The sequence below is a fragment of the Sphingomonas sanguinis NBRC 13937 genome, from assembly GCF_001591005.1.
Taxonomy (GTDB): domain Bacteria; phylum Pseudomonadota; class Alphaproteobacteria; order Sphingomonadales; family Sphingomonadaceae; genus Sphingomonas; species Sphingomonas sanguinis.
On sequence record NZ_BCTY01000003.1, the window covers coordinates 1 to 172,296 of the forward strand.

At 66.7% G+C, this 172,296-nt stretch carries 143 protein-coding genes, 2 tRNA genes and 2 pseudogenes; 71 read left to right on the top strand and 76 right to left on the bottom strand.

Annotation, left to right across the window (positions count from 1 at the left end; translation table 11 throughout):
* The 3 genes and pseudogenes from SSA01S_RS02715 to SSA01S_RS02725 all read left to right on the top strand — a co-directional run.
* Positions 1 to 192 (top strand): annotated as a pseudogene (locus SSA01S_RS02715) (zinc-dependent alcohol dehydrogenase); the annotation flags it as partial.
* 153 nt (positions 193 to 345) lie between these two features.
* Positions 346 to 1,368 (top strand): annotated as a pseudogene (locus tag SSA01S_RS02720) (glycoside hydrolase family 43 protein); the annotation flags it as partial.
* Between the two features lie 189 nt (positions 1,369 to 1,557).
* Positions 1,558 to 1,827 carry a hypothetical protein gene (locus SSA01S_RS02725; RefSeq protein ID WP_061779120.1) on the top strand — a complete coding sequence of 90 codons (270 nt, stop codon included), beginning with the start codon at positions 1,558 to 1,560 and terminating at the stop codon, positions 1,825 to 1,827.
* Between the two features lie 174 nt (positions 1,828 to 2,001).
* On the opposite strand, the gene katG is transcribed toward SSA01S_RS02725, so the two are convergent.
* The 8 genes from katG to SSA01S_RS02765 form a co-directional block, all read right to left on the bottom strand.
* A complete protein-coding gene (katG, locus tag SSA01S_RS02730) occupies positions 2,002 to 4,227 on the bottom strand; it encodes a catalase/peroxidase HPI (protein ID WP_061779223.1) in 2,226 nt (741 codons plus the stop codon).
* Positions 4,228 to 4,371: 144 nt separating this feature from the next.
* A complete protein-coding gene (locus SSA01S_RS02735; RefSeq protein WP_241488538.1) occupies positions 4,372 to 4,791 on the bottom strand; it encodes a DUF2721 domain-containing protein in 420 nt (139 codons plus the stop codon).
* On the bottom strand, positions 4,788 to 5,324 hold the full coding sequence (locus SSA01S_RS02740; protein WP_061779121.1) for a GNAT family N-acetyltransferase: 537 nt from the start codon (positions 5,322 to 5,324) through the stop codon (positions 4,788 to 4,790). Before SSA01S_RS02740 ends, SSA01S_RS02735 begins: the two co-directional genes overlap by 4 nt.
* The gene (locus tag SSA01S_RS02745) at positions 5,321 to 5,887 is read right to left on the bottom strand and encodes a 4'-phosphopantetheinyl transferase family protein (RefSeq protein ID WP_061779122.1); all 567 of its coding nucleotides are present in this window, start codon (positions 5,885 to 5,887) and stop codon (positions 5,321 to 5,323) included. Before SSA01S_RS02745 ends, SSA01S_RS02740 begins: the two co-directional genes overlap by 4 nt.
* Positions 5,884 to 9,891, bottom strand: a complete 4,008-nt coding sequence (locus SSA01S_RS02750; RefSeq protein WP_061779123.1) for a Pls/PosA family non-ribosomal peptide synthetase — start codon at positions 9,889 to 9,891, stop codon at positions 5,884 to 5,886. The genes SSA01S_RS02745 and SSA01S_RS02750 overlap by 4 nt, the downstream gene beginning before the upstream one ends.
* 36 nt (positions 9,892 to 9,927) lie before the next feature.
* Positions 9,928 to 10,890, bottom strand: coding sequence for a glycoside hydrolase family protein (locus SSA01S_RS02755; RefSeq protein ID WP_156477641.1), 963 nt, complete (start codon positions 10,888 to 10,890; stop codon positions 9,928 to 9,930).
* A complete protein-coding gene (locus SSA01S_RS02760) occupies positions 10,887 to 11,654 on the bottom strand; it encodes an SDR family oxidoreductase (RefSeq protein WP_244885536.1) in 768 nt (255 codons plus the stop codon). Before SSA01S_RS02760 ends, SSA01S_RS02755 begins: the two co-directional genes overlap by 4 nt.
* Before the next feature lie 82 nt (positions 11,655 to 11,736).
* A complete protein-coding gene (locus SSA01S_RS02765) occupies positions 11,737 to 13,218 on the bottom strand; it encodes an MFS transporter (RefSeq protein WP_061779124.1) in 1,482 nt (493 codons plus the stop codon).
* 204 nt (positions 13,219 to 13,422) lie between these two features.
* Here SSA01S_RS02765 and SSA01S_RS02770 point away from each other — a divergent pair, with 204 nt between their 5' ends.
* The 5 genes from SSA01S_RS02770 to map all read left to right on the top strand — a co-directional run bounded on the left by SSA01S_RS02770 (position 13,423) and on the right by map (position 17,250).
* A complete protein-coding gene (locus SSA01S_RS02770; protein WP_061779125.1) occupies positions 13,423 to 14,433 on the top strand; it encodes an alpha/beta fold hydrolase in 1,011 nt (336 codons plus the stop codon).
* A gap of 212 nt (positions 14,434 to 14,645) precedes the next feature.
* Positions 14,646 to 15,821, top strand: coding sequence for a Na+/H+ antiporter NhaA (gene nhaA / locus SSA01S_RS02775; protein ID WP_061779226.1), 1,176 nt, complete (start codon positions 14,646 to 14,648; stop codon positions 15,819 to 15,821).
* A gap of 53 nt (positions 15,822 to 15,874) precedes the next feature.
* Entirely contained in the window at positions 15,875 to 16,234 is a 360-nt protein-coding gene (locus tag SSA01S_RS02780; protein ID WP_061779126.1) for a YbaN family protein, read from the top strand.
* Between the two features lie 43 nt (positions 16,235 to 16,277).
* Positions 16,278 to 16,484, top strand: coding sequence for a ParD-like family protein (locus tag SSA01S_RS02785; protein ID WP_061779127.1), 207 nt, complete (start codon positions 16,278 to 16,280; stop codon positions 16,482 to 16,484).
* Between the two features lies 1 nt (position 16,485).
* Positions 16,486 to 17,250 (top strand): type I methionyl aminopeptidase, encoded by a 765-nt coding sequence (gene map / locus SSA01S_RS02790; protein ID WP_061779128.1) that lies wholly within the window; start codon positions 16,486 to 16,488, stop codon positions 17,248 to 17,250.
* Between the two features lie 170 nt (positions 17,251 to 17,420).
* Here map and SSA01S_RS02795 read toward each other — a convergent pair whose 3' ends face one another.
* From SSA01S_RS02795 to SSA01S_RS02825, 7 genes are all read right to left on the bottom strand, one after another.
* Positions 17,421 to 18,104 carry a response regulator transcription factor gene (locus tag SSA01S_RS02795; RefSeq protein ID WP_061779129.1) on the bottom strand — a complete coding sequence of 228 codons (684 nt, stop codon included), beginning with the start codon at positions 18,102 to 18,104 and terminating at the stop codon, positions 17,421 to 17,423.
* The gene (locus SSA01S_RS02800; RefSeq protein WP_061779130.1) at positions 18,104 to 20,770 is read right to left on the bottom strand and encodes a DUF4118 domain-containing protein; all 2,667 of its coding nucleotides are present in this window, start codon (positions 20,768 to 20,770) and stop codon (positions 18,104 to 18,106) included. The genes SSA01S_RS02795 and SSA01S_RS02800 overlap by 1 nt, the downstream gene beginning before the upstream one ends.
* A complete protein-coding gene (gene kdpC / locus SSA01S_RS02805; protein WP_061779131.1) occupies positions 20,767 to 21,339 on the bottom strand; it encodes a potassium-transporting ATPase subunit KdpC in 573 nt (190 codons plus the stop codon). Before kdpC ends, SSA01S_RS02800 begins: the two co-directional genes overlap by 4 nt.
* Positions 21,340 to 21,351: 12 nt before the next feature.
* Positions 21,352 to 23,388, bottom strand: coding sequence for a potassium-transporting ATPase subunit KdpB (kdpB, locus tag SSA01S_RS02810; RefSeq protein ID WP_061779132.1), 2,037 nt, complete (start codon positions 23,386 to 23,388; stop codon positions 21,352 to 21,354).
* Positions 23,389 to 23,403: 15 nt separating this feature from the next.
* The gene (gene kdpA / locus SSA01S_RS02815; protein ID WP_061779133.1) at positions 23,404 to 25,107 is read right to left on the bottom strand and encodes a potassium-transporting ATPase subunit KdpA; all 1,704 of its coding nucleotides are present in this window, start codon (positions 25,105 to 25,107) and stop codon (positions 23,404 to 23,406) included.
* Between the two features lie 13 nt (positions 25,108 to 25,120).
* Positions 25,121 to 25,210, bottom strand: coding sequence for a K(+)-transporting ATPase subunit F (kdpF, locus tag SSA01S_RS02820; RefSeq protein WP_037531783.1), 90 nt, complete (start codon positions 25,208 to 25,210; stop codon positions 25,121 to 25,123).
* A gap of 109 nt (positions 25,211 to 25,319) precedes the next feature.
* Complete coding sequence (locus SSA01S_RS02825) at positions 25,320 to 26,171, bottom strand: TorF family putative porin (RefSeq protein ID WP_061779134.1); 852 nt, start codon at positions 26,169 to 26,171, stop codon at positions 25,320 to 25,322.
* 315 nt (positions 26,172 to 26,486) lie between these two features.
* Between SSA01S_RS02825 and SSA01S_RS02830 the strand changes: the two genes are divergently transcribed.
* The 3 genes from SSA01S_RS02830 (at position 26,487) to SSA01S_RS02840 (ending at position 31,669) form a co-directional block, all read left to right on the top strand.
* Entirely contained in the window at positions 26,487 to 28,547 is a 2,061-nt protein-coding gene (locus tag SSA01S_RS02830) for a phosphocholine-specific phospholipase C (protein ID WP_061779135.1), read from the top strand.
* 81 nt (positions 28,548 to 28,628) lie between these two features.
* Positions 28,629 to 30,983: a glycoside hydrolase family 31 protein gene (locus SSA01S_RS02835; protein WP_419836494.1), complete on the top strand. Its 2,355-nt coding sequence runs from the start codon at positions 28,629 to 28,631 to the stop codon at positions 30,981 to 30,983.
* Between the two features lie 107 nt (positions 30,984 to 31,090).
* Positions 31,091 to 31,669, top strand: a complete 579-nt coding sequence (locus tag SSA01S_RS02840; protein WP_244885538.1) for a hypothetical protein — start codon at positions 31,091 to 31,093, stop codon at positions 31,667 to 31,669.
* 191 nt (positions 31,670 to 31,860) lie between these two features.
* On the opposite strand, the gene SSA01S_RS02845 is transcribed toward SSA01S_RS02840, so the two are convergent.
* The gene (locus SSA01S_RS02845) at positions 31,861 to 35,388 is read right to left on the bottom strand and encodes a TonB-dependent receptor (RefSeq protein ID WP_419836493.1); all 3,528 of its coding nucleotides are present in this window, start codon (positions 35,386 to 35,388) and stop codon (positions 31,861 to 31,863) included.
* A gap of 251 nt (positions 35,389 to 35,639) precedes the next feature.
* On the opposite strand from SSA01S_RS02845, the gene SSA01S_RS02850 reads away from it, so the two are divergent.
* The 5 genes from SSA01S_RS02850 to SSA01S_RS02870 are packed head-to-tail and all read left to right on the top strand — an operon-like array spanning position 35,640 to position 43,501.
* Positions 35,640 to 37,157 carry a tryptophan halogenase family protein gene (locus SSA01S_RS02850; protein WP_061779228.1) on the top strand — a complete coding sequence of 506 codons (1,518 nt, stop codon included), beginning with the start codon at positions 35,640 to 35,642 and terminating at the stop codon, positions 37,155 to 37,157.
* On the top strand, positions 37,154 to 38,620 hold the full coding sequence (locus tag SSA01S_RS02855; RefSeq protein ID WP_061779138.1) for a tryptophan 7-halogenase: 1,467 nt from the start codon (positions 37,154 to 37,156) through the stop codon (positions 38,618 to 38,620). The genes SSA01S_RS02850 and SSA01S_RS02855 overlap by 4 nt, the downstream gene beginning before the upstream one ends.
* A complete protein-coding gene (locus SSA01S_RS02860) occupies positions 38,617 to 40,227 on the top strand; it encodes a tryptophan halogenase family protein (RefSeq protein ID WP_061779139.1) in 1,611 nt (536 codons plus the stop codon). Before SSA01S_RS02855 ends, SSA01S_RS02860 begins: the two co-directional genes overlap by 4 nt.
* Positions 40,224 to 42,017, top strand: a complete 1,794-nt coding sequence (locus SSA01S_RS02865; RefSeq protein WP_061779140.1) for a glycoside hydrolase family 9 protein — start codon at positions 40,224 to 40,226, stop codon at positions 42,015 to 42,017. The genes SSA01S_RS02860 and SSA01S_RS02865 overlap by 4 nt, the downstream gene beginning before the upstream one ends.
* Before the next feature lie 38 nt (positions 42,018 to 42,055).
* A complete protein-coding gene (locus SSA01S_RS02870) occupies positions 42,056 to 43,501 on the top strand; it encodes a GH1 family beta-glucosidase (protein WP_061779141.1) in 1,446 nt (481 codons plus the stop codon).
* Between the two features lie 166 nt (positions 43,502 to 43,667).
* On the opposite strand, the gene SSA01S_RS02875 is transcribed toward SSA01S_RS02870, so the two are convergent.
* Together SSA01S_RS02875 and SSA01S_RS02880 are read right to left on the bottom strand one after the other, a co-directional pair.
* Positions 43,668 to 46,577: a TonB-dependent receptor gene (locus SSA01S_RS02875; RefSeq protein ID WP_061779142.1), complete on the bottom strand. Its 2,910-nt coding sequence runs from the start codon at positions 46,575 to 46,577 to the stop codon at positions 43,668 to 43,670.
* Between the two features lie 305 nt (positions 46,578 to 46,882).
* Complete coding sequence (locus SSA01S_RS02880) at positions 46,883 to 47,938, bottom strand: arabinan endo-1,5-alpha-L-arabinosidase (protein WP_061779143.1); 1,056 nt, start codon at positions 47,936 to 47,938, stop codon at positions 46,883 to 46,885.
* Between the two features lie 155 nt (positions 47,939 to 48,093).
* On the opposite strand from SSA01S_RS02880, the gene SSA01S_RS02885 reads away from it, so the two are divergent.
* The 7 genes from SSA01S_RS02885 to cobA all read left to right on the top strand — a co-directional run bounded on the left by SSA01S_RS02885 (position 48,094) and on the right by cobA (position 57,781).
* Entirely contained in the window at positions 48,094 to 48,675 is a 582-nt protein-coding gene (locus SSA01S_RS02885; protein WP_058715146.1) for an ANTAR domain-containing response regulator, read from the top strand.
* Positions 48,672 to 49,883 (top strand): CmpA/NrtA family ABC transporter substrate-binding protein, encoded by a 1,212-nt coding sequence (locus SSA01S_RS02890; protein WP_061779144.1) that lies wholly within the window; start codon positions 48,672 to 48,674, stop codon positions 49,881 to 49,883. Before SSA01S_RS02885 ends, SSA01S_RS02890 begins: the two co-directional genes overlap by 4 nt.
* A gap of 276 nt (positions 49,884 to 50,159) precedes the next feature.
* The gene (locus tag SSA01S_RS02895) at positions 50,160 to 51,407 is read left to right on the top strand and encodes a nitrate/nitrite transporter (protein ID WP_061779145.1); all 1,248 of its coding nucleotides are present in this window, start codon (positions 50,160 to 50,162) and stop codon (positions 51,405 to 51,407) included.
* A gap of 28 nt (positions 51,408 to 51,435) precedes the next feature.
* Positions 51,436 to 53,916 carry a nitrite reductase large subunit NirB gene (gene nirB, locus SSA01S_RS02900; protein WP_061779146.1) on the top strand — a complete coding sequence of 827 codons (2,481 nt, stop codon included), beginning with the start codon at positions 51,436 to 51,438 and terminating at the stop codon, positions 53,914 to 53,916.
* Complete coding sequence (nirD, locus tag SSA01S_RS02905; protein ID WP_170171355.1) at positions 53,913 to 54,251, top strand: nitrite reductase small subunit NirD; 339 nt, start codon at positions 53,913 to 53,915, stop codon at positions 54,249 to 54,251. The genes nirB and nirD overlap by 4 nt, the downstream gene beginning before the upstream one ends.
* 136 nt (positions 54,252 to 54,387) lie before the next feature.
* Complete coding sequence (locus tag SSA01S_RS02910; protein WP_156477642.1) at positions 54,388 to 56,991, top strand: nitrate reductase; 2,604 nt, start codon at positions 54,388 to 54,390, stop codon at positions 56,989 to 56,991.
* A complete protein-coding gene (gene cobA, locus SSA01S_RS02915; protein WP_419836497.1) occupies positions 56,984 to 57,781 on the top strand; it encodes a uroporphyrinogen-III C-methyltransferase in 798 nt (265 codons plus the stop codon). Before SSA01S_RS02910 ends, cobA begins: the two co-directional genes overlap by 8 nt.
* Positions 57,782 to 57,830: 49 nt before the next feature.
* On the opposite strand, the gene SSA01S_RS02920 is transcribed toward cobA, so the two are convergent.
* From SSA01S_RS02920 to SSA01S_RS02935, 4 genes are all read right to left on the bottom strand, one after another.
* Positions 57,831 to 60,833 (bottom strand): TonB-dependent receptor plug domain-containing protein, encoded by a 3,003-nt coding sequence (locus tag SSA01S_RS02920; protein ID WP_061779148.1) that lies wholly within the window; start codon positions 60,831 to 60,833, stop codon positions 57,831 to 57,833.
* Between the two features lie 518 nt (positions 60,834 to 61,351).
* A tRNA-Leu gene (locus SSA01S_RS02925) sits at positions 61,352 to 61,436 on the bottom strand.
* A gap of 107 nt (positions 61,437 to 61,543) precedes the next feature.
* Entirely contained in the window at positions 61,544 to 61,807 is a 264-nt protein-coding gene (locus SSA01S_RS02930; RefSeq protein WP_061779149.1) for a hypothetical protein, read from the bottom strand.
* Positions 61,808 to 61,818: 11 nt separating this feature from the next.
* Entirely contained in the window at positions 61,819 to 63,333 is a 1,515-nt protein-coding gene (locus SSA01S_RS02935) for a YifB family Mg chelatase-like AAA ATPase (protein ID WP_061779150.1), read from the bottom strand.
* A 196-nt stretch (positions 63,334 to 63,529) separates the two neighbouring features.
* Here SSA01S_RS02935 and rpmH point away from each other — a divergent pair, with 196 nt between their 5' ends.
* The 6 genes from rpmH (at position 63,530) to SSA01S_RS02965 (ending at position 67,491) form a co-directional block, all read left to right on the top strand.
* On the top strand, positions 63,530 to 63,664 hold the full coding sequence (gene rpmH, locus SSA01S_RS02940) for a 50S ribosomal protein L34 (RefSeq protein ID WP_007404632.1): 135 nt from the start codon (positions 63,530 to 63,532) through the stop codon (positions 63,662 to 63,664).
* 59 nt (positions 63,665 to 63,723) lie between these two features.
* Positions 63,724 to 64,125, top strand: coding sequence for a ribonuclease P protein component (gene rnpA / locus SSA01S_RS02945; RefSeq protein WP_061779151.1), 402 nt, complete (start codon positions 63,724 to 63,726; stop codon positions 64,123 to 64,125).
* On the top strand, positions 64,122 to 64,334 hold the full coding sequence (yidD, locus tag SSA01S_RS02950) for a membrane protein insertion efficiency factor YidD (RefSeq protein WP_058718099.1): 213 nt from the start codon (positions 64,122 to 64,124) through the stop codon (positions 64,332 to 64,334). The genes rnpA and yidD overlap by 4 nt, the downstream gene beginning before the upstream one ends.
* An 18-nt stretch (positions 64,335 to 64,352) precedes the next feature.
* Positions 64,353 to 66,053 carry a membrane protein insertase YidC gene (gene yidC, locus SSA01S_RS02955; protein WP_061779152.1) on the top strand — a complete coding sequence of 567 codons (1,701 nt, stop codon included), beginning with the start codon at positions 64,353 to 64,355 and terminating at the stop codon, positions 66,051 to 66,053.
* Positions 66,050 to 66,724: a ribosome biogenesis GTP-binding protein YihA/YsxC gene (yihA, locus tag SSA01S_RS02960; RefSeq protein WP_061779153.1), complete on the top strand. Its 675-nt coding sequence runs from the start codon at positions 66,050 to 66,052 to the stop codon at positions 66,722 to 66,724. Before yidC ends, yihA begins: the two co-directional genes overlap by 4 nt.
* Positions 66,725 to 66,828: 104 nt before the next feature.
* Positions 66,829 to 67,491 carry a glutathione S-transferase gene (locus tag SSA01S_RS02965; RefSeq protein WP_061779154.1) on the top strand — a complete coding sequence of 221 codons (663 nt, stop codon included), beginning with the start codon at positions 66,829 to 66,831 and terminating at the stop codon, positions 67,489 to 67,491.
* A gap of 48 nt (positions 67,492 to 67,539) precedes the next feature.
* On the opposite strand, the gene SSA01S_RS19420 is transcribed toward SSA01S_RS02965, so the two are convergent.
* Positions 67,540 to 67,710: a hypothetical protein gene (locus SSA01S_RS19420; protein WP_156477643.1), complete on the bottom strand. Its 171-nt coding sequence runs from the start codon at positions 67,708 to 67,710 to the stop codon at positions 67,540 to 67,542.
* Positions 67,711 to 67,820: 110 nt separating this feature from the next.
* Here SSA01S_RS19420 and dapE point away from each other — a divergent pair, with 110 nt between their 5' ends.
* Positions 67,821 to 68,936 (top strand): succinyl-diaminopimelate desuccinylase, encoded by a 1,116-nt coding sequence (dapE, locus tag SSA01S_RS02970; RefSeq protein ID WP_061779230.1) that lies wholly within the window; start codon positions 67,821 to 67,823, stop codon positions 68,934 to 68,936.
* Here dapE and SSA01S_RS02975 read toward each other — a convergent pair.
* Genes SSA01S_RS02975 through SSA01S_RS02985 form a run of 3 tightly spaced genes read right to left on the bottom strand, consistent with a single transcriptional unit; the run spans position 68,914 to position 71,469 of the window.
* The gene (locus tag SSA01S_RS02975; protein WP_061779232.1) at positions 68,914 to 69,441 is read right to left on the bottom strand and encodes a Smr/MutS family protein; all 528 of its coding nucleotides are present in this window, start codon (positions 69,439 to 69,441) and stop codon (positions 68,914 to 68,916) included. The two genes, dapE and SSA01S_RS02975, sit on opposite strands and share 23 nt — an antisense overlap.
* A 25-nt stretch (positions 69,442 to 69,466) precedes the next feature.
* The gene (gene mltA, locus SSA01S_RS02980) at positions 69,467 to 70,819 is read right to left on the bottom strand and encodes a murein transglycosylase A (protein ID WP_206379006.1); all 1,353 of its coding nucleotides are present in this window, start codon (positions 70,817 to 70,819) and stop codon (positions 69,467 to 69,469) included.
* A gap of 26 nt (positions 70,820 to 70,845) precedes the next feature.
* Positions 70,846 to 71,469: a Tim44/TimA family putative adaptor protein gene (locus SSA01S_RS02985; RefSeq protein WP_061779155.1), complete on the bottom strand. Its 624-nt coding sequence runs from the start codon at positions 71,467 to 71,469 to the stop codon at positions 70,846 to 70,848.
* Positions 71,470 to 71,689: 220 nt separating this feature from the next.
* On the opposite strand from SSA01S_RS02985, the gene secB reads away from it, so the two are divergent.
* From secB to SSA01S_RS03005, 4 genes are read left to right on the top strand one after another with little or no spacing between them, the layout of a single operon-like run.
* Positions 71,690 to 72,205 (top strand): protein-export chaperone SecB, encoded by a 516-nt coding sequence (gene secB, locus SSA01S_RS02990; protein ID WP_058753239.1) that lies wholly within the window; start codon positions 71,690 to 71,692, stop codon positions 72,203 to 72,205.
* A gap of 13 nt (positions 72,206 to 72,218) precedes the next feature.
* The gene (murJ, locus tag SSA01S_RS02995; protein ID WP_061779156.1) at positions 72,219 to 73,796 is read left to right on the top strand and encodes a murein biosynthesis integral membrane protein MurJ; all 1,578 of its coding nucleotides are present in this window, start codon (positions 72,219 to 72,221) and stop codon (positions 73,794 to 73,796) included.
* An 8-nt stretch (positions 73,797 to 73,804) separates the two neighbouring features.
* Positions 73,805 to 74,812, top strand: a complete 1,008-nt coding sequence (gene trpS, locus SSA01S_RS03000) for a tryptophan--tRNA ligase (protein WP_061779157.1) — start codon at positions 73,805 to 73,807, stop codon at positions 74,810 to 74,812.
* Complete coding sequence (locus tag SSA01S_RS03005) at positions 74,812 to 75,354, top strand: P-loop NTPase family protein (RefSeq protein WP_061779158.1); 543 nt, start codon at positions 74,812 to 74,814, stop codon at positions 75,352 to 75,354. Before trpS ends, SSA01S_RS03005 begins: the two co-directional genes overlap by 1 nt.
* Before the next feature lie 35 nt (positions 75,355 to 75,389).
* Here the strand turns inward: SSA01S_RS03005 and dnaA are convergent, their stop codons facing one another.
* The 3 genes from dnaA to mutM all read right to left on the bottom strand — a co-directional run bounded on the left by dnaA (position 75,390) and on the right by mutM (position 78,602).
* Complete coding sequence (dnaA, locus tag SSA01S_RS03010; RefSeq protein ID WP_061779159.1) at positions 75,390 to 76,955, bottom strand: chromosomal replication initiator protein DnaA; 1,566 nt, start codon at positions 76,953 to 76,955, stop codon at positions 75,390 to 75,392.
* Positions 76,956 to 77,435: 480 nt separating this feature from the next.
* Complete coding sequence (rpsT, locus tag SSA01S_RS03015) at positions 77,436 to 77,699, bottom strand: 30S ribosomal protein S20 (RefSeq protein WP_007404699.1); 264 nt, start codon at positions 77,697 to 77,699, stop codon at positions 77,436 to 77,438.
* Between the two features lie 87 nt (positions 77,700 to 77,786).
* Positions 77,787 to 78,602 (bottom strand): bifunctional DNA-formamidopyrimidine glycosylase/DNA-(apurinic or apyrimidinic site) lyase, encoded by an 816-nt coding sequence (gene mutM, locus SSA01S_RS03020; protein WP_061779160.1) that lies wholly within the window; start codon positions 78,600 to 78,602, stop codon positions 77,787 to 77,789.
* 78 nt (positions 78,603 to 78,680) lie between these two features.
* Between mutM and SSA01S_RS03025 the strand changes: the two genes are divergently transcribed.
* The 9 genes from SSA01S_RS03025 to SSA01S_RS03065 all read left to right on the top strand — a co-directional run bounded on the left by SSA01S_RS03025 (position 78,681) and on the right by SSA01S_RS03065 (position 86,460).
* Entirely contained in the window at positions 78,681 to 79,412 is a 732-nt protein-coding gene (locus SSA01S_RS03025; RefSeq protein WP_061779161.1) for a class I SAM-dependent methyltransferase, read from the top strand.
* Positions 79,413 to 79,440: 28 nt separating this feature from the next.
* The gene (gene ubiB, locus SSA01S_RS03030) at positions 79,441 to 80,976 is read left to right on the top strand and encodes a 2-polyprenylphenol 6-hydroxylase (RefSeq protein ID WP_061779162.1); all 1,536 of its coding nucleotides are present in this window, start codon (positions 79,441 to 79,443) and stop codon (positions 80,974 to 80,976) included.
* A 1-nt stretch (position 80,977) separates the two neighbouring features.
* Positions 80,978 to 82,099, top strand: coding sequence for a hypothetical protein (locus SSA01S_RS03035; RefSeq protein ID WP_156477645.1), 1,122 nt, complete (start codon positions 80,978 to 80,980; stop codon positions 82,097 to 82,099).
* The gene (coaBC, locus tag SSA01S_RS03040) at positions 82,096 to 83,283 is read left to right on the top strand and encodes a bifunctional phosphopantothenoylcysteine decarboxylase/phosphopantothenate--cysteine ligase CoaBC (RefSeq protein ID WP_061779164.1); all 1,188 of its coding nucleotides are present in this window, start codon (positions 82,096 to 82,098) and stop codon (positions 83,281 to 83,283) included. The genes SSA01S_RS03035 and coaBC overlap by 4 nt, the downstream gene beginning before the upstream one ends.
* Complete coding sequence (dut, locus tag SSA01S_RS03045) at positions 83,280 to 83,729, top strand: dUTP diphosphatase (RefSeq protein WP_061779165.1); 450 nt, start codon at positions 83,280 to 83,282, stop codon at positions 83,727 to 83,729. The genes coaBC and dut overlap by 4 nt, the downstream gene beginning before the upstream one ends.
* The gene (locus SSA01S_RS03050) at positions 83,726 to 84,133 is read left to right on the top strand and encodes a hypothetical protein (RefSeq protein WP_061779166.1); all 408 of its coding nucleotides are present in this window, start codon (positions 83,726 to 83,728) and stop codon (positions 84,131 to 84,133) included. The genes dut and SSA01S_RS03050 overlap by 4 nt, the downstream gene beginning before the upstream one ends.
* Positions 84,130 to 84,891, top strand: coding sequence for a HesA/MoeB/ThiF family protein (locus SSA01S_RS03055; protein WP_061779233.1), 762 nt, complete (start codon positions 84,130 to 84,132; stop codon positions 84,889 to 84,891). Before SSA01S_RS03050 ends, SSA01S_RS03055 begins: the two co-directional genes overlap by 4 nt.
* Entirely contained in the window at positions 84,888 to 85,244 is a 357-nt protein-coding gene (locus SSA01S_RS03060; protein ID WP_156477646.1) for a hypothetical protein, read from the top strand. Before SSA01S_RS03055 ends, SSA01S_RS03060 begins: the two co-directional genes overlap by 4 nt.
* 289 nt (positions 85,245 to 85,533) lie before the next feature.
* Positions 85,534 to 86,460 (top strand): IS110 family RNA-guided transposase, encoded by a 927-nt coding sequence (locus SSA01S_RS03065; protein ID WP_082794899.1) that lies wholly within the window; start codon positions 85,534 to 85,536, stop codon positions 86,458 to 86,460.
* A gap of 87 nt (positions 86,461 to 86,547) precedes the next feature.
* Here the strand turns inward: SSA01S_RS03065 and galU are convergent, their stop codons facing one another.
* Positions 86,548 to 87,408 carry a UTP--glucose-1-phosphate uridylyltransferase GalU gene (galU, locus tag SSA01S_RS03070; protein ID WP_058716743.1) on the bottom strand — a complete coding sequence of 287 codons (861 nt, stop codon included), beginning with the start codon at positions 87,406 to 87,408 and terminating at the stop codon, positions 86,548 to 86,550.
* Positions 87,409 to 87,521: 113 nt separating this feature from the next.
* On the opposite strand from galU, the gene wecB reads away from it, so the two are divergent.
* The 4 genes from wecB to SSA01S_RS03090 all read left to right on the top strand — a co-directional run bounded on the left by wecB (position 87,522) and on the right by SSA01S_RS03090 (position 91,169).
* Positions 87,522 to 88,652, top strand: coding sequence for a non-hydrolyzing UDP-N-acetylglucosamine 2-epimerase (wecB, locus tag SSA01S_RS03075; RefSeq protein ID WP_061779168.1), 1,131 nt, complete (start codon positions 87,522 to 87,524; stop codon positions 88,650 to 88,652).
* Positions 88,636 to 89,904 (top strand): UDP-N-acetyl-D-mannosamine dehydrogenase, encoded by a 1,269-nt coding sequence (gene wecC, locus SSA01S_RS03080; RefSeq protein ID WP_061779169.1) that lies wholly within the window; start codon positions 88,636 to 88,638, stop codon positions 89,902 to 89,904. The genes wecB and wecC overlap by 17 nt, the downstream gene beginning before the upstream one ends.
* Positions 89,905 to 89,976: 72 nt before the next feature.
* A complete protein-coding gene (locus SSA01S_RS03085; RefSeq protein ID WP_061779170.1) occupies positions 89,977 to 90,735 on the top strand; it encodes a metallophosphoesterase family protein in 759 nt (252 codons plus the stop codon).
* 194 nt (positions 90,736 to 90,929) lie between these two features.
* Positions 90,930 to 91,169, top strand: coding sequence for a hypothetical protein (locus SSA01S_RS03090; protein WP_058732907.1), 240 nt, complete (start codon positions 90,930 to 90,932; stop codon positions 91,167 to 91,169).
* A gap of 635 nt (positions 91,170 to 91,804) precedes the next feature.
* Here the strand turns inward: SSA01S_RS03090 and SSA01S_RS03095 are convergent.
* Entirely contained in the window at positions 91,805 to 92,374 is a 570-nt protein-coding gene (locus SSA01S_RS03095) for an FKBP-type peptidyl-prolyl cis-trans isomerase (protein WP_061779171.1), read from the bottom strand.
* A 163-nt stretch (positions 92,375 to 92,537) separates the two neighbouring features.
* The gene (rpsU, locus tag SSA01S_RS03100; RefSeq protein WP_007404630.1) at positions 92,538 to 92,744 is read right to left on the bottom strand and encodes a 30S ribosomal protein S21; all 207 of its coding nucleotides are present in this window, start codon (positions 92,742 to 92,744) and stop codon (positions 92,538 to 92,540) included.
* Between the two features lie 381 nt (positions 92,745 to 93,125).
* On the opposite strand from rpsU, the gene cysS reads away from it, so the two are divergent.
* Positions 93,126 to 94,583: a cysteine--tRNA ligase gene (gene cysS, locus SSA01S_RS03105; protein ID WP_061779172.1), complete on the top strand. Its 1,458-nt coding sequence runs from the start codon at positions 93,126 to 93,128 to the stop codon at positions 94,581 to 94,583.
* A gap of 15 nt (positions 94,584 to 94,598) precedes the next feature.
* Here cysS and SSA01S_RS03110 read toward each other — a convergent pair whose 3' ends face one another.
* The 3 genes from SSA01S_RS03110 to SSA01S_RS03120 all read right to left on the bottom strand — a co-directional run bounded on the left by SSA01S_RS03110 (position 94,599) and on the right by SSA01S_RS03120 (position 98,027).
* Positions 94,599 to 94,913 carry a hypothetical protein gene (locus SSA01S_RS03110; RefSeq protein WP_061779173.1) on the bottom strand — a complete coding sequence of 105 codons (315 nt, stop codon included), beginning with the start codon at positions 94,911 to 94,913 and terminating at the stop codon, positions 94,599 to 94,601.
* 113 nt (positions 94,914 to 95,026) lie between these two features.
* Positions 95,027 to 96,808: a methyl-accepting chemotaxis protein gene (locus SSA01S_RS03115; protein ID WP_167348882.1), complete on the bottom strand. Its 1,782-nt coding sequence runs from the start codon at positions 96,806 to 96,808 to the stop codon at positions 95,027 to 95,029.
* A gap of 187 nt (positions 96,809 to 96,995) precedes the next feature.
* On the bottom strand, positions 96,996 to 98,027 hold the full coding sequence (locus tag SSA01S_RS03120; protein ID WP_082794900.1) for a M48 family metallopeptidase: 1,032 nt from the start codon (positions 98,025 to 98,027) through the stop codon (positions 96,996 to 96,998).
* A gap of 195 nt (positions 98,028 to 98,222) precedes the next feature.
* On the opposite strand from SSA01S_RS03120, the gene SSA01S_RS03125 reads away from it, so the two are divergent.
* Both SSA01S_RS03125 and SSA01S_RS03130 read left to right on the top strand, forming a co-directional pair.
* Entirely contained in the window at positions 98,223 to 99,596 is a 1,374-nt protein-coding gene (locus SSA01S_RS03125; RefSeq protein ID WP_058751456.1) for a class II 3-deoxy-7-phosphoheptulonate synthase, read from the top strand.
* A 122-nt stretch (positions 99,597 to 99,718) separates the two neighbouring features.
* Positions 99,719 to 99,793 (top strand) — tRNA-Glu (locus SSA01S_RS03130).
* Positions 99,794 to 100,063: 270 nt separating this feature from the next.
* Here SSA01S_RS03130 and SSA01S_RS03135 read toward each other — a convergent pair.
* From SSA01S_RS03135 to SSA01S_RS03170, 9 genes are all read right to left on the bottom strand, one after another.
* Positions 100,064 to 101,560, bottom strand: coding sequence for a tryptophan halogenase family protein (locus SSA01S_RS03135; protein WP_061779175.1), 1,497 nt, complete (start codon positions 101,558 to 101,560; stop codon positions 100,064 to 100,066).
* Between the two features lie 39 nt (positions 101,561 to 101,599).
* The gene (locus SSA01S_RS03140) at positions 101,600 to 103,618 is read right to left on the bottom strand and encodes a hypothetical protein (RefSeq protein WP_206379003.1); all 2,019 of its coding nucleotides are present in this window, start codon (positions 103,616 to 103,618) and stop codon (positions 101,600 to 101,602) included.
* A gap of 14 nt (positions 103,619 to 103,632) precedes the next feature.
* Positions 103,633 to 106,515 (bottom strand): TonB-dependent receptor, encoded by a 2,883-nt coding sequence (locus SSA01S_RS03145; protein WP_061779177.1) that lies wholly within the window; start codon positions 106,513 to 106,515, stop codon positions 103,633 to 103,635.
* A 104-nt stretch (positions 106,516 to 106,619) separates the two neighbouring features.
* A complete protein-coding gene (locus SSA01S_RS03150; protein ID WP_061779178.1) occupies positions 106,620 to 107,564 on the bottom strand; it encodes a FecR family protein in 945 nt (314 codons plus the stop codon).
* On the bottom strand, positions 107,561 to 108,151 hold the full coding sequence (locus SSA01S_RS03155) for an RNA polymerase sigma factor (protein ID WP_244885540.1): 591 nt from the start codon (positions 108,149 to 108,151) through the stop codon (positions 107,561 to 107,563). Before SSA01S_RS03155 ends, SSA01S_RS03150 begins: the two co-directional genes overlap by 4 nt.
* Before the next feature lie 194 nt (positions 108,152 to 108,345).
* Positions 108,346 to 108,681: a transposase gene (locus SSA01S_RS03160; RefSeq protein WP_082794901.1), complete on the bottom strand. Its 336-nt coding sequence runs from the start codon at positions 108,679 to 108,681 to the stop codon at positions 108,346 to 108,348.
* Between the two features lie 137 nt (positions 108,682 to 108,818).
* On the bottom strand, positions 108,819 to 109,400 hold the full coding sequence (locus SSA01S_RS19425) for a hypothetical protein (protein WP_156477648.1): 582 nt from the start codon (positions 109,398 to 109,400) through the stop codon (positions 108,819 to 108,821).
* A 7-nt stretch (positions 109,401 to 109,407) separates the two neighbouring features.
* Complete coding sequence (locus SSA01S_RS03165) at positions 109,408 to 113,925, bottom strand: RHS repeat-associated core domain-containing protein (RefSeq protein ID WP_061779179.1); 4,518 nt, start codon at positions 113,923 to 113,925, stop codon at positions 109,408 to 109,410.
* 12 nt (positions 113,926 to 113,937) lie between these two features.
* Positions 113,938 to 114,363, bottom strand: a complete 426-nt coding sequence (locus SSA01S_RS03170) for a DcrB-related protein (RefSeq protein WP_167348883.1) — start codon at positions 114,361 to 114,363, stop codon at positions 113,938 to 113,940.
* 231 nt (positions 114,364 to 114,594) lie between these two features.
* Here SSA01S_RS03170 and SSA01S_RS03175 point away from each other — a divergent pair, with 231 nt between their 5' ends.
* Entirely contained in the window at positions 114,595 to 115,623 is a 1,029-nt protein-coding gene (locus tag SSA01S_RS03175) for a hypothetical protein (RefSeq protein ID WP_156477649.1), read from the top strand.
* The gene (locus SSA01S_RS03180) at positions 115,623 to 116,234 is read left to right on the top strand and encodes an SEN1982 family lipoprotein (protein ID WP_501193775.1); all 612 of its coding nucleotides are present in this window, start codon (positions 115,623 to 115,625) and stop codon (positions 116,232 to 116,234) included. Before SSA01S_RS03175 ends, SSA01S_RS03180 begins: the two co-directional genes overlap by 1 nt.
* Before the next feature lie 15 nt (positions 116,235 to 116,249).
* Here SSA01S_RS03180 and SSA01S_RS20135 read toward each other — a convergent pair whose 3' ends face one another.
* Genes SSA01S_RS20135 through tssK form a run of 6 tightly spaced genes read right to left on the bottom strand, consistent with a single transcriptional unit; the run spans position 116,250 to position 125,534 of the window.
* Positions 116,250 to 118,055 (bottom strand): serine/threonine-protein kinase, encoded by a 1,806-nt coding sequence (locus tag SSA01S_RS20135; protein WP_061779182.1) that lies wholly within the window; start codon positions 118,053 to 118,055, stop codon positions 116,250 to 116,252.
* The gene (locus SSA01S_RS03190; protein WP_061779183.1) at positions 118,052 to 118,816 is read right to left on the bottom strand and encodes a PP2C family protein-serine/threonine phosphatase; all 765 of its coding nucleotides are present in this window, start codon (positions 118,814 to 118,816) and stop codon (positions 118,052 to 118,054) included. Before SSA01S_RS03190 ends, SSA01S_RS20135 begins: the two co-directional genes overlap by 4 nt.
* The gene (tagF, locus tag SSA01S_RS03195) at positions 118,813 to 119,265 is read right to left on the bottom strand and encodes a type VI secretion system-associated protein TagF (RefSeq protein WP_061779184.1); all 453 of its coding nucleotides are present in this window, start codon (positions 119,263 to 119,265) and stop codon (positions 118,813 to 118,815) included. The genes SSA01S_RS03190 and tagF overlap by 4 nt, the downstream gene beginning before the upstream one ends.
* Before the next feature lie 10 nt (positions 119,266 to 119,275).
* Positions 119,276 to 122,773 carry a type VI secretion system membrane subunit TssM gene (gene tssM, locus SSA01S_RS03200; protein WP_061779185.1) on the bottom strand — a complete coding sequence of 1,166 codons (3,498 nt, stop codon included), beginning with the start codon at positions 122,771 to 122,773 and terminating at the stop codon, positions 119,276 to 119,278.
* Positions 122,773 to 124,197 carry a type VI secretion system protein TssL, long form gene (gene tssL / locus SSA01S_RS03205; RefSeq protein WP_061779186.1) on the bottom strand — a complete coding sequence of 475 codons (1,425 nt, stop codon included), beginning with the start codon at positions 124,195 to 124,197 and terminating at the stop codon, positions 122,773 to 122,775. The genes tssM and tssL overlap by 1 nt, the downstream gene beginning before the upstream one ends.
* The gene (gene tssK, locus SSA01S_RS03210) at positions 124,194 to 125,534 is read right to left on the bottom strand and encodes a type VI secretion system baseplate subunit TssK (protein ID WP_240954747.1); all 1,341 of its coding nucleotides are present in this window, start codon (positions 125,532 to 125,534) and stop codon (positions 124,194 to 124,196) included. Before tssK ends, tssL begins: the two co-directional genes overlap by 4 nt.
* Before the next feature lie 129 nt (positions 125,535 to 125,663).
* On the opposite strand from tssK, the gene SSA01S_RS03215 reads away from it, so the two are divergent.
* The 5 genes from SSA01S_RS03215 (at position 125,664) to SSA01S_RS03235 (ending at position 132,313) form a co-directional block, all read left to right on the top strand.
* Positions 125,664 to 126,470, top strand: a complete 807-nt coding sequence (locus SSA01S_RS03215; RefSeq protein WP_061779188.1) for a hypothetical protein — start codon at positions 125,664 to 125,666, stop codon at positions 126,468 to 126,470.
* Positions 126,471 to 126,519: 49 nt separating this feature from the next.
* Positions 126,520 to 127,662 carry an ROK family transcriptional regulator gene (locus SSA01S_RS03220; RefSeq protein ID WP_082794905.1) on the top strand — a complete coding sequence of 381 codons (1,143 nt, stop codon included), beginning with the start codon at positions 126,520 to 126,522 and terminating at the stop codon, positions 127,660 to 127,662.
* Between the two features lie 73 nt (positions 127,663 to 127,735).
* Positions 127,736 to 130,246, top strand: a complete 2,511-nt coding sequence (locus SSA01S_RS03225; RefSeq protein WP_061779189.1) for a TonB-dependent receptor — start codon at positions 127,736 to 127,738, stop codon at positions 130,244 to 130,246.
* Positions 130,247 to 130,346: 100 nt separating this feature from the next.
* Entirely contained in the window at positions 130,347 to 131,285 is a 939-nt protein-coding gene (locus tag SSA01S_RS03230) for a glycerophosphodiester phosphodiesterase family protein (RefSeq protein ID WP_061779190.1), read from the top strand.
* A 110-nt stretch (positions 131,286 to 131,395) separates the two neighbouring features.
* Positions 131,396 to 132,313 carry a Gfo/Idh/MocA family protein gene (locus SSA01S_RS03235; protein ID WP_061779191.1) on the top strand — a complete coding sequence of 306 codons (918 nt, stop codon included), beginning with the start codon at positions 131,396 to 131,398 and terminating at the stop codon, positions 132,311 to 132,313.
* Here the strand turns inward: SSA01S_RS03235 and SSA01S_RS03240 are convergent.
* Positions 132,303 to 132,548 carry a glutaredoxin domain-containing protein gene (locus tag SSA01S_RS03240; protein WP_061779192.1) on the bottom strand — a complete coding sequence of 82 codons (246 nt, stop codon included), beginning with the start codon at positions 132,546 to 132,548 and terminating at the stop codon, positions 132,303 to 132,305. The genes SSA01S_RS03235 and SSA01S_RS03240 overlap by 11 nt on opposite strands.
* A gap of 104 nt (positions 132,549 to 132,652) precedes the next feature.
* On the opposite strand from SSA01S_RS03240, the gene SSA01S_RS03245 reads away from it, so the two are divergent.
* On the top strand, positions 132,653 to 133,660 hold the full coding sequence (locus tag SSA01S_RS03245; protein ID WP_061779193.1) for an SMP-30/gluconolactonase/LRE family protein: 1,008 nt from the start codon (positions 132,653 to 132,655) through the stop codon (positions 133,658 to 133,660).
* Between the two features lie 4 nt (positions 133,661 to 133,664).
* Here SSA01S_RS03245 and SSA01S_RS03250 read toward each other — a convergent pair whose 3' ends face one another.
* Positions 133,665 to 135,146 (bottom strand): sensor histidine kinase, encoded by a 1,482-nt coding sequence (locus tag SSA01S_RS03250; RefSeq protein WP_061779194.1) that lies wholly within the window; start codon positions 135,144 to 135,146, stop codon positions 133,665 to 133,667.
* Positions 135,147 to 135,343: 197 nt separating this feature from the next.
* Here SSA01S_RS03250 and SSA01S_RS03255 point away from each other — a divergent pair, with 197 nt between their 5' ends.
* Entirely contained in the window at positions 135,344 to 136,705 is a 1,362-nt protein-coding gene (locus SSA01S_RS03255) for a glycoside hydrolase family 27 protein (protein WP_061779195.1), read from the top strand.
* Positions 136,706 to 136,772: 67 nt separating this feature from the next.
* Positions 136,773 to 138,089 (top strand): glycoside hydrolase family 28 protein, encoded by a 1,317-nt coding sequence (locus SSA01S_RS03260; protein ID WP_170171526.1) that lies wholly within the window; start codon positions 136,773 to 136,775, stop codon positions 138,087 to 138,089.
* On the opposite strand, the gene SSA01S_RS03265 is transcribed toward SSA01S_RS03260, so the two are convergent.
* Complete coding sequence (locus SSA01S_RS03265; protein ID WP_061779196.1) at positions 138,086 to 139,213, bottom strand: cellulase family glycosylhydrolase; 1,128 nt, start codon at positions 139,211 to 139,213, stop codon at positions 138,086 to 138,088. The two genes, SSA01S_RS03260 and SSA01S_RS03265, sit on opposite strands and share 4 nt — an antisense overlap.
* 159 nt (positions 139,214 to 139,372) lie before the next feature.
* On the opposite strand from SSA01S_RS03265, the gene SSA01S_RS03270 reads away from it, so the two are divergent.
* The gene (locus SSA01S_RS03270) at positions 139,373 to 140,350 is read left to right on the top strand and encodes a family 43 glycosylhydrolase (RefSeq protein WP_061779197.1); all 978 of its coding nucleotides are present in this window, start codon (positions 139,373 to 139,375) and stop codon (positions 140,348 to 140,350) included.
* A 10-nt stretch (positions 140,351 to 140,360) separates the two neighbouring features.
* Here the strand turns inward: SSA01S_RS03270 and SSA01S_RS03275 are convergent, their stop codons facing one another.
* Both SSA01S_RS03275 and SSA01S_RS03280 read right to left on the bottom strand, forming a co-directional pair.
* Complete coding sequence (locus SSA01S_RS03275) at positions 140,361 to 141,185, bottom strand: IclR family transcriptional regulator (RefSeq protein ID WP_061779198.1); 825 nt, start codon at positions 141,183 to 141,185, stop codon at positions 140,361 to 140,363.
* 72 nt (positions 141,186 to 141,257) lie between these two features.
* Entirely contained in the window at positions 141,258 to 142,307 is a 1,050-nt protein-coding gene (locus tag SSA01S_RS03280; protein ID WP_240954663.1) for a zinc-binding alcohol dehydrogenase family protein, read from the bottom strand.
* A 107-nt stretch (positions 142,308 to 142,414) separates the two neighbouring features.
* Between SSA01S_RS03280 and SSA01S_RS03285 the strand changes: the two genes are divergently transcribed.
* Together SSA01S_RS03285 and SSA01S_RS03290 are read left to right on the top strand one after the other, a co-directional pair.
* Positions 142,415 to 142,753 (top strand): L-rhamnose mutarotase, encoded by a 339-nt coding sequence (locus SSA01S_RS03285; protein ID WP_061779239.1) that lies wholly within the window; start codon positions 142,415 to 142,417, stop codon positions 142,751 to 142,753.
* Positions 142,754 to 142,755: 2 nt separating this feature from the next.
* A complete protein-coding gene (locus SSA01S_RS03290; RefSeq protein WP_061779199.1) occupies positions 142,756 to 143,877 on the top strand; it encodes a mannitol dehydrogenase family protein in 1,122 nt (373 codons plus the stop codon).
* A gap of 132 nt (positions 143,878 to 144,009) precedes the next feature.
* On the opposite strand, the gene SSA01S_RS03295 is transcribed toward SSA01S_RS03290, so the two are convergent.
* From SSA01S_RS03295 to epsC, 9 genes are all read right to left on the bottom strand, one after another.
* The gene (locus SSA01S_RS03295; RefSeq protein ID WP_061779200.1) at positions 144,010 to 145,224 is read right to left on the bottom strand and encodes a UxaA family hydrolase; all 1,215 of its coding nucleotides are present in this window, start codon (positions 145,222 to 145,224) and stop codon (positions 144,010 to 144,012) included.
* Positions 145,221 to 145,520: a UxaA family hydrolase gene (locus tag SSA01S_RS03300; protein WP_061779201.1), complete on the bottom strand. Its 300-nt coding sequence runs from the start codon at positions 145,518 to 145,520 to the stop codon at positions 145,221 to 145,223. Before SSA01S_RS03300 ends, SSA01S_RS03295 begins: the two co-directional genes overlap by 4 nt.
* A complete protein-coding gene (locus tag SSA01S_RS03305; RefSeq protein WP_061779202.1) occupies positions 145,517 to 146,545 on the bottom strand; it encodes an aldo/keto reductase in 1,029 nt (342 codons plus the stop codon). The genes SSA01S_RS03300 and SSA01S_RS03305 overlap by 4 nt, the downstream gene beginning before the upstream one ends.
* Positions 146,542 to 147,441 carry an amidohydrolase family protein gene (locus SSA01S_RS03310; RefSeq protein WP_061779203.1) on the bottom strand — a complete coding sequence of 300 codons (900 nt, stop codon included), beginning with the start codon at positions 147,439 to 147,441 and terminating at the stop codon, positions 146,542 to 146,544. The genes SSA01S_RS03305 and SSA01S_RS03310 overlap by 4 nt, the downstream gene beginning before the upstream one ends.
* Entirely contained in the window at positions 147,426 to 148,157 is a 732-nt protein-coding gene (locus tag SSA01S_RS03315) for an SDR family oxidoreductase (RefSeq protein WP_058732228.1), read from the bottom strand. Before SSA01S_RS03315 ends, SSA01S_RS03310 begins: the two co-directional genes overlap by 16 nt.
* On the bottom strand, positions 148,154 to 149,482 hold the full coding sequence (fucP, locus tag SSA01S_RS03320; protein WP_061779204.1) for an L-fucose:H+ symporter permease: 1,329 nt from the start codon (positions 149,480 to 149,482) through the stop codon (positions 148,154 to 148,156). Before fucP ends, SSA01S_RS03315 begins: the two co-directional genes overlap by 4 nt.
* Before the next feature lie 183 nt (positions 149,483 to 149,665).
* On the bottom strand, positions 149,666 to 150,511 hold the full coding sequence (locus SSA01S_RS03325; protein WP_061779205.1) for a fumarylacetoacetate hydrolase family protein: 846 nt from the start codon (positions 150,509 to 150,511) through the stop codon (positions 149,666 to 149,668).
* 97 nt (positions 150,512 to 150,608) lie between these two features.
* On the bottom strand, positions 150,609 to 151,349 hold the full coding sequence (locus SSA01S_RS03330) for a gamma-glutamyl-gamma-aminobutyrate hydrolase family protein (protein ID WP_174521620.1): 741 nt from the start codon (positions 151,347 to 151,349) through the stop codon (positions 150,609 to 150,611).
* Positions 151,346 to 152,320: a serine O-acetyltransferase EpsC gene (epsC, locus tag SSA01S_RS03335; RefSeq protein ID WP_061779206.1), complete on the bottom strand. Its 975-nt coding sequence runs from the start codon at positions 152,318 to 152,320 to the stop codon at positions 151,346 to 151,348. Before epsC ends, SSA01S_RS03330 begins: the two co-directional genes overlap by 4 nt.
* Before the next feature lie 208 nt (positions 152,321 to 152,528).
* Here epsC and SSA01S_RS03340 point away from each other — a divergent pair, with 208 nt between their 5' ends.
* Complete coding sequence (locus SSA01S_RS03340) at positions 152,529 to 153,548, top strand: class 1 fructose-bisphosphatase (protein WP_061779207.1); 1,020 nt, start codon at positions 152,529 to 152,531, stop codon at positions 153,546 to 153,548.
* Between the two features lie 200 nt (positions 153,549 to 153,748).
* Here the strand turns inward: SSA01S_RS03340 and SSA01S_RS03345 are convergent, their stop codons facing one another.
* From SSA01S_RS03345 to SSA01S_RS03385, 9 genes are all read right to left on the bottom strand, one after another.
* Complete coding sequence (locus SSA01S_RS03345; protein ID WP_061779208.1) at positions 153,749 to 154,777, bottom strand: LacI family DNA-binding transcriptional regulator; 1,029 nt, start codon at positions 154,775 to 154,777, stop codon at positions 153,749 to 153,751.
* 144 nt (positions 154,778 to 154,921) lie between these two features.
* Positions 154,922 to 156,604: a GMC family oxidoreductase gene (locus tag SSA01S_RS03350; protein ID WP_061779209.1), complete on the bottom strand. Its 1,683-nt coding sequence runs from the start codon at positions 156,602 to 156,604 to the stop codon at positions 154,922 to 154,924.
* A 30-nt stretch (positions 156,605 to 156,634) separates the two neighbouring features.
* Positions 156,635 to 157,468 (bottom strand): sugar phosphate isomerase/epimerase family protein, encoded by an 834-nt coding sequence (locus tag SSA01S_RS03355; protein ID WP_061779210.1) that lies wholly within the window; start codon positions 157,466 to 157,468, stop codon positions 156,635 to 156,637.
* Positions 157,465 to 158,049, bottom strand: a complete 585-nt coding sequence (locus SSA01S_RS03360) for a gluconate 2-dehydrogenase subunit 3 family protein (protein ID WP_061779211.1) — start codon at positions 158,047 to 158,049, stop codon at positions 157,465 to 157,467. Before SSA01S_RS03360 ends, SSA01S_RS03355 begins: the two co-directional genes overlap by 4 nt.
* Positions 158,046 to 158,855, bottom strand: coding sequence for a 3-keto-disaccharide hydrolase (locus SSA01S_RS03365; RefSeq protein ID WP_439951129.1), 810 nt, complete (start codon positions 158,853 to 158,855; stop codon positions 158,046 to 158,048). The genes SSA01S_RS03360 and SSA01S_RS03365 overlap by 4 nt, the downstream gene beginning before the upstream one ends.
* A gap of 17 nt (positions 158,856 to 158,872) precedes the next feature.
* On the bottom strand, positions 158,873 to 159,793 hold the full coding sequence (locus SSA01S_RS03370) for a hydroxypyruvate isomerase family protein (RefSeq protein ID WP_156477651.1): 921 nt from the start codon (positions 159,791 to 159,793) through the stop codon (positions 158,873 to 158,875).
* The gene (locus tag SSA01S_RS03375) at positions 159,790 to 161,097 is read right to left on the bottom strand and encodes an MFS transporter (protein WP_061779213.1); all 1,308 of its coding nucleotides are present in this window, start codon (positions 161,095 to 161,097) and stop codon (positions 159,790 to 159,792) included. The genes SSA01S_RS03370 and SSA01S_RS03375 overlap by 4 nt, the downstream gene beginning before the upstream one ends.
* A gap of 70 nt (positions 161,098 to 161,167) precedes the next feature.
* Positions 161,168 to 162,226: a sugar phosphate isomerase/epimerase family protein gene (locus SSA01S_RS03380; protein WP_061779214.1), complete on the bottom strand. Its 1,059-nt coding sequence runs from the start codon at positions 162,224 to 162,226 to the stop codon at positions 161,168 to 161,170.
* Positions 162,223 to 162,615, bottom strand: a complete 393-nt coding sequence (locus SSA01S_RS03385) for a c-type cytochrome (protein WP_061779215.1) — start codon at positions 162,613 to 162,615, stop codon at positions 162,223 to 162,225. The genes SSA01S_RS03380 and SSA01S_RS03385 overlap by 4 nt, the downstream gene beginning before the upstream one ends.
* 124 nt (positions 162,616 to 162,739) lie before the next feature.
* On the opposite strand from SSA01S_RS03385, the gene SSA01S_RS03390 reads away from it, so the two are divergent.
* Both SSA01S_RS03390 and SSA01S_RS03395 read left to right on the top strand, forming a co-directional pair.
* Positions 162,740 to 163,918 carry a Gfo/Idh/MocA family protein gene (locus SSA01S_RS03390; protein ID WP_061779216.1) on the top strand — a complete coding sequence of 393 codons (1,179 nt, stop codon included), beginning with the start codon at positions 162,740 to 162,742 and terminating at the stop codon, positions 163,916 to 163,918.
* 108 nt (positions 163,919 to 164,026) lie between these two features.
* Positions 164,027 to 164,824, top strand: a complete 798-nt coding sequence (locus SSA01S_RS03395; protein WP_156477652.1) for a hypothetical protein — start codon at positions 164,027 to 164,029, stop codon at positions 164,822 to 164,824.
* A gap of 9 nt (positions 164,825 to 164,833) precedes the next feature.
* On the opposite strand, the gene SSA01S_RS03400 is transcribed toward SSA01S_RS03395, so the two are convergent.
* Entirely contained in the window at positions 164,834 to 165,286 is a 453-nt protein-coding gene (locus SSA01S_RS03400) for a DUF4126 family protein (RefSeq protein WP_061779242.1), read from the bottom strand.
* A gap of 103 nt (positions 165,287 to 165,389) precedes the next feature.
* On the opposite strand from SSA01S_RS03400, the gene SSA01S_RS03405 reads away from it, so the two are divergent.
* The 3 genes from SSA01S_RS03405 (at position 165,390) to SSA01S_RS03415 (ending at position 166,983) form a co-directional block, all read left to right on the top strand.
* Positions 165,390 to 165,587 carry a hypothetical protein gene (locus SSA01S_RS03405; protein ID WP_058717590.1) on the top strand — a complete coding sequence of 66 codons (198 nt, stop codon included), beginning with the start codon at positions 165,390 to 165,392 and terminating at the stop codon, positions 165,585 to 165,587.
* A 7-nt stretch (positions 165,588 to 165,594) separates the two neighbouring features.
* Entirely contained in the window at positions 165,595 to 166,551 is a 957-nt protein-coding gene (locus SSA01S_RS03410) for an aldo/keto reductase (RefSeq protein ID WP_061779218.1), read from the top strand.
* Between the two features lie 66 nt (positions 166,552 to 166,617).
* Complete coding sequence (locus SSA01S_RS03415; protein ID WP_061779219.1) at positions 166,618 to 166,983, top strand: response regulator; 366 nt, start codon at positions 166,618 to 166,620, stop codon at positions 166,981 to 166,983.
* 28 nt (positions 166,984 to 167,011) lie between these two features.
* Here SSA01S_RS03415 and SSA01S_RS03420 read toward each other — a convergent pair whose 3' ends face one another.
* The gene (locus SSA01S_RS03420) at positions 167,012 to 169,012 is read right to left on the bottom strand and encodes a putative bifunctional diguanylate cyclase/phosphodiesterase (RefSeq protein ID WP_167348884.1); all 2,001 of its coding nucleotides are present in this window, start codon (positions 169,010 to 169,012) and stop codon (positions 167,012 to 167,014) included.
* A 164-nt stretch (positions 169,013 to 169,176) separates the two neighbouring features.
* Complete coding sequence (locus SSA01S_RS03425; RefSeq protein ID WP_061779221.1) at positions 169,177 to 170,562, bottom strand: helix-turn-helix domain-containing protein; 1,386 nt, start codon at positions 170,560 to 170,562, stop codon at positions 169,177 to 169,179.
* Positions 170,563 to 170,747: 185 nt separating this feature from the next.
* Between SSA01S_RS03425 and aceA the strand changes: the two genes are divergently transcribed.
* Positions 170,748 to 172,025, top strand: coding sequence for an isocitrate lyase (gene aceA / locus SSA01S_RS03430; RefSeq protein WP_061779222.1), 1,278 nt, complete (start codon positions 170,748 to 170,750; stop codon positions 172,023 to 172,025).
* Positions 172,026 to 172,053: 28 nt separating this feature from the next.
* Positions 172,054 to 172,212 carry a hypothetical protein gene (locus tag SSA01S_RS19760; protein ID WP_167345467.1) on the top strand — a complete coding sequence of 53 codons (159 nt, stop codon included), beginning with the start codon at positions 172,054 to 172,056 and terminating at the stop codon, positions 172,210 to 172,212.
* Positions 172,213 to 172,296 lie beyond the last annotated feature (84 nt).

Here is a 172,296-nt window from a genome sequence, read left to right on the forward strand (position 1 = left end):
TTGAACGGCATCACCGTGCGCGGGTCGATCGTCGGCACCCGGCTCGACCTGCAGGAGTCGCTCGACTTCGCCGCCGATGGCAAGGTCAAGGCGACGGTGGCCACCGCGCCGCTCGCCGAGGTCAACCAGGTGTTCGACCGGATGCGCCGTGGCCAGATCGAAGGACGCATCGTCCTCGACCTCGCCGCCTGAACCCCACTCGCCGCCGGACACGCCACATCGCGTATCCGGCGGCTTTTCAAATGTCGGAGTGATAGGCTAGACATCCTGCACGGGCCATCATCGCGACGGTCCGAACGATAAGGCACGACCGACAGACGGCGCGGCCATCGCGGAGGATGAGGAATGCTGAGCCGACGTTTTTTCCTGGCCGGGGCGACCACCGCCATGGCGACGCCGACCCTCCTGAGGGCCAAGGGCGCGCCGGTGATCGTCAATCCGGTCGTCCGCCAGCGCGCCGACGCCCAGGTGTTCCGCCATACCGACGGCTGGTATTACCTGACCGGCTCGGTTCCTGAATATGACCGGCTGGTGCTGCGCCGCTCGAAGACGCTGGAGGGTCTGTCGACTGCACCGGAGAAAGTCCTGTGGCGGCATCTCAAGAGCGGCCCGATGTCGGGCTTCATCTGGGCGCCCGAACTGCACCTCGTCGACAATAAGTGGATCATGTATTTCGCAGCGGGCCCCAGCGGCGGCGGCGAGGACGTGTTCCGCATCCGCACCTTCGCGGTGGTATGCGACGGGCCCGATCCGATGGCGGGCAACTGGTCGGTGCTGGGCCAGCTCCAGACCGAATGGGACACCTTCACCCTCGATTCCACCAGCTTCGTGCACAAGGGCCAGCGCTATCTCGCCTGGGCGCAGCGCGAACCGGGGATCGACACCAATTCCAACCTGTATCTGGCACCCCTCGCCACCCCGCTGACGCTGGCCGCCAAGCCGGTGCGGCTGTCGGTCCCGACACTCGACTGGGAAATCCAGGGGTTCAAGGTGAACGAGGCCCCCGCCCTGCTGGCGCGCAACGGCAAGCTGTTCATGACCTATTCGGCGAGCGCAACCGATGCGCGCTATTGCATGGGCATGCTGACCTGCGACGCCAAGGCCGACATCATGGACGCGGCCAACTGGTCCAAGTCGCCGGTGCCGGTCTTCAAGACATCGGTGGCGCATAAGGTCTTCGGCCCAGGCCATAACAGCTTCACCGTCGACGAGCGCGGGCGCGACGTGCTGGTCTATCACGGCCGCGACTATGCGGAGATCAAGGGCGATCCGCTGTTCGATCCCAACCGCCACACCCGGATGCAGTATTTCCGCTATCGCCCCGACGGCAGCCCCGATTTCGGCGAACCCGTGGCGAACGGCCCGCTGCGGAGGGGGTGAGATACGGTGAATTCCTCCCCTGCAAGGGGAGGTGGCAGGGCGAAGCCCTGACGGAGGGGTGTCGCCCTCTCGATAACGGGACACCCCTCCGACGCGCTACGCGCGCCACCTCCCCTTACAGGGGAGGAATAATCTGATGACGCTTGGGTGCCACGCGCCGCTCGGCTAAGAACGGGCATGGATTTCGACCAACTGCTCATCCGCTTCTTCGGCACCGAGGATATCGGCGACCTGTCGCCCGACCAGCTGTCCGCCGGGATCGACCGGCTGCGGGTGCAATTCGGGCTGGAGCGCGACAGCGGTCGTCGCTTCGCGCTCTGGTGTCTCGCTTACATGCTGGGCGTCGCGCCAGACCTGGACGACGCCTTCGACGACGAAACCGACAAGGAAGCCGCGCGCGACTTCATAGACACGATCGACCGGGAGATGGACGAAGACGAAGAGTGATCGGCTAAACCCACCCTCACCCTTCCGGCGCTTCGCGCCTCCCTCCCTCTCCAATTGGGAGAGGGAAGGGGCCCGCCCGCAATAGCGGGTGGGAAGGGTGAGGGTAGAAAAGACAAAGAAAAAGGGGCTGCGCCTCATGGCACAGCCCCCTTCCCTTTTAACCGTCGCGCAGGATCAGATGTCCATGCGCCCGGCGTTCATCACCTTGTCCCAGGCCTTCACGAAGTCCCTAACGAACGGCGCGTTCGAGTCCGAGCAGGCATAGGCCTCCGCCAGCGCGCGCAGTTCGGAGTGGCCACCGAAGATCAGGTCGACGCGGGTCGCCGTCTTCGTGTGCTCCTTGGTGCGGCGGTCGCGGCCGTGGAACAGGTTCTCGTCGCCGCTCGGCTCCCACTCGGTGTTCATGTCGAGCAGGTTGACGAAGAAGTCGTTCGACAGCGTACCCACCCGGTCGGTGAACACACCCTCGGTCACGCCCGGCGCATTCCCGCCCAGGACGCGAAGGCCGCCGACCAGCACCGTCATCTCCGGTCCGCTGAGGTTCAGCAGCTGGGCACGGTCGACCAGTGCCTCTTCAGGCGCCATGAACTGCATGCCCTGGCGATAGTTGCGGAAACCATCGGCCATCGGCTCGAGCACCGCGAAGGACTCGGCGTCCGTCTGATCCTCCCGCGCGTCCATCCGGCCCGGCGTAAAGGGCACCGTCACCTCGACGCCGCCGTCCTTCGCCGCCTTCTCGACCGCCGCGCACCCGCCCAGCACGATCAGGTCGGCGATCGACACCTTCTTGCCGCCGGTGGCCGAAGCGTTGAACTCGGCCTGGATCGCCTCCAGCTTGGCCAGCACGTCCGCCAGCTGCGCCGGGTTGTTGACCTCCCAGTCCTTTTGCGGCGCCAGGCGGACGCGGGCGCCGTTGGAGCCGCCACGCTTGTCCGACCGGCGATAGGTCGAGGCCGAGGCCCAGGCCGCGCCGACCAGCGCCGGGACCGACAGGCCGCTTTCCAGGATCTTCGCCTTCAGCGACGCGATGTCGCCCTCGTCAACGACCGGATGATCGAGCGGATCGACACGGTCCTGCCAGATCAACGGCTCCTGCGGCACGAGCGGGCCCAGATAGCCCTCGACCGGACCCATGTCGCGGTGCGTCAGCTTGAACCAGGCGCGCGCGAAGGTCTCGGCGAAATAGGCCGGGTCCTTGTAGAAGCGCTCGGAAATCTTGCGATATTCCGGGTCCTTGATCATCGCGAGGTCGGAGGTCAGCATACGGGGCTGCTGCTTCTTCGACGGGTCGTGCGCATGCGGCACGTCGGCGGGGGCGGACTTCGCTTCCCACTGCCAGGCGCCGCCCGGGCTCTTCACCAGCTCGAACTGGTCCTCATATTCAAACAGGTTGCGGAAATAATTGTTCGACCAGCGGGTCGGCGTCTGGCTCCAGGTCACTTCCAGACCCGAGGTGATCGCGTCACCGCCCAGGCCGGTGGCGTGCTTGGAGCGCCAACCGAGACCCTGATCCTCCAGCACCGCGCCTTCGGGTTCCGGCCCGACAAAGGACGGGTCGCCCGCGCCGTGCGTCTTGCCGAAGGTGTGGCCACCGGCGTTCAGCGCGACGGTTTCCTCGTCGTTCATCGCCATGCGCGCGAAAGTGGCGCGGATGTCGCGCGCCGAGGCGACCGGATCGGGCGTGCCGTTCGGCCCTTCCGGATTGACGTAGATGAGGCCCATCTGGACGGCACCCAGCGCCGGATGCAGCTGACGCTCGCCCGAATAACGCTCGTCGCCCAGCCAGCTGCCCTCGGGGCCCCAATAGAGCTCTTCCGGCTCCCAGGTGTCGGCTCGGCCGCCCGCAAACCCGAAGGTCTTGAAGCCCATCGACTCCAGCGCGACGTTGCCGGTCAGGACATACAGGTCGGCCCAGCTGATCTTGGCACCATATTTCTGCTTGATCGGCCAGAGCAGGCGACGCGCCTTGTCGAGATTGGCATTGTCGGGCCAGCTGTTGAGCGGCGCGAAACGCTGCTGCCCGCCGCCCGCACCACCGCGACCATCGGTCACGCGGTACGTGCCCGCCGAGTGCCAGGCCATACGGATGAACAGGCCGCCATAATGACCGAAATCGGCGGGCCACCAATCCTGGCTGTCGGTCATCAGCGCATGGAGATCGGCGACCAGCGCGTCGAGATCGAGCTTGGCAAACTCCTCGGCATAGTCGAAATTCTCGCCCAGCGGGTTCGAGCGCGGATTATGCTGGTTCAGCCCTTCCAGGCGCAGCCGCTCGGGCCACCAGTCCTTGTTGCCGGGACCGCCACGGCCGCCGCCACGCTTGCCGGGGCCATTGCCACCGCCGCCATGCGCGACCGGGCAACCGCCCTGTTCCTGATGATCTTCAACCTGGGACGCCATGATCCACTCCTCGCGTTCGATCCGTCGGACAGTGAAACGCACCGCACGCTGCCCGTATGCAGCCATAAGCCATCAGATCGTCGCGGGAGTAAAACCGACTATCTTCGTCAGACTGATTGAGCGGAGCGAACAGAGCCGATCGGATCAGCCCGGATCATTCTCGTCGCGCAGTGTCCGCCCGGCCAGGATGATCTCGGCCACGAAGCAGCCCAGCCCCGCGACCGCGCAGAGCAGGCCCCCGCCAAAGAAGAAAAACAGGATCGCCGAATGACCGGAGGCGCGCAGCACCCCGAAGAACAGGGTGATGGCCGCCCCGCAGGTCATCACGCCCGCCGCCGCCGCCAGCGTGACCGCGATGTCGAGAAAGCGCGACCGCAGCCGCAACCGGTCCATCTCGATCCGACTTGCCTGCGCATCCTTCTTCAGGACATGGATGCGGTCGCTGATCCGGCCCAGCCGCGTCGAAAAGACGTTGAGCAGCGCCCCCACCGCCGTCAGCAGGAAGATCGGGGTCAGCGCCAGCTGAATGACATGCGCCGCCTCGCTGAGCGGTTCCTTGATCACGCGCCCGTTCCCAGTCTTGCCTGGGCCGCCGCCAGTGCGGCATCGCGGCGGGCGACGAGTTCCTCGATCGACTGTAAGGAGAGGTCGAACCGCAGCTCGTGCATCGTCATGCCGGAGCGATAGCCTTGCGGCCAGACGGCGGTCTCCTCGAACCCGCAGTGGCGGAAGAACGGCGCGATCGCGGGCGAGGTGTCGACCGTGACATAGCGGGTCGGCGGATCGGCGTGGCGCGCGACATGCAGCAACCGCTCGAACAGCAGCAGCTTGCCCAGCCCACTCCCATGGAACCGCCGCGACGCCATGCCCCAATAGAGCAGCGCCTTGTTGTAATGCTCCCAGACTTCATAACCACCGAACGCCACGACCTCGCCAGCGACCGTCACGACAAAGGCGGGTCCGTCGGGCTCCTCCAGCGTCTCGATCAGCCATTCGCGGTCCCCGGCGCCGAAATAGTCGGGCAGGTTGGTGTCGAACATGGCGAGCACCGCGTCACGGTCATCGGGCCGATACGGACGGACAAGGAGCACGCTCACGCCGCCTCCGCCCAGACAGCGACGGTTTCGATCGCGCCGTCCTGCTCGCGGGTCCAGCATTGCGACACGCCCTGATGCGCCGCCGTCGCCCGGATCGGATCGATCAGCCGCGTCTCGATCGCCTCGGGCGCGATGCGGCGGGGCGTGCCGACCAGCTTGGCGTGCGCTTCCTTGATCGTCCAGCGGCGCAGCCATTGCCGGGCCTGTAGGGGAGCGCATACGGCGCGAACCTCCGCCGCCTCCCGCGCGGTCATCATATCCCATAAAGGCGGGCAATCGTCGATCGTCTCGCGATCGACCGCGACGGGCTGGCGGGCGGCGGCGATCAGGCAAAGCCCCGCGCTCCCCGAAAGGCTGATATACCAGCCTTTTGGTGACAGGACCTCCGGCTTGCCCTCACCGTTGCGGGCCAGCGTCACCGTCGCCGCCGACACATGGTGCAGCAGCCTCGTGACCAGCGGCTCGCGCCGCCCGCGCCCCGGATCGTCCACGCGCCAAATCACCGGCGACCCGCCGTCCCAAGCCAGCCGCTCCAGCGCCCCGTCATGCCAAAGCGGGGTCATTCGCCGGTCACGATCCGGGCCGGGCTCCCCTCCCAGTTGGTGCCCGCGGGAAGGCTCTCACCCTTCATCACCACCGACAGGTCGCCCAGCTGCGCATCCGCGCCGATCTCCGCATCATAGAGCACGATGGCGAGCGAGCCGATGGTTGCCCGGTCGCCGACCGTGATCGCGCCGACCTTCATCACCCGGTCCTCGAACAAATGCGTCTGCAGCCCGGCATAGTCGTTGAGCGCCACATCGTTGCCGATGGTAACCAGGTCATGCTCGGTCAGGTCGGTGGTGTCGATATAGCAGCGCTTGCCGACCTTGGCCCCCATCAGCCGCAGATAAAGGCCGATCCAAGGCGTGCCGCGTAATGGCTCGAGCAGGTTGGCGACCGCCAGATTCTCGTACGTCGCCGTCACCAGCTCGGTCCGCCAGACGAAGGTGCTCCACAGCGGCGCGGTCGTCGCCTTGTAGCGCCCGACCACCAGCCATTTCAGTGCCAGCACGAACAGACCGCAAGCCAGGCAGAAACCGACATACAGGAACGGGAAGGCGGAGATGATGACCAGCCCGCCGCGCTCCAGATCGTCGAGATCGCCGACCACCGACAACAGCGCGCTGAAGAACACCAGGAAGGCGGTCAGCGACAGGGTGGTGCGGATCGCCTCGATCGACAGGCGCGTCGCGATCAGGCCCTTGGACGGGTTAAAGCGGGCCCCTTCGTCGAACATCGTCGCGACCTGTCGAACCGGTAGCTTGATCGCGGGCGATCCGAACCAGGTGCTGCCCGCCTCGGTCGCCAGGCTGGGGTCCTCGGGCGGCTTGGAGAGGACGCCGATCAGCACCTCGTCGCCGATCTGCGCGCCTGTGGGCAGCAGCGCCGAATTGCCGATGAAGCTGCGGCGGCCGATCTTCGTATGCGCCAGCTCGATGGTGCCATGGCCGATCTTGGCCGCGCCGAAGATCACCGAGTCCGCGATGAAGCTCTCCGGCCCGATCTCGACCAGATCGGGGACGATGGCGCTGGCGGTCGAAATCTCCGCGCGCCGCCCGACCTTCACGCCCAGCGCGCGATACCAGGGAATGACGTAGAGCGTGGCAAAGATCGGATGCAGCAGCCGCAGTGCCAAATCGTTGATCTGCCGCACCATCCAATAGCGGACATAGAACCAGCTATCGAGGCGGTAGACGCCCGGCTTCACGCGGCCGAGGATCAGCCGCTTGGCGAGCACGGTCAGCACGCACATCATCACGATATAGGTCGCGGCCAGCAGCGGCGAGACGAGCATATAGCCATAGCCGGTCGTCGCCCAATCCATCTCGATCAGCGCGATCAGGCCCGGCGCGATCGGCAGGATGGCGATGATCGGCAGCAGCAGCGCGCCGATGAAGATCGCCAGCGACGGCCCGGCCCGCTTGCCGGTCGTGATGGCCTCACCCGGCTCGACCATCCGGTCGAAGGCGGCGGGCGATCCGGTCCAGCGTTGGCGGGCGGGGATCACCGTCTCGGCGGGAAGGGCGGCCATATCGTCGAGGATCGCGTCATCCTCCAGCACGGCATTGCGGCCGACCACCGCCTGCCCGCCGACGAACGCCCGGTCGCCCAGCGTCACCGTGCCCAGCCGCAGCAGGCCACGCTCGACCGAGCTGGTCGCCATCACCGCCTGGTCGCTGACGATGGCATCGTCGCCGCAGGCAAACAGGTCGGCGGTGTCGATGACGCCATTGCCGATATAGGCGCGCTTGCCGATCTTGGCGCCCAGCATCCGGTAATAGCCCCGGATCATCGGCGTGCCCGCCAGATAGGGTGTCGCCGTCACCGCGATGATCCGCCGCACCAGCCACCAGCGGAAATAGGTCCCGCCCCACAGTGGATAGTCGCCCGCCTTGAACCGCCCCGCGATCACCCACTTGGCGGCGATCGAGAACAGCATCGAGGCGACCGGCACGATGGTGAAGAAGAGCGCACTGAGGATCAGCGCATCGATCCGGCTCATCCGCCCCGCCAGGTGCGTATAGGCGACGTACGGGAAGAACCATTGCAGCCCGGCAATGGTGTAGATGGGCAGCAGCGCCACCGTTTGCGCGGCAACGCACAGCATCCGCTTCCATTCGGGGACACGGTGGAAACTCTCCTCGGTCGCGACCGCCACGGGCGCGGTGCCGCCGATCCGGGTCGCCAGCGCGCGAATGGTCGGCGCGGCGTAGAGGTCTTCCAGCGACAGCCCCTCCAGTCCCGCGACCTTGCGCGCCGCCGAGACGAGGCGCGCGGCCTTTAGCGAATGTCCGCCCAAGTCCTCGAACAGATCGTCGGTCACCGACACCGGCTGCGGCGCGAACGCTTCGGTCCAGATGGCGTGGAGCTTTTCCTCCATCGGCGTGGCGGGCGCTTCGAGCTGGCGGCCGGTGTCGACGGTGATTTCAGGCTTTACCAGTGCCTTGCGATCGACTTTTCCCGACGCAGGCAAGGTCGGCAACGCCGCCAGTAGCTGATAGGCGGCGGGGCGCATATAGTTGGGCAGGCGCTCGGTTACCCGCGCCTTGATGTCGGCGATGTCGATCGTCTCTCCACTGCGTGCCACGAGGAAGGCGGCGAGGAATTCCGAGCCATCGGCATCGGTGAACAGATGCACGACCGCCTGCGCGACGCCGGGCGCCTCGCCGATCACCGCCTCGATCTCGGCCAGCTCGACGCGGAAGCCGCGAATCTTCACCTGGGTGTCGATACGCCCGACGAAATCGATGTCGCCCGCCGCGTCCAGCCGGACGAGATCGCCCGAGCGATAGATGCGCTCCGGCCCGCCCGACACGGTGTCGAACGGCGTCATGGTGAATTTCTCGGCGGTCAGGTCGGGGCGGTTGACGTAACCGACGCCGACGCCAGGCCCGCCGATGACCAGCTCACCCTCCTGCCCCGCCTCGACCGGCTGCAACTGCTCGTCGACGATCCAGGCGGTATAGCCGGGCAGCGGCTTGCCGATCGTGATGCGCTTGCCCGGCTGCACCTCGGTCCAGGTCGCGGTCACCGAGGTTTCGGTCGGGCCGTATGTGTTGAGCAGCCGCAAACCGGGACGCGCCAGACGGCGCGGCAGGTCGGCCGGACATGCCTCACCGCCCATGTTGATCAGACGAAGCGTCGGCACCGGATGCTCGACCAGCGCGATCAGCGAGGGGACGACGTGCCAGATCGTCGTCTTTTCCGCTGCCAACGCGATGGCGACATCGGGTCCGCTCGCCGCCAGCGCCTCGGCCGCGACGAGCAGTTTCGCACCGACGAAGAAGGCGCTCCACATCGTCTCGACCGACATGTCGAAGGCCAGGCTGAACCCGCCGAACACGATATCGTCCGGCTCCAGCGCCAGGATCGCGCTTTCGGAGCGGACGAGGTGACAGGCATTGGCGTGGGTGATCATCACCCCCTTGGGCCGCCCGGTCGTGCCCGAGGTGTAAATGATATAGGCGAGATCCTGCGGGTCCGATCCGGTCACCTCACGGCCCAACGGCAAGGGCGGCTCGGCGGCGAGGTCGCCCAGTTCGGCGTCGAGCGCCAGCGTCGCCCCCGGTATTTCCGCCGACCGCGCGCCGGTGGTGATGGTCAGTGCGGCACCGCTATCCTCGATGATGAAGGCGATGCGGTCCTGCGGATAGCCCCAGTCGACCGGGACATAGGCCGCGCCGGTCCGCAACACGCCCAGGATCGCCATATACTGGTCGAGCCCGCGCGGCAGGCAGAGGACCACCCGGTCGCCCTTCCCCACGCCCAGCGCGCGCAACCGGTGTGCCAAAGACAGGCTGCGATGCGCGAGCATGTCGTAAGTCCAGTCCTTGGGGCGGCTATATTCCTCGTCCGCACCAATCAGCGTCAATGCGGTGGTCCAGCCCCGCGAACGGCAGGTCGCGTCGAACAGTTCATGCAGCAGTTCGTCGCGGGCATAGGGTCGGTCGGGGCGCAGCGCCGGGGCCGGGGCGATCGAGGCATGGATGCTCGGCGCGACGGGGACTTCGGTATCTGCGGACATCGATACGCTTTCTGGACCAGAACGTGAAGGATCGGCTCAACTGCGCCGAATAAGGGCCCGCGACAATCGCCGATCTTCGAGCGAATAGTAAAGCCAGATGCCATCCTCCGCGACCACGACCGAGGCGGCAAAGGCGATATCGGTCGCGCCGCGATCATCGGCAGGCGGCGGCAGGATCAGCGGCTCGATCCCGCGCGCGACGACACGGGTATAATGTTCGTCGAACGCGACCCAACCGATCCGCCAACGCGCATCGCGCGTCGCACCATTGTAGAACATCACCGGACACGCCTTGTCGTCGGTCAACAGCGGGCCGGTCGACAGGTGCCAGTCGTCCCAACTGTCCTCGCGCGGCATAAAGGGCGTGGGCTGCTCGGTCCAGGGGCCCGCGACATCCTCGCCGATCGCCAGCCCGATGCGCGAGGCTTCGTCGGCCGCATATTCGTAGAAGAGACGCCAGCGGCCATCGACGGTGCGATCGACCGTCGCCTCCTTGGTATTGCCCTCCGACTTGGACGAGGCGAGCGCGACGCCGCTTTTGACCAGCCGGTCGAGCGAGGGACCCGTGGCATAGGATAGCTCGCCATGCGCATGATCGGCCAGCACGCCGGAGTAATAGACGATATAGCCGTCGTCGGTGCGCACGACCGTCGGGTCCTCGACCCCGCCCGCATCATGCTCGCCCGGCCCCGGCGCGATGGAGGGCGCGTCCAGCATCTTGAAATGCCGCCCATCCTCGCTCCATCCGGCCCAGATCACACCGGTATCGATCAGCGTCTCGCCCTGCGGTACGACGGCGCGGACCATCATGCCCCATCGGCCATCCGCCTCGCGCCAGACATAGGGGCTCATCAGGTCGCGGGCCATCAATGCGGGCGGCCCTTCGAGCGTGACGTCCTCGATCCGCTTGACGTTGAAATCCAGATCGAAGGGAGCGTCGGCTACCCGGTCCTTGCGGTGCGGATCGGCGACCGAGGCGTCGGTTGCGGGGCCCATCATGCGCCCAGCGCCTGCATCAGCGACAGACCGCCATCGATGACGATCCGCGCACCAGTGATATACTTCGCCTTGTCGGACGCAAGAAACACCGCGAGGTCAGCGACTTCCGAGGCATTCCCGGCACGCCCCATCGGGATATTCTGCTCCAGCGTCTTGCGATAGACCGGATCTGCCTGCGCCTTGGCGTTCATCGGGGTCAGGATCATGCCCGGCTCGATCGCGTTCACGCGGATGCCGCGCGGCGCTTCCTCGATCGCCAGCGTCTCGACCAGATTGGAAAGCCCGCCCTTGGCCGCGCAATAGTCCGCGCCGCCCGCGCGCACGGCATAGGCGTGGATCGAGGAGATGTGCAGGATCGCCGCATCCCCCTTCCCCTCGCCGTGCCCGTTCAGAAACCGGCGCGAGGTCAGGAAGGCTCCGGTCAGGTCGGTGTCGATCAGCCGCTGCCACTGGGCCAGCGTCATCTGGCGCACCGTCACGCCCGACATGTTGAGACCGGCCGAGTTGACCAGCACATCGGCGGCACCCCATTGTTTCTCCATGGTGGCAAAGGCCTGGTCGACCGATGCCTCGTCATCTACCGCGACCTGGACCGTCATCGGCTCGCCGCCCGCTTGGCGTACCGCCTGGGCGGTGGCGTCGGCAGCTTTCTGGTCGCTGTGGAAGAGGATCGCGACCCTGGCACCTTGCGCACCGAACGCCTCGGCGCAGGCCGCGCCTATGCCGGATTCGGCCCCCGTCACGATCACCGTCTGCGCTGCCACCGAATTCCTCCTAACTTGGATGAACCCCGGTAACGATTGCTACCCAGCATTGTTGCTGAACAGGAACGACATTACCGTTCCGTCATTCGCCGTCTGTCCCACTGTCATGATGACCACTCATCGCCGCGCCCGCGTCGGGGGCGAAGCGACGGTTCCAGATCACGGCGGAGGCGGAGATGATCGCCACGACCACGAACGCGGCCGAGAAGCTGTTCAGCGTCGGCCCGCCCTTCCCCTCGATCAACGTCCCCAGCTCCAGCACGGTCGCGGCGGTACAGATGCCCAGCGACAGGGTCAGTTGCTGGAACGTCGCATAAAAGCTGGTGGCGGCGCTCATCCGGTCCTTGGTCACATCGGCATAGGCGATGGCGTTAAACCCGGTGAACTGGAACGAGGTGAAGAAGCCCGACAGCGCCAGGATCAGCGTGATAAGCGGGATCGACCAGTCGGGGCGGAACAGCGCACAGGTCGCGTAGCCTGCACTGCTGACCAGACCCGACACGATCAGGCTGCGGCGAAAGCCCCAGCGGCGCAGGACGCGCGGGGCCAGCGCCTTCATCGCCAGCGCACCGACCGCACCCGCCATGGTGATCGTGCCCGTCTTGGCCGCGCTCAATCCGAAGCCCAGCTGGAACATCAACGGCAGCAGGAAGGGCTGCGCCCCTTGGGTGATACGAGTCAGCGATCCACCGATGACCGACAGGCGAAAGGTCGGCACCCGCATCAGCGTGGGGTCCAGGATCGGGTCATGGGTGTGCCGGGCATGGCGGATGTAGAACCAGCCGAACGCCACCCCGACGATCAGCAGCGCGAGCCCGATCCAACCCATAGCGGGTCGGCTCGCCAGCTCGAACCCGAAGAGAAGGCAGCCCAGCGACACGCCTGAGAGGACGAAACCCGACACATCGAACCGGGCGCGCGGATCGCCGCGTATCTCCGGCACCAGCATCCAGGCACCGACCATGCCCAAGATGCCGATCGGGATGTTGAGATAGAAGATCCAGCGCCAGTCGAGCCAGGTCACGATGAACCCGCCCAGCGGTGGCCCCAGGATCGGGCCGATCAGCGCGGGCATGACCAGCCAGGACAGCGCCTGCACCATGTCCGCCTTGGCGACGCTGCGCAGCAGGACCAGTCGCCCGACCGGCACCATCATCGCACCCCCAATCCCCTGCAGGAATCGCGCGGCGACCAGCGTAGGAAGCGTCCCCGATTGGGCGCACAGGATCGAGCCGAGCAGGAAGATGCCGATCGCCGAGCAGAAGACGGTGCGCGACCCGAACCTGTCGGCCAGCGTCCCGCTCGCCGGGATGAACAGCGCGAGCGCGAGGAGATAGCTGGTCAGCGCCAGACTGAGGCTGGTGGCGGGGGTGCCCAGGTCGCGCGCCATGGTGGGCAGGGCGACGGTCAGGACGGTGCCGTCCAGCTGCTGCATGAACAGCGCCGAGGCGACGACGAGCGCGATCACACGGTAGCCGCGCGTCTGCGCGGGCGCGGCTGGACGTGCGCTGCTGGTCACCGCCTCGACGGCGGGGGCCAGCCCGTCGTTCACGTCGGCACTCATCGAGGCCAGATTACGCCGTCTCCACCGCATATCGTTCCATTCGTCTGTCGCGTGCCATCACCAAAGCCCCGTATCCCTAAAAGGCGATGCCGCCCCGGTCGATCGGCTTCAATCGCGGGCGGAGGAAATGGTTCATGGGGCCGTACCCTCGCTCACCCTGCCCGCCGCGTCGGAACGGGGCGGCGCGGTGCGGGTTACTGACCCATGCCAACGATTTCCACCGACCATCTGTCGATCGCCTATGACCTGTATGGACCGGAGGGCGCGCCCGTCGTCCTGCTGCTCCATGGCTGGCCCGACGATGCCACGACCTGGGACAAGGTCGCGCCCCGCCTCGCCCAGGCGGGCCTGCGCGTCGTCGTGCCGACGTTGCGCGGGTTTGGCGCGACCCGTTTCCGTCATGACCATACACCCCGCACCGGCGACAGCGCGATCCTGGCGATGGACGCCATCGCGCTGATGGACGCGCTGGGGATCGAGCGGTTCATGGTCGCCGGGCACGACTGGGGCTCGAACGCCGCCGAGGCGCTGGCGATCGGCTGGCCCGAGCGGGTCCAGCGGCTGGCAATGCTCAGCACCCCGCCGCGTCTGGGCGGGATGCCGACGCCGTCCTTCGACCAGGCCCAGCGGCAATGGTATCACTGGTTCCTGGCGACCCGCCGCGGGGCGCAGGCGGTGCGCGACGATCGGCGCGGCTTTGCCCATGCCCATTGGGTCAACTGGTCGCCGCCCGGCTGGTTTGACGAGGCGACCTTCGCGCGCGTGGCCAAGTCCTTCGACCATCCCGACTGGCCCGCAGTGACCATCCATAGCTACCGCGCGCGTTGGGACGAGGTGCAGCCCGACCCGCGCGGGCGCTGGCTGGCCGACCGGGTGAAGGCGACCAAGACGCTGTCGCTGCCGACCCTCTACCTGCATGGCGAGGTCGACGGGGTGAACCCGCCCTCGACCGCGCGCGATGTCCCGGCCAAGTTTACCGGCGCGTTCAAGATGGTGGAGCTGGCAGGCGTCGGCCATTTCCCGCAGCGCGAAAACCCGGAAGCGGTGACCCGCCACCTGCTGGAGCTGTTCGGCGAGCACGACGCGGAGGGCAGCCCGTGGAAGCTGGCCGCCGGGATCGCCGCCGCGGGATTACTGGCGGCCGCGGTCGGGATTGCCCTGACGCGCGACAAAGCCGACGAATCCTCCCCGGCACGCGGAGGTGGCAGCGCCTAGCGCTGACGGAGGGGGGCTAGCCTCATAGAACGTCCTTTGCGGCCCTCCCCCCTCCACCATGCCTCGCATGGCCCCCCTTTATTGGGGAGGAATTCTCTTTAACCCCCGCCCGGCCCATGCCAGAAGCGCCTCAGGGTGTTCGTGGACCAGGCACGGGCAGGATGATCGTTGGTCGGGCCGCCAGCGACGATGAATCGTGTCGGAGCCCCATCATGATCCAGCGTCTTCGCACCAGTGCGATCCGTCGCTTCCTCGACAGCCAGACCTCCGCCGGTCTCGTCCTGATGGCGGCGGCGGTGATCGCCTTAGTCCTCGCCAATTCGCCGGTCGCGAGCGATTATGAGGCCGCCCTTCACCATCATCTGGGGCCGCTGTCGCTGGGCCACTGGATCAATGACGGGCTGATGGCGATCTTCTTCCTGCTGGTCGGGTTGGAGATCAAGCGCGAGGTGCTGGATGGGCAGCTGTCCACCTGGCCGCGTCGCATCCTGCCGGGGCTGGCCGCGCTGGGCGGCATGGTCGTGCCCGCGCTGATCTACCTCGCCTTCAATCACGGCGGCACCGCTTCGGGCTGGGCGATCCCAGCGGCGACCGATATCGCCTTTGCGCTGGCGGTGATCCGGCTGGTCGGCAACCGGGTGCCCGCCTCGTTGCGCATCTTCCTGGCGGCACTGGCGATCATCGACGACCTGGGGGCAGTGGCGATCATCGCCGCCTTCTATTCCACCGCGCTCTCGGCGATCGACCTGGGCGGCGCGGCGGCGATGCTGGTCGTGCTGATCGCGTTCAACCGGATGGGCGTGAAGCGTCTTTCCCCCTATCTGCTGGTCGGCGCGGTGCTGTGGGTCTTCATGGTCCGCTCGGGCATCCATGCGACCATTGCGGGCGTGCTGCTCGCCTTCACCATTCCAATGACGCGCACCCCCGCGCGGCCCGATTGCGATGACGATACGCGGGACAGCCCGCTCCACCGGCTGGAACATGCGTTGCACAAGCCAGTCGGTTTCCTGGTCGTGCCGATCTTCGGCCTCGCCAATGCCGGGGTGCCCGTGCTGGGCCTGCCTGCGGCGGCCTGGGGTGCGCCGGTGACGTTGGGCGTGGGCGCGGGGTTGCTGCTGGGCAAGGTGCTGGGCGTGTTCGGCATGACGATGCTGGCGGTGCGCCTGAAGCTGGCGGACGCGCCCGCTCATGCCAGCACCGCCCAAATGCTGGGCACCGCATGCCTGTGCGGCATCGGCTTCACCATGAGCATCTTCATCACGCTGCTTGCCTTTCCCGGCGATCCGCTGCTCCAGGCGGAGGCGAAGCTGGGCGTGGTGGCGGGGTCGTTGCTGTCCGGCCTGATCGGCTTTGCGATCCTGCGACGGGCGTCGCCCCAAAGGGCCTGACAAAAATCGAACGCCCCTATGCCTCGCGTCCCGGCGCGGATAGGCAGGATGGGATGATACGGATCGGCTGGCTAATCCTGGGATGCCTGTTCGTCGCGCTCGGGGTGATCGGCGCGATCCTGCCGCTGATGCCGACGACGATCTTCCTGATCCTGGCGGCGGCGTGCTTCGCCCGTTCCTCGCCCAGGCTGGAGGCGTGGCTGCTCGACCATCCGCGCTTCGGCCCGACCTTGCGGGCGTGGCGGCAGAGCGGCGCGATCGGGTCACGGGGCAAGGCGATGGCCTGCGGCGGCATGGCGCTGGGGTACGGGCTGTTCCTGCTGACCGCACGCCCGCACTGGCCGCTGGCGCTGCTGGTTGCGGCGATCATGGCGGGGTGCGCGACCTTTGTGCTGACCCGCCCCACCGCATGATCCGGCTTGCGCTTCCAATATACGAAACATACACGCTTCATATATGGGTATCGTAAAAATCGACGACCAGCTTCACGAAGAGGTCCGCCGCGCCAGCACGGTCATGTGCCGCTCGATCAACGCACAGGCCGAGTTCTGGATGAAGATGGGCATGCTGGCCGAAGCCAATCCGACGCTGACCTTCCACGAGATCGTGAAGGCGCAGATGGCCGCCGTCGATTTCCCCGTGCCGCAGCCGCTGGTCGCCTGACATGGTGAAGACGGCGGACGAGCTGGCGCTGATGCGCACCTCCGGGCGCTTGCTGGCGCAGGTGTTCGAGATGTTGGACACGCTGAAACTGGCGGGGATGTCGACGCTGGCGATCAATGATCTGGTCGAGCGCTACATCACCCACGACCTGTCGGCGCGGCCCGCGAGCAAGGGGCAATATGGCTTTGCCTATGTGCTCAACAGCTCGATCAACCAGGTCGTCTGCCACGGCGTGCCCAGCGCCGAGGACGTGGTGAAGAACGGCGATATCGTCAATCTCGACATCACGCTGGAAAAGAACGGCTTCATCGCGGATTCAAGCAAGACCTATATGGTCGGCGAGGTGTCGCCCGGCGCGAAGCGGCTGGTCCGCGTGACGCAGGAAGCGATGTGGAAGGGCATCAGACAGGTCCGCCCCGGCGCGCGACTGGGCGATGTCGGCGCGGCGATCGAGAAACACGCCAAGGCGAACGGGTATTCGGTGGTCCGCGACTATTGCGGCCACGGCATCGGCCGCGAGATGCACGAGGCGCCCGACGTTCTGCACTTCGGCCGACCGGGGACCGGCGAGTTGCTGCGCGAGGGCATGACCTTCACGATCGAGCCGATGATCAACCAGGGTACGCGCAAGGTATCGACCAGCGATGATGGCTGGACGGTGGTGACCGATGACGGAAAGCTGTCCGCGCAGTTCGAGCATACGGTCGCGGTGACGCGCACCGGAGTCGAGGTGCTGACCCTGCGAACGGGCGAAAAAGTAGGCTGAATCCGTTCCCCGGCGAAGGCCGGGGCACAGTTTCGACGAAGCTGATGGCGCGCGGGACGATGCGTGGGAGGCATATGCCAAGCGCTCGCTATCGCCTCGCCCGCATCGGCTCGCGCGCCTCAGGCTTCACCGAAACTGGGCCCCGGCCTTCGCCGGGGTACGGTTATCTGTTAAGCCTCCACCCGCAACCGATACCCCACGCCCAGTTCGTTCGCGATGACGCTCCCGACCGGGTGCGGCGCCTCCAGCTTCTGGCGCAGGTTCCGGACCACGATGCGCAGGTAATCGATACGCGGGTCCTCGTCCCCACCCCAGGCGGCGTCGATGATTCTGTCGTGCGTCACCACCCGGCCGGGGTGCCGCGCCAGCACCGCCAGCACGTCATATTCCTTGCGGGTCAGATGCTGTTCCTCACCCCCGCGCGTCACCACGCGCCGGTCGAGATCGATCGCCAGGTCGCCCGTCCGCACCACAGTCGGAGCCGCCTCCGCCGCCCGCCGATGCCGCAGCGCCACCCGCAGGCGCGCCAGCAGTTCCTCGCTGTCGAACGGCTTGGTCACATAGTCATCCGCACCCAGATCGAGCGCGGCGACCTTTTCCTCGGTCGCCTCGCGCGCCGAGACAACCAGCACCACTCGCTCGGCTCCGCGCAGCAGCGGGATCAGGCTCAATCCGTCGCGGTCGGGCAACCCCAGGTCGAGCAGCACCGCATCGGGATGCTCCGCCGCCGCATGGGCCAGCGCCTCGCGCCCGTCGCGCGCCTCGACCACCCGGTGCCCCGCCTGTTCCAGCGTGTTACGCAGCAGGCGGCGGATCGCGACTTCATCATCCACCACCAAGATCGTCGCGGGCATCAGGCCATTCCCTCCGGCGCACCATCGCGCATGATCAGGTCGCGCGGAAAGCACAGGGTGAAGGCCGCGCCCTCGCCATCCTCGCGATTGCCCGCCTCTACGCCCAGACCCATGGCTTCGGCAAAGGCCTTGACGATGGCAAGGCCCAGGCCCGTGCCCCCCGCCACCCGGTCGGAGCCTTCCAGCCGCCGGAACGTCTCGAACACCTCCGCCTCGCGCCCCGGCGGCAGGCCAGGGCCATGGTCGAGCACCGATAGGCGCAAGGTACCGTGGCGATGCCGCCCCTCGATCACGATCTCGGTGCCCGGATCGCCGTAGCGCCCGGCATTGTCGAGCAGGTTGAGCAGGCAGTGGTGCAGCAGCTGCGGATCGGCCCTCACCATCGGCAAGTCGGGCGGCACGTCGAGCCGCACCGCATGCCCCTCCAGCGCGCGGCGGGCGTCATGCGCCGCGCCGGTCACCGCATCGCTCAGGTCGATCGCCTCGATCTTCAGCTTGAGCGCGCCCGCCTCGACGCGGGCCATGTCGAGCAGATTGGCGACGAAGCGGTTGAGCCGCGCCGCCTCCCCCTCGATCGTCGAAATCAGGTCGGGTGTCGCGCCTTGCCGGAGTTGCGCGGCGGCGGCCATCACGGCGGTCAGCGGCGTACGCAGATCGTGGCTGACCGAGGACAACAGCGCCGCGCGAAGCCGGTCGCGGGTCCGCACCGCATCGACGTCGCGCACCTCCGCCTCCAGCCGCAGCCGTTCGAGGATCAACGCAGCCTGGTCGATCAGCCCGGTCAGCAGCGGCAGGCGGTCGGCGCGCACCGGTTCGCCCCCCGCCTCGCGCGCCAGACCCAGCACGGCGAGCGTCCGGTTGCCCGCCTTGAGCGGCTGGAACAGCCATTCGGAGGCGGCCAGCGTCGCCGATCCCTTGCCCGCCGGCGTGCCGGTGTCGAACGCCCAGTGCGCGGCGGCCATCTCCATGATTTCCAGCCGGTAATCGGGCTTGGTCGCCGCCTGCACCGCGAGGCCTGCGGGCGACGGAGTGAGCAGCACCGCCTGCACCTCGAACAGCCGGGCAATGTCCTCGCAGATCACCCGCGACGCTTCGGCCGGGTCGGCCAGACCACTCAAGCGGTGGAGGAAGCCAGCCAGCGTCGCATTATCCCGCGCACTCGCCGCCGCCAGATCGGCCTGCGCGCGCACCCGCGAGGTCAGCTGGCTGGTCGCGACGGCGACGCCCAGCAGGACGAAGATCGAGATGACATTCTCGGGGTTGCTGACGCTCAGCGTCCCCACGGGCGGCAGGAAAAAGAAGTTATAGGCCAGGCTCGATGCCAGTCCCGCGAACAGGCCGGTGCGCAGGCCATAAAGGCTCGCCGCCGCCATGACGGGCAGCAGATAGAGCAAAGCGACATTGCCGAGATTGAGGATATGGAACAGCGCACTCGCCAGCGCCGTCACCGCCACGACGCCGAGCAACGTCAGCCCATAGCCGATAGGCGATCCCCATTGCCCGCGTCGCCGGGTCCGCTCGCGCTCGACCGGCGCTTCGCCGACCGGCAGGACGTGGACGGTGACGCCCGGCGTCTCGCGCACCAATCGGTCGACGACCGAGCCATGGCGCAACTCGAACCAGCGTGACCGCTTGGCCTTGCCGACGACCAGCTGGGTGGCGCGGGCGTCGGTCAGGAAGGCCTGAATGCCCTCGACCACGCTAGGCGCGGGCACGGTCGCCACCGCCGCGCCGAGCTGCGTGGCCAGCGTCATGGTTGCCGCCAGCCGCCGATGCTGCGCCTCGCCCAAAGTCGCAGTGCGCGGCGTGTCGATGAACAGGGCGGTCCACGGCGCACGCAGCGCATCCGCCGCGCGTTTGGCCGCACGGACCAGTTCGTCCGCGCCGGGCAGTTCGCTGACCGCCACGACCAGCCGCTCGCCCGCCGCCCATTGCCCCCCGACACCCAGCGACCGGACATGGTCGAGCATCTGCGCATCGACCGCCTGCGCCGCCCTTCGCAGCGCCAGTTCGCGCAAGGCCGACAAGTTGGACTTGGAGAAGAAATGCGACAGTGCGCGCGTCGCTTCCTGCGGCAGATAGACCTTGCCCGCCTTCAACCGCTCGATCAACTCGTCAGGTGGAATGTCGACCACCTCGATCTCGGCGGCCTCCAATATGCGGTCGGGCACCGTCTCGCGCACCCGGACACGGGTGAAGCTGGCGACGACGTCGTTCAGGCTTTCGATATGCTGGATGTTGACCGTCGAATAGACGTCGATCCCGGCCGCCAGCAGCTCCTCGACATCCTGATAGCGTTTGGGATGGCGGCTGCCCGGCGCGTTGGTGTGCGCCAGTTCGTCCACCAGTGCCAGGCGGGGCGCGCGGGCGAGAACCGCGTCGATATCCATCTCGTGCAGCGTCCGCCCCTCATAGGGAACGGCGCGGCGGGGCATGACCTCCTGCCCCCGGACCAAGGCCTCGGTCTCGACCCGGCCATGGGTCTCGACCACCGCGACGACCACATCGACACCGTCGCGTCGTCGTGCGGCACCTTCGGATAGCATCTCGAACGTCTTGCCGACGCCGGGTGCTGCCCCGAGGAAGATTTTCAGGCGGCCGCGCCCCTCGCGCTCGGCGGCGCGCAGCAGGGCATCGGGGTCGGGGCGCGGCTCGCCTGCCGTCATCGCTTGGCAGCAGCGTCCAGCGCGCGGTTGAGGGCGAGGACGTTGACGTGCGGGTCGCCAAGCATCGATTCCTCGGTATGCGCAACGACCAGCCCGCGGACCTGCTCGACCGGCAGGTTGCGGACGCGCGCGATGCGGATCGTCTGCGCCTGCGCCGCGGCGGGCGACAGATCGGGGTCCAGCCCCGAGCCGCTGGCCGTCACGAGGTCGGCGGGCATGTCGCCCATCACGCCCTCGGCACGGCGCTTGGCGACGTCCGCCTTCACCCGGTCGGCCAGCGCCTGCGAGGTCGGCCCCAGGTTCGAGCCCGACGAGGCGAGCCCGTCATAGCCCTTGCCCGCCGCCGAGGGACGCGTCTGGAAATAGCGATCGCTGACAAACGCCTGGCCGACGACCTCGGAGCCGATCACCCGGCCACCGACTTCGACCAGACTGCCATTCGCCTGATGCGGGAAGATGGCCTGGCCGATTCCGGTCATCGCCAACGGATAGGCGATCCCCAAGAGAGCGGCGAACAGGATCGTCATCACGATCGCGGGCCGCAAGGCGGAAGTGAAATCCTTACCCATGACAATGCTTCCTTATGCAAGGCCGAGGCCACCGACCACAAGGTCGATGATCTTGATGCCGACGAACGGCGCGATCAGGCCGCCCAGACCATAGACGGCGAGGTTCCGCGCGAGCAGCGGCCCCGCCCCCATCGGCTTGTAGGCGACGCCCTTCAGCGCCAGCGGCACGAGCAGCGGGATGATCAGCGCGTTGAAGATGATCGCGCTCAGGATCGCCGACTGCGGCGTCGCCAGACCCATGACGTTCAGCACGCCGAGGCCCGGATAGAGCGCCACGAACATCGCCGGGATGATCGCGAAATACTTCGCCACGTCATTGGCGACCGAGAAGGTCGTCAGTGCCCCGCGCGTCATCAGCAACTGCTTGCCGAGGCCGACGACCTCGATCAGCTTGGTCGGATCGCTGTCCAGATCGACCATGTTGCCCGCCTCGCGTGCGGCCTGGGTGCCGGTGTTCATCGCGACGCCGACATCCGCCTGCGCCAGTGCCGGCGCATCGTTGGTGCCGTCGCCGCACATCGCGACCAGCTTGCCGCCCTGCTGTTCCTGACGGATCAGCGCCAGCTTGTCCTCCGGCGTCGCCTGGGCGAGGAAGTCGTCCACCCCGGCCTCGGCGGCGATGGCGGCGGCGGTCAGGGGATTGTCGCCGGTGATCATCACCGTGCGGATACCCATGCGGCGCAGCTCGCCGAAACGTTCGCGGATGCCTGCCTTGACCACGTCCTTCAAGAAGATGGCGCCGAGCAACCGGCCATTTTCCGCGACCGCCAGCGGGGTGCCGCCCGCCCGCGCGATCTCGTCGGTGATGCGGCGAAGCTGCGTCGCCGCCGCCGTCTCACCCACACCCGGATGGGCGCGCAGGATCGAGTCGACCGCGCCCTTCTGGATCAGCCGGTCGCCGATCTTCACGCCCGAGATACGGGTCTGGGCGGTGAAGGGGATGATCTCGGCATTGGCGGGCAGACCGGGAATGGTAACGCCGAACTGCTCGCGGGCCAGGACGACGATCGAGCGACCCTCGGGCGTCTCATCGGCAAGGCTGGCCATGAGTGCGGCATCAGCAAGCGCATTGACATCGAGATTGCCGACGGCGCGGAACTCGCTCGCCTGACGGTCGCCGATGGTGATGGTGCCCGTCTTGTCGAGCAGCAGCACGTCGACGTCACCCGCCGCCTCGACCGCACGGCCCGACTTGGCGAGCACGTTGAAGCGGACCAGACGGTCCATGCCCGCAATACCGATCGCCGACAGCAGGGCCGCGATGGTCGTCGGGATCAGGGTGATGAGCAAGGCCGCCAGGATCGCCACCGGGATGCTACCGCCCGCGAAAGACGCAAAGCCCGGAATGGTGCCGACCGCGATCAGGAAGATGATGGTTAGGCCGACGAGCAGGATGGTCAGAGCCACCTCGTTCGGCGTCTTCTGCCGCTCCGCCCCCTCGACCAGCGCGATCATGCGGTCGAGGAAACCCTGGCCCGGATTGACCGTCACCTTGACGCGGATCTCGTCGGAGATGACGCGCGTACCCGCCGTCACCGCCGAACGGTCGCCGCCGGCCTCGCGGATGACGGGCGCGCTCTCGCCGGTGATCGCGGCTTCGTTGACCGAGGCCACACCCGCGACGACTTCGCCGTCCGAGGGGATCAGGTCGCCGGTCTCGACCAGCACCACGTCGCCGATCTTCAGCGCGCTGGCGGGGACATTCTCCCACTCATGGCCAGCGCCCTTCAGCCGCTTGGCGGTGAGTTCGGCCTTGGCGGCGCGAAGCGAGGCCGCCTGCGCCTTACCGCGGCCCTCGGCCAGCGCTTCGGCAAAGGTGCCGAACAGCACGGTCAGCCACAGCCAGACGACGAGTTGCAGCTTGAAGCCGGTCGTCAGCCCGTCATGCCCGACGACGAGCAGAACGGTCAGCAGGGCGGCAACCACGGCGGTCACGAACATCACCGGGTTGCGGATCAGCTCGCGGGGATTGAGTTTGACGAACGAGGCCTTGATCGCCGGGAGCACGAGCTCGGCGGTGAACAGGCTCTTGGTAGGGGAATTGGCCACGACTGGCGCTCCCGATCAGAAGAGTTGACCGCGGATCATCGCAAGATGATCGGCGATGGGACCAAGGGCGAGGCTCGGCAGGAAGGTCAGGCCGCCCAGCACCAGCACGATGCCGACGAGCAGACCGACCCACAGCACACCCGTGGTCGGGAAGGAGCCCGCGGAGGCCGGGACATGCTTCTTCGCCGCCAAGCTGCCCGCGATCGCGAGCATCGGTACGATGATAAAGAAGCGGCCCACCCACATGGCGACGCCCAGAAGACCGTCATACCAGGGAGTCGCGGCGGTCAGGCCCGCAAAGGCCGAGCCGTTGTTCGCCACCGCGCTGGTGAAGGCATAAAGGATCTCGCCGAAGCCATGCGGCCCCTTGTTGAGCGGCCCGGCCAGCCCCTGCCCCGTCACGCACGACAAGGCGGTCAGGCCCAGGATGAACAGCGGCAGGACGGCGATGGCGAGGACGGCGAGCTTCACCTCGCGGCTCTCGATCTTCTTGCCGACATATTCGGGCGTACGACCGACCATGAGCCCTGCGACGAACACGGCCAGGATGGCGAACAGCAGGAAGCCGTAGATACCAGCGCCCACGCCGCCGATCACGACCTCGCCCAGCTGCATGTTGAACAGCGGGATCATGCCGCCGAGTGCTGTGAAGCTGTCGTGCATCGCATTGACCGCGCCGCACGACGCCGCCGTGGTGACGGCCGCGAACAGGGCGGACGCGGCGACGCCGAAGCGAACCTCCTTGCCCTCCATGTTACCACCGGCAACGCCCAGCTGGTGCAGCACGGGGTTGCCCGCCGCTTCCGCCCAGTAGCAGACGGCCGCGCCGCCCAGGAACAACAGGATCATCGCGGACAGGATCGCCCAGCCCTGGCGCGTGTTGCCGACCGCCTTGCCGAAGCACCAGGTCAGGCCGAAGCCGATGACGAAGATCGACAGCATCTGGACGAAATTGACCAGCGCGGTCGGGTTCTCGAAGGGATGGGCGCTATTGGCATTGAAGAAGCCGCCGCCATTGGTGCCCAGCATCTTGATCGATTCCTGACTGGCGACGGGGCCCAGCAGGATCGACTGGCGAACGCCCTCCAGCGTGTCGACGCTGACCACGCCTGCCATCGTCTGCGGCACGCCGCTGGCGATCAGGAACACGGTATAGACGACGCAGAGCGGCAGCAGCAGGTACAGGGTGATGCGCGTCACATCGGCCCAGAAATTGCCGAGATTCTTTGTCTCACGCCCCGCGAAACCCCGGAACAGCGCAAAAGCCAGCGCGATTCCGGTCGCCGCCGACAGGAAATTGTGGATGGTCAGGCCCAGCATCTGGCTGAGGTTCGACATGGTCGACTCGCCGCCATAGCTTTGCCAGTTGGTGTTGGTGGTGAAGCTGATCGCGGTGTTGAATGCCAGATGCGGGGTCAGCCCGGCCAGCCCCTGCGGATTGCCCGGCAGATAATATTGCACGCGCAACACGATATAGGTCAGGACCATCAACGCGACGTTGAAGATCAGCATGTGCAGCGCATAACGCCGCCAGCCCTGCTCGGCCTCGGGGTCGATGCCCGACAGCTTGTAGAAGCCGCGCTCGACGGGACCGAGCACGACGTGCAGCGGCATGCGCCGCCCCTCATACAGCGCGAACAGCCACGCGCCGACCGGCTTGGTCAGCGCGAGCAGGATCGCGACGAAGCCCAGGATCAGGGCCCATCCTTGAAGCGTCATGATGCCGCCTCCTTCAGAAGCGTTCGGGGCGGATCAGCACCGCCACCAGATAGACGAGAAGGCCGAGCGCAGTCAGCGCCGCCAGCCAGAGGTCGAGGGTCATGGCTCAGCCCTCCTCACGCATGGTCGCACAGGCGGGCATAGGCGAGCGTCGCCGCCACCAAGCCCGCCATGACCAGCAGCCAGATCAGATCGTCCATGTGCGATGCTCCTCAGAAACCGGCGGTGAGGGTGGCGAGGAAGGTGCTGCCCGCGATATTGCCGGTGCCGTCCTGCCCCTTGCTGAAGCTCGGCCGCAGATAGGCGGCCTTGCGGTCGGAAATGCTGGTGTCGACCCAGGCCAGACCCAGCGTCAGGTTGTGCCAGGTCGTGTCCGCGCCCAGCGACCAGTCCCAATAATCGCCGGTCGGCGTCGGGGCGGTGGCATTGGGGCCCAGGCCATCCATGCCCCAGCTATGGCCGATATGCGCCTTGGCGGTGAACGGCGTGCCGGTGATCGCCGCCGCGCCGTCACCCCAGAGGTACAGGTTGTCGCTCTTTGCGCCGGGACGGTCATAGACGCCCGCCGCCGCACTGGCGCCGTTATTGTACCATTTGCCGATCGCCTGCTGCTTGGGCGCATAGGCGACACCGGCGGTCAGCGAGACCGGGCCGGTCGTGCCCGAGAGCTTGGCAAAGGGTTCGGCATAGTCGGTCTTGTTCGCGCCACCCGGATACATGTACCAGGTCAGCCCGACATCGAGCGTGCCGTTCGGCCTGATCTTGGTCTTGTACCCGCCGATCAAGTCCAGCTCCATGTTCGCGCCGCCAAAGGTCCCCCACCCCGCCAGGTTCGACGCCCAGGCGCCGATATAGACGCCGCTCTCATGGGTCGCCGTGATGCCCGCCTGCACCGCCATATGCTCGTCCGACTGGGAAATGCCGCGCAGGCGATAGTCGGAGACGATCGCCGCCGATCCGCTGACGGTCACGGGCGGCGGCGGCGCGGTTTCGGCGGTCTGCGCCGATGCGGCGGCCGGAAGCACGAACAGCGCCGTGGCGGCGCAAAAGGTGATAGTCTTCATATATGCCCCTATGGACAGGTCGCCGGGATGAGTGAGGCGACCTCCAGGGCCGAGCAATTAGGCCCGAGGGGCGTAGCAATTCGAGGGCGATCCCCCGGTTTCGCATATAGACGGCGTATAGTGGCCGTTCATTCCTCCCCTGCAAGGGGAGGTGGCGCGCGCAGCGCGTCGGAGGGGTGTCCCCCGTTGCGAGGTTGGTCGAACCTCACCGAGCGGGACACCCCTCCGTCAGGGCTTCGCCCTGCCACCTCCCCTTGCAGGGGAGGAAATGAATGGCGTCACCGAAACGTCAACGACATCGGCCATGGCGCACCAATGGTCACCATCTCCCGCCGCTCCCTCCTTTCCGCTGGTGCCGCCCTGGCCGGTGCCGCCGCCCTGCCCCGGGCCATCGCTCGCGCCGCCGCCATCGCGCCCGACCGGCGCACCGGCACGATCCGCGATGTCGAGCATGTCGTCATCCTGATGCAGGAGAATCGCGGCTTCGATCACTATTTCGGCACGATGCGCGGCGTACGTGGCTTTGGCGACCGCTTTCCCATGCCCGTAGCATCGTCGGACGGCGAACCCCGCAGCGTCTGGCAGCAACTGGACCGCAAGGCTGAGGGCGGTCCCCGCCTCGTCTCGCCCTTCCACCTCGACACCGACAAAGAATTCGCGCTGATGCGCATGGCGGGCACGCCGCACACCTGGCCCGATGCGCAGGCCGCCTGGGACGAGGGCCGCATGGCGCACTGGCCCGAGGCGAAGCAGCAGCGGTCGATGGGCCATTATGCCCGCGCCGACCTGCCCTTCCAGTTCGCACTCGCCGAGGCGTTCACGATCTGCGATGCCTATCACTGCGCGATCCAGACGGGGACGAACACCAACCGGCTGTTCCTCTGGAGCGGCACCAACGATCCCTTCGGCCGGGCGGGCGGTCCGGCGATCAGCAACTCACATGACAGCTTTGCCGAGAATGGCGGCGCGGCCGATCCGTACCGCTGGACCACCGTGCCCGAGCGGATGCAGGCGGCGGGGATCGACTGGCGCATCTATCAGGACATGGCGGACAATTTCACCGACAACCCGCTGGTCGGCTTTGCAGCGTTCCGCGACGCGCATCACGGCAAGGGCGATCCTGCGCTGAAAGACCGGGCGATCACGACGCGCGGGCTGGACATGCTGAAAGCGGATGTGCTGGCCGGGCGATTGCCGCAGGTGTCCTATATCATCGCCACTGCCGCAGGGTCGGAGCATCCGGGGCCCTCCAGCCCGGCACAGGGCGCGGCCTATACCGCCGAGGTGCTCGACGCACTGACCGCCGATCCGAAGGTGTGGGCGCGGACCGCCCTGTTCGTCATGTTCGACGAGAATGACGGTTTTTTCGATCATGTCCCGCCGCCCGCCCCGCCCTCGCGTGGGGACGATGGCCAGCCGTTGGGCGGATCGACCGTCGACCTGACGGGCGAATATCATGACGTGCCGTCGACCGGCGACGCCGATGTCGACAAGCCTGCCTATCGCGGCCGCCCCTATGGCCTGGGCCCGCGTGTGCCCATGTATGTGGTTTCGCCCTGGAGCCGGGGCGGTTGGGTCAACTCGGAAGTGTTCGACCACACCAGCGTCATCCGCTTCCTGGAAACACGGTTCGGCTTTTACGAGCCCAATATCTCGGCCTGGCGGCGCGCGATTTGCGGCGACCTGACCAGTGCATTCGACTTCGCCGCGACCGATGCGGCAGCCCCCCTTCTACCCGACCCGCGCGAGGACGCCGTCCGCGCCGCCGCGATCAAGGGGCAGGTCGCGCCCCTGGCTCCCGCGACACCGGGAGCACCCGCCCAGGAACCCGGCATCCGGCGCGCCCGCCCGCTGTCCTACAGACTGGAGGTGACCCCGGTCGCCTATCCGGAGGGTATCAGGCTGCGTTTTCGGGCGGACGGCGCAGGCGCGGTGTTTCATGTCTATGATCGGCACGCGCTCGACCGCATCCCACGCCGCTACACGCTGGCGAAGGGGTCGAGCATCGAGGATGTCTGGCCGTCCGATCCCGCCACCGGCCATGACCTGTGGGTGCTGGGCCCCAACGGCTTCCACCGCCATTTCGCCGGGCGCGGCACGCCTCCGCTTGTCGAAGCGCGGGTCGAGGATCGTGGCCTGAGCCTGACCATACCCAAGACGCTGGACGATGTGATGATCGTTCGCCTTGAACCCGGCAAGGCTCCGCCCCCTCCCAGTCCGCTCCCGCCCGGTCGTCATCACTGGCCGCTGGACGAGGCGATGGGCTGGTATGACGTCACCCTGACCCGGGCGAGCGATCCATCCTATCGGTGGCGGCTAGCGGGGCGGCATGATCGGCCGGGCCGGGTGACGGTCAGCGATCCGTTTCGAGCCTGATCCTATTCCCTCTTCCCCACCCGATGGAGCAGCGATAGGGTAGCGTTCACACAAATCAATTTGGTTATTCGGGGGATGGATATGCGGGGCAAGGCACGCGCCACGGCGCTGGGCGGTCGTTGGCGATGGGCCGTGGCCGCATCGGCGCTCCTGACCGGCACAGCTCCCCTCGCCCTTTCCGCCGATCCGCTGGCGACCGTCGAGCGCAACGGCGCGCTCGTTTCGGTCGAACCCTACGCCCCCGGCATCGTCCGCGTCACCATCGCCACCGACCGCGCCGAGGCGGAGGGCAAGCCCGGCTATGGCCTGATCGCGAAGAGTGACGCGACGGGCTGGTCGCACCGCGCCGATGCGAGCGGCGATATCTTCGCCTCGCCCGGCATGACCGTCACCGTGGCCGCACAGCCCTGGCCCAAGCCGCCCAGCCAGATGGAGCGCTATTTCGCGCCCTCGCTGCCGCCCGTCTCGATCAGCTTTGCCGGGGCAGATGGCAAGCCGCTGACCCGCATGAACGGCTGGGAAAAGGCACCGCACACCGTCTCGGACGAAAAGACCTTCCGCGTCGGGGCGAGCTTTTCCGACACGCCCGACACCCATTATTACGGGCTCGGCCAATATCAGGACGGCGTCCTCGACCTTCGCGGGCGGACTATCGACTGCCGCCACGATTACGACCGCCCCGGCGGCGAGTCGGTCTGCGTGGCGTTGATGGTGACGGACAAGGGCTATGCGATCCTATGGGACAATCCGTCCGCGACCACCGTGTCGCCGGGCCTGCTGAACGCCACCAAATTCGCCTCGAATGTCGGCGAGCGGGTGTCCTTCTTCGTGATCGCAGGCAAGACCGCCGACGAGCTGTATGCCGGTTACGCCCGCCTGACCGGCGCGACGCCGCTGCCGCCCAAGGCCGCCTTCGGCCTGATCCAGAGCAAGGCGCGCTATGAGACGCAAGGCCAGCTGACCGAGATCGCTGACGGCTATCGCAAGCGCGGCCTGCCGCTCGACATCATGGTGCTCGACTGGTTCTACTGGACGCGGATGGGGCAGCTCGACATCGACCGCACCGCCTTTCCCGATCCGGCGGGCATGAACGCGCATCTGAAGTCGATGGGGATGCAGAGCATCATCAGCATCTGGCCGCGTTTCGAGCGCGAGAGCCGATACTTCGACACGCTCGCGGCCAAGGGCTGGCTGATGAAGGACAAGGACGGTAATCCGGTCGACGGCCTGCCGATCCGCTCCGACCGCGCGGGCGCGCTGATCGACAGCACCAATCCGCAGGCGCGCGCCTGGTTCTGGGACAAGATCCGCGACAACATCTTTTCCCAGGGTTTCGACTATGCCTGGCTGGACGAGACCGAGCCGGACCTGGTGCCCGAGGGGCATTTCTATGCCATCGGTTCGGGTGATCGCTATCGCAACGTCTATCCACTGCTCCATACGTCCAGCGTCGCCGAAGGATCGGCCCGCGACCGGCCGGACAAGCGCAACCTGATCCTGTGCCGGGCCGCCTATCTGGGCACGCAGGCCAATGGCTGCCTGTTCTGGTCGTCGGACGTGCAGTCCAATTGGGAAGCGCTGCGTCGGCAGGTGCCCGCAGGCCTGGGCATGACGGCCAGCGGCATCGCTTACTGGTCCAGCGATACGGGCGGCTGGCAATGGCCGAACGGGCCGGACGCGCAACACCCGGTGCTGGTCGACCCGGCGGGCGCGACCGCCATGGCGCCGTCGTACCGCGATTACCCGGAGCTGTTCGTCCGCTGGTTCCAGTATAACGCCTTCACCCCGACGCTGCGCATCCATGGCCAGCGGCCGGGCACCGCGCTATGGGACTATGGCACCGCCGCGGAGCCCATTCTCGCGGACATCCTGCGGCTGCGGTATGCGCTGATGCCCTATCTCTATGCGTTGGGGCGGCAGACCAGCCAGACCGGCGCGCCCTTCATGCGCGCGCTGTTCATGGACTTCCCCAACGATCCGGCGGTGAAGGATCTGGGCGACGAATATATGTTCGGCCCCGCCTTCCTGGTCGCGCCCGTTACCGAACAGGGGCAGACGTCGCGGCGCGTCTATCTGCCGTCCGGGGCCGACTGGTATGACTGGTGGACCGACAAGCGTTACACTGGCGGCCAGTGGATCGAGGCGGCGGCCCCGATCGACCATATTCCGCTGTTCGTGCGCGCCGGTTCGATCGTGCCGATGGGCATGGCCGTGCCCAGCACCGCGACCGCGCAAGGGCTGGAGAGCATCCGCGTCTATCCGGGCCGCAATGCCAGCTTCACGCTGTATGACGATGACGGCACCACCAACGCGTGGCGCAAGACGGGCGGGCGCAGCGCGACCCTCCATTGGGATGACACCGCGCGTCGCCTGACCGCCAGCGGCCGCCTGCCCACGGGCCAGTCGGTCGAGCCGCTGGTCAAAATCGTTCAGTAAGATCAGGCCCGGCTCCTCCAAGGAAGCCGGGCTTTTCTTAACCCATAGAATACAATCGTTTTTGTGGACGGACCGGACAAACCGGCCGAAAGAGGAGGAGAAGGATCATGATCGGATGTGTGGCCCTGCTGATCGCAGCCCTGCCAGCGGGAGCAGCCGTCCAGGCGGCCCCCAGCGCCGCCGCGCAGCCCAGCATCTTCGACAAGGCGATCAACACACCCGGCATCGGCTGGACCGCCTATGGCCCCAACCAGAGCGCCAAGGAAGTGCCCGCGCCCGAGGTGCCGGGCGGCAATGCCGTGCAGGTCAAGGTCGCCAAGGCCGGGACCAATCCCTGGGATAGCGGTGTGACCTATCCGACGATCAAGCCGATCGCGTCGGGCGACACGCTGATGACCATGGTCTATCTCCGCGCGCCGAACGCCGCAGAGGGACAGACGGTGACCATTCCCGTCGCCATGGGCGGTTCCGAGCCGCCCTACCCCTCGATCACCAGCGAACCGCTTCAGGTCGGGTCGACCTGGAAACGCTATTTCGTGACCGGCGTCGCGGGCCAGGCCTTTGCCGCGGGCAAGGCCAATATCTCGGTCCAGCTGGCCGGTGCCAAGCAGGTGATGGAGGTCGGTCCGGCCTTCCTGCTCGACCTGGGTCCGAATTTCGACCGGTCGAAACTGCCGCATAACTGACCCGGCCATCGGCGGCTCGATCAACCGCCCTCACCCTTTCCACCCGCTGACGCGGGCGGGCCCGGAAGGGTGAGGGTCTCCGCCAGACGATCTTTCAAACAGAAAAACCGCCCGCCTCCAAAATGGAAGCGGGCGGTTTTTTCCGTCCGTCATCCCGGCCGAACCCCGAAGGGTCCGGCCGGACAGCCGCATCAGAACGTGCCGCGAAGCGCGAACGAGAAGCGGCGGTCGTTGACGATGTACGAGCGCGGCGCGGTCGCGGTCGAACCGCTGATATAGGCCTGCTCGGTCTTCACGACCTGATTGGCCAGGTTCACGCCCTGCACGCCGATCTTGAGGTACTTGTTGATGTTGATGAACGCCGACGCGTCCAGCTGTCCGCCCGCATCCTGGTAGATGGAGGTGTAGGGGAAGATCACATCCGCCGGGGTCAGCAGATACTTGGAACGCCAGTTATACGCGGCCCGCAGCGAGATCGGACCCTTTTCGTAGAACAGGGCCGCGTTCACCGTGTGCTTCGACAGACCTTCAAGCGGGATGTTGCCCGGCTTGATGTTCGACGTGCTGGCAGGAGCGCCCCCGTTCAGGAACGAGTTGGGCAGGCCCGAGCTGTCGATATAGGTATAGCTGCCGCTGGCACCGAAGCCGCTGAGCAGACCCGGCAGGAAGTCGAAGGTCTGCTGATACGCAACCTCGGCGCCCTTGATCTTGCCGGTGCCGTCATAGTTGGACGGCCCGCGCACCAGCACCGCCTGGGTGATGCCGTTGCTGGTGATGTTGCGGGTGGTGACCGACTGGTAGAAGAAGTTCTTCACCGACTTGTAGAAGACGTCGACCGACAGCTGACCGACGCGGGCGAAATACCATTCGACGGTCGCGTCGAACTGCCACGCAGTCGCGGGCTTGAGGTAGGGGTTGCCCGCCGTCGCCGTGATCTGACCGCTGTTGGTGTCAAAGCCCAGCTGCAAGAAGTTGCGAATATTCGCAAAGTCCGGACGGGTCATGACCTTCGACGCCGCCAGACGCAGCACCACGTCGCGCCCGATGCCGAACTTCAGGTTCGCGCTGGGCAGGAAGTAGTGATACTGGTGCCGCGCCGTGTCAGGCGCGGTGATGCCCGTCGAGAACTGCTGGATGGCAGCATAACCCGTCGGGCCCAGACGGCACACGCCGGACAGGGTCGGCACCACGACCGAACCGTCAGGACGCGTAACCGGGGTGGTGGAGCAGCGCGATGCGAACGTTCCATCCGTACCCGTCTGCTGCTGCGTAGGCGCACCAATCGAACCGGCAGACGTCAGGTCGGTCAGCACGTAACGCAGACCGACGTTACCGCTCATTCGCACATTGCCGAACAAATTGCCTGGCGTCGCGAAATTGAGCTGACCGTAAAGGTTCTTGTCCTGCTGCGAAACGTCCTGGATTTCCGACGGCAGATACGGCGTGCCCGCGACGACACCCGCACGCTGCGCGAGCGAATTGAAGACCGACGGCGGAGCAGCGTTGTACGCTGCATCGCCAGCGGCATTCGCCTGGGCCTGGGTCTGGCCTGCTGCCAACGCCGCATTGATCGCGGCCGTACGCGATCCATCACGGACGCGTTGCTGCCAAGTCTGACCGATCGAGTTGAAGAAGGCGGCCGACTGCTGATAGCCGCCGGTCAGGTCGCCATTGTAATAATAGGCGCCCGACGGACCGTTAGCCGCCCCACGGAAGAAATTGGGGAAGGAATAGAAGCTGGTGTTGGCAGATTGGTCTGCAAACGACACCGGGTTCGCATTAGCGCCCCACACTTCGCTGAGCGCCCCCCAATTATAGGTGCTGTAGCGAACCTGCGACGAGCGATCTGCATACCGCGCACCGAACTTGGCGTGAGTGAAAAAGCTGCCATCATCGAACTTATAGTCGACATCCGCCTTGAACGCGTATTCGCGGCCGACGCTGTCTTCCAAGTGGTCCATTGCCGCACGCCAGAACTGGGCGTTGCGGTTGGCGAAATACTGCGCGTCGTTCTGCTGGTTCAGCGTCGGATTGGGCGTCGCCCAACTCGCCTGAAGCGTCGACGGCTTGTGCGGCGTAACCACCGGGAGGTTGCCGCTCAGGTCGAGCTCGGAGTCAGCAAAAGTCGAACCGAACACACGGAAATCGGTGCTGGTCTTCTTGGCGCGGGTATAGTCGCCATCCAGATTGACCGACAGATGGTCGTTCAACTGCGTCTTCAGATTGACGCCGAAGTCAGTGACGGTGTTTTCGTCACGGGTCATGCCCCGCGCCAACGATTGCTGTGTGCCGCCGGTCGGGACCCAGCAGCTTGCCTGGCCGCTGCAAGCCGAACGATAGCCATTGCCCGGTGCCGTGATGTAACCGGACTGGAACAGCCCGTTGGCATCATAGACATAGTTCTTGGTCGTGCCGGTCGGGCACTGCGCTTCGGTCGTGCCACCGGGGCCTGCGTTGTTCTGGACGCAACCCACCGGATAGGTGTTGTATTCCGACAGGTCGGGCGCGGTCTCGAAGGTACGCTCCGAGGTATTGTTGACCGTATGCGTGCGCAGGAACTGCGCGGTCAGGACCGTGCGCTCGTCGGTGCTCTGCCACTGGCCCGCCAGCGCAATGCCGTCGCGCTTCCGGTCGAACTCCTGCGTCGCGAACTGGCCGCCGATCGGCGCGTAGCGCAGCGAGGCCGGATCGAGGAAGCCGTCGGCCCCAGCCGTGCTCGCCGTACCGCAGGCCGAACCGCTGGCGGGCAGCGTGGTCTGGTCGACCGTGCCGGGCAGCGGGTTGCGGCAGGTGGTGGCGGTCGTCGAGTTGGCCTGCAACGCCAGCGTATTGTCGCGGGTCTGGATGTTGGTGATGCGGATGCTGTCCGCACGGCTCTGGACGCGCGAGTAGGAGATGTTGCCGAGCAGGCCGAAACGGCCGATGCCCGTATCCCACGTATCGCTGACGAACAGCGAACCCGTCGGCGACCACTTCTTCTTGAAGTCGCCATAATTGCCCTCGGCGGTGAAGCCCAGGTGGAAGCCCTTGTTGTCGAACGGCTTGCGGGTGTTCAGATTGACCGTGCCGGCCAGACCGCCCTCGATCAGTTCGGCGGTGGCGTTCTTATACACCTCGACCGAGCCGAGCAGCTCGGCGGGGACGTCGGAGAAGTTGATCGCCTGGCCGCCGATACCGGCCGAGAAGGTGTCGCGCCCGTTGAACTCGGAGCGGACGAAGGTCAGGCCGCGCACCGCGACGCCCGAGCCTTCGACCGAGAAGTGGTCGGGATCGTTGGCGGCGGCGAAGCGACTGATCGACACGCCGGGCACGCGCTGCAGCGCTTCGGTCACCGAACGGTCGGGCAGCGCGCCGATGTCGGATGCGGTGATCGCGTCGACGACGGTGTCGGAGTTGCGCTTGATCGACTGCGCATTCGCCAGGCTCTGGCGGATACCGGTGACGACGACTTCATTCTCGTTAACGGTCTCATCGCCAGCGGGCGGCTGAGCCCCGGCGGCCTGGACGCTGGCGCTGGTGCGCGGCGTGGCCGAACCCGCCGTACCCTGGCCTGCGACCGCACCGGTCGGCGAAGACGCACTCTGGTCCGCATCGGTCGTGGTCTGCGCAAGAGCCGGGTTCGTCAGCGCCGCGATGCACAAGGCACCGGCCGAGGCCCCTAGGAGCAACCGATTAAAACGATTGGCATTGGCAGTGAAGGGCGCAGCGCTGCGCATCATGGTCATCCCCCCCTTGTCGCGCGCCCCTGCGGCGTCGCGTAGAATAGGTCGCGTTCACGCCTTTCGGCACGATCCGCAGACTCATGATTGCGCTACCAGCAACATTTCGACAAGATGTTTAACTTATAAACGTCCGATCCGGGACAAGGTGCGACATTCCTGCCACGCTGGCCGCTTCGGTGGATTGCTAGGCGGCGTAACGCGCGGCATGAAATAGCAAAATGACCCGTGAATCGGCGGGTCGGGGGTGGATGACGAAGGTGACAGAGGACGGGGTTCGGGTCGTCATCGTGGGCGGCGGGACGGCAGGCTGGATGGCCGGAGCGGCACTGAGCCGTCTTCTTTCGGGACAATGCAGCGTTCGCCTGATCGAATCGGAAGCGATCGGCGTGGTTGGCGTGGGGGAGGCCACCCTGCCCCATATCCGCGCGTTCAACGAACGGCTGGGCATCCCGGAGGCCGAGTTCATGGCCCGCACCCGCGCCACCTTCAAACTGGGCATCGAGTTTCGCGATTGGGGCCAGATCGGCGACAGCTATATCCACCCGTTCGGCACGTTCGGGCGCGGCACCGGGGCGATCGACTTCCACCATTACTGGGCGCGTCTGCTGCGCGAAGGGCATGACCTGCCGCCGCTCGACGCGCTCTCCTATGCCTGTGCCCTGGCCCGGGATGCACGGTTCGACCATCCCGACCAGACGCCTGGCGGCCTGTCCTCGACCTTCGGCTATGCCTATCAGTTCGATGCGCTGCTGTTCGCGCCCTACCTGCGCGGGCTGGCCGAAGAGGCGGGGGCGGTCCGTACCGAAGGCATGGTCGTCGATGTCGAGCGGGACGGCGAAACCGGCCTGATCCGTTCGGTCACGCTGGCCGATGGCGAACGGATCGAGGGCGACCTGTTCATCGACTGCTCGGGCTTCCGCTCGCTCCTGCTCGGCCAGACGCTGGAGGAGCCGTTCGAGGACTGGTCGAAATGGCTGCCGACCGACCGCGCGGTGGCGATGCCGTGCCGGACGGAAACCGCCGTCACGCCCTATACCAGTGCGATCGCCATGCCTGCGGGATGGCGTTGGCGCATCCCGCTGCAGCATCGCACGGGCAATGGCTATGTCTATGCCAGCGACTTCATCAGCGACGCCGATGCCGCGCGGGCGCTGGAGAAAGCCGTGGAGGGCGAACCGCTCGCCGAGCCGCGCCTGCTGCGTTTCAAGGCGGGGCGGCGGCGGCGCAGCTGGGTCGGCAATTGCGTCGCGATCGGGCTGGCGAGTGGCTTTCTCGAACCGCTCGAATCGACCAGCATCTACCTCGTGCAGCAGGCGATCACCGCGCTGATCGAACTGTTCCCCGGCCGCGACATGGCCGCCTCCGACCGCGACGAGTTCAACCGCGTCATCGACCTGGAATATGACCGCATCCGCGACTTCCTGATCCTGCATTACCACGCCACGACGCGCGACGACTCGCCCTTCTGGAACTATGTCCGCACCATGCCCATCCCGGACAGCCTGGCCGAGAAGATGGAGCTGTGGCGCAGGCGCGCGCGGGTGGTGAAGTATCGCGAAGGCGTCTTCCTCGATGCCAGCTGGATCGCGGTCTATCTGGGCCAGGCCATCGTCCCCGAAGGCTGGGACCCGCGCGCCGATGTGGCGGGCACGCCGGACCTGTTGCGCGCGGTTACCGACCTGCGCGCCGAGATCGCTGCCGATGTCGGCGCGCGGCCCGAGCATCGCGCTTTCCTGGAACGCTATTGCCCGATGGTCGCGGCATGAGCGCCACCGATCGGATCGCGCATGTGCTGGTCGCCGGAGGCGGACTGACCGCCTGGTACGCCGCCGCCGCGCTGAAACGGCGCGCACCGTTCCTGACCGTCACGCTGCTCGCCACCGCTCCGGCGGCGGACGCGCTGGCGGACCGGATTGCCTGTACCCTCCCCTCGCTGCTGGGCTTCCAGGCCGATCTGGGCATCGGCGAGGATGATGGCGTCACCCGCGCGGGGGCGGGCTATCGGCTGGGCACGCGCTTCATCGGTTGGGCCGAGGGGTTGCCCGATTATGTCCATGCCTATGGCGGCTATGGTCACGCGATCGGGTCGGCGGCCTTTCATCTGCACTGGGTCCGCGCAGCGTTGGAAGACGAGGCGGCCCCTTTCGACAGCTACGCCCCTGCCGCGCATCTGGCCCGCGCCGGGCGCTTCGTGCCGCCGACGCCGAACACGCCCTTTGCCCAACATGATTACGGCCTGACCCTCGATCTCGATCGGCATCTGGCGATGGTTCGCGCCTTTGCCCGCCATGTCGGCGTGGTCGAGAGGCCCGGCACCATCGCGGAAACCGTGGTCGATGCACGCGGCTTTATCGGCGAGGTGCGGCTGGCCGACGGACAAAGGATCGGCGCGGACCTGTATATCGACGCGACCGGCCCTGCCGCGCACCTGCGGGGAGCGGTGGACCGGGAGTGGCAGGACTGGCGCGACTGGCTGCCTTGCGACCGGGTGCTGCTCGGCACCCGGGCGTCGGGGGAAGGCGCGCCGGTGCTGACCGACGTCACCGCGCATGCGGCGGGCTGGCGCTGGTCGAGCGGCGAGCAGCTGGGTATCGCCTATAGCGCCGCGCATATGGCCGACACGGACGCCGCCGCGATGCTGGGCGCGACACCCGGCGAGCCCATCGCCATCCGCCCCGGCACGCGCGCCCGCCCCTGGCGCGGCAATTGCGTCGCGATCGGCGACGCCGCGACCCAGGTCGAGCCGCTGGAATGGTGCAACCTTCATCTGGCACTCAGCGCGATCGACCGGCTGGTCACCATGCTGCCCGACCGGCACATGGCCGAGGTCGAAGCCGCCGACTATAACCGTCAGACCCTGGCCGAGGCGGAGCGGGTTCGCGACTTCCTGGCCGCGCATTACCGTACCGCCCGCCGAGCCGAGCCGATGTGGTGCGCGGTCGCACAGGCCACGCCGCCGCCCGGCCTGGCGCATACGCTGGCGCAGTTCGCCGAGCGTGGTCGCCTGCCCTTTTACGAGGAAGAGACCTTCACCCGCGACAGCTGGGCCGCGATCCTGCTGTGTCAGGGCTTTATGCCGCGCCGGGTCGATCCGCTGGTCCACTTCACCCCGCCCGGGGAGGCGCGCCGCGCCATGGCCCGGATGACCGATGCGATCGCCGCCGCGATCCCGCATGTTCCCGCCCATGCCGAGTGGCGTGCGGCCCAGATGAGGCGTCTGGCCCGATGACCCCGAACCATGACCAGATGATCCACCGGGTCGTGATCGTCGGCGGCGGCACCGCCGGATGGATGGCCGCCGCCGCCTTCGCGCGCCTCCTCAATAACGGCTATACGCAGGTCACGCTGGTCGAATCCGAGGAGATCGGCACCGTCGGCGTCGGCGAGGCGACGATCCCGCCGATCATCACCTTCAACCAGATGCTGGGGCTGGACGAGAACGACTTCCTCGCCAAGACGGCGGGCACGTTCAAGCTGGGTATCGAGTTCATCGACTGGGGCGACAAGGGCGAGCGCTATTTCCACCCCTTCGGCCGTCACGGCCAGGATCTGCAGGGTGTGCATTTCCATCAGCTGTGGTTGCGCGAGCGCAGCCGCCGCGCGTTGCCGGACATCGCCGAATGGTCGATGAGCGCCATGGCGGCGCGCGCTGGCAAATTCGGTCGTGCCAAGCCCGATGCGCGCTCGCCGATCCGCGAGCTGTTCTACGCCTTTCACTTCGACGCTTCGCTCTATGCCCGCTATTTGCGCGGCTATGCCGAACACGGCGGGGTGACGCGGGTCGAGGGGCGGATCGACGCGGTGAACCTGCGGCCCGAGGATGGCTATGTCGAGGCGGTGATGCTGGCCGATGGACGGCGGATCGAGGGCGATCTGTTCATCGATTGCTCGGGCTTTCGCGGCCTGCTGATCGAGGAAGCGCTGGAGACCGGCTATGAGAGTTATGCCCAGTGGCTGCCCTGCGACCGTGCGGTGGCGGCCCCTTGCGCCCTGCCCAACCCGGCCGAGCCCGATCCCTTCACCCGCTCCACCGCGCGCGAGGCGGGGTGGCAGTGGCGCATTCCGCTCCAGCACCGGATGGGCAATGGCCTGGTCTATTGCAGCGAGTATCTCGACGCAGACGCGGCCGAGGCACAGCTGCTCGGCAGCCTGGAGGGCGAGTTGCTGGGCGATCCCCGCCATCTGCGCTTCACCGCCGGGCGTCGGCGCGAGAGCTGGAACCGCAACGTCGTCGCGCTCGGCCTGTCGAGCGGGTTTCTGGAACCGCTGGAGTCGACCAGCATCCATCTGGTCCAGGCGGCGATCCAGCGACTGATTGCGCTGTTCCCCGACAAGCGCTTCGACCCCGCCGAGCGGACCGAGTTCAACCGCCAGATGCGCGACCTGTATGAGGATGTGCGCGACTTCATCATCCTGCACTATAAAGCGACGCGGCGCAGCGACACGCCCTTCTGGGACCGGGTGCGCACCATGGACGTGCCCGACAGCCTGGCGCGCAAGATGGCGCTGTGGGCGGGCAAGGGACGGCTGTTCCGCGAAGGCTATGACCTGTTCAGCAACCCCAGCTGGGTTGCCGTATCGCTGGGCCAAGGGATCGTGCCGCAAAGCTGGGAGCCCGCCGCCGACGCGCTGGACGAGGATCTGGTCGCGCAGGCGCTGGAGCAGATGCGGGTCGGTTATGCCGACACCGCCGCACGAATGCCGAGCCATGGCGATTTCCTGCGGATGACCGCGCCCTCGCCGCTCGCCCCCGCGCTGGCACCGGGCCGCCCGGCCGATGGCGGGTTCGATTTCGCACGCACGCCGGGCGGCGGCGGCAAGGCCCCGCTGCTGTGAAGCGCATCGCCCTTCCCCTCCTGGCCCTGGCCGGCATCGGCGCCACCGACGCGCCGGGCCCGCATCTCAACCAGGTCGGTTTTCGCCCCGACACCGCCAAGCGCGCGATCCTGGCGGCCAGCGGCAGGCGGCCCCTGCCCTGGGAGGTGCTGGACGAAGCGGGGCAGGTCGTCGCGCGTGGCCAGACCACACCGTTCGGCGCGGATGCCGCGTCGGGCGACAGGGTGCATCAGATCGACTTCGGCTCCTTCGCCACGCCCGGCCGCTATCGCCTGCGCGTCGACGGGCGGACCAGCCATGACTTCACGATCGGCGCGGACGTGTACCGCCCGCTCGCCCGCGCCTCGCTCAATTTCTTCTATCAGCAGCGCGCCGGGATCGCGATCGATGCACGCTATGCCGGGGGGACCCAATGGGCGCGCGCGGCGGGTCATGCCAAAGAGGTCGTGACCTGCTTCAAGGGCCCGGATCTGGCGGGCACCGTCTGGCCGGGCTGCCCCTATCAGCTCGACGTGACCGGCGGCTGGTATGATGCGGGCGACCAGGGCAAATATGTCGTCAATGGCGGCATCGCGCTGTGGATGCTGCAAAATCTCTATGAGGTCGATGCGGGCTCGCCCCCCTTCCCCGACGGCTCGGCCGCGCTGCCCGAGGCGGGGAACGGCATCAACGACCTGCTGGACGAGACGCGCTGGGAAATGCGGTTCCTGCTGGCGATGCAGGTGCCCGATGGCCAGACGCTGGCGCTACCGGTCGGACGGCAAGGGCGCGGGCCGTATCGGCTGAGCCCGGTCGATGCCGGCGGCATGGCCCATCACAAGGTCGCCGACCGCAACTGGACCCGATTGCCCACCGCGCCCGCCGACGACCGCGAGGAGCGGCTGCTCTATCCGCCCAGCACCGCCGCGACGCTGAACCTCGCGGCGACCGCCGCGCAATGTTCGCGCATCTGGCGGGGCATCGACAACGCCTTTGCCAAACGCTGCCTGGTGGCGGCGGGCAAGGCCTATCAGGCGGCGCTGCGCAACCCGGATATCTATGCCGCGCAGGCCTTTACCGGCAGCGGCGGCTATGGCGACAATGATCTGTCGGACGAGCTCTATTGGGCGACGGCCGAGCTCTATGCCGCGACCGGCATGCCCGAACTGGCCGAGGCGCTGCACCAGATGCCGCTCCACGCCGCCGCCCTGTCGGGCGAACCCGGCTGGGGATCGACCGCGGCGCTGGGCACGATCACGCTGGCCACCGCGACTGGCGTCATGCCCACCGAACGGGCGGCGGCGCGCGCCAAGCTGGTCGCGCTGGCCGACCGCTTCCTGGCGGAGGAAGCGCAATCGGGCTATCACATCCCCTATGCTGCGACCGCCTACCACTGGGGCTCGAACAGCGGCATTCTGGGGCGGGGCATGATCCTGGCGCTGGCGGCGCGGTTCACCGGACAGGCGCGCTACCGCGACGGCGCGGTCGATGCGATGGATTATGTGTTGGGTCGCAATCCGCTCGACCAAAGCTATGTCAGCGGCTTCGGGTGGAAGCCGATGCAGCACCCGCATCACCGTTTCTGGGCGCACCAGTTCGACGCGAAAATGCCCGGCCCGCCGCCCGGCGTGCTGAGCGGCGGCGCGAACAGCACCGTCTTTCCCGAGGCGTCCGCCTCGCTGCAAGGACATTGGGTGGCCATGCGCTGCTGGATCGACGATGCGCGCGCCTATGCGCATAACGAGGTCGCGATCAACTGGAACGCGCCGCTCGTCTGGCTGGCCAGCGACCTGGCCGCACCGGCACACTGAATTTCCACCATTTCCAAGATTTTCGGAGAGGATTAATTATGGATCGTCGTAATTTCATGAAGACCGGCATGGCGATGGGCGGTGCCGCGCTCGCCACCGGCGGCGGCACGCTGGCCGCCACGCGCGCGGCCGCCGCCACGGCGTCGGACCTGAGCTTTCCCAAGGACTTCCTCTGGGGTTGCGCCACCGCCTCCTACCAGATCGAGGGTGCGGTCAAGGAAGACGGGCGCGGCCTGACCAACTGGGATGTGTTCTCGCACACCCCCGGCAAGGTCGCGAACAACGACACCGGCGACGTCGCCTGCGACAGCTATCACCGCTATAACGAGGACATCGCGCTCCTGAAAAATCTGGGCGTGAAGGCGTATCGTATGTCGATCGCCTGGTCGCGCATCTTCCCCGAGGGTCGCGGCAAGTTCAACCAGAAGGGCCTCGATTACTACAACCGCGTGATCGATGCGCTGCTGGCGGCGGGCATCCAGCCCAATGTCACCATGTTCCACTGGGACCTGCCTCAGGCGCTGCCCGGCGGCTGGCAGAATCGCGACACCGCGAAGGCGTTCGCCGACTATGCGGGCTTCATGGCGGGCAAGCTGTCCGACCGCGTCCACCGCTTCATGACGGTCAACGAGCTGCGCTGCTTCACCGACCTTGGCCATATGGTCGGCATCCACGCGCCGGGCCTGAAGCTGCCCCAGGCGCAGGTCAACCAGGTCCGCCACCATGGCTGTCTGGCGCACGGGCTGGGCGTGCAGGCGATCCGCGCCAACGCCAAGGCGGGCACCGAGGTCGGCATCGCCGACAATGCCAGCATCTTCGTCCCCGTCATCGAGACGCCTGAGCATATCGAGGCGACGAAGAAGGCGATGCGCGAAGAGAACGCGATGTTCCTGACCGCCGTCATGGAGGGCAAATATACCGACGCTTATCTGAAGAGCGCCGGGGCCGACGCGCCCAAGGTGCAGGCGGGCGACATGGCCGCCATCGCCAGCCCGCTCGATTTCGTCGCGCTGAACATCTACACGCCGACCTTCGTGAAGGCGAACCCGGAAGACCCGCGCGGGTATACCCCGTTGCCGCATTTGGATCATTCGCCGCGCATGGCCTCGCCCTGGCTCTATGTCGGCCCCGAAGCCGCCTATTGGGGCGTGCGTGCGGTCAGCGAAATGTGGAACCCCAAGGCGATCTACATCTCGGAAAACGGCACCTCGGCCGACGACAAGCTGAACGACAAGGGGCTGGTCGATGACGGCGACCGGATCATGTATCTGCGCAACTATCTGGGCCAGTTCCGCCGCGCCGCCGTCGAGGGATACCCGCTCAAGGGCTATTTCCTGTGGAGCTTGATGGACAATTTCGAATGGGCCGACGGTTACGCCCTGCGCTTCGGCCTGCACCATGTCGACTATGCGACCCAGAAGCGCACGCCCAAGCTGAGCGCCCAGTGGTATAAGGAACTGATCCGCCGCAACGCGCTGGTCTGATCCTGCCCATAGCGAAGAAAGAACCCCGCCGGTCGAAGGATCGGCGGGGTTTTTTCCTGTGCGGTCGCGGCCCCCAAGAAAAAGGGCAAGGACGGCGATCTGCCATCCTTGCCCCGAAAGTTTCCCTTGGGGAATGGGAAGGCGGGCCGAAACCCGCCTGATCGGGTCAGAAGCGGAAGCGCACGCCCAGACCGTAGTACCGGCCTTCGTCCCGCACGTCGCGCGGATAGGACAGGCCGTTGCCATAGCTACGATAATTGTTGAACGGCTTTGCCAGAATATTGGCCAAGTCGAAGGCGATCGTGATTTCCTTGGTCATGTTATAGTTGAAGCCGAAGTCAAGCCGCTGGATGCGGGTCGTACCCTCGCCATTGTAGAAACCGTCACCGTTGATGAAGTTTCCGTTCAGATAGGCGTCGCGATTGTTGAACGACAAGCGGGTCGACACATCGCCCTTCTCATAGAAGAGCGCGATATTGTAGGTCCACTTCGACAAGCCCGTGATCGGCACGAACGGCGGCTCCGTCGTCCCACCGCTCGAGGCGAACAAATTGGCCGGGTAACGCTGCTTTCCTTCCAGATAGGTGACATTCGCCTGCACGCCGAAGCCGCTCCACAGGCCCGGCAGGAAGTCGAAGAAGGTCTGGCCGCCGACCTCGATGCCCTTGATACGACCCTTGCCGGCATTTTCCGGGCGGCTGATTTCGATCAGGCCATAAAAGGGATCTATGGTGCGATTGACATAATTGTCGATGAACCCGTCGAGATCGCGGTAGAAGACGGCCGCCGTCAGCGACGCGGTCGGCGAGAAGTAATATTCGACCGTCGCATCATAATTGTTCGAGACCAACGGCCGCAGGTTCGGATTGCCGCCGCTGCCATAGGCGTTGGGCCGCGTGTTCAGACCCGCCGGAAAACGAGGGTCGAGCGGCTGGTCGGGCACGACCTGCTGGGTATTCTGGGTGATGTTCAGGGCGGGGTTCAGCTGGCCGAACTGGGGCTTGGTTCGCGTCTTGGTGATACCGAAGCGAATCTGCAGCTTGTCGTTCGGCCGAATGCGCAGCGAGATGTTGGGCAGGATATCGACATAGTTGGCGCGCGTGCGGCGTACCTCGCTGCGGCGAACATTGTCGAACAGCACCGTCGAGATGCCACTATACTCGCCCACCGTATTGACGACGCGGGTGCCAATCATACCGTCGAACCGTACCGAGCCGATGTTGAACTCGTACTTGGCCTGCCCGTAAAAGGCATAGGTCTGTTCGGTCGCATAGAAGGCGGCCAACGGGTCCAGTTGGACCTCGGGCGTCGAGAAGCGGTTCAGCGCGTCGCGATAACCCTGATCGCTCGGATTGCCCGCCACCAACCGCTGCAGCGCGTCAAAGGCATATTGGCGAAGCTGTGGCGCATTGCCCGCGATCCCGTCCCGCGACGGCATCAGCCAGCTCGTGAAGGCCTGATTGCCACGGAACGCATTCTGCGTCAGCGCCAGATCACCGACCGGCACCTGCGCCAGCGGGATCGCCAACGGCTCGGTATAGGCATAGCGATTGCCGCGCTTCAGCGACGCATCGCGATCGGTCCAGCGGATACCGAATTGCAGCTTGGGCAGCAGCAGGAGATCGGTGTCCAGGTCCAGGTCGGTGCGCCACTGCCACCCCTTGCCCTGTACGCGGTAGGTCGCCTCGAAATAACCGCGCCAGAGATAATTGGCCGGGTTGGTATTGTCGAAGCCGGGCAGGTCGAACGACACGCCATCCTTGACGAAGAAATTGACGTTCGCGACCGGCGCCTTGGTGAAGGCCGTGTCGAAGCTCCACTCGTCCGAGCCGTATTGCGAGAAGGTATAGGCGAGATCGGTCGACAGATGCGCCCGGCCGATATCCCATTTGGCGCCACCCGCCGCCTGATACGTATCCGTGTATCCCTTGACGGTGCTGCGATACGCTTCGGGACGGTAGCCCCCGGTCTTGGTCAGGCTCTCCACCTGAAGTGGCTCATTCGGACGCAACACGACATTGCTCAGCGTCGGATTGTTGTCGAGCAGCGGAACACGGAACCAGTCGTTCGCGACTTCGCCGCGATAGCTCTGGTAGAGGAAGTCGTAATAGAGTTCGAGATTGTGGGCCGGACGCCACTGGACACTGGCGTTGACCGCCGGACGCCAGCGCTTGCCACTGTCATTGTAGACGCCGACGGCGGTCGGAATCTGGAAGTCGCGACCCACCGAGGTCGGCAGGACCGTCGTCCCGGTCGTCGGCTTGTTCGTATTGCCCTCGCCCCAGCGAACCGCGTTGCGATACTGTGCCTGGGTATAGACGGCGTTGATCAGCCAGCCGACCTCGCCGATGGGGGTATCGGCGCGCTGGCTGATAAGCAGGTTGCCCAGCGGGTCGAACTTCTTCGACTGGTCGTTATAGGTGCCGCGAAGGCCGCCCGCGATCGTGAAGCCCTTCTCGAAATCGAAAGGCCGACGCGACCGCACGTTGATGAGGCCCGCCAGACCCGGCTCCAGCAAATCGGCCGTGCCCGACTTGTAGACCTCGAGACCAGCCAGCGCCCCGGCCGGGAAATCCTGAAGCGCGACGCCCCGGCCCTCGGCAGTGAAGATGTCGCGGCCGTTGAAGGTCGTCGCCACGTCGGGGAGACCGCGGACCAGCACCTGCGTCACTTCGTCGCTGTAGCGGCTGACCTGGATACCGGTCACGCGCGCCAGCGATTCGGCCGCCGTATTGTCGGGCAGTTTCCCGATGTCCTGCGCCACGATCGCGTCGAGGATCGCGTCTGAATTGCGCTTGATCGACTGCGCGCTGCCCAGGCTGGCGCGAAAGCCGGTCACGACGATGTCGCGCGGATCGACCTCCGCCTGGGGCAGGCCGGTGGTCGAGGCCTGGACCGGGCTGCGGTCCGGGACTTCGGCGATATCCTGCTGGATTCCGGCTTTTGTCTGCGCTTCGGTCTGGCTGGCGGTGTCGTCGGCCTGCTTCTGCTGTCCCGGTGCAGCGGCCTGCGCCATGGCGGGCGTGGCGAGCAACGCGAACGGCGCGACCGACAGCAACAAGACATGATGCTTCATCAGGAATCCCCTCAAACTGGCCCGAGTTTTCGGTGCCCACGGGATCATTTGTCTGACTATCATTCCGTTGGTCAAGACTAGCATGACAAAATAATGAAACGAACGTCACGCCGTGGATTCTTGGCCACACCTCAGAAATCCGCAGAAGCCCGAGCGTTAGCGCCACCATGGAATTTTACGGAGCGTAATCAGATAGTAGGCAGACCCGCTTGGGCACGAGGCCCGCCCTTCTCTTGTCTGCTTATTGCTAATGAGACGACGCCGAGCCGATTTTGCAGTTGACTCGGGTGACGAGGCTTCTTCCGCTAGGGCGTCTCTCGCTCCACTACCGGCCAGCCTGCCGCATCCCAGTGCAGCGGTTCGATCCGTAGCGTGGGGGCGCCTCCCGCCTCCGAATCATACGCATGGTGGACCAGATAATCCCGCCCATCGCGGTCCCGGAGCACGGCGGCATGGCCGGGCCCACGGAAGCGGTCGCGCCCCTCGGCATCGGCCCGAAGCAGCACCGTGCCGCCGCCATCGCGCATCGCACGCCCGGCACGGTCGACATAGGGCCCCTCCATCGAACGCGCTCGACCTACGCGAAGGTGATAGCTGCTCTTCACGCCCCGGCAGCAATAGTCGAACGAGACGATCAGCCAGTACCAGCCGCCATGATCGATGATGAACGGCGCCTCGATTGCGTCCTCTCGCTCGGTCGTCGCGCGCCGGGCGATCATCGTCGGCTTGGCGCCGTCGGCGGGCTTTCCGCTGCGCGGATCGAGCCGGACCAACTGGATACCGCCCCAGAAACTGCCAAAGGTCAGCCATTGACCGCCTTGGCGATCCTGCACGAAATTGGGATCGATCGCATTGAAATCATCCCCCGTGTGCGATGCGATGACCAGCCCCTCGTCGCGCCACCCGTAATTCGGGCTACCGGGGTCGAGCGTGGCCGCCGTCGCCAAGCCGATGACCGAGCGCTGCTGGCCGAAGCTGGAAATCGAGTAATAGAGGCGATAGCGACCGCCGACCCGCGATATGTCGGGTGCCCACATCTCCCGTGCGGCCGGAACCATCGCCTGCGCCCATCCGGGTATCGCCGCCAGCGGCGATGGCAACGGCGTCCAGTGCCGCAAATCGCGCGACATGCGGGCGACGAGCGGCCGTCGGTCACGCTGCCCGGTCGAATAGGCGTAATAGCGATCGCCCTGGCAGATCAGGACCGGATCATGCGTCGGCACGATATCACCCGACAACCGAAGCGACGGCGACCGAGCGCCCGGCGCCGATCGCAGCGCCTGCATCCCGACCAGCATCGTTCCCGCCACCAACAGCAGACGCAGGACCTTCAGGCTATGCGATCGCCCCAGATGGCGCATCGTCGGCAAATCCCCCTTGATGACCGGCGCAGGGCTGGCGCGATCTTATAGAAGCCGCGAACTATAGTCCGACATTTCAACACGCAAGCGCGCTTTGCGCACTCCCGCCCTCTCCGCCTCTTGTCGAGCGGGAAGGGACACGGCATCAAGCCGCCATGCGGATCGCCATCATCGATACCAGCAGCACGCGCGCGGCGATCATCTCCGACGGCCTGCGCGATGCCGGGCTGACCGATCTGGTGGTGATCGACCCCAGTGGCCCGCTTGCCGCCCAGGTCGAGCGAGCCGCGCCCGAGGTCGTACTGATCAATCTGGAAAATCCCAGCCGCGACGTGCTGGAGGATTTCTTCGCCATGTCGCGCGCACTCGATCGGCCGATCGCGATGTTCGTCGACCAGTCTGAACCCGAATCGACGATGGCGGCGGTCGATGCGGGCGTCTCGGCCTATGTCGTCGATGGCCTCGCGAAGCAGCGGATCAAGCCGATCCTGGATCTGGCCGTCCGGCGCTTTCAGGCTTTTTCCCGGCTTCAGACGGAACTGGCCGAGGCGAAGACGGCGCTCGCCGACCGGCAGGTGATCGACCGGGCCAAGGCGATCCTGATGCGCCGCCGCGGGGTGGACGAGCCCAACGCCTATGCCTTGCTGCGCAGCCACGCCATGACCACCAATCGTCGTATCGCCGAAGTGGCCGAAGCGATCGTGACCAGCGAGCAGTTGATGGGAGACCTGCCATGAGCCTTGAGCGCTTCCGCATCGGTTTCCTGCCGCTGGTCGACGCCGCGCTGCCGATCCTGGCGCATGAGTTGGGCTTTGCCGAGACCGAAGGTGTCGTCATCGAACTGGTGCGCGACGTCACCTGGGCGGCGGTGCGCGATCGGCTGCTTTATGGACATACCGATGCCGCGCATCTGGTCGCACCACTCGCCATCGCCACCGCGCTGGGCCGGGATCGTCCGGCGGTGCCGATGGCGGTGCCCTTCGTCCTGGGGCTGAACGGCAATGCGATCACCGTCTCGACCGCGCTGGGCGAGGCGCTGGCGCTCGACGAGACGCTGGGTGACCCGGTGGCGATCGGGGAAAGCCTGCGCCGCGTGGCGGGGGAACGGCGTGCGGCCGGTCGCCGCTTGCGCTTCGGCGTCGTGCATCGCCATTCGAGCCATAATTACATGCTCCGCTACTGGCTGGCGGGAGTCGGCATCCGTCCCGACAGCGATATCGAGATCGTCGTGACCAGCCCCCCCTTCGCCGCCGACGCCCTGGCCGCCGGAGAGGTGGACGGCATCTGCGTCGGCGAGCCGTGGAATTCGATCGCAGTCGATCGTGGCGTGGGCCGCATCGCCCTGGCCACCGCGCAAATCTGGCGACGCGGGGTGGAGAAGGTACTGGCGATGCGTGCCGACCGGGCGGAGGAGCGGCGCGATGGCGTTCTGCGGCTGATCCGTGCGCTGCACACGGCGGCGGCGCATTTCATCGATCCCGAGACGGTCGAGCAAAGCGCCGCAATCCTGTCGCGCGCGCATTATCTCGATGCACCGGTCGATGCGATCCTGCGCGCGATCACCGATCGCATTCGGGTCGTGCCCGGCGGCGAGCCGGTCCATTATCCCGACTTCATGTTCCAGTATCGCGAGGCGGCGAACTTTCCGTGGCGCAGCCAGGCCGGCTGGCTTTATGCGCAGATGGTGCGTTGGGAAGGCCTGTCCTTCTCGCCTGAGGACGCCGCGACCGCGCAGGGCGTGTTTCGCCCCGACCTGTACCGTGCTGCGCTCGCGGGTTCGGGCGCCCCCCTGCCCGGCGCCAGCTCCAAGCTGGAGGGCGCATTGGTCGAGCCGATCGGGGCGGGATCGACGCAAGGGCGATTAGTGCTGGGCAGCGACCGGTTCTTCGACGGGCGGGCCTTCGATCCCGACGATATTCCCGGATATCTGGCGAGACTGCCTTAAAATTCCTTCCCGTGGCGGAGGGATGATTTTGCTGCATTTGCGAAAGCCTCTTGCGTGCGGCCAGCGAATCAGGCAACTTTCGATTCGTCCGGCAATGGCGTCGGGCACGAGATAGCAGCGAATGCCGCTCCAACGACGGGGTGGCACGCTGGCGGAGGCGGGCCCGGCCCGTTCCCCGCTTGGAGGCAATGAAGCCGCCAGGATGCGACCCGTAAAGGGCCACGCGTCCTGGCGGCTTTTTTCGTTTTGGGCTCGGGAGCCCATGGAGGCGGCACGATGGCAACGGCGTTCTGGGACGACACCAAAAGCGAGACGGCGGCAGAGGACAGCGGTTTCTGGTCGAGCGGCCACACGCCGACACTGATCGCGGCATTCCTGTATTTCGACCTGGCCTTCATGGTCTGGGTCCTGCTGGGCCCCCTCGCCCCGCAGATCGCGACCAGCCTGGCACTGACGCCCGCGCAAAAGGGCGTGATGGTCGCGGTGCCGACATTGGCAGGCGCGATCCTGCGCGTGGTCAATGGGTTGCTGGTCGATCGGATAGGTCCGAAGCGCGCGGGCGCGATCAGCCAGATTATCGTGATCGCGGGCCTTTTCTCGGCCTGGGTACTGGGCGTGAGCAGCTTCGGCGGCACGCTGGCGCTGGGTGTCATCCTGGGCTTCGCAGGCGCCAGCTTCGCTATCGCGCTACCGCTGGCCAGCCGCTGGTATCCGCCCGAGCATCAGGGCAAGGCCATGGGTCTCGCTGGCATGGGCAATTCGGGTACGGTGCTGGCAGCACTTTTCGCGCCGGCGCTCGCCAAGCTGTTCGGCTGGAACGCCGTCCTCGGCCTGGCCTGCCTGCCGCTGACCCTCGTCTTCTTCGCCTATATGGTGATGGCCAAGGACGCACCCGGCGCGCCGAGCCCACGCCGTCTGGTCGAGTATCTCGCGCCGCTGAAACAGGCCGATGCCTGGTGGTTGATGGGCTTCTATGCCGTCACCTTCGGTGGGTTCGTGGGTCTGGCCGCCAGCCTGCCCATCTATTTCACCGACCGGTTCGGACTGACCCCGGTGCGGGCCGGTTACGCCACTGCGGCGTGCGTCTTTGCCGGGTCGCTGGTGCGACCGATGGGCGGGGCGCTGGCCGATGCGGTCGGCGGGGTAAAGGCATTGATGGCCGTGTTCGCCGCCGCCGCGGTCACGCTGACGGGCGTGGCGATGGTCGACGGGTTCGCTGCCTCGCTGGCGCTGTTCGTCCTCTCCATGCTGGCACTGGGTGTCGGCAACGGCTCGGTGTTCCAGCTGGTGCCGCAGCGCTTCGCGGCCGAGATCGGCGTGATGACCGGGCTGGTCGGCATGGCGGGCGGGATCGGCGGCTTCTACCTCGCCTCGTCGCTCGGTTTAGCCAAGCAGTGGACGGGCAGCTTTTCGGGCGGGTTCCTGATCTTCGCCGCACTCGCCCTGGTCGCATTGGTCGGCCTGATGCTGGTCAAGACCCGCTGGCGTCGCAGCTGGGGCGCGGCCGAGGGCGTGCGGATCTGATGCTTTTCCTCTTCGACGGATCGAACCGATGAAACATGAAGTCCTGAGCGCCGCCAAGGTCGATACCCGGGAACACCTGATCGTCGTCGGCAACGGCATGGCCGGTTGCCGCGCGGTCGAAGAACTGCTGGCCCGCGATCCCGCCCGCTACCGCATCACCATCTTCGGTGCCGAACCGCTGGTGAATTACAACCGGATCATGCTGTCGCCGGTGCTGGCGGGCGAGAAGACGTTCGACGAGATCGTCATCAACGGCCTCGACTGGTACGCGGATAACGGCATCACCCTGGTCAGCGGCGATCCCGTCACCGCGATCGACCGCGAGGCGCGGACGGTCACCGCCCAGAGCGGCATGGTGCTGGACTATGACCGGCTTCTGATCGCGACCGGCTCCGACCCGTTCATCATTCCGGTTCCGGGCCACGATCTGCCCGGCGTCATCAGCTTTCGCGACATGAAGGATGTCGAGCACATGCTCGCCGCCGCCGAGCGAGGCGGTAGCGCGGTGGTGATCGGCGGCGGCCTGCTGGGGCTGGAGGCGGCCCACGGCCTATCGCTGCGCGGCATGACGGTAACGGTCCTCCACCTGATGCCGACGCTGATGGAGCGGCAGCTCGACGAGGCGGCGGGCTGGTTGCTCAAGCAGGCGCTGGAGGCGCGCGGTCAGACGGTCCTGTGCGGCGCCGATACCGCCGAGATCGTCGGCGACGGCAAGGTCGAGGCGATCCGCCTGAAGGACGGGCGCGAAATTCCCGCCGATCTGGTGGTGATGGCGGTCGGCATCCGCCCCTCGGTCGCGCTGGCCCGCGCCGCCGGGCTGGAGGTCGGGCGCGGGATCAAGGTGGACGACCATATGGTCACCTCCGACCCGCGCATCCTGGCGGTTGGCGAGTGCGTCGAGCATGACGGACAGGTATACGGCCTGGTCGCGCCGCTCTGGGACATGTGCCGCAGTCTTGCCGATGCGCTGACCGGCAGCCCCAGCGGCTATCGCCCCACCGCCACCGCGACCAAGCTGAAGGTCGCCGGGCTCGACGTCTTCTCGGCGGGCGATTTCGGCGGCGGCGACGGCGCGGAGGACATCGTGCTGCGCGACGCCTCTCGCGGCATTTACAAGCGCGTTGTGGTCAGGGACGACCGGATCGTCGGCGCGGTGCTGTACGGCGACACCGCCGACGGCAACTGGTATTTCGACCTGCTCAAAAAGGGCGAGAGCGTCGGCGACATTCGCGACGCGCTGATCTTCGGCCAGGCCTTCGCCTCGGGAGGAGGGCAAGCGGACCCTAAGGCGGCCGTTGCGGCGCTCTCCGACACGGCGGAGATTTGCGGCTGCAACGGCGTCAACAAGGGCCAGGTCGTATCGTGCATCGCCAAGGGCGCGCACAGCCTGGATGCGGTCCGCGCCACATGCAAGGCATCGGCGAGCTGCGGTTCCTGCACCGGGCTGGTCGAGACGCTGCTCGCGCTCACCCTGGGCGACGAGGTCGAGGCCGGACCGAAGACGATGTGCAAATGCACCAGCTTCGGTCATGACGATGTCCGCCGCGAGATCGTCGCGCAGGACATGAAGTCGATCCCCGAGGTCATGCAGAAGCTGCACTGGTCGACCCCCGACGGATGCTCGTCCTGCCGCCCCGCGCTCAACTATTATCTGCTCTGCGCGTTGCCCGGCGACTATGTCGACGACCAGCAGAGCCGCTTCGTCAACGAACGCATGCACGCCAACATCCAGAAGGACGGCACCTATTCGGTCGTGCCGCGCATGTGGGGCGGCATCACCAGCCCGAAGGAGCTGCGCGCGATCGCCGATGTGGTCGAGAAGTTCAACGCGCCGATGGTCAAGGTGACCGGCGGCCAGCGGCTCGACATCTTCGGCATCAAGAAGGAGGACCTGCCCGCCGTTTGGGCCGACCTAAATGCCGCCGGGATGGTGTCGGGCCATGCTTATGGCAAGTCACTCCGCACGGTGAAGACGTGCGTGGGTTCGGAATGGTGTCGCTTCGGTACGCAGGATTCGACCGGGCTGGGCGTCAAGCTGGAGCGGGCGACCTGGGGCTCGTGGATGCCGCACAAGTTCAAGATCGCCGTCAGCGGCTGCCCGCGCAACTGTGCGGAAGCGACGATCAAGGACTTCGGCGTGGTCTGCGTCGACAGTGGTTACGAGCTTCACGTCGGCGGCAATGGCGGGATCAAGGTCCGCGCCACCGACCTGTTGTGTAAGGTCGCGACCGAGGCCGAGGCGATGGAGATGTGCGCCGCCTTCGTCCAGCTCTATCGCGAGGAGGCGCGCTATCTGGAGCGGACCGCGCCGTGGATCGAGCGGGTCGGGCTGGCATACATCCAGTCGCGCCTGCTGCCCGATGCCGATGAGCGGGCCGAGTTGGCGCAGCGCTTCTTCTTCTCACAGCAATTCTCGCAAGAAGACCCCTGGGCCGAACGCGTCGCCGGGGCCGAACGCGAAATCCATGCGCCGATGGCGCGCTTCCAGCCGGCGGGGGAAATGGCATGATTGGCGAGTGGCTCGATATCGGCTGGGTCGAGGAAATCCCCTTGCGCGGCAGCCGCACCGTGCAGGTCGAGGGCGGTAACGACATCGCCGTCTTCCGTACCGGCGAGAATAGCGTCTTCGCGCTGCTCGACCGTTGCCCGCACAAACATGGGCGGTTGAGCCAGGGAATCGTCCATGGCGGTGCGGTGGCGTGCCCGCTGCACAACTGGCGAATATCGCTCAGCACCGGTGAGGCGCTGGGCGAGGACAAGGGATGTACACCAACCGTGCCGGTGAAGATCAGTGGCGGGCGGGTCCTGATCTGTCGCGCCAGCACCCTGAAGGCGGCAGCGTGATGCGGTTACATGTCCTCCCCTGCAAAGGGAGGTGGCAGGCCGAAGGCCTGACGGAGGGGTGTCGCGCTCTCGATACGGGGAGCCCCCTCCAACACGCCCTGATGGGCGCGGTCCCCCTCCCCTTACAGGGGAGGAATTGGTGACGGCCATCAACACCACCTGCGCCTATTGCGGCGTCGGCTGCGGCATCCGTGCGACCGTCACTGGCGATCGCACCGTCCAGATCGAGGGCGATCCCGACCACCCCGCCAATCGCGGCAGGCTCTGTTCCAAGGGCACGCATCTCGGCGAGACGGTCGGGCTGGAGGGGCGCCTGCTCACGCCGCTGATCGGCAAGCGTCGCGCCACATGGGACAAGGCGCTTGACCTGGTGGCGAAACGCTTCCGCGACACCATCGCGCAGCATGGTCCCGACAGTGTCGCTTTCTACGTCTCCGGCCAGTTGCTGACCGAGGACTATTACGTTGCCAACAAGCTGATGAAGGGCTTCATCGGCTCGGCCAACATCGACACGAATTCGCGCCTCTGCATGTCGAGCGCCGTTGCGGGTCATAGTCGTGCGTTCGGCGAGGACATCGTGCCCGCCAGCTATGACGATATCGACGCCGCCGACCTGATCATCTTGGTCGGCAGCAACACCGCCTGGTGCCACCCGATCGTCTATCAGCGTATCCGCGCCAGATGCGATGCAGGCGCAAAGCTGGTCGTCATCGACCCCCGCCGCACCGAGACGGCCGAACAGGCCGACCTCCACCTGGCCATCCGCCCGGGCAGCGACGTGGCGCTGATGAACGGTGCACTCGCCTGGGCGCAGGCCGCGGGCATGGTGGATGAGGACTTCCTCGCCGCATCGGTCGCGGTCCCTGACAGTTTCTGGACCGCGCTGGACGAGGGCAGCGATCTCTGGTCGGTCGCCAGGACCTGTGACGTGGCCCCCGCCGACCTTCGCCGCTTCTACGAACTCTTCGCCGCCACCCCGCGCACCGTCACGCTGTTCAGCCAGGGGATCAACCAGTCGACCGCGGGCACCGATCAGGTGAACGCGATCCTGAATCTCCATCTCGCGACCGGCCGGATCGGCAAGCCGGGCGCGGCGCCTTTCTCGATCACCGGACAGCCCAATGCGATGGGCGGGCGCGAAGTGGGTGGACTTGCCTCGACGTTGGCCGCGCATATGGACTTCGCCCCTGACAATCGTGCCAGGGTGCAGCGTTTCTGGGCCTCCCCCACCATCGCGCCCAAGCCGGGGTTGAAGGCGGTCGACCTGTTCCGCGAGCTGGGCCAGGGCCGGATCAAGGCGCTGTGGATCATGGCGACCAACCCCGCCGTCTCGATGCCCGATGCGGGTGCGGTGCGCGAGGCACTGGCCGCCTGCCCCTTCGTCGTGGTCAGCGATGTGATGGCCGAGACCGACAGCTCGACCCACGCCCATGTCCGCTTGCCCGCCGCCGCATGGGGCGAGAAGGACGGAACCGTCACCAATTCCGACCGCACGATCAGCCGCCAGCGCGCGCTCTTGGCGCTGCCCGGCGAGGCCAGGCCCGACTGGTGGATCATCAAGGAGGTGGGCCGCCGCATGGGCTGGAAAACGGCCTTCGCCTATGATCGCCCGGCCGAAATCTGGCGCGAACATTGTCGCCTGTCGACCTATGAGAATGAGGGCCAGCGTCTCTTCGCCCTTCCCGGGCGATCAAGCGGCGGCAATGCCGATTATGACGCGATGGCGCCCTTCCGCTGGGGCGGCACCCCCTTTGCCGATGGCCGTTTCCCGACGCCCGATGGCCGCGCCCACCTGATACCCGTAACGCAGAAGCCGATCCCCGAGCCTTTGCGCGATTGGCCGATGACGCTCAACACCGGGCGCTACCGCGATCACTGGCACAGCATGACCCGCACCGGCCTCGCCCCCAAGCTGGCACGCCACCGCGAGGAACCGCTGGTCGAGGTTCATGCCGACGACGCGGCTCGGCTGCGCCTGACCGACGGCGGGCTGGCCCGCGTGACGACCCCGCAGGGGGAGAGTCTCTACCGCGTGGCGGTCAGCGCAGGCCAACGGCCGGACGAGCTGTTCGTGCCCATCCACTGGACGGACAAGACGGCGACCGGCGGACGAACCGGCCTGCTTCCCCGGCCGCTGACTGACCCCTATTCGGGCCAGCCCGGCTTCAAGCGTACCCCCGCCAACATCGCCGCCGTCGCCACGCGCTGGCACGGTTTCGCCATCCTGTCGGGCGAGGCCATGGCCACCCCCGACTGCCTCTGGGCGACACGGGTGGCCATTCCCGGCGGCTGGCTATGGGAAGTGGCGGGCGACGGGGATCCCGGAACGCTCGACGCGCTTCTCCCCCGGGGACAGCGGATCGAGGCGACCGACCCCGCCCGCGGATCGCGCCGCATCGCGGTGATCGCCGAGGATCGCCTTGCCGCCGTGCTGTTCGTGACCGAGCGCGGCGAACTTCCGTCGCGCGACTGGCTGATCGCCCAGTTGAGCGCCGCCGAGGTCGCCCCCACCATCCTCGCCGGGCGAGCGCCTGGTGCCACGGTCGAACGCGGCGCGATCGTCTGCGCCTGTTTGGACATCGGCGTGCGCACCATCGTCACCGCGATCCGCGACCAGCATCTGACGGACGTCGCCGCGATCGGCGCGGCGCTGGGCGCAGGCACCAATTGCGGATCGTGCCGCCCCGCCCTTGCCCGTCTGCTTGCCGAAACACAGGAGCCTGCCCATGCGCATGGATGATTTTGCCGCCGGTTCGGTGTGGCTGGTCGGCGCAGGGCCGGGTGATCCCGACCTGCTTACCCGCAAGGCCGAGCGGCTGATCGCCTCGGCCGATATCGTCTTCTACGACGCGCTGGTCGGCCCCAATATCCTGGCGATGATTCCCGCAGGCGTCGAGCGATCGAGCGTCGGCAAGCGATCCGGCCGCCATTCGAAAGACCAGGGCACGATCGACCAACTCATCGTCACCGCGGCGCGATCGGGTGCCCGCGTCGTTCGCCTGAAGGGCGGCGACCCGTCGATCTTCGGCCGCTCGACCGAGGAGATCGACGCCTGCCGCGCTGCTGGGATCACCGTGCGGATCTGTCCTGGCATCACGGCCGCGAGCGCGGCGGCGGCCTCCGGCATGATTTCGCTAACGCTGCGCGGCCTGTCCCGGCGCCTGACCCTGGTCACCGCGCATCTTCGCGAGGGCGAGCCGCTGTCGCTGGACTGGTCCGCGCTGGCCGCGCCCGACGCGACGCTTGCCGTCTATATGGGCCGCGCCGCCGCGCCGGAAATCGCGCGTCAACTGGCCGCCGCCGGAATGCCCCCGGCCACGCCGGTCATGGTCGCGGTCAATGTCTCGTTACCGTCCGAGAGGCTGATTACCGGCCGCCTGGACGCGCTCGGCTTCCTGACCCGCACCATCGGCGAGAAAGATCCCGCATTGCTTTTGATCGGCGAAGCAATCGGGGGCTCAGCTCATCGTGATCAAGCGGCCCGACGGGCCGAGCATGACGACAGGCTTTCGTGTCCTGCGACGGCGTAAAGAGGATCGGGCCCCACCGGTGAGGGTGGGACCCGATCCAGCCCCGGTCTTACATCTTGACCCGCGCGCCGACGAACATGAAGCGGCCCACCGCCGTCGTCGGATAGATGGTCTGCCCCACATCGGGCATCTGGTCGAACAGGTTGCTGACGCCGCCATAGAATTGGAAGCGCTCGGTCGCATCGACGCTCGCATAGATGTTATGCACCCAGCGCGGCTTGATGAAGTAATATTGCGCCGCCACGAAGTCGGGATTGCTGCCCGAGGTTTCGCGGGTGTAGCGCAACGTCTTGTCGAACCACTGCAGACCATAGTTCAGGGTCAACACGCCCTTGGCCCAGGACAGGTTCGACGTCACCTGATATTTGGGGGCGCTCGAAAAAGCCGTACCGCGATAATCGGTCACGGGTGCGCCCGGCACGCCGATGAAGAGCAGCTTGTCGAGATAGTTGCCGTTCACCTGCAGGTTGAACAGACCCATATTGGCGGTCGGCAGACGCCAGTTCAGGTTGAAGTCCAGACCGGCCGTCTGGAACGAGGCGACATTCTGCGGCGCCACGTTGAACCCGATGACGTTGCCCGCCTGGACGGTGCCTGTACCGGCGCCGTTCTGTCGGGTGATCGCGCCGCAGAACTGGTTGTTCAGCGTGGGCGAGTCGACACACAGCTGGGCCAGCTGGATTGGCGTGACCGTGTTGATCGCGTTCTTCAGCCGGATGTCATACCAGTCGGCCGACAGCGTGAGGCCGGGGATGAAGCGCGGTGCCAGCACGAGGCCCGCGGTCCAGGTATTGGCTTCTTCCTGACGGAGCAGCGGATTGCCGCCCGACGTGCCTGAAACGTTGAACGACCGCGTGTCGTTGTACGTCGCCGGGTTCGCCCCCAGACCCTGCAGCAGGGTGCGGCAGTTGGCGGCACGATACTGGGTGCCGTTGCCCGTGTTCGCCGGGATGCAGGGATCTTCGGTGAAGAAGGCAAAGGTCTGCGATCGACCGCCGAACAGCTCGCTGATATTGGGCGCGCGGATGGCGACCGAATAGGTGCCCCGGAAGGTGATGTCGCGGATCGGCGAGTACATGCCGTCGACCTTCCACGTCGTGGCACGGCCGATGGTCGAGTAATCCGACACGCGGATGGCCGCGCCCAGCTCCAGGTTATGCGCGAAGCGCATGTTCTTGGCGATCGGCGCGTTCAATTCCGCAAAGACCTCCTTCACGTCGAACGATCCACGCGTCGCGCTGAGCGCGTTGGTGAAGGTCAGGCCCTGCTGCTCGATCGGATCGGGCGTGAAACTGCTGATCTCCTTGCGATATTCGGCACCGAAGGCATAGGCGAGCGGACCGCCGGGCAGCGAGAAGAACTTCTCGAAGTCGCCGCTGACCGAGGCGGAGACGACATGCTGCTCGATCCGCGACCGGTCCGTGGTCGGCGCCAGGATGAAAGCGATGCCCGACGGATCGGACAGGCCCGCGCCCAGGATGTTGATCGGACGGCACTGACCCGGCTGGAACGTGGTGCGCGGCAGCACGGTCCGTCCGCTCGAATAAGGCTGGTTCGGGGTCCAGTTGGGATCGAGATTGGCGCGGCAGGTGATCTGCCCCGTCGCCGGATCGCGCACCGCGTCCAGCGCGGCGAAGAAGCGGTCCGAATAGATGTCGTTGGTGTACTGGCTGCGCACATCGGTCCGGCCGAAGACATAGGACACTTCGTAATGCGTCTTGTCTTCCAGGTCGCCGCGCAGGCCAATGACCGTGCGATAGGTATCGCGCTTGATATTCTCGCCGCGCTGACCGTTGCCGTTCATGCCCAGGTCGAAATTGTCGCGGCTGACCAGCACACCGCCGATCGTCGGATCGATCGCCGAGCGGATATTGGCGGGCAGATAGGGATTATCGCCCTGGATCAACAGGTTATAGTCGAAGGTCGGCTGCGCCAGCGAGAACGACTTGGTCGTCGCGTACTTCGCTTCGCCGAACAGGGTCACGGTATCGCTGATGTCGTAATGACCCAGGAAATTCGCGATATGCCGTTCGATGCTCGGCTGAAGATCGTTCAGATAGCGCGCCACCGGCGTGCTCGACCCGCCCACCGAATAGCCGCCGGGATAGGCCACGCCGTTGTCATAGACCGCACCGGTGCCGGTGAAATCGGGCACGCCATCGCCATCGACATCGACCGCGCCCTCCGGCGAGCTGCCATAATAGCGCGCATCGGTAATCGGCACGCGCGCAGGCACGGTGCCGTTCGGGTTCCGGGTAAAGACCGGGAAGTTGTACTGACCGAACTGCGGGCGCTGCTTGGCCTGCAGCCGGTCGTCCATCGAATATTGGTAAGCGAGCGCGACGTTGCCGCGACCGTCCGCGAAGTTGCGACCGCCGGTAACTGCGACCAGCCGCTGGCCCGAATCCCCGCGATCCGAAATACCCGCCTGGCCCCGAACGGTCAGCCCGTCGAAATTCTGCTTCAGGCGGAAATTGACGACACCCGACACGCCGTCCGCGCCGTAAACCGCCGACGCGCCGCCGGTCAGGATGTCGACGCCCTCGATCAGGTCGGTCGGAATGGTATTGATGTCGACCGCCTGCTCGCCCGGAATACCCGAGACGTGGCGACGTCCGTCGACCAAAGTCAGCGTACGCTGACGCCCCAAATTGCGCAGGTCGAGCGTGTTCAGACCGGTCTCGCCAATCCCTGCGCGATCGCCCGAGTTGTTGGACGAGCCGCCCGAGCCGACCAGTGCCGGATAGGCGCGAAGGAAGTCGGTGACATTGGTCGTACCCTGCGCTTCGAACGTCTTGGCGTCGAGCGTGACGATCGGGCTGGGCGTCGAGAAGTCCTGACGACGGATGCGCGAACCGGTGACGACCACATCACCCGACGGTCCGGCATTGCTGCTGTCCTCAACCGTGCCGGGCTGCGAGTCCTGGCCGGGCACATTGCTGTCGGCCGGGGTCGTCGCAGGCGCCGTCTGCTGCGCCTGTGCCGCACCGGTGAGACTGAAAACCGCAATAGCGATGGCGGCAACGCCATGCGCGAATGACATCCGCGTCATGTTAACTCCCTGATGATCTTGGTTTATGTATGCCTCAAAATGCTTTGAGGCCGGAATGGCAACCATGCTGACGCTAAAAAGGTCATAATTGCCACTCATCGTGTCTTTTCAGTCACAATGCACATGGAGCGCAGCCATGGGCTGCGAATTTTCGTTCTGAAGGCATCTCCGCGCCCCTGCCGCCTGCCGTCTCGGCGATCCCGCCAGCCTTGCAGCTCGCAGCGTCAGGAGCGGATAATCGCAAGGGTCGAGGCCAGCTACATTGACCTCACCAGGAGGATGAGGCGGCCGAGGCAGACAGGATCACGAAGATCGGGCATCACCACGGCAGAATAAGATTTTTTATATCGATATGGGGACGAGCGCTGAAGCAGCCTTGGCCTGCCCATACTGCTACGCAGTTCGTCGCGCCCGGTCGTCCGACATGGAACTGATCGACCGCCCTACCCTCCCTGTCGGCGGATGATCTGGCCGTGCGATGCCTTACGAAAAGCGCGGTGCCCGGTTTTGACCGGAAGTGGTGCCCCTGGCCGGACTCGAACCAGCATGCCTTGCGGCGTTCGATTTTGAGTCGAATGCGTCTACCAATTTCGCCACAGGGGCAGCGAAGAGGCGCTGCTAGACGAGGGTGACGGCCTGCGCAAGCGGGGATTATCGCCGGTCGAACGTAATATCGTATTACAGCGCCCGCCCGGCTGCGATAAGGGGCATCAACCCAGCCTCATTTCGCCAAGCCACACCGTTCCCTTCGCGGACACATCCAGAATGGCTTGGTTGTTCAGCCGCCTCCAGTCGCAGTCATACTCGATCAACCGATACCGACGCCCACAGCTGCGCCAACTACGACAAGGGCATTTGTTAGGATGTTCGTCCCAAGGCAGCGCGGCCATTCGCCGAAGCTCGGCCATCGCCTCGGTCCTGCTCGCATATTCACCGATCGGCTCGGCGTGCCATTCGTCGTCGATCACGAACATGCCAAGGACCCTCAATTCACCGGCGGTCGCTGGCGATAGCTCAGCGCCTCCGCGACGTGGATGCGCCCGACCTCCTCCGCCCCTGCCAGATCGGCGATGGTCCGTGCGACGCGCAGCACGCGGGTGTACCCCCGTGCGGTCAGGCGCATCCGCTCCGCCGCTGCGGCCAGCAGCGCACGTCCCGCCTCGTCGGGCGTCGCCCAGCGTTCGAGGAGCGCGCCATCCGCCTCCGCATTGGTGCGCACCGTCACCGGCGCATCGCGATAGCGCTCGGTCTGGCGGCCCCGGGCGGTCGCGACCCGTGCCGCGACCACCGCCGAGGATTCGGCCGCGGCGGGGGCGAACAGGTCGATGGCGCGGACCGGCTGGACTTCCACGGACAAGTCGATTCGGTCGAGCAGCGGCCCCGAAATCTTGGCCTGATAATCCGCCGCACAGCGCGGCGCACGGGCACAGGCCAACGCGGCGTCGCCCAGATGACCACAGCGGCACGGATTCATCGCGGCAACCAGTTGCACCCGCGCGGGGAAGGTCACATGCGCATTGGCGCGTGCGATGCTGACGGTGCCGGTCTCCAGCGGCTGGCGCAGCGAATCGAGCACCGCGCGCTGAAACTCGGGCAGCTCGTCGAGGAACAGGACGCCGAGATGCGCGAGGCTGACCTCGCCCGGCTTCGCCTTCAGCCCGCCGCCAGTCAGTGCCGCCATCGACGCCGAGTGATGCGGCGCACGGAACGGCCGCGCGCGGGTGAGACGTCCTCCGGCCAGCGTGCCCGCGACCGACTGGACCATCGAGACTTCCAGCGCCTCGGCCGCATCGAGCGGAGGCAGGATTCCGGGAAGGCAGGCCGCCATCAGCGACTTGCCCGATCCCGGCGGGCCGCTCATCAGCAGATTGTGCCCGCCCGCAGCTGCGATCTCCAGCGCGCGCCGGGCGTTTTCCTGGCCCTTGACCTGCGACAGGTCGGGACCGGGCACGCCATCCTCGACCACGCCGCCTTCGGGTAAGGGCAGCACCGTGTGCCCCTTCAGGTGATTGATGAGTGACAACAAATCGGGCGCGGCAATTACCGAACCGCCGCCCGCCCAGCTGGCCTCGGCACCTTGCGCGGCGGGACAGATCAGCCCCTTGTCGAGCGACCCGGCATGGATCGCCGCCAGCAGCACGCCCGGCGACGGGCCGATCCGCCCGTCCAGCGCCAGTTCGCCCACCACCACATGATCGGCGAGCAACTCGGCATCGACCACCCCCATCGCCGCCAGCAGCGCCAGCGCGATCGGCAGGTCGAAATGCGACCCTTCCTTGGGCAGGTCGGCGGGTGAGAGATTCACCGCGATCCGCTTGGGTGGCAGCGCCAGGCCCATGGCGGCGATGGCGGCCCTCACCCGTTCCCGGCTCTCGCCCACCGCCTTGTCGGCCAGCCCGACCAGATTGAAGGCGGGCAGCCCGGCGATTAACTGCACCTGGACTTCGACGGCACGCGCCTCCAGCCCCAGATAGGCCACTGTCGAGACGATCGTCGCCATAGAGTCCCCCTGTACGGGCTCTCCCCTGCCCGCCTATGCTTCCTGCAAAGGATGGCGTCGCCCCGCAAGAGCCGAATGGCCGTCCGTCGGTTGCGTTCACATGATTGACTTGAAAGCCCGCTTTGCGTAAGCGGCGTGCCACCAAGGCCGTCCTCGTGGCGGCCGTTTTTATTCAGACGTATCCAAGGAATGAACGATGAAGCGGACCTTTCAGCCCAGCAATCTGGTGCGCGCTCGCCGTCACGGCTTCCGTGCGCGGATGGCGACTCCGGGCGGCCGTGCGGTGATCCGGGCGCGTCGCGCGCGCGGCCGCAAGAAGCTGTCGGCGTAATCACGACGCTGACCCGCCGCCGCGATTTCCTCGCGGCCAATGGCGGGCGACGTGTGGCGATGCCCGGCTTCGTGCTGCAGGTGCGCCCGCGTGATGACGGTGAGCCGACGATTCGCGTGGGCTTCACCGTCACCAAGAAGATCGGAAACGCGGTCGTTCGCAACCGGATGAAACGCCGGCTGCGGGCGCTCGCGCGCGATCTGTTGCCGGTGAAGGGCATTGCGGGCGCCGACCATGTCCTGATCGGACGGCAAGGCGGGATCGAGCGCGACTATGCCGCGCTCACCGCCGAGCTGTCCAAGGCCTTGTCCCGCGCCGCCTCCCCCGACACCGCCCCTCATGACAAACCGCGCGAGCCGCGTGTGCATCATGGACGGGGCAAGGGCAGAGGACCCCGGGGCGGCGCGCATCGCAGCCCCGAATCACCCAAGGAATCGATACAGGAGCCGGGGCGACCATGATCGCCCGGCTCCTGATTCTGCTCGCGCGGGGTTGGCAACTGGGCCCTTCGCTGATCCTGCCGCCCACTTGTCGCTATCAACCCTCCTGTTCGGCCTATGCAATACAGGCCATTGGCCGCTATGGCGCGGTCAAAGGGGGCTGGTTGGCGCTCAAGCGCATTGCGCGGTGCCATCCCTGGGGCGGGCACGGACCCGACCCGGTCCCCTGACACTAACGGGGTTTCCACGTGAACCAAGACCGCAAGAATTTCGTCGTGTTCGCGGTGATCGCGGCGCTGATCCTGTTCGGATGGCCGCTCATCCAGAGCAAGTTCTTCCCGAGCAATCCGCCCGCGACCAAGATCGTCGACGGCAAGCAGGTGCCGGTGACCAACAGCTCGGCCAACCCGACCGCGACGACGCCCACCGCGATTCGCGACCGCAAGGTCGTGCTGGCCGAAACGCCGCGCGTGGCGATCGACACGCCGCGCCTGAAGGGTTCGATCAACCTGAAGGGTGCGCGGATCGATGACCTCGTCCTGCTCGACTATAAGCAGACGGTCGACAAGAACTCGCCGCCGATCCGCCTGCTGTCGCCGGCGGGTGCCGAGGGTGCCTATTTTGCAGGCTTCGGCTGGCGCACCGACGGGCTGAACCCGCCCGCCGCCGATGCCGTCTGGACCGCCAGCGCCCCCGTGCTGCGCCCAGGTCAGCCGGTCACGCTGACCGCCGCCAATGCGACGGGCCAGCGCTTCCAGATCACCCTGTCGGTCGACAAGGATTACATGTTCACCGTCCAGCAGACGGTGGCCAATGGCGGCAATGCGGCCGTGCCAGTCGCGACCTATGGTTATGTCAATCGCGGCATCTCGGCCGACCCGGACGGCTATTCGATCCATGTCGGGCCGATGTCGGTCAACAATGGTTCGGCGCAATACAAGCCGAACTGGAAGGACGTGGATAAGGCGCCGACCCGCTTCACCACGACCGGCGGCTGGCTGGGCTTTACCGACAAATATTGGCTGACGGCGCTGATCCCCGATCAGTCCAAGTCGTTCGACGGCCAGTTCCGCGCGGGCGGCAACCAGACCTATCAGGCGGACGATACGTTCCAACCGCAGACGCTGGCGCCGGGCAAGCAGATCACCCAGACGACCCGCTTCTTCGCGGGCGCCAAGGAGGTCGCGCTGCTCGATCATTACACCGACAAGGAAGGTGTGACGATGCTCGATTACGCGCTGGACTGGGGTTATCTGCGCTATATCGAAAAGCCGATCTTCTATTATCTCGACTGGCTGTTCAAACTCGTCGGTAACTTCGGCGTCGCGATCATCCTGCTGACCGTCACCATCCGGGCGCTGATGTTCCCGATCGCGCAGCGCCAGTTCGCCTCGATGGCCGCGATGCGCGCGGTGCAGCCCAAGATGAAGGCGCTGCAGGAACGCTATAAGGACGACAAGGTCCGCATGCAGCAGGAGGTCATGGCCCTCTACAAGCAGGAAAAGGTCAATCCGCTGGCGGGCTGTCTGCCGACCCTGATCCAGATTCCGATCTTCTATGCGCTGTACAAAGTGCTGATGCTGACGATCGAAATGCGCCACCAGCATTTCGTCCTGTGGATCAAGGACTTGTCCGCGCCCGACCCGTTGACTCCGGTCAACCTGTTCGGCCTGCTGCCCTTCGTGCCGCCGCACTTCATCGCGATCGGCGTCGTGCCGATCCTGCTGGGCATCTCGATGTACTTCCAGTTCAAGATGAACCCGCAGCCGATGGATGACGCGCAGAAGCAGGTCTTCGCGATCCTGCCCTGGGTGCTGATGTTCGTGATGGCCCCGTTCGCGGTCGGCCTGCAGGTCTACTGGATCACGACCAACTGCATCTCGATCCTGCAGCAGCGCTTGCTTTACGCCCGCCATCCGGGCCTGAAGCAGCCGGTCGTCAAGAAGTGAGCGAGCTTCCCTCCCCTGCCCCCTCCGACGAACCGAAAGGCTTTTCGGAGGAGCTGGTCGAGTCGGCGCGCAAGCTGTTCGCCGGGCCGGTCACCTTCCTGAAATCCGCGCCCGCACTGAAATTCCTGCCCGATCCGATCGTGCCGGAAGTCGCGGTGGCGGGGCGCTCGAACGTCGGCAAGTCGTCGCTGCTGAACGCCATGACCAACCGCAACGGTCTGGCGCGCACGTCGAACACGCCGGGACGGACGCAGGAGCTGAACTTCTTCGATGTCGGCACACCGCCGACGCTGCGGCTGGTCGACATGCCGGGCTATGGCTTTGCCAAGGCGCCCAAGGATATGGTCAAGCAGTGGCGCTTCCTGGTGAACGACTTCCTCCGCGGGCGCCAAGCGCTGAAGCGTGCGCTGGTGCTGATCGATTCGCGCCACGGCATCAAGGAAGTGGATCGTGAAATCCTGGAGATGCTTGACCGTGCAGCGGTCAGCTATCGCATCGTCCTGACCAAGGCGGACAAGGTGAAGGCGACCGAACTCGCCGCCGTGGTCGAGCGCACCGAGGCGGAGGCGCGCAAGCGTGCCGCCGCCCATCCGGAAATCCTCGCCACCTCCAGCGAAGGCGGCATGGGCATTCCCGAACTGCGCGCGGCGGTGCTGGAAGCCATCGGCTGATCGCCACGTCCGTTTTCGCAGATCACGAAGGCCCGTTCGGTTCCCCCGAACGGGCCTTTTTTGTGCGGTTGCGACACGGGCCCGCGCCCGTTACGCCTTGTTCCATGAAGCTGATCATCGGTAACAAGGCCTATTCCTCCTGGTCGCTGCGCGGCTGGCTCGCCTGTCGGCAGTCCGGCATTCCCTTCGAGGAGGTGGTCGTGCCGCTCTATGACGCCGACTGGGACCGCCGCCGCGAGGGGGCCGAGTTCGCGCCGTCCTCGGGCAAGGTGCCGATCCTGTGGGACGGCGAGGCGGTCGTCTGGGACAGCCTGGCCATTATCGACTATCTAGCCGACAAGGTCGGGCGCGACCGTTTCTGGCCCGAGGACGAGGCCGCGCGCGCCATGGCCCGGTCGATGGCGGCGGAAATGCATTCCAGCTTCGTCGCACTACGCCGCAAGCACAGCATGAACATCCGGCAGGTCTATCCCGCCCAGGCCCCCGACGAAGATGTGATCGTCGACCTGAAGCGGATCATGGAGCTGTGGGCGCAGGCGCGCGCGCGCTTTGGCGGCGGCGGTGATTTTCTGTTTGGGGCGTTTGGCGCGGCGGACATCATGTTCGCGCCGGTGGTGACGCGGATCGTCACCTATCAGCTGCCCGTGGCGCGCTTCGCGGTGCCCTATATGGACGCGGTGCTGCGCCATCCGTTCATGCAGGACTGGATCGCAGGCGCGCGGGAAGAGGAATGGGTCATCGAGCGGTTCGAGCAGCCGGTCGAATAAACCTTCGGCCCGCCGAAGCGAACACTCTGGCCTCTCCCCCTGCCCGGCTCATCGCGCCGCCGGGGGCACCTCGTTCAGCGGTGCGCGCTGGTCGGCTGCCGGTTCGGCGACCCGCGAGGTAAAGGTGTAGAGCAGCACCCCCGCAATCCCCAATGCGATGACCAGCCACAGCAACAGCCGCTTGCCCGCCTTGTGGCCGTTGGGATCGGGGTCGTTCATCGTCTTGCTCCTGTTGCTTGGGGGCAGGAACGATACCGGAGCGCATGGGGTCCGTCAGCGCGGTAAATCCCATGATTGCCGATCGTCCGGCCGCTGCCTATGCGAAGCTCATGACCGACGCCCTTGCCCTCGCCCAAGCCCTGATCCGTAGCGACAGCGTCACGCCTGCGCGTGGCTCCGTGTTCGACGTGTTGGAGGCCGCGCTGGTGCCGCTGGGCTTCACCGTCGATCGCTTCACGGTCGGCGAGGAGCCGGACGGCCCGGTCGAGAACCTGCTGGCGACACGCGGCGGGACGGGCACGCATCTGGCCTTTGCGGGCCATGTCGATGTCGTGCCCGCAGGCGACGGGTGGCAGGGCTCTCCCTTCTCCGGCGAAGTACGCGACGGCCTGCTCTTCGGACGCGGCGCGGTAGATATGAAGGGCGCGGTTGCCGCCTTCGTGGCCGCGATCCCAACCGATCCGACCATCCCGTTGTCGCTGATCATCACCGGCGACGAGGAAGGCCCCGCCGTCTATGGCACCCGCGCGCTGATCGACCGGATGGCCGAGCTTGGGGTGGCTCCCGATCTGTGCCTGGTCGGCGAGCCCACCTCCGCGCATCGGCTGGGCGACATGATGAAGATCGGGCGGCGCGGCTCGGTCAATATCTGGATCACCGTGCCGGGGCGGCAGGGCCATGTCGCCTATCCGCACCTCGCGGACAATCCGATCACCCCGCTGGTCGCGATGCTGGCGGAGATCGAGGGCGTGACGCTCGACACCGGCAATGCCTGGTTCCAGCCGTCGAATATTGAGATCACCGACCTGCATGTCGGCAATCCGGCGACCAACGTCATTCCAGGTGCGGCGCAGGCCCGGCTGTCGATCCGCTTCAACGATGAGCAGAGCGGCGAAGCGCTGGTCGAACGGATCACTGCCATCGCGCGGGCCCACGCCCCCGCCGCGCAGGTGAGCGGCCGTATCTCGGGCGAGGCGTTCCTGACCCAGCCCGGCGCCTTCTCCGCCATGATCGCCGATGCGATCCGCGCCGAGACCGGAATCGAGCCGGAGCTGTCGACCACCGGCGGCACGTCGGACGCCCGTTTCCTGTCGAAGCTGTGCCCGACGGTCGAGTTCGGGCTGCTGAACGCGACCATGCACAAGGTCGACGAAGCGGTGGCGGTGGACGACCTTTACGCCCTCACCCGCATCTATGCGGGCGTCATCGCTCGCGCGGGCGCCTGAAGACGATATAGAGCGCGCCCTGCCCGCCGTGGCGCGGATGGGCGTTGCGGATGGCCGCGATCGCATCGGCATGGCGCGAGGACCCCAGCCAGTCGCTGATCGCCGCCCGGATCGCACCGCGCGCATGGGGACGCTCGCTCTCGGGGCGCGGCGGCTTGCCGGTCACCAGCAACAGCACCCGGTCACCGCGCGCGATGGCCCGGCCCAACCCCTGGTCGAGCAGCGCATGGGCCGAGGCCAACGTATGGCCGTGCAGGTCGAGCGAGCTGTCGGGCATCACGCTGCCCCGCGACAGGCGCTTGTCCCAGCCGCCGTCGAGCGTCTCGCCCGGCCCCTTCTTGGCCATGGCTGGCGGCGGCGCGGGTTGGCGAAGTGGTGGCACACGGCCCTTTACCCGCACCTTGGGCGCACCGGGCGTTTCCTGAAACACCGCCTCCATGGTCGGCGGCGGCGGTGCGGGCCGGGCGGGAACGAGGGCGGCGCGTAAGGGGCGCACCGTCTCCATCACCCTCGCCCAGAGTTGCGCCTCGTCAGCGTTGAGGTAACGCACCGACCGTCCCGACAGGAGCCACGATCCCGGCCCGCGCCAACGTTCCGACCGGCAGCAGCAGGAAGGCGGTGCCGCGCGCCGACATGCCGCCCGCAACGGCCCGCGCCGTATCGCCGGCACCCCAGAAGGTGTCGAACCGATTGGAGCCCTTGATCGCGCCGCCAGTATCCTGCGCGACCCACAGACCGGTCGCATCCTGTCGGTCCATCGACAGGAAGACCGGCGCGCCGAGCGGCACGAATTTGGGGTCGGCCGCCACGCTGACCTGTCCGGTCACCGCATAGCCCATCGCCCCCTGCGGCGCGCCGTTTAGCTCGCGGAAGAAAACGAAGCTCTTATTTTCGCGCATGATCGCGCGGCCTTCCTCTGGGTGATCGTGCAACCAGGCGACGATCCCCTGCATCGAAGTCTGGCCCGGCCCCAGCAGCCCGCGCGCCTTCATCAGCGCGCCGATACCGGTATAGTCGCGGCCATTCTGCGTATCATAGCCGATCCGCATGATCCCGCCATCGGGCAGCCGCAACCGTCCCGAACCCTGGATCTGGAGGAAGAACACCTCGATCGGGTCCGCCCCCCAGGCGAGGATCGGCGCACGGCCCTCCAGAGAGCCCTGCTCGATCGCGGTGCGGTCGTCATAGGGGACAAGGTTGGTGCCCTGCACCTTGCCGCGTATCTTCTTGCCCTTCAGGTCGGTCGTGAAGGCGCCCAGATCGACATCGATCAGGTCGCGCGGCCGGGCATAGATCGGCACTTCATAGCCGGAGCGCCGCTCACGCGAGCCCGCAATTTCCGGCTCGTAATAGCCCGTCGCCAGTGAGCGGCCGTCGCCGACCTGCACCGCTTCGAAATAGCGAGCGAAGAAATCGCGGGCGCCCCCACGCGGCACGCTGGCGGCGGCTTGGCAGGCAGCCTGCCAGTCGGCCCCTTGCGTCAGGCCGCTGGCATCGGTGCGGCGCATCAGACCGGGGCAGGACAAGGCAAAGGCCGCCCGCGCCGCTTCCGCCTGATCCTCGGTCATCGGCAGAGAGGCGACCGGCGGTCCGGCGATGATGCCCGCCTGCGCCGCCGTGGCCGCACCAGCAACCGCTACCACAGGCCTCGCGGGCAAGGGCGTCGCGGGCACGATGCGGACGGGGCCGTTCGGCACACGCGAAATGGCGGGGCCAGCGGGTTGCGCGGTCGAATGGTTGGGACGTGGACGCGGCCCGGGACGGGGTGCCTGGTTCCGTGGGCCGGACGGATATTCCGCAGCACCCGGCGGAACGATCCGTCCCGCGCAGGCGGACAGACCGACCGAAAGCGCGACCATGGTCGCGATGCGATACCCCCTCATCGCGCGCACTCCCCCGTCAGACCGGCTCAAGCTTCGTCGGTATCGACGAGCTTCCAGTTCGGATCGCCGCTCTTCAGCATCCGGGCGAAGGTCCAGACGTCGTGCGTCTCGACCGCATCGCTCAGCGACCCGGCGATGACGTTGCCGTCCGCATCGCGCGTGACGGCGGCGATGTCGGCGTCGAAGCGCACGGTGATCCGCGCCTCGCGGCCCTGGACCTGCGCGTCGACGATCTTGGCGCTGTCGACCCGGATCAGTCGGTTGTCGAGCGTCTGCCCGGCCTCGCGCCGCTGCTCGATCGCCTCGGCGAACGCGGCCAGCACATCGGCTTCGACCAAATCGGCCAGCACGTCCTCGTCACCCTTCCAAAAGGCTTCCAGTGTCATGCGATAGGCGCTCTGCGCGCCGTTCAGGAACTGCGCCACGTCGAAACCCGGCTCGCCTCCGATGACCGCGCGCAGGCCCTGCTCGGCCTGCGGGTCGATGTTGCGGTTCACCACCGGCGTCGCCGCCTGGGCGGGCTCGGGCGCACGCGGCAACGTGACCGGCAGCGGCCGGTCGTCGGCACTGCGCGCCAGCGGCTGTTGTTCATGACCGGTCCGCTTGCCCAGCACGCTGTAGAGCCTCAGCGCGAGGAAGAGCGCAACCATGGCGAGGAGGACGACGTAGAATAACAACACAAGCGCCTTTCACTATCAGGGCCGATATAGGCGCATGGCCGACCAAAGAAAACCCGGCCGCCCGGAACAGGTGGGCAAGGTTGAATCCGTATCGGCCCGCTGCTACGCGCAACGGCCATATGGCCGAACGCGCGGACCCGCCCTTTCGGTTCCCTATCCCCACTTGATCTCACGCAAGAAGGTATTGACGATGGACGAACAGGGTTTGCCGCAGGGCTTCGAGGCGCCGACCGCCGAGGGCGACGACACGGCCCCCACCGCCGGCATGATCTCGCAATATGTGAAGGATCTGTCGTTCGAGAATCCGAACGCGCCCGCCATCTATCAGGCGCAGACCGCGCCGGGCATCGACGTGCAGTTCAACATCTCGGCCGTCCAGGTCGGTGAGGACGTCCACGAACTGACCCTGAAGATCGAGGTTCGCGCCGAGTCCGAGGGCAAGACCGCCTTCATCGTCGACCTCAGCTATGCCGGTCTCTTCGGCTTCCGCAACGTGCCGGTCGACCAGATCCAGCCCTTCATGCTGGGCGAAGCGCCGCGCCTGCTCTTCCCGTTCGCCCGCCGCGTGCTGGCCGATGCGGTCCGCGATGGCGGCTTCCCGCCGCTGATGCTGGAGCCGATCGACTTCGCGCAGCTGTACCTGCAGCAGGCCGAGGCGCAGGCGGGCACCGCCCAGCCGAACACCCCGGAAACCGGCCACGCCTGATCCCGGCTGACACATGAACCTGACCAAGGCACTGGGCTCGGTCGGCGGGCTGACTCTGGCCAGCCGGGTGCTTGGTCTGGTTCGCGACTCGCTGTTCTTCCGCTTCGTGGGCGCGAACTTCGCCTCCGACGCGTTCCAGATCGCGTTTCGCCTGCCCAACATGTTCCGCGCCCTCTTCGCGGAGGGCGCCTTTTCCGCCGCCTTCATCCCGATGTTCAACCGCAAGGTGGCAGAAGGCGATCAGGCGGCGGAGGGCTCGGGCTTGGCGCACGGCCTGGCCTTTGCCGAGAATGCCCTCTCGGTCCTGCTGCCCGTGCTGATCGTCATGACCGCGATCGTCGAGCTGGCCGCCTGGCCCGTCACCTGGGTCCAGACCTTCGGTTATGGCAAGGGGACGCCTGCGCAGTTCGACTATATCGTCCTGCTCAACCGGCTGACCTTCCCTTATCTGCTGTTCATCAGCCTGGTGTCGCTGCTGGGCGGCATCCTCAATTCGCTGCATCGTTTCTGGGTGAATGCGGCCGCGCCGATCCTGCTCAACCTGACGCTGATCGTCGCCGTGCTGTTCTTCCACACGCATGACCCGATGGCGACCGCCCGCAACCAGGCGATCGCGGTCACGGTCGCGGGCATCCTGCAATTCGTCTGGCTCTGGTGGGCGTGCCGCCGCGCGGGCGTCCGGCTTCGGCTGAAGCGGCCGGTCATCAACGACGACGTGAAGCGGCTAATGAAGCTGATCCTGCCCGCCGCCGCCGGGGCGGGCGCGGTGCAGATCAACCTCGTCATCTCGACCGCGCTGGCCGCCCGCTTCCTGCCCGAGGGATCGGTATCCTATATCTATGCCGCCGACCGGCTGAACCAGTTGCCGCTGGGGCTGATCGGCATCGGCCTGGGCACCGTCCTCCTACCCACCGTCTCGCGCCTGCTGGGCGCGGGCAAGGAGGTCGAGGCGATGGAGACGCAGAACCGCGGCATGGAGCTGGCGCTGCTGCTCACCCTGCCCGCCACCGTCGCGCTGATCGTCTGCGGTCAGCCGATCGTCGCCGCCCTGTTCGAGCATGGCAAGTTCACCGCGACCAACAGCTATTATACCGCACAGGCGCTTGCCGCCTTCTCGATCGGCCTGCCCAGCTATATCCTCGTGAAGGTGCTGACGCCGGGCTATTATGCGCGCGCCGACACGCGGACGCCGGTGCGCTATGCGACCTGGTCGATGCTGGTCAATCTGGGGCTGAACCTGATCTTCATCTGGTGGCTGGGCCATATGGGGCCGCCGCTGGCCACCGCCATCGCCTCGACGGTCAATGTCGTGCTGCTCTATCGCACGCTGGCACGGCGCGGGCATTTCGTGGCGGACGCGCAGTTGCGGCGGCGCAGCTGGCGGATGCTGGTCGCTGCGATCCTGATGGGCGGGGCGATGGCGCTGCTCAACGAACGGTTCCAGCCCTATGTCACCGGCACCAACCTCGAGCGCTGGGGTGCGCTCATCGTGCTGGTCGCGACGGGGATGCTGGTCTATGCGGTCGCCACCTTCGCGACGGGCGCCTTCCGTCTCGGAGACATCAAGCGGCTCGTTCGCCGCAACAGTTGAGGACCATCATGCGCGTCGTTTCCGGCATCAAGCCCACGGGCAACCTTCATCTCGGCAATTATCTGGGCGCCGTGAAGCAGTGGGTGGCGATGCAGGACGACATCCAGGCCCAGGGTGGCGAGACGATGTACTTCATCGCCGACCTGCACGGCCTGACCGAATGGATCGCGCCCGAGGCGATGGCGGACAACACCATCGAGATGACCGCGACCCTGATCGCGGCCGGGATCGATCCCGAACGCTCGATCCTGTTCAACCAGACCCGCGTGCCCCAGCATAGCGAGCTGAGCTGGCTGCTGAACAACGTCGCGCGCGTCGGCTGGCTGAACCGCATGACCCAGTTCAAGGACAAGGCGGGCAAGAACCGCGAGGGCGCCAGCGTCGGGCTGTACGACTATCCGGTGCTGATGGCCGCGGACGTGCTGCTCTACAATGCCACGCATGTACCGGTGGGCGAGGACCAGAAGCAGCATCTGGAGTTGGCCCGCGACATCGCGACCAAGTTCAACAACGACTATGGTCGCGAGCTCTTCACCCTGCCCGAGCCGTTCATCAGCAAGGCGGCACCTCGGATCATGAGCTTACGCGACGGTGCGTCGAAGATGTCCAAGTCGAACCCGTCGGAAATGTCGCTGGTCAAGCTGATCGATAGCGATGACCAGATTGCCGAGAAGTTCCGCAAGGCCAAGACCGACGCGGACGTCCTGCCCGACACGATGGAGGGGCTGGAAGGCCGGGCCGAGGCGCGCAACCTGATCACCATCTATGCCGCGCTGGCGGACCGTGCGCCCGCCGATGTGCTGGCGCAATTCGCAGGCCAGGGCTTCGGCGCGTTCAAGCCCGAGTTGGCCGATCTGGCGGTCGCCACGCTGGGCCCGATCCGCGAGCGGCTGACCCGGTTGCTGGACGATCGCGGCGAGGTCGGCCGTATCCTGGAACGCGGGGCCGAGAAGGCGCGCGATCTCGCCGCGCCGCTGCTGCTCGACGTGCAGCGGACCATGGGTCTGCAAATCTGATGCCCCCCGGCCCCATCACTAAGGTCCTCACCCGGATCATGGTGATGGGGCCGCCGGGCAGCGGCAAGTCGACGCTGGCCCGGCATTTGGGCGAGCGGCTGGGCCTGCCCATCCATCACGCCGATGCGTTGTTCCACGGCCCCAACTGGGTCGCGCGGGCGCGTGAAGACTTTATCGCCGACATGGCCGCTCTGGCCGCACAGCCCGCCTGGGTGATCGACGGCAATTATTCCAGCGCGCATTACGGCCCTGCGATCACTGCAAGACTGTCGCAAGCGGAACGCATTATCCTGCTCGATCTTCCGCGCCGCGTGACGATCCCGCGTATCCTGCGGCGGATCGCGCGCTATCATGGTCAACAGCGCCCCGACAGCGCGGCGGGATGCCCGGAACGGCTGGACACCGCGTTCCTATTCTATTGCTGGCAATGGCCCAGAGCCGTGCGACCCAGGATTGTGCATGTATTGAAACCGGTGGAGGATCGCGTGATCCGATATCAGCGAGCACCGACGGTCGATCGGGCTCTCCACGATATAGGCTGAGCGCGGCCCAAACCCACGCTCCGCCCCAAAGAGCCTCAGCCCTCCAGTTCCTTCATCAGCACGCGCACCGCATTATCGATATCGCGGTCGGTATCGCGCAGTTCCTCGATCTTCCGCACCGCATAGATGACGGTCGAGTGATCGCGGCCACCGAATTTCCGTCCAATCTCGGGCAGCGACCGGGTGGTCAGGCGCTTGGCCAAATACATGGCGATCTGGCGTGGGCGGGCGATCGCCCGCGCGCGACGGGCGGAGACCAGGTCGAGCGGCTTCAGCTCAAAATGGCGGCTGACCAGCTTCTGGATTTCATCGATGGTGATGCGCCGCTGAGCGCCACGCAGCACCTCGCCCAGCGTGGCGACCGCGAATTCCATGTCGATCTTGTCGCCGGTCAGTTGCGCATAGGCGACGACGCGGTTCAGCGCGCCTTCCAGCTCGCGGATATTGCCGCGGATGCGCGAGGCCAGCAGGTCCAGCACATCGGTCGGCACATGGATCTCGGGAAGATCGGCGACCTTGCGGTTCAGGATCGTCCGGCGCAGCGTCAGGTCGGGCGCCTTGATGTCGGCCACCAGCCCAGCACCCAGACGACCGATGATGCGCGGCTCCACGCCATCGAGCGACTGGGGCGAACGATCGGCCGAGATGACCAGCCGCTTGCCCGCACCGACCAGCTCGTTGACCGTGTGGAAGAATTCTTCCTGGGTCGAATCCTTGCCCGCGATGAACTGAAGATCGTCGATCAGCAGCAGATCGGCGGAGCGCAGCCGCAACTTGAAGCTGTGCGTATCGCGCGCGCGCATCGCGGCGACGAAATCGAACATGAACCGCTCGGCCGACATGCACAGCACGACCGCTTCGGGATGCGACTCGAGAAAGGCATGGGCGATGGCATGCATCAGGTGGGTCTTGCCCTGCCCGGTGCCGCCATGAAGGAACAACGGGCTAAAGCGCGGCGGGCCCGGCTCGGCGAGCGACAGCGCGGCGTTGAACGCGACGCGGTTCGACGAGTCGACCACGAAGCGATCGAAGGTCAGGCGCGGATCGAGCGGCGGCCGGTCGCTGGCCACGCGCAGCGCGGGTGCAGCGACCGGAGCGGCCTTAGCTGCGGCACGGGGGGCCGGGCGGGCTGGCGCTGGCGTCGGCGCGGCAGCCGTGACCGCCGGTACGACGCGCAACGGCTTGGGCGAAGGATCGCCGAACAAAGAGGGCTGCTCCTCGTCCTCGACCGGCTGCGACTCGACCGGGGCCGCAGCCTGCGCCGCGCGGGGAGCGGGCGCCGCTTCCATCGTTTCGACGCTGGTCAGGCGGACGACCTTGCTGGGCGCGCGGGTCTCGATGACGACCGAGCGAATCTCGGGCAGCACCGCCTTGAATTCCAGGTGCAGGCGGTCCGCATAATGGCTGCGCACCCAATTGGTCGCAAAGGCCGAAGGGAGCGCCAGGCGGACCGTATCGGGCTCGTCACCCTCGATCAGCTCCATCGGCTTCAGCCACTGGTCGAACAGGCGCGCGCCAGCCGATTCGCGCAGGTTCGCGCGGACGCGCGCCCAGGCACGGGCCTGGTCGGTCGTCGGTCGCGTTGCCTGCCAATTCGTCACACACGCACTCCAGTTCCGCCGATCGCAAGAAACGCGATCGAACCCCCAATTCCACTCGGCGACACAATCCCCATGGGCGAATCAAATATGGATTCGGCCCGGTGATGCCACTTCGCTATGTCCATGACGCGGGCACGAAGCACCGCTGCTGGGATACCGATTATGAGCCATGGCGGGGTCCGATCAAGTCCGTCCGCGGCCATAAATCTGAAATAAACCGGATTGACAGGCCAAAGGCCGCAGAATCCCGTCCAATTATCTCACAAGTATCTGATATATAACGATATTAACCAAATGCATGAGCTCCAGCCACAATCCCGAATCACTCGAATCGCGGGAAATGCTGGGCTTACGCGAAACGCGGATTTGTTCCTTCGGATCGAGTCCGAAATAGCGTTAACGCAAACCGCAGGCGCACGAAAAAACCCGCCGGGGGACCGCCCCCGGCGGGTTGCTTTCGTCGCGGAAACCGAGAGGCTTTTAGGCCAGCGCGGCGATGCGCTTGGTCAGGCGCGAGAACTTGCGCGCGACCGTGTTCTTGTGCAGCACGCCCTTGGCGACACCGCGTGCCATTTCCGGCTGCGCCGCAGCCAGAGCGACCGTCGCGGTTTCCTTGTCACCGGCGGCCAGCGCGGCCTCGACCTTCTTCACGAAGGTACGGATGCGGCTGACGCGGTTGCCGTTGATGACGGCGCGACGCTCGTTGCGACGGATACGCTTTTTGGCCTGCGGCGTGTTCGCCATGAAAACCTCTAAATCTCGATCAAAAGGGATAGCGGCGCGACGCACCAGCTTTGAAGCCGCGCCCCTTACCGGTTGGTGCGCCCGCCGTCAACTGCGCTGGCAGTTCGCACACCAGAAAGTCGACCGCCCGGAGTCGGTCCGACGCCGTACGATCGTGCCGCATTCACACGGATCGCCCTCGCGACCATAGACCCGCCACTCCTTGGAAAAATAGCCCAGTTCGCCGTCGGGTCGCACATAATCGCGCAGCGACGATCCCCCCGCCAGGATCGCGGCCTCCAGCACGGCGCGGATCGACTCGACCAGCCTAGCGAGTCGCGCCTTCGATATCTGGCCGCCAGCGCGCCCCGGCGTGATCTTCGCCATGTGCAGCGCTTCGCAGACATAGATATTGCCCAATCCAGCCACGATCCGCTGGTCGAGCAGCATCGCCTTGATCGGTGCCGCCCGCCCTTCCAGCGCGTTGGCCAGATAATCGGCGGTGAAGTCGGGGCCCAGCGGCTCGGGCCCCATGGCCAGGAAGGGCGGATAGCTGGCCAGATCGGCGGTCGACCACAGATCGACGAAACCGAATCGTCGGGGATCGTTCAGCGCCAGCCGCCGTCCCGCTGCCGTCTCCAGCAGCAGGTGATCGTGCGTCTGCGGTTCGCCCGGATCGATCCGCCAGCGCCCCGACATGCCGAGGTGGAAGACTATGGTATCGCCGCGATCGGTGTCGATCAGGCCGTATTTCGCGCGGCGACCCAGCGACGTCACCGTCGCCCCCGTCATCCGCTGGCGCAGGTCGGCCGGAAAGGGATGGCGCAGGTCCGGGCGGCGCGGCTCGACCAATGTCAGCCGCGCGTCCGCCAGCACCGGGGTCAGGCCGCGGACCGTGGTTTCGACCTCGGGAAGTTCGGGCATTTTCTCTCTGAATGGCTTTCGTCGCCAAACAGCTAGGTAGCGTTTGCCCCGCCAGCAAGGCCGGGCTAGGGCATCCTCATGAGCGATACCGTCTCCTTCGGCTATGAAGATGTGCCCCGCGACGAAAAGGTCGCCCGTGTCGGCAGCGTGTTTACCAACGTCGCCGCCAAATATGACCTGATGAACGATGCCATGTCGGGTGGCATGCATCGCCTCTGGAAGGACCGCTTCGTGCGCCGCGTGAAGCCGCGCGCCAGCGACCAGATCCTCGACATGGCGGGCGGCACCGGCGACATCGCCTTCCGCCTGGCCGAGTCGGGTGCCAGCATCACGGTGGCCGACATCAATCCGGCGATGCTGGAGGTCGGCATGAAGCGCGCGGCCGAGCGCGGGTTCGACGAGCTGGTCTGGATCGAGGCGAATGCAGAGTCCCTTACCTTCCCCGACAAATTCTTCGACGCCTATACGATCGCGTTCGGCATCCGGAACGTCACCGACATCCCGGCGGCACTCCGCGAGGCGCACCGGGTCCTGCGGCGCGGCGGGCGGTTCTTCTGCCTGGAATTCTCGACCACCGTGTGGCCCGGCTTTTCGGACGTGTATGACGCCTATTCGCACAAGCTGGTGCCCAAGCTGGGCCAGATGCTGGCGGGCGATGCGGACAGCTATCGCTATCTGATCGAGTCGATCCGTCGCTTCCCCGACATGCCGACTTTCGAAAATATGATCCGCGAGGCCGGTTTCATCGAGACCAAGGTCGAGCCGATCATGGGTGGCCTGGTCGCGATCCATTCAGGCTGGAAGATTTGATGCGAGGACGCCTGGGCGGACTCGCCCTGTGACGCAGCCGGTGGTGCATCTCTGGCGTCTGCTCAAATGGGGGCGGACGCTGGCGCGGCATGGCGCGTTGCGGGGGATCGAGCGCGATCCCAATACGCCCGCGCCCGTGCGACGGCTGGCGCGTATCGCCCGCTTCGGCGCGCGCGTGCCCGCCAAGCCGGCCTATGCCGATGCGTTCCAGGCGATCGGCCCGGCGGCGATCAAGCTGGGCCAGACGCTGGCGACCCGACCCGACCTGGTCGGCGACGAAGCCGCACATGATCTGCTCCGTCTTCAGGACCAGTTGCCCCCCGTCCCCTTCGCGACGATCGCCGCCGCGATGGAGGCGAGCATGGGCCGCCCGCCCTCGCACTTCTTTTCGTCAATCGAGGAGGAGCCGGTCGGTGCCGCCTCGATCGCGCAGGTGCACCGTGCGGTGACGACCGATGGCCGCACGGTCGCGGTCAAGGTGCTGCGCCCCGGCGTCGAGGAGGATTTCGCCCGCGCCATCGACACCTATCAATGGGCCGCAGCCCAGGTCGAGGGGATGAGCGGCGAGGCTGCCCGCCTGCGCCCGCGCCTGACCGTCGAGAATTTTCGCCGCTGGACGCTGCGCGAACTGAACTTCCGGCGCGAGGCGGCGTCAGCCTCCGAACTGGCCGAGGCGATGACCGCCGAGCCGGACTTCATGGTGCCGCAGATCGACTGGGCGCGATCGACGGCCAAGGTGCTGACCGTCGAGTGGATCGACGGGATCAAGCTGTCCAACCGGCAGGCGCTGGTCGAGGCAGGCTATGACCTGCCGCATCTGGCGCAGACCCTGGTGCGGGCGTTCCTGCGGCAGGCGATCGCGGAGGGTTTCTTCCACGCCGACATGCACCAGGGCAATTTGTTCGCCCTGCCCGGCAACAAGATCGCCGCGATCGACTTCGGCATCATGGGCCGGATCGACCGGCGCGCGCGGGTGTGGCTGGCCGAAATCCTCTATGGCCTGATCACTGGCAATTATAAGCGCGTCGCCGAGATCCATTTCGAGGCGGGTTATGTCCCCGCCCACCACAATGTCGCCGAGTTCGCCACCGCGCTGCGTGCGGTCGGCGAGCCGATGCGGGGCCTTCCCGTCAAGGACATGTCGATCGGCATGATGCTGGACGGCCTGTTCTCGATCACCCGCGATTTCGACATGGTGACGCAGCCGCATCTGCTGCTGCTGCAAAAGACTATGGTGATGGTCGAGGGCGTGGCGACCAGTCTCGATCCCGATATCAACCTGTGGGATTCGGCCGCGCCGTTCGTGCGCGAATGGATTCGCACCGAATTGGGGCCGGAGGCGAAGATCGCCGACCGCTTGATCGAGGACGTGCAGACGCTCGCCCGCTTACCCGAACTGGTACGGAGGATCGAGGCACGCTACCCCGCGCCGGGTGGCGAGCCGCCCGCGCCGCCGCTCAAGCAGATCGAGGTGGTTCGGATCGGCGGCGGCTGGCGCTATGCCTTGCTGTCGATGGCCTCGGCGGCGGCGGGTGTGGCCGCGACGCTGGCCGTGCTTCGGTAGCGTGCCGGGGGTCGCCATGCCGGGCAGCACGCCCCCTGCCCCCCTTCGCCGCAGCCAGCGGCCGCTCTGGCTCGGCCAGCCGGGGCGGATGACGGGCCTGTCGCCGATGGTCGCGCGCGGGATTCTGGCGCTGCTGATCCTGCTGATCGCCATCGGCTATGCGACGCAAGGGGCGTTCGAGCCGGTCGGCGAACGCTTGCCGCCCGTCACGACGACGATCCTCGACCATGTGCGGCACGGCCAGTCCTTCTATCCTGCCGCGCTCGATGCGCTGCGCGAGAATGACCGGGCGCTGAGGCCTGCGCTGTTTGCGGTGCCGCTGCCCGCGCTGTTCGTGACGCTGGCCGCGCTGCCGACCCTGGTCTGGCATGGCGGGTTGCTGCTGCTGGGCATCGCGATGATCGCGGGATGGCTGCGGCGCGTCGTGCCGGTTCTGGAGACCCGGTCCGCGATCGGGCTGCTCGCGATCCTGCTGATCGCCGGTTTCTATCCGCTCCCCAGTCGCCCGATGGTGACCGCGCCCGAAAGCTGGGCGGCGATGCTGATCTCCCTGTCGCTGGTCCAGCGGCGCCCCGAAGCGGGGCTGAGCGCGGTGGCGCTGGGGCTGGTCGCGATGATCCTGACGCCGATGGCGCTGCCCTATGCGATCGTCATGCTCGTGCTGGCGGCGCAGGCAGGCGCGCGGCGGGAGGCGATCGGATGGATGACCGCGCTGGCGGTGGCGCTGCTGGTGCTGGCGGCGCATGCCCATGCGCTGAACACGCTGGTCAGTGCGGTCGACCCGGCGATGGGCAGCCCCGTCCATGTGATCGCGCCGGGCACGCTGATCGCCGCCGTGGCGGACGCACAGGCGATCGGCTTCCTGCCAACGAGCGTGGTGGTGCCGCTGGCCGTGCTGGCCGCGCTCGGCTGGGTGCATTGGCGCGCCCCCGCCGCGCGGCGGGCGGGCGTGACCATGGCGGTCTATGCGCTGCTGACGCTGGTGACGGGATCGCCGGTGCTGGTGCTGGGCCTGTCGCCGCTCTTCTTCCTCGGCGTCGTCTTCGCGCCCGATGCGGTGCGGGAGTTGATCCTGGCCGCGCGCGACCGGCGACGCATCACCGTGACGCGAGTCGTGCGATGAGCCATATCCTGTTGATCGTCGGCGGCGGTATCGCCGCGTACAAGAGCTGCGAGCTGATCCGCCTGCTCCGCAAGAATGGCCATAGCGTTCGTTGCGTCCTGACCGAAGGGGGCAGCCACTTCGTCACGCCGATGACGCTGGCCGCGCTGTCGGAGAATCAGGTCTTTACCACCCTGTGGGACCTGAAGGACGAAGCCGAGATGGGGCATATCCAGCTCAGCCGCGAGGCCGATCTGGTCGTCGTCGCGCCGGGCAGCGCCGACCTGATGGCGCGCATGGCGAACGGCCATGCCGATGATCTGGCGACCACCCTGCTGCTCGCCACCGACACGCCGGTGCTGGTGGCCCCCGCCATGAACGTGCGCATGTGGCTTCACCCCGCGACCCAGCGTAACGTGGCCCGGCTGCGTGCCGATGGGGTCGAGGTGATGGCTCCAGACGAAGGCGCGATGGCATGCGGCGAATTCGGCCCCGGCCGCCTGCCCGAGCCGCCCGCGATCCTGGCCGCGATCGAGGCGAAGCTGACGCCCTCCCATCGCCCACTGGCAGGGCGGCATGTGCTGGTGACCGCGGGTCCGACTCACGAGCCGATCGATCCGGTCCGCTACATCGCCAACCGCTCCTCGGGGCGACAGGGTTTTGCGGTGGCAGGCGCACTGGCGGCGCTGGGCGCGCGGGTGACGCTGGTCGCCGGACCGGTGACGCTGCCCACTCCGCCGGGCGTCGACCGGGTGAATGTCGAGTCCGCCCGCGACATGGCCTGGGCAGTTGCCGACGCGCTACCCGCCGATGCCGCCGTCATGGTCGCCGCGGTCGCCGACTGGCGAGTCGAAGCCGCCGGACAGAAGCTGAAGAAGGATGGCGGCGCGGCCCCGGCACTGACCCTGGTCGAGAATCCCGACATCCTCGCCACCGTCGCCGCTTCACCCGATCGCCCCCGGCTGGTCGTCGGCTTCGCGGCCGAGACCGAGAACGTCATCGACCACGCCATCGCCAAGCGCGCCCGCAAGCGAGCCGACTGGATCGTCGCCAATGACGTGTCGGGCGACGTGTTCGGCGGCGAGGCCAATCGCGTCCACCTGATCACCGCCGATGGGGTCAAGAGCTGGGAGCGGATGGGCAAGGACGATGTTGCCAGGGGGCTCGCGCAACGCATCGCGGATGCGCTACAAGCGACGTCATGACGCTTGCACCGATTTCCATTGCTCTCAAACGCTTGCCCCATTCCGAGGGGCTGCCTCTGCCCGCTTATGCGACCCCCGGCGCGGCGGGTATGGACGTGGTCGCGGCCGAGACGCTGACGCTGGAGCCCGGCAAACGCGCCGCGATCGCCACGGGCTTCGCCATCGCGATCCCGCCGGGGTATGAGATGCAGGTGCGCCCGCGCTCGGGCCTGGCGCTGAAGAACGGCATCACCTGCCTCAACACGCCCGGCACGATCGACGAGGATTATCGCGGCGAGGTGAAGGTGATCCTCGCCAATCTGGGCGACCAGCCGTTCGAGGTGGTGCGGGGTGAGCGCATCGCCCAACTCGTCCCCGCCCCCGTCCAGCGCGCGACCTTTACGCAGGTCGAGGACCTCGACGCGACGCAGCGGGGGGACGGCGGCTTCGGATCGACCGGGCGATGATCGCCCCGCTGCTGATCGCCGCCGCACTCCAGGCCGCGACCCCGCCGGTGAGCCCGAACGAACCGCCGCACGACTGGTCGACCCTGGCGTCGATCACCCTGCCGCCCGCCGGACCCGACATGGTGCGCTTCGTTCGCGACGAGGTGGCGGCGGGCCGCTGCACCCGCGCGCGCGCGACGGACGAACAGATGGTGTTGGTCGTGCCGATGGCGGTGCGAATCAGCGCCGACGCTGGTGCCGAAACCATCGTCCCGCTGGCGATAGGCTGCCCCACGGTCGAACAATATAGCGCGGGCGTGGCACAGCGGATGCTCCGTCACCTGGCGCACCGCACCATGATGGAGGGCGATCGCTGGTATCGCACCGTCATCACCTACACATGGCCAGGCACGGCGCCGGGATGATCCTGACCGACGAAGAACTCGCCCGTTATGCCCGCCATATCGTACTCCGCGAATTCGGCGGCGGCGGCCAGATTCGGCTGAAACAGGCACGGGTCGCGGTGATCGGTGCAGGCGGCATCGGCTCGCCTGCCATCCAGTATCTCGCCGCCGCCGGGATCGGCACCCTGACCCTGATCGACGACGATGTGGTCGAGCCATCCAACCTGCAACGCCAGACCATCTTCACCACCGAGGATCGGGGCATCCCAAAGGTCGAGGCCGCCGCCGCCCATGTCGCGCGGCTCAACCCGCATGTCGCGCTGACCGTGCACCGGACGCGCGTGGACGCGGGCAATATCGCCGCGCTGATCGAAGGCGCGGACGTGGTGCTCGACGGTTGCGACAATTTCGCCACCCGGCTGGCGGTCGCCGATGCCGCGCTGGGCTTGCGCATCCCGCTCGTCTCGGCAGCGGTGGGACAGTTCGAGGGGCAGTTGGCAGTCTATCGCGGATGGGAGGCGGACAAGCCCTGTTATCGCTGCTTCGTGGGCGATGCGGCGGACCAGGCCGGGCTTACCTGCGCCGATGACGGCGTGCTGGGGCCGGTCACGGGCGTGATGGGCAGTCTGGCCGCGCTAGAGACGTTACGCGCCGTGGCGCCGTTCGGACGCGACAGTGCCGGGAGCATCCTGATCGCCGACATGCTGTCCATGCGGTTTCGGACGCTGGTGCTGCCCAAGGACCCCGGTTGCCGCTGTGCGACGGCGGTGGCGGCATGAGCACGCCCCCCGCCCCGCCGTCCGGCTGGTGGAACTGGACCGGCGACAAGAGCTGGATCGGCCAGGTCACCGGCCTGCCCGACAGCACGCTGCACGCCCATGCAGGTATGGCGATCTTGGTCCTCTCCGCGCTGGTGTTGCGGCGCAAGCCCTGGGACTGGCGCTGCTGGCTGACTGTGCTGGTGATCGAGACGATCAACGAGACCTATGACCTGCTCCAGCCCTTCTATCCCACCGATGAAGGCAATCTGCCCGCCAGCTGGTTCGATATGTGGAATACGATGCTGTGGCCAACGGTCATCATGCTGACCTTCGCCTGGCTGGGGCGGCGGGGTGAACGGCGCGAGCGTTGATGCTCATTCCTCCCCTTACAGGGGAGGTGGCGGGCCGAAGGCCTGACGGAGGGGTGTCCCGCTCGGCAAGAGTGGGTCTCCTCACAACCGGCGACACCCCTCCACCAGCTTCGCTGGTCCCCCCCCCCTGTCTGATGTGATGCTGGTATGAAGGTGTTGCGGAAGGGAGCCCGTCCCCCCCGAGGGTCTGGAGCCCGATAGGGAGCAAGGGTCCCTTCCGCGTTGGTCACAACCCTGAACAGTTGCTTGGGACTGCTGATCCCGCACGACATGGACAGGAGCCTTACCCATGCCACAGGCCGTCATCGGCTGCGACCTTTCGCGTGCCCTTATCGACATCTGCGAACTGCCATCAGGTCGGATCGGGCAGATCGCCAATACACCGGATGCCATCACCACCTGGCTCGACACGCTCGACCACGACATCCGCCTCGTCTTCGAGGCTACCAGCGGCTGCGACGGCGACCTGATTGCTGCGCTGGCGACACGTGGCCATCCCTTCTCACGCGTCAATCCGCGCCAAGCCCGCGAGTTTGCCAGAGCCACCGGCACGCTGGCCAAGACCGACCGCGTCGACGCCCGTGTGCTCGCGCAGATGGGCGCGGCACTCGATCTGCCCGCCACCATCCCGCTCAGCCCCGCCCGGTCGCGTCTGGCCGATTTCCTGCGTCGCCGCAGGCAGTTGGTCGACATGCGCAAAGCCGAAAAGCTGCATCGCCACAGCGCAGGTCAGCCCGAAATCGCACAAGCCATCGAAGCTATGATCACTCTGCTCGGCCAGCAGATTGCCGATCTCGACCGACAGATCGCAGGCTTCATCGCCGAGGATCAGGCATTGGCCGAAGAGGCCCGGCTGCTGACAGCCGTCCCCGGCATCGGACCCACCGTCCTGGCAACCCTGCTCGACGAACTCCCCGAACTCGGCACCCTGTGCCGCCGCAAGATCGCCTCGCTCGCAGGCCTCGCCCCGCACGCCCGCGAAAGTGGGACATGGCGCGGCGCCAGACGCATATGGGGTGGGCGGCGAAAGGTTCGCGAAGCCCTCTACATCGCCGCCCTCAACGCTTCACGGCGCATCCCCGTCCTCACCGCCATGCGCGACAGGATGCGCGCCAAGGGCAACGCGCCCAAGACGATCCTCATCGCCGTCGCACGGCAACTCCTCGTCATCCTCAACGCCATGATCCGAAAGCGACAGCCTATCGCTTTCGCATGAACATCACAGTTGCCCCTTGCAGGGGAAGAATAAAAAAGGGGCGGTGGCCTTTCGGCCCCGCCCCTTCATCCATTCAGAAGAATCCAATCAGCCGAGCAGGTTCTTGGCGAACGCGCGCACCGCCGGACCGATGTCCTCACGCGCCAGACCCAGCGCCAGGTTTGCGGTCAGCCAGCCCGCCTTGTCGCCGCAATCGTAACGCTGGCCATCGAAGGTGAAGCCGTGGAAGGGCTGGCGCCCGATCAGCTTGGCCATCGCATCGGTCAGCTGGATTTCGCCACCCGCGCCCGGCTCCTGCGCGTCGAGGATCTGCATCACCTCGGGCTGGAGGATGTAGCGGCCAGGGATCATCAGGTTCGACGGCGCCTTGCCCTTGGGCTTCTCGACCAGGGCGGTGACCTCGGTCAGGCGGCCATCCTGCTTGCCGGGCGAGATGATGCCATATTTGTCGGTCTCGCTGTCGGGCACTTCCAGCGCGCCGATGACGTTGCCGCCGACCTGGTCATAGGCCTCGACCATCTGCTTCATGAAACCGCCGACCATCAGCTCGTCGGGCAGCAGCACCGCAAAGGGCTCGTCGCCGACGATCTCGCGGGCGCACCACACCGCATGGCCCAGGCCCAGCGGTTCCTGCTGGCGGACATAGACGGGCGAGCCGGGCTTCTGGCGAATACCCTCGACCACGGCGAGCGACTTGCCGCGCGCCTTCATCGTGGCTTCCAGCTCGTAGGAGATGTCGAAATGATCCTCCAGCGCGCCCTTGCCGCGGCCGGTCACGAAAATGATCTGCTCGATCCCCGCTTCCAGCGCCTCTTCGACAGCGTACTGGATCAGTGGCTTGTCGACGACGGTCAGCATCTCCTTCGGCATCGACTTGGTCGCCGGAAGAAAGCGCGTTCCCAGCCCCGCCACCGGGAAAACAGCCTTGCGAACCTTCTTGATCGTCATGAAACCTCCCTGGGATGAACCGGGCTTTAACCGCATCATGCACCGCAACATAGCCTTACCCGACGAATATGCGATTAGGGTGTCCTTAAATGCGACAGGCTACGAATCACCCGATGACGCACGCCCCGATACTCATCGTCTTCGGCACCCGGCCCGAGGCGATTAAACTGTTCCCGGTCGTCAACGCCTTAACCCAGATTGGGGCGGCGCCGGTGCGGGTATGCGTGACCGCGCAGCATCGCGGCATGCTGGACCAGGTGCTGGATATCGCTGGGCTGACGCCCGACTATGACCTCGACCTGATGGAGCCCGGCCAGTCGCTCGACCGGCTGACCGCCCGTCTGCTGACCGGGCTGGGCGAGGTGATGGATGCCGAGGCGCCGGCGATGGTCGTCGTGCAGGGCGACACCGCCACCGCGATGGCGGGCGCGCTGGCTGCCTATTACCGCAAGATCCCGGTCGCGCATGTCGAGGCGGGGCTACGCTCGGGCGATATCTACCAGCCCTGGCCCGAAGAGGTGAACCGGCGCATGATCGCGCCGATCGCCGCACTGCATTTCGCCCCGACCGAGACCGCCGCCGCCGCCCTGCGGGCCGAGGGGATCGACCCAGCGAAGGTGCATGTCACCGGGAATAGCGTGATCGACGCGCTCCACTGGACCAGGGCGCGGATCGCCGCCCAACCCGCGCTGGCCGGTGATCTCGATCCCATATTGGCGCGGATGGCGGGCAAGCGGATCGTGCTGGTGACCACCCATCGCCGCGAGAATTTCGGCGACGGCATGGCCGCCATCGCCCGCGCGCTGCGCCGGATCGCCGAGCGACCGGATGTCGGCATCGTCTTCCCCGTCCACCCCAATCCCAATGTGGTGGCGGTGATGGACGAGTTGCTGGGCGATCATCCCGCCATCGCCCGTATCGCGGCGCTCGATTACCCCCATTTCGTGCGCGCGCTCGACGCCGCGCATATCGTCCTGACCGACTCCGGGGGCGTACAGGAGGAAGCACCCGCGCTGGGCAAGCCGGTGCTGGTGATGCGAGAGACCACCGAACGGCCCGAAGGCGTCACGGCGGGCACCGCACGGCTGGTCGGCACCGATGAGGATCGCATCGTCGACGAGGTAGTGGCGCTGCTCGACGACCCGGCTCGCCATGCCGCCATGGCGCAGGCGCACAACCCTTATGGCCGTGGCGACACCGCGCGGCAGATCAGCAGGATCATGACCCATGCCCTTGGACACTGAGCTTTCCGTCACGGTGATGGGGCTGGGCTATATCGGCCTGCCCACCGCCGCCGTGATCGCGCGAACCGGGGCGATGGTGACCGGTGTCGATGTAACGCCATCGGTCGTGGAAACGATCAACTCGGGCCGCGTCCATATCGAGGAGGTCGATCTCGACGGCCTGGTCTCGGGTGTGGTCGCGCGCGGCAGCCTGAAGGCCTCGCTGACCGTCGCTCCCGCCGAGATCTTCGTCATCGCGGTGCCCACCCCGTTCACCCAGGATCGTCAGCCTGACATTACCTATGTCCTCGACGCCGCGCGCAGCATCGCGCCGGTGCTGAAGCCGGGCGACACGGTGATCCTCGAGTCCACCTCCCCGGTCGGGACGACCGAGCGGGTACGCGACCTGATCAGCGGCGAACGGCCCGACCTGAAGACGCCTGGCACCACCCGGCAAGGTGAGCAGGCCGACATTGCCATCGCCTATTGCCCCGAACGCGTGCTGCCCGGCCGCATTTTGGTCGAACTCATCGACAATGACCGCGTCATCGGCGGCATCACCCCGCGCTGTGCCCGCAAGGCGCTGGCCTTTTACCGGCGCTTCGTGCGCGGGGCCTGCGTCACCACGACCGCGCGTGCGGCGGAGATGACGAAGCTGACCGAAAACGCCTTTCGTGATGTCAACATCGCCTTTGCCAACGAGCTAAGCTTGGTAGCCGACACGCTGGGCGTCGATGTGTGGGAGGTGATCCGACTGGCCAACCGCCATCCGCGCGTCAACATCCTGTCGCCGGGCCCAGGGGTCGGTGGCCATTGCATCGCGGTCGACCCCTGGTTCCTGGTCGCCGCCGATCCTGCCAACACACCGCTGATCCGTACCGCGCGCGAGGTGAATGACGGCAAGACCGATCATGTCATCGCCAGCGCCGCCGCTCTGATCGAGGCGCAGCCCGACGGCGCGCCCGTCGCCTGCCTCGGCCTCGCCTTCAAGGCCAATATCGACGATTTCCGCGAAAGCCCCGCACTGAAGGTCGCCGCCGCGCTGGCCGCCCGCTTCGGCGAGCGAATCTATATCGTCGAGCCTTATGCCACAAGCCTGCCCCGCGCCTTCGACGGCACCGGCGCGCGGTTGATCGACATCGACACCGCGCTGGAAACTTGTGACGCGATGGTCGTTCTGGTCGATCACGATATCTTCCGATCCGTCCCCCTCGACGAACGGCGCGGCAAGGCGGTGCTCGACACGCGCGGGCTGTGGCCCGACCAAGGCTGAGCACGCCCTTTCATTGCATGGGGGACCGGGGAGGACTAAGGACAACCGCCTGTACCGGAAGCCATATTCTTCATGCTCGCCAAGTTACTGAATTTACGAAAGCGCGTTCCCGAGTTCGTACCGGCCATGACACCCGGCCTACGGGTCTACGCGGTTGGTGATATTCATGGTCGGCTGGACCTGCTCGACCGGATTCTGATGCAGATCGACGCCGATCACGCCGCCCGGCCGCCTGCGGAGCGTCATCTGGTGTTCCTGGGCGATCTGGTCGATCGCGGCCCCGATTCCGCAGGTGTGGTCGAACGGATTCGCACGCTGGCCGAAGGCGATCCGAATGTTCACTGCCTGATGGGCAACCATGAGGAGATATTCCTCCGGTCCATCGAGGGCGATGACAAGGCACTGCGCCTCTTCTGTCGAATCGGCGGGCGCGAGACGCTGATCAGTTACGGCGTCACGCCCGAGGACTATGAGCGACTGGACTATGTCGAGGTCGTCGAGCAACTGCTCGATCGGGTGCCAGCGGTACATCGCGACTTCCTGACCAGCCTCCAGGAAATCCTGATCATGGGCGATTATGTCTTCGTCCATGCAGGCATTCGCCCCGGCATTCCGATTGCCGAGCAGAAGCTGGCCGAAACACGCTGGATTCGCGATCCTTTTCTCGACCACCGGGCGCCGCTCGAAAAGATGGTCGTCCATGGTCATACGGTCGCCGAAGAGGCAGAAATGCTGCCCCATCGCATCGGCATCGACACCGGCGCCTATCACAGCGACCGACTGACTGCGCTGATGCTGGAGAATACCGACCGTCACGTTTTTTCCACCTGACGGGTCTTTACCAAGGCGAAACGTGTCGCGAGGCATTCCGTTTTGCGGCAAAGCTCAGTATAGCCGCAAAGCGGTAAAGTAATGTTGCATTGCCGCATCAGCGTGGGAGCATAACTGCCCCATGCTCGTTGGTGGGGTTGCCATGTCGCGGCTGACGTGCCATGGGCCCACTGACATTTTTAAGGGAGTTCGACATGCGTCTTGGGAAGTTTCTCGTCGCCGCTGCCGCCGTTTCGATGACCGTCGCTCCGGCGATGGCTGCGAATCCGGCTGCCAGCCTTTCGGTTTCGAAGTCGGTTCGCGCTTCGGCTCCGGCTGCCAAGAAGAACGGCCTGGCCGGCGGTGGCATCCTCGTTGCGGTTCTGGCGGCTGCTGCCGTTGTGGCCGGCATCGTTGTCGTTGCCGACTCGAACGATTCGGCCGACAGCAACTAAGTTGCTTCAGCCTCACGGCTGAAAGGAATAGCGGCCTTCGGGCCGCTATTTTTTTGCCTGGCGAAGATCAGCCAAGGCGGACCAGTAGCGGTTACCATGGGTCACGGTCCCACAACCGTAGCCCCATGGCTGTGACAGCGCCTAAACAGACCGACTTTGCTTCTTTCCTACCCTGCTAAAGAGGTGGCAGGGGGCAAAGGGAGGCCAAAGGCGCTATCTTCTACCAAGCCGGACACACCTCTCCAGTAGGAGAGCAATAATCTTTGGCCGGATTGGCGGTCGGCGCCGTCATAGCGGCCGCCCTGCCACCTGTGCTTGATTAAAGCTGGAACGCGAAAGCGCGTTCCAGGGGCCTACCCGCAACTTGACGCGCGACACCCTGCATCACCGATCTCATGATTGAGACGGCCGCAGCGACAAGCATCTCGGGGGATCGGACGATCTCGGAAGCCACGCAAAACACCATGCAGTGCAGCATGAAGGCCCATAGCATCACCCCGGACCACCATCTCACGAATGAGACAGCAGCGTCGGGTACGCCTCCTGCCCAGGCTACGCCCATAGCAAAATCGCCGGAACCGTGTGGGGCTCCGGCGATCCTGTTCGATCGGGAAAGTCTTGACGGCTGGCCGCGATCAGCGGGGTGACGGCGCGCCGGGTGCGCCGCCGGGAGCCCCACCGGGCATGCCGCCCATCATCGACTGCTGCGCCTGCATCTGCCGCAGAACCGATTCTGGGATGAAGTCGAGCAACTCGACATCAAATACCAGCGTCGAATTGGCCGGGATCGGGCCATTTGCACGATCACCATAACCGATTTTGGCGGGCAGCCAGAAGCGGTACTTCGCACCCTTCGGCATCAGCTTCAGCGCTTCGGCAAAGCCGGGCAGCACACTCGACAGCGGCATCGGGGCAGGTTGCTTGGAGGCATCGAAGACGGTGCCGTCGATCAGGCGGCCGGTATAATTGACCAGCGCCACATCGGTCGCCGTCGGGTGCGCACCACCCTGACCAGGCTCGATCACCTTATACTGAAGGCCCGACGCGGTCGTCACGATTCCGCTGCCACGCGCTTCGCGTAGCAGGGCGGGATCACCCTGGCGCGCCAGAAGTGCCGCCAGAACGAGCGCGGCGGCCACCGCCACCCATATCCAGACCAGATAGGAACGCCGGACGGGACGAAGGGGAACAGCGGTTACGGACATGCCTGCTTCTCGCTCTGTGCGTGGGCGTTCGTCGGATTACCCCGAACGGCAATCCTGAAGGCGCAGGACCGATTCGCGATAGTGCGAACCGGCCACCGATCTCATCGAGGCCCCACCCCGGCCGGTACGGCCGTCGGGCAGGATGCCTCGATCGTTCGGCTTATTACCGGGCGCCGTCGCGCTCGGCGCGCTTGCGCTCCAGCTTGCGAGCGCGACGCACAGCCGCCGCACGCTCACGAGCGCGCTTTTCCGACGGCTTTTCGTAGTGGCGACGGAGCTTCATTTCGCGATACACGCCTTCCCGCTGCAGCTTCTTCTTGAGCGCGCGAAGGGCCTGATCCACATTGTTGTCGCGAACGATGATCTGCATAAAAACGAATTGCTCCGGCAAAACAGGATAAAGCGGCCGCAGAACAACTGTGGCCGCATCGTCGGGCGCTCCTAGCAGCGTGACCGGCCGATGACAACCCGCTGCATCGCAATTCCCTCCGCCCCGCCCATACCCGCCGAACGCCCCGAACCGAATGGCGTTGTCATCCGCTGGTCATGCTGTGGTGAGGCAGACCACCGTAGAAGCATCGGCGTCCGGCTAACTCCCGTATGCCGGACACCCTGACATGTTCCGGCCCCTTTCAGGAGGCAGGAACGAAAGGGCGCGGTGCCTCCCCTGTCATCGTGCCAGCCCCGGTCCGCCTTCAACCGGACCGGGGCCCTCTTTCGGGTCGCATCCGACATGGCTAAGGCATGCGGCATGACCGCGACCGCTCCCTCGTCCAGCATCCCGCTGATCCTGTATAACAGCCTGACCCGCGCCGCAGAGCCGTTCCGGCCGATCGACCCGGCCAATGTCCGCGTCTATTCCTGCGGCCCGACCGTCTACAATTACGCGCATATCGGGAACCTGCGCGCCTATGTCTTCACCGATACGCTGTCGCGCGTGCTGCGGTGGAAGGGCTGGCCGCTGACCCACATCATCAACATCACCGATGTCGGCCATCTGACCTCCGACGCCGATGCCGGTGACGACAAGATGGAGGCCGCCGCCAAGAAGAGCGGCCAGGATATCTGGGCAATCGCCAAGCATTATACCGACGCCTTCAAGCGCAATTTGAAGGACCTCGGCATTGCCGAGCCGACTCGCTTCCCCCTGGCGACCGAACACGTCCCGCAGATGATCGACTTCGCCAAGGCGATCGAGGCGAAGCACTGCTATCGCCTGCCCGACGGCCTGTATTTCGATGTCACCACCGTGCCCGATTATGGCCGCCTGGCGCGACATCAGGATGATGAGGGCGAGAGCCGGATCGATCCGGTCGCGGGCAAGCGGCATCCGGCCGACTTCGCCATCTGGCGCAGCTCGGCGCCGGGTGAGAATCGCCAAATGGAATGGGACAGCCCCTGGGGTCCCGGCGCGCCCGGCTGGCATCTGGAATGCTCGGTGATGAGCAAGCAGTATCTGGGCGCGCAGTTCGACATCCATACCGGCGGCATCGACCATCGCGAGATTCACCACCCGAATGAGATCGCGCAGAATCAGGCGCATAGCTGCACGACGCACAGCGGCGCCAATATCTGGATGCACAACAACTTCCTGGTCGACCGCACCGGCAAGATGTCCAAGTCGTCGGGCGAATTCCTGACGCTGCAGGCGCTGATGGATCGCGGCTTCCACCCGCTCGCCTACCGCCTGATGTGCCTTCAGGCGCATTATCGCTCGGAAATGGAGTTTGGCTGGGATGGCCTGGCGGCGGCGCAGGTGCGGCTCAAGCGGCTGGTCCAGACGGTAGAAGGGCTGCGCACCCGCGCCGATTCGCCCGAAAAGGGCGACGCCGCCGCCTATCGTGAGCGGCTGGACGCCGCGCTGTCCGACGATCTGGCGACGCCCCGCGCGCTGCCGGTGCTGGACGAGATGCTGGGCGACAAGAAGCTGTCGCCGGGCGTCCGGCTGGCGGCGCTGGCCGATTTCGATGCGACGCTGGGGCTGCAACTGACAACGCTGACCCGCGCCGATCTGCGCACCCGGCCCAAAACGGCAACGCTGGACGATTTGGAGATCGAGGCGCAACTGGTCGAGCGTCGCGCGGCCCGGGCGGACAAGGATTTTGCAAAGAGCGACGCGATCCGCGACACGCTGCTCGCCGCCGGGGTCGAGGTGATGGACGGCGATCAGCTTGGCTGGGACTGGAAACCGGTATTGCCGGAGGGCTGAACGCCCTCCGGCCGATCAGCGCCGCCCGCGTGGGCCGCGCATCCGCAGGCCGATGAACAGCACGGTCGGCCAGAACATGGTGTTGGCGATGTCGCCCAGCGTATCGGCCCAGCGCCACGAGCCATAATGCATCCGGTCGAGGATCTCATTCGCCGCCTCGGCCAGCGCCACAAAGGCGAGCGGGATCGGCGTCGCCAGCGACCGGCGGGTCACGATGCGCGCCAGGAACAGCACTGCCATGCCCGCATGAACGTGAAGCAGGCTGTCGGCCATGCCGGTTCCGTCGCCGATCCACTGGATGAAATCGGCATAGCGTGCGGGGATATCCATGCCGCGCCGCTTGCCCCGGCCAAGGGCGGGTTACAAGTGCGCGGGCGGCCAGTCCGTCCCTGCCGCCCGAAAAAGAAGGCGAAAGGCGCGAACGCCCCCTGGTCGGGCGCGGATCAAAAGCTGCTCCAATCGTCCTCGTCCGCCTTGACCGCCAGATTGCCCTGAACCGGGCGGCTGATCCGACGCGGTGCGGCGGAGGCAGGCGCAGCGGACGGAGGCGTGGCCGGGCGACGCATGTCGACAACCGGTGCAACAGGAGCGGGAGCCGCGCCATCGACCCGGAAACGGTTGATCTGCTCCTCCAGCGAACGCGTCTCGCCCGACAGGGCACGGACGGCGGCCGTGACTTCCTCGACCATCGCGGCGTTGGCCTGGGTCACGCCGTCCATGTCGTTGATGGCCAGATTGACCTGCTGGATACTCGTCGCCTGTTCGGTCGCGCTGCCCGCTATGGCCCCGACCAGTCCGGCGATCTCGCCCATGCCGGTCGCGATCAGGCGCAGCGACTCGTCGGTCTTGCTGGCCAATTCGACGCCGCTACGTACCCGCTCGACGGTGGTGGTGATGCGCGAACTGATGTCGCGCGCCGCCTCGGCCGAGCGCTCGGCCAGCGCCCGGACTTCGGAGGCGACGACCGCAAAGCCTTTGCCCGCATCGCCCGCGCGGGCTGCTTCGACACCGGCATTCAGGGCGAGCAGATTGGTCTGGAACGAAAGGCCGTCGATCACCGCGATGATCTCGGCAATTTCACTAGAGGAGCGTTCGATATCGCCGATCGCGGAGACGGTGCGACGCACGATGTCCTCGCTATTCGCCACATCGTCGCTCGCCTTGCGGACGATGCTCTCCGCCGATTGCGCCTTGGTGGCGGCAGCGGTGACCGACTGCGCGATCTCGTTCATCGCGGCCGAGGTCTGCTCGATGCTGGCGGCCTGCTGCTCGGCGCGGCGGGCCAGATCGTCGGCGGCCTCGTTCATCTCGACCGTGCCGCTCGCGATACCCGCGGCGTTGACCCGGACGGCCGCCAGCGCCGCCGACAGGCGCGACACGGCAGTGTTGAAGTCGCGCTCGATCGCACCATAGGACGGCGGGAAGCCGGTCAGTTTGACCGTCAGATCGGAATGGGCCAGCTTACCCAGCGCATCGCCGATACGAGCGACCACCTGGTCCTGCTCGGCATCCGATTTCGCCTTGGCGACGGCCGCTTCGCGAAACACGACCACCGTGCGCGACATGCTGCCCAGTTCGTCGCCGCGGTCGGCATCGGGGACCGCCACATCGTTACGGCCGCGCGCCAGCTCTTCCATGACGCCGGTCAGGCCAACGATCGGCCGCCCAAGCGAACGCGCCAGCAGCATCGCCATCGCGACAGCCACACCGATGAGCACCACGCCGCCGACCAGCAGGCTCCACTGGCCCGTCCGCAGCGCATTACTGCGCGCCGCCCGGACGCCAGCCATTTTTTCGACGACTTCGGCCCGCACCTCGCGCAGGCCCTTCAGAACCGACGTGACCCGCGCACGCTCGCTGTTCTGCCGCAACCAGTTTTGCGCGCCATCACGATCGGTACGAGCTCGCTTGATCAATGGGTCGCCGATAGTACGACGCCACTGTCGCATATTCTCATGGGACGCAGCGACACGCGCCCTGGCGGAGGGATCGTCGACCAGCAGAGCATCGAGCTTGGCGGCGGCGTCCATCTCGGCTTCTCGCGACGAATAATATTGCTTCAGATATGCCTCATCCAAAGTGATGAGGAAGCCGCGCATCTGGCTGTTCTCGCGCTGGACCCCATCCTCCATTTCCAGCGTGTAGCTGTAGACATCCTGTCCGTGGACGCTTTTGACGGTGGTCGACTCGATCCGGGAGAAGGCCCACCAAAGAATACCGCTCATGATGAAAACCGACAGAATGACGGTCGCGAACGATAACCCGATTTTCTTCGGAATGGGCAGGCTTGAGAACATGGTGATCCCCCGACATCTCGCGGGCCCCGACGGCCACGAATGTATCGAGTTTTACCGGCCTATTTCAAAAAAGTTCGTTAAGCGAAACGCCCTTTTTCCGATACCTGCCAACATCTTAACGCAGAGGAACACCGGCCTGGTCGATCAGCGGCGGATGATAGGGAATGGGTGACCCCGCCGGGATCGCGGCGATCTCCGCCGCCACGGCATCGGCCCGCGCGGAGGAGGAAGGATGGGTGCGGCTGCGGAAGATGCCGCCATCCACTTCTCCGCCATGCTCACGCCAGAAGCGCACCGCGTCCTGCGGGTCGTAACCGGCATTGCGCATCAGATGGACGCCCAGCAGATCGGCCTCGGTCTCGGTCTGGCGGAACAGGCGGCCGTTGCGCCCGAACTCGGACAGCATCCCGCGCTTCACCCCCGCCGCATCCAGCCGGTCGCGATGATGCAGGATATTGTGCGAAAATTCGTGCGCGACCACGACGGCGATCATCCGGTCGTCGAACCGCTCGAAGAAGCGCGACCCAATCTGGACGATATCGCCGTCCGCCGACGCGGTCAGGCCCGGCCCGATCAGCATCTCGAAGCGAGAACGGCATCCCGGTTGCGCCGCGACCGTCACCTCGCGCTTCTGGCCTTGGCGCAGGATGGTCAGATGCAGCGGTCGGTCGGCGGGCTCGGCCATCAACTGGCGCTGCGCGGCGTCGCGAGTCGCCGTGTTGGCCTGCGCCACCCCCGCCGGGTTGACCGTTAGGGGCTTGCCGTCGATCGCCTCGATCGTGTCGTTCGCGACAATCCCCGCCCGCGCTGCCGCGCTGCCCGGTACCACCGCTTCCACCGCGACCGGCCCCTCGAAGCCGAAGATCGCGGGCAGGTCCTTGCGCACCGCCGGGTCATATTGGTCGATCGCGTGGATCAGGATGCCCGGCGTCGGCGCGCGCTCGCTACAGATGGCCGCATTGGCCGTCGCCAACCGCCAGGCGATGCTGCCCAGGCGCAGGTCGGCATCCCGCATCGCCCCGAACAGCGCCGTATCGTGGCTCTTCTCGGCGACCAGCGGCGCGGCGGCGGGCGAAACATCCGGCACGGCCAGCAGGAAGGCGGACAGGGCGACGATCGCCGAGGACAGAAAGGGTGCGCGCAACATCACGGCTTCTGCTAGCCGCTCCCGACAGGAACCGCAAAGCCGCCTGCCGCAATCCTGTGCGGCCGAGCGCAATCCGGTATCACACGCAACAATATACGCGACTTGGCCATACTAAACGCCAACTTCATTGCGTATGGGCGCAATTGGGCGCATGGGCGATCTTCCGATACCAGAAGACGAAAGAGCAGGACGATCATGGCCGCGAACTGGGCCCCCGAAAGCTGGACCAACGCCGAAGCGCGCCAGCTTCCTCGTTATCCCGACCAGAATGCGCTGGACGCCGCGACCAAGACGCTGGCGACCTATCCGCCGCTGGTCTTTGCGGGCGAGGCGCGCAACCTGACCGCCGAGTTGGCGGAAGTGGCCGAGGGCCGGGGTTTCCTGCTCCAGGGCGGCGACTGTGCCGAGAGCTTTGCCGAGCATAGCGCCAACAACATCCGCGACACCTTCCGCGTCATCCTGCAGATGGCAGTCGTCCTGACCTTCGCCTCCAAGCTGCCGGTGGTGAAGCTGGGCCGCATGGCGGGCCAGTTCGCCAAGCCGCGTTCGGCCGATACCGAGGTCGTCGGCGGCGTCGAGCTGCCCAGCTATCGGGGCGACAATGTCAACGACATCGCCTTCACCCCCGAAGCACGTGTGCCCGATCCCCAGCGGATGCTGCGCTCCTATGCCCAGTCAGCGGCGACGCTGAACCTGCTGCGCGCCTTTGCGCAGGGCGGCTATGCGAACCTGCACCAGGTGCACCGCTGGACCCATGACTTCATGGGCCGCAGCCCTTGGGCGCAGAAGTATAGCGAGATGGCCGACCGGATTGGCGAAGCGCTGGACTTCATGGCCGCGTGCGGCATCGACCCGTCATCGGTGCCCCAGTTGGCGCAGACCAGCTTCTACACCAGCCATGAAGCGCTGCTGCTGCCGTACGAACAGGCGCTGACGCGGCAGGATTCGCTGACCGGCGACTGGTACGACACCTCGGCCCATTTCCTGTGGATCGGTGACCGCACGCGCTTCGAGGGATCGTCGCATGTCGAGTTTCTGCGCGGCATCGGCAACCCGATCGGCGTGAAGTGCGGCCCCAGCCTGGAGCCCGAAGCGCTGCTGCGGATGCTCGACACGCTGAACCCGGGGCGTGTGCCCGGCCGCATGACGCTCATCACCCGCTATGGCCATGACAAGATCGAGGCGCATCTGCCCAAGCTCGTCCGCGCCGTCACGCGCGAGGGGCATCCGGTCGTCTGGTCGTGCGACCCCATGCACGGCAATACGATCAAGGCGGCGACCGGCTACAAGACCCGCCCCTTCGATCGCATCCTGGCCGAGGTGCGCGGCTTCTTCGCCGTCCACCGTGCCGAGGGCACCCATGCGGGCGGCATCCACGCCGAGATGACCGGGCAGAACGTCACCGAATGCACCGGCGGCGCGATCGACGTGACCGAGCAGTCGCTGGCCGACCGCTACCACACGCACTGCGACCCGCGCCTCAACGCGGGCCAGAGCCTGGAACTGGCCTTCCTGCTCGCCGAAATGCTCAACGAGGAAATGGCGGAGCGCCGCAAGGCCGCCGCCTGACCCAGGTCAAGGGCGGGATGGCAAAACGGCCACCCCGCCCTTTTTCGAGAAATGCGATTTCTTCGGGTCCAGCGCTTGACGCCCCCGCCGCCCCCGGCTAACAGCGCCGCTCCACTGCACACGGCCCCTTCGTCTAGCGGTTAGGACGTCGCCCTCTCACGGCGAAAACACGAGTTCGATTCTCGTAGGGGTCACCAGCCGCAGAAACCTGCGCTTTTTGCTGGATCGGTCGGTGCGATTTGCCCCACCAAATTCATTGATTTTGCTCCGGCACATGCGACGAGCACACCGCCTGCCGTCCCGCTGCTGACCAATCACAGCTTCGCCGAGTATAGGTTGGCGGCCTCTCGCGGCCGCGTCCTAAAGACTCAGGGTCGGGGTCATGTGCTGCGGGAACATCTTCCACGCTGTTGGAAGACGCTATCAGGATCAACAGCGCCTTTCGGCCTCCCGAAAACGGGTCGCCGCTACGCACTCGCAGACCGACGGCCTGGGAGAGGCGGCATGGCCGCCGCCGTTTTCGCGATCTCCGCTCTCAGCATGGCCAATTGGCGCAGATTATCTTCCGCCCCTAAGACCTCGATCAGCGGATTATGGTCGCCGGGGCGCTCGCCCTGGCCGTCCAGCACCGCGAACCAGCTGGCGTCGCGGAACAGTTCGTCGGTGGCCAGGACGATCCGACCCGAGCTTCGGAAATGCCCCAGCTTCTCCGCCAGCGTATCGGGGATCGTCATCGCCTGTCGCTCACGCCACATCGGTTCGTCGCGGCCGGTGGTGGCGTGGTAATGCAGGATCAGGAAATCGCGTATGTCGAGCATTTCCTGCCCAAATACCCGGTTGAACTGCCGCGCGAGCAGGGGCGAGCCATCGGCCGCCGGAAACAACGACAGGAGTTTGGCGATACCGCTCTGGATCAGATGGATGCTGGTCGACTCCAGCGGCTCCAGGAAACCGCTGGACAGGCCGATCGCGACGACATTGGCACGCCACGCCTCGCTTCGCATGCCGGGGGTGAAACGGATCAGGCGGGGGTCGGCGAGCGCCGGGCCGTCCATACCGGCGATGAGCGAGGCACGTGCGGCCTCTTCGTCCTGGAAGCGACTGGAAAAGACATAGCCATTGCCGACCCGGTGCTGGAGCGGAATGCGCCAGCGCCACCCGGCCTCGGCCGCGGTTGCAAGGGTGTAGGGCGTGAGATCGCTCTCCGCCGCGCTGGGCGCCGCCCAGGCCCGGTCACAGGGTAACCAGTGCGACCAATCGTCAAAGCCGACACCCAGCGCCTGGCCGATCAGCAGCGCGCGCAGCCCCGAACAGTCGATGAACAGGTCGCCGGCCACGGCCTGCCCGCCGTCCAGCGTCAGCGAGCGGATAAAACCGCTCTCCCCGTCCTGCTCCACCGACGCGACGACGCCCTCGATGCGGGTCACCCCGGCCCGCTCGGCCAATCCGCGCAGATAGCGCGCATAGAGCCCGGCGTCGAAATGATAGGCATAGCCCAGCGTCGAGAGAAGCGACCGGCGATCCGCGACGGGACGCGCGAACCGCCCCGCGCGCGCCGCCTGCGCGGTCAGCGAATAGGCCTCGGTCGACGCAAGGTCGCCATCGGCCCGCGCGCGGATCAGGCGGTGGAGGAACATCGCGCCGTCCCCCGGCGGACCGAAGGTACCGAAGGGATGGAAGTAGCGGCTCCCCTCCCCATTCCAGCCGACGAACTCGATACCGAGCTTCACCGTCGCCTTGGTCTCGGCCATGAACTGGCGCTCGTCCAATCCGATGATCTGGTTGAACCAGTGGATCGTCGGGATGGTCGCTTCACCGACGCCGATCGTGCCGATGGCATCGGACTCGACCAGGGTGATGGCGACACCCTGCCCCGCCAGCGCGCGCGACAGCGCGGCGGCCGTCATCCAGCCCGCCGTTCCCCCGCCCAGGACCACGATCCGGCGAATGCGCTTGTCCGTCATGGCCGCGAGCCTAGCCGATCATCCCCAAGCCTGCGAGCATCAACGGGCGGAACAGGCGATAGTCTGGCCCGCCGGGCGACGCAGCGCGAGATAGACGGTGCTCCACAACTGCGCCGCGTTGGACTCGTCGACATCGGCCCCCGCCGCCCCGAAGGGCACGACCTGGTAGCGGCCATCGGCATAGCGCCACGACCATAGCTCGGAGCTTTGCACGCTGCGCGTCGCCTCGATCCCGTCCCACAGGCAGGACTGGGCACGGGCGAGCGATGCGCGGACATCGGCGGGCAGATCGCGCCGCTCCAGCTGGCGGGCCAGCCCCGCCGCGACCAGCGCCTGTTGCCAGCTCCACACGACCGTGCCGTGATAGGCGTTGGGCGAGAATCGGCGCTGGATCGCCGCGTCGGCAAAGGCCGGGTTGGCGACCAGCATTCCGACGCCCGTTCGCAGACCCGCCGGGAAGGCATCGGTGAAGCCGCTTGCCATCACCTTCAGTGAATCCGCCGGGGGCCGGGCAAAGAGCAGCGCAAAGCCGGGATCGCTGTTCTGCACCGGGATCGGCCGCCCCTGCGCGTCGAGCGCGATCGCCGGGAAGCGGACCGGTCCCAAGCCGATCGTCGCCAGCGCGGGTGCGTCCGGCACGCCGATCATGCGGGCATAGCGGCGGACGGCCTGGCGCGCCGCGGCAGGGGCCAGCGTGATGTCGAACAGCGGCGGCGCCTTGGTCCGCCAGATATCGGCCACCGCCCGCGCTTCGCCAAACGCCTTGGCATCGCTGACGGCGAGATAGGGCCGGAGCAGCCCGCTGGCCTCCAGGGCCGCCACCGAGTCCAGCGCGGCGGGCACGAGCACGGCGTTGACGTCATAGGGGATACGCCCCCCCGCCAGTCCGTCATTGCTGTCGCGCCATTCGCCCGCATCCATGCCGGGCTTCAGCGCGATCAGGCGTGCGGCGACCGGATCGCGGGCAAAGGGCTGCGCCTGGCGAAGGACGAAGCGCAGGTTGCGCACCATCCGCGCGCCCAGCGTCTCGCCATCCACCCGCCGGGCGAGAAATGCCGCCGCCCGCGCCCGCCCCCGGGGATCGTCGAGCAGCCACGCCCGCGCGACCGGCGCCAGCATATAGTCGCTGTCGACCATGTTGTAGTTATAGACCGGCGCGTCCGATAAGCTGCCATCGGCCTTGCGGTGGTCGAGGATGGCGAACTCGCCGATATCCTCCTCATGCGCCACCTCACCCTGGGGAGACAGGCGTGCCAAGACCGAAAACAGGCCCGTTTCCACCGCCGCCGGCTGCAGCGCAGGCATCAGCAGACGGACGGACATCAGCGTGTCGCGCCCGAAATAGGTATCGAACCGCCACGATCCCGCCAGGAACTTCTCGGCATAGCTGAGGAAGGTGAGCGCGTTGCGCGCGCCCTGATCGGGCTGCGCCTTGGCATTGAGCAGGTCCGCCCCCGCGCGCGGAGTCAGCGGCGTCTCGCCGGTCAGGGCCGTCACGGTAAAGCGTATCCGCCCGCCCTGGCCCGCCAGGATCGCGCCGCCCTCGATCCGACCATCCGTGACGGTCATCGTCAGGTCATAGCCCGCCGCTCCGTCGAGCCGGTCGCGTGACCAGCGGATCGTGTCGGCGGTCGTTCGGGGTGGCGTCAGCACCTCGGCAGGGGCGGTGCCCAGCGCCTGATAATCGCGGATGACGCGAATGCTGGACAGCACCGCCTGGCGCGGAACCAGGCGCGCCGCATCGATCGTCGCGGTAAAGCGTACGCCGTGGAGCGGTCGCCCCATGGCATCGTTGATCGTGACCGGCTGCGGCTCCCCCTCCAGCCGCCACGCCGCGTCCCGGGCCAGCGGCTCGAACCACAGGGCGGTGCCGCTATTGCCCGCCGGAAAGGCGACGAGCAGGCGGGGTTGCTTGCCCGATCGCAGCACGACATGCGCCGCGACCGGGCCGGAGCGCGTGAAGCTGTTGACGTTCAGCCCCTCGCGCAACGCATAATGCTCAACCGGTGCCGCGCCGGTCAGCCCCAGCAAGACGGCCAGACCCAGCGACAGCCGCAACCCCGCCTTCCTCCTCACAGCTTCAGCGTCGCGCTGAAGAGCGCATTGCGCCCGATGATCGCGCGGCCATAGAAGTAGCCGTCCACGATCGTCTGCGTCTGTCCCTGACGCGGATTGCCCTCGGTAAAGCCCTTCACATCGGTCAGGTTGTCGACGCTGACCGACAGGTTCAGGCGCGGCGTGGCGTCGATGCTCGCCCCGATCGAGAAGACCCCGTATTCGGGCAGCGCAATGCCGTTGCCGCTGTCGGCGAAGATCTTGCCGACATATTTGTACCGCCCGTAAATCTCGCCCAGCCCGCCGGGCAGGACGAAGGACGGGGTGACGGTCAGCAGCTTCTTGGGCGTACGCTCCGGCGTGTTGCCGTCATATTGCGGCTGGGCGACGCCATTGAACCGCAGGTTGCTGAGCTTGGGGTCCTGATAAACGCCTTGTACGTTCAGGCTGAAGAACTCGACCGGGCGCAGCGTCGCGTCCAGCTGCACGCCATTGGTGAAGTTATCCGCCAACGCGTTGCTCGCCTGCGCCGGATTGGCCGGATTGATGAACTGATAGGACTGGTCGCGGAACTCGGTGCGGAAGCCGATGACCGAGGCGTTGAAGCCATTGGCCTTGAACCGCACGCCGCCTTCGTACAGCGTCAGCCCGGACGGCGCATGGGTGCCGCCGGTGTCACCGCCATTGGTCTGGAAACCATGCGCGCCGCGCACATAGAGCGCGACATGATCGGTCAGCTCGTAATTGATGCCCGCCGTATAGGCCCAGTCGGAATAATTGGCGGTCTGGCGGGTATAGGTGCCCCTGAACGTGCTGCCGACATTGTCGTACAGGCCCGGCGTTCCTGCAGGCACGGCGGCGTTGACGGCGGCGCTGTTGCCAATGTCGACCCGAACATGCTGATGCTCGTAACGCGCGCCGAAGTCGATGTGCAGCCGGTCGCCGATGGTCAGTTCGTCGTTGAAATAGGCCGACAGCGACGTCACCTCGTCATTGAACAGGCCCTGCCCCCAATTACCGTAATTAACCATGCCATTGTTGGTCAGCGATCCCAGCACGCCGCCCGCTGCGTTCAGCGCGACCATGTCATAGACGTTGGAATCGTTGCGCACGTCGTTCAGCACGGTGGCGACCGCCGACTGGTTGTTGGAACGACGGACGTTATAGACCATGCCGCCGACGGTCAGCGAGTTGTCGATATTGCCGCCGCCGAAATCCCATTTCGCGCCGAAATCACTGCCGAAATCCTTGGTCGTCAACGTCTGATGGTTGAGCACCGTCTGCTGAAGCAGGCCATTGCCGTTCAGGCCGTTGAGAGCGGCGGTGTTCGACGCGGCAATCACCTGCCCGGTGCGGATGTTGCGCAGGCCATATTGCGCGACGCCGGGGAAGCGGAGCGCCGCAACCTGGAAATAGGTCAACGGCGAACCCTGAAGCGGGGTCAGCCCGGCCAGCGGCGAAGACGCCGGCGTCAGATAGTTGAGCGCCGAGGTCAGGCCCGCGGTTCCCGAGCCGCTGCCCGGGAAGATGCCGTTGAAATCATAGGACCCGTCCAGATAGCGCGCGCGGCCGAACAGGCGCAGGCTGGGGCTGACCGGCACCTCGACATCGATGCGATAGGTATTGGCCTTCACATGAACGCCCTCGGCCGAGCTGAACCGGCGCAGGCTCTCACCGGTCGCAGGCGCATTGGGCACCAGGAACTGGGTAAAGCCGCGCCCACCCGCATCGTCACGCTTCAGGTCGAGGCCGGGCACGCTGCTGATATCGCCATTGGCCGACACGCGGAACGGCATGTCCGCATAATAGGGGAAATGCTTGTCGCCATGCTTGACGGTGAAGCGGACCAGCCCGCCACCCGAGAATTTCTTCTCCAACATAGCCTTCACGTCATAGGCGTTGAAGGTGAAAGGCGTACGGCGAACGCCCTTTTGCGAGGTAACATAGCCGCCGACGTTGAACGCCCAGCCATCCGCGATCGGCGCGGAGAAATAACCATCGGCACGCAGGTCGCCATAAGTGGTGCCGGTATAGCGCACCATCGCCGTCGCCTTGTCATGGTCGGGCTTCAGCGAGATGAAGTTGATCGTCGCGCCCGCGCCATTGGGGGCCAGCACGCCCGACGTGCCACCCTCGACCGCTTCCAGCCGGTTGATGGTGATGTCGTTCTGGAAATAAAAATCCGCACCGCCGCCGCCATAGAGGATCGGCATGCCATCCTCTTCCAGCGTGATGAAGGTCTGCGCGCCCCCGCGCAGGCCGCGCACCGAATAGTTGTTCGAGATCGGCCCCGCCGTGCCTTCGACAAAGACGCCGGGCACCAGTTCCAGCGTCTCGGCAGTCGAGCGCGGCGCCTTGCGCAGCAGGTCCGCCGCGCTGGCCAGGGTGACATTGGACGAGGAGTTGAACAGCGTCCGGCGATCGGAGGTGTTGCCGGTGACGATGATCTCGCTCTGCGCCCCCGCATCGGCCTGCGCCGTCTCGTCCGGGGAGGTGGCACCGGCAGCTCCTGCCTGCGCACCGCCCGGCGTCATCCCGCCATCCTGCGGCGCGACGTAATCGACCGTGCGGGGCTTCGCAGGAGCCGCCGCACCGATCACCGCCGTGCGTCCGTCGAACGACACCAGACGCAGCCGGCTAGGCGCGATCAGTCGCTTCAGGCCTTCCTCGATGCTCAACTGCCCCCTGACTGCCGAGACGATCTGCCCACGCGTTACGTCGCTGGGCGCGAGAATCTGGATACCGGCCTGCTGGGCGAAGCGGACCAGTCCGGTGGTCGCGGGCTGGCGTGGAACGTCGAAGTTGCGAACCGTCGACTGCGCGGCGACGGCAGGCGACGCGATCCCGGCGGCAATGGCCACCATCGACACGAACGGAATGGTCAGAATCTGGCTGCGCATGACACCCCTCCCTGGAATTTTTGACGCGCTTCATATGGCGCTGATCCAAGGATGCGCGGCCGCTTCGTTTCCGTCGGTGCGGTCAGAAATTTTTTAAAAGGATTTTACTGGAGAACAATGCGGGTCACATCGCCCTTGCCGGGAAGTTCGCGGCGCTCGACCCGGCCGCCGACCATCGCGGCGCTGGCGGCGGCGAAACCGTCGACGTCATAGATGCGAAACCAGCCCACGACCCGCCGCCCGGCCAGCTGCGGCGCGACTTCCAACTGGTCGTTATTGTAGCGGTTGAACTCCGCCGCCGCTTGGCCCAGCGTCATGTCGTCCAGCACGATGCGCCCTTCCCGCCACGCCAGTTGCTGGTCCGATGCCTGCGGCTCCATGGCCCGCACCGCCATACGGCCCGGTTTCAACACCGCCCACTGGCCCGCCGCCACGGCGCGCGGCGGATCGGCGCTGTCGACCGACCAGATCTTCACTACCCCCTTGGTCACCACGACACGAGCGGCGTCGCCCTCCCGCCGGACATCGAACGCCGTACCGACCGCCTGGACACGGTACGGGCCGCTCGCCACCACGAAGGGGCGTTTCGGATTGTGCGCGACCTGGAACCAGGCCTCGCCCTTGTTCACGTCGATATGTCGCTCGGCGGGCGTGAACGCCACGCGCAGCGTCGTGCCGCTATTGACGAGCGCGACCGATCCATCGGCCAGCGGCATCCGCCGAATCTCGCCGATCCGCGTATCGATCCGCTCCGCCCGGTCCGGCCAGAAGCCAAGGCCCAGCCCGGCAACGAGCGCGGCGGCCATCGCGCCGCCGCCCCATCGTCGCCAATGCCATCGATCGCGCTCCGGCGCCCGCCCTTCCCCTTCATCGGATCGCCCCGACAGGGCACGCACCCGATCGAGCAGCCCCAGCGCCGCCGTGGCGCGCAGCAAAGCCCCCCGGTGCCGCGAATCCTCGTCCAGCCAAGCCGCCAGCCTGGCATCCTCCTCGCCATCCAGGCCCCGGTCGATGGCGGCGGCCCAGCGACAGGCGATGTCGTCGATCATCGCCAGCCTCCCGTTTCGTGACGGGTCGCACGTGCGTTCCGACGTTCGCGGCGGCGGATCGGCAGCTCGGCCTTTTCCTCCTCGCTCAACTGGTCGAGAATCCGCTTCAGCCCGCGCGCAACGTCATTTTCCACCACGGTTTCAGGGATATGCAGCCGCATCGCGATGTCACGCTGCGCCATACCGTCGATCTTGCGCAACCGGAAAATCTGCCGCGCCCGGTCCGGCAGTGCATCGATCAGCCGCTCGATGCGGGCCAGCATATGCCGTTCGGCGACGATCTCCTCGGGCGAATGGGAGAGGTCGGGTGCATTGTCCAGCTCGGCCAGACCGCTCGCCGCGTCGATGCTGACCACCCGCTCGCGCCTGATCTGCTCCAGCACGACGTTGCGCGCGGCGCGGAAGAAGTAACGGCGCGGGTCGTCGATATGGGCGAACCCATCGAGCCTGCTGATCCGGCAATAGGTTTCCTGCACCACGTCATCCACGTCGACAGCCGGGAACGCCGCGCGCAGCCAAACCCGCAACTGCCGCTCATGCGGCAGGATGTAACGGCCGACCCAGGCGATAAGCTGATCCGAATGCACGCGGCTCCCCTCGTCATCCAAGATGCAGCAGCCTTATCTTTCCGTCGAGATGGTCAGAGATTTTGCGACGGGCCGATCGGGTGCCGGCTCGGCCGTTGGGCACCCACAGGGCAAGGCAGTGGCCCCGTGCTTTGCCGGACGTGGTAATGGGAGGAGCGAGACCGACCTTCCCGTTACCTAGGGATAAGACTCAATTAGATCCAGAATACTAGAGCGGTTGCGATGGCGACGCCTGAGAGGAAGTTGGCGGCGAGTTTGTCGTAGCGGGTGGCGACAGGGCGGAAGTCTTTGAGACGGCAGCAAGGCAATCTCGATGAGGTGCCCGCCACGGTATCGGTCCTTGTCGTATCGGATGGCTCGTTTCCAGTTGCGTCGCCCGGAATGACGGGAATGGCTCCAGCATCGCGGAGCGAGCGGCGCAGTCGGTCGGCGTCATAGCCTCTGTCACCAACGAGATAACGCATGCGCCCGGCCCGTTCGAGAAGCGCAGGCGCCGCTTTACCGTCGCTGACGTTGCCGGCCGTCAACATCGACACTTAGGGGCAACCACTGAACCTCGGCCAGCATCGTATCGGCGTCGACACCGGCGAACACCTACACGCTGACCAACTAGCACAGCCTCACCGTAAGTTTTATCACATTTCCTTTGATTTCATAAGTATAATTTTTAGTCAAATAGAAATTCAAGCCAATTTGACTTTTCTTCAGACCCAAGCGAATTTATCACTGATTTATTTACCTCTTCACAAATACTTTTTGGTATCGAAAAATCATCATCAAATATATCTTTCGAATTTTCGATTACAAAAAAATCAGCCCATCTATCCAGAATATTTAAGTATTCGCAAAAGTTGGACGCCAAGCGTTTATACTGCCATTTTCCTTCACCGTGACGAGAAAACCATACAACGCCACTTACGTCGATCGTAACAGGGTCTCCAGCCCATGCAGAAATAACATAATGATTTGCATCCCATGCCTCTGAGGCCTGCCCCGTATTAGCATCGAAACGGTAGCCCGCCTGAGCTTCTACAATTTCCGAAAGCGCAAAGAAAGACAAAGTCTCTGCAGTCCAAGGCAGTTCAATTCCACCCGCGTAACCCACCTCCTTAAAAGCGCGAATAAAATCTACGCCAAATATATGCTCCAGATATTCTTTATCATTCTCAGAGGGATACTCCACGCGGTAAGCAAGATCACACTTATCCAAGGTGGAAACCCACTGCTTAAAGGTATCGCGATAATCCATAATATTCCTATCCGCATCCTGCTTTGAAAGCGTCAATCATTGCCTGACGATCAATCAAGCGTCCTTTGGTATCATTATGATAATCACCCCGGTGGCCTGTTAACGCATGAAGGTGGTCATTCGGCATGCCAACCTTACCGTTTTTAAGAAATCGAATGTTGCGTGGATCACCTTTCCAATCCGGTGCAGATGCAACGTTATTTATATGGTGTCCGGTATAGCCTTCAACCGTGCCTGTCCTGAGCAATTCAGCTTTTTGCGCATCCGTCCAGTTAACGGTTCCCGATCCAGTCGTGCTGACCAGCTGTCGTTCCAGAGCCCAAGCGCGATTTACGCCTGTTGTACGTCCGCCTAACTGGGGCTTTAACGAAGCTGAAATTGGATATTTGACCGTTCCCGGTGCGTCCTGAAGCCCCTCCGGGTCCATCCACTGCAACGGGTCATGCACATAGGCATGGGTCCGCAGGCCGCCATCGACGCCGATCGGGTCGGGGGACAGATACTGGCCGGTTTCGGGATCGTAATAGCGGTTGAGGTTGTAGTGCAGCCCGCTTTCCGCATCCTCCCATTGCCCGGGAAAGCGCAGTGCGCAGGGTGACGCCCCGCACTCTCCTTCGGCCGCGCCGCCACCGCGTTCGCGCAGCAGCGCGCGGGCGGTGCGGGTGCGGCCCCAGAGTTCGGGCTCGGCGCGCCATTGGCATTGGCCGTCCTCGCCGAACAGCGCATGCGGCGCGCCCAGCTGGTCGGCGACGATCGGCAGCCACTGCGCCTCGGCCGGTATCGGTTCGGCGTCGACACCGGCGGGCACCAGTTCCTTGGCCAGCGGCCGCAGACCGTCGGGCTCGAAATGCCAGCGCTCGACCGAGAGGCTCTGGTCGCCCTCGCCTGCACCGGACCGATGCCAGGCCTCGGCCAGCGACGTGCCTTGCCAGACATAGTCGACCCGCCGCGCCGTCGGACCGCCGAGCAACACCTTGCCGACACGCCGCCCGAATGCGTCATAAGTATAGCGCCAGCGCGCGCCATCCGGCCCTTCCAGCTCAACCAGCCGATCGAACCCGTCCCAGCGATAACGCCAGCGACGCGGACGGAAGCCCTGCTCGGACAGAACGCGCTCGACCATTCGCCCACGAGCATCGTAGCGGAAGCGATTGGCCCCCGCCTTCACCACACAGTCGTGCCAGTAGCGATGCTCGCCCGCCAGCCCTTCGGCCAAGTTCATCAACGCGTCGTAGCGATAGGCCTCGCGCGCGCCGGGACGCTCGACGGCAACGGCCTGGTCACGCAGGTCATAGTGGAAACGCGTGTCGCCGCGCGCGACAGACGTCCCCGCCTCGCTGATCCCCGCCAGCCGCCCGGCACGATCCCAATCGTAACGGCGCACCAAATCGCCCGGCCCCTGCCGCGCGCCCGAAAACACGGCCACACCCCCGGCGCGCTGTTCCGCCAGGCGGCCTGCCGGATCATAGGCCTGGGTCAGTTGAAAGGCGGTGCGCACCCCGATCGCGGCCGCCTCGCGCAGTGTCTCCAGCCCGCTCGCATCATGGTCGAAGCGCAGCGCATGGCCGTTGCTTTCATAACGGCGCAGCAGCCCCGCCTCGTCGAACCGCAGCTGGGTCGTGCCGCTGGGACTGGTGCGACCGGTACAGCGCCCCGCCTCGTCATAGCGATAGGTGACGGCGATGCCGTTCTGCTCTTCGGCGACCAAGCGGCCCTTGTCATCATATCGCAGCGCGACATCGGCGATCGGTCGGGCTGCGCCCTCGACCCGCGTCCACGTCGTCGCGCCGACCAGCCGGTCCGCCTCGTCATAGCGATAGGAGATCGCATCCTCGCCGGCGATCACCCGGGCGATGCGGTCGCGATCATCCCACTCGAAATGCTGCTCGGTCGAATCCGGCATCCGCTTGGCGAGCACGCGGCCCAGCGCGTCGCGGTGATAGAGCGTCTCGCGTCCGGCCCAGTCGATCTGCGCCGCGAGCCGCCCGGCCGCATCATAATGGAAATGCCATTCCTGACCGGCCGCATTGCTGATCGCGGCCAGTCGCCCCGGGCCGTCATAGGCGAAGCCGGTGCTCGCGCCGAGCGGGTCGATCGTCCGGCGCAGCGTGTCGAAGGCGCCGTGGACGAAGCGGGTCGCCTGCCCGTCGCCGCGGATACGCGCGGCTAGCAGCCCTTCACCGTCATAAGCAAAGCGGGTTTCGCCGCCATCCGGCGTCCGGGCCAGGCTGACCGCGCCACGCGGATTCTCCGCCGACCGCTCATAGGCCCAGGCGCTGGTGCGCCCGGCGGGATCGGTCAGCTCCAGCAACCGCCCGAACCGGTCCCAGCGATAGCGGGTGACCCGCTCCTGACCCGACGCGCTGGGGGGATCGTGACGGGCGACGGGCCGTCCGGCCGCGTCGTTATCGTACCGGACGATGCCCGCGCCGACGACGCGTTCCTCGACCAGCGCACCGCGCTCATCATAGCGCGCCGTGCCCTTGACCCCATCGGCCCCGGTCCAGCGGACGATGTTGCCGCCTTGGTCGCGGACCCAGCTGGCCGTGCCGTCCGGTCCCTCGAACCCGACCAGCGCGCCCCACCGGTCGTAGCGCCAGCCCCAGCTGCGCCCGGCCCAGTCGGTCTGCGCGATCAGGCGGCCGTCGCCGTCATAGGCGAAGCGCGTCTCGCGACCGGCAGGGTCGATGCGCCGTTGCAGCCGCTCCAGCGCGTCCCACTCGCTGACCGTGCGTGCGCCGAGCGGATCGATCTCCTCGACGACCAGGTTGTTCGCATCATAGCGAAAGCTGGTGACCGCGCCGGTCGCATCGACATAGCGCGACAGGCGTTCCTCGGGAAAATAGAGGAAACGGTCGTTGAACATGCCGTCGCCGGTGCGCGTGCCGATAACGCGCCCGGCCGCATCATAGGCGATCTCGACCTGGGTCGGCCCGCTGTCCCGCCATCCGTTGAGCCAGCCCTCGGGCGAATAGCGATAATGGAACTCACCCGTGAACGCGCCCAGCACATCCCGCAGATGCCCGGCCGCATCGTAGCGATAGCGAACCAGTGGCTCGCGCTCGCCCTCCATCCAGAGCGCGCTGAGCCAGCCCTCGGGCGTGGTGTCGACACGGAAGGTCGTGCCGTCGGGCACACGGATCGCACGGAGATGACCATCGGCATCGCGCGCGAAATCGATGCGGTTGCCGTTCCGGTCCTCGATCCCCGCCATCAGCATCAGCGCGGGATCGCGGGCGGGCGCGAACAACAGGAATTGCTGGCTGCGGCTGTCATAGAGGCGCAGGGCCTCGCGCGGTCCGGTCAGCCGGTAATAGGGCGCCTTGAGGTGCCGGGCATCGACATGACGGTCATTGCCAATCGCGAAGACCAGTCGCTGGCCACCCGCATCCTCGAGCAGCGCGGTGCCCGCCTCCGTATCGATCAGAAGCCGCTGAGACCAGTTGCAGATCCAGCGCGGGCCCAGCATCCCCTCGACCCGCATCCGGCCGGGATAGGTCCGCTCCAGCCGCAGCGGCAACAAGCCTGGATATTCGAAATCGATTCGGGCATCGGCATAGTCGCCGGTGACCACATCGACCGGCTCGCCGAACAGCCGCCGCAACGAGCCGTCGAGCAGGCCCCCCTGGCGGACCGCAGACCGCATCCCCGCCACCTCGGCGACCGACAGCAGCAATTGTTCGGCGACCGAGAATTCGGCGTCCGGCGTGCCATAGCTGCCGGTGGTGGAGTCGCCGAGGATCGTCTCGCACCCCTGCTGCACCACGGCGTCGCAGGACAGCTTGTGGCCGATCCGCGCCATGGGCAGGCCGTTGATGAAGATGGTCTTGCTGCCCTCGATAATCGTCGAGGGCGGATTGCCGGGATGCTTGGTACAGGCCGCCGTGTCGGTAACACGCGCCGCCCGCTTGCCTTCGAAAAAGACGTTGGGCGAGCCGCTGGTGATCGGCCCGGACAGGGTGGCGGTCTTGGACCCCGCGCCCGCGATCGCGCTGGTGACGAAGCCGCCCGCCGCCCCCGCACCAAAGGCGACCGCGGCCCCCACCAGCGGGGCGGCCATGCCCGCCGTGCCGATGATCGCCGCGGCGCTGACCGCCACCACTGCGCCCACCACGATCCCGGCCGCGATCCCCGCAAGCAGGCCGTTGAAGGTGTTGCTGTGCGCGATCTGGTGCTCGACATGCGCCGCCTGTCGTCCGGACGAGGCGATCCGCTGCGCCCCGAATTGCTGCGCGACCCAGAAGGCCCCTTCGTCCGCATGGACCTGTTCGGCCAACCAGGCCCCCGCCATCGCCCCGGCGATCGGCGCCGCGACGCGACCCGCAAAGCACTTCAGTGCGGTCACCCCGCCCGACGCTCCGGCCGAATAGGCCCCGGCCGCCAGGATGCCTGCCGAGGCGACATGCCCCGTCGTGGCGATGGCCGAGACCGTGCCCGCATTGCTCGCCTCGGCCGTCCGCTCCCGGAGAGCGCGCAGCTTTTCGTCGGCCGTCGGCTCCGGAGCAGAGGTGATGCCGCCTGCCACGAACCCCCTCCGTCAGGCGGTCGCGAAGGTAAAAGAGGTTATCGCAGCGACCAGCGCGTTGCGGCTTTCCGCGTCCGGGCCGCCCGGGATCGACCCCGTGAAGTTCAGGATCGCATCCTCGCGGTGAAGCACCATGGCGACGACCTGCTGAATCGGTTTGCCGTCGCTGCGCCAGGCAATCTCCAGAAAATGCGCCTCGCGACCGTCAATCTGTCCGGCAGTGTCGGCGATCAACTCGAACCCGGCCAACTGGGCCGCGAAATTCTGCCGCTGCTGGATCACATAATCCTGAAAGGTCAGGCCCAGCGCCAGCCGGTCGCGCGCGATGACCAGGCTGGTGCCCTGCACCTTGGCGTCCCGTGGCATCAGCACATTGATGCTCTGATCCTGCCACGGCGTGGGTGAGGTCAGTGATCCTTCATCGATCCGATACGCCATGCGCATTGTCTCTCGCTACTGATCGCCGTGCCCGTAGGTAGCGGCTCGAAAAGACGACGCCTACCCTCTACGAAATTGCATTCGTTTTCGGCGGTGCCGCGCCAAGAAACAAAGCCCAACCATCGTATCGGGGGAGCATTTCATCGCTTTTACGGTTCTTACCCCCTACGAGCGACCATAGACCGTCCTCCGGGTGGAACGGGGCGTCTTGGGACAATCAGGGAGAAGTCCGTGGCGGATCGATTGCAGACCTATCGAAATCAGGTCAGCGACGCGGTGGATGCTTGGCAGGCCAATGTCTGCAACCCCTATATCATCGCCTATAATACGGCGTACAAAAGCTATGCCGACGTCTTCAAGAAGCAGGACGACAGCGACAAGGCCCGCGCCGAGTTGTTCGTCACGGCCGCGGCGATCCTGCCGGGTTCGATCCTGATGGCGACCGCCGCCACATCGTCGCTTCGGGTGATCGCGAACCGCACGGCGGTGCGCCTGCTGGCCGGGCGCAGCACCTCGCGTGCGCTGGGCGTCTATAACGCGGTCGCCAGCAACGCGACCGCCACCTTCGCGATCGGCAAGGCACTGGACATCGTCAAGGACGAGACCGGCAAGGCCATCAAGGACTCGGTGGTGAAGACCATGAGCAACACCCGCGACCTGCTGGCGACCGATCCGCTGAACCGCGACAAGCAGCTCAACAGCTGGCTGATCAATCACAAGCTGCTGGCCTATGACGCCGCCGATGCGATCGAGCGCAGCCGGTCGATGAGCGAGCGGGACAAGCAGCGCGCCTATGACCTGCTGCGCGCCGCGCCGATCGCCAACAAGCCGAACGGCAAGATCGACCCCGCCCGCCTGTCGCCCAAAATCGAGCTGGGCTTCTACATGCTGTGGCTGCTCGACTCCGACGAGCTGGTGACCCAGACCGCACCGGCAGGCCCTTACGGCGGCGGCGGGCGGTACAGCAGCAAGCCGATCGACGCGCTGCCGAGTTCCAAGGATTATCCGCGCGGCAATACCGATCCCAAGCGGGGACCCATCCAATGGGTCGGCGTGACCCGGCCGGGTGGCGATGTCGAGGACCAGATCGACAAAGTCCACAAACAAGTCCGTGGCAGCGCCTTTTATGCGCCGGGCGGCTGGTTCGGCAAAAGCGATGTCAACCAAGCGCGTCTGAAGGAAGTGGCCGAGGCCGAGCGCGTGCTCGCCTGGCTGTCGGACAAGACGCAACCGCTCGCCCCGCTGGGGCTGCGTACGTGATGCGCGTCGGGGCCATGGGGGTTGCGACGCTGGTCCTGCTGGCCGCGTGCAGCGAGGGGAAGAGCCAGCCCCAAGGCGATCGCGGCGACGCGCTGGCCCAGCTCCGCGCGCAGCTGGACGGGCAACGGCAATGCGCACCGCTTTTGTCGGGCACCACGCCGATCGAGTTCAGTGCCGACGCTCTGAGCGGTCCCAAGGTCGATGCACTGGTCGCCGCCGGACTGGTCCGCCGCGTCCCCCTGCCCGCTACCGGTGATCGACCGCGCGTGCGGATCGAGCCGACCACCGAGGGAAGCCGGGACATCTGGCTGCGTCGGCTCGATCCCACCAGCCCGGCCGAACCGTTGCTCTGCTATGGCCGCAAGCAGGTCGTGGCCGTGCATCCCGAGGGCAAGGATACGCTGCGTTATGATTACCGCGTCGAACAGGCGCCCGCCTGGACCGGGAGAACGGATATTCGGGCGGCCCTTCCGTTCCTCGCGCGCCAGCTGGGCGAGGTCCACCGGGCCGAACAGGTGGCGACGCGCGAGGACGGGCGGTGGGTGTTGGCAGGCGATACCGGTCGCGACGCCAGCGCCGAACTGCCGCCGAGCGAAGGCTTCTTCCCGTAGTAACCTGTTTCCCGCTCAGTCCTTCGCGTCGTCGACCGATCGGAACCAGATCATGTCGGTCTGCCACCCCTGTTCGGCGGCGCGTTGCACGAGTTTCGTGCGCCAGGCGGCATCGCGGGCCCCCAGAGGCGGCGCGATGATCGCCGGATCGAACGGCCCTTTGCCCGTCACCAGCAACAGCCCCGACCAACCCTGGTGATCGAGATCGAGTTGCAGGCGGTAGCGATCATTGCCCAGATCGGTGACCGGTACGCCGTTGCGCGACATGCGCAATCGCTCCGTGAAGGCCGCACGGCTGGGAATCAGCATGTCGATCGCCCCGGACGGCTCCAGTCCGACCAACGCGAAATCGAGCGACGGATCGCCGATCGCGATGCCGACGATGGCATTCGCGGCCAGCTTGCCCGCAAAGGCCGAGCCCGGCGGCTGGGTCCGCATCTCGAACCGCCGCTGTGGCACCGACAGGCGATTGCGCCCCGTCGCGCGGATCTGGCGATACGCATCGAGCGCGGCGCAGCCCGACTGGGTGATCGGCGACACATCGGCGAAGTCGATCGCGCTGGCAGTCAGCCCCTGGGCCTGGAGGGTGCGAACGATCTCGGACTGCGCATCAGTGGGATTGCCCGCCACGCCCGTCAGCGCGACGCGCGGGCCCGCAGGGCTCTGCGTGACCGACACGATGCGTAACCAAGTACAGCTGACCGACGGCAGGGCCGCGTCGATCGCGTCGCGGGCGCGGGCAACCGGGTCGCTGGCCACCGCGGCCGGTGCGGACGATGACGATGACGGCCGGTCGCGCAAGATCAGCCATCCCAGCAGGATCGCGGCGACCAGCGCGCCGATCAGCGCCACCGGCCACCAGCGCGGCCATCGCCCGGTGCTCGCCCCCGGAACCTCGGCCGCATCCAGCGCGGCCAGCACCGCGCCCATGGTCTGGAATCGCTCGGCCGGGTCCGGGCGGACCATGCCCGCCACCACCGATCGCAGCGGCTGCGGTACGGCGGACAGGTCGATGCCCGCACGCCTTTTGTCGACCGCATCGACCAGCGTCCCGCCCAGACCCAGATCGCTTCCCTGCGCCACGGCCGCGATGACCAGCCCCAGGCTGTACACATCGGTCCACGGCCCCATGGCCCGGCCGAAATCGCCCAGCTGCTCGGGCGCGACGTAACCCAGCTTGCCCGCGAAACCATCGCCGATCACCGTCGCGGTGCCCGGATCGAGATCCTTGGCGATGCCGAAATCGATGAGCTTGGCCGCGGCCAGTCGCCCGCCGGGCATCAGCACATTGTCGGGCGAGACGTCGCGGTGGATCGCCCCCAGCGCATGGGCCGCCGCCAGACCGGAGGCCAACCGCCGCAGCAGTGCCCCCAGTTCCTGCGCACTGGGCTTCAGGCTGGACAGGACGTCGGACAGGCTGGCACCGTCGATATATTCGGTGACGATATAGAGGACGCCCAGCTCGGGCTCCTGCGCCAGAACGCGGTATTGGACGACCGCCTCGTGATGCAGCCGGGTCAGCGTCTGCGCCTCGCGCCGGAACAGCGTGATGACATTGGGGTCGGCCGCCAGCGCGGGCAACATCACCTTGATCGCCACCCGTTCGTCGGTGATGATGTTGGCGCCGACGAACACCTCGCCCATGCCGCCCCGCGCCAGAAAGCCGGTGACGGCGAACATATGGTTCAGGACATCGCCGACCTTGATCGCAGTGCCGCCGGGTCGGGGCGCAGGCGCAGCTTCACCCCCGCCACCCGCATCAAACACCGTGCGTTCGGGATCGAAGACGGTCCGGTCGTCGTCACCATCGATCGGCGTCATGCGCGTCCCCCGCCCGCATCGGCGAAGGTCAGACGCGTCGCCTCCTGCGCCGCCACGACGATCGCCGTGACGTTATCCGGTGCGCCGCGCGCCAGCGCCTGGGCGAGCAGCGCCTCGACCGCTTCGGAGGGAGAGGAGCGCGACAACGACTGCCGCAATTCCTCGTCCACCACCGGCCCCGACAGACCGTCGCTGCACAACAGGAAGCGGTCGCCCGGCTCGACGCTGTCGGCGACCACGTCGACCGCGATCCGTGCGCCCACCCCGACCGCCCGCGCCAGCACATGGCCACGCGGGTGATGCGCGGCGTCCTCCGGCGCGATCAGCCCGCGATCGACCATTTCCTGCACCTGGCTGTGATCACGGGTCAGCGGCACCAGCATGTCGTCGCGCAACAGATAGGCCCGGCTGTCCCCTACCCACAAGGCCGCGAACCGATCGCCCCGGATCAGCAGCGCGACGACGGTCGAGCCCATCTGCTGCTCGCGACGCTGCGCCTCGGCCCAGATACGACGGTTGGCGCTGTGCACCCCATCCGCCACCGTCTGCACCGCCGCGTCGAAATCGGCGGGCAGTTCGACGCCCTCCAGCGCCTGGACCACGGCATGGGCCGCCCAATCGCCATGGGCATGGCCGCCCATGCCGTCGGCCACAACCCACAGCCCGTCCTGGGGCCGTTCGCAGTGGCGATCTTCGTTAACCCGGCGGACGAGGCCGGGATGGGTGGTGGCAGTGCTGACGAGGCGCAGGGGCATGTTCATGCGACCGCATCCGACAGCATCGCGGTCACGATATCGAGGGGGAAGGCGTCGTCCCGTGCTTCCCGCCCGTCCAGCGACGACCAGCGGGTCACGGAGCTCGACGCCCCCGGCCCCAGGGCCTCCACGACCCGGTCCGCGTCCCAGCGTTCGGCGATCGCGGCATAGGCCAGATCGTCCAGCCCGTCCCCCTGCCCGCCCAGTAGGATCAAGGGATAGCGCCGCCCGGCCGCATCCTGCGACGCGGCGATGATGCCGCCGACGCCGGGGCCCTCGCCGATCCAAGGTTGCGCGATGTCGAACCGCTCGGCGAAGGTCGGGCCGAAATGCCGCTGCGCCTGCTCCATCGATACGGTCAGCCAGGCGTCGAGGGCGGCGCGCTCTTCGCCGGAACAGCCGCGCGCGACGAAATCGCCATGAGCGGGCAATTTGCCGAACAAACGGGCCGTCATCGCCGCGCCCTCACAGGCTGGCCGGGCAGCGGAAGGACCACAGGCCTGCCCGACTGAACGGATTGGTAGTGCTCGGCAGCTGGATCAGCAGCACGGTCCGCTGCGGCCCGTCGCCAAAGGCGGCGCGGATCGCCTGGGCCCCGGCATTCTGCTTGTCGGCGCGGTCCATCAGGCGGAACAGGGCCCAGGGTCCTTCGGTCTCGATCCGCGCCGCTTCGGCACCGGGCGCGGCGTCGGCATCGGCGGCGGGCTGCGCAGCGCCGGGACGGTACAGCACGACCGACGCCTCGGGCAGGCTGCCCGTCACCGACCAGATCAGCGGCCGGGGCTTGTTGTCCTGCGGCGTGAAGCGATAGCGGGTGCCGCCGCTCGCCACCTCGACCGTGCCGATATCGCTGCCGAAACTGGCGACCGACACCTTGATCGGCAGCCCCGCCGCCAGCAGCTCGCGCAGCTTGACCGCGCGCGCCAGCGTTTCCGGCGTCGCGGGGTTCAGCGCCGCCGCCACCGGATCGCCCTCTCGCCAGCGCCATACCGCGCCCGAGGTGTCGATCATCGGCATCAGCCGTTGCTGGACGAAGCCATCGAACACCCCGCCCATGCCGAAGACGCGGAGCGTGTCAGCCATGGGGGCATCCGCCTTCGCGCTGGCGAAAAAAGGGTAATGCTCCTGGGCAACCTCCCGACAGGCTGGCAGGACCGTCTGGGCATAGGCATCGCCGACCGCGCCGCTCGCCGCGCCGACCTGGGCCCGGGTGCCGCCGCTCGCCGCCGCATTGACGAAGCCTTGCAACTGCGGCGGAGCCCCCGCCGCCGCCGCGCGGACCGAGGCGAGCGCGGTGGCCATCTGGGCCTGGGTGGTGTCCGAACCGCCGCCGCCGCCGACCGAGCGCGCGGCGATCACCGCCTGCCCCGCCGCCTTGATCCCGGCAATGAAATCATCGATCGGCGCGCTGCCGCGTCCATCGCCGACATATTCGTGCAGCGAGGCGAAATAGGCGGTGATCTCGTCGCCCGCATCGATCCCCCGCGCCCGGTCGCGGCCGATCTCGTCGGCGACGCGCCCGAACCGCGACCGGTTCATGCCATAGCGCCCCGCGCGCGCCAGCCCGGCCTGCACGCCGCCGGAGAAGATCGTGTTCTTGCGCAGCTCCAGCAACACGCGCTTGAGCGGTGACGGGCTCTTCGTCAGGGCGCCAAAGGCCGCCGTGTCGGAGAAATAGGCCGCCGGTTTCATCGCCGCGACCACGCCTTCCCATGCCGCGATATAGTCCTTGGCGTACAGACCCGCGACACCCGGCCGGACGTTGCTGAGTTCCTGCCCGACGCCCGCCTCTTCCGCGCCGCCCAGCACCCACAGATCCTTCTTCAGATCCTGCTGCACCGTGGCGAGACCCGGCAGATAGGCTTTCTCATACCCCGCCCGCGTGAAGAAATAGGGGATACGCATCGCCGCCAGCTGCTCGGGCGCGGCGAAGGCAAGCGCGTCGCCCTGCGACAGGACGTTCGCGACCTCCCAGGCCGGGCCCGCCGATGCCGCCTTCTGCTTCATCACCGCATAGGCGCGGTCGGCGAGGCTCAACGTCTGCACCGCCGCCCGCGCGCTGGCGACCAGTTGCCCGTCCAGCGGCGGCCGGCGATTGGGCCAGACCGAGGCCATGTCCCGGTCCTCCAGCAGCGCATCGAGATGGCCGGTCAAGGCCGCCCGCTCGGCTTGGCTGTCGGCACCGGGATAAAGGTCATTGGCCCAGTCCGCCGTCACCCAGGCCTTGACCGCCTTGGCATCCATCGGTCCTTGCTGGCCCAGCATCAGATAGACTTTCAGCGGCTCGTATAGACGCATCGGATCGCGTCCATCGGCCTTCATCACCGCCTCCAGCCGAAGGAGCAGGCGCGGCAGCATCACGCGGCGCAGCGCATCGCGATACGTCTCCTCCGCGCGCTGGCTGAGGCCACCCTGATAAAGGCCGAAGGTCATCGCCAGCGACGGGCCGCCCTGGCGCCGTTCGGCATAGCCGCGCGGCAGGTTGCGCAGCGTGTCGAGCGCGGGAATGGCGGTGCGCAGATCGGCATCGTCCTCGCGCACCTGGGTCAGGTCGACCCCCGCCTCGCGGAACTGCTGCTCGGCGCGCGCGCTGGCCTCGGTCAGCGCGGTCTGGAACGCGCGGTTGCGCGTATAGCTCACGCCCCAGGCCGCCAGCACCAACGCACTCACCACCGCGATGCCGCCCAGCGCCGCGATCATCTGGCGACGCAGGCGTCCCTTGGCCTTGGGATCGGTCGTCACCAGCCCCGCTTCGGGGAACATCACCTCGGTCAGCAGGCGGTTGAGGAAATAGGCCCGGCCGCGTCCCGGTGCGGCCGCCTCGACCGGCTGTTCATAGACCTGCGCCATCGAGGCCAGGATGCGGTCGAGCGCCTCGCCCTCCTGCACACCGCTGGTCATGTAGAAGCCGCGCAGCACACCCGCCGCCTCGTCGCCCGCAACGAAAGCCCCATCGGCAAAGCGCATCAGCCGCGCGCGGAGCGACCGCAACTGCGCCGGAAAGCCGATCATCATGCCGCGCCGACGCTGGTCCACCTCCTCGAACAAGCGGCGGGCCTGGCGATCCGCAACCGCCTGCGTCGCTTCGTCAAAGGCGTGCGCCAGCGCCTCCGCACTCGGTCGGCCGTCCGCATGGGGCAAGGTAGCCCCCAGCACGGCGCGACGTCCCTCCACGTCGAGATCGTCGAAATATTCGGTGAAGCCCGCCAGCAGATCGGCCTTGGTGACGAGCAGATAGACCGGCACCGCGGTTTCCAGCGTACGGCGCAGCTCGACCAGGCGGCGGCGGACCGCGCGGGCATGGGCGTCGATCGCGGCGCAGTCGCTGCCCACCAGCGTATCGATGCCGATCGCCACCAGCACGCCGTTGATCGGCTGGCGCGGGCGATGGCGCTTGAGCAGGCCCAGAAACGCGTTCCAGCCCGCCGCATCGACCGTCGCATCGCTGTCCTGCGTCGTATAGCGACCCGCCGTGTCGACCAGCACCGCTTCATCGGCGAACCAGAAGTCCAGGTTGCGCGTACCGCCGATCCCACCCACCGCCTGTTCGACGAAGGGAAAACGCAGGCCCGAGTTCAGCAGCGCCGTCGTCTTGCCCGCGCCCGGCGGGCCGATGATGACATACCAGGGGCGGCTGTAGAGATAGTCGCGCCGTCCGCCCGCCGCCCCGCGCAGCTTGGTCAGCGCCTCGGTCATGCGGCGACCCAGCGCCTTGCCCTCCTCATCGGCGGCGTTGGGGCCCGCCAGTTCGGCGGCGATGGCATCAGCGGCCTTGCGGGCGGCCCGGCGGCGCAGGAACCACCACAGGGCCCAGGCCAGCGCGACCAGCACCACCGCGCCGATCCGCACCGGGATCGGACGGAAGAAGGCGACGAACAACGGCAGTCCAAACGCGAACAGCGCCGCGAGCAGTACCGCCGCCGTGATCGTCACGGCATACCAGTTCCGAAAAAAGCCCCGCATCAGTAACGCCTCGGCACGACGATCTCGACCCGACGGTTTTGCGACTTGCCCGCCGCATCGGCATTGGAGGCGATCGGCACGGTATCTCCCAATCCCTTGGTCGTGACCCGCGACGGGTCGGACAGGTCGCTGCGGATCAGCTTGGCGACCGTCTCCGCCCGCGCTTCGCTCAGGGCCATATTGTCGGGGAAGCGGACGGTGGCGACGGGGGTGTTGTCGGCATGGCCTTCGATCACCACCCCGCCCTTCTCATCCTCGATCGCCCGGCCGATACGGTGGAACAGCGTCTCGCGCCCCGGCTCCAGTTCGTCGGAGCCCGACCGGAACAACTGGCCGATGGTCGTGCGCACGCGAACCGTCTGCGCATCCTCCTCCACCTTCACCAGCCCTTCGCGGATTTCGGGTTCCAGGAAACGGCGCAGCTTGCTCGCCTGCGCACTGGCGGCGGCGGGCATGGCGGCGGCAGGACGCGACAGGGTCAGCCGCGCCTCGGGATTGAGCGCCGCCAGCCGGGTCGAGGGCGTATCGCCGCTCGACGCCAGCATCAGCCGCAGCACGACATAGACCAGCAGCAACAGCGCGAGCGCCCCCGCCCCGGCCAGGGCCAGCACGCTGAGGCCGACGCGCCCGACCGGCGCGGTCTCGCCCCGCCAATGCGGCACCAGCTCGACCTGCGACAGCGCGCGGACATGGGGCAGCGCGCCCTGCAACCGCGTCATGATCTCGTGCAGGCGACGGCGCCCATCGGGCATGACCCGGAAACGCCCCTCGAACCCGGCGGCAAGGCAGGCGTGGAACAGTTCGATCAGGTCGAGATTGTCGTGCGGCACGCGCAGCATGTCATCGACCAGCTGCCAGAAACGGTCGCCGCCGATATTCTCCTGGAAGAAGGTGACGACCATCGATCGCCGCGCCCATTCCGCGCCGTCGGTGCCGATTCCGGGCAGATTCTGCGCGATATCGTCGGCGGTGGCGCAGACGGCATATTTGGCGCGCTGGCGCTTTTCCTCGGGGTAATGCGGCTGGATCGCGCGCTCGAACCGCCCGATCGCGGCGGCGCACTGGCGATGCAGCTCGGGCATGGGCAGGCGGACACGCCCTGCGCGGACCGCCGCCAGCAGCGCCAGCACCGGCTCCGCCTCGGCCAGCATGATGTTGCGGATCGCGGGCGGCGTGGCGGGCAAGGGCACATCGTCCTCGCCCAGCCGCGAGGGCACCGGCCCCGGCGCGACCGGCGCGGCGGTGCGCGTGAGCGGCGGCGGCGCGGCATAGCCCTGTGCCGGGCCCTGGGCAGGCGGCGGCGGGCTCATGCTGCCCCAGGGCGCGGGTGGCGGCGGCGGCGGTGGCGCTCCGGCCGCGTCGCCCCGCTTCAGCCCTTGCAGGGGCGAGGGTCGGAATACGGTCTTGTCGCCGTCCTCGCTCATCGACCGCTCCGTTTGACGCACCAGAGTTCGAGCTTCAGCTGCGGCCAGTCGCCCGCGACATGCAGACCCAGCGCGGTCGCCTGCTGGAAATCGCGCCATTCGGCCACGCCACGATCCAGCTCGAAATAGACGAAGCCCGGCAGCACCCGCAACTGGGGCGGCGGGGTCGGCGTATGGCGCAACGGCACGCCGGGCAGCGCGGAATCGACGATCTGGCGCATCTTCTGCACCGTGCCGATCTTGGCGACCGAGGGGAACAGCCCCCGGATTTCCTCGACCGGCGAGGCGGCGGAGACAGCAAGATAGAAATAGCCCGTCTCGTAAAGCCCATGGTCGGTAATGCGCGAGACATAGGCGCCCGGCCCGGCCTGATCGAGCGGCAGCTGCAACGCAGACCGCTCGAACACCGCCGACAGCATCGATTGGAGCAGGTCGAATACCGGCTCGAAACAGGTCTGCGGATTTTCGTGATCGTAGCGCGGCAGCGGCGGTGCCTTGCGCTCGGGCCGGATCAGCGTCGCGATCTCGCCCGCCATCGAAATGAGCGTCTCGAACAGGCGCTCGGGATGGACGACGGGCAGGAATTGCAGATGCTCCAGCACCGGCAGCCAGCGGTTGAGCGCCTGGAGCAGCAGGAAGCTGGCAAAGGTGTCCGACCCGCCATCGGTCGCCTCCACCGCGCGCAGGGCGAGTTCCTCGGCGCGCTGGCTCGCGCGGCCGACGATATCCGACAGGCCGCCGCGCAGGCGCGGGGCGGCGGCGGAGTCCAGCGTCGGCGCGATATAGCGATCGTCGAACATGACGCGCCGGTTCTGCACCTCGCGCACCCGTGCCAGCCCCAGCGTGACGCGGCCGTAAATCTGGTCGCGGGTGATGCCGAAGCGCAGATTGGGGCGGCCCAGCCCGATCGGCTCGCTGGTCCGGTCGTCCGAAAAGGCATCGGCGACCTCGGCCTCGTCGACCAGATAGCGTGCGTCATGGCTGCGCGCATCGATATCGCGGAACTCGACCGCGCCGACCTGGGCCGCAGGCAGCGTCAGATAGACGATCGCATCCCGCGCATCGCCCGGCACGTCCAGCGGTTCAGGGGGCGGCAGGTCGTCGGGAATGGAAAAAGGCGTGCCGTCGGGCAGGATACCCACCGCCCGCGACACGGCGAACTTGCCCAGCGCCGCCAGATCCTCATCGATGGTGAGGGCGGTCAGTCCCCAGGCCCAGGGTCGGATCGAATCGACCCGTGCCCCCAGTTGCGCCTCGACAAAGCGATCCTGTGCCTGGAAATGCTGTGGCCGAAGGAACATGCCCTCGTGCCAGGCGACCCGATTCTTACCAGCCAATTGCTCTCCCCAAACAGGCTGACGGGCTGACATGGAAACCCATGACCGCCCACCCCGTTATTGCCCCAGACGGGAATTGGAGCAATTCTGATTTCGCGCGTGACAGAACAGGACGCCTGACGGAGGTCCATGACATATCCCCACGACGAAGAACCCTCGTTCGACCCGCGATCATGGATCGAACGACGGGCCGTTTCGGTTCCACAACTATCGACCCAAGATAGGATAAGCGACGCCCCCGCCAAGGCGCCCCGCGCGTTTCGGCGCGGCAGCCGTGCCCTGCCCTGGATCGCCGGGCTGGCCATCGCGGCGTCGGGGGCCGTGGTCGCGATGCTGGCGCGTCCGGACCATGTCGACACGCAAGCCGCCACGGCACCGATCGCGCAGCCATCGGAAACACTGGAAAACCGGACGCTGGTCATCGCCAGCGCCGCCGACCTCGGCCCGACGCTGGCCGCCGCCGGGGTGTCCCCCGCCGATGGCCGCGCGGCGCTGGGCGCGATCGGGGATCGGCTACAGGGCAAGGGCGACATACGCCTGACCTTTACGCTGGCGCATCGCGGCGACGCGGTTCGCCTCGCCGCGCTCGATGCGGTGCGCGATGACGGGTCGGGGGTGACGCTGGTGAGCAAGGCCGACGGCTTCGTCGCCACCCCGCTCGCCGCGCATCTCCGCCGCGTGGTGCGGTTCGTTCGCGGCGAGCTGGACGGCCAGAGCTTCTACAGCTCGGCGGTGGCGGCGGGGGTCAGCGACGTGCTGATCGGACCGTTCGTCAACGCCTTCCGCTATGATTTCGACATGCAGCGCGAGGTCGCGCCGGGCGACGTGTTCGAGGCGGGTTTCGCCCAGCGCGTCACCGCCGAGGGCACGCCGGTGGGCTCGCCCGAGTTGGTCTATGCCTCGCTCTCGACCGCCGCCAAGGACCTACGCCCCTAGACCCGGCGGCTTTCATTTATTTGACACGGCGAAAATATAGGGCCGCTCCATGGCCCGCGCGCACCGACCACAGATCCGCCTGAGCGAACCGCAGCGCCGCGTGCTGATGCAGTTGCGGATCGAAGGGGCCGCGCCACGCACCAGGCTGGCACAGTTGCTGGGTATGAACGGCGCGACGATGACGCGGCTGACCCAGTCGCTGCAGGCGCTGGACCTGATCGAGGAACTCGGCTCGCTGGACGCGGGCACGCGCGGGCGGCCGATGGTGCCGCTGACCGTGTCGGGCCATGGCGGCTGGGCGATCGGGGCCACGCCGCATCCCGGCTGGCTGGAACTGGTGATCGTCGATTTTCGCGGACGGCCGCTGGTCCATGACACGACGCCGTTCGACAGCCCCGACCCGCGCGTCTTCGCCAAGGTCGTGGAGGCGCGGCTCCAGGCGCTGGCGGCGACGCATGGCTTCATGCGCGGCCGGTTCCTGGGCCTGGGCGTCGCGGTGCCCGGCTATGCGGTCCCCGGCGACCGCAACCGGCGTATCGTCGTCGACCGGGTGGCGGGATGGAACGAGGTGCCGCTCGCCGAGCTACTGGGCGATGCGCTGGGCATGCCGGTCTGGATCGAGAATGACGCGAGCGCGGCGACGCTGGCCGAATATTATCAGGACGGGATCATCGGGCGCTATCGATCGATCCTGACGCTGTTCCTGGGCCATGGGGTTGGCGGCGGCCTGATCGCCGAGCGTGACCTGTTCCTGGGCGAACATGGCAATGCCGGGGAGGTCGGGCGGCTGTTCCCCGGTCACCGCGAACGCCCCTCGGGCATCGACCTGCTCCTGACCCTGCGCGAGCAGGGTGTGGCGATCGACTCACTGGCCGAGATCGAGGGGCTGCTCGACAGCCATGCCGAGATCATCACCGCCTGGACCGAGCGGGTGATCGGACAGCTCGACCTGGCGGTGATGAGCGGCACCGTCTGGCTCGATCCGGGCGCGGTGGTCATCTCCGGCGCGCTGCCGCTGCCGCTGCTCCGGCGGATCGGCGACGGGCTGTCCGAGCGGTCGCGCCATCGCAAGGACAATTACCGCTCGTCGCTGCCGGATATCCATGCCTCCACGATCGGCAGCCGGGCCGTGGTGATCGGCGCGGCGATGATTCCGGTCCATGCCATCACCGCGACCCATGGCCCCATTTAATTACATGTAAGCAAATAAAACTGTCATCGACGACCGCCAAGGGGGCCGCATTCCGAAACCTTGGGGGGTTAGCATGCAGACCAAATTCCTGGCGGGCGCGGCGCTGTTCGTGGCGCCGATGATGACGCAACCGGCCTTCGCCCAGACGCAAAAGCCGTCGCAGGCCGAAACGACGACACCCGACGCAGCCAAGCCCGACGCCGACCATTCGGACATCATCGTCACCGGCTCCGCCCGGCAGCAGCGCCGCTTCGACGTGTCCTATGCCGTCAATTCGCTGTCGCAGACCGATATCCAGAAGCTGGCGCCCAAGAGCACCACCGACCTGATCGGCACCCTGCCCGGCATCCATGTCGAGGCGACCGGCGGCGAAGTGCAGAACATCACCCGCGTGCGCGGCATCCCGACCGATCGCGGGTTCCTCTATTACCAGCAGGACGGCCTGCCGCTGTTCCAGGAACTGGACGGCTGGTTCTTCAACCAGGGCGACGGGATGAACCGGCTCGACCTGATGACCGATCGGATCGAAGTCGTGCGCGGCGGCCCGGCCCCGATCTACGCCAGCACGGCGGCCGCCATCGCCAACGTCATCACCGTCACCGGCACGCCGACGACGCGTGGCAAGGTGCAGGCGACGGTCGGCGACACCGGCTATCTGCGGCTCGACGCCTATCAGGCGGGCCCGGTCAACCAGGACACCTACTACGCGATCGGCGGCTTCCTCCGCTATCATGACGGCTATCGCGACTCGGGCTTCCCCAGCGATCGCGGCGGCCAGATCCGCGCCAATATCAAGCATGACCTGGCGAACGGCTTCATCAAGCTGTCGGGGCAATATACCGACGACCACAACGTCTTCTATCTGTCGATCCCGACCAACGATCCGCGCAATCCGTCGGTCAGCCTGAACCCCTATATCGACTATTTCAACGGCACGCTGAACACGCCCGCGCTGCGCGACGTCAGCATCAAGTATCGCGACGGATCGGGCATCGTGCAGACCCAGCGCGGCGACCTGGCCAATGGCCGACACATCCAGTTCGGTAATGTCGCCTTCGATTATGAGGGCGATCATGGCGACTGGCACGTCTCGGCCAAGGGCGGCCTGACGATGGGCAAGGTGCATTTCGACGCCTTCTACTCGACGGCCAACCCGGTGGACGGCACGAGCTTCGCCAATACTTACCTGGCCGCCGCCACGACGGCGTTCGGCCCCGGCATCACGCGCATGGGCTATAGCATCGCGGGCACCGGCGGGCAGACGCCCTATGACCCGGCGGCCGACTCGGGGCTGGTGATGCAGGCGCAGTATCGCTCGATCCAGACCGACTTCTATTCGACCCAGGGCGACCTGTCGGTCACGCGCAAGTTCGATACCAGCATCGGCAGCCACGATATCCGCGTCGGCACCTATGGCTCGTTCTGGGGCCAGAAGATGTTCACCGCGTACCAGAATTATCTGATCCAGGTGAAGTCGAAGCCGCAGCTGCTCGACCTCGCGGCCTATGGTGCGAACGGTGCGGTGATGGGCTATGTCACCGACAAGGGTTCGCTCAACGACGCGGTGTCGCTGAATGCGGGCAGTGTCGAGGGGCAGGTGATCGCGCTCTACGGCACCGACACCTGGGACATCACCGACCGGCTGCGCTTCGATGCGGGCATTCGCCACGAATGGTACAGCTATAATGGCTATGCCCGGCTGACCGGCTCGTACAATCTCGGCGATGCGACGACGCTGGCCGACAACAGCACGCGCGGCTTCACCGGCTCGACCGGCGCGCTCAAGCTGAAGCAGCAGGCGACCAACTGGACGGTCGGCGCGAATTACGATCTCAGCCGCCATATCGGCATGTATCTGCGCGCCTCGCAACTGGAAGTGCCGCCGGGCACGACCCTCGCCTTCAGCTATCCGACCCCGGCTGTCATCCCAACCAAGGCCAAGCTGTACGAGGCGGGCGTGAAGCTGGCCGCGGGCAGCTCATATCTATACGTCACCGGCTTCTACACCAAGTTCGATCCGCTCAACGCGAGCTTTGCGGGCTTCAACCCCGCGACCGGCCGCGCCGACGTGACAACCAACTTCATCGGCACCGCCGAGACCAAGGGCATGGAGGCCGATGGCCGTCTGAAGCTGGCCGGTCCCTTTTCGGTCGCCGGTTCGGTCACGGTGCAGAACCCGCGCTATCTGAACTTCAGCAGCAATACCGGCCTGGACGGCAGCCGGGCGAACGGCAAGCAGATCATCCGCGAGCCCAAGCTCTTCCTGAACGTCCGCCCCACCGCCGACTTCCCAATCGGCGATGCGAATGTCAGCATCTATGGCCGCTACGACTATGTCGGCCGCCGCTACACCGACTTCTTCAACTCGACCGCACTGCCCGCTTACGGGTCGTTCGGGCTGGGCGGCATTGTGTCGTCAGGCGCGTGGCAGTTTCAGGTCGTCGGCGACAACATCACCAACGCGCACGGCTTTACCGAGGGTAATACGGCGGGCGACCGCTTCGGCCAGGGCGTGCCCACTGCGATCTTCGGACGTCCCCTGTTCGGGCGCAATGTGCGCCTGATCGTCAGCCGCAAATGGTGATCGGCGGCTGACACCCATCCCCACCCTGGGGCGGGCAGCCTCTCCGGCCGCCCGCCCCCCTTTTTTGATGGCCCACCCCCTTTTTGATCGAAAGCCCGTCATGAACCGTCCGCTTTTGGCCGTTATTGCCACCTGCCTTGCCGCGTCCGCCGCCCATGCCTCGCCCGAAGGCACGATGCGCCGTCTCCACGACCCCAAGGGCGGCCTGATCGTCATCGCGCACCGCGGCTGTCACGAGGCCGCGCCGCGTCATGGCATGGGCACGACGCCGGAAAACTCGCCCGCCGCACTGATGCAGTGTTTCGCGCTGGGCGCCGATGTGATGGAAACCGACGTGCGCCGCAGCCGCGACGGCCATCTGGTCATCATGCACGACGACAGCGTCGACCGGACCACCGACGGCACTGGCAAGGTCGGCGACCTCAGCCTCGCCCAGTTGAAGGCGTTGCGCCTGCGCCAGGACGAGGGCGGCGCGGGGGCCGCGCTGACCGACCAGCATATCCCGACGCTGGACGAACTGCTGGCGCTCGCCAAGGATCGGGTCGTCCTGAACCTCGACGTCAAGGATGCCATCTATGGCGAAGTGGTCGATGCCGTGCACCGGGCGGGCGCGCAGGACCGGGTAATCGTCAAGACCTTTGCCGGTGTCGCCTCGGTGCCGCTAGCCGCGATCGCACCCTATGACCGCGTTCCCTTCGCGGTCATCCCGATCAGCCCGCAACCCGATGCCGGAGATGTGCCGCAGATCATCGCCAACCAGATGGCGGGCCGCGTCAAGCCGATCGCGATCGAGCTGCCCGTCCTGCCGCTGACCACCCTGCCCCGCGTCATGCAGCGCGCCAAGGCGGTGGGCGTGCCCATCTGGATCAACACGCTGTTCAAGGGCTTCGTAACCGGCATGGGTGGTGACCCTGAGGCGCGGCAGGACCCCAAGGCGGTGTGGGGACGCCTGGCCGACATGGGCGTGAAGCTGTTCCAGACCGATGCGGTCGAAGACCTGCTCCGCTACCGCGACGAACGCGAAGGCAAGACGCGGTAACGGGAACCGATCCCATCGGGGTTTGACAGGCACCCCGATGGTACGGGAAAGCCCCGCCTGCGCGGCGGGGCCCCGATCCTGCGGGCGACAGGCGACCGGAGGAGACGGGAATGCGAGTGCTGGTCATCGGTCTGGGCGACATCGCGCGCAAGGCCTATCTGCCCGTCCTGGCGGTGCAGCCCTCGCTGGAGCTGCATCTGGTGACCCGCAACGCGCAAGTGCTGCACGACACGGCGCGCGCGTTTCGCGTGGCGGGGGCGTATTCCAGTCTGGACGAAGCCCTGCGTGAGGGTCCGTTCGACGCCGCCTTCGTCCATGCCGCGACCGAGGCGCATCCGGCATTGGTGGAGCGTCTGCTCGATGCACGCATCCCGACCTTTGTCGACAAGCCGCTGGCCGATACGTTGACGGAGGTGCAGCGTCTGGTCGCCCTGTCGCAGGCGCAGGACACGCTGCTGCGCGTCGGCTTCAACCGGCGGTTCGCACCTTGCTATGCCACGCTGCGGGGATCGGGCGCCGACCTGATCGTCATGGAGAAGCACCGTCATCGCCAGCCGGACGCTCCGCGCCGGGTGGTCTTCGACGACTTCATCCATGTCGTCGACACGCTTCTGTTCCTCGCCCCCGGAGCGGTGCGTCGCCGCGTGATCGAACCGCGCGTGGTTGACGGTCGGTTGCACGCGGTCACGCTGATGCTGGCAGGCGACGGCTTTACCGCGATCGGCATGATGCACCGCGACAGCGGCCTCAACGAAGAACGGCTGGAGCTGACCGGCGGTGGCGTCCGCCATGCGGTGCTCGACATGGCCACACAAATCCACATCACCGCCGGGACCGAAAGCCGCGCGCGGCGGGGCGACTGGACCACGGTCGGCGAGCAGCGCGGGTTCCAGGCAATGTGCCTCGATTTCCTCGCCGCCGCACGCGAGCGTAGGGCAACCCCGGCGCAGGATATTCTGGCCACCCATGAACTATGCGAAGCGGTGACCGAGAGCGCCGAGCTGCTGGTCGAACGATCTACCGGCTGAGATATGCCTCCAGCGCGTCGCTGCCGCCGATCCGCTCGCCATCGACGAAGACTTGCGGCGTGGTGGCGACGTCCTGCTCCGCCTTGAACGCGTCGACCTCGTCGCGTGACGACAGGATGCGGTCGTCGACCTGATAACCCGCCGCCTCCAGCATCTGCTTGGCCCGCACGCCGAAGGGGCAGGTGTGCTCGGGCAGGATCATCCGGTAGAGGATCGCCGTCTTCTGCTCCGCCATGTTCGTCTCCTGTGGTCGCCCCGTCAGAGCGTCGGCCGGCGCAAAGGGTTCCGCTTCTCCGCCAACGCTTGCGCCCCACCGGGCCTTCCCGCATCATCCGCCGCATGACACCCACGCGCCGCTCCGTCCTTGCCGCCGGTCTTGCCCTGGTCGCCACACCCGGCGCAGCGGCGGAGACCGCGCCGCGCCTTCGCCGCCTGTCGCCCGGCCTCGACCGGATGATCGCGCCGGGCACCGAGCCCGAGGTGATCGCGACCGGTATCCGCTGGGCGGAAGGGCCGGTCTGGGTGCCGCGCGGCGGCTATCTGCTATTCTCCGATCCGCCCGCCAATATCGTGCGTCGCTGGCAGCGGGGGCGCGGCGTTTCGATGGTGCTAAATCCCTCGGGCGCGGGCGGCACCGACCCCCGGCTGGTGCGCGAGCCCGGCGCCAACGGCCTGGCGCTCGACGCGCGCGGCGCGCTGCTGATCGCCAATAGCGGCGGGCGGAGCATCGACCGGGTCGACCTGGCAAGCGGCCGCCGAACGGTGCTCGCCGATCGTTATGCGGGCAAGCGCTTCAACAGCCCCAACGACCTGCACGTCGCGCGCGACGGAGCGATCTGGTTCACCGACCCGCCCTATGGATTTCAGGACGGCGACTCTTCGTCGTTGAAGGAGCAGCCGGTCAACGGCGTCTATCGCCGCCACGCCGATGGCCGGATCGACCTGATCGACGGTACGCTGACCCGGCCCAACGGCATCGCCCTGTCTCCCGACGAGCGGCGGCTGTATGTTTCGGTGTCGGATGCGGCGGCACCCCGGATCATGGTCTATGACGTCGATCCGCGCGGGCAGGTGAGCGGGCGGCGCGTGCTGCTCGATGCGCGGGCGATGGCGGCGGCGGGCGGTGCGGGGCTGCCCGACGGGATGAAGGTCGCGCGCGACGGGACACTCGTCTGCTCGGTGCCCGGCGGCATGATGCTGATGACCCCGGAGGCCGAGCCGCTGGGCCTGATCGAACAGGGCGCGCCGATCGCCAATTGCGCCTTTGGCGAGGGCGGCCGCGCGCTGTTCATGGCGGCCAATGACCGCATCCTGCGCCTTGCCCTGCGCCCCGGCTGGCAGGGCTAAGCGACTAGGCCGCACCCTCGACGGTACTGGCCGAGACCGGGATGGCGATGGTGCAATGCACACCGTCGGGGCCCAGCACGTAAGTGGTGCGCGCGTTCAACTGATAGGGCAGCGCCCGCTCGATCAGTTCGCGCCCCTGACCGCCCCGTCGGGGATGGGGCCGGGGCGGCGGCATGGCAACGCCACTTTCCCGCCAGTCGATATGCAGCCAGGGCTTGCCGTCCGGGCCGGACGGGTCGAGGCACCAAGTGATCGACAGCCGCCCATCCGCCTGGCCCAGCGCGCCATATTTGATCGCGTTGGTCGCCAGCTCGTGGAGCGCCATCGCCAGCGTGTGCACGGTCGAGGAACGCAGCCGCACGCCCTTCGGCCCGTCCAGCGTCACGCGCCCCGCCCGGCCGTCCATTGCCGCCAATTCGGTCTGGATCAGGTCCTCGAACGGCACCCGGTCATGGTCGCTCAACCGCGACAACAGCCCCTGCACGCGCGACAGCGCCGCCAGCCGATCGTCGAAATGCGCCAGGAAATCGGGCAGTTCGTCGGTGCCGCGCGCCGTATGGTCGGCGATGGAGCGGACGACCCCCATCAGATTGCTGGTCCGGTGCTGCAACTCGGCGATCAGCACGCGCTGCGACGCCTCGCTCCGTCGCAACGCGGCCTCGGTTTTGTGACGCTCGGTCAGGTCGGCCGTGACCACCAGAAAGCGGTTGCCATGCCCGCCCGCCAGCGGCAGCAGCGAGATCGTGCTGCTCGCCCAGACCTGCGAGCCGTCGGGCAGGAAATAACGCTTGTCGAGCGTGCTGGGACGGCCGGTCGCGGCGGCTTGTGCGATCGCCTGCAGGCTCGGCGCCATATCGTCGGGATGGGTGATATCGGCCACGCTGGAGCGGAGCAGCAACTCGGCGGGGCGCCCGACGATCCGGCACAGCTCGTCATTCACCCGCTGGAAGCGCCCGTCTGGCGTGATGACCGACAGGCCGACCGGCGCGGTCGCGAAGATCGCCGCAAGTTGGCTCTCGGTCTCGGCCAGCTTGACCTGGACCACCTCTTCGCGGAGCCGCAATATCTCGGCCTGCGCCACCTTCCACTCGGTGATGTCGCGCGTCGTCGTCGCCACGCCGTCGCCCAGCTTCACGACCGTCTGATAGAACCAGCCGTCAAACTGCTCATGCGTATAGTGATGCTCGGCCTGCTCGGGCTGGCCGGTTTCGGTCACGCGGCAAAAGGCGTCGAAAATGCCCTCGACGATCACCCCTGGGTTCCGCTGCAACAGGCTTTCGCCATGCACCTCGCCATAGCGGCTGGCTGAGGTGTGGTTGTTCAGGACCCAACGGAAATCAACGATCCGACCCTGGTCGTCGCGGATCGCCTCGAACACCTGGATCATATCGGTCGACGCGTCCATCGTTGCCTGCAACAGCTCATAGCTGGCCTGCAACACGGCGGCGCCCCGCTCTTGCCCGTTCGTCTCTTCCACCCGCGCCATTCCGACAGCCGCCTACATCCTCGCTTCTGCTGCCATAGCAGCCCGAAAGGGCCACGTATGCTGCGCATGTTAAAGCAACGCGACGGGACGATGTGATTGAATGTCCGACTTTCGGCGCCCAGCATAATCCTTGCCCTACCCTCGGCATCCTCTACACTTGTTCGACTAAAACATAACCGTGATGGGAGCAGGAACGGATGACGATCGGTAGCGGCGGGATCAGCCGTCGGCAGGCGCTGGCGGGCGGGGCATGGGCCGGTGGCGCGATGCTGGGATCGGCCGCCATGGCGACGCCGCCGCGCACCGCTATGCTGGCACCCCGCCCGCCCATGGGATGGAACAGCTGGAACAGCTTTGCCACCACCATCACCGAGGCGCAGGCGCGCGAAACTGCCGCCATCATGGCCAGGAAACTGTTGCCCTTCGGCTATGACATCTTCACCGTCGACATTCAGTGGTACGAGCCGGACGCGTCGAGCTATACCTATAACGCGGCACCGGTGCCCGCGATGGATGGCTATGGCCGGTTGATCCCCGCGCCCAACCGCTTTCCGTCCAGCGCCGACGGCTCCGGCTTCACGAAGTTGGCGGCCGATGTGCATGCCATGGGCATGAAGTTCGGCATCCACCTGATGCGCGGCATTCCCCGGCTGGCGGTCAAGCGGAACCTGCCGATCCTCGGCACCCGCTACCGCGCCGCCGACATTGCCGATACGACCAGCATCTGCCCGTGGAACCCGGACATGTACGGCGTCGACATGACCAGGCCCGGCGCACAGGCCTATTATGACAGCGTGTTCGCACTCTATGCCGGATGGGGCGTCGATTTCGTCAAGATGGACGATATGAGCCGTCCTTATGACGCCCACGCGCCCGAAATCGAGGCGGCGCACAAGGCGATCGGCGCGACCGGCCGTCCGATCATCCTCAGCCTGTCGCCGGGCGAGACCCCCGTCATCCGGGGTCCGCATGTCCGCCGCCATGCGCAGATGTGGCGCATCTCGGACGATTTCTGGGACGAATGGGCGATGCTGGAGGCGCAGTTCACCCGGCTGGAGAATTGGACACCCCATCGCGGGCCCGGCGCATGGCCCGATGCCGACATGCTGCCGCTTGGACGGCTGGCGCTGGGCAAGCGCGATACCAAGTTCACGCCCGACGAGCAGCGGACGCTGATGACGCTCTGGTCGATCGCACGCTCGCCGCTGATCATGGGCGGCGACCTGCGCTATCTGGACGCCGCCACGCTGGCCCTGCTGACCAACCGCGCCGTGCTGGCGGTCAACCAGGCCTCGACCGACAACCAGCCGCATTTCGTCGCGGACGGCACGCGGATCTGGTCCGCCAAGCCCGAGGGCGCGCCCAGCGACCGCTATCTCGCGCTGTTCAACACCACCGACAAACCCCTGGAGGTCGGCATCGCCCTGTCGCAGCTGGGCCTGTCGCGTGATGTCGAAGCGATCGACCTGTGGGAATGCAAGAGCCTGGGCCGGGCCACGCGCCGCTTCGCCCGACCCCTGCCGCCGCACGGATCGGGACTCTACCGCCTGCGCGCCTGAGGGAGGTGAACGAACCGTCCTCAACCGGACATGCCGTGGTGGGGATGAGGGTGGCAGGATGGGGCGCATGACGAACGCCCTGCCCCTGCGCCTCTGGCTTGCCCCGCTGCCGCTCCTCCTGCTGGTCGCCGCTCCGGCCAGAGCGCAGGACCGGCGACAGGTCCGCGAGCCTGCTTTGCCGACACAGGTCTGCACCAGCCTGGCTCCCGACGATGCCGCATGGCCGAAAGAGATGCGGCGGATACAGGCGGCGATCGACCATTGTCCGGCGGGTGCCGCCGTCCGACTGACCGGCGCGGGGCGCTTCGTCAGTGGGCCGCTGCGCATGAAATCGGGCGTGACGCTGTGGCTCGATCGCGGGACGATCCTGACCGCGGTCCCCGATCCGCGCGCCTATGACCGCGGGCAAGGGCTGTGCGGGACGATCGCGGCGAAGGGCAATGGCTGCCTGCCCTTCCTCTCCTTCACCGGCACGCGCGGCGGCGGGATCGTCGGCGACGGAGCGATCGACGGTTCGGGCGGCGCGGTCATGGCCGGACATGACGAAAGCTGGTGGCAGCTCGCCCGCCGTGCCCAGCGCGAGGGCGGCAAGCAGAACAATCCCCGGCTGATCGAGGCGGACGACGCCCGCGACCTGACCTTCTATCGCGTGACCCTGCGCGATGCGGCCAACTTCCATCTCGTGCTGAACGGGGTGCAGGGTGCGACCATCTGGGGCATCCGGATCGATACACCCGCCGACGCGCGCAACACCGACGGTATCGACCCGGGCGCGTCGCAGGACGTGACCATCGCCGACAGCGCCATCCGCACCGGCGACGACAATATCGCGATCAAGGCCGGGCATGGGCCGACCCGCTACATCTCGATCCTCGACAGCCATTTCTATGCGGGCCACGGCCTGTCGATCGGCAGCGAGACCAATGCCGGGGTCAGCGATATCCTGGTCCGCAACGTGACGATGGACGGCACGACCTCGGGCCTGCGGATCAAGAGCGATGCCAGCCGGGGCGGGCTGGTGACGCAGGTTCGTTACGAGGGCGTCTGCCTGCGCGGCAATCAGCGGCCGATCGACTTCGACACCCGTTATGATCCGGGGGCGGGAGGAATGGATATCCCGGTCTATCGCGACATCCTGCTGAAGGATGTGACCGGAGAAGATGGCACCCTCGTGCTGCGGGGCCATGACCCGCATCATCCGATGCAGGTGACGCTGGACGGCGTGCGCTTCGCCGCGACCGCGCGGTGGCAGGTCGAGAATGCGGCGCTGTCGGCCGGTCCGGGCGGCGTATCGCCGACCCCGCCGGGCCTGACCCTGCCGCCCGACACCGGCCCGGCGCCCGATTGCGCCGCGCGCTGGATGCCGTTTCCGGCGGGCGACTAACGCACCACCGGCACCACGCCCTTGGGCGCGGCGGAAAGGCGGCGGATCAGGTCGGTTTCCGCCGCACGATAGGGCGTGCCGTCGCGGCGAAAAACCTCGTGGAACCAGATGGTCGGCTCGTCCAGCACATAGGGCCGTTTCCAACTGTCCCAGGGCAAGCGCGTCTGCGTCTTCCCGTCGACAAAACCCCAATTCATCATCGCGACATTGTACCGCTTGGCGATGGGCAGCGAGCCGTCGAAGGTCGATCCGTTGCCGCGCGCCATATATTCGGTGCACAGGATCGGGCGGTGATAGGGCAGCAACTGCTTCACCCGTCGCTCGAACGTCTCGGGCCAGCTATAGTCGTGAAAGGTGATGACGTCGGACTGCGACAATTGCAGCCGGTCCATTGCCGAGGCCTTTCCGTCCGGCGTCCAGTCGTCGCCCTGCCACACGCCGGAGGTCAGCGGCTGCGACGGATCGGCGGCGCGTGCCCAGTTGAACACCTGTGCCAGCATCGCGCGGACCAGCGGTTCCTTGCCCTCCTGCCCCGGATATTGATCGGCTCCATTGTCGGGCTCATTCCACAGGTCCCAGCCCAGGACGCGCGGATCGTCCTTGAACGCGCCGATCACCCCCTGGACATAGGCCCGGTATGTCGGCCAGTTCGCCCGGTCGCGCAGGCCCGCCATGCCCGGCCCCTGCACCCAGCCGGAATTGTGGACGCCGGGGATCGGCGGATGCTGCGGCCCCAGTTTCGGGTTCGGGTCCCAGCAGCTGTCGAACAGCACGAACAGCGGGCGGATGCCATGCGCCTTCGCGATGGTCAGGAATGCGTCGATCCGCCGTCGAAAGCCGTCCGGGTCTTGCGTCCAGAGCTGATCGTGCAGGAACACCCGCATCGTGTTCATGCCGATGCCCTGCGCCAGGCCCAGTTCGCGGTCGATCCGCTGGGGGGCCCAGGTCTCGGCCTGCCACATCTCCAGCTGGTTGATCGCACTGGCCGGGGTGTAGTTCGCCCCGACCAGCCAGGGCTGGCGGTCATACCAGGCCTTGGCCTGCGCCTCGGTCCAGCGGGGTCGCGCCTCGGCGGGCAGCAGCGGCACCATCGCGACGATCGCCGCCGCCAACCATAGGCGCATCCTCATCCCCGTTTCTCCCGCTTCGATGCCAAAGGTCTTTTGCCCAGGCCGATGTCCGACCGAATGTCCTTGAAAAAGTCCGACTTATCAAGTCATGTCCGTCATCGAACGAGGCCGCCACCCGACACAGAGCGCCTGTTAGCCAAGGAGAGGATCAGGATGAGGCCGTTCGCCCCTATCGCCGCCGCGCTTGTTCTGGCGCTGATTGTCGCCGGTTCGGTCGCGGCGAAGAACCCGCAATTCGAGGGAGCCGACCCCCATGCGATGATGATCGACGGCGAAATGTGGATCTTCCCGACCGGCGGGCCGGGCGGAAGCTGGGCGGCGGACCGGTTCGGGGCCTTTTCCAGCCGCGACCTGAAGACCTGGCGGCCGCGCGGCGAGCTGATCCGGCGCGATCAGATACGCTGGATCAAGGACGACGGTGCGCCCGAGCATTTCCTGTGGGCGCCCGGTGTCGCGACGCGCAGGGGCAAATATTATCTCTATTACTCGGTCGGCCCGCAGAACCCGACGCCCAGCCGGATCGGCATCGCGGTCGCCGATCGGCCGGAGGGACCCTATCGCGACAGCGGTCGTCCGCTCGTCACCGGGGGACAGAGTTTCGAGGCAATCGACCCGATGGTCTTCCAGGATGCCCGATCGGGGAAAATCTATCTCTATGCGGGTGGCAGCGCGGGCGCGAAGCTGCGCGTATGGGAACTCAAGCCCGACATGGTGACCCTCGCGCGCGAAGTGCCGGTCGCCACCCCGCCGCACTTCACCGAGGGCGCGTTCCTGCACGAACGGAACGGCACCTATTATCTGTCCTACAGCCATGGCCGGTTCAACGGGCCGGACTATTCGGTGCACTACGCCACCGCCCCCTCGCCCATCGGCCCGTGGCGCTATCGCGGCGCGATCCTGACCAGCGACAAGACGCATCAGGGCCCCGGCCATCACAGCTTTGTCGAAATGCCGGACGGTCGCTGGCTGATCGTCTATCACCGATGGGACCGCGCGCCCGGCCCCGGCCCCTTCCAGGGCGAGCGCGTGGTGGCGATCGACCGCATCACCTACGCCCCGGACGGCACCATCCGTCCGGTCCGCATGACCGACCAAGACGCCCCGGTCCTGCCGAGGGCGCGGCAACGCTAAGCAGGCCGCGTTACGAAGCGGCGACGCCGTTGTCGGGACGGTAGCCAAGCTGCTGCGAGATGCGCGCGGTGGCCTCGGCCAGGATCAGTCGTGCCTCGGGGATCGTCACCGACTGCGATCCGTCGATCGTCTCCAGGAACGGGATGGTCAGCGCCGCCATGCAGTCGCCGCCAAAGCCGAACACCGGATAGCTGATATCGGTCACGCCGCGCGTGATCGGGCTTTCACGCAGTTCATAGCCTTGCGCACGCACCCGCTCCAGATCCTCGGCCAGCCGCACCCGGCCGATCGGCCGCCCCTGCGCCAGCTCGGCCCGGTCGATGATCCGTCCCAGCTGTGCCGGAGGCGCGAAGGCCAGCAGCACCTTGCCCGAACAGCTCGCCACGATGTCGATCGACGCGCCCATGCGCAGCGCGAAGCCCCGTGTGCCGGGATTCTCCTCGCGTGCGATGACCAGGCCCGCACCGCCCTCGATCACCACTAGGTGACAGGACTGCCCGACGGTCAGCGCCAGCGACTGCATCTCGGGCAGGGCGGCGGCGGTCAGCTGGCGAGCCGGGGTCGCGCGATAGGCGATGTCGAGGAATTTGTAGGTGACGCGATACCGGTCGTCGATCGGCGACTTTTCCAGGTAGCGTGCCTCTTCCATCACCACGACGATGCGGAACAGCTCGCCCAGCGATCGGCCGAGCGCGGTCGCCATCTCGCTGACCAACATGCCCTGCGGATGGTTGGCGAGCAGTTCGATGATGAGGAACGCCTTGTCGAGCGCCGGGGCGGCATAGCTGCCCTTGCGGATACGTCCCTCGCCCGTCTTGCCGCCCTCGACCGTCATACCGTCCCCCAGAACCAGTCCTATCGATTAGGACGCCGCCGGGCATCGGGCAAGGCGCGACGCCTTAAGCGGTCACGCGATGGTGACGATCGCCTTCAGGACCGAATCCGCCTCGGCGATCAGCTCGGGCAGGCGCTGCGGCGCTTCGTCCAGCGTCAGCGTGTGGGTCTGGATCGCATCGGTCGGAATGGCACCCGACCGGATGCTGGCGATGACATGATCGAAATCGACCGACAACGCGTTGCGGCTGGCGGTCAACGTCGTCTCGCGCTTGTGGAATTCGGGATCGGCAAAGACCAGATCGTCCTTGCACACGCCGACCAGCGTATAGCTGCCGCCATGCGCGACCCAGCCGAGCCCGGCGCGCATCGCATGGATATTGCCGGTGGCGTCGAACACATGGTCGAACATCTCGCCCTTGCTGATCGTCGTCAGTGCCTCGGCCAGGCCCTCGTCCGCGACGACGCCCTCGTCCAGCCCGAGGTGATCGCGGGCATAGGCCAGGCGTGGCGCGCGCGTATCGACCAGCACGATGCGCCCCGCCCCGGCGATCCGCGCGAACAGTGCGACCGCCACGCCGATCGGCCCCGCGCCGACGACCACCGCATCCTCGCCCACGGACAGGCCCGAGCGCCGCACCGCATGCGCACCGATCGCCAGGAACTCGACCATCGCCGCCTGGTCCAGTGACAGGCCCGTCGCGTCGATCACCGCGCTTTCGGGCACGGACAGCCATTCGCACATGCCGCCATCGGCATGGACGCCCAGCACGCTGATCCGGGCGCAGCAATTGGGCTTGCCCCGGCGACAGGCGCGGCACGTCCCGCAGGAAATATAGGGATTGATCGTCACGACCTGCCCCACCGTCAGCGACGAACCCGCCGGCGCCTCGGCCACTTCGCCCGCCAGTTCATGGCCGATCAGGCGGGGATATTCAAGGAACGGATGCTTGCCGCCATAGATATGATAGTCGGTGCCGCAAATGCCCGCTCGCCGCATCCGCAGCAGGACTTCGCCGTTACCGCGCACCGGGCGGGGGCGTTGCTCGACCCGGATTTCCTCCGGCTGCACACAGACCAGCGCCTTCATTTCCGCCTCTCCCGAATTCCTATATGCGATCATGCTCTCACATATGCCATTGAAGGCCATGAGAGGGAACGCTAAAACGACAGGATGACGCCATGGGCAATCAACAGCCCAAGCGCACCGACAAGAGAGGAGGCCCCTATATGGCCCGACGCGTATGTTTCGCCCTGGATCTGGTCGCCGATGCCGCGCTGATCGCGGAATATGAACGCGCCCATGCGCCCGGCGCGGCCTGGCCGGAAGTGACTGACGCGATCCGGGCCAAGGGCTTCACCGCGATGGAAATCTGGCGCACCGGCGACCGGCTGTTCATGATCGCCGAAGTTGCAGACGACTGGCCCCGCGCCATCCCGGCCGAACTGGCGGCGACCGATGCGAAATGGGAGGCGGCGATGGATCGCTTCCAAAAGCCCCTGCCCCATGCTGCGCCGGGCGAGAAATGGGTGGCGATGGACCGTATCTTCGCGCTGGACGACCAGTAACGATGACCGCCCCCGTGATCCTGCAATTCGGCACCAGCCGTTTCCTCCAGGCGCATGTCGATCTGTTCGCCGAGGAGGCCCGCGCCGCCGGACAGGAGGTCCCGCCAATCGTCATCGTCCAGACGACCCGCGATCCCGAACGGGCGCGGCGCCTGGCGGGCTTTACCGATCCGGCGGGTTTTTCGGTGATCCTGCGCGGCTTGCGCGATGGCGTGCGGGACGAACGCACGGTCCAGGTGCGCAGCGTACGTGAGGGCCTGAGCGCCGCGGCCGACTGGGACCGGCTGGTCGCGCTGGCGGTCGAGGCGGCGAGCCATATCGTCTCCAACACCGGCGACACCGGCTACGCCGTTCCCGATGGCGACCGTGTCGCGCCGCGAGCGGATCAGGTTCCGGCCAGCTTCTGCGGGATGCTGACCGAGTTGCTCCATCGCCGCTGGCAGGCGGGGCGTCCGGGGGTGACGATGCTCCCGTGCGAATTGGTCGTGCGCAACGGCGACATGCTGCGCGCCGCGATCACCGGCCTGGCGCGCGAACAAGGGCGCGAGGCGGCGTTCGTCTTATGGCTGGATGAGGCCTGCGTCTGGGCCAACACGCTGGTCGACCGGATCGTCAGCGAACCGCTATCACCCGCCGGGGCGGTGGCCGAACCCTATGCGCTCTGGGCGATCGAGCGGCAGCCAAAGCTGACCCTGCCGTTTACCCATCCCGCCATCGTGCTGACCGACGATCTGGACCGCTATGAGCGGCTGAAGCTGCATATCCTCAATCTGGGGCATAGCTGGCTGGCGGCCCGCTGGCATGAGGAAGGCGGCGCGGCGGACCAGACGGTCCGCGCCGCGCTAGCCGACCCGGCGACGCGCGCCACGCTCGACCGGGTGATGGCCGAGGAGGTGCTGCCCGGCTTTGCCGCGCACGGCATGACGGACGAAGCGAAGGCCTATATCGCCACCACGCTGGAGCGGTTCGCCAACCCGTTTCTCGACCACCGGCTGGCGGATATTTTCGGCGGCCATACCGCCAAGGTCGACAAGCGGATCGGCGGGTTCATCCGCTGGGTGGAAGGCTCCGGGGCGACGGTCGCCATGCCGGAGTTGCGGGCCTTGGCGGCGCGGCCAAGCTGATCGGCGCGTCGGGTTCGGTAGCTACATCCTCCCCGTCTTCGAGGATCAGCGGGCGCGTAACCCAAAGGCCAATCCACATCCAGATACGCCCCCTTCCCCTCGCCCCTCACTGAGGGGAGAGGGGAAAGTACCCTACGCCGCCCTGGGCAGGCAGGCCGGGCCCTTGGCGCCCGCCGCCTTATAGGTCAGCACGAATTCCTGATGCCCCAGCGCCTCCGACTTGGTCTGTGCGCCGCCCGACACCGCGACGATCAGGTCGACGATCTCTGCGCCCACCTCGTCCAGCGTCGCTTCCCCATAGAGGATGCGACCGGCGTTCACGTCCATGTCGCCTTCCATGCGCGCATACATTTCCGGATTGGCGGCGATCTTCACGACCGGCGAGATGGCCGAGCCGACCACCGATCCGCGCCCCGTCACGAACAGGTTGATATGCGCGCCGCACGCGATCAGCTCGCCGATCTCGGCATTGTCGACGATGTTGGGAAAGCCGAACTTCGGGTCACCCGCTGGCACCACATCCAGCAGATACAGCCCCGGTCCCGGCGCCTGCTCGGCGGGCAGTATGACGCCGGTGATCGGACGGCTGCCCGACTTGGCATAGGCACCCGCCGACTTCTCTTCCTGGCTGGTCAGGCCGCCCTCCGCATTGCCGGGCGCGAAGCTGCCATAGCCCATGGCGCGGTAATAACGCTCGGCCTGCGCGACCGAGGCGATCAGCGCCTCCGCCACCTCCGGCGTCGCGGCCCGCTCGGCCATATGGCCCTCGCAGCCGATCATCTCGCCGGTCTCCTCGAAGATGCAGATCGCACCCGCATCGTACAGCGTGTCGAAGGCGCGGCCGACCGCCGGGTTGCCGGTGATACCGCTGGTCCCGTCCGACCCGCCACAGATCGTACCGATCACCAGTTCGGACATCGTCATCGGTACGCGCACCGCTTGCGCATCGGCCGCTGCCCGGACGCGCTCGACGGCGGCGATCCCCGCCTCCATCGCGCCGCGCGTGCCGCCCGACTGCTGGATGACGATCGTCTCGACCGGGCGACCCTGCTCGCGGGCATTGGCCGCCAGCGCCTCGCGGTTGAAGCTCTCGCAACCCAGCGACAACAGGACGACGCCGCCGACATTGGGATGCGTGGTCAGCGCCTTCATCATCGCCAGCGCATAGTCATTGGGATAGCAGCCGGGAAAACCGATCAGCTGCACGCGCGGATCGTCCATCCGGTCGACGATCCGCCGCGCGACATGGTGCGCGCATTCGACCAGATAAACGACGACGATGGCGTCGCGAATGCCCTTGCGCCCGTCGGGGCGGGCCCAGGCCTGCCAGGTCCGCTCGGCCGTCATGCGTGATCTCCATGGGCGTCGCGCAGATGCGCGGGGATATAGTCGCTTTGCATATTGTGCATATGGACCCAGCCTCCTGCCGGGGCATCATGGGTCATCGACCCGATCGGCATGCCATATTTGATGACCTTGTCGCCGGTCGCCAGCGGCACCACCGCCAGCTTGTGGCCCAGCGCCACCCGCTCGGTGATCGACAGGTCGTAACCATCGACGGTGATACGCTCGCCCGGCTCGACCGTGCGACAGCAGACCGCGACATTGTCGGTCGGGGTCAGGCGGATCGCGGCGACGCTCATGCGCCCTCTCCCGGCAGGGGCGCGTCGGGGCGGACCAGCCCCTCGGCACGCAACTCCGCCCAGAAGGCGGCGGGAATGGGTTCGGCGTAAAGTTGCATCGTATCGGATACCTGTCGGGGATTGGCTATGCCCGGAATGACGCTGGCAATCTGGGGATGGGCGAGCACAAAAGCGAGGGCCGCGGCGGGCAACGTCACGCCGTGCCGCGCCGCCACCGCCTCCAGCGCGCGGACCCTGCCCAACACGGTTTCCGGCGCGGGGGCGTAATTGTAGCGCGCCGCTGCCTCGCTGCCTGTCGCCAGGATGCCGCTATTGTAAGGGCCACCGATCACGATGGCGGTATCCGCCGCCGCGCAGGCCGGGAAAAAGCCGTCCAGCGCGCCCTGCTCCAGCAGCGTGTAGCGACCGGCGAGCAGGATGACGTCGAACCGCGCCGCCTCCATTAGGTCCAGGCAAACCTCGACCTCGTTCACGCCCAGGCCGAATCCGGCGATACTGCCCTCGTCGCGCAACCGCTCCAGCGCCTTGAACCCGCCGCCCGTCGTCAGTTGCTCGCGATATTTCGCATCCGCCTCGCCATGCGTGACGCGGCCGATATCGTGGATGAACAGCAGGTCGACCCGCGCCAGGCCCAGCCGCTGCAGGCTGTGCTCATGGCTGCGCAGGATGCCGTCATGTGTGTAGTCGTAGCGCGCGTGGAACGGCATGGCGGTGTGGAAGCCATCGCGTTCGCGGTCGTCGGTGATGCCGGTGTCGGGCTCCATCAACCGGCCGACCTTGGTCGAGACGATCACATCCTGCCGTCCGCGCAGGGCATCACCCAGACGTCGTTCGCTCAGCCCCCGCCCATAATGCGGCGCAGTGTCGAAATAGCGGAAGCCGGCCGCCAGCGCGGCGTCGAGCGTCGCCTCGGCCTGCGCGTCGTCCATGGCGGCATAGAGATTGCCCATCGCCGCCGCGCCAAAGCCCAGTTCGGGCAGCGTGCAGTCGGTCTTGCCCACCCGGCGGCGGGGAACGTCGGTCATAGGTTCAGGCCCAGTCGATAGATACGATTGGCGTTGCGCCCCCACAGGTCGCGCCGCTCCTCGTCGGAGAAACCGGTCAGCAGCGCTTCATAGGCGCCCAGCGTCCGGTCGAGATCGGCCGCCAGCCGGTCGGTCGGGACATTGGTCGCGACCATCACCCGGTCCGTGCCGAACCGGTCGATGACCTCGGCAACGATATCGGCGAATCCGGCGGGGTCGAAGCGCGGGCCGACGAAACCCGCGCCCGACAGCTTGATCGCGGCGTGCGGCATGGCGGCAAAGGCGATCAGCCCGGCGCGCCATTCCTCCAACCCGTCCGCCACGATGGGCAGCGCCAGATGGTTGAGGATCACCGGCACGTCCGGGTGCCGCGCGGCAACCTCGGCCAGCCCCGCCAATTGCGGCGGGAAGCCGTGAAAGTCGTAGCTCAGGCCATAGCGCCCCAGCAGCGCATAACCCGCCCGCCAGTCGGGATTGCGGGTCAGGTCCATGTCATAGGCGCGCCGCGACGGGTCGGTCGGATGCCAGTTGATCAGGTGGCGGATGCCCTTCACGCGAGGGTGGCCCGCCTGCCAGGCCAGTTGCGGCTCGACCGCCGGATGGTTCAGCTCGACCCGCGCGACGATACCGCTGGGCAGGCCATCGTCCTGCGCAACGCGATTCAGCCAGACCGTCTCATCCGCGCCCTGGGATGGATCGGCGCCCGCATCGACATGCACCGCCCCGACCAGGTTCCAGGCGGACAGCTCCGCCCGATAGTCGGCGATGCGATAGTCGGGCGCGATGGCCGCATTCTCGGCCGCGTCCAGCCAGGGATAGCGCAGCACGCCGTGGTCCCACAGGTGGAAATGCGCATCGACAAAGGGCGGCCGCGCGGCGCTCACGCCATCGTCCATCCGCCATCGATGACGTGCATCTGCCCGGTCGTGTACGCGCTCTCGTCCGAGGCGAGATACAAAGCGAGCGCGGCGATCTCCTCGGCGCGGCCGAGCCGTCCCATGGGCTGGCGGGCAACAAAGGCCGCGCGGGCCGCCTCCGCATCGCCGGTCGCGGCCAGGCGCTCGTCCAGGCTCGGCGACTGGACGGTGCCGGGGCAGATCGCGTTACAGCGAATGCCTTGGCCGACATAATCGAGCGCGACCGAACGGGTGATCCCGGCCACCGCGCCCTTGGACGCGCAATAGGCATAGCGGTTGCCGACCCCGATGATCGCCCCCGCGACCGACGCCATGTTCACGATCGCCCCACCCCCTTGCGCGATCATGGCGGGCAGGAACGCCTGCAGCATATGGGTGATGGCATGGACGTTCAAATCGAAGGACAGGCGATAGCCCGCATCCTTCGTCGCCAGCAGATCGCCCGCATCGACATAACCCGCGCAGTTGAACAGCACGTCGACCGCACCCGTCCGCTCACCGAACGCAGCAATCGCGGCCGGGTCGAGCAGGTCGAGCGTCTCGGTCGTGCAGCCCTGAAGGCTCGCCAGAGCCTCGGCATTGCGATCGACGGCGATTACCTGAGCGCCCTCGGCCGCGAACAATTCGGCGGCGGCGCGGCCGATACCCTGGCCAGCACCGGTCACGATCGCCCGCTTGCCCGACAGACGGTTCATCCATTCTTCTCCTTGTGGCGTCCGATCAGGACCGCAAAACCCAAAACAACCGCGAAGCTGAGCGTGGGGACGAGCATCGCGAAGGTGATTCCGGCGCGATCGGACACCAGCCCCATCAGCGCGGTCAGGCCCGCGCCGCCGATGATCGCCATCACGATCAGTGAGGCCCCCGCACGGCGCAGCGGCCCCAGCCCCTCGATCCCCAGCGCGAAGATGGTCGGGAACTGGATCGACATGAAGAAGCTCGCCGCGACCAGCGCGATCAGCCCCGGCCAGCCGCCCAGCACACCCGCCACCGCGGTCAGCGCGATCGACAGGCCCGCGAACAGCGCCAGCAGCCTGACCGGTGCGGCACGCCCCATCAGCGCGCTGCCCAGGAAGCGCCCGGCGGCGAACAGCACCAGCGAGACGAACAGCGCATCCGCGCCGCTCCGCTCGTTCAGGCCCGCATTGGCCTGCGCATAGCGGATGGTGTAGCTCCACACACCGACCTGCGCGCCCACGTAAAAGAACTGCGCGACCACCGCGCCGAGCAGGCGCTTCTGCCGGAACACATCGACGAAGCGACCGCCCGAGGACGGGCCGTCGCTCGCCCGGTGCGGCGTGCCGCTGGGGAAGCGAACCAGCGCGGCGGCCAGCGCGAAGAGCAGCACGACGATGGCGATGGCGACATAGGGCGGCGCGATCGCCTGTACCTCGGCCTTGTAGAAGGCGGTACGCGCGGCAGCGTCCATCGTGGCAAGCGCGCGTTCGTCATGCTCGATGCCCGACAGGATGAAGTTGCGCCCGATCAGGATGCCGGTGATCGCGCCCAGCGGATTGGCCGCCTGCGCCCAGTTCAGTCGCCGCGTCGCACCCGCCGGATCGCCCAGCTCGCCCATCAGCGGGTTGGCCGAGGTCTCCAGGAACGCCAGACCCGCCGCGATCACGAACAGGCCGAGCAGGAACAGCTGGTACAGGCTGGCCGCCGCCGCCGGATAGAAGAGCAGCGCGCCGGTGCCGTATAGCGTCAACCCCAGCACGATCGCCGCCTTATAGCCGAAGCGGCGCATCACCATCGAGGCGGGCACGGCGAGCAGGAAATAGCCGAGATAGAAGACCTGCTGGACAAAGCTGGTCCCGAAGTCGCTGAGCGTGAACGCCTTGCGAAACTGCGCGATCAGGATGTCGTTCAGGTTGTTGGCCATGCCCCACAGGAAGAACAGGCTGACCGTGATGATGAGCGCGGGCAGATAGCCACGCGCCACGGTGCCCTGCCCGGCGGATGCGGCATGACCCGACTCTCCCGGTTGCGGGTCAACGGTCAGATCGGCGGGAATGGCCATCAGTCCTGCCCTCCTTCACACTGGGCCGCTCGATTGGCCGCCATGGCTGCGCTCCTTCTCCATGAAATCTATATTTTATATGCGTAACCTTATGGTGGCCGGTGCTCGCTTGGCAAGCCTTAACGGGAGCGACGCGAACCCTGCGTCGCTCCCCGACCGCTTCATTTTACGCCAGCGTGACCGTCACGCGGCGTCGACGAAGCGCTGCGTCTGCTCGCCCAGACCGTCGATGCCCAGCCGCACCGTCTGCCCGGCGCGCAAATAGACCGGCGGCTTCTGGCCCATGCCGACGCCCTTGGGTGTGCCGGTGGTGATGATGTCGCCGGGCTCCAGTGTGCAGAACTGGCTGACATAGGAGACGATTTCGGCGATGGTGAAGATCATGTCGGCGGTGTTGCCGTCCTGATAGCGCTGGCCATCGACATCCAGCCACAGGCGCAGCGCTTGGGGATCGCCCACTTCGTCGGCGGTGACCAGCCAGGGGCCGGTCGGGCCGAACGTGTCGCAGCCCTTGCCCTTGTCCCAGGTGCCGCCGCGCTCCAGCTGGTAGGCGCGCTCGCTGACGTCATGCACGACGCAATAGCCCGCGACATGGGCCAGAGCATCGTCCTGCGAGACATAGCGCGCGCGGCTGCCGATCACGACGCCCAGTTCGACCTCCCAATCGGTCTTTTCGGAGCCGCGTGGGATTTCGACATCGTCGTTCGGGCCGACAATCGCGCTCGACCATTTGCCGAACACCACCGGCTCGGCCGGGATCGGCAGATTGCTCTCGGCGGCATGGTCGCGATAGTTGAGGCCGATACACACGAACTTGCCCGGCCGCGCGATGCACGACCCCAGGCGCCGGTTCCCCTCGACCAGCGGCAGCGTGGCGGGATCGAGCGCGGCGATCTCGGCCAGGCCTTGCGGCGTCAGGCGGTCGCCGCCCAGATCGCCCAGCGCCTCTGGCAAGGCGCGGATGTGACCGTCGGCATCCAGCAACCCGGCGCGCTCCTGCCCGATTTCTCCATAACGCAGCAGCTTCATCGACCCGGACTCCTGTAAAAAGGTATGTCCGCCCCTCTTATCCAGCCGGGCCGCGTCCTGTCACTTGCAAATATGATAGCCGGGTCGCCCGGGACGATCAGGCGTGGCCGCGCACCGATTCGCCCATCAGCGAGAAGAAACCCTGCGCCACGCCGCAGGTCGCAATGTCCCATTCGGGATGCCATTGCACCGCCAGCACATCGGCGTCGCACCCCGGCGCGCGGAACGCCTCGATCAGCCCGTCCTCGGCATCGCGCGCCTCGACGACCAACCCATAGCCCAGCCGGTCGACGCCCTGCTGGTGCACCGAATTGACCTGTACCCGCCGCTGTGTGCTGCGCCCCGCCAGCACGCCGCCAGCCATCAGGTCGACCGCGTGGTGGTGATCGAACAGCGACTCATAATCCGAATCCCAGCTCCCGCGATGATGGCGCGGCAGGCCGCCCAGGCAGGTCAGCGAACCGCCGAACAGCACGTTGATCTCCTGCATCCCCCGGCAGATGCCGAACACCGTCTTGCCGCGATCGATCATCCGCCCGGCCAATGCCAGCGCCACCGAGTCGCGCTGCGGATCGCAGGCGGAGGGGGCGAGCGTGGCCCCATCGCCATATTGCGCGGGCGCGACATGCGAACGGCCGCCGGTCAGCAGCAGGCCGTCGAGCATGTCGGCCATCATCACGGTATCGACCGCCTCGGGAATGGCGGGGACGATGACGACGCTGGCGCCGCACAGCCGGACCAGCGGATCGATGAAGCGAGTCGCCACCGCCTGGATCGGGCGGTTCGCCACTTCGTTGCCGCACATCAGGCCGATGATCGGCTTGCGTCCCCCCGTCATGCCGTTCCCTCCAATTCCTGACGCAGCGCCCTCCCCTCGGCGCGCGGCAGATGCAAAGCCTCGGGCTGGACGAGCACACTCTCGGGCGCGACATCGGTCAGCAGCCAGACATTGCCCCCGATCACCGAGCGCGCGCCGATGGTGACACGACCCAATATGGTCGCGCCAGCGTAAATGATGACGTCATCCTCGACGATCGGATGCCGGGCGAAACGGTCGCGCGGCGAACGCGGCGCGGTGCCCAGCGCGGACCGCGCGCCCAGCGTCACATGCTGATAGACGCGAACCCGCTCGCCGATGATCGCGGTTTCGCCGACGACGACGCCGGTGCCATGGTCTACGAAGAAATGCCGCCCGATGGTCGCGCCGGGATGGATGTCGATCCCGGTCCGCTCATTGGCGAGTTCGGAAATCATGCGCGCGACGATCGGCGCGCCCAGCGCGTTCAGCTCATGCGCGATGCGGTGGTGCAGGCTGGCGACCGCGCCCGGATAGCAGAGCAGAATCTCGTCCACGCTGCGCGCCGCCGGGTCGGCCAGGAACGCGGCCTCGACATCGCTGTCGATCAACTCGCGCACCTGCGGCAGGGTCGCGCCGAACAAACGCGCGACCAGCGCAGCCTGTTCGGGCGGGAAGGTCTCGTCCGCATCCTTCTGCCAATAGGCCAGCTCCGCGCCGATCTCGCGTTCCAGCGCGGTCAGCGCGGCGAGCAGCTTGGCCGCGACGAAGCGGTCCTCCTCCTGCGCGGGCCCCCTGAAATGGCCCAGGCGACGCGGATAGAGTGCAGCGGCGACCAGGGCGACGACGTCCTCGACCCCGGCGCGCGAGGGAAAACGCTCGACGTCGCGCGTCCCGTCCTGCCGCACCCGCCATCCCTGCCGCGCGGCACGCAGCGCCGAGACGATTCCGTCGATCCCGGTCGCGGAAACATCCTCGCGAGAGGTGGCAGCAGTGAACGGCTTGGTCGACATGGACGATCCTCCGACCCCCATCATATCCCACTTGGCAAATGGGATATAACAGAAATGCTACGCCTCAATAAAGCACGACCTGCCTTAACAGCCGATTGCGAAGCGGTGCGCCCCGGTCCATGGGTAGCGCCGCCACCATGGCGCGGTCCGGCGGGAGGGAGCCCGCAGGGCCGATCATCCCCATGCCCTTCCCGGAGCATTCGTGACGATGACGACCCCGCGCCAGACGACGCTCACCCGTTTCCTGATCGAGGAGCAGCGTCGCTCCGAAGAAACCTGCCCGGCCGAACTGCGCCTGCTGATCGAAACCGTCGCGCGGGCGTGCAAGGCGGTGAACCAGGCGATCTCCAAGGGCGCGCTGGGCGATGTGCTGGGCAGCCTGGGCAGCGAGAATGTGCAGGGCGAGGTCCAGAAGAAGCTGGACGTGATCGCCAACGACCTGCTGCTCGACGCCAATGAATGGGGCGGACACTTGGCCGCCATGGCATCGGAGGAGATGGAGACGATCCACCGCATCCCGAACCGCTTCCCGCGCGGCGAATATCTGCTGCTGTTCGATCCCATCGACGGGTCGAGCAATGTCGATGTCGACCTGTCGGTCGGCACCATCTTCTCGGTCCTGAAGGCGCCCGAGGATTGCGCAGGCCGCGAAGTGACCGAGGAGGATTTCCTCCAGACCGGCCGGTCGCAGGTGGCGGCGGGCTATGCCATATACGGCCCGCAGACGCTGCTGGTCCTGACCGTCGGCACCGGCGTCTACGAATTCACGCTGGACCGCGAGATCGGGTCGTGGCGGCTGACCGACGGGCCGATGCGCATCCCCACCGGCACCAAGGAATTCGCGATCAACATGGCGCGCCGCCGCCAATGGTCGCCAGGTGTCGCCCGCTATGTCGAAGAGCGTATCCTGGGTACCGAGGGGCCGTGCGGCGTCGACTATAACATGCGCTGGACCGCCTCGATGGTCGCGGACGTGCATCGCATCCTGAAGCGCGGCGGCGTGTTCCTCTATCCGGGCGACCACCGCAAGGACGGCAAGGCCAAGCTGCGCCTGCTCTATGAGGCGAACCCGATGAGCTTCCTGATCGAACAGGCGGGCGGCGCGTCGATCGACGGGGCCATCCCGATCATGGACGTCGCCGCGATCGGCCTCCACCAGCGCGTCGGCGTGGTGCTGGGCGATCCCGAGGAAGTGGCGACGATCGCGGAATATGGGCGAACGGGGTGAGGTGATCGCTTCACCCCGGCGAAGGCCGGGGCCCAGTTGCGGTGAACCATCGAAGGCGGGGTTTCATGGCCTCCCCCTCACCGGTTGGCGCGCCACGCGCTTGCTGGAGCCTGGGCCCCGGCCTTCGCCGGGGTACGGGAGGTGTTTTTTGGGCGCGAGCTTTTCTCCACCCGCGATTTGCCTGAACGAAAAGCCGAGCCCTACCCCCGCCCCACCGACTCCCTCGCGACCAGCTCGAAATCGAGCACCCGGTCCTGCACCATCCGCGAGCGGAGCGAGGCCAGCACCTGCTCGACCGCGCGGAACGCCATATCGCCCACCGGCTGACGGATGACGGTCAGCGGCGGCCAGAGCCGCGCCGCGATCGCGGTATCGTCGAACCCCGTCACCGCCAGGCCATCGGGCAGCCGCAGCCCCATGCGATGCGCCTCACCGATCAACCCGGCCGCCATATCGTCGCTGCTGCACAGGATCGCGCTCGGCCGCTCCGCCAGCGTCAACAATGCGCGCCCCGCCTGCGCCCCCGATACCGGATCGAAACCGCACCGGACGACCAACGCCGGATCATAGGCCATCCCGCTCGCAGCCAGCCCGTCGCAAAACCCCGCCAACCGCTCTGCGGCGACCGAAAAGCTTTCCGGCCCGGCGAGGAAACCGATCCGCCGATGTCCCTGCCCCGCGACATGCGCGGTCACCGCCGCCATCGCCGCGCGATTGTCGATCCGCACGGTCGAGATATCGGCCATGGGCAGCCCGGTCGCGATCGCCGCCGCCGCCACGCCCAGATCGGCGAACAGCCCCGATCCGCTGAGCAATTCGGCGAAGGGCGGCACCAGCAGCACGCCCGACGCACCGCCCTGCACCAGCGCGCGAACCGCCGCCTCCGCCGCCTCGCGGGTCAGCGCCTCTTCGGCCTGGGCGATGAACTGCAACCCGCGCGCATTGGTCGCCCGCAGCGCGCCGAGCAGGATCGAGTCGATGAACGGCGTCCCCCGGTCGCTGTAGAGCAGGCCCAGCGTCGTCACTTTCGCCTTGGCCAGGCGGCGCGCAGCGATGTTGGGGCGGTATCCCAGTTCGTCGATCGCGGCGAGCACGGCGGCGCGCGTCGCCGGGCCGACCTTGCCAGCGCCGTTGATGACGTTGGAGACGGTCATCGCCGACACGCCCGCGCGCTCGCCGACCGCGCGGATGGTGACGCCTTCGGGGCGTTTGCCGACGTTAGTAGCCATTCCCTATTCCTCCCCTTGCAGGGGAAGGCAACCATCCGAAGGATGGTGGAGGGGTATCCCCCTCTCGATAGCGGGACACCCCTCCGTCAGGCCTTCGGCCTGCTACCTCCCCTTGGAGGGGAGGAACAAAGGTTACGCTTCTTCTCAAACCGCCCCCGCCTTCAGCCCCTTAACCGCATGGTCCGCCGCCCGCGCGGTCAGCGCCATGAAGGTCAGCGAGGGATTCACGCACGACACCGACGCCATCTGCGCGCCGTCGGTGACATAGAGGTTCGACGCGTCATGCGCTTGGCTCCATTTGTTGAGCACCGACTGGCGGGGGTCCGCGCCCATGCGCGCGCCGCCCATTTCGTGTATCGCGTCGCCGGGGACATGCTCGGACTCGCCGCTGGTCACGTTCTTCAGCCCCGCCGCGCGCAGCATCGCCTCGCCCTCGCGCCGGGCATCGGCCATCATCTTCAGCTCATTGTCGCGGAAGGTCACGTCGAACTTCATCAGCGGCATGCCGAAGCGATCGACCTTGCTGGAGTGCAGCGACACGCGATTATCCTCATAGGGCAGGCATTCGCCGAACGCGCCCATGCTGAACTGCCAGGGGCCATAACGGCGCATCCCATGCTTCATCTCCGCGCCGAAGCCAACCGGCTTGGCGGCGTTGCGATAGGCCGAGCCCTGGTAGCCATAGCCGCGCCGGAAGCCGAGCCCCTCATCGCCCTTCAGGTTGCGGAAGCGCGGCACGTACACCCCACCCGGACGACGGCCATATTCGATCAGGTCGTCCATGCCCGGAATCTCGCCCGACACGCCGACCCGGAAGATATGGTCCATGACATAGCGGCCCAGCGTCCCGCTGCTGTCGAAATGGCTGCGCTCCGAACCCGGCGCCCGCGAGTTCATCAGGATCTGCACCGACCCCATGGCCGAGGCGCAGACGAAGACCAGATTGGCGCTGACCGTCTGCGCCTGCCCCGTCTTGGCATCGACATAACGGACGCCGGTGACCTTCTTCTTCGCCGGATCATAGTCGATCCCCGTCACCACCGCATCGGATTGCAGCGTCAGCCGCCCGGTCGCGCGCGCCGCAGGTAAGGTCACCGCCTGGGTCGAGAAATAGGCGCCGAAGGAGCAGCCATTGCCGCACTGGTTGCGGAACTGGCATTTGGTGCGGTTCTGGTCGGGCTTATCCTCGGTCATGTTGGACAGGCGACTGTGGATCAGCTTGCGCCCCGGAAACTGGCCCTCCAGCCGTTCCTTCAGCCACTTTTCCGCGACATTCATCGGCATCGGCGGCTGGAACTCGCTATCGGGCAGATAGGGCAGGTTCTCGCGCGAGCCCGAGACGCCGATATACTTCTCGACATAGCTATACCAGGGCGCGACATCGTCGTAGCGGATCGGCCAGTCGGCGGCGACGCCCTCGCGCTTGTTCGCCTCGAAATCGCCCTCGCTCCAGCGGAACGACCAGCGCCCCCAGATCAGCGACTTGCCGCCGACCGCAGCTGGCCTGATCCAGTAGAATTTGCTGCCCTCGTCATAGGCATAGGGATTCAGCCGGTCGTCATTGTAGAATTTCTGGTTGCTGGGCGCGACATAGCCGTGCTTGGCAATGAAATAATCGCTCTCGACCAGCGGCTTGGGCATGATGTTGCGCGCCGGCACTTCGAAGGCGGGCTTGCCGTCATAGGGATAGCCCTCGCCATGTTCGACCATGACGCCCCGGTCGAGCATCAGGACGCGCAGGCCCTTTTCGGTCAGTTCCTTGGCGGCGAAACCGCCGCTGATGCCCGACCCGATCACGATCGCGTCGAAACGGTTCGTCGCCGCCATGGCTGTCCTCCCTATGATCTCGTTATGATTTCAGAACCGCAAGCCGCGCAGCGTGCGGAAGCTGGTGGTGATGTCGGGCAGATAGGGCGCGGGCGCCTGATCGTTCTCGACATAGAAATGCTTCACGCCCGCGAGGCGGTTGAGCCTGAAGATCGAGGCAAAGTCGATCTGCCCCGCGCCGACCGCCGTCATGCTGCCATCGGCGCGCGCATCCTTGACGTGATAGGCATAGATTCGGCCCGCCAGCCGCCGGATCAGCGCCGCTGCATCCTCGCCCGCATGGATTGCCCAATAGAGATCGATCTCCAGCTTCACGAGCGCGGGGTTCGTTTCCTTGAGCAGCCGGTCATACAGGCTGACACCGCCGGGCTTGGTGGTGAACTCGAAGTCGTGATTGTGATAGGCAAAGCCCAGCCCCGCCTTCTTCAACTGCTCGGCGAAGCGGTTGATGTTGGGCAGCGCCGCGTTCCAGCCCGCCTCGGTGCGATGCTCGTCGGTCATGTACGGCAGGATGACGGTATCGGCGCCCAGCGTCTTGGCCATGGTCACGCACGCATCGAACTTGCCGAGCAGCGAGTCGTAAGGGACGTGGATCGACGGCGCCTTCAGCCCCAGCCGGTCCTGCGTGCGGCGGAGCATGGCATGATCCATCGCGTCATAGCCGCCCCCGCCATATTCGACCTCGCGGTAACCGATCTTCGCCACCGCCTCCAAAGTCTTGACCGGATCGGCGGCGAACAGCTCGCGGATCGTATAGAGTTGCAGCCCGATCGCCCCGAGCTGCGCGGCCTGCGCCGTGCCCGGCACCAGCGCGGCGGCACCCAGGCCCAGCCCTGCGCCCATCAACGAACGACGATCGATCATGCCGAATACACCTTGTTGACCTGAGAATAAGGGAAAGCGCCGTTATATTCGCCGGGCACGGGCAGATATTCGCGCTCCTGCGTGATGCCGATTTCCGACGTGTAATAACCGGTGATGACCAGCTGTCGGAACGGCTCGAAGAACGCCCTACCCTCCGGCAGCACGCCTTCCATCGCTTCGGTCAGCAGCGTGTCCTGTTGCGCCGCGGTTGCCTTGGCGGCGGACAGCTTGTTGACGCTCAGGCTGCGCGCCTCGATCGCGTTCAGCCCGGCGATGATCGGAGTCTTGTCCTCGGGGCTGGCCCAATCGGCGAGCATCTTCTCGATGAACTCGGGCACCTTGGCCGCGATGGCGCCGGGGGTGTCGGTGGTCGGGATCACCCGCTCGGACAGGGCGACCATCGTCGCGCGCTGGGTAGGCGTGAAGACGGCCATGCTGGGCGGTCCGTCCGAGATGACGGGAATAGTGCCGCGCGCTTGCTCCACTGCACCCGCCGCACGAGCGATGGGCGCGAACAGGGCGGAGCCGAACATGGCGGTGATGCCCGCCAAAGCATGTCTGCGGTCGATATGGGGGGTCATCGGGCATCCTCCGGCAGGTCCTGCGCGATCGCCTCGGGCGGCAACGGGCGGACCCAGATGTTGCGGAATGAAACGGGCGAATCATGGTCCTGAAGCTGGATCGGCGCGGCATCACCATGCGCCTGGTATTTTTCGACCTGCCGCCAGATGGTGGTACCCAACATCGCCTGATGATTCTGGACGACGACGCCGTTCAGCAGCGCGGTGACATAGGCCGGGCGCAGCAGCTTGCCGTCTGCGCCAAAGCGCGGCCGCTCGAAGATGATGTCGTAGTTCTGCCACTCGCCGGGTTTCCGCGCCGCATTCACCAGCGGCGGCTTCCAGGCATAGACCGCGCCGACCTGCCCATCGGCATAGGTCGGGTTGTTATAGCCATCGAGGATCTGCACCTCGTAGCGCTGCATGAACCAGATGCCGCTATTGCCCCGGTCCTGCGACGATTTCTGCGGTGGATTGGGCGAGCGGAATTCGAGGTGAAGCTGCACGTCGCCGAAGCTCTGCTTGCTGACCAGCACGCTCTCGGCCTTGCCGTCGCGCGGCGGCACGGTCATCGCGCCGTCCTTCAGCAGCCAGGACTTACCGCTGGGGGTCCAGGCGTCCATGGAGCGGCCGTTGAACAGCACCACCGCATCGGACGGCGCGCCACCGGCTTGCGCGGCAGGCGTCACCACCTTGGGCGCTGGCCGGTCGGGATCATGGACATGCCATTTTCCGCCCGGCAGCATCGGCGTGTCGCGAAATCCCAAACCCGGCTTGTCCTGCGCCATGGCGCTTCCGGCCATCATCAGTGCGATCAACGGTAGCATCCGCATCGCTCCCCTCCTCATGCTGTCGGATCGATCGCGCGGTACGCCGCGATCAGTGTGTCTTCGCCGGCCCGGCCCTGGACCGAATTGCCGTGCTCCATGCCGATCACGCCCCGGTAGCCGCGCTCCTTCAGATAGCGGCAGACATTGGCATAGTTGATCTCACCGCTGCCCGGCTCGTTGCGGCCCGGATTGTCGCCGAACTGGATATAGCCGATCTCGTCCCAGCAGAGCTTCAGCGTGGGGATCAGGTTCCCCGACTGAATCTGCTCGTGATACAGGTCGGCCAGCACCTTGACGCCGGGACTGTTCACCCCGCGCGCCACGGCATAGCCCTCTGCGATCGACTGCATGAACACACCCGGATGGTTGGTCCGCGTGTTGAGCGGCTCCATCACCAGGATCAGGCCGTGCGGCGCGACGATATCGGCGGCGCGGCGCATCGTGTCGATGATCCGGCCCTGCTGGATCGCGGGATGGAGCTTCTTGTCCATGAAGCCGGTGACGACCGTCGCGCATCTGGCATTCACGCGTTTGGCGACTTCGACCGCGTTTCGCACATCGGCGAGGAAGGCCTGGCGCTCGCCCTCGTCCTCGCCGCCCAGCAAGGGCCGGGACTCCGCCCATTTGGGCATGGAGGCGACGAAGACGCCCATCGTCATGTTCCGCTGGCGCAGCGCCTTGGCGATGGCCTCCTGCTCGGGGACCGGGCGGAGGGCATATTCATTGTCCTCCCACGCCCAGAAGCCCTGGTCGGCAGCAAAAGCGATCTGCTCGACCGAACTCGCGCCCCGGCTGGCGAAGCTGCCCAGATGCGGCGCGAAGCCCAGGGTAAAGCGCGCGGCGTTGGACGGCTTGTCAGCCTTCTGCCCACCCAGTGCGGCGGCGGGCACGGCAGCGGCCAGCCCGCCCATCACGGTGCGGCGCGAGGGGGTCACGCGACCCGCTCGCCGATGATCACCCGGCGCGGATTGCGGCGCTCGGCCAGCCAGATGCCGCCGAACACGAACAGCAGGATCACCGGCACGATGGCGAGCCGCGCAAAGGACTGCGACGCCGCCGCATCCTCGACCTGGCGCAACGCTTCGCCGGTCAGCCGCTTGAACGCCTCCGGCCCACCGGCCAGTTCGACCTTGGCGGCGTCGAACATCGCGCCCAGCTGTGGCAGGACGAAGAAGCTCGACAGCGCGCCCGCCGATCCGACCAGACCCAACGCCCAGGCCCCGCCGCGCGGATAGCGCTCCGCGACCGAGGCCAGCATGGTCGGCCACATCGCACAGACGCCCAGCCCCCAGACGGTCGAGGCCAGGATCGCCGCCACCGGCGACTGCGCCCGTGACAACAGGAACAGGCCGATGCCCGCCATCAGGCTCGACACCCAGAGCAGCCCCGGATTGGACAGCCGCCCCGCGATCCGCCCGGCAAAGTGGCGGAACACGAACATCAAGGCGCTGACATAGACCAGCAGCAGGATGCCACGCATGCCGACCCGGCTGCTCAGCGCCACATCCAGCCATTGGCCCGGCGCCAGTTCGGACGCGGCGGTCAGGAACATCGCGGCGAACCAGACGAAGAAGCTCGGCCGCTTAAAGACTTCCGCGATCATGCCGCCGAAGCCGACGTCACGTACTTCGCGCGGCACCGGCGGGAATTGGGTGGTCGCCGCCATCACCAGCACGCCCAGCGCCGGGACCAGGACCAGCGCCATGATCGCCTGCCACGACAACAGCTCGGCCAGCAGCACGCCCGCCAGCCCGCCGACGATCAGCCCGCCGGGATACCAGGCGTGGAGCACGTTCAGCCGGTGCGTCGTCTCTTCCGGGTAGAGCCGCGCGGTCAGCGGGTTGATCGACGCCTCGGCCAGCCCCCAGCCGATGCCGCTGAGCAGCATCCCGCCCCAGACGATGTGATAGACACCCATGCCCGTCGCGACATGGCCCGCCCCGATGATCGCGGTGGTACCGACCAGGAAACACAGGCCGCACCCGATCAGCATTTGCCGCGCGCCGATCCGGTCGAGCAGCGCACTCGCCACGAACAGGGTCGCGGCAAAGCCCAGAAAGGCCGAGCCCAACGCCGAGCCGATCAGCTCGCCCGCCTGCACCGGCGCGATGGGATCGATCCACTGTGCCTTCAGGCTGCTCGCCACCGCCGCCCGCAACGCCGCGCTCGCCGCCGCCGTGAACAACGCCAGCACGCTCAGCCAGAACAGACGCGACCGATTGTCCGGTATCGCTTCCATGCCCCTCTCCCGCTTATGTTTTCTTGTCAGACTTTACCTTCCGGGGCGGATGGTCAAGTCCTTGCAATCGTTAAATTCCCAACCAGCGCCGATTGGCCGCTGGGTCGCCACCACCGGCAAAATCGTCAAAGGCCCGCTCGGCCCGGCGGATCATGTGCGCCGCGATGAAGGGTGCGCCCTCACGCGCGCCGTCCTCCGGATGCTTCAGGCAGCATTCCCATTCCAGCACCGCCCAACCGGCATAGCCATATTGGGTGAGCTTCGAGAAAATGCCGCCGAAATCGACCTGCCCGTCGCCCAGCGAACGGAACCGCCCCGGCCGATCCACCCAGTCGCTATAGCTGCCATAGACGCCCGCCCGGCCGGTCGGATTGAACTCGGCATCCTTGACGTGGAACATGCGGATGCGGTCATGGTAAAAGTCGATGAATTGCAGATAGTCCATCGCCTGCAGCACGAAATGGCTGGGGTCGTAGAGTATGGCGGCGCGCTGATGGCCGCCGACGGAATCCAGGAACCGCTCGAACGTCGTGCCGTCGTGCAGGTCCTCGCCCGGATGCAGCTCGTAGCAGAGGTCGACGCCCTCCCCCTCGAACGCATCCAGGATCGGGTGCCATCGCTTGCCCAGTTCGGCGAACCCTTCCGCGACCAGCCCGGCGGGCCGCTGCGGCCAGGGATAGACGAAGGGCCAGAGCAACGCGCCCGAGAAGGTCGCATGCGCGCTCAAGCCCAGCCGTCGGCTGGCCTTGGCGGCATAGAGAAGCTGCTGGACCGCCCATTGCTGCCGCTCGGCGGGCTTGCCTCGCACCGCCTCCGGCGCGAAACCGTCAAAGGCGGCGTCATAGGCCGGGTGAACGGCAACGAGCTGGCCCTGCAAATGGGTCGACAATTCGGTGATCGCGACGCCCGCTTCGGCACAGCGCCCGGCCAGGTCGTCGCAATAATCCTGGCTTTCGGCCGCCAGCTTCAGGTCGATACAGCGCGCATCCCAGGTCGGGATCTGCACGCCCTCGTAGCCCGCCTCCGCCATCCAGCGCGCCGCCGAGTCCAGCGTGTCGAACGGTGCTGCGTCGCCCATGAACTGCGCCAGGAAGATGCCCGGGCCGCGCATGGCGGGAGCAGCACTCATTTCGCCGTCTCGGCCTTGAGATAGGCGATGAGCGCGGCGCGCTTGGCGGGATCGGCGACGCCGATCGGCATCCGCGTACCCGGCACCTTCTTCATCGGTGCGGCGATGAACTCATTGAGTGTTTTGTCGTCCCATTTCAGCCCCGACGCCTTCATCGCGGGCGAATAGTTGAACCCCGCGACCGAGCCCGCCGGACGCCCGAACACACCGTTCAGATTGGGACCGACACCATTGCGCCCGCCCTTGTTCAGCGTGTGGCAGGCCCGGCACGCGGCAAAGGCCTGCGCGCCCGCGGCGGGCGCGGTCTGTGCGGTGGACGGTGCCTGTATGGCCACGATACCCGCGACCAGGGCCGGTATGGCGGCGGCCAGCCCGATGAGCTGCCTCATCCTCTCTCTCCCGAAATTTTCTTGCCCAGACTCGCTGGTTCTTGCCTGAGTTTACCGTTAAACCGATGCCATGCAAGCACCGAATATCGCGTTATAAGCGATTGGGATGACAGGAGAGAGGGTGATGGCGGGACGAAAGTTGCGGCTGGCCATGGCAGGCGGCGGTGAGGGCGCGTTCATCGGCGGCGTGCACCGGATGGCGGCGGCGCTGGACGGCGACTGGGAGTTGGTCGCGGGGACGTTCAGCAGCGATGTCGAGCGCAATCGGCGTAGCGGCGAGGCGCTGGGCCTTGATCCATCCCGCGTCCATGCCACCATCGACGCCCTGCTCGCCGACGAGCGCGCACGGCCCGAGGGAGAGCGGATCGACGCGGTGGCGATCGTTACCCCCAATCACCTCCACGCACCGATGGCGATTGCGGCATTGAACGCTGGCTTTCCGGTGTTCAGCGAAAAGCCGATGGCGATGAACCTCGCCGAGGCGCGCGCCATCGCCGACGCGGCGCGGGCGTCGGGGCAGCTCTATGCGCTGGCCTTCACCTATAGCGGCTATCCTATGGTCGAGGAGGCGCGAGCCCGCGTCGCGCGCGGCGATTTCGGCCGCATCCGACTGGTCCATGTCGAATATGTCCAAGGCTGGCTCAGCACCGCGCTCGACCGCGAGGGCAACAAGCAGGCCGAATGGCGCACCGACCCAAGCCGCGCCGGGCTCGGCGGCGCGCTGGGCGATATTGGCACCCATGCCTTTCAGCTGGCCGAGCATATCTCCGGCCTGACGGTCGAGGCGCTGTCGGCGGACGTGACGACCCATGTCGCGGGCCGGGTGCTCGACGATGACGTCAACGTCCTGCTCCGCTTCGCCGAGGGTGCACGCGGCACGCTGCGCGCGACCCAGGTGGCGGCGGGCGAGGAAAATGGCCTGCGCATCCGCATCCATGGCGAGAAAGGCGGCCTGGAATGGTCGCAGATGGAGCCCAACACGCTGACCCTGCGCTGGCTCGACCGCCCCGCCGAGATCGTCCGTGCCGGCGGTCCGGGCCTCAGCCCCTCTACCCTACCCCGCCTGCGCACGCCTTCGGGCCACCCGGAAGGCTATATCGAGGCGTTCGGCAACCTCTATCGCGCGGTGGCGGAGTCGTTGCGCAACGGCGGCCCGGCGGACGGCGGTGCTCCGGGTGAGGCGGAATGGTATCCGGGGCTGGAATCGGGCCTGCGGACGATGGCGTTCGTCGAGGCGGTGCTGGACAGCGCACAGTCCCAGGAGAAATGGACGGCGTTTCCGGCTTTAGGTACCAGAGGCTGAAGAACATTCCTCACCTGCGGAATAACAACGCTCGCTTTCCACGAAGTCGCTTGACGCAATTCCCACCGGATCGATACGCTTTGAGAATGATCTGACGGGAGTATGATCATGCGGTGGTTGGGTGTCGCAATGGCTCTGTTGGTGCTTGCAGGTTGTAGCAAGGCACCGGACCATGGTGAGGCAGGCAACACAGCCAGCAATGCGAGCGGCCTCGCCTTTTCCTATCGCTATGATCTGCGACTGCCCTCGCAACAGATCGCCGACGCGCAGGAGGCACAAGCCCAAGCCTGCGAAAAACTGGGGCCGCAGTGTCGGATCACCGGCATGGCCTATCACGTCGACGAAGCCGGTAACGCCTCGGCTAGCCTCGACATGGCCGTAGCTTCCCCTATCGCCCGCACTTTCGGTCGCGATGGCGTCAAACGGGTCGAGGCGGGCGGCGGAGCCCTGACGGGGGCGGAAATCCTTGGCACCGACACTGCACCGACGATCCAGGGGGCCGATACCAATATGGCGGACTCGACGCAGGACCGCGCCGCGATTGACAAGCGGCTGGCGCTGCCCGGCCTGTCCACTTCGGAGCGCAACGAATTGCTGGCGCGCCGGGCCGAACTGGATCGTCAACGTCGCGACAGTATCGCGGCGGCCGCCACGGCTCGGGCGAGCGTCCTCGTTACGCCGATCAGCTTCCAATATACCGCGGGCAGCGGTGTCGGCCTTCAGGCTCGGTTGGCCGAAGCAGGGAACACCGCCTATGCGTCGTTTACGTGGACAGTCACGACCCTGCTCACCCTGATCGCCTATATGGGGCCGCCGCTACTGCTCGCCCTCGCCATGGCCTTGCTCTGGCATAGGCTTGGGCGGCGCTGGTGGGCGCGATTATTTCCGACCCCACCAAGCGCCTGAGCGAGGCGATCAGCCTCGCCGCCCCCGCACGATCCCCACCGCGCTGGCCAAGACCGCGACATCCTCCGCAAAGCCGGTCTTGGTCTGGCCATAGCGCCCCAGTGCCGCCATCCGGCCGCGCCAGCCCGGATAGGAGGCGACGACCGCCGTCACGCCGCCGATCGCCGCGCCCAGCCAGCGACGCTTCGGTGACGCCAGCGCCGCGCCCGCGATGGCCGAGGTCGCGAAGCGTGCCGCCAATCCGACAGGCACGATCCGGTCGGGCGCGGTCTTCTGCTTGTCGCCCGCCATCTCGCCGATCGCGAGGGCCAGCGTACCCGCCGCTATGATCGGATTCGCCAGCCAGCGCAGCACGCCCTTGCCGAGCGGCAGCTGCCCGCGCGCGGCGGCGATCGACACGGCGGCCAGCGGCGTCATCGCGCGCTGCCCACCGACCAGACCCATTTTGAACGATGCGAGCATGACGTCGACCTCACGGATAGGAAACAAGAGCCGCATCAACGCATCCGGCCGCCGTGCCGGTTCCCCCTTTTCCTTTCATCTGGGCTTTTGCCATGATGGCACGATGAAACGCCTTGCCCTTGCCGCCGCGCTCCTGCCGCTCGCCGCCTGTTCCTCGCATGACCAGCCCCAGGGGCTGAGCGCGGAGGAGAATCGCCAGCTCAACGAAGCCGCCGCCATGCTCGATGCCAATGCGGTCGATCTGAACGCGATGGCCCCTTCGGACGTTGAGGCGGAGAATCCCACCGACAACGAAAGCTGATCCCGCCATGACCGACCTGCCGCTTCGCCGCCTGGGCTCGACCGACCTGATGATCGCGCCGCTGGTGCTGGGCGGCAATGTCTTTGGCTGGACCGCCGACCGCGCGGCGAGCTTTGCGGTGCTCGACGCCTTTGTCGACCAAGGCGGCACGATGATCGACACGGCGGACGTCTATTCCGCCTGGGTCGACAGCCATCGGGGCGGCGAATCCGAGACAATGATCGGCGAATGGCTGAAGGCCAGCGGCAAGCGCGACCGGGTGCTGATCGCGACCAAGGTCGGGATGCTGCCCGGCGAAGGCGGCGAAAAGCTGGCGCCCGCCCGGATCGCGGCGGCGGCCGAAGCCTCGCTGAAACGGCTCGGCACTGATCGGATCGACCTGTATTTCGCGCATCAGGATGACGAAGACCAGCCGCAGGACGCGGTGATGGAAGCCTTTGGCCGTCTGGTCGAAGCGGGGAAGGTCCGGGTGATCGGCGCGTCCAACTTCCATGCCGCCCGGCTGAAATCGGCAAACGAGGCCGCGCGCGATGCGGGGCTGCCGCGCTACCACGTCCTGCAACCCGAATATAATCTGGTCAGCCGCCACGCATTCGAGGGTGAGTTGCAGGATTATTGCGTCACCGAGAATATCGGCGTCGTCCCTTATTTCGGTCTCGCCGCCGGGTTCCTGACCGGCAAGTATCGCAGCGAGGCCGACCTGTCGCAAAGCGTGCGCGGCGCGAAGATGGGCGAATTGCTGCACGGCAAGGGCGGCGCGGTACTGGCGGCATTGGACGCGGTGGCGGCGGAAACCGGCGCGACCCCGGCTCAGGTCGCGCTCGCCTGGCTGATGGCACAACCCGGTGTCAGCGCACCGATCGCCAGCGCGACCAGCGTGACGCAGCTGTCCGAGCTGACCCCCGCCATGCGGCTGACCCTGTCCGAGGACCAGCTCACCGGCCTGACCGACAGCGGCGCATGAAACCGGATAGACGTAATTTTAATCAATTTCGGAACGTATGCAGAATGGTGGGCTTTTAGCGGGACCATGGATGTCCAGCCCCCCACCATTCTTGTCGTTGAAGATCAGCCCCTGCTTCTCATCCACGTCCAGTTCGCGTTCGAGGATGCGGGATACCGGGTCGTTCAGGCGAGCAGTGCCGACGAGGCGCTGGTCGCGCTGGACCGGCATCCCGAAATACGGGTGATCTTCACCGATGTGACCATGCCCGGAACGCTTGATGGCGCGGCCTTGGCGACACGGGTGAGCGAGACGCATCCGCACGTCGCGGTCCTCGTGACGTCGGGCGACCAGAGCTATGTCCCCGACAATCTTCCGGCCGGGGTTCGCTTCGTGCCCAAACCCTATTCGGGGCATATGATCGTGCGGATGATCTCCGAAGAAGTCGCCTGACCGACGACAGCCCCTGCCCCTGATCGGATCAGGCCGCCTGGGCGTGGGAAATCGCGGGACGCCCGATCAGATAGCCCTGGATCTGGTCGCAACCCAGGTCGCGCAGCATCGCATATTGATACTCGGTTTCGACGCCCTCGGCGACGATCGGAATGTTTAAGCTGCGCCCTAGGCCCAGCGAGGCGCGCACGATGGACAGGGCGGGGCCCTGCGCATCCATCGCGCGAATGAAGCTCCGGTCGATCTTGATCTTGTCGAACGGGAATTGCTGGAGGCTGCTGAGCGAGGAATAGCCGGTGCCGAAATCGTCCATCACGATGCGCACCCCCGCCCCGCGCAACGTGCGCAAATTGGCCGTGGCGGTTTCGCGCCGGTCGATCAGCACACCTTCGGTCACTTCCACCTCCACCCGGCGGGGGTGCATGCCATGGTCCGCGATGGTCGCCAGCATCTCGTCCGCCAACAACGGGTCACGCAACTGTACAGGGGACAGGTTGATCGCCAGCATCCAGTCGCGGGGCCAGTCGCGCGCGGCGACCAGCGCCTCGACCAGCAGGAACCGGCCAATCTCCGCGATCAGCCCATTTTCCTCGGCCAGTGCGATGAAGATATCGGGGCTGACGGGTCCCAAAACCGGATGGGTCCAGCGCGCCAGCGCCTCCTGCCCGATGATGCGGCGGGAGGGACAATCGGCGATCGGCTGGAACGCCAGGCTCAACTCGCCCCGCACGCTGGCATCGCGCAGCTCATGGGCCAGCCAGTGGCGCTGCCGCCGTTCCTCGTCCATCGCCGCGTCATAGTGGCGTGCGCGGTGGCGGCCATCGGCCTTCGCCCGGTAGAGTGCGATATCGGCACAGGCCTGCAGTTCGTCGCACTCGATGCCGTGATGCTGGGACAGGGCGATGCCGATGCTCAGGCGGACCGACGGTGTCGCCGGATCGGCCGCGGCCACGCCATAGATGCGATCCGCGACCGCCTGGGCATCGCGCTCGGTCTCCGAAAGATAGTGGATGATCGCGAATTCGTCGCCGCCGATGCGCGCGACGACATCCCCCTCGTCCACCGCCGCGAGCAGCATGGCGCTGGCCCGCTGCAACATCGCGTCGCCGGTGGCATGGCCCAATGTGTCGTTGACGCTCTTGAACCCGTCCAGATCGATCGCCAGCAACGCGATCCGCCGCCCCGCCTGAAGCGCCTTTTCCAACCGCTCGGCAAAGACCAGCCGGTTGGCGAGACCGGTCAGCGGATCGTGATGCGCCAGATATTCGACCTGGCGCTGAATACGCTCGCGCTCCTCGGCCTCCTGCGCGAACGCCTGCAACGCGCGGGTCAACTCGCCCAGTTCATCGACGCGCTGTGCATAGGGCAAGGGTTGCAGCGCCCGCCCGCCTTTCATCGCGCGCACGGCCGCGACGATCGTCATCAGCGGTTCGATGATGCGCCAGCGCAGCCACAGGATCAGTGCACCAACCAGTATCAGCATCAACACGGCGGCCAGCGTCATTTGCATCAGTCCATGACGCGCCAGCAGAGCGGCCTCACGCGTGCGCCGGGTCAGTTCCCGCCGCATCATCCGGCGCATATCGTCCCGCCAATATTCCACCGAGCGCAGCGAGCGCTGAAACCGGGGAAGCGCGGCTTGGAGCGTCCGGGGATCGGCCCGCGCGTCCCGCAGGATCGCCCGGGTTTCGCGGAAGAAGCGTTGCTCGGCCTTCCGCAGCCGTATCTCTACGTCTTGGCCGCGGGGCGTCAGGGCCAGCGCCCCCGCTTGCCGCTGCGCCAACTGCGCGGCGAGCATTTGCTCCATCGCCGCCCAATCCGCCTCTCTATTCCCGTCATGCCGGTCTAAGCGGCGTTTCACATCCATCAAGTGAATACGCAGGACCCGCAACTGGGTATCGGCGGCCGCAAAATCGTCCAGGTTCATGGCGATGCGCCCGGTCGCCTCGGTGGTCGAAACCAGTTGCCGATGGAACGATACGCCCGTCAGGCCCAACGCAGTCGAAATGCACAGGACGGTCGACAGCATGACCGCAAAACGGAATTCCAATGAACGGAGACGGAGGAAGAGCCAATTCATCGGGATCGAACGCTACACGATGACTCCTTACAACTGGTGAAAGCCGATCAAATTCCTTTAAGGACTTGGCAAATAGGTTGAAATCTTTGCCGATCGCTCCACAAGTCCGGCGCTCAGTCGCCCGCACAGGGCAGCGAAGCCACCGTCCGTTCGCGCTCGTTGACCATCAACGGACGGCCGATCGCCGGGAGCGAGCGTTGCGGACAATCGGGTCGGGGGCATCGACGGCATCCTGGGCCGATCGGCGTCGCGGGCCGCGCCGTCTCTCCCCCCAGCCTCTCCGACAGCTGACCCGACAAGGCCGCTGCCAGCCCCAATAGGATGGCGAACTGCGCAGAAGCGCCAGACGCCGATCGCCCGGCCCGATCGACCCGCTGCGCCACGGTCAGGAAGGCCGCGCCATCGGGCATGACGACGCTTTGCGATATCGGCTCCCCCGCCCGGTCGAACGCGCCCAGCGCATTCCAGAGCGGGCACAAGGCTTCGGCCTCGGCCAGACCGGGATCAGCGGCCCCGACCAGCCGCTTCGACACCTGCCCCGCGCGGTCGATCCGCAACATGAAAAAGGGCAGCCCTCGCGCGCCGACCCGGTGCAGCGTGGTCAGCCTGTGCGCCAGCTGCTCATGCGACACCCCGAAGCGGCGACGCAGCACGGCCAGGTCATAGCCGGTCGCCTCGCACGCGCGCAGGAACCGGGCATAGGGCATGACCAAAGCGGCGGCGAAATACTGTGCCAGATAGCGGCGGAAGAGCCGTTCGGCGATGCGGTCGCCAAAGGCTGCGCCGCGCGCCAGCGCCTCGATCTCGGCCCGCGCCTCCGACTGGGCCAGTTGGACCGCCAGCGCAAAGACGCGGCCCGGCGCCTCGAGCATTTCGGACAGCTGCAATTGCCGGGCGTGCAGGTCCAGCCGCACCAGCCGGTCGGGCATGATGTCGACCGGCAGCACCCGGATGGACAGCGCATGACGCACCCGCAAACGCTCGGCCAGCGCGCCGTACAGGTCGCCCGCCATCAGGCGCAATTCGTCCGCGAGCAGCTCGGCGGCGGCGTCGAGGTCGGGGAAATGGTTGCGCCACCGCTCGATCTCGCGGCGCACCTGCACGGTCGGGTCGGGTGTCGCGGCCACCTCCGCCACGCCGCCGCCCAGCCGGTCAAAGGCGCGGGCAAACGCCTCCGCACCGCCCGGCGCCGCCGCCAGCCATTCCTCCAGCTCGCTGCGGTCGATCTCCAGATCGGCGAACATCGGATCGGCCAGCCGCCGCCGCATCGCCGCCGCCCCGCCCCCCGGTGCCGCCGCCGTCAAGGCGCGCGGATCGAAGTCGAATGTCTCGACCAGCCGGACCAGCAACGCGGCCGATACCGGCCGCTGGTTGCGCTCGATCAGGTTCAGATAGCTGGGCGAGATGTCGAGCATCTCCGCCATCGCGGCTTGCGACAGCCCGTTCTGGCGACGCACCCGTCGCACCGCGTGTCCGGCGATCAGCTTGGTTGCGCTCATGCTCCACCCTCCTGCGGACAGGCTGCGCGTCCGTTTCCACGCTGTCAATTCTTTACAACACAACCTGCAAGGGACGACGTGGCAGCGACCCGGAGACGCGGTAGCAAAACGACAGAGCCTTCATCAGCGGTCCGACACCCGGCAAAGTCCTCGTCAACAAGCCCCTATTTGTAAAGGACGACGCGATGCCGAACTTCCAGGACCTCATCCCCGCCCCCACCGGACGGTTCGACGGCATCACCCGCCCCTACACCCCGGCAGATGTCGCGCGGCTGCGCGGATCGATCGCGATCGAACATACGCTGGCCCGGCGTGGCGCGCTGAAGCTGTGGGAGCTGCTGAAGACCGAGGATTATGTCCATGCGCTGGGTGCGCTGTCGGGCAATCAAGCGATGCAGATGGTGCGTGCCGGGCTGAAGGCGATCTATCTGTCGGGTTGGCAGGTCGCGGCGGACGCCAACACCGCCGGACAGATGTATCCCGACCAGTCGCTCTACCCCGCCAATGCCGGGCCGGAGCTCGCCCGCCGGATCAACGCGACGCTGGCCCGCGCCGACCAGATCGAACATGCGGAGGGCGCGGTGTCGCGCGACTGGTTCGCACCGATCATCGCCGATGCCGAGGCCGGATTCGGCGGCCCGCTCAACTGCTATGAGATCATGAAGGCCTATATCGCGGCGGGTGCGGCGGGTGTGCATTTCGAGGACCAGCTCGCCTCGGAAAAGAAATGCGGCCATCTGGGCGGCAAGGTGCTGATCCCGACGGCGGCACATATCCGCAACCTGAATGCGGCGCGGCTGGCGGCGGATGTGGCGGGCGTACCGACGGTGATCTGCGCGCGCACCGATGCCGAGAGCGCACGGCTCATCACCTCGGACGTGGACGAGCGCGACCGGGCGTTCCTGACCGGCGAGCGGACGGCGGAGGGTTTTTTCCGGCTGAAGGACGGCACCGGCGTCGACCATTGCATCCAGCGCGGCCTGGCCTTCGCGCCCCATGCCGACCTGTTGTGGTGGGAGACGTCCAAGCCCAATCTCGCCGACGCGCGCCGCTTCGCCGAGGCGATCCAGCGCGAATATCCGGGCAAGATGCTGGCCTATAACTGCTCACCCAGCTTCAACTGGGAGGCCAATCTCGACCGCGACGACATCGCCCGCTTCCAGCGGGAGATCGGGGCGATGGGATACAAGTTCCAGTTCGTCACGCTCGCCGGCTTTCACCAGCTCAACTACGGCATGTTCGAGCTGGCGCGCGGATATCGGGATCGCGGCATGGCGGCCTATTCGGTGCTGCAACAGGCCGAGTTCGCCGCCGAAGCGAACGGCTATACCGCGACCCGTCACCAGCGTGAGGTGGGGACCGGCTATTTCGACCTGATCGCGCAAGTCGCGGCGGGTGGGAACAGCTCCACCACCGCGCTCGCCGAATCCACCGAGGCGGCCCAGTTCGTCCAGGCCGCCTGATAACCACCGTTTCAGAGGAGAAAATGCCATGCCGACCGAACCGCAACGCAGCCGCGCCGTCTTCTCCACCGAAGACTTCGCCCTGATGAAGGAAGCCATCGCCGAACACGTCAAGCGCGTCGCCGACGACCCCCGCTCAATCAAGTTCGCGCATCTGTACCACCGGCTGGGGCGTATCGCGTCGTGATGTGATCCTCGGGGCGTCGACCCCGGTGCCACCCCTCTTCCTTGGGGAAGGAAGCGACCCCGCCGATCCGTATCGGCGGGGGTT

Excerpts from the sequence above, each read along its gene's own strand:
- SSA01S_RS02725 (WP_061779120.1), top strand. The coding sequence starts at position 1,558 with ATGGATTTCGACCAACTGCTCATCCGCTTCTTCGGCACCGAGGATATC.
- katG (WP_061779223.1), bottom strand. The coding sequence starts at position 4,227 with ATGGCGTCCCAGGTTGAAGATCATCAGGAACAGGGCGGTTGCCCGGTC.
- SSA01S_RS02745 (WP_061779122.1), bottom strand. The coding sequence starts at position 5,887 with ATGACCCCGCTTTGGCATGACGGGGCGCTGGAGCGGCTGGCTTGGGAC.
- SSA01S_RS02750 (WP_061779123.1), bottom strand. The coding sequence starts at position 9,891 with ATGTCCGCAGATACCGAAGTCCCCGTCGCGCCGAGCATCCATGCCTCG.
- SSA01S_RS02755 (WP_156477641.1), bottom strand. The coding sequence starts at position 10,890 with ATGATGGGCCCCGCAACCGACGCCTCGGTCGCCGATCCGCACCGCAAG.
- SSA01S_RS02765 (WP_061779124.1), bottom strand. The coding sequence starts at position 13,218 with ATGAGTGCCGACGTGAACGACGGGCTGGCCCCCGCCGTCGAGGCGGTG.
- SSA01S_RS02770 (WP_061779125.1), top strand. The coding sequence starts at position 13,423 with ATGCCAACGATTTCCACCGACCATCTGTCGATCGCCTATGACCTGTAT.
- nhaA (WP_061779226.1), top strand. The coding sequence starts at position 14,646 with ATGATCCAGCGTCTTCGCACCAGTGCGATCCGTCGCTTCCTCGACAGC.
- SSA01S_RS02780 (WP_061779126.1), top strand. The coding sequence starts at position 15,875 with ATGATACGGATCGGCTGGCTAATCCTGGGATGCCTGTTCGTCGCGCTC.
- SSA01S_RS02785 (WP_061779127.1), top strand. The coding sequence starts at position 16,278 with ATGGGTATCGTAAAAATCGACGACCAGCTTCACGAAGAGGTCCGCCGC.
- map (WP_061779128.1), top strand. The coding sequence starts at position 16,486 with ATGGTGAAGACGGCGGACGAGCTGGCGCTGATGCGCACCTCCGGGCGC.
- SSA01S_RS02795 (WP_061779129.1), bottom strand. The coding sequence starts at position 18,104 with ATGCCCGCGACGATCTTGGTGGTGGATGATGAAGTCGCGATCCGCCGC.
- SSA01S_RS02800 (WP_061779130.1), bottom strand. The coding sequence starts at position 20,770 with ATGACGGCAGGCGAGCCGCGCCCCGACCCCGATGCCCTGCTGCGCGCC.
- kdpC (WP_061779131.1), bottom strand. The coding sequence starts at position 21,339 with ATGGGTAAGGATTTCACTTCCGCCTTGCGGCCCGCGATCGTGATGACG.
- kdpA (WP_061779133.1), bottom strand. The coding sequence starts at position 25,107 with ATGACGCTTCAAGGATGGGCCCTGATCCTGGGCTTCGTCGCGATCCTG.
- kdpF (WP_037531783.1), bottom strand. The coding sequence starts at position 25,210 with ATGACCCTCGACCTCTGGCTGGCGGCGCTGACTGCGCTCGGCCTTCTC.
- SSA01S_RS02825 (WP_061779134.1), bottom strand. The coding sequence starts at position 26,171 with ATGAAGACTATCACCTTTTGCGCCGCCACGGCGCTGTTCGTGCTTCCG.
- SSA01S_RS02830 (WP_061779135.1), top strand. The coding sequence starts at position 26,487 with ATGGTCACCATCTCCCGCCGCTCCCTCCTTTCCGCTGGTGCCGCCCTG.
- SSA01S_RS02835 (WP_419836494.1), top strand. The coding sequence starts at position 28,629 with ATGCGGGGCAAGGCACGCGCCACGGCGCTGGGCGGTCGTTGGCGATGG.
- SSA01S_RS02840 (WP_244885538.1), top strand. The coding sequence starts at position 31,091 with ATGATCGGATGTGTGGCCCTGCTGATCGCAGCCCTGCCAGCGGGAGCA.
- SSA01S_RS02845 (WP_419836493.1), bottom strand. The coding sequence starts at position 35,388 with ATGATGCGCAGCGCTGCGCCCTTCACTGCCAATGCCAATCGTTTTAAT.
- SSA01S_RS02850 (WP_061779228.1), top strand. The coding sequence starts at position 35,640 with ATGACGAAGGTGACAGAGGACGGGGTTCGGGTCGTCATCGTGGGCGGC.
- SSA01S_RS02855 (WP_061779138.1), top strand. The coding sequence starts at position 37,154 with ATGAGCGCCACCGATCGGATCGCGCATGTGCTGGTCGCCGGAGGCGGA.
- SSA01S_RS02860 (WP_061779139.1), top strand. The coding sequence starts at position 38,617 with ATGACCCCGAACCATGACCAGATGATCCACCGGGTCGTGATCGTCGGC.
- SSA01S_RS02870 (WP_061779141.1), top strand. The coding sequence starts at position 42,056 with ATGGATCGTCGTAATTTCATGAAGACCGGCATGGCGATGGGCGGTGCC.
- SSA01S_RS02875 (WP_061779142.1), bottom strand. The coding sequence starts at position 46,577 with ATGAAGCATCATGTCTTGTTGCTGTCGGTCGCGCCGTTCGCGTTGCTC.
- SSA01S_RS02880 (WP_061779143.1), bottom strand. The coding sequence starts at position 47,938 with ATGCGCCATCTGGGGCGATCGCATAGCCTGAAGGTCCTGCGTCTGCTG.
- SSA01S_RS02885 (WP_058715146.1), top strand. The coding sequence starts at position 48,094 with ATGCGGATCGCCATCATCGATACCAGCAGCACGCGCGCGGCGATCATC.
- SSA01S_RS02890 (WP_061779144.1), top strand. The coding sequence starts at position 48,672 with ATGAGCCTTGAGCGCTTCCGCATCGGTTTCCTGCCGCTGGTCGACGCC.
- SSA01S_RS02895 (WP_061779145.1), top strand. The coding sequence starts at position 50,160 with ATGGCAACGGCGTTCTGGGACGACACCAAAAGCGAGACGGCGGCAGAG.
- nirB (WP_061779146.1), top strand. The coding sequence starts at position 51,436 with ATGAAACATGAAGTCCTGAGCGCCGCCAAGGTCGATACCCGGGAACAC.
- nirD (WP_170171355.1), top strand. The coding sequence starts at position 53,913 with ATGATTGGCGAGTGGCTCGATATCGGCTGGGTCGAGGAAATCCCCTTG.
- cobA (WP_419836497.1), top strand. The coding sequence starts at position 56,984 with ATGGATGATTTTGCCGCCGGTTCGGTGTGGCTGGTCGGCGCAGGGCCG.
- SSA01S_RS02920 (WP_061779148.1), bottom strand. The coding sequence starts at position 60,833 with ATGACGCGGATGTCATTCGCGCATGGCGTTGCCGCCATCGCTATTGCG.
- SSA01S_RS02930 (WP_061779149.1), bottom strand. The coding sequence starts at position 61,807 with ATGTTCGTGATCGACGACGAATGGCACGCCGAGCCGATCGGTGAATAT.
- SSA01S_RS02935 (WP_061779150.1), bottom strand. The coding sequence starts at position 63,333 with ATGGCGACGATCGTCTCGACAGTGGCCTATCTGGGGCTGGAGGCGCGT.
- rpmH (WP_007404632.1), top strand. The coding sequence starts at position 63,530 with ATGAAGCGGACCTTTCAGCCCAGCAATCTGGTGCGCGCTCGCCGTCAC.
- rnpA (WP_061779151.1), top strand. The coding sequence starts at position 63,724 with ATGCCCGGCTTCGTGCTGCAGGTGCGCCCGCGTGATGACGGTGAGCCG.
- yidD (WP_058718099.1), top strand. The coding sequence starts at position 64,122 with ATGATCGCCCGGCTCCTGATTCTGCTCGCGCGGGGTTGGCAACTGGGC.
- SSA01S_RS02965 (WP_061779154.1), top strand. The coding sequence starts at position 66,829 with ATGAAGCTGATCATCGGTAACAAGGCCTATTCCTCCTGGTCGCTGCGC.
- SSA01S_RS19420 (WP_156477643.1), bottom strand. The coding sequence starts at position 67,710 with ATGAACGACCCCGATCCCAACGGCCACAAGGCGGGCAAGCGGCTGTTG.
- dapE (WP_061779230.1), top strand. The coding sequence starts at position 67,821 with ATGACCGACGCCCTTGCCCTCGCCCAAGCCCTGATCCGTAGCGACAGC.
- SSA01S_RS02975 (WP_061779232.1), bottom strand. The coding sequence starts at position 69,441 with ATGGAGACGGTGCGCCCCTTACGCGCCGCCCTCGTTCCCGCCCGGCCC.
- mltA (WP_206379006.1), bottom strand. The coding sequence starts at position 70,819 with ATGAGGGGGTATCGCATCGCGACCATGGTCGCGCTTTCGGTCGGTCTG.
- SSA01S_RS02985 (WP_061779155.1), bottom strand. The coding sequence starts at position 71,469 with ATGGTTGCGCTCTTCCTCGCGCTGAGGCTCTACAGCGTGCTGGGCAAG.
- secB (WP_058753239.1), top strand. The coding sequence starts at position 71,690 with ATGGACGAACAGGGTTTGCCGCAGGGCTTCGAGGCGCCGACCGCCGAG.
- murJ (WP_061779156.1), top strand. The coding sequence starts at position 72,219 with ATGAACCTGACCAAGGCACTGGGCTCGGTCGGCGGGCTGACTCTGGCC.
- trpS (WP_061779157.1), top strand. The coding sequence starts at position 73,805 with ATGCGCGTCGTTTCCGGCATCAAGCCCACGGGCAACCTTCATCTCGGC.
- SSA01S_RS03005 (WP_061779158.1), top strand. The coding sequence starts at position 74,812 with ATGCCCCCCGGCCCCATCACTAAGGTCCTCACCCGGATCATGGTGATG.
- rpsT (WP_007404699.1), bottom strand. The coding sequence starts at position 77,699 with ATGGCGAACACGCCGCAGGCCAAAAAGCGTATCCGTCGCAACGAGCGT.
- mutM (WP_061779160.1), bottom strand. The coding sequence starts at position 78,602 with ATGCCCGAACTTCCCGAGGTCGAAACCACGGTCCGCGGCCTGACCCCG.
- SSA01S_RS03025 (WP_061779161.1), top strand. The coding sequence starts at position 78,681 with ATGAGCGATACCGTCTCCTTCGGCTATGAAGATGTGCCCCGCGACGAA.
- coaBC (WP_061779164.1), top strand. The coding sequence starts at position 82,096 with ATGAGCCATATCCTGTTGATCGTCGGCGGCGGTATCGCCGCGTACAAG.
- dut (WP_061779165.1), top strand. The coding sequence starts at position 83,280 with ATGACGCTTGCACCGATTTCCATTGCTCTCAAACGCTTGCCCCATTCC.
- SSA01S_RS03050 (WP_061779166.1), top strand. The coding sequence starts at position 83,726 with ATGATCGCCCCGCTGCTGATCGCCGCCGCACTCCAGGCCGCGACCCCG.
- SSA01S_RS03055 (WP_061779233.1), top strand. The coding sequence starts at position 84,130 with ATGATCCTGACCGACGAAGAACTCGCCCGTTATGCCCGCCATATCGTA.
- SSA01S_RS03060 (WP_156477646.1), top strand. The coding sequence starts at position 84,888 with ATGAGCACGCCCCCCGCCCCGCCGTCCGGCTGGTGGAACTGGACCGGC.
- SSA01S_RS03065 (WP_082794899.1), top strand. The coding sequence starts at position 85,534 with ATGCCACAGGCCGTCATCGGCTGCGACCTTTCGCGTGCCCTTATCGAC.
- galU (WP_058716743.1), bottom strand. The coding sequence starts at position 87,408 with ATGACGATCAAGAAGGTTCGCAAGGCTGTTTTCCCGGTGGCGGGGCTG.
- wecB (WP_061779168.1), top strand. The coding sequence starts at position 87,522 with ATGACGCACGCCCCGATACTCATCGTCTTCGGCACCCGGCCCGAGGCG.
- wecC (WP_061779169.1), top strand. The coding sequence starts at position 88,636 with ATGCCCTTGGACACTGAGCTTTCCGTCACGGTGATGGGGCTGGGCTAT.
- SSA01S_RS03085 (WP_061779170.1), top strand. The coding sequence starts at position 89,977 with ATGCTCGCCAAGTTACTGAATTTACGAAAGCGCGTTCCCGAGTTCGTA.
- SSA01S_RS03090 (WP_058732907.1), top strand. The coding sequence starts at position 90,930 with ATGCGTCTTGGGAAGTTTCTCGTCGCCGCTGCCGCCGTTTCGATGACC.
- SSA01S_RS03095 (WP_061779171.1), bottom strand. The coding sequence starts at position 92,374 with ATGTCCGTAACCGCTGTTCCCCTTCGTCCCGTCCGGCGTTCCTATCTG.
- rpsU (WP_007404630.1), bottom strand. The coding sequence starts at position 92,744 with ATGCAGATCATCGTTCGCGACAACAATGTGGATCAGGCCCTTCGCGCG.
- cysS (WP_061779172.1), top strand. The coding sequence starts at position 93,126 with ATGACCGCGACCGCTCCCTCGTCCAGCATCCCGCTGATCCTGTATAAC.
- SSA01S_RS03110 (WP_061779173.1), bottom strand. The coding sequence starts at position 94,913 with ATGGATATCCCCGCACGCTATGCCGATTTCATCCAGTGGATCGGCGAC.
- SSA01S_RS03115 (WP_167348882.1), bottom strand. The coding sequence starts at position 96,808 with ATGAGCGGTATTCTTTGGTGGGCCTTCTCCCGGATCGAGTCGACCACC.
- SSA01S_RS03120 (WP_082794900.1), bottom strand. The coding sequence starts at position 98,027 with ATGTTGCGCGCACCCTTTCTGTCCTCGGCGATCGTCGCCCTGTCCGCC.
- SSA01S_RS03125 (WP_058751456.1), top strand. The coding sequence starts at position 98,223 with ATGGCCGCGAACTGGGCCCCCGAAAGCTGGACCAACGCCGAAGCGCGC.
- SSA01S_RS03135 (WP_061779175.1), bottom strand. The coding sequence starts at position 101,560 with ATGACGGACAAGCGCATTCGCCGGATCGTGGTCCTGGGCGGGGGAACG.
- SSA01S_RS03145 (WP_061779177.1), bottom strand. The coding sequence starts at position 106,515 with ATGCGCAGCCAGATTCTGACCATTCCGTTCGTGTCGATGGTGGCCATT.
- SSA01S_RS03150 (WP_061779178.1), bottom strand. The coding sequence starts at position 107,564 with ATGATCGACGACATCGCCTGTCGCTGGGCCGCCGCCATCGACCGGGGC.
- SSA01S_RS03160 (WP_082794901.1), bottom strand. The coding sequence starts at position 108,681 with ATGTTGACGGCCGGCAACGTCAGCGACGGTAAAGCGGCGCCTGCGCTT.
- SSA01S_RS19425 (WP_156477648.1), bottom strand. The coding sequence starts at position 109,400 with ATGGATTATCGCGATACCTTTAAGCAGTGGGTTTCCACCTTGGATAAG.
- SSA01S_RS03170 (WP_167348883.1), bottom strand. The coding sequence starts at position 114,363 with ATGGCGTATCGGATCGATGAAGGATCACTGACCTCACCCACGCCGTGG.
- SSA01S_RS03180 (WP_501193775.1), top strand. The coding sequence starts at position 115,623 with ATGCGCGTCGGGGCCATGGGGGTTGCGACGCTGGTCCTGCTGGCCGCG.
- SSA01S_RS20135 (WP_061779182.1), bottom strand. The coding sequence starts at position 118,055 with ATGACGCCGATCGATGGTGACGACGACCGGACCGTCTTCGATCCCGAA.
- SSA01S_RS03190 (WP_061779183.1), bottom strand. The coding sequence starts at position 118,816 with ATGAACATGCCCCTGCGCCTCGTCAGCACTGCCACCACCCATCCCGGC.
- tagF (WP_061779184.1), bottom strand. The coding sequence starts at position 119,265 with ATGACGGCCCGTTTGTTCGGCAAATTGCCCGCTCATGGCGATTTCGTC.
- tssM (WP_061779185.1), bottom strand. The coding sequence starts at position 122,773 with ATGCGGGGCTTTTTTCGGAACTGGTATGCCGTGACGATCACGGCGGCG.
- tssL (WP_061779186.1), bottom strand. The coding sequence starts at position 124,197 with ATGAGCGAGGACGGCGACAAGACCGTATTCCGACCCTCGCCCCTGCAA.
- SSA01S_RS03215 (WP_061779188.1), top strand. The coding sequence starts at position 125,664 with ATGACATATCCCCACGACGAAGAACCCTCGTTCGACCCGCGATCATGG.
- SSA01S_RS03220 (WP_082794905.1), top strand. The coding sequence starts at position 126,520 with ATGGCCCGCGCGCACCGACCACAGATCCGCCTGAGCGAACCGCAGCGC.
- SSA01S_RS03225 (WP_061779189.1), top strand. The coding sequence starts at position 127,736 with ATGCAGACCAAATTCCTGGCGGGCGCGGCGCTGTTCGTGGCGCCGATG.
- SSA01S_RS03230 (WP_061779190.1), top strand. The coding sequence starts at position 130,347 with ATGAACCGTCCGCTTTTGGCCGTTATTGCCACCTGCCTTGCCGCGTCC.
- SSA01S_RS03235 (WP_061779191.1), top strand. The coding sequence starts at position 131,396 with ATGCGAGTGCTGGTCATCGGTCTGGGCGACATCGCGCGCAAGGCCTAT.
- SSA01S_RS03240 (WP_061779192.1), bottom strand. The coding sequence starts at position 132,548 with ATGGCGGAGCAGAAGACGGCGATCCTCTACCGGATGATCCTGCCCGAG.
- SSA01S_RS03245 (WP_061779193.1), top strand. The coding sequence starts at position 132,653 with ATGACACCCACGCGCCGCTCCGTCCTTGCCGCCGGTCTTGCCCTGGTC.
- SSA01S_RS03250 (WP_061779194.1), bottom strand. The coding sequence starts at position 135,146 with ATGGCGCGGGTGGAAGAGACGAACGGGCAAGAGCGGGGCGCCGCCGTG.
- SSA01S_RS03255 (WP_061779195.1), top strand. The coding sequence starts at position 135,344 with ATGACGATCGGTAGCGGCGGGATCAGCCGTCGGCAGGCGCTGGCGGGC.
- SSA01S_RS03260 (WP_170171526.1), top strand. The coding sequence starts at position 136,773 with ATGACGAACGCCCTGCCCCTGCGCCTCTGGCTTGCCCCGCTGCCGCTC.
- SSA01S_RS03265 (WP_061779196.1), bottom strand. The coding sequence starts at position 139,213 with ATGCGCCTATGGTTGGCGGCGGCGATCGTCGCGATGGTGCCGCTGCTG.
- SSA01S_RS03270 (WP_061779197.1), top strand. The coding sequence starts at position 139,373 with ATGAGGCCGTTCGCCCCTATCGCCGCCGCGCTTGTTCTGGCGCTGATT.
- SSA01S_RS03275 (WP_061779198.1), bottom strand. The coding sequence starts at position 141,185 with ATGACGGTCGAGGGCGGCAAGACGGGCGAGGGACGTATCCGCAAGGGC.
- SSA01S_RS03280 (WP_240954663.1), bottom strand. The coding sequence starts at position 142,307 with ATGATCGCATATAGGAATTCGGGAGAGGCGGAAATGAAGGCGCTGGTC.
- SSA01S_RS03285 (WP_061779239.1), top strand. The coding sequence starts at position 142,415 with ATGGCCCGACGCGTATGTTTCGCCCTGGATCTGGTCGCCGATGCCGCG.
- SSA01S_RS03290 (WP_061779199.1), top strand. The coding sequence starts at position 142,756 with ATGACCGCCCCCGTGATCCTGCAATTCGGCACCAGCCGTTTCCTCCAG.
- SSA01S_RS03295 (WP_061779200.1), bottom strand. The coding sequence starts at position 145,224 with ATGACGGCCGAGCGGACCTGGCAGGCCTGGGCCCGCCCCGACGGGCGC.
- SSA01S_RS03300 (WP_061779201.1), bottom strand. The coding sequence starts at position 145,520 with ATGAGCGTCGCCGCGATCCGCCTGACCCCGACCGACAATGTCGCGGTC.
- SSA01S_RS03305 (WP_061779202.1), bottom strand. The coding sequence starts at position 146,545 with ATGACCGACGTTCCCCGCCGCCGGGTGGGCAAGACCGACTGCACGCTG.
- SSA01S_RS03310 (WP_061779203.1), bottom strand. The coding sequence starts at position 147,441 with ATGGACGATGGCGTGAGCGCCGCGCGGCCGCCCTTTGTCGATGCGCAT.
- SSA01S_RS03315 (WP_058732228.1), bottom strand. The coding sequence starts at position 148,157 with ATGAACCGTCTGTCGGGCAAGCGGGCGATCGTGACCGGTGCTGGCCAG.
- fucP (WP_061779204.1), bottom strand. The coding sequence starts at position 149,482 with ATGGCCATTCCCGCCGATCTGACCGTTGACCCGCAACCGGGAGAGTCG.
- SSA01S_RS03325 (WP_061779205.1), bottom strand. The coding sequence starts at position 150,511 with ATGAAGCTGCTGCGTTATGGAGAAATCGGGCAGGAGCGCGCCGGGTTG.
- SSA01S_RS03330 (WP_174521620.1), bottom strand. The coding sequence starts at position 151,349 with ATGACGGGGGGACGCAAGCCGATCATCGGCCTGATGTGCGGCAACGAA.
- epsC (WP_061779206.1), bottom strand. The coding sequence starts at position 152,320 with ATGTCGACCAAGCCGTTCACTGCTGCCACCTCTCGCGAGGATGTTTCC.
- SSA01S_RS03340 (WP_061779207.1), top strand. The coding sequence starts at position 152,529 with ATGACGACCCCGCGCCAGACGACGCTCACCCGTTTCCTGATCGAGGAG.
- SSA01S_RS03345 (WP_061779208.1), bottom strand. The coding sequence starts at position 154,777 with ATGGCTACTAACGTCGGCAAACGCCCCGAAGGCGTCACCATCCGCGCG.
- SSA01S_RS03350 (WP_061779209.1), bottom strand. The coding sequence starts at position 156,604 with ATGGCGGCGACGAACCGTTTCGACGCGATCGTGATCGGGTCGGGCATC.
- SSA01S_RS03355 (WP_061779210.1), bottom strand. The coding sequence starts at position 157,468 with ATGATCGATCGTCGTTCGTTGATGGGCGCAGGGCTGGGCCTGGGTGCC.
- SSA01S_RS03360 (WP_061779211.1), bottom strand. The coding sequence starts at position 158,049 with ATGACCCCCCATATCGACCGCAGACATGCTTTGGCGGGCATCACCGCC.
- SSA01S_RS03365 (WP_439951129.1), bottom strand. The coding sequence starts at position 158,855 with ATGCTACCGTTGATCGCACTGATGATGGCCGGAAGCGCCATGGCGCAG.
- SSA01S_RS03375 (WP_061779213.1), bottom strand. The coding sequence starts at position 161,097 with ATGGAAGCGATACCGGACAATCGGTCGCGTCTGTTCTGGCTGAGCGTG.
- SSA01S_RS03380 (WP_061779214.1), bottom strand. The coding sequence starts at position 162,226 with ATGAGTGCTGCTCCCGCCATGCGCGGCCCGGGCATCTTCCTGGCGCAG.
- SSA01S_RS03385 (WP_061779215.1), bottom strand. The coding sequence starts at position 162,615 with ATGAGGCAGCTCATCGGGCTGGCCGCCGCCATACCGGCCCTGGTCGCG.
- SSA01S_RS03390 (WP_061779216.1), top strand. The coding sequence starts at position 162,740 with ATGGCGGGACGAAAGTTGCGGCTGGCCATGGCAGGCGGCGGTGAGGGC.
- SSA01S_RS03395 (WP_156477652.1), top strand. The coding sequence starts at position 164,027 with ATGCGGTGGTTGGGTGTCGCAATGGCTCTGTTGGTGCTTGCAGGTTGT.
- SSA01S_RS03400 (WP_061779242.1), bottom strand. The coding sequence starts at position 165,286 with ATGCTCGCATCGTTCAAAATGGGTCTGGTCGGTGGGCAGCGCGCGATG.
- SSA01S_RS03405 (WP_058717590.1), top strand. The coding sequence starts at position 165,390 with ATGAAACGCCTTGCCCTTGCCGCCGCGCTCCTGCCGCTCGCCGCCTGT.
- SSA01S_RS03410 (WP_061779218.1), top strand. The coding sequence starts at position 165,595 with ATGACCGACCTGCCGCTTCGCCGCCTGGGCTCGACCGACCTGATGATC.
- SSA01S_RS03415 (WP_061779219.1), top strand. The coding sequence starts at position 166,618 with ATGGATGTCCAGCCCCCCACCATTCTTGTCGTTGAAGATCAGCCCCTG.
- SSA01S_RS03420 (WP_167348884.1), bottom strand. The coding sequence starts at position 169,012 with ATGCTGTCGACCGTCCTGTGCATTTCGACTGCGTTGGGCCTGACGGGC.
- SSA01S_RS03425 (WP_061779221.1), bottom strand. The coding sequence starts at position 170,562 with ATGAGCGCAACCAAGCTGATCGCCGGACACGCGGTGCGACGGGTGCGT.
- aceA (WP_061779222.1), top strand. The coding sequence starts at position 170,748 with ATGCCGAACTTCCAGGACCTCATCCCCGCCCCCACCGGACGGTTCGAC.
- SSA01S_RS19760 (WP_167345467.1), top strand. The coding sequence starts at position 172,054 with ATGCCGACCGAACCGCAACGCAGCCGCGCCGTCTTCTCCACCGAAGAC.